The organism is Streptomyces sp. NPDC003011 (assembly GCF_053591515.1).
Genome location: NZ_JBSFTY010000001.1, coordinates 56,902 through 281,088, shown reverse-complemented (window position 1 = coordinate 281,088; position 224,187 = coordinate 56,902). Strand labels below are relative to the sequence as shown.

206 protein-coding genes, 1 tRNA gene, 6 pseudogenes and 1 riboswitch (2 of these 214 cut by a window edge) are annotated in these 224,187 nt (G+C 71.9%); of the genes and pseudogenes, 114 read left to right on the top strand and 99 right to left on the bottom strand.

Translation table 11 applies throughout. From position 1 onward, the window contains the following. From ACWD0J_RS01310 to ACWD0J_RS01275, 8 genes are all read right to left on the bottom strand, one after another. Positions 1–944, bottom strand: the 5' portion of a protein-coding gene (locus tag ACWD0J_RS01310) for a replication initiator (protein ID WP_451493619.1). Its footprint begins 355 nt before the window's first position; 944 of the gene's 1,299 nt are visible here — the first part of the coding sequence; the start codon lies at positions 942–944; its stop codon lies beyond the left edge, outside the window. 156 nt (positions 945–1,100) lie between these two features. Continuing rightward, entirely contained in the window at positions 1,101–1,346 is a 246-nt protein-coding gene (locus ACWD0J_RS01305; RefSeq protein WP_451493618.1) for a SpdD protein, read from the bottom strand. 25 nt (positions 1,347–1,371) lie between these two features. Then, positions 1,372–1,566 (bottom strand): hypothetical protein, encoded by a 195-nt coding sequence (locus ACWD0J_RS01300; RefSeq protein ID WP_451493617.1) that lies wholly within the window; start codon positions 1,564–1,566, stop codon positions 1,372–1,374. A 16-nt stretch (positions 1,567–1,582) separates the two neighbouring features. Beyond that, the gene (locus tag ACWD0J_RS01295; protein WP_451493616.1) at positions 1,583–1,774 is read right to left on the bottom strand and encodes a mobile element transfer protein; all 192 of its coding nucleotides are present in this window, start codon (positions 1,772–1,774) and stop codon (positions 1,583–1,585) included. A 12-nt stretch (positions 1,775–1,786) separates the two neighbouring features. Then, entirely contained in the window at positions 1,787–2,443 is a 657-nt protein-coding gene (locus tag ACWD0J_RS01290; RefSeq protein WP_451493615.1) for a DUF2637 domain-containing protein, read from the bottom strand. 88 nt (positions 2,444–2,531) lie between these two features. Then, positions 2,532–3,908, bottom strand: coding sequence for an FtsK/SpoIIIE domain-containing protein (locus ACWD0J_RS01285; protein ID WP_451493614.1), 1,377 nt, complete (start codon positions 3,906–3,908; stop codon positions 2,532–2,534). After that, a complete protein-coding gene (locus tag ACWD0J_RS01280; protein WP_451493613.1) occupies positions 3,908–4,264 on the bottom strand; it encodes an SCO3933 family regulatory protein in 357 nt (118 codons plus the stop codon). Before ACWD0J_RS01280 ends, ACWD0J_RS01285 begins: the two co-directional genes overlap by 1 nt. A 165-nt stretch (positions 4,265–4,429) precedes the next feature. Further along, entirely contained in the window at positions 4,430–5,215 is a 786-nt protein-coding gene (locus ACWD0J_RS01275; protein WP_030684069.1) for a GntR family transcriptional regulator, read from the bottom strand. 83 nt (positions 5,216–5,298) lie between these two features. On the opposite strand from ACWD0J_RS01275, the gene ACWD0J_RS01270 reads away from it, so the two are divergent. From ACWD0J_RS01270 to ACWD0J_RS01260, 3 genes are read left to right on the top strand one after another with little or no spacing between them, the layout of a single operon-like run. Next, complete coding sequence (locus tag ACWD0J_RS01270; RefSeq protein ID WP_451493612.1) at positions 5,299–5,730, top strand: NUDIX hydrolase; 432 nt, start codon at positions 5,299–5,301, stop codon at positions 5,728–5,730. A gap of 46 nt (positions 5,731–5,776) precedes the next feature. Further along, entirely contained in the window at positions 5,777–6,205 is a 429-nt protein-coding gene (locus ACWD0J_RS01265; RefSeq protein WP_451493611.1) for an ATP-binding protein, read from the top strand. Further along, positions 6,205–6,582: a hypothetical protein gene (locus ACWD0J_RS01260; RefSeq protein WP_451493644.1), complete on the top strand. Its 378-nt coding sequence runs from the start codon at positions 6,205–6,207 to the stop codon at positions 6,580–6,582. The genes ACWD0J_RS01265 and ACWD0J_RS01260 overlap by 1 nt, the downstream gene beginning before the upstream one ends. A 292-nt stretch (positions 6,583–6,874) precedes the next feature. Here the strand turns inward: ACWD0J_RS01260 and ACWD0J_RS01255 are convergent, their stop codons facing one another. Genes ACWD0J_RS01255 through ACWD0J_RS01245 form a run of 3 tightly spaced genes read right to left on the bottom strand, consistent with a single transcriptional unit; the run spans position 6,875 to position 9,736 of the window. After that, on the bottom strand, positions 6,875–8,578 hold the full coding sequence (locus ACWD0J_RS01255; protein ID WP_451493610.1) for an ABC-three component system protein: 1,704 nt from the start codon (positions 8,576–8,578) through the stop codon (positions 6,875–6,877). After that, positions 8,559–8,819: an ABC-three component system middle component 6 gene (locus ACWD0J_RS01250; protein WP_451493643.1), complete on the bottom strand. Its 261-nt coding sequence runs from the start codon at positions 8,817–8,819 to the stop codon at positions 8,559–8,561. The genes ACWD0J_RS01255 and ACWD0J_RS01250 overlap by 20 nt, the downstream gene beginning before the upstream one ends. Then, positions 8,819–9,736 (bottom strand): ABC-three component system protein, encoded by a 918-nt coding sequence (locus tag ACWD0J_RS01245; protein ID WP_451493609.1) that lies wholly within the window; start codon positions 9,734–9,736, stop codon positions 8,819–8,821. Before ACWD0J_RS01245 ends, ACWD0J_RS01250 begins: the two co-directional genes overlap by 1 nt. A gap of 292 nt (positions 9,737–10,028) precedes the next feature. Between ACWD0J_RS01245 and ACWD0J_RS01240 the strand changes: the two genes are divergently transcribed. Then, positions 10,029–10,574, top strand: coding sequence for a hypothetical protein (locus ACWD0J_RS01240; protein ID WP_451493608.1), 546 nt, complete (start codon positions 10,029–10,031; stop codon positions 10,572–10,574). A gap of 453 nt (positions 10,575–11,027) precedes the next feature. Here ACWD0J_RS01240 and ACWD0J_RS01235 read toward each other — a convergent pair whose 3' ends face one another. Both ACWD0J_RS01235 and ACWD0J_RS01230 read right to left on the bottom strand, forming a co-directional pair. Then, positions 11,028–11,171: a hypothetical protein gene (locus ACWD0J_RS01235; RefSeq protein WP_451493607.1), complete on the bottom strand. Its 144-nt coding sequence runs from the start codon at positions 11,169–11,171 to the stop codon at positions 11,028–11,030. Between the two features lie 221 nt (positions 11,172–11,392). Further along, complete coding sequence (locus ACWD0J_RS01230) at positions 11,393–12,130, bottom strand: TIGR02391 family protein (protein ID WP_451493606.1); 738 nt, start codon at positions 12,128–12,130, stop codon at positions 11,393–11,395. Between the two features lie 135 nt (positions 12,131–12,265). Between ACWD0J_RS01230 and ACWD0J_RS01225 the strand changes: the two genes are divergently transcribed. Together ACWD0J_RS01225 and ACWD0J_RS01220 are read left to right on the top strand one after the other, a co-directional pair. Further along, on the top strand, positions 12,266–12,640 hold the full coding sequence (locus ACWD0J_RS01225; RefSeq protein ID WP_319122065.1) for a DUF6221 family protein: 375 nt from the start codon (positions 12,266–12,268) through the stop codon (positions 12,638–12,640). Between the two features lie 517 nt (positions 12,641–13,157). Then, positions 13,158–13,529, top strand: a complete 372-nt coding sequence (locus ACWD0J_RS01220; RefSeq protein ID WP_451493605.1) for a GIY-YIG nuclease family protein — start codon at positions 13,158–13,160, stop codon at positions 13,527–13,529. Positions 13,530–14,193: 664 nt separating this feature from the next. Here the strand turns inward: ACWD0J_RS01220 and ACWD0J_RS01215 are convergent. The 3 genes from ACWD0J_RS01215 to phoU form a co-directional block, all read right to left on the bottom strand. Further along, positions 14,194–14,409: a hypothetical protein gene (locus tag ACWD0J_RS01215; protein WP_451493604.1), complete on the bottom strand. Its 216-nt coding sequence runs from the start codon at positions 14,407–14,409 to the stop codon at positions 14,194–14,196. Positions 14,410–14,642: 233 nt separating this feature from the next. Further along, positions 14,643–14,891 carry an SCO4226 family nickel-binding protein gene (locus ACWD0J_RS01210; RefSeq protein WP_451493603.1) on the bottom strand — a complete coding sequence of 83 codons (249 nt, stop codon included), beginning with the start codon at positions 14,889–14,891 and terminating at the stop codon, positions 14,643–14,645. A gap of 701 nt (positions 14,892–15,592) precedes the next feature. Continuing rightward, positions 15,593–16,294 (bottom strand): phosphate signaling complex protein PhoU, encoded by a 702-nt coding sequence (gene phoU, locus ACWD0J_RS01205; RefSeq protein WP_451493602.1) that lies wholly within the window; start codon positions 16,292–16,294, stop codon positions 15,593–15,595. Between the two features lie 236 nt (positions 16,295–16,530). On the opposite strand from phoU, the gene ACWD0J_RS01200 reads away from it, so the two are divergent. Continuing rightward, positions 16,531–17,805: a sensor histidine kinase gene (locus ACWD0J_RS01200; RefSeq protein WP_451493601.1), complete on the top strand. Its 1,275-nt coding sequence runs from the start codon at positions 16,531–16,533 to the stop codon at positions 17,803–17,805. Next, a complete protein-coding gene (locus tag ACWD0J_RS01195) occupies positions 17,802–18,482 on the top strand; it encodes a response regulator transcription factor (protein WP_015659563.1) in 681 nt (226 codons plus the stop codon). Before ACWD0J_RS01200 ends, ACWD0J_RS01195 begins: the two co-directional genes overlap by 4 nt. Before the next feature lie 214 nt (positions 18,483–18,696). Here ACWD0J_RS01195 and ACWD0J_RS01190 read toward each other — a convergent pair whose 3' ends face one another. Continuing rightward, the gene (locus ACWD0J_RS01190) at positions 18,697–19,380 is read right to left on the bottom strand and encodes a copper chaperone PCu(A)C (protein ID WP_451493600.1); all 684 of its coding nucleotides are present in this window, start codon (positions 19,378–19,380) and stop codon (positions 18,697–18,699) included. Between the two features lie 602 nt (positions 19,381–19,982). On the opposite strand from ACWD0J_RS01190, the gene ACWD0J_RS01185 reads away from it, so the two are divergent. The 6 genes from ACWD0J_RS01185 to ACWD0J_RS01160 all read left to right on the top strand — a co-directional run bounded on the left by ACWD0J_RS01185 (position 19,983) and on the right by ACWD0J_RS01160 (position 26,374). Beyond that, positions 19,983–20,465, top strand: a complete 483-nt coding sequence (locus tag ACWD0J_RS01185) for a CarD family transcriptional regulator (RefSeq protein WP_003953493.1) — start codon at positions 19,983–19,985, stop codon at positions 20,463–20,465. 276 nt (positions 20,466–20,741) lie between these two features. After that, positions 20,742–21,506 carry a 2-C-methyl-D-erythritol 4-phosphate cytidylyltransferase gene (gene ispD / locus ACWD0J_RS01180; RefSeq protein WP_451493599.1) on the top strand — a complete coding sequence of 255 codons (765 nt, stop codon included), beginning with the start codon at positions 20,742–20,744 and terminating at the stop codon, positions 21,504–21,506. Further along, positions 21,496–21,993, top strand: a complete 498-nt coding sequence (gene ispF / locus ACWD0J_RS01175; RefSeq protein ID WP_451493598.1) for a 2-C-methyl-D-erythritol 2,4-cyclodiphosphate synthase — start codon at positions 21,496–21,498, stop codon at positions 21,991–21,993. Before ispD ends, ispF begins: the two co-directional genes overlap by 11 nt. 83 nt (positions 21,994–22,076) lie before the next feature. Continuing rightward, positions 22,077–23,477 (top strand): cysteine--tRNA ligase, encoded by a 1,401-nt coding sequence (gene cysS / locus ACWD0J_RS01170; RefSeq protein WP_451493597.1) that lies wholly within the window; start codon positions 22,077–22,079, stop codon positions 23,475–23,477. Positions 23,478–23,577: 100 nt separating this feature from the next. Then, positions 23,578–24,519 carry a 23S rRNA (guanosine(2251)-2'-O)-methyltransferase RlmB gene (rlmB, locus tag ACWD0J_RS01165; protein WP_451493596.1) on the top strand — a complete coding sequence of 314 codons (942 nt, stop codon included), beginning with the start codon at positions 23,578–23,580 and terminating at the stop codon, positions 24,517–24,519. Between the two features lie 118 nt (positions 24,520–24,637). Then, positions 24,638–26,374, top strand: coding sequence for a DoxX family membrane protein (locus tag ACWD0J_RS01160; RefSeq protein WP_451493595.1), 1,737 nt, complete (start codon positions 24,638–24,640; stop codon positions 26,372–26,374). A gap of 697 nt (positions 26,375–27,071) precedes the next feature. Here ACWD0J_RS01160 and ACWD0J_RS01155 read toward each other — a convergent pair. The 3 genes from ACWD0J_RS01155 to ACWD0J_RS01145 all read right to left on the bottom strand — a co-directional run bounded on the left by ACWD0J_RS01155 (position 27,072) and on the right by ACWD0J_RS01145 (position 29,748). Then, on the bottom strand, positions 27,072–27,803 hold the full coding sequence (locus tag ACWD0J_RS01155; RefSeq protein WP_451493594.1) for a nucleotidyltransferase family protein: 732 nt from the start codon (positions 27,801–27,803) through the stop codon (positions 27,072–27,074). Between the two features lie 88 nt (positions 27,804–27,891). Continuing rightward, positions 27,892–28,344 (bottom strand): hypothetical protein, encoded by a 453-nt coding sequence (locus tag ACWD0J_RS01150; RefSeq protein WP_451493593.1) that lies wholly within the window; start codon positions 28,342–28,344, stop codon positions 27,892–27,894. A 267-nt stretch (positions 28,345–28,611) separates the two neighbouring features. Continuing rightward, positions 28,612–29,748 (bottom strand): ABC transporter ATP-binding protein, encoded by a 1,137-nt coding sequence (locus ACWD0J_RS01145; protein ID WP_451493592.1) that lies wholly within the window; start codon positions 29,746–29,748, stop codon positions 28,612–28,614. Positions 29,749–30,110: 362 nt separating this feature from the next. Between ACWD0J_RS01145 and ACWD0J_RS01140 the strand changes: the two genes are divergently transcribed. Then, positions 30,111–30,186 (top strand) — tRNA-Thr (locus ACWD0J_RS01140). Positions 30,187–30,208: 22 nt separating this feature from the next. On the opposite strand, the gene ACWD0J_RS01135 is transcribed toward ACWD0J_RS01140, so the two are convergent. From ACWD0J_RS01135 to ACWD0J_RS01125, 3 genes are all read right to left on the bottom strand, one after another. Next, a complete protein-coding gene (locus ACWD0J_RS01135) occupies positions 30,209–31,156 on the bottom strand; it encodes an aminoglycoside phosphotransferase family protein (RefSeq protein ID WP_451493591.1) in 948 nt (315 codons plus the stop codon). Between the two features lie 125 nt (positions 31,157–31,281). Beyond that, positions 31,282–32,262 carry a zinc-binding dehydrogenase gene (locus tag ACWD0J_RS01130; RefSeq protein ID WP_451493590.1) on the bottom strand — a complete coding sequence of 327 codons (981 nt, stop codon included), beginning with the start codon at positions 32,260–32,262 and terminating at the stop codon, positions 31,282–31,284. A gap of 49 nt (positions 32,263–32,311) precedes the next feature. Continuing rightward, positions 32,312–33,472: an FAD-dependent oxidoreductase gene (locus tag ACWD0J_RS01125; protein WP_451493589.1), complete on the bottom strand. Its 1,161-nt coding sequence runs from the start codon at positions 33,470–33,472 to the stop codon at positions 32,312–32,314. 143 nt (positions 33,473–33,615) lie between these two features. Here ACWD0J_RS01125 and ACWD0J_RS01120 point away from each other — a divergent pair, with 143 nt between their 5' ends. Further along, on the top strand, positions 33,616–34,365 hold the full coding sequence (locus ACWD0J_RS01120; RefSeq protein ID WP_451493588.1) for a pentapeptide repeat-containing protein: 750 nt from the start codon (positions 33,616–33,618) through the stop codon (positions 34,363–34,365). A gap of 48 nt (positions 34,366–34,413) precedes the next feature. Here ACWD0J_RS01120 and ACWD0J_RS01115 read toward each other — a convergent pair whose 3' ends face one another. Then, positions 34,414–34,914 (bottom strand): hypothetical protein, encoded by a 501-nt coding sequence (locus ACWD0J_RS01115; RefSeq protein ID WP_451493587.1) that lies wholly within the window; start codon positions 34,912–34,914, stop codon positions 34,414–34,416. 41 nt (positions 34,915–34,955) lie between these two features. Here ACWD0J_RS01115 and ACWD0J_RS01110 point away from each other — a divergent pair, with 41 nt between their 5' ends. After that, the gene (locus ACWD0J_RS01110; protein WP_451493586.1) at positions 34,956–36,395 is read left to right on the top strand and encodes a M1 family metallopeptidase; all 1,440 of its coding nucleotides are present in this window, start codon (positions 34,956–34,958) and stop codon (positions 36,393–36,395) included. 34 nt (positions 36,396–36,429) lie between these two features. On the opposite strand, the gene ACWD0J_RS01105 is transcribed toward ACWD0J_RS01110, so the two are convergent. Together ACWD0J_RS01105 and ACWD0J_RS01100 are read right to left on the bottom strand one after the other, a co-directional pair. Then, positions 36,430–37,374 carry a GNAT family N-acetyltransferase gene (locus ACWD0J_RS01105; RefSeq protein WP_451493585.1) on the bottom strand — a complete coding sequence of 315 codons (945 nt, stop codon included), beginning with the start codon at positions 37,372–37,374 and terminating at the stop codon, positions 36,430–36,432. A 194-nt stretch (positions 37,375–37,568) separates the two neighbouring features. Further along, positions 37,569–38,144, bottom strand: coding sequence for a TerD family protein (locus tag ACWD0J_RS01100; protein ID WP_451493584.1), 576 nt, complete (start codon positions 38,142–38,144; stop codon positions 37,569–37,571). 162 nt (positions 38,145–38,306) lie between these two features. On the opposite strand from ACWD0J_RS01100, the gene arfB reads away from it, so the two are divergent. After that, the gene (gene arfB / locus ACWD0J_RS01095; RefSeq protein ID WP_451493583.1) at positions 38,307–38,744 is read left to right on the top strand and encodes an alternative ribosome rescue aminoacyl-tRNA hydrolase ArfB; all 438 of its coding nucleotides are present in this window, start codon (positions 38,307–38,309) and stop codon (positions 38,742–38,744) included. A 47-nt stretch (positions 38,745–38,791) separates the two neighbouring features. Here arfB and ACWD0J_RS01090 read toward each other — a convergent pair whose 3' ends face one another. Then, positions 38,792–39,316: a flavin reductase family protein gene (locus ACWD0J_RS01090; protein ID WP_451493642.1), complete on the bottom strand. Its 525-nt coding sequence runs from the start codon at positions 39,314–39,316 to the stop codon at positions 38,792–38,794. A 433-nt stretch (positions 39,317–39,749) separates the two neighbouring features. Between ACWD0J_RS01090 and cdgB the strand changes: the two genes are divergently transcribed. Both cdgB and ACWD0J_RS01080 read left to right on the top strand, forming a co-directional pair. Then, positions 39,750–41,402 (top strand): diguanylate cyclase CdgB, encoded by a 1,653-nt coding sequence (cdgB, locus tag ACWD0J_RS01085; protein WP_451493582.1) that lies wholly within the window; start codon positions 39,750–39,752, stop codon positions 41,400–41,402. A 119-nt stretch (positions 41,403–41,521) separates the two neighbouring features. Then, complete coding sequence (locus ACWD0J_RS01080) at positions 41,522–42,481, top strand: carbohydrate-binding protein (RefSeq protein WP_451493581.1); 960 nt, start codon at positions 41,522–41,524, stop codon at positions 42,479–42,481. 163 nt (positions 42,482–42,644) lie between these two features. On the opposite strand, the gene nagA is transcribed toward ACWD0J_RS01080, so the two are convergent. Beyond that, positions 42,645–43,856, bottom strand: coding sequence for an N-acetylglucosamine-6-phosphate deacetylase (gene nagA / locus ACWD0J_RS01075; protein WP_451493580.1), 1,212 nt, complete (start codon positions 43,854–43,856; stop codon positions 42,645–42,647). Further along, positions 43,856–44,866, bottom strand: coding sequence for an ROK family protein (locus ACWD0J_RS01070; RefSeq protein WP_451493579.1), 1,011 nt, complete (start codon positions 44,864–44,866; stop codon positions 43,856–43,858). The genes nagA and ACWD0J_RS01070 overlap by 1 nt, the downstream gene beginning before the upstream one ends. A gap of 144 nt (positions 44,867–45,010) precedes the next feature. On the opposite strand from ACWD0J_RS01070, the gene ACWD0J_RS01065 reads away from it, so the two are divergent. From ACWD0J_RS01065 to otsB, 3 genes are all read left to right on the top strand, one after another. Beyond that, a complete protein-coding gene (locus tag ACWD0J_RS01065) occupies positions 45,011–46,255 on the top strand; it encodes an ABC transporter substrate-binding protein (RefSeq protein ID WP_451493578.1) in 1,245 nt (414 codons plus the stop codon). Between the two features lie 44 nt (positions 46,256–46,299). Then, the gene (locus ACWD0J_RS01060) at positions 46,300–46,536 is read left to right on the top strand and encodes a DUF3263 domain-containing protein (protein ID WP_451493577.1); all 237 of its coding nucleotides are present in this window, start codon (positions 46,300–46,302) and stop codon (positions 46,534–46,536) included. 421 nt (positions 46,537–46,957) lie between these two features. After that, positions 46,958–47,824 carry a trehalose-phosphatase gene (gene otsB / locus ACWD0J_RS01055; RefSeq protein WP_451493576.1) on the top strand — a complete coding sequence of 289 codons (867 nt, stop codon included), beginning with the start codon at positions 46,958–46,960 and terminating at the stop codon, positions 47,822–47,824. Positions 47,825–47,872: 48 nt separating this feature from the next. Here otsB and ACWD0J_RS01050 read toward each other — a convergent pair whose 3' ends face one another. Both ACWD0J_RS01050 and ACWD0J_RS01045 read right to left on the bottom strand, forming a co-directional pair. Continuing rightward, positions 47,873–49,273, bottom strand: coding sequence for an alpha,alpha-trehalose-phosphate synthase (UDP-forming) (locus tag ACWD0J_RS01050; RefSeq protein ID WP_451493575.1), 1,401 nt, complete (start codon positions 49,271–49,273; stop codon positions 47,873–47,875). A 97-nt stretch (positions 49,274–49,370) separates the two neighbouring features. Next, the gene (locus ACWD0J_RS01045; protein ID WP_451493574.1) at positions 49,371–50,315 is read right to left on the bottom strand and encodes a glucosyl-3-phosphoglycerate synthase; all 945 of its coding nucleotides are present in this window, start codon (positions 50,313–50,315) and stop codon (positions 49,371–49,373) included. A gap of 186 nt (positions 50,316–50,501) precedes the next feature. Next, positions 50,502–50,660: riboswitch (SAM riboswitch) on the top strand. A gap of 18 nt (positions 50,661–50,678) precedes the next feature. Here ACWD0J_RS01045 and thrC point away from each other — a divergent pair. From thrC to ACWD0J_RS01020, 5 genes are all read left to right on the top strand, one after another. After that, positions 50,679–51,974, top strand: coding sequence for a threonine synthase (gene thrC, locus ACWD0J_RS01040; protein ID WP_451493573.1), 1,296 nt, complete (start codon positions 50,679–50,681; stop codon positions 51,972–51,974). Positions 51,975–52,113: 139 nt separating this feature from the next. After that, positions 52,114–52,389, top strand: coding sequence for a ubiquitin-like small modifier protein 1 (locus tag ACWD0J_RS01035; protein WP_286063163.1), 276 nt, complete (start codon positions 52,114–52,116; stop codon positions 52,387–52,389). 431 nt (positions 52,390–52,820) lie between these two features. Further along, positions 52,821–53,024, top strand: coding sequence for a cold-shock protein (locus ACWD0J_RS01030; RefSeq protein ID WP_010035953.1), 204 nt, complete (start codon positions 52,821–52,823; stop codon positions 53,022–53,024). A gap of 325 nt (positions 53,025–53,349) precedes the next feature. Further along, positions 53,350–54,975, top strand: coding sequence for a chaperonin GroEL (gene groL, locus ACWD0J_RS01025; protein WP_451493572.1), 1,626 nt, complete (start codon positions 53,350–53,352; stop codon positions 54,973–54,975). A 231-nt stretch (positions 54,976–55,206) separates the two neighbouring features. After that, positions 55,207–56,337: an NADH:flavin oxidoreductase gene (locus ACWD0J_RS01020; RefSeq protein WP_451493571.1), complete on the top strand. Its 1,131-nt coding sequence runs from the start codon at positions 55,207–55,209 to the stop codon at positions 56,335–56,337. 24 nt (positions 56,338–56,361) lie between these two features. Here the strand turns inward: ACWD0J_RS01020 and ACWD0J_RS01015 are convergent, their stop codons facing one another. From ACWD0J_RS01015 to ACWD0J_RS01005, 3 genes are read right to left on the bottom strand one after another with little or no spacing between them, the layout of a single operon-like run. Beyond that, entirely contained in the window at positions 56,362–56,931 is a 570-nt protein-coding gene (locus tag ACWD0J_RS01015) for a hypothetical protein (protein ID WP_451493570.1), read from the bottom strand. Positions 56,932–56,964: 33 nt separating this feature from the next. Then, entirely contained in the window at positions 56,965–57,237 is a 273-nt protein-coding gene (locus ACWD0J_RS01010) for a DUF397 domain-containing protein (protein ID WP_451493569.1), read from the bottom strand. Further along, positions 57,221–58,060, bottom strand: a complete 840-nt coding sequence (locus tag ACWD0J_RS01005; protein ID WP_451493568.1) for a helix-turn-helix domain-containing protein — start codon at positions 58,058–58,060, stop codon at positions 57,221–57,223. Before ACWD0J_RS01005 ends, ACWD0J_RS01010 begins: the two co-directional genes overlap by 17 nt. Positions 58,061–58,177: 117 nt before the next feature. Between ACWD0J_RS01005 and ACWD0J_RS01000 the strand changes: the two genes are divergently transcribed. Then, positions 58,178–58,570: a hypothetical protein gene (locus ACWD0J_RS01000; protein ID WP_451493567.1), complete on the top strand. Its 393-nt coding sequence runs from the start codon at positions 58,178–58,180 to the stop codon at positions 58,568–58,570. Here ACWD0J_RS01000 and ACWD0J_RS00995 read toward each other — a convergent pair. From ACWD0J_RS00995 to ACWD0J_RS00985, 3 genes are all read right to left on the bottom strand, one after another. Beyond that, on the bottom strand, positions 58,542–59,393 hold the full coding sequence (locus ACWD0J_RS00995) for an aldo/keto reductase (RefSeq protein ID WP_451493566.1): 852 nt from the start codon (positions 59,391–59,393) through the stop codon (positions 58,542–58,544). The two genes, ACWD0J_RS01000 and ACWD0J_RS00995, sit on opposite strands and share 29 nt — an antisense overlap. A 68-nt stretch (positions 59,394–59,461) precedes the next feature. Beyond that, complete coding sequence (gene murQ, locus ACWD0J_RS00990) at positions 59,462–60,397, bottom strand: N-acetylmuramic acid 6-phosphate etherase (RefSeq protein ID WP_451493565.1); 936 nt, start codon at positions 60,395–60,397, stop codon at positions 59,462–59,464. Positions 60,398–60,548: 151 nt separating this feature from the next. After that, positions 60,549–61,472, bottom strand: a complete 924-nt coding sequence (locus ACWD0J_RS00985; protein ID WP_451493564.1) for a MurR/RpiR family transcriptional regulator — start codon at positions 61,470–61,472, stop codon at positions 60,549–60,551. A 55-nt stretch (positions 61,473–61,527) separates the two neighbouring features. On the opposite strand from ACWD0J_RS00985, the gene ACWD0J_RS00980 reads away from it, so the two are divergent. After that, on the top strand, positions 61,528–61,923 hold the full coding sequence (locus ACWD0J_RS00980) for a hypothetical protein (protein WP_451493563.1): 396 nt from the start codon (positions 61,528–61,530) through the stop codon (positions 61,921–61,923). A gap of 7 nt (positions 61,924–61,930) precedes the next feature. Next, a complete protein-coding gene (locus ACWD0J_RS00975) occupies positions 61,931–62,209 on the top strand; it encodes a DUF4031 domain-containing protein (RefSeq protein ID WP_451493562.1) in 279 nt (92 codons plus the stop codon). On the opposite strand, the pseudogene ACWD0J_RS00970 reads toward ACWD0J_RS00975, so the two are convergent. Both ACWD0J_RS00970 and ACWD0J_RS00965 read right to left on the bottom strand, forming a co-directional pair. Next, positions 62,191–62,676, bottom strand: a pseudogene (locus tag ACWD0J_RS00970) (GNAT family N-acetyltransferase); the annotation flags it as partial. The gene ACWD0J_RS00975 and the pseudogene ACWD0J_RS00970 sit on opposite strands and share 19 nt — an antisense overlap. 102 nt (positions 62,677–62,778) lie before the next feature. Beyond that, positions 62,779–63,441: an HD domain-containing protein gene (locus ACWD0J_RS00965; protein WP_451493561.1), complete on the bottom strand. Its 663-nt coding sequence runs from the start codon at positions 63,439–63,441 to the stop codon at positions 62,779–62,781. A 535-nt stretch (positions 63,442–63,976) separates the two neighbouring features. On the opposite strand from ACWD0J_RS00965, the gene ACWD0J_RS00960 reads away from it, so the two are divergent. The 5 genes from ACWD0J_RS00960 to ACWD0J_RS00940 all read left to right on the top strand — a co-directional run bounded on the left by ACWD0J_RS00960 (position 63,977) and on the right by ACWD0J_RS00940 (position 69,771). Next, the gene (locus tag ACWD0J_RS00960; RefSeq protein WP_451493560.1) at positions 63,977–66,172 is read left to right on the top strand and encodes an MMPL family transporter; all 2,196 of its coding nucleotides are present in this window, start codon (positions 63,977–63,979) and stop codon (positions 66,170–66,172) included. Positions 66,173–66,282: 110 nt separating this feature from the next. Then, complete coding sequence (locus ACWD0J_RS00955; protein ID WP_451493559.1) at positions 66,283–67,488, top strand: sensor histidine kinase; 1,206 nt, start codon at positions 66,283–66,285, stop codon at positions 67,486–67,488. Continuing rightward, entirely contained in the window at positions 67,485–68,180 is a 696-nt protein-coding gene (locus tag ACWD0J_RS00950) for a response regulator transcription factor (RefSeq protein ID WP_451493558.1), read from the top strand. Before ACWD0J_RS00955 ends, ACWD0J_RS00950 begins: the two co-directional genes overlap by 4 nt. 138 nt (positions 68,181–68,318) lie before the next feature. Then, positions 68,319–68,978 (top strand): maleylpyruvate isomerase family mycothiol-dependent enzyme, encoded by a 660-nt coding sequence (locus ACWD0J_RS00945; protein ID WP_451493557.1) that lies wholly within the window; start codon positions 68,319–68,321, stop codon positions 68,976–68,978. A gap of 100 nt (positions 68,979–69,078) precedes the next feature. Beyond that, a complete protein-coding gene (locus ACWD0J_RS00940; protein ID WP_451493556.1) occupies positions 69,079–69,771 on the top strand; it encodes a copper homeostasis protein CutC in 693 nt (230 codons plus the stop codon). Between the two features lie 200 nt (positions 69,772–69,971). On the opposite strand, the gene ACWD0J_RS00935 is transcribed toward ACWD0J_RS00940, so the two are convergent. Continuing rightward, entirely contained in the window at positions 69,972–72,014 is a 2,043-nt protein-coding gene (locus tag ACWD0J_RS00935; RefSeq protein ID WP_451493555.1) for a HelD family protein, read from the bottom strand. A 222-nt stretch (positions 72,015–72,236) separates the two neighbouring features. On the opposite strand from ACWD0J_RS00935, the gene ACWD0J_RS00930 reads away from it, so the two are divergent. The 3 genes from ACWD0J_RS00930 to ACWD0J_RS00920 all read left to right on the top strand — a co-directional run bounded on the left by ACWD0J_RS00930 (position 72,237) and on the right by ACWD0J_RS00920 (position 74,204). After that, complete coding sequence (locus ACWD0J_RS00930) at positions 72,237–72,410, top strand: hypothetical protein (RefSeq protein WP_451493554.1); 174 nt, start codon at positions 72,237–72,239, stop codon at positions 72,408–72,410. A 5-nt stretch (positions 72,411–72,415) separates the two neighbouring features. Then, entirely contained in the window at positions 72,416–73,816 is a 1,401-nt protein-coding gene (locus ACWD0J_RS00925) for an FAD-dependent oxidoreductase (RefSeq protein WP_451493553.1), read from the top strand. A gap of 202 nt (positions 73,817–74,018) precedes the next feature. Next, positions 74,019–74,204: a hypothetical protein gene (locus ACWD0J_RS00920; RefSeq protein WP_451493552.1), complete on the top strand. Its 186-nt coding sequence runs from the start codon at positions 74,019–74,021 to the stop codon at positions 74,202–74,204. 16 nt (positions 74,205–74,220) lie between these two features. Here ACWD0J_RS00920 and ACWD0J_RS00915 read toward each other — a convergent pair whose 3' ends face one another. Continuing rightward, positions 74,221–75,864, bottom strand: a complete 1,644-nt coding sequence (locus ACWD0J_RS00915; RefSeq protein ID WP_451493551.1) for a DNA repair helicase XPB — start codon at positions 75,862–75,864, stop codon at positions 74,221–74,223. Between the two features lie 183 nt (positions 75,865–76,047). On the opposite strand from ACWD0J_RS00915, the gene istB reads away from it, so the two are divergent. Then, positions 76,048–77,268: an IS21-like element helper ATPase IstB gene (istB, locus tag ACWD0J_RS00910; RefSeq protein ID WP_451493641.1), complete on the top strand. Its 1,221-nt coding sequence runs from the start codon at positions 76,048–76,050 to the stop codon at positions 77,266–77,268. Here the strand turns inward: istB and ACWD0J_RS00905 are convergent. The 3 genes from ACWD0J_RS00905 to ACWD0J_RS00895 form a co-directional block, all read right to left on the bottom strand. After that, on the bottom strand, positions 77,246–77,473 hold the full coding sequence (locus ACWD0J_RS00905; protein ID WP_451493550.1) for a hypothetical protein: 228 nt from the start codon (positions 77,471–77,473) through the stop codon (positions 77,246–77,248). The genes istB and ACWD0J_RS00905 overlap by 23 nt on opposite strands. An 88-nt stretch (positions 77,474–77,561) precedes the next feature. Next, positions 77,562–77,693 carry a hypothetical protein gene (locus ACWD0J_RS00900; RefSeq protein WP_451493549.1) on the bottom strand — a complete coding sequence of 44 codons (132 nt, stop codon included), beginning with the start codon at positions 77,691–77,693 and terminating at the stop codon, positions 77,562–77,564. Positions 77,694–77,882: 189 nt separating this feature from the next. Next, a complete protein-coding gene (locus ACWD0J_RS00895; RefSeq protein ID WP_451493548.1) occupies positions 77,883–80,426 on the bottom strand; it encodes a helicase-associated domain-containing protein in 2,544 nt (847 codons plus the stop codon). A gap of 252 nt (positions 80,427–80,678) precedes the next feature. On the opposite strand from ACWD0J_RS00895, the gene ACWD0J_RS00890 reads away from it, so the two are divergent. Together ACWD0J_RS00890 and ACWD0J_RS00885 are read left to right on the top strand one after the other, a co-directional pair. After that, positions 80,679–81,758: a hypothetical protein gene (locus tag ACWD0J_RS00890; RefSeq protein ID WP_451493547.1), complete on the top strand. Its 1,080-nt coding sequence runs from the start codon at positions 80,679–80,681 to the stop codon at positions 81,756–81,758. A gap of 76 nt (positions 81,759–81,834) precedes the next feature. Then, entirely contained in the window at positions 81,835–82,482 is a 648-nt protein-coding gene (locus tag ACWD0J_RS00885; RefSeq protein ID WP_451493546.1) for an HAD family hydrolase, read from the top strand. On the opposite strand, the gene ACWD0J_RS00880 is transcribed toward ACWD0J_RS00885, so the two are convergent. Next, a complete protein-coding gene (locus ACWD0J_RS00880; RefSeq protein ID WP_451493545.1) occupies positions 82,461–82,709 on the bottom strand; it encodes a hypothetical protein in 249 nt (82 codons plus the stop codon). The genes ACWD0J_RS00885 and ACWD0J_RS00880 overlap by 22 nt on opposite strands. 534 nt (positions 82,710–83,243) lie before the next feature. On the opposite strand from ACWD0J_RS00880, the gene ACWD0J_RS00875 reads away from it, so the two are divergent. Next, positions 83,244–83,627 (top strand): cold-shock protein, encoded by a 384-nt coding sequence (locus tag ACWD0J_RS00875; protein ID WP_451493544.1) that lies wholly within the window; start codon positions 83,244–83,246, stop codon positions 83,625–83,627. 32 nt (positions 83,628–83,659) lie between these two features. Here the strand turns inward: ACWD0J_RS00875 and ACWD0J_RS00870 are convergent, their stop codons facing one another. From ACWD0J_RS00870 to ACWD0J_RS00855, 4 genes are read right to left on the bottom strand one after another with little or no spacing between them, the layout of a single operon-like run. Continuing rightward, positions 83,660–84,529 (bottom strand): 1,4-dihydroxy-6-naphthoate synthase, encoded by an 870-nt coding sequence (locus ACWD0J_RS00870; RefSeq protein WP_451493543.1) that lies wholly within the window; start codon positions 84,527–84,529, stop codon positions 83,660–83,662. Further along, complete coding sequence (locus ACWD0J_RS00865) at positions 84,513–85,238, bottom strand: futalosine hydrolase (RefSeq protein ID WP_451493542.1); 726 nt, start codon at positions 85,236–85,238, stop codon at positions 84,513–84,515. Before ACWD0J_RS00865 ends, ACWD0J_RS00870 begins: the two co-directional genes overlap by 17 nt. A gap of 19 nt (positions 85,239–85,257) precedes the next feature. Beyond that, positions 85,258–85,776: a hypothetical protein gene (locus ACWD0J_RS00860; protein WP_451493541.1), complete on the bottom strand. Its 519-nt coding sequence runs from the start codon at positions 85,774–85,776 to the stop codon at positions 85,258–85,260. Positions 85,777–85,836: 60 nt separating this feature from the next. After that, entirely contained in the window at positions 85,837–87,270 is a 1,434-nt protein-coding gene (locus ACWD0J_RS00855; protein WP_451493540.1) for an MFS transporter, read from the bottom strand. Between the two features lie 268 nt (positions 87,271–87,538). Here ACWD0J_RS00855 and ACWD0J_RS00850 point away from each other — a divergent pair, with 268 nt between their 5' ends. Then, a complete protein-coding gene (locus ACWD0J_RS00850; RefSeq protein ID WP_451493539.1) occupies positions 87,539–88,465 on the top strand; it encodes a DUF3027 domain-containing protein in 927 nt (308 codons plus the stop codon). 230 nt (positions 88,466–88,695) lie between these two features. After that, a complete protein-coding gene (locus ACWD0J_RS00845; protein WP_451493538.1) occupies positions 88,696–91,863 on the top strand; it encodes a sacsin N-terminal ATP-binding-like domain-containing protein in 3,168 nt (1,055 codons plus the stop codon). A gap of 642 nt (positions 91,864–92,505) precedes the next feature. On the opposite strand, the pseudogene ACWD0J_RS00840 reads toward ACWD0J_RS00845, so the two are convergent. The 3 genes and pseudogenes from ACWD0J_RS00840 to ACWD0J_RS00830 all read right to left on the bottom strand — a co-directional run. Then, positions 92,506–93,346, bottom strand: a pseudogene (locus ACWD0J_RS00840) (IS481 family transposase); the annotation flags it as partial. A gap of 93 nt (positions 93,347–93,439) precedes the next feature. Then, positions 93,440–93,886, bottom strand: coding sequence for a hypothetical protein (locus tag ACWD0J_RS00835; RefSeq protein ID WP_451493537.1), 447 nt, complete (start codon positions 93,884–93,886; stop codon positions 93,440–93,442). Between the two features lie 15 nt (positions 93,887–93,901). Then, entirely contained in the window at positions 93,902–94,969 is a 1,068-nt protein-coding gene (locus ACWD0J_RS00830; RefSeq protein WP_451493536.1) for an amidase domain-containing protein, read from the bottom strand. 533 nt (positions 94,970–95,502) lie between these two features. Here ACWD0J_RS00830 and ACWD0J_RS00825 point away from each other — a divergent pair. Continuing rightward, positions 95,503–96,381 carry a hypothetical protein gene (locus ACWD0J_RS00825; protein WP_451493535.1) on the top strand — a complete coding sequence of 293 codons (879 nt, stop codon included), beginning with the start codon at positions 95,503–95,505 and terminating at the stop codon, positions 96,379–96,381. Positions 96,382–96,393: 12 nt separating this feature from the next. Here the strand turns inward: ACWD0J_RS00825 and ACWD0J_RS00820 are convergent, their stop codons facing one another. Beyond that, entirely contained in the window at positions 96,394–98,787 is a 2,394-nt protein-coding gene (locus ACWD0J_RS00820; protein ID WP_451493534.1) for an HAD-IC family P-type ATPase, read from the bottom strand. 113 nt (positions 98,788–98,900) lie between these two features. Further along, a complete protein-coding gene (locus ACWD0J_RS00815; protein WP_451493533.1) occupies positions 98,901–99,173 on the bottom strand; it encodes a DUF2530 domain-containing protein in 273 nt (90 codons plus the stop codon). A 150-nt stretch (positions 99,174–99,323) separates the two neighbouring features. Between ACWD0J_RS00815 and ACWD0J_RS00810 the strand changes: the two genes are divergently transcribed. Next, a complete protein-coding gene (locus ACWD0J_RS00810; RefSeq protein ID WP_451493532.1) occupies positions 99,324–100,775 on the top strand; it encodes an NCS2 family permease in 1,452 nt (483 codons plus the stop codon). Between the two features lie 63 nt (positions 100,776–100,838). Here the strand turns inward: ACWD0J_RS00810 and ACWD0J_RS00805 are convergent, their stop codons facing one another. Next, on the bottom strand, positions 100,839–101,021 hold the full coding sequence (locus ACWD0J_RS00805) for a ribbon-helix-helix protein, CopG family (protein ID WP_199830457.1): 183 nt from the start codon (positions 101,019–101,021) through the stop codon (positions 100,839–100,841). Positions 101,022–101,171: 150 nt separating this feature from the next. Here ACWD0J_RS00805 and ACWD0J_RS00800 point away from each other — a divergent pair, with 150 nt between their 5' ends. Together ACWD0J_RS00800 and ACWD0J_RS00795 are read left to right on the top strand one after the other, a co-directional pair. Then, positions 101,172–101,609, top strand: coding sequence for a MarR family winged helix-turn-helix transcriptional regulator (locus ACWD0J_RS00800; RefSeq protein ID WP_451493531.1), 438 nt, complete (start codon positions 101,172–101,174; stop codon positions 101,607–101,609). Positions 101,610–101,636: 27 nt separating this feature from the next. Beyond that, positions 101,637–103,016: an MFS transporter gene (locus ACWD0J_RS00795; protein ID WP_451493530.1), complete on the top strand. Its 1,380-nt coding sequence runs from the start codon at positions 101,637–101,639 to the stop codon at positions 103,014–103,016. A gap of 12 nt (positions 103,017–103,028) precedes the next feature. Here ACWD0J_RS00795 and ACWD0J_RS00790 read toward each other — a convergent pair whose 3' ends face one another. After that, complete coding sequence (locus ACWD0J_RS00790) at positions 103,029–103,616, bottom strand: Uma2 family endonuclease (protein ID WP_451493529.1); 588 nt, start codon at positions 103,614–103,616, stop codon at positions 103,029–103,031. A 111-nt stretch (positions 103,617–103,727) separates the two neighbouring features. Here ACWD0J_RS00790 and thpR point away from each other — a divergent pair, with 111 nt between their 5' ends. Beyond that, a complete protein-coding gene (thpR, locus tag ACWD0J_RS00785) occupies positions 103,728–104,300 on the top strand; it encodes an RNA 2',3'-cyclic phosphodiesterase (protein ID WP_451493528.1) in 573 nt (190 codons plus the stop codon). A 346-nt stretch (positions 104,301–104,646) separates the two neighbouring features. Here thpR and ACWD0J_RS00780 read toward each other — a convergent pair whose 3' ends face one another. Continuing rightward, on the bottom strand, positions 104,647–105,642 hold the full coding sequence (locus ACWD0J_RS00780) for an aldo/keto reductase (RefSeq protein ID WP_451493527.1): 996 nt from the start codon (positions 105,640–105,642) through the stop codon (positions 104,647–104,649). 69 nt (positions 105,643–105,711) lie between these two features. Further along, positions 105,712–106,386: a GDSL-type esterase/lipase family protein gene (locus ACWD0J_RS00775; protein WP_451493526.1), complete on the bottom strand. Its 675-nt coding sequence runs from the start codon at positions 106,384–106,386 to the stop codon at positions 105,712–105,714. 98 nt (positions 106,387–106,484) lie between these two features. Here ACWD0J_RS00775 and ACWD0J_RS00770 point away from each other — a divergent pair, with 98 nt between their 5' ends. Further along, complete coding sequence (locus ACWD0J_RS00770; protein WP_451493525.1) at positions 106,485–107,462, top strand: WD40 repeat domain-containing protein; 978 nt, start codon at positions 106,485–106,487, stop codon at positions 107,460–107,462. On the opposite strand, the gene ACWD0J_RS00765 is transcribed toward ACWD0J_RS00770, so the two are convergent. Continuing rightward, positions 107,442–108,230, bottom strand: coding sequence for a TetR/AcrR family transcriptional regulator (locus tag ACWD0J_RS00765; RefSeq protein WP_451493524.1), 789 nt, complete (start codon positions 108,228–108,230; stop codon positions 107,442–107,444). The two genes, ACWD0J_RS00770 and ACWD0J_RS00765, sit on opposite strands and share 21 nt — an antisense overlap. A gap of 89 nt (positions 108,231–108,319) precedes the next feature. Between ACWD0J_RS00765 and ACWD0J_RS00760 the strand changes: the two genes are divergently transcribed. The 7 genes and pseudogenes from ACWD0J_RS00760 to ACWD0J_RS00730 all read left to right on the top strand — a co-directional run bounded on the left by ACWD0J_RS00760 (position 108,320) and on the right by ACWD0J_RS00730 (position 112,339). After that, the gene (locus ACWD0J_RS00760) at positions 108,320–109,291 is read left to right on the top strand and encodes an ATP-binding cassette domain-containing protein (protein ID WP_451493523.1); all 972 of its coding nucleotides are present in this window, start codon (positions 108,320–108,322) and stop codon (positions 109,289–109,291) included. Continuing rightward, positions 109,288–110,109, top strand: a complete 822-nt coding sequence (locus tag ACWD0J_RS00755; RefSeq protein WP_451493522.1) for an ABC transporter permease — start codon at positions 109,288–109,290, stop codon at positions 110,107–110,109. The genes ACWD0J_RS00760 and ACWD0J_RS00755 overlap by 4 nt, the downstream gene beginning before the upstream one ends. Positions 110,110–110,138: 29 nt before the next feature. After that, positions 110,139–110,375: pseudogene (locus ACWD0J_RS00750) on the top strand (cellulase family glycosylhydrolase); the annotation flags it as partial. 11 nt (positions 110,376–110,386) lie between these two features. Then, positions 110,387–110,593 carry a DUF397 domain-containing protein gene (locus tag ACWD0J_RS00745; protein ID WP_451493521.1) on the top strand — a complete coding sequence of 69 codons (207 nt, stop codon included), beginning with the start codon at positions 110,387–110,389 and terminating at the stop codon, positions 110,591–110,593. Between the two features lie 67 nt (positions 110,594–110,660). Continuing rightward, positions 110,661–111,221 (top strand): hypothetical protein, encoded by a 561-nt coding sequence (locus tag ACWD0J_RS00740; RefSeq protein ID WP_451493520.1) that lies wholly within the window; start codon positions 110,661–110,663, stop codon positions 111,219–111,221. A 120-nt stretch (positions 111,222–111,341) separates the two neighbouring features. After that, complete coding sequence (locus ACWD0J_RS00735; protein WP_451493519.1) at positions 111,342–111,566, top strand: hypothetical protein; 225 nt, start codon at positions 111,342–111,344, stop codon at positions 111,564–111,566. Positions 111,567–111,682: 116 nt separating this feature from the next. After that, entirely contained in the window at positions 111,683–112,339 is a 657-nt protein-coding gene (locus tag ACWD0J_RS00730) for a class I SAM-dependent DNA methyltransferase (RefSeq protein WP_451493640.1), read from the top strand. Positions 112,340–112,408: 69 nt separating this feature from the next. On the opposite strand, the gene serC is transcribed toward ACWD0J_RS00730, so the two are convergent. Beyond that, positions 112,409–113,527, bottom strand: coding sequence for a phosphoserine transaminase (gene serC, locus ACWD0J_RS00725; protein ID WP_451493518.1), 1,119 nt, complete (start codon positions 113,525–113,527; stop codon positions 112,409–112,411). Positions 113,528–113,671: 144 nt separating this feature from the next. Between serC and ACWD0J_RS00720 the strand changes: the two genes are divergently transcribed. Then, the gene (locus ACWD0J_RS00720) at positions 113,672–116,569 is read left to right on the top strand and encodes an FAD-binding and (Fe-S)-binding domain-containing protein (RefSeq protein ID WP_451493517.1); all 2,898 of its coding nucleotides are present in this window, start codon (positions 113,672–113,674) and stop codon (positions 116,567–116,569) included. Positions 116,570–116,751: 182 nt separating this feature from the next. Then, the gene (locus tag ACWD0J_RS00715) at positions 116,752–117,693 is read left to right on the top strand and encodes an EamA family transporter (protein WP_451493516.1); all 942 of its coding nucleotides are present in this window, start codon (positions 116,752–116,754) and stop codon (positions 117,691–117,693) included. 140 nt (positions 117,694–117,833) lie between these two features. On the opposite strand, the pseudogene ACWD0J_RS00710 reads toward ACWD0J_RS00715, so the two are convergent. Then, positions 117,834–118,058 (bottom strand): annotated as a pseudogene (locus ACWD0J_RS00710) (CGNR zinc finger domain-containing protein); the annotation flags it as partial. A 51-nt stretch (positions 118,059–118,109) separates the two neighbouring features. Between ACWD0J_RS00710 and ACWD0J_RS00705 the strand changes: the two are divergent. From ACWD0J_RS00705 to ACWD0J_RS00665, 9 genes and pseudogenes are all read left to right on the top strand, one after another. Then, positions 118,110–118,235 (top strand): annotated as a pseudogene (locus tag ACWD0J_RS00705) (RidA family protein); the annotation flags it as partial. A 117-nt stretch (positions 118,236–118,352) separates the two neighbouring features. Continuing rightward, entirely contained in the window at positions 118,353–119,147 is a 795-nt protein-coding gene (locus ACWD0J_RS00700) for a TIGR03084 family metal-binding protein (RefSeq protein WP_451493515.1), read from the top strand. Between the two features lie 53 nt (positions 119,148–119,200). Then, the gene (locus ACWD0J_RS00695; protein ID WP_451493639.1) at positions 119,201–120,823 is read left to right on the top strand and encodes an acyclic terpene utilization AtuA family protein; all 1,623 of its coding nucleotides are present in this window, start codon (positions 119,201–119,203) and stop codon (positions 120,821–120,823) included. Next, positions 120,778–122,418, top strand: a complete 1,641-nt coding sequence (locus ACWD0J_RS00690) for an acyl-CoA carboxylase subunit beta (protein WP_451493514.1) — start codon at positions 120,778–120,780, stop codon at positions 122,416–122,418. The genes ACWD0J_RS00695 and ACWD0J_RS00690 overlap by 46 nt, the downstream gene beginning before the upstream one ends. 8 nt (positions 122,419–122,426) lie before the next feature. Next, positions 122,427–124,268, top strand: a complete 1,842-nt coding sequence (locus ACWD0J_RS00685) for an ATP-binding protein (RefSeq protein WP_451493513.1) — start codon at positions 122,427–122,429, stop codon at positions 124,266–124,268. Positions 124,269–124,334: 66 nt separating this feature from the next. Further along, positions 124,335–125,462, top strand: coding sequence for an acyl-CoA dehydrogenase family protein (locus tag ACWD0J_RS00680; protein WP_451493638.1), 1,128 nt, complete (start codon positions 124,335–124,337; stop codon positions 125,460–125,462). Positions 125,463–125,490: 28 nt separating this feature from the next. Then, positions 125,491–127,059: a 4-coumarate--CoA ligase family protein gene (locus tag ACWD0J_RS00675; RefSeq protein ID WP_451493512.1), complete on the top strand. Its 1,569-nt coding sequence runs from the start codon at positions 125,491–125,493 to the stop codon at positions 127,057–127,059. Next, on the top strand, positions 127,056–127,793 hold the full coding sequence (locus ACWD0J_RS00670; protein WP_451493511.1) for an enoyl-CoA hydratase family protein: 738 nt from the start codon (positions 127,056–127,058) through the stop codon (positions 127,791–127,793). Before ACWD0J_RS00675 ends, ACWD0J_RS00670 begins: the two co-directional genes overlap by 4 nt. Then, a complete protein-coding gene (locus tag ACWD0J_RS00665) occupies positions 127,781–128,383 on the top strand; it encodes a TetR/AcrR family transcriptional regulator (protein WP_451493510.1) in 603 nt (200 codons plus the stop codon). The genes ACWD0J_RS00670 and ACWD0J_RS00665 overlap by 13 nt, the downstream gene beginning before the upstream one ends. Before the next feature lie 27 nt (positions 128,384–128,410). On the opposite strand, the gene pdxH is transcribed toward ACWD0J_RS00665, so the two are convergent. Then, a complete protein-coding gene (gene pdxH, locus ACWD0J_RS00660) occupies positions 128,411–129,040 on the bottom strand; it encodes a pyridoxamine 5'-phosphate oxidase (protein WP_451493637.1) in 630 nt (209 codons plus the stop codon). A gap of 303 nt (positions 129,041–129,343) precedes the next feature. Between pdxH and ACWD0J_RS00655 the strand changes: the two genes are divergently transcribed. Both ACWD0J_RS00655 and ACWD0J_RS00650 read left to right on the top strand, forming a co-directional pair. Next, entirely contained in the window at positions 129,344–130,444 is a 1,101-nt protein-coding gene (locus ACWD0J_RS00655; RefSeq protein WP_451493509.1) for a citrate synthase 2, read from the top strand. Positions 130,445–130,982: 538 nt separating this feature from the next. Further along, on the top strand, positions 130,983–132,389 hold the full coding sequence (locus tag ACWD0J_RS00650) for a PAS domain-containing protein (RefSeq protein WP_451493508.1): 1,407 nt from the start codon (positions 130,983–130,985) through the stop codon (positions 132,387–132,389). Positions 132,390–132,570: 181 nt separating this feature from the next. On the opposite strand, the gene ACWD0J_RS00645 is transcribed toward ACWD0J_RS00650, so the two are convergent. Beyond that, the gene (locus tag ACWD0J_RS00645; protein ID WP_451493507.1) at positions 132,571–133,326 is read right to left on the bottom strand and encodes an SIS domain-containing protein; all 756 of its coding nucleotides are present in this window, start codon (positions 133,324–133,326) and stop codon (positions 132,571–132,573) included. Between the two features lie 246 nt (positions 133,327–133,572). Here ACWD0J_RS00645 and ACWD0J_RS00640 point away from each other — a divergent pair, with 246 nt between their 5' ends. Together ACWD0J_RS00640 and ACWD0J_RS00635 are read left to right on the top strand one after the other, a co-directional pair. After that, positions 133,573–134,265 (top strand): metal-dependent transcriptional regulator, encoded by a 693-nt coding sequence (locus ACWD0J_RS00640; protein WP_451493506.1) that lies wholly within the window; start codon positions 133,573–133,575, stop codon positions 134,263–134,265. 630 nt (positions 134,266–134,895) lie between these two features. Further along, positions 134,896–135,786 (top strand): alpha/beta fold hydrolase, encoded by an 891-nt coding sequence (locus tag ACWD0J_RS00635; protein ID WP_451493505.1) that lies wholly within the window; start codon positions 134,896–134,898, stop codon positions 135,784–135,786. A gap of 197 nt (positions 135,787–135,983) precedes the next feature. Here the strand turns inward: ACWD0J_RS00635 and ACWD0J_RS00630 are convergent, their stop codons facing one another. The 3 genes from ACWD0J_RS00630 to ACWD0J_RS00620 form a co-directional block, all read right to left on the bottom strand. Next, positions 135,984–137,597 (bottom strand): transporter, encoded by a 1,614-nt coding sequence (locus ACWD0J_RS00630; protein ID WP_451493504.1) that lies wholly within the window; start codon positions 137,595–137,597, stop codon positions 135,984–135,986. Then, positions 137,594–138,388: an ABC transporter ATP-binding protein gene (locus ACWD0J_RS00625; protein ID WP_451493503.1), complete on the bottom strand. Its 795-nt coding sequence runs from the start codon at positions 138,386–138,388 to the stop codon at positions 137,594–137,596. Before ACWD0J_RS00625 ends, ACWD0J_RS00630 begins: the two co-directional genes overlap by 4 nt. A gap of 108 nt (positions 138,389–138,496) precedes the next feature. Next, positions 138,497–139,150 (bottom strand): bifunctional DNA primase/polymerase, encoded by a 654-nt coding sequence (locus tag ACWD0J_RS00620; protein ID WP_451493502.1) that lies wholly within the window; start codon positions 139,148–139,150, stop codon positions 138,497–138,499. Between the two features lie 328 nt (positions 139,151–139,478). On the opposite strand from ACWD0J_RS00620, the gene ACWD0J_RS00615 reads away from it, so the two are divergent. Together ACWD0J_RS00615 and ACWD0J_RS00610 are read left to right on the top strand one after the other, a co-directional pair. Further along, the gene (locus ACWD0J_RS00615; protein WP_451493501.1) at positions 139,479–140,864 is read left to right on the top strand and encodes a transcriptional regulator; all 1,386 of its coding nucleotides are present in this window, start codon (positions 139,479–139,481) and stop codon (positions 140,862–140,864) included. Positions 140,865–141,121: 257 nt separating this feature from the next. After that, positions 141,122–143,065 carry a hypothetical protein gene (locus ACWD0J_RS00610; RefSeq protein WP_451493500.1) on the top strand — a complete coding sequence of 648 codons (1,944 nt, stop codon included), beginning with the start codon at positions 141,122–141,124 and terminating at the stop codon, positions 143,063–143,065. 57 nt (positions 143,066–143,122) lie between these two features. On the opposite strand, the gene ACWD0J_RS00605 is transcribed toward ACWD0J_RS00610, so the two are convergent. Further along, positions 143,123–144,424: an ABC transporter substrate-binding protein gene (locus tag ACWD0J_RS00605; protein ID WP_451493499.1), complete on the bottom strand. Its 1,302-nt coding sequence runs from the start codon at positions 144,422–144,424 to the stop codon at positions 143,123–143,125. 117 nt (positions 144,425–144,541) lie between these two features. On the opposite strand from ACWD0J_RS00605, the gene ACWD0J_RS00600 reads away from it, so the two are divergent. Continuing rightward, positions 144,542–145,039: an SCO4402 family protein gene (locus ACWD0J_RS00600; protein WP_451493498.1), complete on the top strand. Its 498-nt coding sequence runs from the start codon at positions 144,542–144,544 to the stop codon at positions 145,037–145,039. A 68-nt stretch (positions 145,040–145,107) separates the two neighbouring features. Next, a complete protein-coding gene (gene purU, locus ACWD0J_RS00595; protein WP_451493497.1) occupies positions 145,108–145,989 on the top strand; it encodes a formyltetrahydrofolate deformylase in 882 nt (293 codons plus the stop codon). Between the two features lie 36 nt (positions 145,990–146,025). Here the strand turns inward: purU and ACWD0J_RS00590 are convergent, their stop codons facing one another. Both ACWD0J_RS00590 and ACWD0J_RS00585 read right to left on the bottom strand, forming a co-directional pair. Then, on the bottom strand, positions 146,026–147,477 hold the full coding sequence (locus tag ACWD0J_RS00590; protein WP_451493496.1) for a maleylpyruvate isomerase N-terminal domain-containing protein: 1,452 nt from the start codon (positions 147,475–147,477) through the stop codon (positions 146,026–146,028). Continuing rightward, positions 147,474–148,055 carry a sigma-70 family RNA polymerase sigma factor gene (locus tag ACWD0J_RS00585; RefSeq protein WP_451493495.1) on the bottom strand — a complete coding sequence of 194 codons (582 nt, stop codon included), beginning with the start codon at positions 148,053–148,055 and terminating at the stop codon, positions 147,474–147,476. The genes ACWD0J_RS00590 and ACWD0J_RS00585 overlap by 4 nt, the downstream gene beginning before the upstream one ends. Before the next feature lie 364 nt (positions 148,056–148,419). On the opposite strand from ACWD0J_RS00585, the gene ACWD0J_RS00580 reads away from it, so the two are divergent. Both ACWD0J_RS00580 and ACWD0J_RS00575 read left to right on the top strand, forming a co-directional pair. Beyond that, a complete protein-coding gene (locus tag ACWD0J_RS00580; protein ID WP_451493494.1) occupies positions 148,420–148,800 on the top strand; it encodes an STAS domain-containing protein in 381 nt (126 codons plus the stop codon). A gap of 197 nt (positions 148,801–148,997) precedes the next feature. Next, positions 148,998–149,510: an EF-hand domain-containing protein gene (locus ACWD0J_RS00575; RefSeq protein WP_451493493.1), complete on the top strand. Its 513-nt coding sequence runs from the start codon at positions 148,998–149,000 to the stop codon at positions 149,508–149,510. Between the two features lie 481 nt (positions 149,511–149,991). On the opposite strand, the gene ACWD0J_RS00570 is transcribed toward ACWD0J_RS00575, so the two are convergent. Then, positions 149,992–151,503, bottom strand: coding sequence for a class I adenylate-forming enzyme family protein (locus ACWD0J_RS00570; RefSeq protein ID WP_451493492.1), 1,512 nt, complete (start codon positions 151,501–151,503; stop codon positions 149,992–149,994). A gap of 149 nt (positions 151,504–151,652) precedes the next feature. Between ACWD0J_RS00570 and ACWD0J_RS00565 the strand changes: the two genes are divergently transcribed. The 4 genes from ACWD0J_RS00565 (at position 151,653) to ACWD0J_RS00550 (ending at position 155,881) form a co-directional block, all read left to right on the top strand. After that, a complete protein-coding gene (locus tag ACWD0J_RS00565) occupies positions 151,653–152,846 on the top strand; it encodes an amidohydrolase family protein (protein ID WP_451493491.1) in 1,194 nt (397 codons plus the stop codon). Next, on the top strand, positions 152,846–153,979 hold the full coding sequence (locus ACWD0J_RS00560) for an acyl-CoA dehydrogenase family protein (RefSeq protein WP_451493490.1): 1,134 nt from the start codon (positions 152,846–152,848) through the stop codon (positions 153,977–153,979). Before ACWD0J_RS00565 ends, ACWD0J_RS00560 begins: the two co-directional genes overlap by 1 nt. A gap of 8 nt (positions 153,980–153,987) precedes the next feature. Then, positions 153,988–154,965: an acyl-CoA dehydrogenase family protein gene (locus ACWD0J_RS00555; RefSeq protein ID WP_451493636.1), complete on the top strand. Its 978-nt coding sequence runs from the start codon at positions 153,988–153,990 to the stop codon at positions 154,963–154,965. Between the two features lie 454 nt (positions 154,966–155,419). Further along, positions 155,420–155,881 (top strand): ATP-binding protein, encoded by a 462-nt coding sequence (locus tag ACWD0J_RS00550; protein WP_451493635.1) that lies wholly within the window; start codon positions 155,420–155,422, stop codon positions 155,879–155,881. Between the two features lie 422 nt (positions 155,882–156,303). On the opposite strand, the gene ACWD0J_RS00545 is transcribed toward ACWD0J_RS00550, so the two are convergent. Continuing rightward, positions 156,304–157,239, bottom strand: a complete 936-nt coding sequence (locus tag ACWD0J_RS00545; RefSeq protein ID WP_451493489.1) for a cyclase family protein — start codon at positions 157,237–157,239, stop codon at positions 156,304–156,306. 82 nt (positions 157,240–157,321) lie between these two features. Here ACWD0J_RS00545 and ACWD0J_RS00540 point away from each other — a divergent pair, with 82 nt between their 5' ends. The 3 genes from ACWD0J_RS00540 to ACWD0J_RS00530 all read left to right on the top strand — a co-directional run bounded on the left by ACWD0J_RS00540 (position 157,322) and on the right by ACWD0J_RS00530 (position 160,512). After that, entirely contained in the window at positions 157,322–158,236 is a 915-nt protein-coding gene (locus tag ACWD0J_RS00540; protein WP_451493488.1) for an SDR family NAD(P)-dependent oxidoreductase, read from the top strand. Positions 158,237–158,305: 69 nt separating this feature from the next. Next, positions 158,306–159,463 carry an acyl-CoA dehydrogenase family protein gene (locus tag ACWD0J_RS00535; RefSeq protein WP_451493487.1) on the top strand — a complete coding sequence of 386 codons (1,158 nt, stop codon included), beginning with the start codon at positions 158,306–158,308 and terminating at the stop codon, positions 159,461–159,463. Beyond that, entirely contained in the window at positions 159,463–160,512 is a 1,050-nt protein-coding gene (locus tag ACWD0J_RS00530; protein WP_451493486.1) for a Zn-dependent alcohol dehydrogenase, read from the top strand. The genes ACWD0J_RS00535 and ACWD0J_RS00530 overlap by 1 nt, the downstream gene beginning before the upstream one ends. A gap of 40 nt (positions 160,513–160,552) precedes the next feature. Here the strand turns inward: ACWD0J_RS00530 and ACWD0J_RS00525 are convergent, their stop codons facing one another. Continuing rightward, positions 160,553–161,605 carry a GlxA family transcriptional regulator gene (locus ACWD0J_RS00525; RefSeq protein ID WP_451493485.1) on the bottom strand — a complete coding sequence of 351 codons (1,053 nt, stop codon included), beginning with the start codon at positions 161,603–161,605 and terminating at the stop codon, positions 160,553–160,555. Between the two features lie 72 nt (positions 161,606–161,677). Between ACWD0J_RS00525 and ACWD0J_RS00520 the strand changes: the two genes are divergently transcribed. Beyond that, on the top strand, positions 161,678–162,991 hold the full coding sequence (locus ACWD0J_RS00520) for an MFS transporter (protein ID WP_451493484.1): 1,314 nt from the start codon (positions 161,678–161,680) through the stop codon (positions 162,989–162,991). A gap of 44 nt (positions 162,992–163,035) precedes the next feature. On the opposite strand, the gene ACWD0J_RS00515 is transcribed toward ACWD0J_RS00520, so the two are convergent. The 6 genes from ACWD0J_RS00515 to ACWD0J_RS00490 all read right to left on the bottom strand — a co-directional run bounded on the left by ACWD0J_RS00515 (position 163,036) and on the right by ACWD0J_RS00490 (position 171,546). Further along, a complete protein-coding gene (locus tag ACWD0J_RS00515; RefSeq protein ID WP_451493483.1) occupies positions 163,036–163,632 on the bottom strand; it encodes a flavin reductase family protein in 597 nt (198 codons plus the stop codon). A gap of 94 nt (positions 163,633–163,726) precedes the next feature. Next, a complete protein-coding gene (locus ACWD0J_RS00510) occupies positions 163,727–164,548 on the bottom strand; it encodes an enoyl-CoA hydratase/isomerase family protein (protein WP_451493482.1) in 822 nt (273 codons plus the stop codon). 7 nt (positions 164,549–164,555) lie between these two features. Continuing rightward, positions 164,556–166,781, bottom strand: coding sequence for an acetate--CoA ligase family protein (locus tag ACWD0J_RS00505; RefSeq protein WP_451493481.1), 2,226 nt, complete (start codon positions 166,779–166,781; stop codon positions 164,556–164,558). Between the two features lie 119 nt (positions 166,782–166,900). Continuing rightward, entirely contained in the window at positions 166,901–168,394 is a 1,494-nt protein-coding gene (locus ACWD0J_RS00500; protein ID WP_451493480.1) for a flavin monoamine oxidase family protein, read from the bottom strand. 143 nt (positions 168,395–168,537) lie between these two features. Continuing rightward, entirely contained in the window at positions 168,538–169,749 is a 1,212-nt protein-coding gene (locus tag ACWD0J_RS00495) for a flavin-containing monooxygenase (RefSeq protein WP_451493479.1), read from the bottom strand. Between the two features lie 189 nt (positions 169,750–169,938). Continuing rightward, complete coding sequence (locus tag ACWD0J_RS00490; protein WP_451493634.1) at positions 169,939–171,546, bottom strand: subtype B tannase; 1,608 nt, start codon at positions 171,544–171,546, stop codon at positions 169,939–169,941. A 214-nt stretch (positions 171,547–171,760) separates the two neighbouring features. Between ACWD0J_RS00490 and ACWD0J_RS00485 the strand changes: the two genes are divergently transcribed. Genes ACWD0J_RS00485 through ACWD0J_RS00470 form a run of 4 tightly spaced genes read left to right on the top strand, consistent with a single transcriptional unit; the run spans position 171,761 to position 174,225 of the window. Then, positions 171,761–172,210 carry a DoxX family protein gene (locus tag ACWD0J_RS00485; RefSeq protein WP_451493478.1) on the top strand — a complete coding sequence of 150 codons (450 nt, stop codon included), beginning with the start codon at positions 171,761–171,763 and terminating at the stop codon, positions 172,208–172,210. Beyond that, a complete protein-coding gene (locus ACWD0J_RS00480; protein WP_451493477.1) occupies positions 172,207–172,617 on the top strand; it encodes a Zn-ribbon domain-containing OB-fold protein in 411 nt (136 codons plus the stop codon). Before ACWD0J_RS00485 ends, ACWD0J_RS00480 begins: the two co-directional genes overlap by 4 nt. Before the next feature lie 23 nt (positions 172,618–172,640). Beyond that, on the top strand, positions 172,641–173,270 hold the full coding sequence (locus ACWD0J_RS00475; RefSeq protein WP_451493476.1) for a GNAT family N-acetyltransferase: 630 nt from the start codon (positions 172,641–172,643) through the stop codon (positions 173,268–173,270). A gap of 52 nt (positions 173,271–173,322) precedes the next feature. Beyond that, the gene (locus ACWD0J_RS00470; RefSeq protein WP_451493475.1) at positions 173,323–174,225 is read left to right on the top strand and encodes a GNAT family N-acetyltransferase; all 903 of its coding nucleotides are present in this window, start codon (positions 173,323–173,325) and stop codon (positions 174,223–174,225) included. An 18-nt stretch (positions 174,226–174,243) separates the two neighbouring features. Here ACWD0J_RS00470 and ACWD0J_RS00465 read toward each other — a convergent pair whose 3' ends face one another. The 3 genes from ACWD0J_RS00465 to ACWD0J_RS00455 form a co-directional block, all read right to left on the bottom strand. Beyond that, positions 174,244–174,909, bottom strand: a complete 666-nt coding sequence (locus ACWD0J_RS00465; protein WP_451493474.1) for a pyridoxine/pyridoxamine 5'-phosphate oxidase — start codon at positions 174,907–174,909, stop codon at positions 174,244–174,246. A gap of 26 nt (positions 174,910–174,935) precedes the next feature. Beyond that, the gene (locus ACWD0J_RS00460; protein ID WP_451493473.1) at positions 174,936–175,361 is read right to left on the bottom strand and encodes a pyridoxamine 5'-phosphate oxidase family protein; all 426 of its coding nucleotides are present in this window, start codon (positions 175,359–175,361) and stop codon (positions 174,936–174,938) included. Between the two features lie 86 nt (positions 175,362–175,447). After that, positions 175,448–176,617 carry a thiolase C-terminal domain-containing protein gene (locus ACWD0J_RS00455; protein WP_451493472.1) on the bottom strand — a complete coding sequence of 390 codons (1,170 nt, stop codon included), beginning with the start codon at positions 176,615–176,617 and terminating at the stop codon, positions 175,448–175,450. A gap of 243 nt (positions 176,618–176,860) precedes the next feature. Between ACWD0J_RS00455 and ACWD0J_RS00450 the strand changes: the two genes are divergently transcribed. Both ACWD0J_RS00450 and ACWD0J_RS00445 read left to right on the top strand, forming a co-directional pair. Beyond that, on the top strand, positions 176,861–178,099 hold the full coding sequence (locus tag ACWD0J_RS00450; protein WP_451493471.1) for an acyl-CoA dehydrogenase family protein: 1,239 nt from the start codon (positions 176,861–176,863) through the stop codon (positions 178,097–178,099). After that, the gene (locus ACWD0J_RS00445) at positions 178,096–178,566 is read left to right on the top strand and encodes a nitroreductase family deazaflavin-dependent oxidoreductase (protein WP_451493470.1); all 471 of its coding nucleotides are present in this window, start codon (positions 178,096–178,098) and stop codon (positions 178,564–178,566) included. The genes ACWD0J_RS00450 and ACWD0J_RS00445 overlap by 4 nt, the downstream gene beginning before the upstream one ends. 95 nt (positions 178,567–178,661) lie before the next feature. Here the strand turns inward: ACWD0J_RS00445 and ACWD0J_RS00440 are convergent, their stop codons facing one another. Then, positions 178,662–179,297 carry a TetR family transcriptional regulator gene (locus ACWD0J_RS00440; protein ID WP_451493633.1) on the bottom strand — a complete coding sequence of 212 codons (636 nt, stop codon included), beginning with the start codon at positions 179,295–179,297 and terminating at the stop codon, positions 178,662–178,664. A 134-nt stretch (positions 179,298–179,431) separates the two neighbouring features. Between ACWD0J_RS00440 and ACWD0J_RS00435 the strand changes: the two genes are divergently transcribed. The 3 genes from ACWD0J_RS00435 (at position 179,432) to ACWD0J_RS00425 (ending at position 183,303) form a co-directional block, all read left to right on the top strand. Continuing rightward, positions 179,432–180,184 (top strand): VOC family protein, encoded by a 753-nt coding sequence (locus ACWD0J_RS00435; RefSeq protein WP_451493469.1) that lies wholly within the window; start codon positions 179,432–179,434, stop codon positions 180,182–180,184. 153 nt (positions 180,185–180,337) lie between these two features. Beyond that, the gene (locus tag ACWD0J_RS00430) at positions 180,338–182,731 is read left to right on the top strand and encodes a serine/threonine-protein kinase (RefSeq protein WP_451493468.1); all 2,394 of its coding nucleotides are present in this window, start codon (positions 180,338–180,340) and stop codon (positions 182,729–182,731) included. 23 nt (positions 182,732–182,754) lie between these two features. After that, a complete protein-coding gene (locus tag ACWD0J_RS00425) occupies positions 182,755–183,303 on the top strand; it encodes a hypothetical protein (RefSeq protein ID WP_451493467.1) in 549 nt (182 codons plus the stop codon). A gap of 7 nt (positions 183,304–183,310) precedes the next feature. Here ACWD0J_RS00425 and ACWD0J_RS00420 read toward each other — a convergent pair whose 3' ends face one another. The 3 genes from ACWD0J_RS00420 to ACWD0J_RS00410 are packed head-to-tail and all read right to left on the bottom strand — an operon-like array spanning position 183,311 to position 185,664. After that, positions 183,311–184,084 (bottom strand): enoyl-CoA hydratase/isomerase family protein, encoded by a 774-nt coding sequence (locus ACWD0J_RS00420; RefSeq protein ID WP_451493466.1) that lies wholly within the window; start codon positions 184,082–184,084, stop codon positions 183,311–183,313. Next, entirely contained in the window at positions 184,081–184,500 is a 420-nt protein-coding gene (locus ACWD0J_RS00415; protein WP_451493465.1) for a Zn-ribbon domain-containing OB-fold protein, read from the bottom strand. The genes ACWD0J_RS00420 and ACWD0J_RS00415 overlap by 4 nt, the downstream gene beginning before the upstream one ends. Positions 184,501–184,515: 15 nt before the next feature. Then, a complete protein-coding gene (locus tag ACWD0J_RS00410; RefSeq protein ID WP_451493464.1) occupies positions 184,516–185,664 on the bottom strand; it encodes a lipid-transfer protein in 1,149 nt (382 codons plus the stop codon). A gap of 94 nt (positions 185,665–185,758) precedes the next feature. On the opposite strand from ACWD0J_RS00410, the gene ACWD0J_RS00405 reads away from it, so the two are divergent. Continuing rightward, on the top strand, positions 185,759–187,357 hold the full coding sequence (locus ACWD0J_RS00405) for a FadD3 family acyl-CoA ligase (RefSeq protein WP_451493463.1): 1,599 nt from the start codon (positions 185,759–185,761) through the stop codon (positions 187,355–187,357). Positions 187,358–187,439: 82 nt separating this feature from the next. Here ACWD0J_RS00405 and ACWD0J_RS00400 read toward each other — a convergent pair whose 3' ends face one another. Then, entirely contained in the window at positions 187,440–187,628 is a 189-nt protein-coding gene (locus tag ACWD0J_RS00400; RefSeq protein ID WP_451493462.1) for a hypothetical protein, read from the bottom strand. Between the two features lie 213 nt (positions 187,629–187,841). Beyond that, on the bottom strand, positions 187,842–190,814 hold the full coding sequence (locus tag ACWD0J_RS00395; protein WP_451493461.1) for a BTAD domain-containing putative transcriptional regulator: 2,973 nt from the start codon (positions 190,812–190,814) through the stop codon (positions 187,842–187,844). A gap of 220 nt (positions 190,815–191,034) precedes the next feature. Here ACWD0J_RS00395 and ACWD0J_RS00390 point away from each other — a divergent pair, with 220 nt between their 5' ends. From ACWD0J_RS00390 to ACWD0J_RS00365, 6 genes are all read left to right on the top strand, one after another. Further along, positions 191,035–192,270, top strand: a complete 1,236-nt coding sequence (locus ACWD0J_RS00390; RefSeq protein ID WP_451493460.1) for an amidohydrolase family protein — start codon at positions 191,035–191,037, stop codon at positions 192,268–192,270. Between the two features lie 5 nt (positions 192,271–192,275). Continuing rightward, positions 192,276–193,190, top strand: coding sequence for a TIGR03619 family F420-dependent LLM class oxidoreductase (locus ACWD0J_RS00385; protein WP_451493632.1), 915 nt, complete (start codon positions 192,276–192,278; stop codon positions 193,188–193,190). Positions 193,191–193,239: 49 nt separating this feature from the next. Next, positions 193,240–193,992 (top strand): SDR family NAD(P)-dependent oxidoreductase, encoded by a 753-nt coding sequence (locus ACWD0J_RS00380; protein WP_451493459.1) that lies wholly within the window; start codon positions 193,240–193,242, stop codon positions 193,990–193,992. A 107-nt stretch (positions 193,993–194,099) separates the two neighbouring features. Beyond that, entirely contained in the window at positions 194,100–195,218 is a 1,119-nt protein-coding gene (locus tag ACWD0J_RS00375; RefSeq protein ID WP_451493631.1) for an LLM class flavin-dependent oxidoreductase, read from the top strand. Next, positions 195,205–197,043: an N-acyl-D-amino-acid deacylase family protein gene (locus tag ACWD0J_RS00370; protein ID WP_451493458.1), complete on the top strand. Its 1,839-nt coding sequence runs from the start codon at positions 195,205–195,207 to the stop codon at positions 197,041–197,043. Before ACWD0J_RS00375 ends, ACWD0J_RS00370 begins: the two co-directional genes overlap by 14 nt. Then, positions 197,040–198,527: an aldehyde dehydrogenase family protein gene (locus ACWD0J_RS00365; protein ID WP_451493457.1), complete on the top strand. Its 1,488-nt coding sequence runs from the start codon at positions 197,040–197,042 to the stop codon at positions 198,525–198,527. The genes ACWD0J_RS00370 and ACWD0J_RS00365 overlap by 4 nt, the downstream gene beginning before the upstream one ends. Positions 198,528–198,617: 90 nt before the next feature. Here the strand turns inward: ACWD0J_RS00365 and ACWD0J_RS00360 are convergent, their stop codons facing one another. Then, entirely contained in the window at positions 198,618–199,013 is a 396-nt protein-coding gene (locus tag ACWD0J_RS00360) for a nitroreductase/quinone reductase family protein (protein ID WP_451493456.1), read from the bottom strand. 104 nt (positions 199,014–199,117) lie between these two features. On the opposite strand from ACWD0J_RS00360, the gene ACWD0J_RS00355 reads away from it, so the two are divergent. Continuing rightward, positions 199,118–199,777, top strand: coding sequence for a LysE family translocator (locus ACWD0J_RS00355; protein WP_451493455.1), 660 nt, complete (start codon positions 199,118–199,120; stop codon positions 199,775–199,777). A 100-nt stretch (positions 199,778–199,877) separates the two neighbouring features. Here ACWD0J_RS00355 and ACWD0J_RS00350 read toward each other — a convergent pair whose 3' ends face one another. Beyond that, positions 199,878–201,407, bottom strand: coding sequence for a CehA/McbA family metallohydrolase (locus ACWD0J_RS00350; RefSeq protein WP_451493454.1), 1,530 nt, complete (start codon positions 201,405–201,407; stop codon positions 199,878–199,880). 131 nt (positions 201,408–201,538) lie between these two features. On the opposite strand from ACWD0J_RS00350, the gene ACWD0J_RS00345 reads away from it, so the two are divergent. The 3 genes from ACWD0J_RS00345 (at position 201,539) to ACWD0J_RS00335 (ending at position 205,757) form a co-directional block, all read left to right on the top strand. Then, entirely contained in the window at positions 201,539–202,465 is a 927-nt protein-coding gene (locus tag ACWD0J_RS00345; protein ID WP_451493453.1) for an LLM class F420-dependent oxidoreductase, read from the top strand. Between the two features lie 68 nt (positions 202,466–202,533). Beyond that, complete coding sequence (locus ACWD0J_RS00340; protein ID WP_451493452.1) at positions 202,534–205,119, top strand: bifunctional FO biosynthesis protein CofGH; 2,586 nt, start codon at positions 202,534–202,536, stop codon at positions 205,117–205,119. Between the two features lie 68 nt (positions 205,120–205,187). Next, entirely contained in the window at positions 205,188–205,757 is a 570-nt protein-coding gene (locus tag ACWD0J_RS00335) for a hypothetical protein (protein WP_451493451.1), read from the top strand. Here ACWD0J_RS00335 and ACWD0J_RS00330 read toward each other — a convergent pair. After that, positions 205,750–206,259 (bottom strand): DUF2165 domain-containing protein, encoded by a 510-nt coding sequence (locus ACWD0J_RS00330; RefSeq protein WP_451493450.1) that lies wholly within the window; start codon positions 206,257–206,259, stop codon positions 205,750–205,752. The two genes, ACWD0J_RS00335 and ACWD0J_RS00330, sit on opposite strands and share 8 nt — an antisense overlap. Positions 206,260–206,461: 202 nt before the next feature. Here ACWD0J_RS00330 and ACWD0J_RS00325 point away from each other — a divergent pair, with 202 nt between their 5' ends. Continuing rightward, positions 206,462–208,930 (top strand): tetratricopeptide repeat protein, encoded by a 2,469-nt coding sequence (locus ACWD0J_RS00325; protein ID WP_451493449.1) that lies wholly within the window; start codon positions 206,462–206,464, stop codon positions 208,928–208,930. 4 nt (positions 208,931–208,934) lie between these two features. Here ACWD0J_RS00325 and ACWD0J_RS00320 read toward each other — a convergent pair whose 3' ends face one another. Continuing rightward, a complete protein-coding gene (locus tag ACWD0J_RS00320) occupies positions 208,935–209,120 on the bottom strand; it encodes a DUF397 domain-containing protein (protein WP_451493448.1) in 186 nt (61 codons plus the stop codon). Continuing rightward, positions 209,117–209,929 carry a helix-turn-helix domain-containing protein gene (locus tag ACWD0J_RS00315; RefSeq protein ID WP_451493447.1) on the bottom strand — a complete coding sequence of 271 codons (813 nt, stop codon included), beginning with the start codon at positions 209,927–209,929 and terminating at the stop codon, positions 209,117–209,119. Before ACWD0J_RS00315 ends, ACWD0J_RS00320 begins: the two co-directional genes overlap by 4 nt. A 113-nt stretch (positions 209,930–210,042) precedes the next feature. On the opposite strand from ACWD0J_RS00315, the gene ACWD0J_RS00310 reads away from it, so the two are divergent. Continuing rightward, complete coding sequence (locus ACWD0J_RS00310) at positions 210,043–210,474, top strand: ATP-binding protein (protein ID WP_451493446.1); 432 nt, start codon at positions 210,043–210,045, stop codon at positions 210,472–210,474. 40 nt (positions 210,475–210,514) lie between these two features. On the opposite strand, the pseudogene ACWD0J_RS00305 reads toward ACWD0J_RS00310, so the two are convergent. Then, positions 210,515–210,685, bottom strand: a pseudogene (locus ACWD0J_RS00305) (imine reductase family protein); the annotation flags it as partial. Between the two features lie 164 nt (positions 210,686–210,849). Between ACWD0J_RS00305 and ACWD0J_RS00300 the strand changes: the two are divergent. Further along, entirely contained in the window at positions 210,850–211,965 is a 1,116-nt protein-coding gene (locus ACWD0J_RS00300; protein ID WP_451493445.1) for an ADP-ribosylglycohydrolase family protein, read from the top strand. Between the two features lie 69 nt (positions 211,966–212,034). Here the strand turns inward: ACWD0J_RS00300 and ACWD0J_RS00295 are convergent, their stop codons facing one another. Both ACWD0J_RS00295 and ACWD0J_RS00290 read right to left on the bottom strand, forming a co-directional pair. After that, positions 212,035–213,609 (bottom strand): sodium:solute symporter family protein, encoded by a 1,575-nt coding sequence (locus ACWD0J_RS00295; protein WP_451493444.1) that lies wholly within the window; start codon positions 213,607–213,609, stop codon positions 212,035–212,037. Positions 213,610–213,769: 160 nt separating this feature from the next. Next, a complete protein-coding gene (locus ACWD0J_RS00290; protein WP_451493443.1) occupies positions 213,770–214,558 on the bottom strand; it encodes an SDR family oxidoreductase in 789 nt (262 codons plus the stop codon). Positions 214,559–214,651: 93 nt separating this feature from the next. Here ACWD0J_RS00290 and ACWD0J_RS00285 point away from each other — a divergent pair, with 93 nt between their 5' ends. After that, a complete protein-coding gene (locus ACWD0J_RS00285) occupies positions 214,652–215,491 on the top strand; it encodes a hypothetical protein (protein ID WP_451493442.1) in 840 nt (279 codons plus the stop codon). Positions 215,492–215,536: 45 nt separating this feature from the next. On the opposite strand, the gene ACWD0J_RS00280 is transcribed toward ACWD0J_RS00285, so the two are convergent. Then, on the bottom strand, positions 215,537–217,450 hold the full coding sequence (locus ACWD0J_RS00280) for an MFS transporter (RefSeq protein WP_451493441.1): 1,914 nt from the start codon (positions 217,448–217,450) through the stop codon (positions 215,537–215,539). A gap of 154 nt (positions 217,451–217,604) precedes the next feature. Next, on the bottom strand, positions 217,605–220,370 hold the full coding sequence (locus tag ACWD0J_RS00275) for a D-alanyl-D-alanine carboxypeptidase (RefSeq protein WP_451493440.1): 2,766 nt from the start codon (positions 220,368–220,370) through the stop codon (positions 217,605–217,607). 224 nt (positions 220,371–220,594) lie between these two features. Here ACWD0J_RS00275 and ACWD0J_RS00270 point away from each other — a divergent pair, with 224 nt between their 5' ends. From ACWD0J_RS00270 to ACWD0J_RS00260, 3 genes are all read left to right on the top strand, one after another. Beyond that, the gene (locus ACWD0J_RS00270) at positions 220,595–221,350 is read left to right on the top strand and encodes a GOLPH3/VPS74 family protein (RefSeq protein WP_451493439.1); all 756 of its coding nucleotides are present in this window, start codon (positions 220,595–220,597) and stop codon (positions 221,348–221,350) included. Positions 221,351–221,773: 423 nt separating this feature from the next. Continuing rightward, complete coding sequence (locus tag ACWD0J_RS00265; protein WP_451493438.1) at positions 221,774–222,643, top strand: helix-turn-helix domain-containing protein; 870 nt, start codon at positions 221,774–221,776, stop codon at positions 222,641–222,643. Positions 222,644–222,867: 224 nt separating this feature from the next. Beyond that, positions 222,868–223,059: a DUF397 domain-containing protein gene (locus ACWD0J_RS00260; RefSeq protein ID WP_286063026.1), complete on the top strand. Its 192-nt coding sequence runs from the start codon at positions 222,868–222,870 to the stop codon at positions 223,057–223,059. Positions 223,060–223,190: 131 nt separating this feature from the next. Here the strand turns inward: ACWD0J_RS00260 and ACWD0J_RS00255 are convergent, their stop codons facing one another. Beyond that, positions 223,191–224,084, bottom strand: coding sequence for a MerR family transcriptional regulator (locus tag ACWD0J_RS00255; protein ID WP_451493437.1), 894 nt, complete (start codon positions 224,082–224,084; stop codon positions 223,191–223,193). Between the two features lie 56 nt (positions 224,085–224,140). Beyond that, positions 224,141–224,187 carry the end of a glutathione peroxidase gene (locus tag ACWD0J_RS00250; RefSeq protein ID WP_451493436.1) on the bottom strand. It continues 472 nt past the right edge of the window, so 47 of the gene's 519 nt are visible here — the last part of the coding sequence; its start codon lies beyond the right edge, outside the window; its stop codon occupies positions 224,141–224,143.

Genomic DNA, 224,187 nt, shown 5'->3' with positions numbered 1-224,187 from the left:
GAGAGTTCGGCGAGGAACTTGAGCGGGCGGTCGAGATCTCCCGTGGCAGTTTCGGCGCCCTTGGTGGCGTACTTGGCGATGTATGCGGCGACGGCCCGTTCGGTGAGTTCCTGGCCGCCGTCGAAGTCGGCGCTACGGATGGTGCGTACGTCGAGCTGGCGGCCGAAGGTGAAGGCGTGCGGGCGTCCGTCGATGACCGGGCCGTCCACGCGGACGGCGGTTGTAGCGGCGCGGATGGCGTCGGTGAGCAGTTCTGCGGTGGCCCAGGCGGGTGGCGGGGTGTCGCCTCCTTCGGGGCCGTCGATGCGGATGACGGCGTGGAAGTGGACGGCGCCACGCTTCTGGTACTCGGCGACCTTGGCGAAGGACACCCGGGCGTACTTGCGAAAGGCCCTCTGCGTGAGGCCGGCGCGCTTGGCGACCTCCCGGCGCAGGTAGGTCGAGAAGCGCCGCCACAGGGGACCGGCGTGCGCGTTCCAGAGCACAGCCGCTTCGTAGTCGTAGGTGTCCGGGTCGAGTGGGGTGCCGAGGGCGGGGTCGTCCTGGTCGTGGAGGGTGCCGCAGCGGCAGGGGCGGACCGTTCGGGCCGGTCCGGTGGGGCGGTTGTGGACCGGGCCGAAGCTGGGGGCGGTGAAGGTGGCGAAGACGCGGGGGTGGGCGGCGACGCGTTCGGGGACGCCCTTGCCGCCGCGCAGGCCGGAGGTGATCAGGTGGAAGGTGTCGCGGCGGTAGACCTCGGCGCAGGCCGGGCAGCGGGTCGTACGGCGGTTGTTGCAGCGGACCAGGAGGTGACCGGCCGGGAGGCTGGTCGAGTCGAGGTGGTGGAGGGCGTTGCCGATCTCGCCGGTTCGGGTGTTCAGGTCGTACTCGGTGCGGTGGCCGTCGAGGCGGATCGGGTGCGTGCAGCCGCCGAGGCCGGAGAGCTGCCGCAGGAGCGCGGGCATGGTGCCGAGGGCGGCTAGTTCGCCGAGTTCGTGGAGCGGGGGCGGGGTGGTGCGGGTGAAGATGGTGGTTCTCCTTCTGGCTTCGGTCAGGAGGGGCAGGGCCCCCGGGGCGGCGGATGCTTGGTGGTATCAGGGCCGTCCCGGGGGTCTGGTGTGTCAGCGGCGGTGCTGACCGCGGAGCATCGAGCGCAGGACCACTGCGGCGACGGCTACGGAGATGGCCGTGACGGCGACGGCGGCCAGGAGCGCGGTCAGTACGACGCCGCCGACGAGGACGGCCGCGACCGCTCCGGTGCTGACGGAGATCTGGGGCGCCGGACGCCGCGCGGTGGCGGGGTCGGCCACGGTGTGGGTGTGCGCGGGCGGCGGTGTCGGGCTGTCGGGGTACTTGGGCAGGAACACAGCGAAGCTCTCCTTATCTACTCGTCTAGTTGTGTGAGCCGTTTATGACGTCCACGCCGGAGCGCGTGCCGGACTCGATGGCCGGGGCCATGAAGGTGTGCGAGAGCCAGAAGCCGAAGAGGGCGACCAGGACGACGATCCAGGTGCGGACGCCGAGGAACTTGACCGCTCCCCAGGCGAAGAGGCCGAGGACGAGGACGAGCGGCAGGCTGACGGTCACGGTGTGCGGAGTCCTTTCAGCGGACGGGGCATCGGTGGGTGCGTGCGGCCAGTTCGGCGGCGGCGCGGCTGTCGTAGTCGGCGGAGAAGCCGCAGCGCGGGGCCGTGCAGGCGGCCGTGTGCTTCTCCCGGCCACGACCGTCGTAGGAGGTGCCGACCTGGACGGGGCCGATGCGGGCGACGGAGCGGAAGCGGCGGTTGGCGGTCACGTGGGTCTCCTCTCAGAGGTGGGCGGCGATGGCGTCGGCCATCGGTGCGGGGACGCCGAGCCGGGCACGGAGGGTGGGAGTGTCGATAGGCGTCCCGGTGCGGGTGTGGTGCTCGGTGGCGACTTTGCGGGCGTGCTCGACCAGTGCGGCCGGGACGGAGACGGCGGGCGGAGGAATCGGGACAGGCGTCGGCACAGTGACCGGTGGCGGCGGGAGCTCCGATACGGGATCGGGCGCGTCCTCCTGGTCCTCGATGTCCTCGCGCTCCCGCGGGAACTCCGTCTCCTCGGTCACGTCTTGCGCGGTTGGTGTCGAGTGGGCGAGGAGGGTTCCGCCGAGGAAGGCGACCGCGGGCCAGCCCGCGACGAGGATGCGGAGCCAGGCCGGCACGGCATTCAGGTCGAGGAGTCCGGCGGTGGCGACGTTCGCGCCGAGGGACGCGGCGAGTGCGATGACGAACCAGCACCACCCGGAGGCTTTCGCGTCGCCGGTCCGCAGTTGGCGCCAGGCGGCGACTAGCAGCAGGTCGACCGAGATGGGGTAGGCCCAGGCTTTCCATCCGTCCTGTCCGGCCGCCGAGGCGATGTCGTGGAGGTGGGCGAAGGACAGGGCGGCAGCGATGACGGCTTGGCCGAGTACCGCATCGATACGGGCCAGTTGGGCGCGCATGCTGCGGCTCCTTCCGGGTTCAGGCAAGGGAGGGGTAGGGACGTGGCGTGAGGCGGTCACGCCGACCGGGGTGGGGAGAGGTAGCGGCTCAGTCGGTCACCGGTCGGGGCTGCACGACCGGGGCTGGGGAGTCCAGTGGCCGTGCGGGAACGTCGGGCTGGAAGGGCTTGAGCGCGGGCAGGTCGGGGACCAGGTGCGCCGTCGTGTGGCAGGTCTCGGCGGCATCGGCGAGGGAGAGATACGGGGTGCGGATGCGGGACCAGCCGCCGGAGGTGTCACCGGCCACGGCGAGGCCAGGCCGTTCGGGGGCGATGGCGCAGGCGGCGGAGACCGCTTCGGGAGCGATGTCGCCGAGTGCCATCTTGGCCGAGGCTTCGTCGTTCACGCGGTGGCAGACACGGCCGGTCAACTGGGCCCGCAGCATGGTGGCGCCCTTGCCCAGTTCGGCGCCGAAGCGCTGTCCGCAGACCTCCAGGTAGATGCCGGCCGCGCGGCCGAGCTGGGCAAGCCGGATGAGCTGGGTGACCATCTCGTCCCGGCGTTCCTCGTCCTTGCGTGTGGCGACAAGGAAGAGTTCGGCCACCTCGTCCACGAACAGCACGACGGGAACCGGGCGTTCACGCTCGGGCAGGCCCCAGATGTCGGAGGTGATCTCCTCGTCCGGAGTGGTCGGCTCGATGCCCTGCCGGGCCTTGATCAGGTCGTAACGGTCCTCCATTTCCTTGATGAGTACGGGCAGGAGTTCGGCGGCCTGCTCGGGGTCGGTGGCCAGTGCCGACAGTCGTGGGGCAAAGGGCGCCAGCTCCACACCGCGCTTGCAGTCGATACCGACCAGCGCGACGGGCTGTCGGGCGAGTCCGGCGACGAGGTGCCGCAGGTACATGGACTTGCCCGACAACGTCGCGCCGAGCGTGAGGCCGTGAGGCACAGTCCGGTAGTCACGTACGAAGGGAGCGGCGTCCTCCCGCAGCGCCACCGGGACTTTCAGGAACCCGTCCGCAGCCTTGCGCGGCATCCGGACCTTGCGCAACACGTCGAAGCCGACAAGCCGCAGCTCGACCACGCCGGGCTTGACCGTGGTCACGTAGACGGCATGAACTCCCCAGGCGTGCCGCAGCCGTTCGGCCGAGGCGGCGACGTCGGCGGGTTCCTGCCCCGGGGCCAGCCGCAGACGAAGCCGCAGTCCGGTCGACGTAGGGCGGACGATTCCGCGACGCGGCGGGACGGGGCGGACCTCCCGTCGAGTAGTGGCCTTGACCGCCAGAACCCGCAGCCGGGACGGAGCGACCGTCAGGCCGCAGGCTTCCATGACCGAGCTGTACGAGCTGAGCAGCCGGGCCGTGGATATCGGCAGACCGACCGTGGACCAGTAGAGGCCAGGGTGGTTGGCCCGGGCGTAGGCAGCCCCGCCGCCGAGCGCGGCGACAGGACCACCCACCTCCAGAAGCGTTACCAGGTCAGTCATCAGGCCGAGGCCCCCACAGCGGCCGGGAACCCGGCCGGAGTGACAGCAGCGGCGCGGAACGCGATGCCGTGGCGCTGCTGCCCGTTGAACACGCTCTCCCACGGCCGGGCAATGAGCCCCGGCAGCGAGACCGGGGCACCGAGCGCAAGCCCGTCGGACACCCCGCTCTCCGGAACAGTGACCTTGATCAGGGACGACTCCCCCTCCTCGATGTAGACGACGCCCATCGTCATCATTGCCTCGCCGCTGACGGGGTCCTTGGCGATCTCGCCGGTCTGCCGGTCGCGGACCTTGGGCTCAGGTGCCTCCGTCAGCAGGATCGTTGCGGCCGAGGTCTCCACACGGATGGTGCGCAAGATTCTTTCCTATCTACTCGTCTATACAAGATGCAGCCTTCGAACCCGATCTCCGGGAACGACGACCACCCTGCCACACCACTTGCCCACTCGTCTATACGAGTATGCCTGTTGGGGTGTACGAGTTCGGGAAAGCGGCCCCGCGCACCACCGCCGGTCAGGCCCTCACGTGGCCGGGAGCTGGTACGACAGGACGTAGGCGTCCGCCGCCATGACCGTGTCACAGACCTCGACAGCCCGCCCTTCGGTGTCATACGCGGTACGGATCAGGTGGATCACGGGCACGCCGGAGGCCAGCCGGAGTGTCTTCACTTCGGACGGCGAGGGCATCCGGGCCCGGATCTCTTCCTCGAAGTGGTCGAGGTGGTGGCCCAGTTCTTCGAGGCGGGCGTAGATGCCGCCGGGGCCCGGGTTGGGTTCGGCGATCTGCGTGCCGCGGGCGATGTCGAGCGGCAGGTAAGAGGTAGCGAACTCGACCGGCCGGCCGTCGAGCAGGTACCGGCGCCGACGGGCGAGCACACGCCGCACAGAGCCGAGCCGGGTGGAGATGTCCTGACTGGCCTTTTCTTCCTTGACCTCCAGGCTGTCGACCTGGGGGTGACTGCCGGCGGCGTCGGCCTCGACGATGAAGGCGGACTTTCCTTGCTCACGGTGGCGCCGGGCGAACCGGTCGGAGGCTAGCCGTCGCACAGGTGGCCGTGGTCGCACGAAGACGCCCTTGCCGTGCTCGGCGTGCACCAGGCCCTCGCCCTGGAGGATGGAGAAGGAGTTTCGAACCGTCATACGGGAGACCCCGTAATGCTCGACGAGTTCCGCCTCGGAGGGCAGCTTTTCGCCCTCCTTGAACCGCCCACGGTCGATGGCCTCGCGCAGCTGGTCGGCGATCTGCCGGAAGACCGCACGATCACTCGTGGGGTCGAGATCACCGAGAAGGCTCGGAAGAGACGTCACGTGTACTCCTTTAGGTATCTAGACGAGTGGGCGAGTGTTGTTGCTACGGTGGAGAGCCTAGCCAGCTGAGAGGGCCGAGGAACGTGAGCACTGACCGTCCGCACTCCGTAAGCGTTGCCGGAGTCATCGTCGACGACCAGGACCGCGCCCTTTTGATCAAGCGCCGCGACAACGGTCACTGGGAGCCCCCGGGCGGAGTCCTCGAACGTGAGGAAACCATCCCCGAGGCCCTCCAGCGCGAAGTCCTCGAAGAAACCGGCATCAAGATCGCACTTCCCGCGACTCTCACCGGCATCTACAAGAACATGAACGGCCTGATCGTCTCGCTGGTCTTCCGCTGCGAAGCCGCCGACGGCACGCCCACCACCGGGGCCGAGACCCGCGCCCTGCGCTGGGCCACCCGCGAAGAAGTCACCGAACTCGCCGACGAGGCATACGCGATCCGCGTTCTCGACGCTTTGGACGCGGCATCCCCGCCGGCCATCCGCGCCCACGACGGCGTGAAACTCGTCTAGCCCGAACCCGCTGCACATGGCGGCCTACCAGCACGAAGGAACTTGTATGCACGAGTATACGAGCACTGCCCGGGTCTGGGGACTCACTTGCCCAGGTTTCCCGGAAGAGGTCAGCCGGGCCCGCCGCTGGACGAGAGACATCCTGCGCGGCTCACCCATGGCCGAGGACGCCGAACTGATCGTGAGCGAGCTCAGCGCGAACGCGATCCTCCACACCGCCAGCGGCCTCACATCCGGCAGCTTCCACCTAGCGCTTGCGGTCTCTACGCAAGTCATTGCCCTGTCGGTCACCGATGACGGCGGCGCCGGCACCGCCCCGAAGGTCGAGCACCAGGGCCAGGAGGCGGAGCACGGCCGAGGTCTGGGCATGGTCAGCGTGATCGCGCACCGGGTTGTGGTCCATGACAGCGACGGCGGCCACACGGTCACCGCGGAACTCTTCACAGCCCCTCCCCCGGGAGGTCACCCGTGCTGATGGACCAGCCGCAGCGGGGCTACTGGTGCGAGTGCTGGACCGAAGACCTCACCGAGGGAACAGGGCCGACACTGCGGGGCTCGTTCGACGCGTACTCGGCACCCCAGGCCAGCAGATGGGTAGCGGTCGCCCTTCGCACCATCTCCCCTGCACTCGACCCCGACTCGTCCGACGAGGCATGGGAGTGGCTCTACGACGGCCGCATCGAGACAAGACGAGCCCTCTTACGCGCGGAGCCCTGCACCGTTTCCGTCACCCACGACAGCACCCGCATCACATGGACGATCCAACCAGTGCTGTTTCTGCCGCTCGCCCACCGCCAGGGCGTCGAACTCCCCGCCTGCGTGGACGACTTCAACGCCCCTGCGACCGACTGAGTTACAACTTTCTCTACGGGTTCAAGGCGGCTCGCTCCGCTCCCCGCGCGCGGCCCGGCCCCCGGCCGGGCCTGCGCTCCAGTCTCCGCCCCGCTCCCGCCCGGCCGGCGCCCGTGCCGCGCTAAAAGCATGCAGCCACCTGATGCCAGAGAAGGAGTACGTCGTGGCTAAGGCGGTCGGCTCCACGGCTTTACGGAGCCACTTTGGCGCGAGCCTCGAAGATCACGGCCCCAACGTCGTGCTTTACCGGGCAGGTCCGCAGACTGCCCGACGCGCCAGCAGGCTAGCTGCCTCAATTAAAGCGAATACCAAACAAGCCGCCCGTCTCGTAAGGAGCGTCGGACAATCGGGCACATTCCTTGAAATCTACCCTAAAGCCCTCATCTTGCGCTTTCTTCAAGTCGTCAGAGTTCATCGTTACGACGTATTGAATCGCTTCCCGCTCAGCAATGCGAGCAGCCAAGGTGAGCGCGCTAGCCATTTGGCGACCCTCAACATCAGAATAGAGATGACTGTCGTGCACCAGGAAGTCTGGACCCCGCCCAGCCCTTTTGGCAGTCACCGCCATTGTTAAATCAAAGCAGAAGAGTGCCATGCTTTTTACGCCTTGACTTTTATCGCCACCAATCGTGGGTACAAAGTTATAGCCCGATTTGCTGGGCTCGACACTCAGTGACGCGGGCCGCTCGCTGCCATAAATTTCATAAGCGTAGGACGAATAGCGCTGCGCGATTTCGTCGATCTGTGCACGGCGATCGCTCAGGTCCGTGCTGAATCGAAGCTCCATCTCGGCTGAGCGCAATTGCAAGTGCCTGTTAGCATTTTCCCATTTATCGATGGTTTCGCGACGCTGTTGCAGCTCCGTCAGACGACCTTTCACCTGCGCTAGCTGCTGCTGCAGTTCGTTATAGGTCTCCAGAGCGCCGCCAGCCTCTAGGATCCGCATCACCTCCGCTCGCTCAGTGTCTGCACGTTGGAGGCTCAGCCTCATTTCGTCCAGAGCTTCGACTAGGGTCGCCCTCTCGGCTTCGAGGTAACGCTTCCTGTTCTCGACAATTGAACGATGAAACGCCGCTACTTCGTCAAATCGCCGCAGTACCGTGTCAGGGAGGGTAATTTGAAGCTGGCCGTAGACTTGCTGCACATAGGAATGATCAGGCTGCGATTCACTTTCCTGGTTAATAGCGGCCTCAATGTCTCCCAGCCGGCGCTCTTCCATGACTAGAGTATCGTTGATCTTGCGGATTTCTCGGCTCAACTCGTCGGCCTTGGCACGATGAACAGAGTATTGCTCTACGACTTGGAAGTCAGAAATCTGCTGCTCAAGCTGGACTACCTGAATCCTCAATGTTCTGATCTGGGCATCGAGATCTTGCGTTTTACCCAAAGTCATGCCCAAAACTGGATCGTTCGCCGCTTTTTTGAGCTCTTTGAGGCTCTTTTCAGCGGTCGCAATCTCTTTCGAGCGTTCAAGAAGATCAAGGTCCAGCCCGAAAAGGTAAGCAAGGGGAGCCTGTGATGCTACAGCGGCCTGCTTGCGGTGGACCTCCGTGGGATTATCGAAGGCCCCATTTTCGACATTGCGCAAGTAGAAAGCAATCAGCGACCGATATGACGGTTCGTTGGGCGCCCCAGTCAGGCCGAACAGTTGTTTTCCCAACTGTCGCCGCCACATTGCGATCTTCAAGGTAATTCCGTCTACTGAAACATTGCTCGGGTCACCTCCACTTCGTCGAACGCTCGGAATAGTGCCGTCTAGGTCGAGCCCGAGACTAAAGGAATGATCGGCTAGCTCTGGTCTACGCAGTACGTGATCCGGGCGAGCATCAGACCCTAGAAGGAAATCGAGTACCTGAACAAAACTGCTCTTGCCGACAGCGTTGCGGCTGTCCTGCCGTCTCGCTGTCTTAGTTCGCTCAGCCACCACAATGTTTAGACCGCGCTCGAACTGTGCCGCTTTGAAATTGGGCAGGTCACTACTCAGGGTGCGAAACATTATCAACCTTCCTCAATTCGCCATCCTGAAGCACGACCGCGCCTGCGGCAAAGAGAACATCCAGCGATAGGGCAAACCACCAGAACGGAACCGCGGAGGGCATATTCTTGTTGCCGCGCCACGCCGTAAGTCTTTGCCACACCGCACTAACTGAGCCCGGTCGCTCCAACTGCAGCATGATTTGAGCGCCTACTGCAATTAGCGCTTGGTCCGCAGCAATCGATTTACTAGGGAGAAGCATCACTCAGTCACCGGAGCCTCGAAAATATCGCACGTCTCAAAGAAGTGCGTGACCACCATCATCGCAGCACTCCTCTGTTGGCTCATATCGGGATAATCCGCACCCGGAAAAGCCTCTACCACGAGGTCATCACATAGTGCGTGGAATACTGCGTCCGAGCTATCCAAACGCGCACGATGGCCGTCATACCTTGCTCGCAGATTCTCAGACACTTGGGCTTGCTCGCCGGGAGATGACAACGAAAAATAGTACCGGACATGCCCCGTATGCACCTTGAATGCTACGAGGAGATCCGCGACCTCCGCACCAAAATTGTTATGCTCGATTTTTCCTGGGGGAACTTCGAGTGGACTGTCGGTATCTGGTACCAACCGTGTACGCGCGAGGGACTCCACACATCTCGCTATATATGACATTCCGGCAGGGTGCTCTGAGGGAGGGGCGCCAAGGATCCAAGCAAGTTTACTGCGGTCAACGTCATCACCTACGCAATAGTCCCACAAAACTTGAGGGGGCCAGTTTTCTATTTTGACGGACGAGGTTTTTTTCGCCTGCCTCAAATCCATAATGCCAGCGGCGGCCATCGTGGGTAGACCTCTGGCGTTATTGTAGACGAAAGCCCACTTCTCCATGCGGGAGCCCCAGTGTTTTTCCGCGTTCTCGAAGTCAGTTTTTATTTTGCTCGTCACATATGATTCTGACGGACTAGTAGCTCCGTAGCATGCAAGCATCAGGCCATCAACCCAGCCGTCGCAGCCCTTATCCCCACGACCTGAGGGATCGATCTGGACAAAGTCAGGGCCATGCTTCAAGTGCATTAGGTCGGTGACGAAGTCTTGCCAATCGAAACTTGTCTTCCGCACACACAAAGCCAGGAACTGACTGTGGAACCATGCGCGGTCCTGATCAACTAACACGTCGCTCCCCCAGTGACGATGTACACAACCCTCCCCAAGCCTAACGGCGTTGGCTTCTCATGAACACACAGCGTGTCTTAGCCAGTTGGTGCTGTGCGCCGTGCCCGCCAGCGGTCAGGGCAACCCGACGTGGCCATGCCTTTACTGTTCGTCTCCGGTGATCAGCGCTCATGCAGTCGCCTGGATGAAGTTCGCAGACGCCGCCTTGCCGGTCCTGTGCCAGGTGGCTGGCGTGTCCAACGCCGTCTACCTGCCCTAGCCGTTCCTCGTCAGTACGTGCTATGCCCTCCATATGGATCAAGGTGTAGCCGCGTTCGTCGCTGGCATAGCTGGCATGGTCGGCGCTCTCGGCGGAGCAGTAGCCGGCGGAGTAGCCGCTGTTCGAGGAGCTCGCATAGGTGCGGAGAAGACCGCCGCGGCCACGCGTCAGACGGTGCACGACCAAGCCGCTGCCGAGCACGGTCACTGGCTACGTGAGCAACGTCGTGATGCGTTTGCATCGTTCATTACAGCCACACAGGCGGTCACGGATGCCTCGAAGGCTGTGACATCCATGCAGCATGACCAGCTCATCGCCTTCAACGAGTCGATTCAAGCCCTCATCAGAGTCAGCAGCCTCATCACATTGATGGGCCCCGAGCAAGCCATCACCGCAGCTGGGCGCGTCATAGGCGCTGCTGAGATCTTCAGGCGGTGCATGTGGGAGGAGTCGCGTATCACCGACCACACGTCGCAGGAGTCGAGCGATGCCTCAGACAAAACGGATGAGGCCGCCGATAGCTACACCGAGATGGTTCAGCGGTTCATTGCTGTAGCCCAGGGAGTATTGGGCAGGTGAGGCCCCAGCGACCCGCATCTGCACCACAAGCGCACAAGAACGAGCGTGGAAACAGTGGGAAGTCACGGTGCAAGCGACCAACTTCAACTAGGCCATTGGCAGTCGTTCGCACAGCTCAGCTCTCAATCGTCATTGAAGGCTCGTAGCTTCCCAAACTGAGGGACCAGGCACCGTCATTACGGTACGGCCGTCGCGGCTTGCTCTGGACGACGGCAGCGGCAGCGTGGCGGGGGCCGGTGGGGGTGCAGCGAGGCATACGCGCGCCTGATTGGTCGGCGCACCCGTCGTCGTGGCTGGCTGTCGTCGGCTGAGGTTCGTGCCACTGCCGTGCCAGATGCAGCGGTCAGACACGGTCAACGAGGGCGTCTTACGGTTGATTTGCTGGGCACCTCACCGGGCATCGAAGCTCCAGGTCACCGTCCCAACGTCCCAGCCTCTCTCTTAAAGCGGGTGTCAGGCCAGCAGGATCGGGTGAGTAGCGTGGGTCGGTTGGCTACGCTGTCCGGCCACCGTCGCCGCCAGCGGTTTGGATAAGGAAAAGGTGAGCAGCGCGGCGTAGAAGACGCTCGAAATCGCCGACCAGTGCGTGGAGATCACTGGTCGTAGCGCCATCGAGGAGGCGAGAGGGCCCGGCCTGCGCTACATCGCCGTGCATCTCGGCGTTGCGGCGTCTATAGACGTACGGGCGACAGCCTGGACCCGCGAGGCTCTGGACCCGCGCGAGGAGGCCCGCCTGGAGCGCCATCGCGGACGCTGGCCCGGCGCCGCGAGAGGGCGACGGCGTGACTCCCTAGGACCGCCCAGAGTGGAAGCCGAACTCAGGTCGCGGTCTCTACAGTGCACTCCTCGATCCATCGCGCGACGACAGAAAAAGTCGCCATGTACTCCAGCGCCTCCTGCTGGGTCCAGGTGACCTGCTCTTCGTGTGCCGCCAGATTCCGGATGCCGAGGAACACCCCGGCAGAAAGGTACTTGGCCCCGTCCTGCCGGGCTCTCCATGTGGGGGTGTCACGGTCGCCATCGAACCTGAGCCGCGGCTTGCCCTCGGTGGGCGGCTTGGGATCGAAGCTCTGCATACACAGATCCATCTCGCCCGTGTCGTGACGACCGAGTTTCAGTTGTAGGCGACGATTCACCACGCGGGCCGCAGCGAGGACGGCATCCTGGTGGGCCTCAGCGGCCCAGAGAGGTGCGGCCGGCTCCCACACCCAACGATGCAGGATATCCGCCCCAATAACGGGTGATTTGGGACGCAGGAACGCGTCAATATCATCCGCGTGCCTGGCGTGCCCCAACGCCTCGGTGACGGCGAGGCGTACGAGCTGCCAGTACGCGAGACCTTCGGCGTTGTACTGGTTCAGCTCGGAGAGTGCATGCGGGTCGTATACCTCAACGATCTTGCGAGCCCGCACGAGTTCGATCACGAGATCTTGAGGCCAGTCCGGCCAGGGCATGCCGCCAGCCTGGTCAGCATTGGCTGCTTCCATCTTCGAGACATGGATGTTCACGTCCTCCAGGAAGTTCTCCAGCGTCTCGACAGCGTGGGCGTGATCCATGCTTGGACCCTAGGGCGAACGGCGCAGGCTGGTCAGTGGTTTCGCGTAGGAAGTGGCGGGCCCCAGCAAGAGGCCCTGGAGCGTCATAGGGTGGTGGATGATGGCCCCTCAGCGTTCACCGACAAGGGGGCAGCGATGAGACACGACTTCGATGTCATGGTGGAGTTCCTTAAGGCCCGTCTTCGTGAGGACGAAAATGCGGCCAAAGCACTGAAGGCCAGTAAGAACGAGGACGTGACCCGGTTGCGGGACCGGATCCTTGCCGACGTCGAGGCGAAGCGCAGGCTCATGGACTGGGTGTTCGCGCCTCAGTGGGAGCTGGGGGAGTGGGAGCACTCCTTCGCAGGCCGCCTGGTCATCAAACAGTGGATGGGGTTCCGCCAGCCGGTGATCGAGCAACTCGTAGCGGCGTACGCCGATCACCCCGACTTCCACCCCGAGTGGGCGCTGATCGAGGTGGAGCCGATTGAGGACGAGAGCCGCACCCGCGCTCAGGCTCGCACCATTTGATGGGGCTTGAGGCCGTTAGGAGGCCCTGAAGAGGCACAGGTTGAGGAGAGGCGGACGGCTTCACCGCGACCTTGAGCGGCCTCCAGGCCCCACGCTGCACCAGATCGATCCTCAGTACCGCACCACCAGCGCACCAGATAGGGCGGGGAACACCGGGGAACCATGGTGAAAAGGGCCGAGCCCCACTAGGCCGTACCTCGGCCATTCGCGCAGGTCAGCACCCGAACCGGCCCCAAATGACCGCAGCTTCCCAAGCTGATGTCACGCAGCTACGTAGGCGAGGGACGCTGCCAGCGGCGACCAGTAGCCTGCGACGATCAGCCGTCGCGCGCCTGGAGATGCCGTGGAAGCTACCGCTCTCGTCAGTCCCGATCAGTTGTGGTCGGCGCAGGAGGTCTTGGTTCGTCCGAGTCCTGTACCGGCGGCGGCAGGGGTCTACGGGTGGCACTTCGAGCAGCCGCCCCACCCCGACCTGGACGCTGGGCGCCTGCTGTACGTCGGTATAGCCCCGCGGTTCATGGCGAACCGGACCAGCGCGCAGAACCTTCGCAAGCGGGTGCGCTACCACTACCGGGGCAACGCGGCCGGCTCGACGCTGCGGCTCACCCTCGGATGCCTGCTCGGCCTTGAGCTGCGCCGCGTGGGCAGCGGCAAGCGGATGACCTTCGGCAAGGCCGGCGAAGCCACCCTGAGCCAGTGGATGGCGGACAACGCGCGGGTGTGCTGGATTGAGCAGAGCGAACCATGGGACCTGGAGTCACAGCTCATCTCCCAGCTCGACCTCCCGCTGAACCTCGACCAGAACCGCCACAACGCGTTCCACAGTCGCCTGAAGGAGATACGAGCCCAAGCACGCCAGCGAGCACGAGAGTTGCCCATCAGCTCGTAGGCCGCCGAACGGGCCGTTGCCTGGGCCGTCTCTGGGCCGTCCGAGGTTGCTCGACAGTGGCCAATGACGACCAACGACGACCACCAGGCACACGGTCCCCCACTCCTGACCAGCAAAAACCCAGCTCACCAAGATCCCCGGCAAGACCCAGGGCAAGAAGAAGTAACCCCCGACCCGCCCCGATCAAGCCCCCTGCCTGCGGGTTCACCGCTGGCAGGGGGCTTGTCGCTGCGCTGGGGCTGTCTCGAGGCACACCGTCGGGAATGAGGGCCGGAACCTGCGTCGTCGGAACCGTAGCGGGTGCGCTGCTCGGACTGCTCCCGGTGTGCGCACCCGCGTGCGCCTGGATGTGTGGATGACGTCTGTCGCGCGCCCTGCCCTGCGTCCGCGAGGTGGCACACGCTGGAGGCTCGAACACAGGACGGGCTGCCGGAGGTTGAGGGTGGGCGAGTGGAAGCAAGGCAAGTGTGGTTGGCCGACGACGGCCGGCGGCCGCTGCGCCAACAAGACGGTGAAGGGCACCTCAAGGTGCTACCTCCATCAAGGCGAGTGGACCGAACGAGGCCGGGCCGAACTGAAGAAGAGGGCGAGCAGGCGTCGCAGGAAGTGAGTTCCCTCTCACGGCTTGGCCCGGCCTGGCCTGCCGGGCCTCCATGGGCGGGGATCACGGACTGCCCGACTCCGATATCCCCCGCGTGAGTTGGCTCACCACGTCCAGGATCCACTGGCCGAAGGGGGTGGGGGCGACCAGGACTCCGAAGACCAGGACGATGAGCACGGTCAGCTTCTCGTCGGTGCGGCTCCGGGCATGGGTTCGTCGGCGTAGCCGTACGACGATGATGACAGCCAGCAGAACCGCCACATTGATCGTCAGCACCACCCGGCCGGCCCTCCCGTCAGGCGAGAACGTCCCAGGTCTTCCTGTCTAGCTCGGGCCGGACGACGGGGTGGTCCAATTGCCGGCGGTTGGCGGCAAAACGCTTCTCCGCGGCCGGATCGAGTCGTGAGCGGCACCCCTGTCCTGTGCCGCTGGTCCTCTGCCGTCCGCCTCTGTCTCTGCCGTCCGCCTCTGCCGTCTGCTGTCCGCTTCTGTCTCTGCCGTCCGCTCCTGCCTCAGATCGACAGCGGAACCTCATGGATCTCGTCGGCCCTGTGTCCCGCGCGTTCGTGGACGCGTTGGACCGCGTCCGCCGAGGGGGCCTCGGAGAGGCAGTAGATCGTGCCGGAGTCGGGGTCCGCCCAGGCACGTTCGAAGTGCACGTTCTCTTCCTTCTCCACGGCGGCGTCGGCGTCGTGCGCCTGCCTGAGCTGCTCGGGCGTGATGCCCTCGAACCCGTGATGGACGTCCATGAACTGAGCCATGGCCTCGCACCTCCTTGTCCTTTCCGAGGTCCGTTCCGCGTGCGCGAGTGTGCTCACCCGCTCGCCCTTTCATGGTGCGCCCGTACGGGGGCCGGTGCGACCCCGAGCGGCTCGCACAGCGTGCCCGGCAACGACGAAGAGCCCCGGCTCATCACCGAGGCCCTCACTGTCGTACGAGATGCACGTCGTACGAGTTGTTACTCCCGTACGCGTTGTTACTGCCGTACGAGATTCACCGCACCGTCAGCCGCGCTCTTCCGCGCTCTTCCGTGCTCAGCCGCACTGGCACGGATTGCCCGACTGACACCCGCAGCCGCAGCCCGAGCCGCAGCCGCACGCGCCGAAGAGCGGGAGGCTCTTGATCTCGGCGGGCTGCTCGGTCGGGCGTTCCTGCGTGGGGTCGGGTAGGGGGGTGCTGGGGGATTCGGCCATGGTCCCTCCTCAAGGCTGGAGCCTGTGCCTCATTGGACGCCCGTCGGGCTGGGCGCATCAACGGCGCACTGTGGCTCGTACACGCCCCGAAAGGCCCCCGCACGCCCGGCACCGGCCAGTCGGCCCCCGCACGCCCGGCACCGCCGCACCAAGCCGCGAACCCCTGGCGCGCGCCCCTCCCCGCCTCAGACGCACGCCTCAGACCACGTACGCCTCAGACCACGCACGCCTCAGACCGCGCACGCCTCAGCCCCGCCAGGACCCCCGCCTCAGACGCCCTCCACCCCAGGCCCCGCCTGGATGTCCGGCTGCACGTCCGCCTGGAGCTCGTCCGCGTGTTCGCCCGTGACGAGGTACACCACGCGCTTGGCCACCGACACCGCGTGGTCGGCGAACCGCTCGTAGTAGCGGCCGAGCAGTGTGACGTCGACGGCCGTCTCGATGCCGTGCTTCCAGCGGTCGTCGATGAGGTGCTGGAAGAGCGTGCGGTGCAGGAGGTCCATCTCGTCGTCGTCCTGCTCCAGCTGGAGCGCCAGGTCGACGTCCTTCGAGATGATCACCTCGGCCGCCTTCGCCATCAGGCGCTGCGCCAGCTGGCCCATCTCCAGGATCGTCGCGTGCAGGTCGTGCGGGACCGCGCGCTCCGGGAAGCGCAGCCGGGCCAGCTTGGCCACGTGCTGGGCCAGGTCGCCGGAGCGCTCCAGGTCGGCCGACATCCGCAGCGAGGTCACGACGATCCTGAGGTCGGTCGCCACCGGCTGCTGGCGGGCCAGCAGCGCTATCGCGCGCGCCTCCAGGTCGTGCTGGAGCTCGTCGACCCGCTGGTCGGCCTCGATCACGCTCTCGGCCAGCTTCAGGTCGGTGTCGAGGATCGCCGTCGTGGCGCGCCCGATCGCCGACCCGACCAGCCGGGCCATCTCCACCAGGCTGTCGCTGATCGAGTCCAGTTCCTCGTGGTACGCGTCCCGCATCAGGGTTCCCTCTCGTACGTCATCTTCGGGGGCTCACCGGGGGCCGGGGCCCGGTGCGTATGTCCTGCACAACCGGTGCTTCGCTCCCCACGCTCCCACGTTGTGGCCTGTACGCGTCCGTTTCCGGCACCCCAAATGAACCACTACTGGCTCCAAGGTGAACTCTGGGCGACGAGTGTTCGAGGTCGCACTCGGATGGCTGTGGCCTTGAGCGATCCCGTGCCTAACCTGGGTGCATGGACGTGAACGCGGCGGTCGCCGCAGCGGCAGCGATCGCCGGTGTGCTCACCGGTGTCATCGCCATGCTGGCGTTCCGCTGGAGCGAGCGGGAGCAGAAACGACCCACCCGCACCTCCCTGCACACCGACCCGATGCTGCCACCGGGCGTGGACACCGTCCTGTCCGTGCTCCGGTCCTCGGCCGTCGTACTGGACGAGGCGGACACCGTCGTCAAGGCCAGCTCCGCCGCGTACGCCCTCGGGCTGGTCCGCGGCGGCAAGCTGTCCGTGGAGCCCATGCTCCTGATGGCCAGGGACACCCGGCGGGACGGGGAGATACGCCAGGTGGAGCTGGATCTGCCGAGGCGGGGGACCGGGCGGGGCGAGGCCCTCGCCGTTTCCGCGCGGGTGGCGCCGCTCGGCTCCCGGCTGGTGCTGCTGCTGGTCGAGGACCTCACCGAGGCCCGGCGCATCGAGGCGGTGCGACGCGACTTCGTCGCCAACGTCAGCCATGAGCTGAAGACCCCCGTCGGCGCGCTCTCCCTCCTGTCCGAGGCCGTCATGGACGCCTCCGACGACCCGGAGGCGGTGGAACGCTTCGCCGGCCGCATGCAGATCGAGGCGACCCGGCTCACCAACCTGGTGCAGGAGCTCATCGACCTCTCGCGTGTGCAGAACGACGATCCCCTGGAGGACGCCGAACCCGTCCGCGTCGACGAACTGGTCGCCGAGGCCATCGACCGCTGCCGGCACCAGGCCGGCGCCAAGGCCATCACCATGGCCGCCGGCGGCACCGCCGACCTGCACGTCTGGGGCAACCGCGGCCAGCTCGCCGCCGCCCTCGGCAACCTCGTCGAGAACGCCGTCAACTACTCGCCCGCCCGTACCCGCGTCGGCATAGCCGCCCGCCGGGTGAACGCACCCGGTGGTGACATGATCGAGGTCGCCGTCACCGACCAGGGCATCGGGATCTCCGACAAGGACAAGGAGCGCATCTTCGAGCGCTTCTACCGCGTCGACCCGGCCCGCTCCCGTGCCACCGGCGGCACGGGCCTCGGCCTCGCCATCGTCAAGCACGTGGCCGCCTCGCACGGCGGGGAGGTCACGGTGTGGAGCGCCGAGGGGCAGGGCTCCACCTTCACCCTGCGGCTGCCGGAGGCGCGGGCCGCCCGCGACCGCGCGCACCAGCACTCCGGCCGCGGCGGTCTCGCGGGCGAGTCCGGCCGTTCCAGCCCCTCAGTCCCCCCCACATCCTCTTACGAACCGCTTCCTGCCCCGGAGGTCCTTCCGTGACCCGTGTGCTCGTCGTCGAGGACGAGGAGTCCTTCTCCGACGCCCTGTCGTACATGCTCCGCAAAGAGGGCTTCGAGGTCGCCGTCGCGACCACCGGGCCCGACGGACTCGACGAGTTCGAGCGCAACGGCGCCGACCTCGTCCTCCTCGACCTGATGCTGCCCGGTCTGCCGGGCACCGAGGTGTGCCGTCAGCTGCGCGGCCGCTCCAACGTCCCCGTCATCATGGTGACCGCCAAGGACAGCGAGATCGACAAGGTCGTCGGGCTGGAGATAGGAGCCGACGACTACGTGACCAAGCCGTTCTCCTCCCGCGAGCTGGTCGCCCGGATCCGGGCCGTCCTGCGCCGCCGGGGCGAGCCGGAGGAGGTCACCCCGGCCGCGCTGGAGGCGGGCCCGGTCCGCATGGACGTGGACCGCCACGTCGTCACCGTCTCCGGCTCGAAGGTCGACCTCCCCCTCAAGGAGTTCGACCTCCTGGAGATGCTGCTGCGCAACGCCGGCCGCGTCCTGACCCGCATGCAGCTCATCGACCGGGTCTGGGGCGCCGACTACGTCGGTGACACCAAGACCCTCGACGTCCACGTCAAGCGCCTGCGCGCCAAGATCGAGCCGGACCCGGGCGCACCGCGGTACCTGGTGACGGTCCGCGGCCTCGGCTACAAGTTCGAGCCGTAGACCCTAGCCGCAGACAGCAACCCGCATACAGCAACCCGCATACAGCAACCCGTAGACCGCGATCCGTAGCCCGCACACCGTCTGTCGTCGACAGACCGTGAGCCACGGACACGGAAGCCGACACGGAAGTGGCACGGAAGCGGCACGGACGCCGACACGGAAGGGCGGGGCCCCCGGAGCATCCGGGAGTCCCGCCCTTCCGTCGTACGGCTGCTCAGTGGCCGGCGGCCGGCGACTCCGTCGCGCTCGCGGACGCGGCGTCGCCCGGGGTGCTCGCGTCGGCCGGGGTGCCCTCCGGGGAGGTGGACGCCGAGGGCGAACCCGAGGTGCCCTCACCCGGTTCCTGGCTCGTGCCCGGCTCCGCCGAGCCGCCCGGGGCCGCCGGGATCTCGGTCGGGCCCCACGAGCTGAAGTAGCTCTCGGCCGGGACGACGAAGGCGCGCAGGCTCACCTCGCCGGTCTCGCTGAAGCCGAAGGTCACCTTCTGGGCGTTGCCGTCCTTGACGGACTCGCCGAGCTGGTTCAGCGTCGCGGAGGCGTTGCCCTGGCCGCCGAGGACGACGGAGCCGCCGGCCGGGACGGTCAGCTCGCCCTTGCCCTTGGCGGGCGTGATCTCGGCGGTGCCGGCGCCTTCGACGCTCACCGACTCCAGGGTCTGGGCGCGGCTGCCGCCGTTGAACACGGTGGCGGAGATCACCGCCGGGCCCTCGGCCTCGGGGTCGGGCTGGGTGATGATCACGACGTTCTGGAGCTTGATGTCCCCCACGGTCGTAGCCGCGTTGTCCGGCTTGACCTGAAGGGTCTGGGCGTTGTTGCCGGCGCTGCACGCGGCGAGCGAGGCGATCGAGAACGCGATGGCGGCGGCGGCGAGGGCACCGCGTCGAAGGCTGCTGCTCACGGCGGCGGTAACTCCTTGACTCGAGCGAGGGCGGCTCGTAAAGCCGCGCTAAGTGTCTGTCAGCGGCCTCAGGTTACCGAGCCGTTCTCGCGCCACCGCACCCGACCCTCCCTCGGAGCGGGTCGGCTTCCTCGGCTTGCGCGGCCACATGCGTCACAACTGTCTCCCGAGTCACATTGCGCCGGCGCTCGTCCGCCATTCACATAAGCGCCCCCCGTACGCCGCCGGGGATTTTCCGTGGAGGAATCCGTGCACCACGGAATTGATCACCGCGCGGCCGGCCGGGTGCCCCGGTGATCAATTCCGGATTCGTCTCGGACCCGACTCCTGACGCCGAACGGAGTAGCGGAAGTCGCACGCCTGGAACCGGACATATCAGGATGTTCGGCCGTCCGGGGGGTCCTCCGGATGTGTGTAACGTACGCGTTTCACCTCCCCCGGAGAGCCGCTCCCACCTGCGAATACTTTCTCCCGCTCGGCCCGCGCAGCACGTTCCTGTTGCTGTTGTCAAGCCCCGAGATATGCCCTGACCTGCGAAAACGCCATTCAGAACCCGCGGCTTCCGTGTTACTCTGGATAGCCACGGAAGGGGTACCTGTCACATGACGTTCAAGGTTGGCGACACCGTGGTCTATCCCCATCACGGGGCCGCGCTGATCGAGGCTATCGAAACTCGCCAGATCAAAGGCGTGGACAAGACCTACTTGGTGCTGAAGGTCGCCCAGGGTGACCTGACGGTACGTGTGCCAGCGGACAATGCGGAGTTCGTCGGCGTGCGTGATGTGGTCGGTCAGGACGGGCTGGACCGGGTCTTCGAGGTGCTGCGCGCGCCGTACGCCGAGGAGCCCACGAACTGGTCTCGTCGTTACAAGGCAAATCTGGAGAAGCTCGCCTCCGGCGATGTCATCAAGGTCGCGGAAGTCGTGCGTGACCTGTGGCGTCGTGAGCGCGAGCGCGGACTCTCCGCCGGTGAGAAGCGCATGCTCGCCAAGGCCCGCCAGATTCTGGTGAGCGAGCTCGCGCTCGCGGAGAACACGAACGAGGACAAGGCCGAGGCTCTGCTCGACGAGGTCCTCGCGTCCTGACACCGACGCAGGCCGCAGTGAGCAGCCCGCTGAGTTCAGCACATTGAAATGCCGCGGTGCCCGATGACGCATTTGCTGTCGCCGGGCGCTGCGGCATGTTCGCGTTTCGACGCCGTACGCGTGTTCACCCCGGAGGAAAGCTCCCCCGATACTGTGCGTGCCGGGCCCGGACGGTCGGCTCGACCAGGGTCACGGAAGGGTTCTGGCCAAGCTGTCGTACCCGACACGCTGAGGCCATACCCACGTAGGCCGAGCACACAAACCTGACAGGAACCGATGTCTGACGTTTCCCGCCCCGCGCCCGCCCAGGGCCGTACGACCGCCCGCACCGCCGCTGTGATCCCGGCCGCCGGCCGGGGCGTACGGCTCGGTCCGGGCGCCCCCAAAGCGCTCCGCGCGCTGAACGGCACCCCGATGCTCATCCACGCGGTCCGCGCGCTGGCCGCGTCCCGTGCCGTCTCCCTGGTCGTGGTCGTGGCCCCGCCCGACGGCGCCGGCGAGGTCAAGTCGCTGCTCGACGCGGACGCGCTGCCCGAGCGGACGGACTTCCTGGTCGTCCCCGGCGGCGAGAGCCGCCAGGAGTCCGTACGGCTCGGCCTGGACGCGCTGCCGTCCGGGTACGACATCGTGCTGGTCCACGACGCCGCCCGGCCGCTGGTCCCGGTCGACACGGTGGACGCGGTCATCGAGGCCGTACGGGAGGGAGCCGTGGCCGTCGTCCCGGCGCTGCCGCTCGCGGACACCGTCAAGGAGGTCGAGCCGGCCGCGACCCCGGGCGAGCCGGAACCGGTCGTCGCCACCCCCGACCGGGCGCGTCTGCGGGCCGTCCAGACCCCGCAGGGCTTCGACCGCGCGACCCTGGTCCGCGCCCACGAGACGGTCACCGGGGACGTCACCGACGACGCGAGCATGGTCGAACAGCTCGGCGAGACGGTCGTGACCGTCCCCGGCCACGAGGAGGCCTTCAAGGTCACGCGCCCCCTGGACCTCGTCCTCGCGGAGGCGGTCCTGGCCCGCCGGAGGCTCAACGATGGCTTCTGAGGCACCGCTGCTTCCCCAGGTCGGCATCGGCACCGACATCCACGCCTTCGAGGAGGGCCGCGAGCTGTGGTGCGCCGGCCTGAAATGGGAGGGCGAGGGCACCGGCCTGGCCGGGCACTCCGACGCGGACGTCGTCGCGCACGCCGCCTGCAACGCGCTGTTCTCGGCGGCCGGGCTGGGCGACCTCGGGCAGCACTTCGGTACCGGGCGTCCCGAGTGGTCGGGTGCCTCCGGTGTCACGCTGCTGGCGGAGGCCGCCCGGATCGTGCGGGAGGCGGGCTTCACCATCGGCAACATCGCCGTGCAGGTCGTCGGCGCACGCCCCAAGATCGGCAAGCGCCGGGACGAGGCCCAGAAGATCCTGTCGGAGGCGGCCGGGGCCCCGGTCTCGGTGTCGGGCGCCACCACCGACGGGCTCGGCTTCCCCGGGCGGGACGAAGGGCTGATGGCGGTGGCCACGGCACTGGTCGCACGCACCGGAACCTGACGCCGCTGCCGCGAACGTCACGAATCCGCCCGCCCTGAGCCGAAGGTCGCAGGGCACTCCCCGTCGCCTACTACCCTGGACACGTGACTATTCGCCTGTACGACACCAGCGCCCGGCAGATCCGTGACTTCGCCCCGCTCCAGCCGGGTTGTGTCTCGATCTACCTGTGTGGCGCCACCGTGCAGGCCGCACCGCACATCGGGCACATCCGCTCGGGCCTGAACTTCGACATCATGCGCCGCTGGTTCGAGTACCGCGGCTACGACGTCACGTTCATCCGCAACGTCACGGACATCGACGACAAGATCATCGCCAAGGCGGCCGGCCAGGGCCGCCCCTGGTGGTCCATCGGCTACGAGAACGAGCGCGCCTTCAACGACGGCTACACCGTGCTCGGTTGCCTCCCGCCGACCTACGAGCCCCGCGCCACCGGCCACATCACCGAGATGGTCGAGATGATGCGCGGCCTCATCGAGCGCGGACACGCGTACGAGGCCGACGGCAGCGTCTACTTCGACGTGCGCTCCTGGCCGGCCTACCTCGAACTCTCCCGGCAGGACCTGGACGAGATGCGCCAGCCCGCCGAGGACGGCATCACCGGCAAGCGGGACCCCCGCGACTTCGCCATGTGGAAGGCGGTCAAGCCGGGCGAGCCGAGCTGGGAGACCCCGTGGGGCCGGGGCCGTCCGGGCTGGCACCTGGAGTGCTCGGCGATGGCCCACAAGTACCTCGGCTCCGCCTTCGACATCCACGGCGGCGGCCTGGACCTGATCTTCCCGCACCACGAGAACGAGATCGCCCAGGCCAAGGCCTACGGCGACGAGTTCGCCCGGTACTGGCTGCACAACGCCTGGGTCACCATGAGCGGCGAGAAGATGTCGAAGTCGCTCGGCAACTCGGTCCTGGTCAGCGAGATGGTCAAGGTCTGGCGCCCGATCGTGCTGCGCTACTACCTCGGCACCCCGCACTACCGCTCGATGATCGAGTACAGCGAGGAGGCCCTGCGCGAGGCCGAGTCCGCGTTCGCGCGGATCGAGGGCTTCGTGCAGCGCGTGGTGGAGAAGGCCGGGGGAGCCGTCGAGCCCTCCGCCGAGGTGCCGCCCGCCTTCGCCGAGGCGATGGACGACGACCTGGGCGTGCCGCAGGCCCTCGCCGTCGTGCACACCACCGTCCGGCAGGGCAACTCCGCGCTGGCCGCCGACGACAAGGAGGCCGCGGTGGCCCGCCTCGCCGAGGTGCGCGCCATGCTCGGCGTCCTCGGCCTGGACCCGCTCGACCCGCACTGGGCCGGCGAGGCCGACCGCGGCGACGACCTCCACGGGGTCGTCGACAGCCTCGTACGCCTGGTCCTCGACCAGCGGGAGGCGGCCCGCGGCCGCAAGGACTGGACCACCGCCGACGCCATCCGCGACCAGCTCAACCAGTCCGGGCTCGTCATCGAGGACGGCCCCCAGGGCCCGCGCTGGAGCCTCGGCCCGCGCTGAGCCCTTTCTTGATCGATTGTGCCGCCCGGCTGTCCGGGCGGCACACTGCATAGACACGTACGTTCGCACGCTTCGGCTTCAGAGAAGAGACAGGTAGGTCATGGCAGCCAACAACCGCCGCATGTCCGGCAAGAAGGGCGCGCAGGTCGGCAGTGGCGGCCAGCGGCGCAAGGCGCTGGAGGGCAGGGGCCCGACCCCGCCCGCCGAGATGCGCAAGGGCCACAAGAAGAACCGCGTCGCCAACGCGAAGGCGAAGCAGACGGTACGCCGGCCCGCGGTCCGCGGCCGGGGCGGCAAGGGCACCTCGGAGATGGTCGTCGGCCGCAACCCCGTCTTCGAGGCACTGCGCGACGGCGTGCCCGCGACGACGCTCTACGTCCAGCAGTTCATCGACAACGACGAGCGGGTCCGCGAGGCACTCCAGCTCGCCGCCGAGCGCGGCGGGATCCACCTCATGGAGGCCCCCCGCCCCGAGCTCGACCGCATGACCAACGGGCTCAACCACCAGGGCCTCGTCCTCCAGGTCCCGGCCTACGAGTACGCGCACCCCGAGGACCTCGCGAGCGCCGCCTACGACAAGGGCGAGGACCCGCTCATCGTCGCCCTCGACGGCGTCACCGACCCGCGCAACCTCGGCGCCGTCGTCCGCTCCGTCTCCGCCTTCGGCGGCCACGGCGTCGTCGTCCCCGAGCGGCGCGCGGCCGGCATGACCGCCGGCGCCTGGAAGTCGTCCGCCGGCACGGCCGCCCGTACGCCCGTCGCCCGCGCCACCAACCTCACGCGCGCCCTGGAGGCGTACAAGAAGGCCGGCATCACGGTCGTCGGCCTGGCCGCCGACGGCGAGACCGAGATCGGCGAGCTGCCGGCGCTGGGCGGCCCCGTCGTCATCGTCGTCGGCAGCGAGGGCAAGGGCCTGTCCCGGCTCGTCGGCGAGACCTGCGACCACCGGGTGCGGATCGCGATGCCGGGCGGCGCCGAGTCGCTCAACGCCGGTGTCGCGGCGGGCATCGTGCTGTACGAGGCCGCACGCCGACGCGCCTGAGCGGCTGTTCGACGTAGTCACCCATACGGGGTGTTCCTGGTGGACAGGACAACCTTGACGGGGTCCGGACAGATCCGCCCAGTCAAAGCAGTGTCCTATCCACACGTCACTCGGTTAGATGAGTGTGGACACCAGAACACCCCGCACACCCACGGGGGACGGCCCGTCGGGCTTCGACGACGCTCCCGCGCTGAGCATGGTGAAGGTGCCGAGCGATCCGGCGCAGATCATCGTCAATCATGTGAGCTTCCGCGTGCAGTTGGGCGCGTCGACGCGGCGTAATCAATCTCCGCGGATCGCACGGCACTTGAGCGCCACCGAGGACACCGCCCTGATGCCTGTCGCCGGCGCGGCCGGCAGACCCGGCGTGAGCGCGGGCGCGCGCCGCCGGCCCGTCGTGTGGAGCGGCAAGTCCGACCCCGACGACACCGGCGCCCACCGCCTGCTCCAGGCCGTACGGGGCGGCAGCGTCGGCCACGGCGAGGCGCCCGCCCCGGTCGCCGACGCCGGAGCCACCCAGGTCATCCCCCGCGTCGGCGGCTACGGCGGTTACGGCGGCCAGGGCTACGCCGGCGAGGGCTACGACGGCGAGGGCTACGACGGCTACGACGACCTGGCCCAGACCGTCGAGACGCCCGTGGTCGGCGCCCAGCGCACCCCCGCCCCCGACGGCACCCGACTCCTGCCGCACATGCGGACCGTGGGCAGCGCCTACGACGAACCCGCTTACGGCACCGGGGAGTTCGAGGAGTACGAGGACGGCGACGGCGACGACGGCGACGAGAACGGGCCCGCCAAGCGCCAGGGCGACGACCCCGCACGGCACGCCTACTACCCGGGCCGCCGCATGAACCTGGGCGTCGTCCTCCTCCCCCTGCGGATCTTCCTCGGCTTCATCTCCATCTACGCCGGCATGGGCAAGCTCTGCGACCCCGTCTACTTCGACGGCGGCGAACGCGGCTCCATGGTCAAGTGGCTCAACACCCTGCATCCCTGGGAAGTCGCCGAGCCGCTGCGCCAGTTCGCCCTCGAACATCCGGTCGGCGCGGGACTCGTCATCGCCTTCCTCCAGGTCATCGTGGGCGTCCTCACGATCCTGGGCTGCTGGCAGCGGGTCGCCGCGGTTGTCGGCGCCGGCCTGTCCGCCGCGCTCCTCGTCACCGTCAGCTGGAAGAGCGTCCCCGCCTACGACACCCCCGACATCATCTACCTCGCCGCCTGGTCCCCGCTGATCATCGCCGGCGCCCCCGTCTACTCCATCGACGGCCGCCTCGCGGGCGGCGCCTGGCGCCGCCTCGGACCCCGCGCCGACATCTGGGACCTGCGCCGCCACGTGCTGCGCCGGGGCGTCCTGATCACCGCCGTCGTCGCCGGGATCACCCTCCTCGCCGGCTCGCTGCTCGGCGGTGCCGTCCGGGACGCCGACCGCGTGATCGTCCCCGGACCCGGCGAGGCCCCGCGCAACGAACTGCCCGGCTCCCCGCTCCCGCAGGACCCCGCCAAGCGGGAGAAGAAGACCCCCTCGGCCTCCAGCTCGCCCACCCAGGGCGCCACGGCGGGGGCCACTCCGTCCGCCGGCACCGCCACCACCCCGGGCGCCACCCGGGACACCGGCACCGCGACCGGCGGCGCGCCCAGCCAGACCCAGGGCACCGGCGGCCAGGCACCGCCGCAGCAGACCTCCCCGGTCGAGCAGGCCCCCAGCACCACCTCCGGCCCGACCTCCGGCGGCTCCGCGACCGGCGGCAGCGGCTCGACCGGCGGTTCGGGCGGCGGCACGGGCGGCTCGGGCGGCTCCGGCAGCGGAGGGTCCTCCTCCGGCCAGCCGGGCCTGGTGGGCGGCCTGTTGGGGTGATCGAGCCGGTGGGCGACATCCTGGGCCCGCCCGCCGGCTGAGTTCCCCGGCCCGTACGACGGAGGGGTCCCGCACCGATGGTGTGCGGGACCCCTCCGTCGTACGCGGCGGCGAGGCCTTCGGGGGCGCGGAGAAGCGCGCGCCGCACCCCGCGACGGCCGGCAGGCCGGGAGAGAGCCCGCGGGCTCCCCAGCGGGCCGCCGGCTGCGGGAGAGCCTGTGGGCTCCCCAGGCGGCCTGCCGGCCCGGACGGCTGTGGGCTTCCAGGCCGGCCAACCGGCTGTAGACGGCTGGCTCGCTGGCTTCACAGGCGGCCTGGCGGCTACGCGGCGGCCCGTGCCGGCTCCCCAGACGACTCGCAGGCCCAGGAGAGGGCCTGTCGGCCCTCCAGACCGCTTACCGGGGCTGCGGACGGTCCGCTGGCCATGAGGCGGCGCGTGCGGTCCCCGCGGGCGGCCTACGGGCTACAAGGCGGCCAAGGGCTTCAGCGGCCCGCGCCGCAGATGGCCTACGGGCTACAGACGGCCTGGGGGGCTTCAGAGGCCCGCGGCGCAGACGGCCTAAGGGCTTCAGTGGCCCGCGCTACAGAGCGCCTGGAGGCGTCAGAGGCACGCGCTACAGAGCGCCTGGGGCTTCAGGGGCACGCGGCGCAGACGGCCCGCGGGCGGTGAGGAGGTCCGTCGGTCGGAGGGACGGCCTCAACGGCCCAGCGCCGCCAGCTCCTTCGCGGCCTCGGTCAGGTCCTTGGCGGTGTCGATGGCACGCCAGTACGCCCCCTGCGGGATCGGGAAACCGGCGAGACGGCGCTCGCGCGCCAGGCGGGGGAAGGTCGTCCGCTCATGGTCCCCGCGCTCGGGAAGCAGTCCCGCGAACTCCGGCGCGAAGACGTACACGCCCGCGTTGATCTCGTTCGTCGTCGGCGGTGCCTCGATGAAGTCCGTGACGCGCCCGAAGCCGTCCGTCTTCACGGCGCCCCACGGAATGCGCGGACGCGCCAGCGCGAGGGTCGCGACCGCGTCCCGCTCGGCGTGGAAGTCCGCCATGTCCCGCAGCGAGAAGCGGGTCCAGATGTCGCCGTTGGTCGCGTACCAGGGCTGGTCCGGGTGGGGCAGGTGCGCCGCGGCGTACTTGAGGCCGCCGCCGCGGCCGAGCGGCTCCGTCTCGACCACGGTCGTGACGTTCACCGGCAGGTCGGCGGCGTCCAGCCACTTCTCCAGGACCTCGGCGAGGTGGCCGCAGCTGACCACCACGTCCGTGACGCCCTCTTCCGCCAGCCAGGTGAGTTGATGGCCGATGATCGGAGTCCCGGTGCCGGGGATCTCGACCATCGGCTTGGGCCGGTCGTTGGTGTACGGACGCAGCCTGGAGCCCTGGCCACCGGCCAGAACGACGGCTTGAACGGGGCGGGACGCGGCGTTCGGATCGGTCATGATTCGAACTGTACTGGCGTCCCGCCCGCGGCCGGGGCCGGCGACCGTTCCTCAATCAGCCGTTACCACCCTCCCTGAGAGACCGCGCTCAGCTGTGCGCCGTCGCGACGCCCGTCGCGAAGGACGTGTCGCAGACCGGGCGGGCGTACGACTGCGCCTGCGTCGGCCCGTACACACGGACCGCGGCGCGGCCCAGGGCACGGGCGATGGACGCGCAGTGCTTCGCCAGGGACGGACGGCCGTTGACGGCCTCCTGGAGGTGCGTGAGCGCGACGCCCGGGTTCTTCTCCTGGAGTTCGGTCAGGAGCTGGTCGCGCAGGACGTCCTGCGGAGCCCGGGGCGCGCGCGGCTTGGCGTCCGACAGGGTGGCGTCGGATGCCGCGAGCACCGAGTCCGAGGGATTCCCCGACCAGTTGACTCGGGTGACCGCGAGGGTCCCGGAGAGCACCAGGACGACGGGCAGGACGAAAGCGAGGGAACGGCCGATCCGGCGGGCGGGGCCCCGGCCGCGTCGCGTCTGTTGGTTAGTGGAGTGCTTCACGCGAGTGAGGGTAGCGTGGGGTAATGATTTGGCGACATTTAGTCACCGGTTCGGGGGATGAAGTAGTGCCTCTATTCGGGTAGTGGGTTGACGCACACTGCTCGAAATGACCGGTCTGCCGGGGTATTTGTCGACAACGAGAAGGGCCCCGCAGCGGCGCGCGGGGCCCTTCTCGTCAACCCGGGGAATCACCCGGGACTGTCCTGCCTGTTTCCTGCCGATGTGCTGATGCCGGTCCCAGCCGGTCCCAGCCGGTGCCGGTCGGCGTCAGTCGGAGAGACGCTCGCCCGTGGAGGTCGAGAACACGTGGATCTCGCCCGGCCGCGGCACGACGTGCAGCGTGGCGCCCTTGTCCGGGACCGCGCGGCCGCTGACGCGGACGACCAGGTCCTTGAGGTCGCCGTCGACCTTGGCGCTGCCGTAGACGTAGCCGTCGGCGCCGAGCTCCTCGACGACGTTCACGGAGACCGCGAGGCCCGCCGGGGCGTCCTCGGTGTCCTTCGACAGGGACGCGACGGCGGCACCGCCGTGCTCGACGATGTCGAAGTGCTCCGGACGGACACCGACCGTGACCGAGGTGTCACCCTTGTCGGAGGCGGCCTTCAGCGCGTCACGGCTGACCGGGACGACGCTGTTGCCGAACTTCACACCGCCGTCGGTGATCGGGACCTCGATGAGGTTCATCGCGGGGGAGCCGATGAAGCCGGCGACGAAGAGGTTGGCGGGCCGGTCGTACATGTTCCGGGGCGAGTCGACCTGCTGGAGCAGACCGTCCTTGAGCACGGCCACCCGGTCGCCCATCGTCATGGCCTCGACCTGGTCGTGGGTGACGTAGACGGTGGTGATGCCGAGGCGGCGCTGGAGCGAGGCGATCTGCGTACGGGTGGACACGCGGAGCTTGGCGTCCAGGTTGGACAGCGGCTCGTCCATGAGGAACACCTGCGGCTCACGCACGATGGCGCGACCCATGGCGACACGCTGACGCTGACCACCGGAGAGGGCCTTCGGCTTGCGGTCCAGGTACTCGGAGAGGTCGAGGATCTTCGCGGCCTCCTCGACCTTCTGCCGGATCTCCGCCTTGTTGACGCCGGCGATCTTGAGCGCGAAGCCCATGTTGTCGGCGACGGACATGTGCGGGTAGAGCGCGTAGTTCTGGAACACCATGGCGATGTCCCGGTCCTTCGGCGGCAGGTGCGTGACGTCGCGGTCACCGATGCGGATGGAACCGCCGTTCACGTCCTCGAGCCCCGCGAGCATCCGGAGCGAGGTGGACTTGCCGCAACCCGACGGACCGACGAGGACGAGAAACTCGCCGTCCTCGATGTCGATCTCCAGAGCGTCGACGGCGGGCTTGGTGGAACCCGGGTAGATCCGGGTCGCCTTGTCGAACGAGACAGTGGCCATGGTGAAGGGCCCCCTTCTACCGGCAGGAACGTGCCGGACGATCCGTTGTAGGAAGGTGGTGAGCCGTCCCGGAACACAGCCCGGGATGGTGTAGTCCACAGACGTGAACTGGATCAGGACGGTACCTGGCGTTCGCCTGGCTGTCAGCACCCTTGGTCATGTGAACTTCGCGGAAATTTTCGAGCGGGGCAGAGCCACGCACTTCTGGCTCAGCCACGGGGGCCTGCTGCTCCGGGCCCGCAGTTCCGCGGTCACGCGGGAGTGCAACGCGGGAGGGCAACGCGGGAGGGGAACTTCGTGGCCCGGGGAAACGGGCTCTGTGTACAGTGGAGCCGCCTTCGCGCACGGTGTTCGTACGCGATGCCTCCTTAGCTCAGTCCGGCCCAGAGCGGCTGTCTTGTAAACAGCAGGTCGTCGGTTCGAATCCGACAGGAGGCTCAGTAGAAGCCCAGGTCAGGCGTCATCTGACCTGGGCTTCCCCCTGTCGGTCGCCGTGCCGGCGCAGGCGCCTGGCGATCTCCAGTCGCTCCGTGTCCAGGGGGCGGCCGTCCTTGATCTCCCACAGGCCGTTCTGGAGGACCCGGCCGAGGGTCCAGGCGCGGGCGCGGGCGCGTTCCAGGCCGAGGACGTCCGTCATGGCGTCGAAGCGCCAGGTGATCTCGGCGGGGTCGAAGCGGTTGCGGAGGGCGGGGAGGAGGTCGAAGCCCGGGTCGCCGGCCAGGGGTTTGGGGTCGATGGCGAGCCAGGGGGCGCGGTCGGCGGCGAGGACGTTCCCGTAGTGGAGGTCCCAGTGCGGGAGGCGGTCGCCGGGCTCGGCGGCGACTTCGCGTACGGCGGCGGCGCAGTCGGCGAGCAGGTGGCGTTCCCCGGGGTCGGGAACGTGCTTCAGGGCCCCGGGGGCCCGGTCGAGCATGGTCCGGGCGAGGTCGCCGAGGCGGCGCAGGCCGGGTGGGGCCGGTGTCGCGGTGAGGCGGGCGAGCAGGCGGGCGATGACCAGGACGGCCGCGCGGGAGTCGGGGACGCGGGACAGGGGGCGCGTGGGGTCCAGGCGTTCCAGGAGCATGGTGCCGGTGGTCTCGTCGTGGTCGAGGAGGCGTACCGCCGCGTCGCCGTTCCACCGGCGCAGGGCGACGGGTTCGCCCGCGCTCTCGTCGTCGGGGAGCTGGAGCTTCAGGACGGCGGGGGTGCCGTCGGGGCGGACGACGGGGACGACGAGGGCGCACACGCCGTGCAGCGGCGGTCCGTCGACGCGTAGGGTCCACCGCTCCAGGAAGCCGGCGGTCAGGGCGGGCAGTCCGGCGATGAAGGCGCGGCCCGCCGCTCCGTTGTACGTCGCCTGGGCCGCCGCGAGCTCCTCCGGGATGCCGATCATTTGCCGGACCCTACCGGCGTGCGCGGACCGGTTCATGGGTGCGGACCGGGGTTGGCGGTGTCCGCGCGCGGGTGCCGTCCGGCGTGCGTCCCAGGGGGAGGGTCTTGGCCCCTGTGGGTGAACGCCCGGGTCCCGTCGCGGTCGGGACGGCGGGGTCCTGGTCATGGCTCCAGCACCACCTTCCCGGTCGTGCCGCGGGTCTCCAGGGCCCGGTGTGCGGCGGCCGCCCCGGCGAGCGGGAAGCGCTGGACGGCGGGGGTGAGGCGGCCCGCGGCGGCCTCGGTGAGGGCACGCAGTTCCAGGGTGCGCACGGGGTGGGGGCCGCCGGCCTTCCGCATCATCACGGGGCCGAGGACCTGCTCGGAGACACCGTCGACGAGGTGGGGCGTGCCGTCCTTGAGGCCCTCTCCCGACCAGCCGAAGACGATATGCCTGCCGCCGGGACCGAGCAGGGCGACGGTCTCCCGGGCGATGTCGCCGCCGACGCCGTCGAAGACGACGGTGGCGCTGCGGCCGCCCAGGTAGGCGCGCACCGTCTCGGGCCAGGCCGGGTCCGTGTAGTCGACGGCGAGGTCGGCGCCGTTCGCCCGGACGCGGGCCGTCTTCCCGGGCCCGCCCGCGAGGCCGACGACGGTGGCGCCCGCGTTCCTGGCGTACTGCACGAGCAGGGTGCCGATGCCGCCGGCGGCGGCCGGGATCACGGCCACCGCGTCCGGGCCGAGTGCGGCGAACTGGAGGATCCCCATCGCCGTACGGCCGGTGCCGATCATGGCGACGGCCTGGGCGGAGTCGAGGCTGTCCGGGGTCTCGTGGACGCGCTCGACATCGACGACGGCGAGTTCGGCGTAGCCGCCCGGGGCGAACCCGAGGTGGGCGACCACGCGTCTGCCGAGCCACCGGCCGGCGACGCCGTCCCCGAGCGACTCGACGGTGCCGGCGACCTCGCGGCCGGGGATCGTGGGCAGGACCGGCGGCTCGGGCAGGGGACCCCGCATGCCCTCGCGCAGGGCGGCGTCCAGGAGATGGACTCCGGCCGCCTCCACGGCGATACGGACCTGGCCGGGGCCCGGCACCGGGTCCTCGGCCCGCTCGTAGGCGAGGTTCTCGGCCGGGCCGAAGGCGTGCAGGCGGATGGCGTGCATGGGGTCCCCTTGGTGACCGGTGTCGTCTGCCGGACCCCACTGTTCGACCTCAAGCATGCTTGAGGTCAAGGGTGTGGCGGCCGAGGGCCAGTGACACCGCGGTGCGGGCGCTGGTGAAGGAGACCTCGGACAGCACACCGGGGGCGGCGACCTGGTCACCGGCGAGCCAGACACCGTCGCCGCGGTCGATCGCGGGCCGGTCGCGCCAGCTCGTGCCCGGCAGGTCGACGGCACCGGTACGGCCGTTCGCGACCGCCTCGCGCCGCCAGGTGACGCGCTCGCGCCAGTCCTCGAAGGCGAGGCCGAGGAGCTGCTCGGCGCGGGCGATGCCGTCGGCCCTCGTCTCGTGCGGGGCGATCGGGATCTGTCCCTGGACGAGCTGCTCGCCCGCGGGCGCCAGGGACCGGTCCTGGGCCGTGAAGCGTTCGAGCCAGCCCGGGGAGTCGAGGTCGGAGACGGCGAAGGCGTCCCCGCGCCGGGTGCGCAGGGCGAGGTCGATGAGAACCGTACGGCCGCTCGGCCAGGTCAGGGTGGAGTCGCCGAGGAGGTGGCGGGCGGCGTCGAGGGAGGTGGCGACGACGACGGGGGTGCCGGTGGGCACGCTGTCGACGCGGGCCAGGGTCTCCACGCGCACCCCGAGGTTCCACGCCCGCGCCGCCATCCGGTCGACGAGAGAGCCCCAGCCGCCGCGCGGCCAGTGGGCCTCGGGCGGGAGCTTGGTGGCGCGGCGCAGGCGCTCCTGCACGAACGCGGCGGACAGGGAGCCCGGGTCGTGGTGGAAGAGGGCGACGGCGGAGTAGTGGGCGGCGGCCCGGGCGCCCTCCTCGCCCGCCTGCCCGGTCGCCCAGGTCAGGAAGTCGACGTCGACGGGCGCCTGCCGGGCACCGCGGCGCAGCAGCTTGAGCATGGCGAGCGGCGGGGTGCGGCGCAGCACGCCCCGGTACCGCAGCCGCAGGCGGGCCGCCTCCAGCGGGGGGAGGGGCGCGAGCGGCCCGATCAGGCCGCGCTGCTTGAGCCAGGTCCAGTGCGGGCCGCCGTTGTACAGGGCGTGCGGTCCGTCGTTCGTCCGGTACGGCCCTTCGGCGGTCCGGGCCCGCCCGCCGAGCGTGTGACGGGCTTCGTACAGGGTGACCTTGGCGCCCGCCTCGGCCGCGGTGATGGCCGCGGTCAGTCCGGCGAAGCCGCCGCCGATGACGGTGATGCGGTGCATGTCCGGGATCTCCCTCGGGTCGGGGTCGGGGTCGGGGTGGTGGCCTTTCCGGGAGTACGACCGAGGCAGTGCGCCGGAATGTGACATCGGCGGTGTTTTCGCAGGTGACGGCGATTGTCAGTGGCGGGGTGCAGCATGGGCGGATGGTGAGGCGAGCGGTGGGCGGGAGTGGTGGGACCGGCGGGACCGGCAGGGGCGCTGGTTCCGGTGGAGCCGGCGGTTCCTTCCGGGCGGGCGGGGCCGGTGTGAAGGCGGCCCGGCGGCCGGAGGTGCGGCTGCCGCCGCTGGAGCCGTACGGCGGCGGGGGACTGGAGCCGGACGGGGACTACGACGGGCTGGAGTTCCGGGAGGCGGACTTCGCCGGGCAGGACGGCGGGGGTGCCCGGTTCATGGACTGCGCGCTGACGGGGTGCGCGCTGGATGAGACCCGGCTGACGCGTGCGCGCGTCCTGGACTCGGTCCTCACCGGCCCGCGAGGCGTGGGCACCGACCTCGGGGAGGCGACGCTGCGGGACGTCGAGGTGACCGATGCCCGCATGGGCGGGGTCCAGTTGCACGGGGCGGTCCTGGAGCGGGTCCTGATCCGCGGCGGCAAGATCGACTACCTGAATCTGCGCTCGGCCCGGCTCAGGGACGTCGTCTTCGAGGGCTGTGTCCTGGTCGAGCCGGACTTCGGGAGCGCCCGGCTGGAGCGGGTGGAGTTCGCGGGCTGCGTGCTGAAGGGGGTGGACCTGACCGCGGCGACCCTGAAGGACGTCGACCTGCGCGGGGTCGCCTCGCTGGAGATCGCGCGGGGCGTGGACCGCTTGGCGGGGGCGGTGATCAGTCCCACGCAACTGCTGGACCTGGCGCCGGTGCTGGCGGGGGCGCTGGGGATCAGGGTGGAGGGGTGACGGAACCCCGCAGCGCGGCTCGCTGCCGCCGAGCCCGTCCGCTCGGACTCACGACACCCGGGGGAAGCGGGCCTGAAGTGTCCAGATCGCCGGGTTCTCGCCCAGGTCGTCGTGCAGGTCGACCAGGTCGGCGATCAGGTCGTGCAGGAAGTCCCGTGCCTCGCGGCGCAGTTCGGCGTGGGAGAAGGTCAGCGGGGGCTCCTCCGCCGGCATCCAGTCCGACTCGATGTCCACCCAGCCGAAGCGGCGCTCGAAGAGCATCCGGTCCGTCGACTCCGTGAAGTCCAGTTCCGCACGCTGCGGGCGGGCGGCGCGGGAGCCCGCCGGGTCCCGGTCGATCCGCTCCACGATGTCGCACAGCGCCCACGCGAAGTCGAGCACCGGCACCCATCCCCAGGCTGTGGACAGTTCCCGGTCCTTCTCGGTGTCGGCGAGGTAGACGTCACCGCAGAACAGGTCGTGGCGCAGGGTGTGGACGTCCGCGCGGCGGTAGTCGGTCTGCGGGGGGTCGGGGAAGCGGTTGGAGAGGGCGTAGCCGATGTCGAGCACGTACGCGATGGTGTCACGCGGGTCCTCGTAGGATCACTGCCGTGTCCCGATCCGCACCGGTCGTCCCGGCCCGCGCGTCCCTCCTCCTCGCGCTCGGCGCCCTCACCCTGACCGCGTGCGGCGGGGGAGTCGACGGCACCCCCGGCGGCTCCGGTGTCCGCGACCCGTACTTCCCGAAGGCGGGCAACGGCGGCTACGACGTCACCCACTACGACCTCGCCCTCGCCTACGACCCCGGTTCCCGCCGGCTCACCGGCCGGGCCACCCTCACCGCCCGCGCCACCCAGGACCTCTCCGCGTTCGACCTCGACCTCCAGGGCCTGGACGTCGGCGAGGTCGCCGTGGACGGCCGGGACGCCCGCTGGAACCGCACCGGTCAGGAACTGACCGTGCGCCCGCGGGACGAACTGGACGAGGACGAGACGTTCCGCGTCACCGTCCGCTACTCCGGCACCCCGGAGGCGATCACCGACCCGGACGGCTCGCGGGAGGGCTGGCTGCGCACGGCCGACGGGGCACTGGCCCTCGGCGAGCCCACCGGTTCCATGGCGTGGTTCCCCGGCAGCCACCACCCCTCGGACAAGGCGGCGTACGACCTCGCGGTGACCGTGCCGCAGGGCCTGACGGCCGTCTCCAACGGGGAGCCGACGGGCCGGACGACCAGCGGCGGCCGTACGACGTACACCTGGCACACCGCCGAACCCATGGCGAGCCACGTCACCACCCTCGCCGTCGGCCGCTACGCCGTCACCCGCTACGACCTGGAGCGCTCTGCCCCGGCCTCCGCCCCGGGCCCCGCCTCCCGCCTGCCCGTGTACGTCGCCGTCGACCCGGCCGAGGCGGAGGCGAGCCGGGAGGTGCTGGCGCGGATCCCGGAGATCATGCGGTGGGCCGAGGAGGCCTTCGGTCCGTACCCCTTCTCCTCCACCGGGGCGATCGTCGACCGCGAGGGCGACGCCGGGTACGCCCTGGAGACCCAGAACCGGCCCGTCTTCCCCGGCGCCCCCGACACCGCGACCCTCGTCCACGAACTCGCCCACCAGTGGTACGGCAACTCGGTCACACCGAAGACCTGGCGGGACATGTGGCTCAACGAGGGCTTCGCGACGTACGCGGAGTGGCTGTGGACGGAGGACCACGGCGGCGACAGCGCCCAGCGGACCTTCGACGCCCTCCACGACCACGGCGAGGACGTCTACGAGGACCTCTGGTCGTTCCCGCCCGCGAAGCCGGCGAGCGCCGCGCACCTCTCCGGCAGCCCGGTCTACCAGCGCGGCGCGATGGTCCTGCACCTGATTCGCCGGACCGTGGGCGACACCGCCTTCCGCACCCTCCTGCGCGACTGGGCCACCGCGCACCGCCACGGCAACGCCGGCACCGCGGACTTCACGGCGTTCGTGGAGAGGCGGGCCCCCGGCAAGGACTTCGACGTGATCTGGACGGACTGGCTGTACGGGGAGGGGAGGCCGGCGCGCGGCTGAGTCCGGCAGGACCCGCCGGCACCGATGTCTGCCGTCACGGGTGCAACTCGTCCAGCAGCCGGGCCAGTCCGGGCGGCCACACCGGTTCCGGGGGTTCGGCGAGTTCGTCACGGGTCCACCAGCGCCAGGCGAGGATGCCCTCCTCGGTCCGCAGCGCGGTCGGGCCGGGGCCGCTCGGAGGGCGGTGGGGACCGTGGGCGACGTAGATGTGGTCGTGCCGGCGGACGGGGACGCCGGCCCGGGTGAAGTCGTGTTCCCAGGTGCACAGGAGGGGGCCGGGTTCGAGGTCCGTCCAGCCGGTCTCCTCGGCGAGTTCCCGCAGGGCACCCGCACGCGGGCTCTCGCCGGGCTCCAGGCCGCCGCCGGGCAGCGCCCAGTGGAAGCCGGCCTCGTCGTTGTCGTAGCGGAAGAGGAAGACCGAGCCGTCGGGGTCCAGCACGGCGATCCGGGCGGCCCGGCGCGGGACGCGCAGCGGCTTGCGCAGCACCGCGCAGGGGCGGCCGCGTGCGCGGTCCGCGCGGTGGCCGATCACCTCGTAGCCGAGGGCCGTCCAGAAGGCGAGGCCCTTCGGGTTGGCGTCGAGGACGGCCAGGCGTACGGCGGCGCGGCCCGCGGCGCGGAAGCGGTCCTCCACAAGGGCGGCCAACCGGCGTCCGTGACCCCGGCGCTGGACGTCCGCCGCCACCATCAGGAGGCCGATCCACGGGTCCGGGTCGGCCGGGTCGGGGTGCCGGCCGAGGGTGACCGCGATCCCGATCAGGCGCCCCTCGCTGCGGGCCAGCAGCACCTCCGCCCCCGGGGTCACCGCCTCCTCGGCCAGCGCGGCCGCCACCTGCTCCGGGCGGATGTCCTGCGGGTCGGGGAAGTCGCCGCTGAGCGCGTGGAAGTCGCGGTTGGCGGCGTAGAGCGCGGTGAGTTCGGTGAGCAGGGGGCCCGGGATGTCGCGGCCGGGGGTGAGGGAGAGGGGCGTGAGGATCACGCGGGCAACCTATCGGCCGGCCGGCGGTGGGATGGCGGGAATACTGGAGCCGTCAGCCGTCAGCCGTCAGCCGTCAGCCGTCAGCCGTCAGCCGTCACGCGGGAGCCGTCACGCGGGGGTTCCCGGTCGGCATGCCGGAGCCCCCGGCCGTCACGACGGTCGGGGGCTCCGGCAGGTTGCCGTGGGACGTCGGATCAGACGTTGACGCCGAAGTCCTGGGCGATGCCGGTCAGGCCCGAGGCGTACCCCTGGCCGACCGCGCGGAACTTCCACTCCGCGCCGTTGCGGTAGAGCTCGCCGAAGACCATCGCCGTCTCCGTGGCCGCGTCCTCGGAGAGGTCGTAGCGGGCGATCTCGGTGCCGCCGTCCTGGTTGACGATGCGGATGTAGGCGTTGCGGACCTGGCCGAAGTTCTGCGAGCGGTTCTCGGCGTCGTAGATCGACACCGGGAAGACGATCTTGTCGACGTCGGCGGGGAGACCCGCCAGGTTGACGTTGATGGCCTCGTCGTCGCCCGCGCCCTCGCCCGTGCGGTTGTCGCCGGTGTGGACGATGGTCTGGTCCGGCGTCTGCTTGTTGTTGAAGAAGACGAAGTGGGCGTCCGAGAAGACCTTGCCCTGCGGATTGACCGCGATCGCGGAGGCGTCGAGGTCGAAGTCCGTGCCGGTGGTGGTGCGGACGTCCCAGCCGAGGCCCACGGTGACGGCGGTCAGGCCCGGAGCCTCCTTGGTGAGCGAGACGTTGCCACCCTTGGACAGGCTTACAGCCATTGTTGGGAGTCCCTTCCCTCGTTGTCTGACGGGCACGAAGCTACAGCTACACCTATGAACGTCGTGCCAGGTGTCCAAGGTTCCCCGTGTCTTTACTTTCTTTACCGAACCGGGGCCGCCCCCGATAAATGGGGGTGACGTGGACCGGTCAGAGGCGGGAACATGGACGGCATGTCCGGGCCCTATCTCATCCGCGGCTCCGTCTCGCTCCCCGAGGCCGAGCTCATGTGGCGTTTCTCGCGGTCGTCGGGGCCGGGCGGTCAGCACGTCAACACCAGCGACTCGCGCGTCGAGCTCCGCTTCGACCTGGCGCGCACCGAGGCCCTGCCCGAGGTGTGGAAGCAGCGGGCGCTGGACAGGCTGGCCGGGCGGCTCGTGGACGGCGTGGTGACCGTCCGCGCCTCCGAGCACCGCTCCCAGTGGCGCAACCGCGAGACCGCCGCGGTACGCCTGGCCGCGCTCCTCGCCGAGGCGACGGCTCCGCCGCCCAAGCCCCGCCGGGCGACCCGCATCCCGCGCGGCATCAACGAACGCCGCCTGCGCGAGAAGAAGCAGCGCTCGGACACCAAGCGGGGACGGACGGGACGCGACTGGGGGTAGGCCGGGTGCCGGCGTCCCCTGTTCTCCCCGCGCGCGCGGTCGTCCCCTCACCCCAACTGCCGGTACCGCCCCCGGAAGTACGTCAGCGGGCCCCCGTCCGCGCTCGGCAGGGAGGCCGTCAGGACGCGGGCGACGACCAGGGTGTGGTCGCCGGCCGGTACGCGTTGCTCGGTGCGGCATTCCAGGGTGGCCAGGGCGCCGCCCACCAGGGGCGCGCCGGTCACCCCGCCGCGGACGTACGGGATGTCCTCGAAGAGGAGACGGTCGCTGATGCGGCCCTTCATGGCGAACCGGCCGGCGATGTGCCGCTGGCTCTCGGACAGCACCGACACCGCCCACAGGGGCTGCTCGTCGAGCAGGTCGTCCATCCGGGAGCCCTCGCGCAGGCTGACCAGTACCAGGGGCGGGTCGAGGGAGACCGACAGGAACGCCGTCGCGGTCATGCCGACGTCCTCGCCGACCGGGGCCTGCGGGTCGTCCGGGTCGAGGGACGCCTCACGTGCGGTCACCAGGACCACCCCTGCGGCCAGCCGGGACATGGCGGCGCGGAACTCGTCGTTGCTCACCCCCACAGCATGCCCGGAGGCGGCGGAGGCGGCGGAGGCGAGGGAGGCGGTGGAGGCGAGGGAGGCAACGGCGGCGGAAGTGACGGAGGGAGTGTCGGGCACGCCCGAAACGCTAATCTCCGCCCCGCACGCACCGCATCGGGCCCCGGGCTGAGCGCGGTCCTAGGACTCGCGGACGAGTCTCCCCGGGTACGGTCGATACCGTCTCCACATCCGCACAAAGTTTGCGTTCAGTAAACGCACAGGGAAAACGCAGAAACCCCACTCAATTGTTCATGTTTCGCTGTGACTTGAGTCACAAGAGGCACTAATTGTTGACCCTGTGTACCGAGTGGGCAGCGCGCTGTGATTCAGTGGCGGGAAGATGCAAGGGCACCACCGACCACAAGCGCCGAACAGAACCCTTGATTCGCTGCGAGGTCTCGGGGGGAGGGCGAGCATGGAGACCGAGTCGGAACCCTACGTCCGTCTTGCGTCCCTGCGACAGCTGCACCAGGTCATGGCCGACATGAACGCGGCCCGCAGCCTGGCCGACACACTGCAGACGGTCGCGGACGGCGTGGTCGCCGCCCTCGGATACGAGCTGGCGTGTGTGAACCTCGTACGCCCCGACGGCGACCTCGTGGTCGCCGCCTTCGCGGGCAACTCCGCGGCCGAGGCACTGATCACCGGCCGGGTCGGCTCGCGGGAGTCCTGGGAGCGCCGGCTGAGCATGGGGGAACACTGGGGCGGCCTGGTGTTCATCCCGCACACCGAGGGCTGGGTCCTCGACGACGACGACGTACCGCAGTGGTACACCGACGGTCCCGCGCCCCGCTTCGAGGACGAGTGGCACCCCTCCGACCGGCTCTTCGCGCCCATGTACACCTCGGGCCTCCAGGGCGCCGCGAGCGGTGAACTCATCGGAGTGCTGTCCGTGGACCGGCCGCGCAACGGCCGCAGGCCGGGCGCGTGGGGACGCGAAGCGCTCCAGATGTACACGTTCCAGGCCGCCATCGCGATCAGCAACGCGCGTCTGCGCGCCAACATGCAGCGCGCACTGGTCAGGCTCGAAAGGGAGCAGCAGGCCCTGCGTGCCAGCGAGGAAAGCTTCCGGCAGGCCTTCGAGTACGCCCCCTCCGGCATGGCCATCGCCGAGATGGGCGGCGACCAGCACGGCCGGATCCTGCGCACCAACGACGCCCTGTGCCGGCTGCTGGGCCGCCCCGCGTCCGCGATGCGCCGCTACTCGTTCTCCGACCTCGTCCACCCCGAGGACATAGGCACCCTGCTCAGGACCTCCGCCGAGGGCGGCCGGGCCGAACTGCGCCTGGGCCGCCGGGACGGCACGTACGTCTGGGTGCACCTGCGCAACTCCGTCGTCGCCGACGCCGCCGACGGCCCCCGGTTTCTCCTCACGCACGTCGAGGACATCGAGGACCGCAAGCGCCGCGAGCTCCAGCTCGCCCACCGCGCCTCGCACGACGCGCTCACCGGTCTGCCGAACTCCGCCGAGCTGCGCTCCCGGCTCTCCTCGCGCCTGTGCCAGCGGGCCACCGAAGCGGGCGCCCTCGAACCCGTGGACGCGGCCTTCGGCCACCCCGCCCTCGACTCCAACGGCCACGGCTTCGCCTACCCGCCGGGCGTCGAGGCGTTCGACGCCTACGACCACCATGTGCACACCGTCGCCCCCGAGGGGGAGCGCGACGACGGCACCAAGGGGCTCGCGGTCCTCTTCTGCGACCTCGACGGCTTCAAGTCGATCAACGACCGGTTCGGGCACAACGCGGGTGACGCGGTCCTCATCGAGGTCGCCCGGCGGCTGTCCGGCGGCGTCCGCGACGGCGACACGGTGGCCCGGCTCGGCGGCGACGAGTTCGTCGTCCTGGCCGACGGGCTCGGCCGGGCCGACGCCCAGGACCTGGCCGTCCGCCTGCGCAACGAGATCATCCAGCCGATCCGGGTCGACGGCCGGGTCATGCGGGTCGGCGCCAGTTTCGGCATCGGGTGGGCGCACTGCGGGATGACGGCGGACGAGGTGCTGAAGTCGGCCGACGAGCGGATGTACGTAGAGAAACGATCGCGTCCCAAACAGCACAGACGTGCGGGATGAGTCCCAGGTCAGCGAGCTGATGCGATCCGAGTCACCCGTTCGGGCCATGCGGAGCGGGTAGGCTCGGCAGCCTCACCACACGAATCGCATCCGCACGCACCCGCTGAGGAGACCAAGGGATGACGGCCGGCAACAACGGCGCGAGCACGCCCGAGGACGACGACCCGTTCGGCTACCTCTACGCCGACGGACAGGCCAACGGCGCCCAGCCGCCGTCCGGTGGTGGCTACGGCTACCCGAACTCCGTCAACCGGGTGCGGGCCGTCGGCCAGCGGCAGTACGGCCAGCAGGCCCCGGCCGCCGCGACCGCGGCCTACGGCCAGGTCCCGCAGCAGGCCCAGGCCCCCTACGGCCAGTCGAACACGCACTACGCCGCTCCGGAGAGCTTCCCGGGCGGCGCCCCCACCGCCCAGCACGCGCAGCCGTCCTACGGCGGCGGTGGCGGCGGCCGTCGTGGCCCCAACACCAAGGGGCTGCTGATCGGGGCCGTCGCGGTGGTCGCGGCGGTCGTCATCGGCATCGCTGTGGCGATGACGAACGGCAACGACGACGACAGCGCGGGCGGCGACCAGGCGTCCACCGCGCCGACGACCTCCCAGAGCGGCAAGCCGAGCCCGTCGGCGAGCGGCAGCGCGGCCGCCCAGGCGGACCTGCCGGCGACCGACGCCAAGACGCTGCGGCTCGGGGCCGGTGTGGTGACCGCCTCCGACGTCGAGGGCGCCACCGCTGAGGGCGGCGTCTACGTGACCGGGCTGAACCAGGTCGGCTCCGAGGTGACCTGGACCGTCAACGGCATCCCGAAGCAGGGCACCTACACCCTCTTCGCGGACTACAGCGTCCCCGGCAAGGACCAGGAGATGACGCTCACCGTCAACGGCAAGGCGTTCGGCAGCAAGCTGAACCTGGGCAACTTCGCGGGCGCCGGCGAGGGCGACTACGCGAAGGGCTGGACCAAGACGTACGCGTGGCCCACCCTCAACAAGGGCACGAACACGATCTCGATCTCCTGCCAGAACGGCGACAAGTGCGACGTCCTCCTGGACCGGCTGCGGCTGAAGGCCGGGCAGGTCGAGGACTAGCGGCGTCATCGACGGTGGCCGTCCCGACGGCCACCACGTCTCGATGTGCGCCGTCCGTCCGTCCGGCTGGCCGGCCGTCCGGCGAGCCGATCATGCCGAACGGACGGCGGCCGTCCCCGTTTCCCGTTTCCCAGGACAGCCACCGCCTCGACAGCGGGACAGATCACCCCAGTTGGGGATCGACCACCCATGCGCCGCGGCGCATCACGCCCTTGAGGGCGAAGTCGGCGTCCAGGAGGACCAGGTCGGCGTCCTTGCCGGGCTCCAGGGAGCCGACGGTGTCGGACAGGCCCAGCAGCCGGGCCGGGTTGGCGGACAGAGCGGCCACCGCGTCCTCCACCGGCAGGCCGTCGACCGTCACCGCCCGCTGGAAGGCCCGGTCCAGGGTCAGGGTGGAGCCCGCGATCGTGCCGTCCGCGATCAGGCGGGCGACGCCGTCGGCGACCTCGACCTCCAGAGGGCCGAGCCAGTAACGGCCGTCGCCGAAGCCGGCCGCGTCCATCGCGTCCGTGATGAACGCGACCCGGTCCGCGCCCGCGTGGTGGAAGGCCAGCTGGAGCGAGGCGGGGTGCAGATGCGTGCCGTCGTTGATCAGCTCGACCGTGATCCGCTCGTCCTCCAGGAGGGCGGCGATCGGGCCGGGGGAGCGGTGTCCGAGGGCCGGCATCGCGTTGAAGAGGTGGGTGGCGACCGTGGCGCCGGCCTCGATCGCCTCGACCGTCTGCTCGTACGTGGCGTCGGTGTGCCCGATCGCCGCGATCACCCCGTGCTCGGCCAGCAGCCGTACGGAGTCGATGCCGCCGGGCAGCTCGGCGGCGAGCGTGACCATCCTCGCCTGGCCCCGCGCCGCGTCGATCAGCTTGCGCACCTCCGCCGGGTCGGGGTCGCGCAGCAGCTCCTCGGAGTGCGCGCCCTTGCGGCACGGGGAGATGAACGGCCCCTCGAAGTGGATGCCGGCGATCTCACCCTGCTCGGCCAGCTCGGACAGCAGGCCGGCCCGCTGGGCCAGGAAGTCCATGTCGCCGGTGACCGTCGAGGCGACGAGGGTGGTGGTGCCGTGCAGCCGGTGGGTGTGGATGCCCTTGAGGACGTCGTCGACCGTGCCGGAGGTGAAGGAGGCGCCGCCGCCGCCGTGGTTGTGGAGGTCGACGAAGCCGGGGACCAGCCAGTGGCCTTCTACGTTGACGACCTGCGCGTTCTCCGGGGTGGTGCCGGTGATGCGGGTGCCGTCGACGGTGACCTGGCCGGCTTCGACGGTTCCCGTGGGCAGGACCACGTTCGCGCCGGAGAGGACCAGGGGCGCGTCGCGGGCCGCGGGCCGCGGGCTGGATGGAGCTGGTCGCGCAGTTCCCCGCGTCCCTGGGTGGACTGCCATCAGGGGGTTACCTCCGTACGGTCGGTGTGGTCGAGGAGATCCCAGGCCAGCAGTCCGGCACCCAGGCACCCGGCCGTGTCCCCCAGTGCCGCGGGAACGACGGACGGCGGCTTCTGGAAGGTGACGCGCCGCTGGACGGCGTCCCGCAGCGGTGTGAACAGGGTCTCCCCCGCCTCGGCGAGCCCGCCACCGATGATCAGGGTGCGCGGATCCAGCAGGGTGAGCGCGGTGACCAGGCCGTCGGCCAGCGCGTCCACGGCGTCCTGCCAGACGCGTACGGCGTCCGGGTCGCCGGACGCGACGGCCCGCGCACAGTCGGCCGCGTCCGCCCCGGGGTTCCCGCGGGCCGCCGCCCACGCCTCGCTCACCGCCGCCGCGGACGCGTACCGCTCCAGGCAGCCGCGCTGCCCGCACGGACAGGCGGTGCCGCCGGGCCGGACGATGATGTGCCCGATCTCGCCCGCGGAGCCGTGGGCGCCCGCCTCGACCCGGCCGCCGATGCCGATGGCGCCCGCGATGCCGGTGCCCAGCGCCACGAACAGGAAGCGGTCGGCGCCATGGCCGGCGCCGATCCGGCCCTCCGCGAGGCCGCCGGTGCGCACGTCGTGGCCGAGGGCGACCGGAACGCCCAGCCGTTCGCCGAGCAGCGCGCGCAGGGGGACGTCCCGCCAGCCCAGGTTGGCCGCGTAGCCGGCGACCCCCCGCTGCTCGTCGACGATGCCGGGGACGGCCGCCCCGGCCGCCGCGGCGGGCTCGCCGAGGTGGCGGACGCCGTACGCGCGCAGCTCGGCGGCGAAGTCGAGGATGCCGTCGACGACCGCGTCCGGTCCGTGCTCGCGGCCGGTGGCGCGGCGGGCCTGGTGCAGCACGCGGGGCCTCGGGGGTGTGCCCCCGGAAGGGGCGGTGCCCCCGGAAGGGGCGGTGCCCCCGGAAGGGGCGGTGCCGGTCGCCCCGAGCAGGGCGGCCTTCATCCCGGTGCCGCCCACGTCGAGGGCGATGACATGTCTCACAGGGGACAGTGTGACCTGCGGACCCTCAAGAGGTCTAGTCCACTTACGTGGTGTAGACCTTGTCGGGTTATATGTATGACCTTTCGAGAGTTTCGATCAGCGATCTTGGGGCGGTTGGCAGTGCAGCGGCGGCGTGGAACGGGAATGAGCGCGGTGGTGTTCGCGCTGGGCATGACGGCGGTGCTGGGCGGCTGCGGCGTCACCGGGGACTCCGGCGAGGTGACCCTGAAGCTGGTCGCCGCCGACTACGGCGACAGCGCGGCGAACAGCTCCCAGAAGTACTGGGACGCGCTCGTCAAGGAGTACGAGAAGAAGCACGACGGTGTGCGGATCGACGTCACCGTCCACTCCTGGAACGACATCGACCGCGAGGTCAAGAAGATGGTCGACGCCGGTGACGCGCCGGACATGGCACAGATCGGCGCGTACGCCGACTACGCGGCCCAGGACCTCCTCTACGCCGCCGACGAACTGCTCTCCATCCCCACCCAGGCCGACTTCGTGGCCCAGCTCACCGAGGCCGGCCAGGTCAGGGGCGTGCAGTACGGCCTGCCGTTCGCCGCCTCCACCCGCGTGCTCTTCTACAACAAGACCCTCTTCGCCGAGGCCGGCCTCAGCGCGCCGAAGACCTGGGACGATCTGGCCGCCGACGCGAAGGCGCTCAAGGCGGCGGGCGTGACGTACCCGTACGCGCTGCCGCTCGGGCCCGAGGAGGCGCAGGCCGAGACCATGCAGTGGCTGCTCAGCGGCGGGGGCGGCTACACCACGGCCGGCGGCGACTACTCCCTGGACTCCGCGGAGAACATCGCGACGTTCACCTGGCTCAAGGACGACCTCGTCGACAAGGGCCTGACCGGGCCGGTCGCGCCCGGCAGACTCAACCGCGCCGACGCGTTCACCGCGTTCGCGAAGGGGGACGTCGGCATGCTCAACGGGCATCCCTCGCTGATGAGGACGGCCGCCGAGAAGGGCGTGAAGTTCGGCATGGTGCCGATGCCCGGGGTGGACGGTCCCAGCGAGGTGTCCATGGGGGTCGCCGACTGGATGACCGCGTTCAGGAAGAACGGTCACGCCGAGCAGATCGGCGACTTCCTCGACTTCGTGTACGACGAGAAGAACGTGCTCGCCTTCTCGCGGAAGTACGACCTGCTGCCGGTGACCACGTCCGCGTCGCAGGTGATGAGCACGGCGAAGCAGGACGCGGACCTCAAGCCGTTCCTGGACGAGCTGCCCGTCTCCGAGCTGTACCCCGTCGGCCAGACGTCCTGGGCGCAGGTCAGCGCGGACATCAAGCAGCGGATCGGCCAGGCCGTCGCCCCCAACGGCAGCCCGTCGGCCGTCCTGGGCCAGCTGCAGGCGACGGCGTCGGCGGCACAGAGCGCGGAATAGCGGCCCGGTGGTCGGTGTCAGTGGCGGCGGATAGCGTGCCGGACATGGACCAGGAGGAACGGCTCGGCCGACGGGAGCGGGACATTCTCGCGCTGGAACGGCGCGGGTTCGGGGGGCCCGGGGCGAAGGAGCGGGCGATACGGGAGGAGCTGGGGCTGGCGCCGGTGCGCTACTACCAGCTGCTGAACGCGCTGCTGGACGACGAGAGGGCGCTGGCATTCGACCCGGTGACGGTGAACCGGTTGCGGCGGGTCCGGGAGGCGCGGCGGGGCGAGCGCTGACGGTTTTCGCGCCGGTGCGGCGGTGTCCCTCGGGGCTCCGCCCCCGTCCCCCGCTCCCTCCGGCACCCGGCGCCCGTCCCTGAGGGCTCCGCCCCAGCCCCCGGCTTGTCCGGCACCCGGCGCCGGTCCCCCCGTCCCTGGGGGCTCCGCCCCCAGACCCCCGGCCTATGCCCACCCACCACCCGACTCGGTGGGTCGAGAGGTGCTGGGGGGGGTGATGCGCGTCCGGTGTTCGGCCGCCGCCCGACTCGGTGGGGCGTGAGCTGGTGTGGAGGCCGATGCGCGCCTGGTGTTCGGCCGCCGCACGACTCGGTGGGTCGAGAGGTGCTGGGGGGCGATGCGCGTCCGGTGTTCGGTCGTCGGCCGAGTCGGTGGGGTGTGCGGGGGGAATGCTTGGCTGGTTCGTGGATAGGGTCGGGCTATGGGTAGCCATGAGACGTACTCCGCGGAAGCCGCAGCTTCGCTCCCGGTTCCGGTTCCCGTGACGGACGCGGGGCGGGAGGGGCTGGAGGCCATCCTCAGCCGGCCGGAGCGTGCGGTGATCGCGCTCGACTTCGACGGGACGCTCGCGCCGATCGTGGCGGACCCGGAGCAGGCCCGCCCGCACCCGGACGCGGTGCCCGCGCTCGCCGCGCTCGCGCCGAAGGTCGCCGCCGTCGCCGTGGTCACCGGCCGGCCGCCCGCCGTCGCGGTGCGCAACGGCGGCTTCGCGGGTGTCCCGGGCCTGGAACACCTCGTCGTCCTCGGCCACTACGGCGCCGAGCGCTGGGAGGCCGGCACCGTCAGCGCCCCCGCCCCGCATCCCGGTGTGGCCGCCGCCCGCGCCGAACTGCCCGGCCTCCTGGACCGGGCCGGCGCCTGGCAGGGCACCTGGATCGAGGAGAAGGGCCGCGCGATCGCCGTCCACACCCGCCGGGCCGCCGATCCGCAGGCCGCCTTCGAGGCCCTGCGCGCCCCGCTCACCGACCTGGCCGCCCGGCACGGCCTGATCGTCGAGCCGGGCCGGATGGTCCTCGAACTCCGTCCGCCCGGCATGGACAAGGGCGTCGCCCTCCTCGACTACGCCCGCGAACTCTCCGCCGGGTCCGTCCTGTACGCCGGTGACGACCTCGGCGACCTCCCCGCCTTCGCCGCCGTCGACACCCTCCGCTCCCAGGGCACCCCGGGCCTGCTGGTGTGCAGCGGCAACGACGAGGTCACCGAGGTGCGGGAACGGGCGGACGTGGTGGTCGACGGCCCGCAGGGGGTCGTGGGACTCCTGCGGGCCCTGGCGGAGCGGATCACCTAAAGGCTCGTCAGCAAGCCCGTCCGGCGCTTGAGGACGGGGCGGGAGAGATCAGGCCCTCAGCGCCGACAGCTGCTCCAGGAACCACTGCGCAGGCGGCAGCGCGGTCGCCGCCGCCGCCAGCCGCTTCGTCCGCTCCGCCCGCTCGCCGACCGGCATCACCAGCGCCTCGTGCAGCGCCTCGGCCGTCGCGACCACGTCGTACGGGTTGACGGCGATCGCGTCCTCGCCCAGCTCCTCGAACGCCCCCGCCTCCCGCGACAGCACCAGCGCGCACCCCTCGTCGGAGACCACCGGCACCTCCTTCGCGACGAGGTTCATCCCGTCCCGGATGGGGTTGACCAGGGCCACGTCCGCCAGCCGGTAGGCCGCCAGCGAGCGCGCGAAGTCGTCCTTGACGTGCAGCACGACCGGCGTCCAGTCCGGCGTCCCGTACCGGGCGTTGATGTCCTCCGCCAGCCGCTGCACCTGAGCCGTGTACTCCCGGTACACCTCCAGATCCTGCCGCGACGGGTAGGCGAACGCGACGTGCACCACCCGCTCGCGCCACTCGGGACGGTCCTGAAGCAGCTGCCGGAAGGCCAGCATCCCGCGCACGATGTTCTTCGACAGCTCGGTCCGGTCGACCCGGACGATCGCCTTGCGCGCGCCGCCGCCGGGAGCCGTGCCGATCTCCTTCCGCAGCGCCGCCATCCGCTCGTCCACGTCGCTCTCGTGCGCCCGCTCGCGCAGGAAGTCCGCGTCGGCGCCGAGCCCGTGCACCCCGATCCGGGTGCCCCCGAGCCCTCCGGCGAACTGCTCCGCGCACGCGGTGAACGCGTCCGCCCAGCGGTGGGTGAGGAAGCCCAGCCGGTCCGCGCCGAGCATGCCGCGCAGCACCTGGCCGGCGATGTCGTCCGGCAGCATCCGGAAGTACTCCGGCGGCGCCCACGGCGTATGGGAGAAGTGTCCGATCCGCAGGTCCGGGCGCAGCTCGCGGAGCATGCCCGGGACCAGCGTCAGGTGGTAGTCCTGCACCACGACCGCAGCGCCCTCGGCCGCCTCCTGGGCCAGCGCCTCGGCGAACGCGCGGTTGTACGTCTCGTACGACGCCCACTGGCGCCGGAACTCCGCGTCGAAGACCGGCTCCAGCGGGGTCTGGTACAGCATGTGGTGGACGAACCACAGCGCCGAGTTGGCGATGCCGTTGTACGCGTCGGCGTGTACGTCGGCGGGGATGTCGAGCATGCGGACGCCCTGCTCGCCGACCCCGCGCCGGACCGCCTCGCGGTCGCCGTCCCCGAGCGCCGAGCACACCCACAGCGCGCCGGCGTCGGGGCCGATGGCGGACAGTCCGGAGACCAGCCCGCCACCACCCCGCCTGGCGTGGAGCGAGCCGTCCTCGCGAACCTCGTACGAAACCGGGCCGCGGTTGGACGCGACCAGTACTGCAGCACCGTGCGTTGAAGCCATACGCCTCAACCTAGCCCGGCCCCGAACCGCTCAAACGTACGGACGGCCTCTTCGGGGTGGTGGCCACCGTCCCGGGGAGCGCGTGCCGCGGCGCACCTCAGGCGACCTTCCGTTGCGCGTACTCGGCGATCTCCGCCATCGGCGGCCGTTCCTCCGTGTCCACGGAGTAGGTGCGCGGCTCGAAGCCCGACCGGCCCCGTTCGAACTGGGTGAGGGAGGGCCGGATCAGGTGACCGCGGGCCAGCCGCAGCTGGGCCGTGCGGTAGATCGCGGCGGACATCCGGCCGAGCGCCTGCCCGTCCTGGTGGCGGTGCTTGCGCACCCCGACGTCGACCTGGGCGAGGGCGTCCAGGCCCGCCAGGTGCAGGGCGTCGATCAGCATGCCCAGCTCCACGCCGTACCCGACGGGGAACGGCAGCTGTTCCAGCAGCGAGCGGCGGGCCGCGTACTCACCGCCGAGCGGCTGCACGAAACCGGCCAGCTGCGGCCAGTGCATGTTCAGCAGCGGGCGGGCCATCAGCTCGGTGACCCGGCCGCCCTGGCCGGCCGCGCCCCGCAGCGGCCGGTCGTACATGCCCTTGACCAGATCGACGCCGGGGTCGGTGAGCAGCGGGCCCACGATCCCGGAGACGAAGTCGGAGGAGAACTCCTTCAGGTCGGCGTCGATGAAGCAGACGATGTCACCGCTGGTGACCAGGAGCGAGCGCCACAGCACCTCGCCCTTGCCGGGGACGGCCGGGACGCGGGGCAGGATGTCGTCGCGGTGGACGACCCGCGCCCCGGCCGCGGCGGCCACCTCGGACGTGCGGTCGGTCGATCCCGAGTCGACGACGACGATCTCGTCGACGAGCGGGACCTGCTGCATGAGGTCGTGACGGATCACGGCGACGATGTCGCCGACCGTCTCCTCCTCGTTCAGCGCGGGCAGCACGACACTGACCGTCTGGTGCGTGGCGCGTTTCGCGGCCAGGATCTTGTGGAGCGGGCGGTCGGTCTTCGACCAGGAGCGGGTGCTCAGCCAGCGCTCGACTTCGTTCAGCACAGTGCGCGGCTCCTCTGCGTTCTCTCGGCGAGCTGTGATCCATGGTCTCTGGGGGGCCATGTGATCCATCTCGCGGTTCGGACGGCTCCCTCAACTGTCCTGGCCTTCGGTTACAGTCTTGAACAACGCTGATGACCATCGCATGTCGGGGTCGGCGTTCCGTTTCAACGATCAACAACTTCATACCGCTCATCCAGAGGGGCAGAGGGATACGGCCCGATGAAGCCCCGGCAACCCTCCAGCCGGTCTCGTAGCGATCACCGTCGATCGTTTCCGCGAGGCTCCCCGGCTCGGGAAGGTGCCAAATCCGTCTCACGGCGAGATGCGTCGTGAGGAAGATGAGGAGAAAGGGCCTCGCCTCACATGGCTGCGCAGACTGTTGCAAGCACCACGGACAGCATCACCGGCTCCCCTGTCGACCTCGGCCCCGCCGCCGCGCTGAGCTGCCGCGAGTGCGCTCACCGCGTCCCCCTCGGCCCGGTCTTCGCCTGCGAGGAGTGTTTCGGCCCGCTGGAGATCGCCTACGACTTCTCGGCCTACGACACCGAGGAACTCCGCAAGCGGATCGAAGCGGGACCCTCGAACATCTGGCGCTACGCCCCGCTGCTGCCCGTCCCGGCCGACGTGGCGACCAAGCCCAACATCAACCCCGGCTGGACCAAGCTCGTCAAGGCCGACAACCTCGCGCGCGAACTCGGCGTCACCGGCGGACTGTATGTGAAGGACGACTCCGGTAACCCGACGCACTCCTTCAAGGACCGGGTCGTCGCCCAGGCCATCGAGGCCGCCCGCGCCTTCGGCTTCACCACTCTCTCCTGCTCCTCCACGGGCAACCTGGCCGGTGCCGTCGGCGCCGCCGCCGCCCGGGCCGGCTTCCGCTCGTGCGTGTTCATCCCGCACGACCTGGAGCAGGGCAAGGTCGTCATGGCCGCCGTCTACGGCGGCGAGCTCGTCGGCATCGAGGGCAACTACGACGACGTGAACCGCTTCTGCTCCGAGCTGATCGGCGACCCGGCCGGCGAGGGCTGGGGCTTCGTCAACGTCAACCTGCGGCCGTACTACGCCGAGGGCTCCAAGACGCTGGCGTACGAGATCTGTGAGCAGCTCGGCTGGCGGCTGCCGGACCAGCTCGTCGTCCCCATCGCCTCCGGCTCCCAGCTCACGAAGATCGACAAGGGGCTCCAGGAGCTGATCACGCTCGGGCTGGTCGAGGACAAGCCGTACAAGATCTTCGGTGCGCAGGCCGAGGGCTGCTCGCCGGTGTCCGTCGCCTACAAGGCCGGGCACGACGTCGTCCGGCCGCAGAAGCCGGACACCATCGCCAAGTCGCTCGCCATCGGCAACCCGGCGGACGGCCCGTACGTGCTGGACATCGCGCGCCGGACCGGTGGCGCGGTGGAGGACGTGAACGACGAGCAGATCGTCGACGCGATCAAGCTGCTGGCGCGGACCGAGGGCATCTTCGCGGAGACCGCCGGCGGGGTGACGGTGGGTGTGACCCGGAAGCTGATCGAGAACGGGCTGCTGGATCCGACGCTGACGACGGTCGTGCTCAACACCGGTGACGGGCTCAAGACGCTGGACGCGGTGGCGGGGACGGGGCTGACGGCGACGATCCGTCCCAGCCTGGAGTCGTTCCGGGACGCCGGACTCGCGTAAGAAGGTTGCTGTTCGTCCGCGGGCCGGTGGGGGCTGGTCGCGCCCGCGCGGCGGTAGCCGCACATCAACACAGCCCCGCGCCCCTGAGGGCGAAGCCCCGCGCCCCTGAGGGCGATCCCCCTGACCGGAGGTCGAATCCATGAGCGTCACCGTCCGCATCCCCACCATCCTGCGCACCTACACCGGCGGCAAGGCCGAGGTCGCCGCCGACGGAGCCACCCTCGGCGAGGTCATCGCCGACCTGGAGAAGAACCACACGGGCATCGCCGCCCGTGTCCTGGACGACCAGGGCAAGCTGCGGCGGTTCGTCAACGTGTACGTGAACGACGACGACGTCCGCTTCGAGCAGGGCCTGGAGACGGCGACCCCGGACGGCGCCGGTGTCTCCATCATTCCGGCCGTCGCCGGCGGCTGATCATTACCTTCGGTAATGTCAGTTACCGAGCGTTCAACGAATTGCCCCCTCCGTAAGAGAAGCGGAGGGGGCAATTCAATGTGGTTGAGCGCGGTACAGTTGGGGAACGCGGTGCCGGACCCCCTGTCGGCGGCCTTTGATCACCGCCTTACGCCCGACAAGATGTAGCCAAAGTGTGTGCCTCTTTCGTGGCTTTTGTGCTCTTTGTGGGGCCCGACTTGCCCTGAATTCAGGCGAATTCTCGCCACATTCCGGATCGTGTGCGTCCGGAATTCTCGTCCGATTGACCTGTTGCAGACGGCAGTTGGGCAGATACATTCGGCCGCGGTCGACGCGTTCCGGCGCACGCCCCCAATCGTGTGGGGGGTGAGGTCTGACCCGGATCCACGAAGTGTGGATCTGTGCAAGGGCCAGTAATAGGGGAGTTAGGCATGGCTCAGGGCACCGTCAAGTGGTTCAACGCGGAGAAGGGGTACGGCTTCATCGCGGTCGACGGTGGTGCGGATGTTTTCGTCCACTACAGCGCCATCCAGATGGACGGGTACCGCACCCTTGAAGAGGGCCAGCGGGTCGAGTTCGAGATCTCGCAGGGCCAGAAGGGCCCGCAGGCCGACATGGTTCGCGTCTCTGCCTGAACGCGCGACCAACCGCAATCCGGTCTTCACCAGGAGGGCCCGTACCCGGGAGGGTACGGGCCCTTCGGCCTGTCCTGGAGGCGTCGGCGGAGTGCCTGCGGGCGGCTGATGCGGGTGCCCGATCCCCGAGAGGAGCTTGCACTCGCAGGGGGCGAGTGCTAATCATTGGCGTTAGCACTCTGACAGTGAGAGTGACAACGAAGGACCGGGTCGGTGAGGCCCGCAGGCCAGGTGGGGCAAGGAACCACGGGGCCGGCGAGCCGTCCGTCGCGGGCGCGGGCGCGGTCCGAAGGAATCACCCCCAGTCCTGGAGGGACCACTTCACATGGCCAAGATCATCGCGTTCGACGAGGAGGCGCGGCGCGGCCTCGAGCGCGGCATGAACCAGCTCGCGGACGCCGTCAAGGTGACGCTCGGCCCCAAGGGCCGCAACGTCGTCCTCGAGAAGAAGTGGGGCGCCCCCACGATCACCAACGATGGTGTCTCCATCGCCAAGGAGATCGAACTCGAGGACCCGTACGAGAAGATCGGCGCCGAGCTGGTCAAGGAAGTCGCCAAGAAGACGGACGACGTCGCCGGCGACGGTACGACCACGGCGACCGTTCTCGCCCAGGCCCTGGTCAAGGAGGGCCTGCGCAACGTAGCCGCCGGCGCCAACCCGATGGCCCTCAAGCGCGGTATCGAGAAGGCCGTCGAGGCCGTCTCCGCCGCCCTGCTCGACCAGGCCAAGGATGTCGAGACCAAGGAGCAGATCGCCTCCACGGCCTCCATCTCCGCCGCCGACACCCAGATCGGCGAGCTCATCGCCGAGGCGATGGACAAGGTCGGCAAGGAAGGCGTCATCACCGTCGAGGAGTCCCAGACCTTCGGTCTGGAGCTGGAGCTCACCGAGGGTATGCGCTTCGACAAGGGCTACATCTCGGCGTACTTCGCCACCGACATGGAGCGTATGGAGGCCGTCCTCGACGACCCGTACATCCTGATCGCCAACTCCAAGATCTCCTCGGTCAAGGACCTGCTCCCGCTGCTGGAGAAGGTCATGCAGTCGGGCAAGCCGCTGCTGATCATCGCCGAGGACGTCGAGGGCGAGGCCCTGTCGACCCTGGTCGTCAACAAGATCCGCGGCACCTTCAAGTCCGTCGCCGTCAAGGCCCCGGGCTTCGGTGACCGCCGCAAGGCGATGCTGAACGACATCGCCATCCTCACCGGCGGCGAGGTCATCTCCGAGGAGGTCGGCCTCAAGCTGGAGAACACCTCCATCGACCTCCTGGGCAAGGCCCGCAAGGTCGTCATCACCAAGGACGAGACCACCATCGTCGACGGTGCCGGCTCCTCCGAGCAGGTCCAGGGCCGGGTCAACCAGATCCGCGCCGAGATCGAGAACAGCGACTCCGACTACGACCGCGAGAAGCTCCAGGAGCGCCTGGCGAAGCTCGCGGGCGGCGTGGCCGTCATCAAGGCCGGTGCCGCCACCGAGGTCGAGCTCAAGGAGCGCAAGCACCGCATCGAGGACGCCGTTCGCAACGCGAAGGCGGCCGTCGAGGAGGGCATCGTCGCCGGTGGTGGCGTGGCCCTGCTCCAGGCCTCCGCGGTGTTCGAGAAGCTGGAGCTGACGGGTGACGAGGCGACCGGCGCCAACGCCGTGAAGCTCGCCCTGGAGGCCCCGCTCAAGCAGATCGCCGTCAACGGTGGTCTCGAGGGCGGCGTCGTCGTGGAGAAGGTCCGCAACCTGACCGTGGGCTGGGGTCTGAACGCCGCGACCGGCGAGTACGTCGACATGATCGCCGAGGGCATCATCGACCCGGCGAAGGTGACGCGCTCCGCGCTGCAGAACGCGGCCTCCATCGCCGCGCTGTTCCTCACCACCGAGGCCGTCATCGCCGACAAGCCGGAGAAGGCGGGCGCTGCCCCGGCCGGCGGCGGCATGCCGGGCGGTGACATGGACTTCTGATCGACCGGTTCCGGTTGATCGACCGTCCTGCGGTACCGAGGGCGGCACCCCTGAAGCAGGGGGTGCCGCCCTCGGGCGTGTCCGGGATCACAGCGGTCGGCGGGGCGCGGTGGAATGCCGGGCCGGGTGGGGCCGGTTGACCAGGGGAGGCAGTCGATGCGTATGCACATACCGTCAGGAATGTCCGGCTGCCGGATCCCCGAACCGACCTGACCCTCCGAGGAGCCCCACGTGACCGCCACTCCCGCCGCCTCCGCCTCCCGCGCGGCCGACGTCCTGGCCCGGCCCGTCTCCCTCAACGGCCTGACCCTCCCGAACCGCATCGTCATGGCGCCGATGACCCGCCAGTTCTCCCCGGGCGGCATCCCGGGCGCGGACGTGGCGTCGTACTACTCCCGCCGGGCCGCCGCGGGCGTCGGGCTGATCGTCACCGAGGGCACCTACGTCGGCCACGCGTCGGCCGGGCAGAGCGACGACGTCCCGCGCTTCCACGGCGAGGAGCAGCTCGCGGGCTGGGCGAAGGTCGCCGAGGAGGTGCACGCGGCGGGCGGCACGATCGTGCCGCAGCTGTGGCACATCGGCATGGTGCGCGAGCAGGGCCAGCCGCCCTTCCCGGACGCCCCCGCCGTCGGCCCCTCCGGTCTGCGCATCGGCGCGGACGAGCCGACCGGCAAGGCGATGACGCAGCGGGACCTGGACGACGTCATCGGCGCGTTCGCCCAGGCGGCGGCCGACGCCGAGCGGATCGGCTTCGACGGCGTGGAGCTGCACGGCGCCCACGGCTACCTCATCGACCAGTTCCTGTGGGCGGGCACCAACCGCCGCACGGACGCCTACGGCGGCGACCCGGTGGCCCGCGCGCGGTTCGCGCAGGAGATCGTGGCCGCGGTCCGCGAGCGCGTCTCGCCCGGCTTCCCGGTCATCTTCCGCTTCTCGCAGTGGAAGCAGGACGTGTACCGGGCCCGCCTGGCCGAGACCCCCGAGGAGCTGGAGGCGATCCTCGCCCCGCTCGCCGCCGCCGGAGTCGACGCCTTCCACGCCTCCACCCGCCGCTACTGGCTCCCGGAGTTCGACGGCTCGGACCTCAACCTGGCCGGCTGGACCAAGAAGCTCACCGGCAAGCCGGTCATCACCGTCGGCTCGGTCGGCCTGGACGGCGACTTCCTCAAGGGGTTCCAGGGCGAGGGTGCCCCGGTCCGCGGCATCGACGACCTCCTCGACCGCCTGGAGGCCGAGGAGGTCGACCTGATCGCGGTGGGCCGCGCGCTGCTCCAGGACCCCGAGTGGGCGGCGAAGGTCCTGGCGGGCCGGTTCGACGAGCTGAAGCCGTACGACGCGGCGGCGCTGCGCACGCTCAGCTGAGGCCCACGCCGGGCCCCGGACGCGCTAGAGGTTCCCGAGCGGCTCGATGTCGACGTGCACGGGGGTGCCCCAGACGCGGAGCACCTCGTAGTCGGTGAACTCGTGGACCAGGCGGTACGCCATGGCCGCGCGGGGACCTCGGCGCGCGGCGGCGAGGTACAGCTCGGCCTCGTGCCGGTCCCTGCGCGGGGTGCCGCACAGCTGCCACGCCTGGCCGTTCCACAGCTCCGGCAGCCAGCGCTGCTGGGGCTGCGGACGGTCCTCCCGGACGCCGTAGCGGGAAGGGGCGGGGTCGGTGGGGTACGGCTGCGCGGCCGGGCCGTTGATCTCGGAGCGGCGGGCCGCCCGGCGCCGGGTCTCGCACAGCAGGCACAGGTCGTGGGCGTTCTCGTCGACCGGGCCGTTCGGGTGCTCGGGGCACCGGGTGGTCGGCGCGGCCGTGGAGACGCTGTCCTCCAGCAGGTCCAGGGCACGCTTGATGTCGGCCTTGACCTCGTGCAGCCGTCCGTCGGGGGTGTCCCCGCTCAGGGCCTCGCCGTGCTCGCCGAGCAGGCGCAGGGCGCGGCCCAGGGCGGTGAGCTGGGCGTGGTTCATGGGGTACGGCTCCGGTCCATGGAAAAACTGTACCTACCCGCGGGTGCGGGCGACGGCCTCGACGAAGGCGGCCCACGCGTGCGGCCGGAACATGAGCTTCGGGCCCGAGGGGTTCTTGGAGTCGCGGACGGGGACGACGGCGGGGAAGCCGTCGGCGACTTCGAGGCAGTTCCCGCCGCTGCCGCCGCTGTACGTCGACTTGCGCCAACGCGCGACTTCCAGGCAGTTGTCTCCGCTGCCGCCGCTGTAGCTGGACTTGTGCCAAGTGACAGCCGCGTCCAGGTCGTATTCAGGGTTGCTCCGCATGGGTGTAATCCTGCGCCACGGTCTCGATCAGGACCAGGGAATTCTCTGGGGAGAGCGCGGAGGCCGTGAGCAACTCGTAGGTGAACCTGTGGTGCCGGACGACGGCCGGGTCGTCTTCCAGGCGTCCCGTGCCCACCCCCTCGAAATATGCGAGCGGAGGCGCGTCCTCGAAGTCCATCAGCTTGACAGAGCCTTCCATCGCGGGGTGCGCTCCCGCATCGAACGGCAGTACCTGCACGATGACCCGGTTCCGGCGGATCATGCCTGCGATGTACTGGAGAGCCTCGGCCATCACCGGCGCCCCGCCCGTCACCCGACGCAAGGCGGCTTCGTCAATCACCGCCCACAACAGCGGCTCTGTTGGATCGGCGAGGATGTGAGCTCTCTCCACCCGTGCCGACACCAATTCCTCGATCACAGCTTTCGGGGCCGTCGGCTGGTAGGCGCGGCACACGGCGCGCGCGTAGGCGGGTGTCTGGAGCAGCCCCGGGATGAGGAGCTGCGAGTACTCCCTGATCGCCGTAGCGCTCGCTTCCGCCTCCGCCGCCTCCGCGAAGTGCTCCGGGTACTTCGACTTCGCCGCCGCCCGGCAGTTGCGTAGGAAGAAGTCGTCCGTGCCCAGGACCTCGTCCAGCATCCGCGCGTACTCCGGCTGCATCCGCCGGGTCCCCGCCTCCAGCTGTCCGATGAACGATCCGCTCACGAACAGCCGTTGGCCCAGTTCGTCCTGGCTGAGACCGGCCTTCTCGCGGGCGTGGCGGAGTTCCGCGCCCAGGAGGGCGCGGGGGGAGGACGACGGGTCGAGGTCCTTGGGTCCTGGCATGGCGGCAACTCCCTGTCGCACAGCAGAGGTTGTTGGGGTGTCCCGTATGGCCAGGTTAGGGGCGTGACGGACACGCTGTGTGGTGAATCACCAACTCTGCGTGGAGAGGAAACGAGCGTGCGGTCGACCGAGGAAGTCGTCGAGTCCCTGCGGGAGGCTCTGGTGGGTGCGGGGGTCGTGCTGCCGTCCCTGTGTGTGGATCCCGTGACCGGGGCCAGTGACGAGCCGTTCGCGCTGGTCGAGCTGGGGCGGTGCAACGTGCGGACGGCCGACCGGCTGGCGTCCGTGCTGCGGGGGGAGCGGCCGGCTGTCGGCGTCCACGTCGTCGACGTACGGGACGGGCGGATCGGTGAGGTGATGGGGCACGTGGGCGGGCGGGTGCAGTTGCGGCCCGTGGCCGGCGGGCGGGAGTGGGACTGCCCGCCGGAGGCGACCGGGCCCGCCCCGCAGGGGGAGGTGCTGCGGGCCCGGGTGCGCAGGGTCAACGAGGAGGGGCGGCTTCCGTCGTGAGGGCGTCCAGCCGCCTCAGGTGGTCCTCGGTGAGGGTCAGGCCGGCCGCCGCCACGTTCTCCTCCAGATGCTCGACGCTCGCCGTGCCGGGAATCGGCAGGAGCACCGGGGAGTGGGCCAGCAGCCAGGCCAGGGCGACCTGGGTGGGGGTGGCGTCCAGGGCGGCGGCCACCTCGGTGATCGCGGGGGTGGCGTCCGCCGCTCCCGGGGCGAGGGGGCGCCAGGGGAGGAACGCGATGTCCGCCGCCTCGCAGGCCTTGAGGACCGGCTCGTACGCGCGGTCGAGGACGTTGTAGCGGTTCTGGACGCTCACGATGTCCACGATCGTGCGGGCCTCGTCGAGCTCGGTGACGGTCACCTCGGAGAGGCCGATGTGGCCGATCTTGCCTTCCGCCCGGAGGTCGCGGAGCGCGCCGAGCTGGTCGGCCAGGGGGGTTACGGGGTCGAGGCGGTGGAGCTGGAGCAGCTCGACGCGTTCGGTGCGCAGCCGGCGCAGGGCCTGGTCCACCTGGGAGCGGAGGGACTCCGGGCGGGCGTCCAGGCCCCATTCCCCGGAGGCGGACCGGACGACGCCGACCTTCGTCGTGACGAGCAGGCCGTCCGGGTACGGGTGCAGGGCCTCGGCGAGGAGCTCCTCGTTGGCGCCCCCGCCGTACAGGTGGGCCGTGTCGATGAGCGTGACGCCCAGGTCGACGGCGCGCCTGACGACCGCCACGGACGCGGCGCGGGCGTCCGCGGGTTCGGTCGGCAGCCGCATCGCCCCGAAACCGAGCCGTCCCACTTCCAGCTCTCCACCGATACGGAACGTCGTCGGTGCCCTCATTCGTTGCCTCCCCCGGTGCGAAGTCCCACGCTAGCAAGGGAAGTTGGCGGAGTCCGGAAAGTGGCGGATCAGTGCCCGGCCGACGCCAGCGCGACGCGCAGACGGCCGCCGGAGTCCTCCAGGAGCCGGGCCGCCGTCGGGCCGTCCACCTCGGCGAGGATCGTCAGGATGGCGTTCTTCACCTCGCCGTCGGTGGCGGCGAGGGCCCGCTCGACCTCGTCGTCCTCCGCGCCGGTGGCGAGGGCGACGATCCGGCGGGAGCGGGCGCGCAGCTTGTCGTTGGAGGCGCGGACGTCGACCATCAGGTTCCCGTACGTCTTGCCGAGCCGGATCATCGTGATCGTCGACAGCATGTTCAGGACCAGCTTCTGTGCCGTGCCGGCCTTCAGGCGGGTGGAGCCGGTGAGCAGCTCGGGACCGACGACGATCTCGATGCCGTGCTCGGCGGCCGTGGCGAGCGCGCTGTCCGCGTTGCAGGCCAGCCCGACGGTCAACGCGCCCCGCCGGCGGGCGTGTGCGACGGCGCCGACGGCGTACGGGGTACGGCCGGAGGCGGAGACGCCGACCACCGTGTCGACGCCGGTCAGCGCGAGCGCGTCGAGGTCGGCCCGGGCCAGCTCCGCGGAGTCCTCGGCGCCCTCGACGGAGGTGACCACGGCCTCCCGGCCGCCCGCGATCACTCCGACGACCTGGGCGGGGTCGGTGTTGAAGGTGGGCGGGCACTCGGAGGCGTCCAGGACGCCGAGCCGGCCGGCGGTCCCGGCGCCGGCGTAGATCAGCCGCCCGCCGCTGGCCATCCGCTCGGCGATGGCGTCGATCGCGGCGGCGATCTCCGGCAGCCGCCGGGCGACGGCGGCCGGCACGGTGGTGTCCTCGACGTTCATCAGCCGGGCGATGTCCAGGGTGGGCAGCCGGTCGATGTCGGCGAGCTCGGGCCGGAACGCTTCGGTGGTCAGGGATTCCAATTGGGCCTGGAGATCGCGGGGATCGGAGGTGGAGGTCATGGTGACAGGCGGCTCTTTCCACTGCGCGGTGCGATGTGTTGCGTGGTGCAGGCGGCTCGGCCCGCGGTTCGGTCTGCGGTCCTGTCTGTGGCCCGGCCCGCGGCCCGGCCCGTGGTCCGGCCCGTGGTCTTGCCTGTGGTCCGGCTGCGGTCTAGCGCCGGTGCCGGTGGGCCAGCGCCTCGTACGACGCGGACAGGGCCGGTGCCGCCGTCTCGTACGTCCGCTGCGCCACGCCCACGAACAGACAGTCCACCACCAGCAGCTGACTGGTCCGCGACGACATCGCCGCGGGCCGCAGTTCGCTCTCCCGGGCGGTCGACGTGGTCAGCACATGATCGGCGTACTGGGTGACCGGCCCGTCGGGCCGGCCGGTGACCGCCACCGTGGTGGCCCCGTGCTCGAAGGCGACCCGCAGCGGCTCGATGACGTCACCGGTCGAGCCGGAGTGGGTGATCGCGAGGGCGACGTCGCCCGCCCGCAGCTGCACGGCGTTGGTGACGGCGAGGTGGGGGTCGCTGTGCGCGTGGGCCATCAGCCCTATCCGCAGCAGCTTCTGCGTGAGGTCCTGGGCGACCAGCCCGCTCGCCCCCACCCCGTACACATCGGTCCGCCGGGCGGCGGCCAGCGCGGTGACGGCCGCGCCGAGCTGCACGGTGTCCAGGCCGGCCGCCGTGTCGGCGAGGGTCTGCCGCTCGTCGTGGGCGAGTTTCGCGACGACGTCGGCGATCGGGTCGTCGACCGCGATGTCCGTCGTGATCGCGGGTGCCCGGCCGGACTGCTGCTGGGCGGCGAGACCGGCCAGCGCCAGGCGCAGGTCGCGGTAGCCGGGGTAGCCCAGCAGGCGGGCGGTGCGGACCACCGTCGCCTCGCTGGTGCCGGTGAGTTCGGCGAGGCCGGTGACCGTGAGGGCCGCGCAGCCGGCCGGGTCACCCGCGACGGCCTCGGCGACCCGCTGCATGGAGCGGGTCATGGACGGGGCGAGGGTGCGCACCTTGGCCGCGAGGGCGGCGGGCGCGGGCGGGGCGGCTCCGCTCCTCGAACCGCTTCCGAAACTTTCCTTCACTTCGCGGGTCACAGGTGAAAGATATTTTCGGCTCGGTGTCGTGGTCAAGAGTGCGCACAATGGGTGCATGGACCCCATCAGCCCCTTGGAGCAGGCGTTGCACGCGGCACGCGCCCTGGTGCTCGCCGACCTGGCCGCGCAGAAGGTCGCCGCCGCGGACGTGGTGTCCATGGTCGAGGACTCCGTCGTCCAGCGCCGCTGGTGGGTCCAGCAGTGGCCGGACGGCGCGCAGTTCGTGGCCGGCCTGGTGGCGCAGGACGTACAGGACGCGCTCCTGGAACGCCACGGGCGCTGGCCGCTGTGCCCGGTGTGCGGCTCCGGCGAGCCGCACGCGCTGGACGTCGAACCGGAACTCGGCCCCGACCCGCACTGGGTGTGCCACCAGGCGGGCGTGAAGGTCGCGGCGGTGGGAGCGCTGGGGTCGGCGGCGGGCGGGCCGGCGGGCGGGGCGGCGTCCTCGTGAGGCTCCGGTGACGCTCTACATCGACCCGCCGACCTGGCCGGGGCACGGCCGCATGTGGTCCCACCTGGTGAGCGACGCCTCGTTCGACGAACTCCACGCGTTCGCCGACGGCTTGGGCGTCCCGCGCCGGGCCTTCGAGCGCGACCACTACGACATCCCCTCGCACCGGTACGCGGACGTGGTGGCCGCCGGCGCGGTGCCGGTCGGGTCCAAGGAACTGGTGCGCCGGCTCACGGAGGCGGGGTTGCGCCGGCCGAAGGGGCGGCCTCAGCCGCGCAGTTCGTAGACGAGGTACTCGTCGTCCTCGCTCACCTTCGTGAACCCGGCGCGTGAGATCAGCCGCTGGGACGGGAGGTTGGCCCGGTCGACGACCGCGAACAGCGCCCGTACGCCGTCGCGGGCCAGCGCCCACCGCGACAGCGTGCGCAGCGCCTCGGTGGCGTAGCCCCGGCCGCGGGCGCTCTCCACCAGGTCGTAGCCGACCTCGGCGCGGCCCTCGTCGTCCGGGGCGCCGTGGAAGCCCATGCCGCCGACGGCCCGGCCGTCCGCGCGCCGCACGAGGACGAACAGCCCCCACTCGGGGCGGTGCACCCCCGCCTCGTACGCCTTCGTGACGATCCCGGCGGCCTCCCGGGTGCCCTCGAAGGGGCCGCCGTCCAGCCATACGAACCCGCCGTCACCGCCCGCGCGGAGGTCGGCGGCGGCCGTGGGGGTGACGCCCCGGAGCGCGAGGCGGCCGGCGGGGATGACGATCGTGCCGTCGTCCCCGGGCGCGCCCGGCGGCCGTCCTTCCGCCCGGACGGGCTGCTCACTCACGACGCCTGATCCTTCCTGCGGAGGGCCGGGTCCCTGACGCTACTCCGGGTCGGGCCCAGACGTGAGCAGTTCCAGCTCCGCCCGCAGGTTGTAGCGCGCCGTCGCCTCCCACGCCGTCGCCCCGTGCGGTGTCCGGAACAGCCGGGGCAGGGCGAGGAGTTGGCGCAGGACCGTGGCGCGGCCCGCGCGGAAGGCGTCCGGCGGGACGAAGCCGTACTCCTCGCGGACGGCGGCCGTGTAGGCGGCGTACGCGGAGGGCGGGGCGGCGAGGACCGCCAGGTCGGCGTCGCACAGGACCTGGCCGTCGGGGTCGTCGTCGGCGGGGTCGTGGGTGACGGTGAGGCGGACCAGGCGGGCCACTTCGGCCGTCTGCGCGGCGGGCACCCCGGCCTCGGGCAGGGCGCGTTCGGCGAGGCGGGCCGAGCGTTCCTCGTTCTCGGAGCGGTCGGGAAGGTAGACCGCGTCGTGGAACCAGGCGGCCAGGCGTACGACGTCCGGGTCGGCGGCGTGCGGTGCGAGGGCGTCGATGTGGTCGAGGACCGCGGTGAGGTGGGTGAGCGTGTGGTAGCGGCGCTGCGGCTCCTGCCAGCGGGCGAGCAGGTTGTCCGCGTACGGCGTCGGGTCGGGGCCGGTGGCGTCGGGGCCCCGGGCTCCTTGCAGGGCGCGGGCGAAGCGGGTGCGCAGGGCGTCGAGATCGGCCATGCTCCCATTCTGGCGTCTGGCGTCTGGCGTCTGGCGTCTCCGGCACATCGTCGCCCAGCTCAACTCCGTCGAGTCCACCCTCGGCCTGATCGCCTGAAGGGCAGAACGTCATGCGCCGGCGCCGGTGTCCGTCGGACACTGGAGGCCCAGCCCGTCCACCCCACCGCCGCGGCACCCCGGCCAACGACAGCCGTCCAGGCCGCGTGATCCGTCATGGCAGGTGATCGGGCGCCGGACTGAACGCCACGACATCGTCCAGGCCCCGGTCTCTCGCGGGCGGCGACGCTGTCGTGCATGTCAGCCGGGGTGACCATCACGAACAGCGGGAGCCCTTCGAGGTCCACGATTCGATGAGGGCCCATTCGAGGTCGGTGCCGGTGGCGGCCGGCGGGTTGTCGTTCCGGAGGTGGACATGCCGCCCGTGGACTACTGCGATCTCAGTAGTCCGGATTGTCGGCAGCCGCACGACGACGCGACGGGGCCTGCTCGAGGAGCCTGGTGAAGTCCTCGTATCAGAAGTGGAGACCTCCGTCCCGTGGCTACTTTTCTCTATCGACTGGGCCGTCTGTCCTTCAGGCGGCGTTGGGCCGTCACCTTGGTGTGGGTGGCGGCCCTGGCCGCCGTCGGCGCGGGTGCCGCCATGGCGCCCGCTGTCTCCGACGACAGCTCCTCCATGCCGGGCATCGAGTCCCAGCAGGCTCTGGACCTGCTGAACGAGCGGTTCCCGACGTCAGGGGCCGACGGGGCGAGTGCCCAGGTCGTCTTCGTCGCTCCGGACGGGCAGAAGGTCACCGCGGCCGACAGCCGGGCATCGATCGAGCACCTGGTGGCTGAGGTCGGCGACGGGGCACAGGTCGCCGGTGCGACGGACCCGTTCGCGTCGGGCGCGGTGAGCAAGGACGGTTCGACCGCGTACACCAAGGTCACCTACAAGGTGGGCGCCGAGGACCTCACCGACGCCAGCAGGAACGCGCTTGATCAGGCGCTCGACCAGGCACGCGACACGGGTCTGACCGTCGAGGCGCGCGGTGACGCACTGGCCTCCGAGGTGTCAGCGGGCGGGGCCGCGGAGGCGATCGGCATCGCCATCGCCGCGGTGGTTCTGCTGATCACCTTCGGGTCGATGGCCGCAGCCGGGCTTCCGCTGCTGACCGCGGTCATCGGCGTCGCCGTCAGCATCGCCTCGATCATGGCCCTGAGCAGTGCGCTGGACCTTTCTTCGACGACCAGTTCGCTGGCCACGATGCTGGGACTGGCGGTCGGGATCGACTACACGTTGTTCGTCGTCTCCCGCTATCGCGAGGAGCGGGCCAAGGGACACGCACCGCACGAGGCAGCCGGGCTCGCCGTCGGCACCGCCGGTTCGGCGGTCGTCTTCGCCGGGCTGACCGTTGTCATCGCGCTGGCCGGCCTGTCCGTGGTCGGTATTCCCTTGCTGACGAAGATGGGACTGGCCGCCGCCGGAGCGGTCGTGGTCGCTGTCCTCATCGCGCTGACCCTCGTCCCGGCCCTGCTCGGCTTCTGGCCGAACGCCGTACTCGCCCGCCGCGTCCGCAAGGGCAGGCAGGGCAAGCAGGACGGTAGTGATCAGAATGGGGGGACCCGCTGGGCCCGCTTTGTGCTGCGCCGCCCGGTCCCCGTACTGCTCGCAGCGGTCGCCGGTCTGGGAGTCGTCGCGCTGCCGATGGCCGATCTTCAGCTGGGTATGCCCGGGGACGAGGCCAAGTCGACGTCCACCACCGAGCGTCGCGCCTACGACGCCCTCGCCCAGGGCTTCGGCCCTGGCTTCAACGGTCCGCTGACCATCGTCGTGGACGTCGAGGACGCGGCCGACCCGCAGGCCGCGGTGAAAACGATCGAGCGGAAGATCGGAGACACCCCAGGGGTCGTCTCCGTCTCACCTGCTCAGTTCAACCCGGCGGGCGACACGGTCGTCTTCTCCGCCGTACCGTCCACCGCCCCCACCGACCAGCAGACAAAGGACCTGGTCAGCACCATTCGTGCTGAACGTACAGCGACTCGGGCGGACACGGGGGCGGCCTTCGCCGTCACCGGCACCACAGCGGTCAACATCGACATGGCGCAGAAGGTCCAGGACGCGCTGATCCCCTATCTCGCCGTCGTGGTGGGCCTGGCGGTCCTGCTCCTGATGGTGGTCTTCCGGTCCGTGCTCGTACCCCTCAAGGCCGCCGTGGGATTCCTCCTGTCGCTTCTGGCCTCCCTGGGCGCGGTGGTCGCCGTCTTCCAGTGGGGCTGGGGCGCCTCACTCCTCGGCCTGGAGCAGACCGGACCCATCATGAGCCTGATGCCCATCTTCCTGGTCGGCATCGTCTTCGGTCTCGCCATGGATTACGAGGTCTTCCTCGTCTCGCGGATGCGGGAGGCGTACGTGCACGGAGACCGGCCGAGTGTCGCGATCGTGAGCGGCTTCCGGTCCAGTGCCCGCGTCGTAGTGGCGGCCGCGCTGATCATGATGGCCGTGTTCTCCGGGTTCATCAGCGCCGGCGAGTCCATGATCAAGACCATTGGGTTCGGCCTGGCTGTCGCTGTCTTGTTCGACGCCTTCGTCGTCCGTATGGCGATCGTCCCTGCAGTCCTCGCGCTCCTCGGTGAGCGGGCCTGGTGGCTGCCGCGCTGGTTGCAGCGGATCCTGCCCGACATCGATGTGGAGGGCGAAGCGCTCACTCGCGTCCCGTCCACCCCGGCCGAGAGGGAGCCGGTGCACGTCTGACCCCACGCCGTACCCCGGCGGGCCGTCCGCAGCGTCGTGTACGGGCGGCCCGCCGGGCATGTACCGGACGGTTGACCCACCATGGTCGAAGCACCCGACAGGAACCCTGGATGATCAGCACCTGGCAACGATTCTCCTCAGCCCATCCCCGCGTCACCGACGCGGCGGTGGCGGTGCTGCTGTTCGTGGCCTCTGTCGGCGGGGCCTCCCTTCCTTCCCCCGGCGTCGCCCCGCAGGCGCTGTGGCCGGCCGTGCTCCTCGCGGTCATCGCCTGTGGTGCCGCGCTGTGGCACCGCAGTCACCCTCATGCGGTCCTCGTTCTCACCACGACCTGTGCCATGACCGCCATGGTGCTGGGCTACCTGGCCACCCCACTGCTCATGGCCCCTGCTCTGGCCGCCCTCTACTGGCTGGCCCTGCGCGCCTCGCCGAAGGCCACCTATACCTGCTCCGGCGTCGTAGCCGTCCTGCTGGCGTCCACGGCGCTGCTGTTCGATCCCGGCCACCTGCCGCCCTACCTCGACGTGATCAACTCAGCCACCTGGTGGGTCCTGCTCGCGGCCGCCCGCGGCCAGACGATCCGGCTGCGGCGCGCCTATCTCGAGGCCGTGCACGCCCGCGCCGAGCACGCCGAGCGCACCCGCGAGGAGGAAGCGCGCCATCGCGTCGCCGAGGAGCGCATGCGCATCGCCCGCGAGCTGCACGACGTGGTCGCCCATCACCTGGCGCTGGCCAACGCCCAGGCGGGGACCGCCGCGCATCTGGCACGCACCCACCCCGAACAGGTTCAGCAGATCCTCACCGACCTGTCCGGCACCACCTCATCGGCACTGCGCGAACTCAAAGCAACCGTCGGTCTCCTGCGTCAGGCAGGCGACCCCGACACATCCCTGGAACCGGCGCCCGGGCTCGCCCGTCTTTCCGAGCTGATCACCGCCGTCGAGGCAGCAGGTCTGCATGTCATTCTGACCACCGAGGGCGAGCCCCGACCGCTCTCGCCGGGGGTGGATCTGACGGCGTTCCGTATCGTCCAGGAAGCACTGACCAACGTCACCAAACACGCCGCCACACCATCGGTGTACGTACACCTCACGTACACCCGGACCCAGTTGGCCATCACGGTCACCAACGGCTCGACCACCGCGCCGACGTCCAGCGCGGGAGACGGCTTCGGCCTGATCGGCATGCGCGAACGTGCCCACTCCCTCGGCGGTGAACTGCACGCAGGTCACCGCCCCGACGGCCGCTTCGAAGTCACCACCGCACTGCCGCTGCACGCGCACACCACGGAACCGGAAGAAGACGCCGCCTCATGACCATCCGCGTTCTGCTCGCCGACGATCAGGCGCTCCTGCGCGCCACCTTCCGCATCCTCATCGACTCCTGCGAGGACATGGAGGTGGTCGCCGAAGCCGCCACCGGCGACGAAGCCGTGGCGCTTGCTCGCACCCACCACCCCGACCTCATCCTCATGGACATCCGCATGCCCGGCAGTGACGGTCTGTCGGCCACGGCCACCATCTGCGCCGACCCGGCCCAGTCCGCCACCCGTGTTCTCATCCTCACCACCTTCGAGACCGACGAACACGTCGCCCAGGCCCTGCGCGCAGGAGCCAGCGGTTTCCTCGGCAAGGACGTCGGTGTGGATGTCCTCATCGCAGGCATCCGCACCGTGACCTCGGGGGACTCACTCCTGTCTCCTGCCGCCACCCGCGCCCTGATCACCCGTTTCCTCACCACGCCCGACCCCGCCAACCATCTGGCCGCTCCCGAACGCCTCGCCGACCTCACCGCGCGCGAACGCGAAGTGACCGCGCTGGCCGCGGAGGGTCTGTCCAACACGGAGATCGCCGAGAGGCTCTTCGTCAGTCCCCTGACCGTACGCACCCACGTTCATCGCGCGATGACCAAGCTCGACGCCCGCGACCGCGCTCAACTGGTCGTCTACGCTTACCAGTCCGGCCTCATCCGCCCCACACCACTACCCCGCACCGAAACGAATCAGTAGGCACCGCCGCGTTGCGACATGGCAGGCGGAAGCAGATGGAGGGCCGCGGTCGGATGCGGGCGCTGCGGTCCAGGCTGCTGTCCTTGGCGTCGTCCGCCCTTGTGCAGAGCGGTGTGCCTTTCAAAGATGGGTTCTGACATGGATGAAGCACGTGATCCCGAGCTGCCCGGGCGGCTCCTGACCGTCGAGCGGGACGCGCTGGTACCGCTGTTGCGGGGCCGGGCGGAGGAGGACTTCGCGGTGCCGGTCGGCGCGTGTCCCGGGTGGAGCGTGCGGGACGTGCTCGCGCACTGTTCGGCCGCGCTGGCCCGGGTGGTGGAGCACCGGTTCGAGGCGGGGGTGTTCTCGCCCGCGTCCAACGACCGGGACATCGCGGAACGGGCCGGCTGGTCGCCCGCGCGGGTCCTGGACGAGCTGGAGCGCGGGATGACCGAGGCGGGGCCGGTGATCGCCCGGGCGGGGGGCCCGCTGGACAAGATCGCGCTCGGTGAGTGGGTGCACGCGGGGGATGTGCGCGAGGCGCTCGGGGTGCCGGGAGCGTACGGCGGCGCGGGGCTGCCGGACGCGCTGTCCCTGCTGGTGCGGGTCACCCGGGAGCAGGGGCACGTGCCGCTGCACGCCGATCTGGACGACGTCGACGAGCCGCTGCGGCTGGGCGGAGTGCCGGGGGAGCGGACTCCGGCGCGGTTCATCGGGGAGGCCGCCACGCTCGTGCGGCTGTGTGCGGGGCGGTCGGTGGCGGGGGCGACGTACGAGCTGGCGGGGGCGACGGAGGAGGAGCTGGACATCTTCGGGTGAGCGTGCGGATGAGCGGCGGGTGAGCGGGACCGTACAGGCGTAGTCTTTGGACCTGAATTGGACTAGACCTGTAACCGGCCGCTGAGACGATTGGGGTCCCATGAGCGAGCGTGCAGTCCTGGAGGTGATCGCCCTCGACGTGGAGGACGCGGTCGCCGCCCAGGCCGGAGGCGCGGACCGCCTCGAACTGGTCACCGACATGGCGGCGGACGGCCTGACCCCGCCGGTCGGGACCTTCGCCGGGATCCGGGCCGCCGTCGACCTCGCGCTGCGGGTGATGCTGCGGCCGGCGGACGGGTTCACGGCGGACGACGTCGAGCGGCTCGTGCGGACCGCGCGCGAGCTGCGGGCGGCCGGGGCCGACGAGTTCGTGCTCGGGTTCCTCGACGCGGACGGCGGGGTGGACCTGGCGGCCGTGGAGCGGGTGGTGGCCGTGCTGGACGGCTGCCGCTGGACGTTCCACCGAGCGATCGACCACGCCGCCGACCGGGACGCGCTGAGGAAGCAGCTGGACGGGCTGTCCGGGCTCGACACCTACCTGACGGCGGGTTCGGCGTCCGGCGTGGACGCCGGCCTGCCCACGCTGCTCGCCGAGGCGGGGCGGCGGGGGGAGCCGGGGTACGAGCAGCGGTTGCTGGTGGGCGGGGGACTGCGGCTGGACCACGTGCCGGTGCTCCGGGAGGCCGGCATCGACGGCTTCCACATCGGCGGGGCCGCGCGGCCGGGGGGCTGGGAGCGAGGCGTCTCGGCGGAGGCGGTCGCGGAGTGGCGTCGGGTGGTGGACGGGGGATAGCGGGGGTACGTGATTCGGGGCCGGTGCGGCGCCCGGGGTGGGACGTGTGGCCCGGGGTTGGCGGGGTGTCGTGCGGGCCTGCCTGTGCCGGACCGGCGGCACGAGTGCCCCCACCGAAGGCGGGGGTGGGTCGCGTGGGCCGGGGTTGGTGGGGTGTCGTGTGCGCCTGCTCGTGCGGGAAGGCGGGTGGGGCGGGGGTGTCAGGTGAGCTGTGGGGGCAGCGGGGCCGTGTGGGTCACCGTCAGGCCGGAGACCGCTCGGGTGAGGGTGACGTACAGGCGGCGCAGGCCGGTGCGTTCGTCGGGTTCGCCGTCGACGATCGCCTGGGGCTCGTCGAGCACGACGTAGTCGTACTCCAGGCCCTTGGCCAGGGAGGCGGGGACCAGGGTCAGGCGGGTCTCGTGCGTGGTCTCCTCGCCCGGGGCCAGATGGCCGAGGCCCGCCGCCGCGAGCGCCTTTGCCAGGGCCGGGACGCGGGCGTCGGCGGCGATCAGGCCGGTGGAGCCCTCGTGGCGGAGCGACTGCTCGCAGGCGGCGACCACGTCGGCCGCGTCGGTGACCGGGCGGACCTCGAAGAAGCCGGGGTTCTCGCGGACCGACGCGACCGGGGCCAGGCCGGGGGCGATGTGCGGGAGGAGACGGGAGGCGTACGCGATGACGTCCGTCGGGACGCGGAAACCGGCCGTCAGTTCCTCGATCACGCCGTCCGTCTTGCCGAGGTGGGCGAGCGCCTCGTCCCAACTCCGGGTCGCCCAGGGGGTGGTGCCCTGGGCGAGGTCGCCGAGGACGGTGGCCGACCCGGTGCTGCAACGGCGGCCGACGGCCCGGTACTGCATGGGGGAGAGGTCCTGCGCCTCGTCCAGGACGACATGGCCGAGCGAGTGCGTGCGCTGGACCAGGTCCTGCGCCTCGTCGATCAGCACCGCGTCCGCCGCCGACCACTTCGCCGACTTCACCGACCGCACCGGCTTCGCCCACAGGATCGTCTTCTGCTCGTCCGCGCTCAGCACGCCCTGCGCGTGCGCGGCGAGGAAGTCCGCGTCCGTCAGCAGACGCAGCACCAGCTTCGCCGGGTCGACCGGCGGCCAGACCTGCCGGACGGCCGCCTTCACCGCCGCGTTGCGGGCCACCGCGTCCTGCACCCGGTCGTCCGGGGCCTCGCCCGAGCGCTCCATCTGCACCAGCACGGCGTGCGCGATGCGCTGCGGGAGGGCCTCGCGGGCGGCTCCGTAGCGGATTCCCCGGTCCAGCAACTCACGCACGATCTCCTCCAGTTCGTACACCGGGACCCGCCAGCGGCGGGAGCCGCGCACCACCACCACCGGCTCGGCCGGCATCGTCACGTGCGCGTGGACGGCCCGCCGCAGCACCTGCGCCATCCTCGCGTCGCCCTTGACGATCGCCGCCGCGGTCTCGTCCGTACCGCGCACGTCCACGTGCGCGACCAGATCGTCCACAGTGGCCTGGCGGACCGTCAGTTCACCCAGTGCGGGCAGCACCTGCTCGATGTAGTGCAGGAAGGACCGGTTCGGTCCGATGACGAGGGTGCCGGTGCGGGCGAGCCGCTCGCGATGGGCGTAGAGGAGATACGCGACCCGGTGCAGGCCGACGGCCGTCTTCCCGGTGCCCGGCCCGCCCTGCACGCACACCGTCCCGCCCAGGCCGGCGCGGACGATCTCGTCCTGCTCGGGCTGGATGGTCGCCACGATGTCCCGCATCGGACCGACGCGCGGGCGCTCGATCTCCCGCTGGAGCAGCCTGCTGGTGGCCGGGGCCTCCGCCGGGTCCGAGAGGTGCTCGTCCTCGTACGCCGTGAGGTCGCCGCCCGTGTAACCGAAGCGACGGCGCAGCGCCACGTCCATCGGGTCCTTCTTCGAGGCCCGGTAGAACGGCTGCGAGACCGGCGCGCGCCAGTCGATGACCATCGGGTCGCCGTCCTGGTCGTGCACGTGCCGGCGCCCGATGTAGAAACGCTCGCCCCGCGCGCCTTCCGCCCGCTCGGCGCCAGGGGAGCGGAGGTAGTCGAGGCGGCCGAAGAACAGCGGGGTGTCACTGAGGTCGGCGAGGGCCTTGACGCGCTCGTCGATCTGGCGGGAGAGGACCTCCGCGTTGACCCAGTTCGCGGTGACGTCGCTGATGTCGAGGGACTCGACGTCCTCCCGCATGGCACGCAGGGCGGCGCGGGAACGGGCGAGGTGGGAGCGTTCGCGGGCGAGGGGGTCGTCGCCGACGGGCGTGGACAAGGGGGTGCCTCCGGTGGGCCTACGGGATACGCGGTCGCGGGATGCCGGCCGGTTTCCGTCCGGTCGGCGGCACTCCGGGCAGGAGGCGGGCAAGAGCGGAGATTGTAGGCGAACGGACGAGACGGGGGCCAACGGGTTTACGCGCAAGTAGGCTGCGGGACACGCCCCCGCCCCTGCCGTCCCTGCCGCCCCTGCCGCCCCTGCGACCCCGGGAGTCCGTCCGTGGAGCCACCCACGCACCTCCCCGTTCCCGAGCCCGACCCCCTGCGGGAGTTACTGACGCGGTACGGCATACGGGACATGGACCTGCGGCGGCACGGCACCATGTCCCCCGAGCAACTGGAGCGGCTCCTGGCAGGAGTCATCCGCTCGGTGCTCCCCGCGAAGAGAGCCTGACCGCCATGCCTGACGGACCCGCCGCCCGCCGGCCCACCGCGCTCGTCGTCGGCGGCAGCGTCACCGGCCTGCTGGCCGCCGCCGCGCTCGCCGCGTCCGCCGACGTCACCGTCGTCGAACGCGACCCCCTCCCGGACGGGCCCGCGCCCCGGCGCGGCGTGCCCCAGGCCCGCCACGCCCACCTGGTGTGGAGCGGCGGGGTGCGGGCGTTCGACCAGCTGCTGCCCGGACTCGTCGACGACCTCGTCGCGCACGGGGCCCGGCTCATCCACATCATGGGCGACATGGTCTCGCGCGCCCCCAACGAGATCTGGTTCCGGCGGTTCCGGGCCACCCACCACCGCAACCTGCTGTGCTCCCGGGATCTGCTGGACTCCGTGATCCGGGAACGCGTCCTCGGCGACGAACGCGTCGGCCTGCGCGAACGGACCACCGTGCTGGGGCTGGAGGGCGACGGCAGCCGGGTCACCGGGGTCCGGGTGCGCGACGCGGACGCGGAGCGGATCCTGACCGCGGACCTCGTCGTCGACGCCTCCGGCCGCGGCTCCCGGGCCCCGCGCTGGCTGACGGAACTGGGCCTGCCCGAGGTCGCCGAACGCGAGGTCGACGCCGGTGTCGTCTACGCCACCCGCCTCTACCGCGCCCCGGGCACCACCGCGGACCTCGGCTTCCCCCTCGTCAACGTGCAGGCCAACCCCGCCAAGGCGCCCGGCCGGGGCGGGGTCGTCGTACCGGTCGAGGGCGGGCGCTGGACGGTCACCCTCGCCGGGACCCGGGGCGGCGAGCCCACCGGTGACCCCGACGCGTTCGTCGACTTCGCCCTCCGGCTCGGCGACCCCGTCATCGGCGAGCTGATCAAGGACGCGACCCCGCTCGGCGACGTCATGACCACCCGCAGCACGGCCAACCGGCGCCGGTACTTCGAGAAGACGCGGCGCTGGCCCGACGGGTTCACCGTCCTCGGGGACGCCGTCGCCGGCTACAACCCCGTCTACGGCCACGGGATCAGCGTCGCGGCCCAGAGCGCCCTCGCCGTCCGGGACGTCCTGCGCTCGGCCCCGCTCACCGCGCCCGGCACCGCGCGCCGCCTCCAGCGCGCGGCGGCCCGTCCGGTGGCCGCCGCCTGGGACCTGGCCGTGGGGCAGGACGCCCTCTACCCGGGGGCGAGCGCGACACCGCCGAGGGCCCTGGAGCGGCTCCTCGCCCGGTTCGTGGACCGGGCCGTCGCCACCGGCGCCCGCAGTCCGCGCGCCCTCGGTGCCCTGCTGGACGTCATGAGCCTGGAGAAGCCGGCCACCCGGCTGTTCTCCGCCGACATGCTCGTCCCGATGCTCCTCGGTCCGAAGAAGCCGTACCTGGAGGGACCCCCGCTGACCGAGGAGGAGTGGAAGGCGGCCAGGCCGTAGGGGACCGTGCGGACACGCCGTGGGGAGCCCGGCGGCCAGGCCGTGGGCAGCCCGGTGTCCGGGGGCATCCCCTAGGGGAGAGGCGGGGCCGGCCCCTGCCTCTGTGGGGGCGGTCCATCGGCCGTAGGTACTACGCGGCGGGCACCCGGGTCGGCACCACAGACCGATGCCGTCCTCGTGCCGGAAAAGTCACTATGGAGGCATGAGCGCAGCAACCATCACCCCAGCTCCGCGCCCGCCCCGCCCGGCCGGCGCCACCCCTGTCCTGGGCAGTCACCGGCACGTCGTCGGCGATGCCCTGCGTGCCGTCAAGGTGTTCGCGGGCGCCGCGTTCGCCGTGGTCGTCCTCGGCGAGTACGCCGAGGAGGCGGGCGTCCGCCGCCCGTGACCGCCCGGCCCGCCGGTCAGCTCTCCGCCAGCAGCTCGTCCGCGTCGACGATCCGGTAGGAGTAGCCCTGCTCCGCCAGGAACCGCTGCCGGTGCGCGGCGAAGTCCTGGTCGATGGTGTCGCGGGCGACGACCGAGTAGAAGTGGGCCTGGTGCCCGTCCGCCTTGGGCCGCAGCACCCGCCCCAGGCGCTGTGCCTCCTCCTGCCGCGACCCGAAGGTCCCCGACACCTGCACGGCGACCGTCGCCTCCGGAAGGTCGATGGAGAAGTTCGCGACCTTCGACACCACCAGCACGCTGATCTCGCCCTGCCGGAACGCCTCGAAGAGCTTCTCCCGCTGGGCGTTGGAGGTCTCGCCCTTGATGACCGGGGCGTCGAGATGCTCCCCCAGCTCGTCCAGCTGGTCGATGTACTGCCCGATGACCAGGATCTGCTGCCCGGCGAACCGCCGCACGATCGCCTCGGTCACCTTCCGCTTGGTCGCGGTCGTCGCGCAGAAGCGGTACTTCTCCTCGGTCTCGGCGGTGGCGTAGGCGAGCCGCTCGGAGTCCGTGAGGTTCACCCGGACCTCCACGCAGTCCGCGGGCGCGATGTAGCCCTGCGCCTCGATCTCCTTCCACGGCGCGTCGAACCGCTTGGGCCCGATCAGCGAGAACACGTCGGACTCCCGCCCGTCCTCGCGCACCAGGGTCGCGGTCAGCCCGAGCCGCCGCCGCGCCTGGAGATCCGCCGTGAACTTGAAGACCGGCGCCGGCAGCAGGTGCACCTCGTCGTAGAGGATCAGGCCCCAGTCCCGGGAGTCGAACAGCTCCAGGTGCGGGTAGACACCCTTCCGCCGCGTCGTCAGCACCTGGTACGTGGCGATGGTGACGGGCCGGATCTCCTTCCTCGTCCCGCTGTACTCGCCGATCTCCTCCTCGGTCAGCGAGGTCCGCTTGACCAGCTCGTGCTTCCACTGCCGGGCGGACACGGTGTTGGTGACGAGGATGAGGGTGGTCGACTTGGCCTGTGCCATGGCTCCGGCGCCCACCAGCGTCTTGCCCGCGCCGCAGGGCAGGACGACCACTCCGGAGCCCCCGTGCCAGAAGTTCTCCACGGCCTGCTTCTGGTAGGGCCTGAGCGCCCAGCCGTCCTCGTGCAGCTCGATCTCGTGCGCCTCGCCGTCGACGTACCCCGCGAGGTCCTCGGCGGGCCAGCCCAGCTTCAGCAGCGTCTGCTTGATCTGGCCGCGCTCGGAGGGGTGCACGGCGACGGTGTCGGGGTCGATGCGGTTGCCGACCAGCGGGGCGATCCGCTTGGAGCGCAGGACCTCTTCGAGGACGGGCCGGTCGGTGGAGGTGAGCACGAGTCCGTGCGCGGGGTGCTTGCTGAGGGTCAGGCGCCCGTACCGGTCCATCGTCTCGGCGATGTCCACCAGCAGCGCGTGCGGCACCGGGTACCGGCTGTACTCCACCAGCGCGTCCACCACCTGCTCGGCGTCGTGCCCGGCGGCCCGCGCGTTCCACAGCCCCAGCGGTGTCACCCGGTAGGTGTGGATGTGCTCCGGCGCGCGCTCCAGCTCGGCGAACGGCGCGATGGCCCGACGGCAGTCGTCGGCCCGCTCGTGGTCGACTTCGAGGAGCAGGGTCTTGTCGGACTGGACGATCAGGGGACCATTCACGCGCGGCTGCCTTTCTGCGTGGACCTGCGTGGACCCGCGAAGCCCGTGTGACGGTGCGGGGCCAAACGTCCAGTGTGCCTGATCATCCGGTTCCGCCCGCGTCCTGTCCTACAGGATGTGTATTCACCCCCGAGGGTGGCGCGAGTGAGCCGTACGGCCGTGGCGTCCGAAGAATGGCTGACCATGCGGCCCTCCCCTCGTTCCCCGTCCCCGCCGACCGCCACGCTCGGGTACGCCCTGTTCGCCACCCGCTGGCTCCAGGCCCCGCTCTACTTCGGCCTGGTCGTCGTCCAGGGCGTGTACGTCTACAAGTTCTTCAACGAGCTGTGGACGTTAGTGCTCCGGTGCGTGACCGGGCGGGCGACGGAGACGTACGTCATGCTCTCGGTGCTCAAGCTGGTCGACGTCGTCATGATCGCCAACCTGCTGATCATGGTGATCGTCGGCGGCTACGAGACGTTCGTCTCGCGCATCGACCTCCAGGGCCACCGCGACCAGCCCGAGTGGTTCTCGCACGTCAACCCGAACGTGCTGAAGGTGAAGCTGGCCACCGCCATCGTGGGCATCTCGTCCGTCCATCTGCTCCAGATGTTCGTGGACGTCCAGCACACCGCGCGGCACTCCCTGCTGTGGGGCACCACGATCCACATGGCCTTCATCCTGTCGGCGGCGATCCTCGCGTACATGTCCGGGCCGATGCTGGCCCGGACCGATCCGGTCCACGGCCAGAGCCGCGCGACGGACCCCGAACCCCCGGCGGCGGCCCCGCCGCGGCCCGTCCCCGTCCCCGCCCAGGCGGGCTCGCGCGTAGCCGACGCCGGCGCGGAGGAACGCGTCCGCGCCGCCGGGTTCCCGGCCCGCAAGCTGCTGGAGGACTACGACGAGGACCATCCCCGCACCTTCGACCGGGACGGCGTGGCCCGGCTCGGCAAGCTGGACTTCGTCACCGCCCGGCGCAACGTGGTCCTCGTCGGCCCTCCCGGCACCGGCAAGACGCATCTGGCCATCGGGCTCGGCACGCGTGCCTGCCAGGCCGGCCACCGGGTGCTGTTCGCGACCGCGGCCGAGTGGGCCGCCCGGCTGGCCGACGCCCAGGCCGCCGGCCGGCTCGCCGGGGAACTGTCCGCGCTCGACGCCTACCCGGTGCTGATCGTCGACGAGGTCGGCTACACCCCCTTCGACGCGCGCACCTCCGCCCTCTTCTTCCAGCTGGTCGCGCACCGCTACGAGCGGGCCTCGCTGATCGTGACCGGTGACCGTCCGCCCGGCCGCTGGAACGAGATCTTCGACGGCCCCTCCGCACCGGCGATGGCGGACCGGCTGGCCCACCACGCCGAGATCGTGCGGATCGACGGGGACAGCTACCGGACGCGGCGGGCCGCTACCTCAGCGTGGGCAGAGTGACGTTGTTGAGCAGCGGTCCCTCGATGGACAGCCCTTCGGTGACCAGGGACTCGGGACCGGCGGCCGGCAGCGGCAGCGGCAGCGCGGGCCCGGCGGCCGCGGCCTCGGGAGCGAGCGCGCCGAGCAGCGCGGCGGCGGACAGCAGCGCGGTGACCGAGACGGCGACGGCGGCGGTGCGGGCGGGCAGGGGGAGCTTGGAACGCATGGGGGCTGACCGGCCTTTCAGGTACGGGTGGGGGGTGGACGGGCCGGCCCGGAACGCGGGGGCCGGCCCGAGAAGGAGCGCGGGCGCGTCAGATCTGCGGTGTCTCGATGACCAGCCCGGCGATGTCGATGCCGACGGCGGCGGCCTGGGCGGCGAAGGCACCGATGAGCACGGCGGTGGCGGTCAGGACGGTGGCGGCACGACGGGCGGCAGCACGCATGGAGCGACTTCCTCTCAGTTGCACGCACCCGGACCGCCGGCGGGGCGGCCCGAGTGATCAGGACACCCGGTGGCTGCCCGGCGGCTCGCGCCGCGATGCGGCAGGCCGGCCAAGCTCCCTCATGGGTGGGACGTGTCCGGCGTGGCGTGCATGATCACGGGCGTACACCCGCAGGAGTGAGCCCAGGCCTCAGGGCTGCTCGTCGGCGAGTTCCGCCACCCCGGTCACCCGGTGCAGCGGATACGTGCGGACCTCGTCCGAGGTGTGGTCGTACGCCGTGACGAAGCCGCCCTCGACGCGGATCGGGGCGATGACGCGCTGGGTGGCGGAGCCTTCGGCGTTGACGTAGCCGATCCACAGGGTCTCGCCGGTGAGGACGGCGGCCTGCATGGTGGCGAGGGTCTCGGCGGCGCTGGTGCGGGGGAGTTCCCCGGCGGCGGCCGGGCCGGGCGTGGGCTTGCGGGGGGTCGTGGAGGCGAGGTCGCCGGCCCGGACGGCGCGCAGCGCGGAGGCCAGCAGGTGCGCGTCGGGGACCGGCGGGCCGTCCGGGACCGGCTCGGGGGCCGTGCGCGGCGGGGTGCGGTGGGCGAGCGCGCGGGTGATCAGCACATCGCCCTCGGCGGACTCGGCGGCCGGGGCGAAACCCATCGCGCGCAGGCCTTCGAGGAGCGCCGCCGGATCGGCCTGCGCGGCCAGCACGGTCGGGGCCAGGCGGCGCAGCCGCAGGCCCGCGGCGCGCTTGTCGGCCATGATCTCGTTGAGCATCGCGTCGTCGTCGCAGCGGACGTACGCCGAGGCCGCGCCCACCCGCAGATGGCCGTGCCGGCGGGCCACGTCGTCGATCAGGTAGGCGAGCGGCTGCGGGACCGGCGTACGGGAGTGCTCGGTGAGGAAGGCGTGCAGGTCGGACGCGGTGCGGCCGGAGTCGAGCGCCCGGCGCACCGAGCCCGGGGTGAACCGGTAGACGGTCGCCCCGCCCTTCGATTCCACCTCCGCGAGCACGTCCAGCATGTCCGCCAGGGGGCGCCGCAGCGGCCCGGGCGCCACCGCCGTCAGATCCGCCTGGAGCAGGACGTGGTCCAGGGGTTCGGGCAGCAGCGGGGCGAGGAGCCGGGCGGCGGTGGCGGAGGCGGTGGCCTGCTCGGCGGGGGACAGCGGCTCCGGGGCGGGCGCGGGCCGGTGGTGCACCGGCAGCTTGTCGCCGGGTCCGGACGGCTCGGCGGCGGACTCGGGGGCGGCGGACCTCGCAGCGGGCGCGCCCAGCAGGGCCCGCCCGTGCGCCGACAGCGCGCCCCGGCCCGTCACGCCGAGCTGTTCCGCCTCCGCCAGGGTCCACCGGGCGAGCCGGGCGCGGAGGTCGTCGTCGCGTTGCGGGCCGCGCAGGGGGCGCTCCCAGCGCAGGCGGGCGAGGACCGACTCGGCGGACGGGGAGGCGCCCTCCGGCAGCGCGGCGAGCAGGGTCAGCACCCGGTGCCGTACCTCGGGCGCGGCCGAGCGGTCCAGGCCCGGCCCGAGCGCCGACAGCGTACGGTCGCGGCCGTCCCGCCCGCCCACCAGCCCGGACGTCCGGGTCGCCGCCAGCCACGCCTGCGCGAGCCGGGCCCAGCGCCGGGGGGCGGGCTGCTCCACCCACTCGTCGTAGGCCGGGGTCGCCGCGTACCGCTCGTCGGCCTCGCCGTCGGCGGCGATCAGGCCGGCCGCGTAGGCGAGTTCGACCCAGAAGGCGGCGACCGGCTCGGAGACGTCCAGGGCGACGGCGGTCCGCTTCAGGTCGCGGACGCTGAGCCCGCCGGCCCGCAGCACCGACGGGCCGCCCTCGTCCCAGTCCTTCAGCAGTTCCTCGACGGTCGTCAGCGCGGTGTACGCCTGCCCGGCCGCCGTCGCGTCCACCACCTGGGGACGGTGCGTGGCGACGGTCTCCACGGCGGGCGGCAGCGGTTCCGTGACGCGGTGCGCGCGGCCCTCGCGCAGGTGCAGGGCCACCTCACGGGGGAGGACGACCGTCCCGGGTGCCGTCGGCAGCAGCAGCCCCCGGTCGAGGAGCCAGCGCAGATGCGCGGCGGGGTCGGCGGTGACCTGGCCGTAGGGCGGGCCCCACACCAGGCGGGACAGGACCTCCCGGGACTCCCGCGGGGCTTCGGCGAGCAGCGCCGCCATCCGCCGGCGGTCGGTGAACAGGGCGGTGAGCGAGGTGATCGCGGACACCGAGTCGTGCGTCGAGGGCAGCCCGGCCGCCGTCACGATCTCCTGGATACGGCCCGGCGACATGCCCGCCGTGGTCTCCCGCACGGTCGGGCCCAGGCCGGTCGGGGAAGGGTGCTGAGGAGAGGGCGCGAGCAGCTCACGGGCCGTGCGCACGAGGCGCAGCCGTTCGTCGTCGCCCCACACGAGAGCCTGTTCGCGCAGGGTGCCCAGGGCGCGGGGCAGCGCGGTGGTGACCGTCGCGTCGCGCTCGTCCCCGGCCAGCAGAGCGAGCAGCTCCGCGTACGACGCCGGGTCCGCCGACACGGCCAGGGCCTCGGCGGTCTGCAGGGTGAACCTGTCCAGCCGTTCCAGCGCGCGGACGACGGACGCGCGGGTGCCGGCCCGGGTCGCGAGCTGGGTGAGGTCGGTCGGGACGGGGGTGATGAGGTCGGGGCGGGCGCGCAGGAGCGCGGCGAGGGACCCGTCGTCCCGCGCGCGGAGCGCCTCCGCGAGGGACCGGGGTGCCACCGGCTTCTCATCGCTGCTCATCCGGTCAACGGTAGCGGGTGCGGGGCCCGCCGTCGGCGGCCACGGGCGGGCGGGGGTGCGCGCACCGGGGCCGTGCGCACCGGGGCCGCGGGGACACCGGGCGCGAACACGGCGACCGCCCGTGCCCGGAGACGGCGTACCCGCTGGTCCGCGAGCCGGCATCACCTCCCGCCCGGTGCGCCCCCGTGCCCGGTGGCCTGCGCTACCGTCGTCCCACGGGGTATCCAACGCACCGACCCCGGAGGGGACTTCGTGGGTATCGAGAGCGACCAGGTCGTCTACGAGTATCTGAGCCGCGTCGGCGACGTGGCGCAGCAACGCCAGCTGCCGTCGTCCGCCCGCATGCGCCTGGTCTCGGAGCTGCGCAACGAGATCGACCGGCAGCGGGCCAAGGCGGCCGTCGACAGTCCCGCCGCCGTGCGCCGCATCATCGCCCGGCTCGGCAGTCCGGACGAGGTCGTCGACGCCGCGGGCGGCTCCGCCACCGGCGGCGCCCCGCAGGCGCCGGCCGCCTCCGTGCCCGTACAGCGGGACACGGAGGCCGAGGACACCGGCCGGCCGAAGCGGCTGCGGCGGGCCGTGCCCCGCCCGCGTCCGGCCCAGGCGCCGGCGCCGCCCGCCGAGGCGTCCTCCGCGCCGCACCTCGCGGGCCTGCACGAACTCGGGGACAGCGCGGCCCAGCCCGACTGGTGGCGGGTGGACAGCAGCCCCTTCGGGGTCGGGGACAGCGTGCCCGGGTTCGTCGGCGGCGTGGAGATCCCGGAACTGCTCAAGCCCCCGCCGCCGAAGGAGGAGCTGGAGCCGGAGCAGGAGACCTCCGCCGGGCGGCCCGTCCCGGCCGTCGAGGCGGCCACCGGGACGGCGGGGAAGTCCGGGAAGGTCTGGTGGAGGCCGCGGAGGGGCGCCGGGAAGGCCGCGCCGCCCGCGAAGGCCGGGGCCGTCGTGGTGGACGCCGCCGTACCCGGCCGCCGCCGTCTGCTGCCCCTTCGCGCCGGGAGCCTGAGCAACCCGTTCCTGCTGCTCGCCGCCGGTCTCCTCGTCGCCGGTGCCGTGCTCGGCTACTGGATCGCCCTGGTGCTGGGCTGGGCCATCGCCTACGCGTCCCGGCGGCTGAGCGACGCCGAGACGAAGTGGGCGGTGATGATCCTGCCCGGCCTGTCCCTGACGGCCGGTGTCGTGTGGCTGTGGGGCCGCACCGAGGGCCGCTGGGGCGACCCCGTCGCCGAGGGCCACATGAACGACGCGTTCGCCGAGACCTGGCCCTGGGTGGTCCGCGGCGCGGCCGTGGCCTCGGCCCTGTTCCTGGTGTGGCGGTCACAGCGGCAGCGGTAGGCCGGCACCGCACGGACACCGGAGGCGGCCGGACGCGGACGCCTGCCCGGCACGGGGGCTGGGCACAATGGCCCCTATGGCCTCCACGACCGAACCCGCGTTCCCCGCGCCCGCCCCGACCGTCGGCTTCGACCTGGACATGACCCTCATCGACTCCCGGCCCGGTATCCGCGCCTGCTACCTGGCGCTGGCCGAGCGGACGGGGACGTACATCGACGCCGACCTGGCGGTCACGCGGCTGGGGCCGCCGCTCGCCCAGGAACTGGTCCACTGGTTCCCGGCCGACCAGGTGGAGGCCATGGCCGGCCTCTACCGCTCGATGTACCCGTCGATCGCCATCGTCCCGACGCCCGCGCTGCCGGGCGCCCGCGAGGCGATCGCGGCGGTGCGCGCGGCCGGCGGGCGGACGGTCGTCGTCACCGCCAAGCACGAGCCCAACGCCAAGCTGCACCTGGAGCACCTGGGCATCCAGCCGGACGCGGTCGTCGGCGACCTGTGGGCGGAGCAGAAGGCGGAGGCCCTGCGCGAGCACGGGGCGGCCGTCTACGTCGGCGACCACGTCGGGGACGTCCGCGGCGCCCGGGCCGCAGCCGCCCTCTCGGTCGCCGTGGCCACCGGTCCGTGCGACCCGCAGGAGCTGACCGCGGCCGGCGCGGACGTCGTCCTCACCGACCTCACCGAGTTCCCGGCCTGGCTCGCCGCCTACCGTCCGGCCCGCGCCTGACGGCGGCCCGCCGCGATCGACCGCAGCACTCCCGCACCGGCCAGGACGAACCCGACGCCCATGAGCATGCTCAGGCCGAACATGTACGTCGGAAAAGGCGTCGTGCCGAGAAGGAACGGGGCCACGGTGACCAGAGTGGCCACGGAACCGAGGAAGAACACGAGCGCACCGGCGCGGATCAGCCGGTCACCGGGCTCGGCGGAATTCGTTTGGGTTTTGTCACGCACCGGACCAGGGTAGTTCCCTGCGCGAAGGAACAGCCGGGCGACGTCTTGTCACCGGCCTGAAGACCATCAGCCTGGGAACCGGCGGGTCCCGACGACCCGCCCGAGTGCTATCAAGAGCCGTTCCAGAAGCAGTTCTCCGACGAGTAAGGACGTACTGACGATCGCTCGGGATCTGCACTCCCGTGGAATCGCGCTCCGCATCCTCACTGGGACTCTTGCCGGTACTGGTGGCCGTCCGTCTGTCATCGCTGGAGACGTCCTCACCGTGGCCAAGACTCGTCAGGCCAAGGGTGAAAGCGTCTCTGCCATTGCCAAGGCTCCTGGAGTCTCCCGTGCAACTCTCTGCCGCCACGTTGGCCAGCCCCTGACCGTTCCCCCGCCACTCTGAGCCTCTGCCGACACAGGTAGGGGCTCAGTCGTGTTTCCAGGCGTGATTAAGCCCGTGTGTCGCTGGGGAGAGCCCCGGTAGGCTGTCATGACGGCAGTTCAAGGGTGTCCGGTGTCAGTCCGGCAGGGATAGAGGGAGCGTGTGCTTTGCCGACTGGCAAGGTCAAGTGGTTCAACAGTGAGAAGGGCTTCGGCTTTCTCTCCCGCGACGACGGCGGTGACGTCTTCGTCCATTCCTCGGTCCTCCCCGCCGGAGTCGAGACGCTCAAGCCGGGACAGCGGGTGGAGTTCGGAGTGGTCGCCGGACAGCGCGGTGACCAGGCGCTTTCGGTCACGGTTCTGGACCCGACACCGTCGGTCGCGGCCGCCACGCGCAGGAAACCGGACGAACTGGCCTCCATCGTCCAGGATCTGACGACCCTTCTCGAGAACATCACCCCGATGCTGGAGAAGGGCCGCTACCCCGACAAGGTCTCCGGCGCGAAGATCGCGGGCCTGCTGCGCGCGGTCGCCGACCAGTTGGACGTGTGACCTTGGACGTGTGACCGCGACGGAGTCGCGGCTCACGGGAAATCGAGCGCGTCCGGGCCGAGGGGCGGTACCAGTCCCTCGGCCGCCGCACGGGTGAGCAGCCCCCGGACCGCCGCACGGCCGTTCTCGCCGAGGTCGGCGGTGAACTCGTTGACGTACAGCCCGATGTGCTGGTCGGCGACGGACGGATCCATTTCCTGGGCGTGTGCCATGACGTACGGGCGGGAGACCTCGGGGTCGTCCCAGGCCGCGCGGACGGACGTACGGATGGAATCGGCCAGCAGCGTCAGCGTGTCCGCGCCCAGGGAACGCCTGGCGATGATCGCGCCCAGCGGGATCGGCAGCCCGGTCGTCGCCTCCCAGTGCTCGCCCATGTCCGCGAGCTTGTGCAGCCCGTAGTTCCGGTACGTGAAACGCGCCTCGTGGATGACGAGTCCCGCGTCGACCTTCCCGTCCCGCACGGCGGGCATGATCTCGTGGAACGGCATCACCACGATCTCGCCGACCCCGCCGGGCAGTGTGTCCGCCGCCCACAGCCGGAACAGCAGATACGCCGTGGACCGCTCGCCGGGCACGGCGACCGTACGGCCGGTGAGGTCGGCGCCCGCCTCCCGGGTCAGCACCAGCGGGCCGCAGCCCCGGCCCAGCGCGCCCCCGCAGGGCAGCAGGGCGTACGCGTCGAGGACGTACGGCAGCACGGCGTACGACACCTTCAGCACGTCGAACTCGCCGCGCTCCGCCATGCCGTTGGTGACGTCGATGTCGGCGAAGGTCACGTCGAGGGCGGGCGCCCCGGGGACGCGGCCGTGGGCGAGGGCGTCGAAGACGAAGGTGTCGTTCGGACAGGGCGAGTAGGCGGTCCGCAGAGGCGCGGTTCGCAGAGGCTCAGTGGGTGCGGTCATGTGGGTTCCAACTCTCCAGTACGGGCGCGAGCTTCCCGAAGCCGGCCGTCAGGGCCGTCAGCGCGTCGCCGATGCGCCAGGCGGCGCGGTCGCGCGGGCCCACCGGGTTGGAGACCGCGCGCAGCTCCAGCACCCCAACGGCGTGCGCGGCGGCGGCCTCGGCGACACCGAAACCCTCCATGGCCTCGGCGAGGGCCCGGGGATGGCGGGCGCGCAGCGCGGCGGCCCGGGCGGCGGTCCCGGTCACGGTCGACACGGTCAGAACCGTGCCGGCGCGCGCTCCGGTCGCCGACACGGCTTCTCGTACGAGTGATTCCGGTGGACGGTGGGTGACGGTCCCGAAGCCCAGCTCGGTCACCGGCAGGAACCCGTCGGCCGTCTCGGCGCCCAGGTCGGCGACGGTGATCTCGTCCGCGACGACGAGCGAGCCGACGGGCGCCCCGGGCGGGAAACCGCCGCCGATCCCGGCCGAGACGACGAGGTCGTAGGGGGTGCGTCCGAGGGCGGCGGCGGTGAGCGCGGTCGCCGTGGCGGCGGCGGCCGGCGCGGGGCCCACACCGGCGGCGAGGACGTCGTACCCGCCGGGCAGCCGGTGCAGGACCGCCCCGGGCAGCCGCACCTCCCGCGCGGGGCCGGGAAACGCGCGGGCCACCGCGTCCCGTTCGGCGGGCACCGCGGTGGCTACGAGGACGCGCAGGGGTCGGCCCATGGCAGGAAGGGGGCGCGGATCAGGAGTCCGCGTTCTCCAGCTTGAAGTTCCACACACCGTGGAACTTGCCGCTCTCGGCGGCCTTGTTCTGCTCGACGACGCTGATGTACAGCGTCTTCGGGGCGGCCTGGCCCTGCTGCTCGGCGAACAGGTCGACGCCCTGGAACGAGTAGTACGTCTTCTTGTACACGCTGGTGACCTGCTGGCCGTTGATCCACAGGGCCCAGCCCGTCTCGGCGACCTCCGGGTCGACGCCGATGCGCAGGGTCTCGCTCTGCGGCACCTCGATCGCGTCCGACGCCTTCTTCAGCGCGCACTTGGCGGCCTCTTCGCGGCCGATGTCCTTGCCGTCGTCGTAGCAGGTGGCCTCGGCGCTCACCGAGTCACTGCCGACGGTGACGGTGGTGCGCGGCGTCGGCTTGTCGCAGGCCGTCAGGACGAGCAGTCCGGCGGATACGGCGCCGGCGGCGGCGACGACGCGGCGGCGTCGCACAGCCCGGTGTACATCAGCGGCTTCGCCGCGGGGCAGCGTGGTCATGGCGAAAGGCTATCGGGCGCGCCCACCCGCGCCGCCACGCGGGGGTGCGGCGTGCCGTGGTCAGGCCACCCTGGGCCGGGCGGGGCCGCCGTGCCGGGACGAGGTCAGCAGGCCCTTGACGGTGGCCAGCCACCCGGTGGCGACGAAGGCGGCGCCCACGAAGAGGCCCAGCGTGCCGTTGAGCGGCATCACGATGCCCACCGCGCCGCCGAACACCCAGGACATCTGGAGCAGCGTCTCGGAGCGCGCGAACGCCGACGTGCGTACCTGCTCGGGCACGTCCCGCTGGATCAGCGCGTCCAGGGACAGCTTGGCGAGGGCCTGCGCGAAGCCGGCGACCCCCGCCAGACACGCGACCAGGAACGCGCCGAAGAAGACGGCCGCCGTGATCGCCGCGCCCAGCACACAGGCCACCACCGTCAGGATGATGAGCTCCGGCGCCTTCGACCTGAGCCACGCGCCGACCGCCGTACCGAGGGCGTTGCCGGTGCCCGCCGCGGCGATCACTATGCCCAGTGACACGGCCGCGCTCTCCCCGGTCAGCGGATGCTCCCGCAGCAGGAAGGCGAGGAAGAAGATCAGGAAGCCGGACAGGCAGCGCAGGGCGGCGTTGGCGCCGAGGGCGTGCGTGACGGCGATGCCGACCGTGCGCAGCCCGGGACGCTTGACCGGCTTGAGGTGCGGCCCGTGCAGGTGCTTCTCGTCCGCGGCGAGCAGCGCCACGTCCTCGCCCTTGGCCGAGTCGACCTTCGGCGGCAGCGAGAACGACAGGAACGTACCCGCGATGAAGATCACGAAGGCGCCGTAGAGGGGATAGCGCGGGCCGATCGTCTGGAGCCCCGCCCCGATCGGCGCCGCGATCCCGGTCGCCAGGAGCCCGCCGAGGGTGACCCGGGAGTTCGCCTTCACCAGGGAGAACGCGGGGGGCAGCAGACGTGGCACGACCGCGCTTCTGATCACGCCGTACGCCTTCGAGGAGACCAGCACGCCGAGCGCCGCCGGGTACAGCTCCAGGCTGCCGGTGGCGACCGCCCCGGACAGGATCAGCGCGAGCATCGCCCGGGCGAGCATCGCGCCCGCCATCGCCGCGCGGCGGCCGTGCGGCAGACGGTCGAGCAGGGGGCCGATCACCGGGGCGAGGACCGTGAAGGGGGCCATGGTGATCGCCAGGTACAGCGCGACCCGGCCCCGGGCCTCGTCCGTGGGGACCGAGAAGAACACGGTGGACGCGAGCGCGACCGTGATCATCACGTCCCCGGCGCCGTTCACCCCGTGCAACTCGATCAGCTTGCCGAGCCCGGACTCACCGGCCCCGTGCGCATGGGTCGCCTTGCGGATACCTCGGGCGGGTCCTGTGACGGGAAGGTGCAGGGCGCGGCCGACCGCGCGGACGGAGCCGCCGAACCGGCCCGGTCCACTGCCTCGACTGCTCCCCTTGATCCCTTTGGACCCACCGATCCCGGTGGCACCTTGGGGCGTTTTCGCGGCTGCCACCCCGACATAGTGCCCCGAGAAAGCCGTGCGTAGTGCAGTTACCGCGCGTATGGACGCGCACTTCTGGCGCGGAACAGTCCCGTCGGTGTAGGCCAAGCGGCGGCGAACAGGTAGCGTGCGTATCTCAGCCATCCCGCAGAATGGGTGGTACAGGTGCGCCCGAGCGTGAGCGGGCGTGGACGTCGACGCGGTCCCCGGGTCCGCTCCGTCCGCCTCGTCGCCCCCGGCAGACGCACCCGAGAGACGGCGTAGGAGAGAAGCGATACCTGTGAGCGCAGCGACCACGCGAAGCCGCACCCCCGACCGCTTGTGCGCCGAGGCCGTCGACCTCGCCCGCTCCGCCGCCGAGGAGGCCGCCGCGCCCGGCGTCGTCGGCGAGCACGCGGGCCTGGTGTCCGAGGGTGATCGGGTCGTCACGCACTTCTTCGAGTGCAAGGAGCTCGGCTACCGGGGCTGGCGCTGGGCCGTCACGGTCGCCCGCGCCTCCCGGGCCAAGCTCGTGACCCTCGACGAGGTGGTCCTGCTGCCGGGACCGGACGCGCTGCTGGCCCCCGAGTGGGTGCCGTGGAGCGAACGGCTGCGGCCCGGCGACATGGGCCCGGGGGACCTCCTGCCGACGGACGCCGAGGACCTGCGGCTGGAGCCCGGCTACACCGGCGACGACGAACCGCTGCCCAACGCGCCCGTCTCCCAGGAGATGGCCGAGCTGGTCGAGGCGGAGGACGCCGAGGTCACCGAGGGGGCCCCGGCGACCCTGCCCGCCGTCCCCCGGCGCGGTTCGATCGCCGCGGTCGCCGAGGAACTCGGCATGCGGCGGGCCCGGGTGCTGTCCCGCTACGGGCTGCATGTCGCGGCCGACCGCTGGGAAGAGGCGTACGGCGCGAAGACACCGATGGCGCAGGCGGCGCCCGCGCCCTGCGTGAGCTGCGGGTTCCTGCTGCCGATCGGGGGGTCGCTGGGGCAGGCCTTCGGGGTCTGCGCGAACGAGTTCTCCCCGGCCGACGGGCGGCTGGTGTCGCTGGCGTACGGGTGCGGCGGGCACTCCGAGGCGGCGGTCATGCCGAAGCCGCCGCGGCCGGCTCCGCCAGTGATCGACGAGACGACGGTGGATCCCTTCCCGCTGCGGCCGGCCCGGGACTCGGGCTCCGTACCGGACGTCTCCGACGAGGACGCGGCGGAGTTGGGGCACTCGTAGGGGGCCGGTGCCGGTGCCGGGCCGGGCCGGTGCCGGGGCTCGGGGCCAGGGCCGGTACTCGGTGCCGGTGCTTGGTGCGGTGCCGGTGCGTGGGGCCAGGGCCGGTACTCGGTGCCGGTGCGTGGGGGTGCGCGTCCCTGCCTTTCCCGCATCGGCGCACGGCGCCTCCCCGGACAGCGGGCACTCCGCCTCGCGGTACCTTCATCGTCACGCCGATGAGGAGAGTCAACGTGAGCAAGTTCGTGCGGGCCGCGGCCGAGGGTGCGGATCCTTTCGGGACCGCCCGTCTGAGGCGGGGCGTACTGGACGCCTGGGCCACCAGCCCCGCCCGGTTCCGTGAGGACGCCAACGCCGAGGAGGACCTCGTCCTCGGCGGATACCGGGACCGGCTCGTCGTGGAGCTGGCCCAGAACGCCGCCGACGCCGCCGCCCGCGCCGGCGTCCCCGGTCGCCTCCGGCTCACCCTGCGCGACGGCGTCCTCGTGGCCGCCAACACCGGCGCCCCCCTGGACGCGGCCGGCGTCGAGTCCCTGGCCACGCTGCGGGCCTCCGCCAAACGCGACACCCCCTCCATCGGCCGCTTCGGCGTCGGCTTCGCCGCCGTGCTGTCCGTCACCGACGAGCCGGCCGTCGTCGGCCGGCACGGCGGCATCCGCTGGGCCCTCGCCGAGGCCCGCGACCTGGCCGCCGACGTCGCCCGGCACAGCCCCGGGCTGGGCGACGAGATCCGTCGCCGGGACGGACACGTGCCCCTGCTCCGGCTCCCGTTCGCCGCCGAGGGCACCGCCCCCGACCCGTACGACACGGCCGTCATCCTGCCCCTGCGCGACCCGGCCGCCGCCGGCCTCGCCGAGCGCCTGCTGGACGCCGTCGACGACGCCCTCCTGCTCGCCCTGCCCGGTCTGGACGAGGTCGTGATCGAGACCGGCGACGACACCGCCCGCACCCTGCGCCGCCGCACCGACGGCGACTTCACCGTCGTGGAGGACTCCCGGGACGGGACGACCCGCTGGCGTACGGCCGCCGCGCACGGGCCGCTCACCCAGGACCTGCTCGCCGACCGGCCCGTCGAGGAGCGGCTGCGGCCGCACTGGTCGGTGACCTGGGCCGTGCCCGTCGACGCCGACGGCACCCCGGCCCGCCCCCGCACCAGCCCCGTCCTGCACGCACCCACCCCCAGCGACGAGCCCCTCGGCGTCCCCGCCCTGCTGATCGCGTCGTTCCCGCTGGACACTACCCGCCGGCACGCGGCCCCGGGCCCGCTGACCGACTTCGTGGTGCAGCGGGCGGCGGACGCGTACGCCGGACTCCTCGCCGGCTGGCGGCCGGTGACCGCCGGCATCATCGACCTGGTGCCCGGCCCGCTCGGCAAGGGCGAGCTGGACGGGGCGCTGCGCCACGCGATCCTGGAGCGGCTGCCCCGCACGTCCTTCCTGCCGCCCGCCGCGGAGCCCGCCGGCTCCGGCGACTCGGGCCGCTCCGGTGACTTCGGTGACTTCGGCGAGGACGGCTCCGACGACCTGCCCGAGGCGCTGCGCCCCCGGGACGCCGAGGTGGTGGAGGGCGCGGGCGCCGACACCGTGCGGGTCCTGGCCGAGGTGCTGCCCACGCTGCTGCCGGCCGGGCTCGAACGGCGGGTGGAGCTGCGGACCCTGGGAGTCGCCCGGGTCCCGCTGACGGACGCCGTCGACCGGCTGGCGGGGCTGGAGAAGGCGCCCGAGTGGTGGCGGCGGCTCTACGACAGCCTGGCCGGGGTCGATCCGGACCGGCTGTCCGGGCTGCCGGTGCCCCTTGCCGACGGGCGGACCACCATCGGACCCCGGCAGGTGCTCCTGCCCACCTCCGGGAGCGCGCCCGTCGATCCCGGGGTCCTCGCCCGCCTCGGCCTCAAGGTGGCGCACCCGGACGCCGCCCACCCGCTCCTGGAGAAGCTCGGCGCCCTGCCCGCGACGCCGCGCGCGGTGCTCACGACCCCGCAGGTGCGGGCCGCCGTCGCCGCCTCCCTCGACGACGAGGGCGCACTGGACTGGGAGCAGGACGCTCCCGGCGCCGACGAACTGGCCGACACCGTCCTGGCGCTCGTGCGGGACGCGGGCCTGGAGCCCGGTGACGAGCCCTGGCTCGGCGCCCTCGCGCTGCCCGACGAGGACGGGGAGCTCGCCCCCGCGGGCGAACTCGTGCTGCCCGGCAGCCCCTTCCACCAGGTCATGCGCGAGGACGAACTGGCCACCGTGGACTCCGGGCTGGCCGACAGGTGGGGCGAACAGCCGCTGGCCGCCTGCGGGGTGCTCGCCGGCTTCGCCCTGGTGCGCGCCACGGACGTCGTCCTGGACCCCGACGAACTGGAGCCCCGCGAGGGCGACTTCGCCGAGCCGGACGACGTCGGCCTGCTGGACGCCGTGGACGTGTGGTGCGAGGACATCCTCGACCGCTTCCCGGACACGCCCGTCCCGCCCGTCGCCACCGAGCTGGTCGCGGTACGCGATCTCGACCTGGTGGACGACGACAAGTGGCCCCAGGCCCTCGCCCTGCTCGCCCGGCCGCCGCTCAGGGACGCGCTGACCCAGCCGGTGCGGATGCTGCTGCCCGACGGCACGCACGAAGCCGTCCGGTCGTACACGGCCTGGTGGCTGCGCGGGCATCCGGTGCTCGACGGCCGCCGCCCGGCGGGCCTGCTGGCGGCCGGCGGCGACCGGCTCCTGCGCGGCCTGTACGACGAGGCCGACGCGACCGGCTTCGACGACGAGCAGGTGCTGCGGGCGCTCGGCGTGCGCACGTCGGTCGCCGCGCTGCTCGACGAGCCGGGCGGCGCCGCCGAACTGCTGGACCGGCTCGCCGACCCGGACCGCGAGGTCGGCGGCGACCAACTGCACGGCCTCTACAGCGCCCTGGCCGACCTGGACCCCGAACTGGTGACCCTGCCGGACACGCTGCGGGCCGTGGTCGACGGACGGGTCGAGGTCGTGGACGCGGCCGACGCCGTCGTCGTCGACTCGCCGGACCTGCTGCCCTTCACCGAGGGCGTGCCCCTGCTTCCCGTACGGCCCGCGCGCGCCGCCGAGCTGGCCGAGCTGTTCCAGGTGCGGCGGCTGAGCGAGTCCGTCACCGGCGAGGTCGGCTCCGAGGGCGCCGAACACGACGTACCGGAGCCGGTGCGGGTGCTGCTCGGCCCGCGCACCCCCGCGACCTACGTCGAGCACGAGGAACTCCTCGTCGACGGCGTGGAGATCGACTGGCGCCTGACGGACGACGGCGTCCTGCACGCCGCCACCCTGGAGGGCGTGGCCGCCGGCCTCGCCTGGGCGGCGGGCCAGTGGCCGCGCCGCTTCGAGGTGGCGGCCCTGCTGGAGGACCCGTCGCGGACAGGGGAGTTGGCCCGGGACCGGTGGTTCGACTGAACACCATCTGGTGGGGACCATCGAGACCCGATGGTCCCCACCAGGGTGCCTAGTGTCCTGGTCCGGAGATCCTGTAGCAGTAGCGGCAGATACGGTCGATGATTAGGTCGGCGGTCTTGGCCCACTTGAACGGCCTGGCGTCTTCGTTCCAGGTCTTGATCCAGTCTTCGAGTGCGGGTCTTGAGTTCGTCGAAGGAGCAGAGCACCCCGCGTTCGAGGCAGCGCTGCTCCAGTTCGGCGAACCACCGCTCGACCTGATTGATCCATGACGAGTACATGGGCTTGAAATGCAGCTCGAACTGGGGTGCGCGAGCAGCCACTTGTGCACCACGGCGCCTTGTGGGTGGAGAGGTTCCCGCAGATCACGTGGATCGCCAGGCCGGCTTCGGTCTGGCGGTCGGTCTCGTCGAGGGAGTCCTGGAAGTCCACAGCCCGGTGCTGTGCGGACAGCTTCCCGATCACCTTGCCGGTAGCGGTGTCCAGGGCGGCGAACAAGTCCACGGTGCCGTGCCGGACGTAGTCGAAGCTGCGCCGCTCCGGTGTGCCCGGCACCATCGGCAGCACCGGCGCTGTCCGTTCCAGGGCCTGTATCTGCGGTTTCTCGTCGACCGCAAGACCGCCGCGTTCGACGGTGGCGCCATGACCCGCAGCGTTGTTCACACGGCTGATGGGTGGCTGCCTCCGAGTGCGCTGTGGCAGCGGTGGTGGTTGCAGGTGTGCAGGAAGTCTGTCAGGGCGTGGGTGCGTTCGGTGTTGCTGGTGCAGGGCCGCAGGTAGGCCCATTCGTCGAGCAGGGTGCGGTTGAAGCGTTCGAGTTTGCCGTTTGTCTGCGGCCGGTAGATGCGGGTGAGCTTGCCGGCCGCGCCGAGGTCGGCAAGCGTCTATCGCCAGGCGCGACTCTTGCGGTAGGGCCAGGCGTTGTCGGTCAGCACGCGTTCGATGTGGGTGATGCCGTGCTCGGCGAAGAAGGCCGCGGCCCGCCGCAGGAAGGCGGCGCAGGTGACGGCCTTCTCGTCCGCGTGGACCTCGCTGTAGACCAGGCGGGAGTGATCGCCGATGGCAAAGTGGACGTAGTCGAAGCCCATGCTGCTGCGCAGGGCGCGGCCGGCCTGGCGGCTCAGCACCTTGTGGCCACCGCCGTCGCGGATGAGGCCGGGTGTCTTGGCGTCCACGTGGACCAGCTCGCCGGGCCGGGCCCGCTCGTAGCGGCGGATGACCTGGCCCGTGGGCGTGGGCCGGTCCAGGCGGCCAGACGGTTCAAGCCGTGGCGGGCCAGGATCCGGTGCACGGTCGAGGCGGGCAGGCCCAGGATGGGGCAGCTTGTGGGGTCTGTCACAGGTGACACACCCGGGCCTCGACGGTGGCCGCCGTGCGGGGTCCTCAGCGGCCTGCTGGAGCGGTCGGTGAGTCCGGCCTCGCCCTCGGACCGCCAGCGGCGGACTCACGTGTGGGCGGTGGCTCGTGAGAAGCCCATCTCGACACTCCGGTGTGGTGAAGATTCGACACCTCCACCACACCGGAGGTCTTAGCCATGAGCAAGCCCGACCGGTGTCAACAACGCTCGCGATCAATACACCTAGCGCGCTTCGGTGCCGGTGGAGGCGGGACTCTTAACGCCCCCGTCGAAACCGGGAGCATGGCCGAGCACAACGACCCATGTGTCCTTCTCCCGTGACATCTGGATGTTTGTGCTGAATCTCTTCCCCTGACTGTCCGTGGTAGAGACGTGCGTGCTGGCCTCGTCGGGGCCGACGTCGTGGGACACAGTCACGCCCTTGATTTCCAGGCCGCGCCCGCCGTCCGCTGCAATGATTTGGCGGGCTTCTTGCTCCAGCCCTTCGTGCCCTTTCGGTCCAAGTTTCACGAGGGCGTCCACATCCCGGTCGTTTAGCGCCGCGACGTAGGCCTTGGCTGTTTCCTTTTCCGTCCTCGATGCTGCGGACACCTCATCGTTGGAGCAGCCGCTCAGTAGGAAAATCCCGGCTAATGCTGCGACACAGAGGGCCGCCTTCGGAGATGCCACTAATCCTCCTGCTCATCAGGTACGGTGCGCGTACCATGCGGCATTAGGATACTTCCTAAGGAGGGTACTGAGCTTGACGTTGTGCTTACTTGGAGTGTGGTAAGTGAGGTAGATCTCGCCGCCACCCCCTCGCTTGGTGACGATCATCGTGTGATCGATGATGCCGTCCCTCTTCCAGTCGGCCTGGAGGACATCGGCTGAGAGAAGCTTCCAGACGTTATCCAGCGACTTGGTTCGCTTTGAGTGTTTTTTGGCGAACCAGTACCAGTTCTCTGCACCTGCCCACGTATAGCTCGTGGTCGACTCAAATGAACCGTAAAACCACTTCTTGTTGTCCTTGCGCGACACGAAGCTGCCAGACGTCGTCTTCCATCCACCGGCGAGCATGGCCTGCGATATGAAGTTGGTGCAGTCACTGCCATAGCGACGGTAGTCCGTGTTCGCGTTCTTCCAGTACTTGTTGGCGTAGCTCACCATCTTGCCGTAGTGGTAACCGGCGGCTGCCGCTCTTGTTGTGACTTGGCCTGCTGTGGAGCTGTCCTCGACAGGCTTGTCGCCGTCGGTCTCGGAGGTGGGCGCGGTGCCGCTTCCAGCCTCCATCTCGCCCTCGGTATCGGCATCGGAGGCCGGGGCGCCGACAGGCTCGGTGAGCTGTGTGATCGGACCGGGCCCCGTCAGGTTTTCCTCGATTTTGTCGCTGTCGAGGAGCCAGCCGCCGTCAGGTCCTCGGACAAAGGTCATTGTGTGAGGTATTGAGTACTCTTCGTACTCGGGGTCTCCAGCGGCCGGGTTCGGATAGTAGAGGCGTGCATCCTCCGTAACCTCAGCGGTTGCCTCGTCGCCATTGATGGTAAAAGTACCTGGAATGACCTGCACATCGGCGTGCGTATAGCCACCGTTAGCCTGGCGGAGTTCTGTGCGCAAGAATGCCAGCTTGGCTTTATCCCTAGCAAGCGTAAGGGAAAGGCGTGCAGAAACTCTCGAACTGGCAGCTGCGGCGAGGCTCGCTCTCCCTTCCGCAGGTTCGCCGATGGTTACAGTATCGGCACGTTCCTGAAGGTATTCAGCGGTGATGTCGACCATTAGTGCAGTGTCAACATTTGATAGCGCCACCGGGCCGGGAGCTGCGTAAGGAGATGGCGCTGAAAGTCCGATAGAAGTGAGAGAAACTAAGATGGTGCCGAATGCGCGTCTTTTTCCTATTCCCCGATACATGTGATCCCCTTAAGTGCTGTGAAGTCGTGTGTGACATATTGGTACGGTGATCACTTGAGGGAAGTAAAGGTTTTCGTTGATCAATGGCCGAGATGTGTCTGTGTGAGTCCGGAACAGGCCTTCGGAGCGTTTCCTTCCGGCGGAATTTGCCGGTCCGTATGTGTGCTGGATTCGGACCGGTCGTAGTCGTGGAGGCAGCGCCTTCCAGTGAGCGGGCCGGTGTCAGCGCCTGGAGGGCACCTCGGAGGCAGCGAGGGTCTTCAAATTTCCTTCACTTGGTGCGCAACCTTCGTTCCCTATCCGGGGTCTCACTGTCGAGCCAACAGGCTCAATCAGCACTTCGGGGCTTCGGTGTGAGGACGATAGACACCGTCGATCCCTCTCCATGTGGGGAAGTAGATATGCGCATTCGTGCCACCGTGGCCGCCGTCACAGGCACCCTGGCCCTCTCCGCCCTCGCCGTCCCGGCGGCGCAGGCAGACAGCCCGTCCTACCGTGCCGAGGCCGTGCGGGCGCTGTCCGATGCCACCGCGCCGGCCACCGGTAGGACCGCGTTCGGTGCAGCCGCCGCGGCTGCCGACCTGGACGTCAGCTTCTCGAATTTCAAGGTTGCCAAGGCGATCAAGGTCGGGACGACCGCCCACGTTTCCACCACGATCACCTACAAGCTGACCCACGGTGCCAACGTGGACATCAGCTCTGAGGACTTCGCCAACGGCCCCGTTCTCTACAAGGGTGCGTCAATCGACGAGGCGACCAACGTGCTGTTCGGCGACTACGCGGCCACCTGCACCGCCACCTCGGCGACCACGGCCAACTGCAAGGGCCTGATCGACATTTATCCAGGTGACGGCGACCTGTTCAACTCCGACGCCGGCACCTGGTCGGGCGCCGGGCTGGCCCTCAACTACAGCACCGAGGAGGAGAAGGTGCAGGGCGGCCTCGGCAAGACTCTGCTCCAGCGCGTCTCCAAGCTGACGGTCAACGCCTCGCCGGAGCCCGTCAAGAAGGGCAAGACCATCACGGTCACCGGCAAGCTGTCCCGCGCCAACTGGGAGACCAACACGTACGCGGGCTACTCGACCCAGCCGGTGAAGCTGCAGTTCCGCAAGGCGAACTCCAGCACGTACACCACGCTGAAGACCATCAAGACGAACTCGACGGGCAACCTGAGCACCACGGTGAAGGCGACCGCCGACGGCTACTTCCGCTACAGTTTCGCGGGCACCTCGACCACCCCGGCGGTCAACGCCGCGGGTGACTACGTCGACGTGAGGTAACCACCAACGTCCCTACGCGGGAAAGCGGCGGTCGACCCACCTCCACGAGAACTCCAGGACGGCCGCCGCCGCCACCGAGATGCCGACCGCGATCCACGGCATCGTCACGCCGACCAGCTTCAGGGCGAAGAAGTCCTGGAGCCACGGCACCACCAGCACCACCAGGAACCCGGCGCCCATCGCCGCGACCAGGGCGATCCGCCACCAGGTGTAGGGGCGGGCGATGATCGCCAGTACCCACATCGAGATCAGGAAGAGCGTCAGCGTGGCGGCGCTGGTCTCGGCGTCCAGCGCGCCGCTGCCGGTGTACTGGTGCCGGGCGATCAGGTACGTCGCGAAGGTCGCCACCGCCGCCACGGCCCCGCCGGGGATCGAGTACCGCATCACCCGCCGGACGAAGTGGGGCCTGGCCCGTTCCCTGTTGGGGGCGAGGGCGAGGAAGAAGGCGGGGACGCCGATGGTGAGGGTGGACAGCAGCGTCAGGTGGCGGGGCAGGAAGGGGTACTCGACCTGCCAGCACACCACCAGGACGGCCAGCAGCACCGAGTAGACCGTCTTCACCAGGAAGAGGGTCGCGACCCGGGTGATGTTGCCGATGACCCGCCGGCCCTCCGCGACCACCGAGGGCAGCGTCGCGAAGCTGTTGTCGAGCAGCACGATCTGGGCGACCGCCCGGGTGGCCTCGGACCCCGATCCCATGGCCACCCCGATGTCGGCGTCCTTCAGGGCGAGCACGTCGTTCACGCCGTCGCCGGTCATCGCGACGGTGTGGCCGCGGGACTGGAGCGCGCCCACCATGTCCCGCTTCTGCTGCGGGGTGACCCGGCCGAACACCGTGCCCTCGTCCAGGGCCGCCGCCATGCCGTCCCGGTCGGCGGGCAGCCGGCGCGCGTCCACCGTGGCGCCGCTCAGCCCCAGCTTGGCGGCCACCGCGCCCACCGACACCGCGTTGTCCCCGGAGATGACCTTGGCGCTGACGTCCTGCTCGGCGAAGTAGCGCAGGGTGTCACCCGCGTCCGGCCGCAGCCGCTGCTCCAGGACGACGAGGGCGGTGGGCCGGGCGCCGGCGGCGGCCTCGGGATCGTCGAGGTCCCGGGCGGCCCGGGCCAGCAGCAGCACCCGCAGCCCCTGCTCGTTGAGCCGCTCGGTCTCGGCGAGGGCCGGAGCGTCCTCGGGGAGCAGCACATCGGGAGCGCCGAGCAGCCAGGTACCGGTCTCGCCGTCACCCTCGTTGAAGGAGGCGCCGCTGTACCTGCGGGCGGAGGAGAAGGGCAGGGACTCGGTGCAGCGCCAGTCCCCGACGTCCGGGTAGGCGTCGATGATCGCCTGGAGGGAGGCGTTGGGGCGCGGGTCGGACTCCCCGAGGGCCCCGAGGACCTTCCGTACGTACGGCTCGTCGCCGCCGTTGAGGACGCGCAGCTCGGTGACGTCCATGCCGCCCTCGGTCAGCGTGCCCGTCTTGTCGAGGCAGACCGTGTCGACGCGGGCGAGGCCCTCGATGGCCGGGAGTTCCTGCACCAGGCACTGTTTTCGGCCAAGTCGGATGACGCCGATGGCGAAGGCGACGGAGGTGAGCAGGACCAGCCCCTCCGGGACCATCGGGACGATGCCGCCGACCGTCCGCGCGATCGAGTCCTTGAGGTCGTTGTCCTTGACGAAGAGCTGGCTGATGATCAGGCCGATCGCGGTCGGGACCATCATCCACGTCACGTACTTGAGGATCGTGGAGATGCCGGAGCGCAGCTCGGAGTGGACGAGCGTGAACCGGGACGCCTCCTCGGCGAGCTGGACGGCGTAGGCCTCACGGCCCACCTTGGTGGCCTGGAAGGCGCCGCCGCCGGCGACGACGAAGCTCCCGGACATGACCGGGTCCCCCGGCTGCTTGACCACGGGATCGGCTTCCCCCGTCAGCAGCGACTCGTCGATCTCCAGCCCGTCCGCCTCGGCGACCACCCCGTCCACGACGGCCTTGTCGCCGGGGCCGATCTCGATGAGGTCGTCCAGCACGATGTCGCTGGTGGCGACCTCCGTGGCGGTCCCGTCCCGGCGCACGGTCGGCCGGGCCTCCCCGATCACGGCGAGCGAGTCCAGGGTCTTCTTCGCCCGCCACTCCTGGACGATGCCGATGCCGGTGTTGGCGATGATCACGAACCCGAACAGGCTGTCCTGGATCGGCGCGACGACCAGCATGATCAGCCAGAGCACGCCGATGATCGCGTTGAACCGGGTGAAGACGTTCGCGCGGACGATCTCGGCGGTGGACCGGCTGCTGCGCACCGGCACGTCGTTGACCTGCCCGCGCGCGACCCGCTCCGTGACCTCGGCGGCGGTGAGCCCGGTCACCGCCACGGGGGCCGTCGTCGGGTGCGCGGGGTCGAGTTCGGCGCCCGCGTCGATGTGCGTCATGCGTCCGACGGTACGTGCGGATCCACGCCTGCACCCGCCGAGTGGGCGGAAGATCCGACCTGCGGAGGAGGGAAGGCGAGGGCGAGTGATGCCGTGGTACTACGGCGTCCTGGTCACTCGGCGGCGCCCGCCCGGGCGTCCTCCCCGGCCGCCCTCCTGATCGCCGCGTCGCGCCGGCGGACGTACCAGATGCCGATGAATCCGAGTCCTCCGCCGGCCAGGCACGTCCACACCCACCAGGTGTGCCCGCGGTCGTCGAACCAGCCGTAGAAGGGGAGCTGCACCAGGAAGAGGACGAACCAGAGGATCGTGCCGCCAACGATGGTGGGGACGATGGGGCCCTCCAGGGGCTCCGGCGCCTCGTGCTTGGGGGTCCACTTCGCCATGGGCACAGCTTATGACCTGATCGGGTCTACGCGCGGAGATGGCGATCCCGGCGTTATATGTTCATACTGAATCCGTTTGTGTCCGGCCATTTCTCTTCGTACGAAACACCAAAGGCGCCAGGGGGAGAGCCGACGGTGATGAGGTCACGCATGCCCACCCCGGCCCCCGCCAAGGTCCCCGCGCCCGAACAGCCGGGCTCCACGCCCGCCTACGGCGCCCTCGACCGCCACTTCAAGATCTCCGAGCGGGGCAGCACCCTGTCCCGGGAGGTCCGCGGCGGTTTCGCCACCTTCTTCGCGATGGCCTACATCATCGTGCTCAACCCGATCATCCTCGGCAGCGCGAAGGACATGTACGGGCATCAGCTCGACAACGGCCAGCTGGTCACGGCGACGGCCGTGACCGCGGCGTTCACCACCCTGCTCATGGGCGTGGTCGGCAACGTGCCGATCGCGCTCGCCGCCGGGCTCGGGGTGAACTCGGTCGTCGCGCTCCAGCTCGCGCCCCGGATGTCCTGGCCGGACGCCATGGGCATGGTCGTCCTGGCCGGCTTCATCGTGATGCTGCTGGTCGCCACGGGGCTGCGCGAGCGCGTGATGAACGCCGTGCCCTTCGGCCTGCGCAAGGCCATCTCCATCGGCATCGGCCTGTTCATCATGCTGATCGGCCTCGTCGACGCCGGCTTCGTCACCCGGATGCCGGACGCCGCCCACACCACCGTCCCGCTCCAGCTCGGCGGCGACGGTCACCTCAACGGCTGGCCGGTGCTCGTGTTCGTGCTGGGCGCCCTGCTCACCCTCGCCCTGATCGTCCGCAAGGTCTCCGGCGCGATCCTGATCTCGATCGTGGCGATGACCGTCCTCGCCCTGATCATCGAGTCCGTCGCGAAGGTGCCGGCCTGGGGCCTGACGACGCCCACGTGGCCCGGCAACCCGGTCGCCACCCCCGACTTCGGTCTGCTCGGCGAGGTCAGTCTGTTCGGCGGCTTCGAGAAGGTCGGCGTGCTGACGGGCGTCCTGTTCGTCTTCACCGTGCTGCTGTCGTGCTTCTTCGACGCGATGGGCACGATCATGGGCGTCAGCGACGAGGCGAAGCTGACCGACGCGCAGGGCCAGATGCCCGGCATCAACAAGGTCCTGTTCGTCGACGGTCTCGCCGTCGCCGCCGGCGGCGCCAGCTCCTCCTCCGCCACCACCGCCTTCGTGGAGTCCACGGCCGGGGTCGGCGAGGGGGCGCGGACCGGCTTCGCGAACATCGTCACCGGCGGACTCTTCACCGTGGCGCTCTTCCTCACGCCCGTCGCCACGATGGTCCCCTCCCAGGCCGCCACCCCGGCGCTGCTCGCGGTCGGCTTCCTGATCCTGGCCGGTTCGGTCACGGAGATCGACTGGGCCGATCACACGATCGCGATCCCGGCGTTCATCACGATGGTGATGATGCCGTTCACCTACTCGATCACCAACGGCATCGGCATGGGCTTCCTCGCCTTCGTGGTGATGCGCCTGGCGGCGGGCCGGCGCAAGGAGATCCCGGCCGCGATGTACGTGGTGTCGGCGGTGTTCGCCTTCTCCTACCTGATGCCGGCGCTGGGTCTGACCTGAGCCGGCCCTCGCGTGAGCCCGCCCCCGCCGGCCGCCCCCGGGGGCCCGCTCACGTGACCCCGCTCACGTGACCCCGTAGAACTTCTCCGTCTCCTCGACGGCGGTCTGGAACCGCTCGTCGAAGTCGTCGCGGACGAGCGTCCGGACCACGTAGTCCTGGACGCTCATTCCCCTTTTCGCCGCATGGTCCCGGAGCCGCTCTAGCAGCTCCCCGTCTATCCGCAGGCTGAGCACGCTGGTCCCCATGCCATGAGGGTCGCGGCACACCCGGGGCGCCGTTCACTTTCCGCCGCCCACTCACTCGTACGGGTGATGATCGGGTTTCGGTGGCCGGAGTCACGGGAATTGCCTGTGCGCCCAGCTTGTTTAGCGAGAGTAATGAGTTACGCTAAAGAGATGTCGGATCTCACCCATGGCGACGACGCTGCCGCCGTGAACTCCCTGCGCTCCGCCGTGATGCGGCTGTCCCGTCGGCTCAAGCACCAGCGGGTCGACGAGTCGCTGAGCCCCACCGAGATGTCGGTGCTGGGCACCCTGTCCCTGTGCGGCAAGGCCACCCCGGGCGAACTCGCCCGCAAGGAGCACGTGCAGCCGCCGTCGATGACCCGCATCGTGGCCCTGCTCGAAGCCAAGGGGCTGGTCCGACTGGAGCCGCACCCCGAGGACCGGCGCCAGAAGGTCGTCACGAAGACCGAACAGGCCGAGGCCATGCTGGAGGAGAGCCGCCGCAAGCGGAACGCCTTCCTGGCCACCCTGGTCGGCGGTCTCGACGAGGACGACTGGGCGAAACTGCGCGCCGCCGCCCCGGTGCTGGAGAAGCTCGCACACCTGTAAGCAGCGTTCACGAGGAGGCGAACCCTTTTGAGTACGGGATCCGGAGCAGACTCCGCCCCCGCACCGGCCACCCACGACTCCCCGCCCGCTCCCGACACTCCCGCCTCTTCCGAGGCGCCCCGCAGGTCGTCGATGTTCAGCTCGCTGAAGGTCAGGAACTACCGCCTGTTCTTCCTGGGCCAGGTGGTCTCCAACATCGGCACCTGGATGCAGCGCATCGCCCAGGACTGGCTGGTCCTCAGCCTCACCGGCTCCTCGACCGCCGTCGGCATAACGACCGCCCTGCAGTTCCTGCCGATGCTGCTGTTCGGCCTCTACGGAGGCGTCCTGGTCGACCGGCTGCGCAAGCGGCCCACGCTGCTCGTCACGCAGTCGGCGATGGCCCTCACGGCGATCGCCCTCGCCGTCCTCACGCTCTCCGGCCACGTCCAGGTCTGGCACGTCTACGTCGCCGCCTTCGCCGCAGGCCTCGCGACCGTCGTCGACAACCCGGCCCGCCAGTCCTTCGTCTCCGAACTGGTCGGCCCCGGGCAGCTGCAGAACGCGGTCAGCCTCAACTCGGCGAACTTCCAGTCCGCCCGCCTGGTCGGTCCCGCCGTCGCCGGCCTGATGATCACCGGCGTCGGCACGGGCTACGCCTTCCTCTTCAACGGCCTGTCCTTCATCGCGCCCCTCACCGGCCTGCTGCTGATGCGGGCGCGCGAGCTGCACGCCGTCGAGCGCGCGCCGCGCGGCAAGGGGCAGCTGCGGGAGGGCGTCCGCTACGTCACCGGGCGGCCCGAGCTGATCTGGCCGATCGTGCTCGTCGGTTTCGTCGGCACGTTCGCCTTCAACTTCCCCGTCTACCTCTCGGCCTTCGCGGACGACGTGTTCCACGCGGGCGCGGGCGCCTACAGCATGTTCAACACGCTGATGGCCGTCGGCTCCGTGGCCGGCGCCCTGCTCGCCGCCCGGCGCGGCACCGCCCGGCTGCGGGTGCTGATCGGGGCGGCGATCGTCTTCGGCACGCTGGAGATCCTGGCGGCCGCGACACCGGCGCTGTGGATGTTCGCCCTGCTGATGATCCCGCTCGGACTGTTCGGCATGACGGTCAACGTCACCACCAACACCAGCATCCAGCTGACCACCGACCCGGCCATGCGGGGCCGCGTGATGGCCCTGTACATGATGGTCTTCCTCGGCGGCTCCCCGGTCGGCGCCCCGATCGTCGGCTGGGTCACCGACACCTACGGCGCCCGGGTCGGCCTCGCGGCCGGCGGCGCGGTCGCTGCGGTCGCCGCCGTGGTGATCGGGCTGATCCTGGCCCGGGTCGGCAACCTGCGCCTGTCGGTGGGCTGGGACGGCGGGCATCCGCGGGTGCGGTTCGTGCCGCGGGAGCGGCGGGAGGAGCTGACGGCGGCGGCGTAGCCCGGCGGGCCGTCAGTCGCGGGGGAACGCGCGGGTTTCGAGGGTGAGACCGACGACGGTGCCGGTGAGGTCCACGTCATCGCCGAAGGAGACCTTCGTCTCGGTCGCGTAATCGCCGTTCTTCGGGTGGGTGTAGAGACGGCACGTGCCCTGATAAGGGTCGGCGATGAGGTACACGGGGACTTCAGCCAGCGCGTACGCGGTCTTCTTGGGGCCGTAGTCGTTCGCGGCTGTGCCCCGGGAGATGACCTCGGCGACGAACTCGACGTCCTCGTGGCGCCAGCGACCCTCGTCGTCCTTCACGGCAGAGGCGCTGAGCATGGCCACGTCCGGGCAGAAACCGTTCTCGTGGCCGGGGAAGTCGATGCGTACGTCCGAGAAGACCCTGACGTCCATCCCGAACCTGTCCTCGACGGCCCGTACGATCCGTCGAATGATCTCCCAGTGCGTGTCGCGCTGCGGCGTCATGTGGACACTGCCCCCGACGATCTCGACCCGGAATCCTTCGGGGACGGGCATCCGCTCAAGCCGCTCGAACCACTCGTCCAAGCGCTTCGTGTTGGCGTCGGCCATGGCGATCCTGTCGTCTACGACGGTCATCGTGGCGCTCCTCCCCGGCTGCCCTGTGAACATCCGCAGCCGCGCGGTACAACGATACGCACGGTGACCGGGAGACGCCCGGCCCTGAGCGGCGGCGGGCACACTGGCCCCATGAGACTCTTCGCCGCCGTGCTGCCGCCCGAGGACGTGGCCCGGGAACTCGCCGCCGAAGTCACCGAGTTGAAGCGGCTCCCCGGCGCCGACGCCCTGCGCTGGACCGGCCGCCCCGGCTGGCACTACACGCTCGCGTTCTACGGCGAGGTGGACGACGGCCTCGTACCGGACCTGTCGGCGCGGCTGGAGCGGGCGGCCCGCCGCACCGCCCCCTTCCCGCTGGCGGTCCGCGGCGGCGGCCAGTTCGGCAGGGGGCGGGCGCTGTGGGCGGGGGCGGACGGCGACCTCACCACCCTTCGGCTGCTCGCCGAGCGGGCGGAGGCGGCGGCGCGCAAGGCGGGCGTACCGATGGGGGAGCACCGCCGCTACCGGGCCCACCTGACGGTGGCCCGCAGCCGGGAGGACGTCGACGTGCGCCCGTACCTGGACGCGCTCGCGGAGTTCAGGAGCCGCATCTGGACGGTGGACGAGCTGGCCCTGGTACGCAGCAACCTGCCGAGGTCCGGGGTGCCCGGGGAGCAGCCCCGGTACGAGACGGTCGCCCGCCGGCCGCTGGGGGCGGCCGGTTAGGCTCGACGGCGTGGACCCGAAAACCCGTAACCGGATCATGGCCGGTGCACTCGTGCTGCTGTTCGTCGTCGTTGCGATGGCGGCGGCGGTCGGCAGATAGCGCCGACCGCCGCCGGTCACCGGCCGTTACCGGGCACGGTCGGTCACCGGCCGCCATCGGTCACCGTCGGTCGGCGATCGCCACCGGTCGTCGGCTGCCGCTGGGCGTCACCGGTCGCCGGCCGCCGCCTCGCCGGTCGCCGCCGGTCGCCATCGGTCACCGGCCGCCGTTGGCCGCCACCGGTCACCGGCCGCCATCGGTCACCGCCGGCCGCCGCCGGTCGCCGGCCGGACCGGCCGGCGTCGGCTACCAGGCGAAGGCCTCCGGAGACGGCCCCGGCCCGGGGAAGATCTCGTCCAGGCCGGTCAGCAGCTCCTCGCTGAGCTCCAGTTCGACCGCGCGCAGGGCGGAGTCGAGCTGCCCGGCGGTGCGCGGGCCGACGATCGGGCCGGTCACGCCGGGGCGGGTGAGCAGCCAGGCGAGGGCGGCCTCACCGGGTGCGACCCCGTGCTTGTCGAGCAGGTCCTCGTAGGACTGGATCTGCGCGCGGACGGCGGGGTTCGCGAGCGAGTCGGCCGCGCGGCCGGAGGAGCGCCGCCCGCCCTCGACCTCCTTCTTGAGCACGCCGCCGAGCAGGCCGCCCTGGAGCGGTGACCAGGGGATGACGCCCAGTCCGTAGTCCTGCGCGGCCGGGATGACCTCCATCTCGGCGCGCCGCTCGGCGAGGTTGTACAGGCACTGCTCGCTGACCAGCCCGATGGTGCCGCCGCGGCGGGCGGCGGCCTCGTTGGCCTGGGCGATCTTGTATCCGGGGAAGTTGCTGGAGCCGACGTACAGGATCTTGCCCTGCTGCACCAGCACGTCGATGGCCTGCCAGATCTCCTCGAAGGGAGTGGCGCGGTCGATGTGGTGGAACTGGTAGAGGTCGATGTAGTCGGTCCGGAGCCGCTTCAGCGAGGCGTCCACCGCCCGCCGGATGTTGAGGGCGGACAGCTTGTCGTGGTTGGGCCACGCGGGGCCGCCGTCGCCGGCCATGTTGCCGTAGACCTTGGTGGCGAGCACGACCTTGTCGCGCCGCTCGCCGCCCTTGGCGAACCAGTTCCCGATGATGGATTCGGTACGGCCCTTGTCGTCGCCCCAGCCGTAGACGTTGGCCGTGTCGAAGAAGTTGATCCCCGCGTCCAGCGCCGCGTCCATGATGGCGTGGCTGTCCGCCTCGTCGGTCTGCGGACCGAAGTTCATGGTGCCGAGCACCAGCCGACTGACCTTGAGTCCCGTGCGTCCGAGCTGCGTGTACTTCATGGTCCACTAGCCAACGGCTTGGAGTGCGCTCCACGCAAGGGGGCACCGCCGGCCGCGGCGGAGGCCGGCTCAGTACCGGTAGGGCCTGCCCAGGTCCCACGCCTGGTGCAGCGCGTCCGCGAACGCCGCCGCGATCTTGTGCTCGCCGCTGCCGTTGGGGTGTGTCCCGTCGTACGTGTCGGTGTGGATGTCGTACGACGCCGGGACCGACGCCAGCAGCAGCGGTGAGCGCGGCTCGTCCAGGTCCGCCGCCGTCTTCGCCAGCAGGTCGTTGAACAGGCCGACCTGCGCGGCGAAGGCGTGGTCGGAGTGCGCCCGGACGTTGGGGATGACCGGCAGCAGCACCATCCGCACGTGCGGCTCGGCCGCCCGCGCCCCGGCGACGAAGGCCCGGACGTTCTGCGCCGTCTGCTCGGCGTCGGTGTAGAAACCCAGGTCGATCAGGCCCAGGGAGACCAGCAGGACGTCCGCCCGCGCCTCCCGCACCGCCTCGCCGATCAGCGGCGCCATGTGCACCCAGCCCTCGCCCCAGCCGGCCAGGTGGGCGCGGGGGAAGTCCGGGTCGGCGTAGGCGTACGACACGGGAGCGTCCGCCGCCTTGTCGTACAGCGTCTCGCGCGGGCCGACCAGGGCGAACGGGCCGCCGTACGTCGCACACAGGTGGTGCCACATGCGGTAGCGCCAGGTGTGTTCGCCCGCGCTCCCGATCGTCATGGAGTCCCCGACCGGCATGATCCTAAGCATCCGCTCATGATGAACGATCACGGGGGACGGGTGGGATGCGGGAACGTGTGAAGCCCACCACGCGCCTCGCTCCGCCGGCGGGATGGCAGGCTTGGCGCATGCGTCGCTCCTTTGCGTTCCTCGCCGCGGGCCTCCTCGTCGGCGCGCTCGCCGTGCCGGCCACCGCCGCGGACGGAGACGAGGGGTTCACCCTCTCGGACCCCCGGATCACCGAGTCCAGCGGCCTCGCCGCCTCCCGGCAGCACCCCGGTGTCTACTGGACGCACAACGACCAGGACACCGGCGCCTATCTCTACGCCGTCGACAGCGGCACCGGCGAGACCGTCGCCAGGATCACCCTGACCGGCGTGGGCACGCCCCGGGACGTCGAGGCCGTCGCCATCGGGCCCGGCAACCAGATCTACGTCGGCGACATCGGCGACAACGACGGTGTCACCTGGCCCTACGTGTGGGTCTACCGGCTGCCCGAACCGAAGGAGCTGAAGGACCAGAAGGTCCGCGCCACGCAGTACGTCGTGAAGTACGCGGACGGCTCCCGCGACGCCGAGTCCCTCGTCGTCCACCCGAAGACCGGGCGCGTCTACCTCATCGACAAGCAGGAGGACGGCGGGCACCTGTACCAGGGGCCCGCCAAGCTCTCCGCGTCCGGGACGAACGTCTTCGAGCCGGCCGCCGCCGTCGATCTGTGGGCCACCGACGCCGCCTTCTCCCCGGACGGCGAACAGCTCGCCGTACGCGGCTACTTCGGCGGCATCTGGTACGACTGGAACGACGGGAGGATCACCCGCAAGGGGCGGCTCAGCGTGCCCATCGGGCAGGGCGAGTCGGTCACCTACTCCGCCGACGGCACGAAGCTCATGCTCGGCAGCGAAGGGGTGAACAGCCAGGTGGTCGCGGAGGACGCGCCCGGCGGCTCCGGCGCCGGGTCCTCCGGCGGCGGCGGTTCCGCGGACGGCGACAGCGGCACCGGCGCCGGCCTCGACGGCCTCGACGGCAACGTCAAGGTCGGCGCGGCCGTCGTCGTCGCCTGCGCGGCCGTGTTCGGTGTCCGGCGGCTATTCCGCCGCCGTCCCTGACCCCGTGCCGTCCCGGGCGCGCCGCCCCGCGACGTACACCTCCAGCCCGTCCAGGATCCGCTGCAGCCCGAACTCGAAGTGGTCGAACCCGGGCCCGAAGGTGTCCTCGGAGAGGGAGGCCATGACCGGGTAGCGGCCCGACGCCAGAACTTTCTCCAGCGTCGGCACCTGTGCCTGCCAGAACTCCGCGTCGGTGAGACCGGTCCGGCGCTCCGCCTCCTCCTGGTGCACCTGCGTGCGCGCCGCGCCGACGACGTACCCGTCGATCGCGATGATCGCCGATACCAGCTCGGGGTCGCTCAGCCCCATCGGCCTGATCCGCGAGAGCACCTTCTCCATGCCGTCGAGCGCGCTCGGCCCGAGGATCGGGCGGGACTGGTTGACCTGGAGCAGCCAGGGGTGGCGGCGGTAGAGGGCGAGGGTCGCCCGGCCCAGGGCCTGAAGGGCCGAGCGCCAGCCGCCGTCGCCGAGGTCGGCCGGGTTCTCCGAGGGCCGCTGGACGCGGTCCAGCATCAGATCGAGCAGCTCGCCCTTGCCGGGGACGTACCGGTACAGGGACATCGCGCCGGTGCCGAGCTCGGTGGCGATCCGCCGCATCGAGACGGCGTCGAGCCCGTCCCGGTCGGCGACCTCGACGGCGACCTCGACGATCCGCTCCAGTGTCAGACCCGGTTTGGGCCCGCGACGGGGGCGCTTGCCGGTGTCCCACAGGAGTTCGAGGGTGCGCCCGATGTCGCCGCTGCCACTGGTGTCCGTACGGCTCGTCATGGGAGCAGCTTAGTTCCGCGCGGAGAAACCGGGTACACCGTACGCGCAATCGGGTACGGTGTACCCAATTGATGAGTGAAGGAGGACCCATGAGCGACGGATACGCCGTGCGGGCCGAGGCCCTGGAGAAGCGCTACGGCGACAAACGCGCCCTCGACGGCTTCGACCTGACCGTCCGCGAGGGCACCGTGCACGGCCTGCTCGGGCCGAACGGCGCCGGCAAGACCACCGCCGTACGCATCCTCTCCACCCTCGTCCGGCTCGACGGCGGCCACGCGACCGTGGCCGGTCTCGACGTCACCCGGCACGCCCGCGAGGTGCGCGCCCGCATCGGACTCACCGGGCAGTACGCGGCCGTGGACGAGGTCCTCACCGGACGGCAGAACCTGGAGATGTTCGGCCGCCTGTTCCACCTGGGCGGCAGGCGGGCCAAGCAGCGGGCCGTCGAACTCCTCGACCGGTTCGACCTGACCGACGCCGCCGACAAGGGCGTGGGCGGCTACAGCGGCGGCATGCGGCGCCGCCTCGACCTCGCCGCGTCGATGATCCTGGCCCCGGCCGTCCTCTTCCTGGACGAGCCGACGACCGGCCTCGACCCCCGCAGCCGGGGGGAAGTCTGGGAATCGGTACGGGCGTTGGTGGCGAGCGGCACGACCGTCCTGCTGACCACGCAGTACCTGGAGGAGGCCGACAGGCTGGCCTCGCACATCACCGTCATCGACCACGGCCGGGCCATCGCCGACGACAGCCCGGACGGGCTGAAGAACCGGATCGGCGGCGACCGGATCGAGGTCGTGGTGGCCGAACGGTCCGACATCCCGCGGGTGGTGAAGGTTGTCGCCCGCGTGTCGGACGGCGAACCCGAGGCCGACGAGAGCGAGTCGCGCGTCCACGCGCCCGTCACCGACCGGGTGGCCGCCCTGACGGAAGTGGCGCGGACGCTCCAGGACGAGGGCGTGCGCGTCGAGGACATCGGACTGCGCCGGCCGAGCCTGGACGACGTGTTCCTGCACCTGACCGGACACCGGACCGGGACGACCGACAAGGAGGCCGCCGCATGAGCGCCGTCGACCTGAGCTCGCCCGCCGCGCGCGGGCGTACGTACTGGCTGCTCGCCGACTGCTGGAACATCGTCCGCCGCGGCCTGACCCACTACCGGCGCCAGCCCGTCAACATCGCCTGGCAGCTGGGCTTCCCGATCCTGTCGGTCCTGCTGTACGGCTATGTCTTCGGCAGCGCGATGCAGGTGCCCGGCGGCGGGGACTACAAGGACTTCCTGATGCCCGGGATGTTCGTGATGACGATGGCGTTCGGCTTCATCAACACGGCGACCGTCGTGGTCCACGACTCGACCAAGGGCGTCATCGACCGCTTCCGCTCGATGCCGATGTCCTCGTCTGCGGTGGTGGCCGGGCGCGGGGTCACCGATCTGCTGGTCGCCTGCGCCGAGTTGGGGATCATGATGCTCACCGCGGTCGCCATGGGCTGGCGGCCGGACGGCGGGCTCGCCTTCCTCGCCGCCTTCGGGCTGCTGCTGTGGCTGCGGTTCGCGCTGATCTGGATCGGCGTATGGCTCGGACTGCTCGTGCCCAACCCGGAGGCGGCGGGCGGGCTGTTCGCGGTGGCGTTCCCGCTGACCATGATCTCCAGCATCTTCGTCGCGCCCCAGCTGATGCCCGACTGGCTCGGCGCGGTGGCCGCGTGGAACCCGATCTCGTCCACGGCGGCGGCCACCCGTGAGCTGTTCGGGACACCGGTCGGGGACGGCGACTCGTGGATCGAACAGCACGCGCTGCTGATGGCCGGGGTGTGGCCGGTGGTGCTGACGGCGGTCTTCCTGCCCCTCGCGGTACGGAGGTTCCAGAAGCTCAGCAGGTGACGTCAGGTGTCTTGACGCGTACATGGGCGATGGCTTGGTGCGCGGTGGCGGCCGCGCTCCTGATACCCCTGGGGGCCGGTGGGCAGGCGGCCCACGCGGCGGAGCCCGGCGCCGGCTACTGGCACACCAGCGGGCGTCAGATCCTGGACGCGGCCGGGCAGCCGGTGCGGATCACCGGGATCAACTGGTTCGGCTTCGAGACCGGCAACCACGTGCCGCACGGCCTGTGGGCCCGCGACTACAAGAGCATGATCGACCAGATGAAGGAAGGGTGATCGTGACCGAGGTTGTGGGCGCCTTTCGGAAGTCGTCGTACTCCGCGCAGCAGGGTGACTGCGTAGAGGTCGCCGCCACAACCGATCACGGCCGAGCCGTCCGCGACAGCAAGCAGCTGGATGACGGCCCCCTGCTCACTGTCTCCCGCGAGGGCTGGCAGGTGTTCATCCGGCAGTTCGGCCAGGCCCTGTCCGGTGGATCACGCTGATCACCGCAGGAAGATAGGGTCATCGGCGCCGTACATGTCGAGTGATCGCCGGAAGGAACTGCTGAGCATGTGGCCCGACCCGTGGGCAGTGGTGGCCGAATCCGACCGAGCGCAATGGGACTACGCGCCACTTGAGCGGGTCGGCCCACTGCGCTTCGGCATGAGTGCGCAGGAGGCGGCCATCGCGATGGAGGCATGCGGATTCACCTCCGACCCCCCTTCGCAGATCGGCACGGTCGGCCCCTTCGAGCAACTGTGCACGAGATTCCGCGCAGTGGGTGCTCCCTTCCACCGCGTGGCCGTGGTGGCCTACTACGTCGGCCCTATGGGATTGACCTGCGACACTGTCGACGCGCTGACCGGCCCCCAGGTCACTTTTGACGGGCTCCGGCTGATAGGCCGGCCTCCCTCAGAGCTTGCCGCCGAGCTCACCGCCTACCTGGAGAAGAATGGCAGGGACATCGAGATCACCACGGGTGGGGACATCGGCTCGCAGGAGCTGGGGATGAACCCGCGAGCGCAGCGAGCCGGCGACATCCTGCTCACGCGGCTGGTCTTCGGCAGGCCCAACGACTGGGCCAACACCATGTACGACTGCATCCCGGCCGATGAATGGCGGGTGCACTGAGCCCGCCCGCGCTTTCAGCGGACGGGAATGGGATGCGGATCCCAGCGGCATCCGACAAGCCACGGACGCCGAAGTGCTGCGTGCCCGGGTGACCGAGCGGAACCGGGCGGGGCGGCTCCGGTGACGGCGTCCGCCACCAAGACGCTTCCCCTGTCGGCCGAGTGCGTGCTCGCCGGCCACCCCGGCTACGTGGAGCTGCACCACGAGTGCCGTCAGACCCGGGACGTTCCCCTGCCGCACGCCAACGGCATCTGGCTCGTCAGCCGTTGCGGTTGCCCTCACCACGCCTACAAGCGCCGGCAGCCAAGCACGGACCACATCTTCCAGAGAGGGGAACGCCCATGACCGTCATGTTCGACAGCCCTTCCCGCGCTCGCACCAGGGATCCGAAAGAGCTGCTCAATGCCGTCCAGCCGCACATCAGCCACCTGACCGTCAATGTCCTGCAACGAGGAACCGCCGTGCCCGCACGCCATGACATCGCCGCCGAGACCGAACTGTGGGACACCTACGCCGCCTCCGCCTTCAAGGACGACGCCGAGCCGAGCTTCTGCTGGACTCAGTACGCCGGTCACGGACCTGGCCCTGAAGCGCTCGGTGACCCCCGCTCCGTGCTGGAGATCGGCTGCGGCACCGGCCGCGCTCTCGCCTGCCTTGCCCGGCGCGGCATCACCGCGCACGGCGTCGACCTCTCCCCGGTCATGGTGAAGAAGAGCACCGAGCGGTGGGGCGGCACCGGCGCTGTCTTCGCCTGCGGGGAGGTTCTGGAGTGGCTGGCCGCCTCCGGCGACACGTACGACGCCGTCTACTCGATCTTCGGTGCCGCATGGTTCACCGACCCGCGACGCCTCTTCCCGCTCGTACGGGCGCGGCTCGACCCGGGCGGCGTGTTCGTGTTCTCCCAGCCGCCCGCCATCCCCGGCGCGTACGGCCCGCAGGGCATGTACAAGGGCGGCTTCGCGGGCAGGGCGATGTATGCCTACCGCTACAGCTACCGCCCCGCCGTCTGGGAGCGCCTGCTGACCCGGGCCGGCTTCGCCTCAGCCGGAGCGCGCGTGCTCGATGCTCCGGAACCGGGCCACATCGGCACCCTGATCGTCCGCGCGGAGGTGTCCTGAGCGTTCGGACGAGAGAAGGGCGCCCGGTGTTCGCCGGGCGCCCTTCTTCGTCGTGTCGCGTCGAAGCGGCTACAGCTTCTCGATGACGTAGTCGACGCACTTGGTGAGCGCCTCGACGTCCGCCGGGTCGATCGCCGGGAACATGGCGACGCGCAGCTGGTTGCGGCCGAGCTTGCGGTAGGGCTCGGTGTCGACGATGCCGTTGGCGCGCAGGGCCTTGGCGACGGCGGCGGCGTCGATCTCGTCGGAGAAGTCGATCGTGCCGATGACCTGGGAGCGCTGGGCCGGGTCGGTGACGAACGGCGTCGCGTACTTGGACTCCTCCGCCCAGCCGTAGAGGCGGGTCGAGGAGTCCTTCGTGCGGGCCGTGGACCAGGCGAGGCCGCCCTGGCCGTTGATCCACTCCAGCTGGTCGTTGAGGAGGAAGAGGGTGGCCAGCGCCGGGGTGTTGTACGTCTGGTTCTTGCGGGAGTTGTCGATCGCCGTCGGGAGGGAGAAGAACTCCGGGACGTGGCGGCCGGAGGCGTGGATCCGCTCGGCGCGCTCGATCGCGGCCGGGGAGAACACGCCGATCCACAGGCCGCCGTCGGAGGCGAAGGACTTCTGCGGGGCGAAGTAGTAGACGTCGGTCTCGGCGATGTCGACCGGGAGGCCGCCCGCGCCGGACGTGGCGTCCACGAGGACGAGCGAGCCGGAGTCCGCGCCCGCGACCCGCCTGATGGGGGCGGCGACACCGGTGGACGTCTCGTTGTGGGTGAACGCGTACACGTCGACGCCGGCCTCGGCCCGCGGCTCCGGGTGGGTGCCCGGGTCGGCGGCGACGACGGTCGGCTCGGCGAGCCACGGGGCGAGCCGCGCGGCCTTGGCGAACTTGGAGCTGAACTCGCCGAAGGTGAGGTGCTGCGACTTGTTCTCGATCAGGCCGTGCGTCGCGACGTCCCAGAAGGCGGTGGAGCCGCCGTTGCCGAGGACGACCTCGTAGCCCTCGGGGAGCTGGAACAGTTCGGCGATGCCCTCGCGGACCTTGCCGACCAGGTTCTTGACCGGGGCCTGGCGGTGGGACGTGCCCATCAGGGACGTACCCGTGGAGGCGAGTGCGTCCAGCGCCTCCGTCCGCACCTTGGAGGGACCCGCACCGAAGCGTCCGTCGGCGGGCTTGATGTCAGCGGGAATCTGGATGTCGGCCACGTGCCGGAGGGTATCTCCTCGGCGAAACCGGACGGAACCATGTCCGGCCGATGAGACACCGGATCCAGTGCGCGGACCAGCGGGATTCCACCGGCGGGCCGGGGGCGGACGGTGACTGTCAGTGGTCGCGTGCATCCTTGACGTATGGCGGATCTTGAGCGGGAACTGCGGGAGGCCGTCCGGGGCGAGGTAGGGTTCGACGTCACCTCCCGGGCGCTGGTCACCATGGACGCGTCCAACTACCGGCGTGTCCCGCTGGGCGTGGTGGCTCCTCGGGACGCCGAGGACGTGGCGGCGGCCCTCGCGGTGTGCCGGGCGCACGCCGTGCCGGTGGTGCCGCGCGGCGGGGGCACGTCGATCGCCGGGCAGGCGACGGGCACGGGCGTGGTGCTGGACTTCACCCGCCACATGAACCGGGTGCTGTCCCTCGACCCGCAGGCGGGCACCGCGGTCGTGCAGCCCGGCCTGGTCCTCGACCGCCTCCAGGAGGCCGCCGCCCCGCACGGTCTGCGCTTCGGCCCGGACCCGTCCACGCACAGCCGGTGCACGCTCGGCGGGATGATCGGCAACAACGCGTGCGGCGCGCACTCGGTCGTGTGGGGGACCACCGCGGACAGCGTGCGCGAACTGTCGGTGCTCACCGCGCGCGGTGAGCGGCTGCGGCTCGGGCCGGGGTGGGCGGGCGCGCCCGAGGGCCTGCGCGGCCTGGTGGAGGGCGAACTGCCGCGGTTGCGCACCGGCTTCCCCGACCTGCCCCGCCGCATCTCCGGGTACGCGCTGGACGCGCTGCTGCCCGAGCAGGGCGCCGACGTCGCCCGCTCCTTCTGCGGCTCCGAGGGCACGCTGGGCGTCCTGACGGAGGCCGTCGTACGCCTGGTGCGGGCGCCCCGCGCGCGTGCGCTGGCCGTGCTGGGCTACGCCGAGGAGGGGGCCGCAGCCGAGGCCGCCGCGGGCCTGCTGCCGTACCGGCCGCTGACGGTCGAGGGCATGGCGGCGGACCTGGTGGCGTCCCCGGCCGACCTGCCCCGGGGCGGCGCCTGGCTGTTCGTGGAGACCGGCGGGGAGTCGGCGGCCGAGGCACGCGCGCGTGCGGAGGCGATCGTCCGCGCGGCCGACGTCGTGGACGCCCTGGTGGTGACGGACCCGGCCGGACAGCGCGCCCTGTGGCGCGTCCGGGAGGACGCGAGCGGTACGGCGACCAGGATGCCGGACGGCTCCGAGGCGTGGCCCGGCTGGGAGGACTGCGCGGTCCCGCCGGCCCGGCTGGGCGCGTACCTGCGGGACTTCCGGGAGCTGCTGGCCGCCCACGGCCTGCGCGGCACGCCGTACGGCCACTTCGGGGACGGCTGTGTCCACGTCCGCATCGACTTCGACCTGCTGACCGGGGCGGGGGTGGCCCGCTTCCGGAGCTTCTCGGAGGACCTCGCCGGCCTGGTGGTCGCGCACGGCGGTTCGCTGTCCGGCGAACACGGCGACGGGCAGGCGCGGGCGGAGCTGCTGCCGCGGATGTACGGGGCGGACCTGGTCGCGCTGTTCGAGCGCGCGAAGGCGGTGTGGGACCCGGACGACCTGCTCAACCCGGGGATGCTGGTCCGCCCCGCACCCCTGGACGCGAACCTCCGCTTCTCCGTCCTCCCGCGCCGGCCGGTGGACGTGGCCTTCGGCTACCCGTCCGACGGCGGCGACTTCTCGGCCGCGGTCCGCCGCTGTGTGGGCGTCGCGAAGTGCCGTACGACGACGGTCTCCGGCCCCGCGGTCATGTGCCCGTCGTTCCGGGCGACCGGCGAGGAGGAGCACTCCACGCGCGGGCGGGCCCGGCTGCTGCACGAGATGCTCGCGGGCGAACTGGTCACCGACGGCTGGCGCTCGCCGCAGGTGCGGGACGCTCTCGACCTCTGCCTGTCCTGCAAGGGCTGCCGCTCCGACTGCCCGGTCGGGGTCGACATGGCCACGTACAAGGCGGAGTTCCTCCACCACCACTACGCGGGGCGACGCCGCCCGGCCGCCCACTACAGCATGGGGTGGCTGCCGGTGTGGCTGCGCTGGGCGGGGCTGCTGCGCGCGGGGGCGGTGGTCAACGCGCTGGGGGCGGTGGGCCCGTTGGCCGCTGTCGTGAAGCGGGTGGGCGGGATCGCGGCCGAGCGGCGGATCCCCCGGGTGGCGGGGGAGACGTTCAGCAGGTGGTGGCGCAGGCGTGCGCCCGCGCGGGCCTCCGGCGCCCTGGTGGTCCTGTGGCCGGACACGTTCACCGAGCACCTCTCGCCGTCGGTGGGGCGGGCGGCCGTACGGGTCCTGGAGGCGGCGGGCCTGCGGGTGGCGCTCCCGCCGACGCTGCGGCTGCCGAGGGCCCCGGTGGGCGACGGCAGGTCGGTCGGACCGCTGTCGCTCCTGCGGGCCCGCGCCCGGGTCTGCTGCGGCCTGACCTACGTCTCCACCGGCCAGCTCGACCGCGCCCGTACGGTGCTGCGCCGCACGCTCGACCTGATGGCGCCGGTGCTGGACACCGACGCCCCGGTCGTCGTCCTGGAGCCCAGCTGCGCGGCGGCGCTCCGCACGGACCTGCCCGAGCTGTTGCCCGACGACCCGCGCGCGGCGCGGCTGGCAGCGAAGGTCCTCACCTTCGCGGAGACGCTGGAACGCCTGGCCCCCGACTGGACCCCGCCCCGCGTCGACCGCCCGGTGGCCGGCCAGACCCACTGCCACCAGCACGCGGTCCTGGGCGACACGGCCGACCGCCGCGTGCGCCGGGCGGCGGGCCTGACCGGTGAGCTGGCGGGCGGCTGCTGCGGCCTGGCCGGCAACTTCGGCTTCGAGGAAGGGCACTTCGAGGTCTCGGCGGCCTGCGCGGAGGACCAGCTCCTGCCGGGAGTGCGGGCGGCCACGGGGGACACGGTGATCCTGGCGGACGGCTACTCCTGCCGCACCCAGCTGGAGCAGCTGGCGGGAGTGCGGGGCAGACATCTGGCGGAGGTGCTGGCGGAAGCGCTGGTGGACGGGCTGGCGGAAGGGCTGGAGGGCGAGGAGCCGGAGGGACGCGGGTGAGGAAGGAGCGGGCCGTTCCGACCGGCCGACGGGCGGCCGACCACATGCTGGGACAGTTCCGTAAAGGGTTCACACGCCTGACGTAGTCCATTACTCTGGACTGCGTCGTACAGTGAGATGTACGAGTCTCCCTGATCGGCCTGATCTGCGAGTCTCCTCGTTCCGTCCCCCGGAAGGCGCCCGTGAGTACCCCCTCCACCCCGGCCCCGGTCACCCCCGCGACGGCCGCCACGCCCGCACCGGGCGGCACGTCGGGCCGTCGAGGCGGCCTCGGGCCGGTGGGGCTGGTGCTCGCCGGGGGGATCTCGGTGCAGTTCGGCGGGGCCCTCGCGGTGACGCTGATGCCGAGGGCGGGGGCGTCCGGTGTGGTCGCCCTGCGTCTGCTGGCGGCGGCGCTCGTGCTGCTGCTGGTGTGCCGGCCCCGGCTGCGCGGCCACTCCCGTACGGACTGGGGCACGGTCGTCGTCTTCGGTCTCACCATGGCCGCGATGAACGGCCTCTTCTACCAGGCCGTCGACCGTATCCCGCTGGGTGCCGCCGTCACCCTGGAGGTGCTCGGCCCCCTCGCCCTCTCCGTCCTCGCCTCCCGGCGCGCGATCAACGTGGTGTGGGCCTCGCTCGCCCTGGCCGGCGTCTTCCTGCTCGGCGGCGGGGGCTTCGACAGCCTCGATCCGGTGGGCGCCGCCTTCGCGCTGGGCGCGGGCGCCATGTGGGCGGCGTACATCGTCTTCAGCGCGCGGACGGGCCGCCGCTTCCCGCAGGCCGACGGGCTGGCGCTGGCGATGGCGGTGGCGGCCCTGGCGTTCCTTCCCCTCGGCATCGCCGACGCGGGCGCGAAACTCCTCGACCCGACGACGATCGCCCTGGGCTCGGCGGTCGCCCTGCTCTCCTCCGTCCTGCCCTACACCCTCGAACTCCTCGCCCTGCGCCGCCTGCCCGCCTCCACGTTCGCGATCCTCATGAGCCTGGAACCGGCCATCGCCGCCACCGCCGGCTTCCTGATCCTGAACCAGACCCTGACGGTCCCGGAGGCCGCCGCCATCGCCCTCGTCATCGCCGCGAGCATGGGGGCGGTGCGGACGCAGGTGGGGCGGGGGAAGGCGCAGGCCCCCCTCGACGGCTGAGCGTGAGCACGGCGAGACGGCGAGACGGCGAGCGCGGCGAGCGCGGCGAGCGCGCCGGCCGGGCGGCCGTAGGGCGGGACGGCGAGGGCCGGAGGGCCGGGAAAAAACGGCCCTAGGCGCGGGCTCCGACTCGCCGGCGCCTACTCGGTTCGCGGGGTCTCCCGTGTCCGAGCCTGGTGCCGGCGGGCCTTGAGCCGGTTCCCGCAGGTCTTCATCGAGCACCACCGTGCGGTGTTGGCGCGACTGCGGTCCAGCAGGAAGAGGCGGCACTCGGGGTTCTCGCACGGCCGCAGCCGGCCGGGCATGCGCTCCTTGACGTCCGCCCACGCGAGCACGAGTCCCACGGCGAGCCCGCGCTCCGGCGGCACCCGGGCAGGGGAGCTGCCGAAGCGGCCGAAGCGATCTGCCGCCCGTCAGGCCTCGCTCGGGCCTCCGCGAAGTTGGGCGTCACCGCGGCTCCGCCGAGCACGCTGCTGGGCGTCGCGGCGCTGGACGTCCCCGACCATCTGATGGGGATCGAGGCGACCGCGGTCATCGGCTGACACCGCCCGGCCGGCCGGAGCGTGCGGCCGGAGCGCGCGGGCACCGGCACCGGAACCCTGGGAACAAACCATGCAAGCACGCTTGCTTGTTTCTGCACCCGCTGCCATGCTCCCCCCATGGCCGACCCGACGCCCGTGTTCGCAGACCTGCGTGCCGAGAGCGAGGAACTCGACCGGCTCGTCGCCGAGTTGAGCCCCAAGCAATGGGCCCTCGCCACCCCCGCCCCCCGCTGGACCATCGCCCACCAGATCGCGCACCTCGCCTGGACCGACCGCTCGGCGCTGCTGGCGGTCACCGACGAGGACGCGTTCCGGGGGCTGGCCGAGAAGGCGCTCGCCGCCCCCGACTCGTTCGTGGACGAGGGTGCGGAGCAGGGCGCCCGGCTCCCGCCCGCCGACCTGCTCTCCCGGTGGCGCGAGGGCCGTAGCGCGCTCGACGCGGCCCTGCGCTCCGCGCCGCCCGGCATCCGCTTCCCCTGGTACGGTCCGCCCATGTCCGCGGCCTCCATGGCCACCGGCCGCCTGATGGAGACCTGGGCCCACGGCCAGGACGTGGCGGACACGCTGCGGGCCACCCGTACCCCCACCGACCGGCTCCGGCACATCGTCCGCATCGGCGTACGTGCCCGGGACTTCGCGTTCGGGGTGCACGGACTGACCCCGCCGGCCGAGGAGTTCCGCGTCGAACTCACCGGCCCGGGTGGCGACCTGTGGTCGTACGGCCCCGATGAGGCCGCTCAGCGCGTCACCGGGCCCGCCCTCGACTTCTGTCTCCTGGTCACCCAGCGGGCCCACCGCGCCGACCTCGCCGTGCGGGCCGACGGCCCCGACGCCGACCGCTGGCTGGACGTCGCCCAGGCCTTCGCCGGCCCGCCCGGCGCCGGACGCGCCGCCACGGGAGCCGGCCGGTGACGCCCCTGCGCATCGGCAACGCCTCCGGCTTCTACGGCGACCGCTTCGACGCGATGCGCGAGATGCTCACCGGCGGTGAACTCGACGTCCTCACCGGGGACTACCTCGCCGAACTGACGATGCTCATCCTCGGCCGGGACCGGCTCAAGGACCCGGGCGCCGGGTACGCCCGCACCTTCCTGCGGCAGCTGGAGGAGTGCCTGGGGCTCGCGCACGAGCGGGGCGTGCGGATCGTCGCCAACGCCGGCGGGCTCAATCCGGCCGGACTCGCCGACGCCGTACGGAAGCTGGCCGGCCGGCTGGGCCTCCCGGCGGTCCGGGTCGCGCACGTCGAGGGCGACGACCTCAAGGACCGCTACCCGGACAGCCTCGCCGCCCACGCCTACCTCGGCGGGTTCGGTATCGCCGCCTGTCTGCGGGAAGGCGCGGACGTCGTCGTCACCGGGCGGGTGACGGACGCGGCGCTGGTCACCGGGCCCGCCGTCGCGCACTTCGGCTGGGGACCGGAGGAGTACGACAAGCTGGCGGGGGCCGTCGTCGCGGGGCACGTGCTGGAGTGCGGGGCGCAGGCCACCGGCGGCAACTACGCCTTCTTCGGCGAGGGCGGCGCCACCCGCCCCGGCTTCCCCCTCGCCGAGCTGCACGAGGACGGCGGCAGCGTCATTACCAAGCACCCCGGCACCGGCGGCCTGGTCGACATCGGCACGGTGACGGCCCAGCTGCTGTACGAGACGGCCGGGGCCCGCTATCCGGGACCGGACGTCACCGCCCGCCTCGACACCGTACGGCTCACCCAGGAGGGTCCCGACCGGGTGCGGATCGACGGGGTACGGGGCGAGGCGCCGCCTGCGACGCTCAAGGTCGGCGTCAACCGCCTCGGCGGCTTCCGTAACGAGGTCGTCTTCGTCCTCACCGGGCTGGAGATCGAGTCCAAGGCGGCTCTGGTGCGGCGGCAGATGCGGGCCGCGTTCGCCACGGCCCGTCCCGCGCGCGTCGACTGGACCCTCGTGCGCACCGACCGGCCCGACGCCGACTCCGAGGAGACCGCGAGCGCGCTGCTGCGGCTCGTCGTGCGGGACCCCGTCCAGGAGAACGTCGGACGCGTGCTGAGCGGAGCCGCCGTCGAGCTGGCGCTCGCCAGTTACCCCGGCTTCCATGTGCTGGCACCCCCCGGGAAGGGCACGCCCTACGGGGTCTTCGAGGCGGCGTACGTCCCGCACACCGACGTCGGACAGGTGGCCGTCCTGAACGACGGCCGCCGGATCCCCGTGGCGCCGGCCCGCGACACCCTCGTACTCGACGGCGTTCCCGAGCCGCCGCTGCCCCGGCCGCTGCCCGAGGGGCCCGTGCGACGCGCCCCGCTCGGTCTGGTCGCCGGCGCCCGCAGCGGGGACAAGGGCGGGGACGCCAACGTCGGGGTCTGGGCCCGCACCGAGGACGCCTGGCGGTGGCTCGCCCACGAGCTGACCGCCGACCGGTTCCGGCAGCTGATCCCCGAAAGCCGTGAACTGGACGTCACCCGGCACACCCTGCCCCGCCTGCGCGCCCTCAACTTCGTCGTCGAGGGCATCCTCGGCGAGGGCGTCGCCGCCCAGCACCGTTTCGATCCGCAGGCCAAGGCCCTGGGCGAATGGCTGCGCTCCCGCCACCTGGACATCCCGGAGGCCCTCCTGTGACGGTCATCACCTCCACCCTGGACACCGCCGGCGCCGACTACCGGACCCACCGCGAGGCCATGCTCGCCAGGCTGGCCGATCTCGACACCGAGCACGCGAAGGCGATCGAGGGAGGCGGCCCGAAGTACGTCGAGCGGCACCGCGGGCGCGGCAAGCTCCTCGCCCGCGAGCGGATCGAGCTGCTCCTGGACCCCGACACGCCCTTCCTGGAGCTGTCACCACTGGCCGCCTGGGGCAGCGACCACGCGGTCGGCGCCTCCCTCGTCACCGGCATCGGGGTGGTGGCGGGGGTGGAGTGCCTGATCACGGCGAACGACCCGACCGTGCGCGGCGGTGCCAGCAATCCCTGGTCGCTGAAGAAGGCCCTGCGCGCCAACGACATCGCGCTCGCCAACCGGCTGCCCTGCGTCAGCCTGGTCGAGTCGGGCGGGGCGGACCTGCCGTCCCAGAAGGAGATCTTCATCCCCGGCGGCGCGGTCTTCCGCGACCTCACCCGGCTGTCCGCCGCCGGCATCCCCACCGTCGCCGTCGTCTTCGGCAACTCCACGGCCGGGGGTGCCTACATCCCCGGCATGTCCGACCACGTGATCATGGTCAAGGAGCGCGCGAAGGTGTTCCTCGGCGGGCCGCCCCTGGTGAAGATGGCGACCGGCGAGGAGAGCGACGACGAGTCCCTGGGCGGCGCGGAGATGCACGCGCGCGTGTCGGGCCTCGCCGACCACTTCGCCGTCGACGAGCGGGACGCCCTGCGCCAGGCCCGGCGCGTCGTGGCCCGCCTCAACCACCGCAAGGCGTACGCCGATCCGGGCCCGGCGGCTCCCCCCGTGTACGACCAGGAGGAGCTGCTCGGCATCGTGCCGGGGGATCTGCGCACCCCCTTCGACCCGCGCGAGGTCGTCGCCCGGATCGTCGACGCCTCCGACTTCGACGAGTTCAAGCCGCTCTACGGGACGAGCCTGGTCACCGGCTGGGCGACCCTGCACGGCTATCCCGTGGGAGTGCTGGCGAACGCCCGGGGGGTGCTCTTCAGCGAGGAGTCCCAGAAGGCCGCCCAGTTCATCCAGCTCGCCAACCAGCGCGACATCCCGCTGCTCTTCCTGCACCACACCACCGGCTACATGGTCGGCAAGGAGTACGAGCAGGGCGGCATCATCAAACACGGCGCGATGATGATCAACGCGGTGAGCAACAGCCGCGTGCCCCATCTCTCCGTGCTCCTGGGCGCGTCCTACGGCGCCGGCCACTACGGCATGTGCGGACGCGCCTACGACCCCCGCTTCCTGTTCGCCTGGCCCAGTGCCAAGTCCGCCGTCATGGGCCCGCAGCAGCTGGCCGGTGTCCTGTCGATCGTCGCCCGGCAGTCCGCGAGCGCGAAAGGACAGCCGTACGACGAGGACGCCGACGCCGCCCTGCGGGCCATGGTGGAGCAGCAGATCGAGTCCGAGTCCCTGCCGATGTTCCTGTCCGGGCGGCTGTACGACGACGGCGTCATCGATCCGCGCGACACCCGCACGGTCCTGGGCCTGTGCCTGTCAGCGATCCACACGGCGCCGTACGAGGGTGCGCGCGGCGGCTTCGGCGTCTTCCGGATGTGAGGGGTTCCATGATCGCGAGTCTTCTGGTCGCCAACCGGGGCGAGATCGCCTGCCGGGTCTTCCGCACCTGCCGTGACCTGGGAATCCGAACCGTCGCCGTGCACTCCGACGCCGACGAGAACGCCCTGCACGCGCGCGTGGCCGACACGACGGTACGACTGCCGGGCGAGGCGCCCGCCGACACGTACCTGCGCGGCGACCTGATCGTGCGGGCGGCCGTCGCCGCCGGCGCGGACGCCGTGCACCCCGGCTACGGTTTCCTCTCCGAGAACGCCGGCTTCGCCCGTGCCGTCCTCGACGCGGGCCTGCTCTGGATCGGCCCGCCGCCGGAAGCGATCGAGGCGATGGCGTCCAAGACGCGCGCCAAGGAACTGCTGGGCATCCCGTCGCTGCCGCAGGTCACCGAGGCCGACCTGCCGGTGCTGGTGAAGGCGGCGGCGGGCGGCGGCGGGCGCGGGATGCGGGTCGTACGACGGCTCGCCGACCTGGACGCGGAACTGGCCGCCGCCCGCGCCGAGGCCGCGAGCGCCTTCGGGGACGGCGAGGTGTTCGTGGAGCCCTATGCGGAGGGCGGCCGCCATGTCGAGGTGCAGATCCTCGCCGACACGCACGGCACGGTCTGGCCGCTGGGCACCCGGGACTGCTCCCTCCAGCGCCGCCACCAGAAGGTCGTCGAGGAGGCCCCGGCCCCGGGCCTGCCGGCCGCGCTCACCGAGGAGCTGTACGCGACGGCCGTACGCGCCGCGCGGTCCGTGTCCTACGCCGGCGCCGGCACGGTCGAGTTCCTCGTGGCCGACGGCAGGGCCCACTTCCTGGAGATGAACACCCGCCTCCAGGTCGAACACCCCGTCACGGAGGCGGTGTTCGGCGTCGACCTGGTCGCCCTGCAACTGCGGATCGCCGAGGGCGCCGCACTCGACGCCGACCCGCCGCTGCCGTCCGGCCACGCCGTCGAGGCCCGCCTCTACGCCGAGGACCCGGCGACCGACTGGACCCCCCAGACCGGCACCCTGCACCGCCTGGCCGTTCCGGAGGGCGTGCGCCTGGACACGGGCTACGAGGACGGCGACTCCGTCGGCGTCCACTACGACCCCATGCTGGCCAAGGTCATCGCCCACGCGCCCACGCGCGCGGAGGCCGTCCGCAAGCTCGCCGGCGCCCTGGAGAGGGCGACCCTGCACGGCCCGGTCACCAACCGGGACCTCCTCGTACGCTCCCTGCGGCACCCGGAGTTCACCACCGCCCGCATGGACACCGGCTTCTACGACCGCCACCTCGCGGACCTCACGAAGCCCGCCCCCGACCCGCACGCCCCGCTCGCCGCGGCCCTGGCCGACGCCCACGGCCGCTCCCGCTTCGGCGGCTGGCGCAACGTTCCTTCGCAGCCGCAGGTCAAGCGCTACGCGAGGGCGGGGGAGGAGACCGAGGTCCGTTACCGGCACACGCGAAAGGGCCTGGAGGCCGACGGGCCGCGGGTCGTCCACGCCGACGCGGGTCTCGTCGTCCTCGAAGTGGAAGGCGTACGGCGCACGTTCGAGGTCGCGCGCTACGACGACCAGGTGTACGTGAACAACACAGCCCTGACAGCCCTGCCCCGCTTCCCCGACCCGGCCGCCCACCTGGCCCCGGGCTCCTTGCTGGCCCCGATGCCCGGCACGGTCGTCCGCGTGGCCGAGGGCCTGGAGCCCGGATCCCCCGTACAGGCCGGGGACCCCCTCCTGTGGCTGGAGGCGATGAAGATGGAACACCGGATCACGGCTCCGGTGACGGGGACGCTGAGCGCCCTGGAGGTCCTTGCCGGCCAGCAGGTCGCGGTCGGCGCACTGCTGGCGGTGGTCAAGCCGGCGTAGGGGCGCGGGAACCGCGCGACCAGCCACGACGAAGCCCGCAGACGAAGGAGTCCCGTGAGCCCCGTGATCGAAACCGAAGAACACCAGGCCCTCCGCGCCGCCGTCGCCGCCCTCGGCACCCGCCACGGCCGCCACCACGACCGGGAAGCCCTCTGGTCCGAGGCCGGCGCACTCGGCTACCTCGGCGTCAGCCTCCCCGAGGAGTACGGCGGCGGAGGCGGCGGCATCACCGAACTCTCCCTCGTCCTGGAGGAACTCGGCGCGGCCGGCTGCCCGCTGCTCATGATGGTCGTCTCCCCGGCCATCTGCGGCACGGTGATCGCCCGCTTCGGCACCGGGGAACAGAAGCGCGCGTGGCTCCCCGGACTCGCCGACGGCACCCGCACCATGGCCTTCGGCATCACCGAGCCCGACGCCGGCTCCAACAGCCACCGCATCACCACCACCGCCCGCCGCGACCGGGACACCGGGGACTGGCTCCTCACCGGCCGCAAGGTGTTCATCTCCGGCGTGGACATCGCCGACGCCACCCTCATCGTCGGCCGCACCGAGGATGCCCGTACCGGCCGCCTCAAGCCGTGCCTGTTCATCGTCCCGCGCGACACCCCCGGCTTCACCCGCCGCCGCATCGACATGGAACTCACCGCCGCGGAGAAGCAGTTCGAACTCACCCTGGACGACGTACGGCTGCCCGCCGACGCGCTCGTCGGCGACGAGGACGCGGGCCTCCTCCAGCTCTTCGCCGGTCTCAACCCCGAACGTGTCATGACGGCCGCCTTCGCGATCGGCATGGGCCGCTACGCGCTCACGCAGGCGATCGCCTACGCCCGCGACCGCACGGTCTGGGACACCCCCATCGGCGCCCACCAGGCCATCGCCCACCCGCTCGCCCAGGCGCACATCGACCTGGAACTCGCCCGCCTGATGACGCGGAAGGCGGCCCACCTGTACGACGCGGGGGACGACGCGGGCGCCGGCGAGGCCGCCAACATGGCCAAGTACGCGGCCGGGGAGGCCTGTGTGAAGGCGGTCGACCAGGCCGTGCACACCCTCGGCGGCAACGGCCTCACACGGGAGTTCGGGCTCGCCTCGCTGATAACGGCGGCCCGCGTGGCTCGTATTGCTCCGGTGAGCCGGGAGATGATTCTCAACTACGTCTCCCACCAGACCCTCGGCCTGCCCAAGTCGTACTGAGCGGCGCCGTGCCGCGCGAGGAGGAACCGTGTTCCGCAGCGAGTACGCAGACGTCCCGCCCGTAGACCTCCCCATCCACGACGCGGTGCTGGGCCGCGCGGCGGAGTTCGGTGACGCCCCCGCCCTGATCGACGGCACCGACGGCACCACCCTCACCTACGACCAGCTGGACCGCTTCCACCGCCGGATCGCCGCCGCCCTGGCCGAGGCGGGCGTCCGCAAGGGGGACGTCCTCGCGCTGCACAGCCCCAACACGGTCGCCTACCCGACCGCGTTCTACGCCGCCACGCGCGCGGGTGCCTCCGTCACGACCGTGCACCCGCTGGCCACGCCGGAGGAGTTCGCCAAGCAGCTCACCGACTCCGCCGCCCGCTGGATCGTCACGGTCTCGCCGCTGCTGGGGACCGCCCGCCGGGCCGCCGAACTCGCCGGCGGCGTCCAGGAGATCTTCGTCTGCGACAGCGCCACCGGGCACCGCTCGCTCATCGCCATGCTCGCCTCGGCCGCCCCCGAACCGCGGGTCGCCATCGACCCGGTGACGGACGTGGCCGTCCTGCCGTACTCCTCGGGCACCACCGGCGTCCCCAAGGGCGTGATGCTCACGCACCGCCAGATCGCCACCAACCTCGCCCAGCTCGAACCCGCCCTGTCGGCCGGCCCCGGCGACCGCGTCCTCGCGGTCCTCCCGTTCTTCCACATCTACGGTCTGACGGCCCTCATGAACGGGCCCCTGCGCAACGGCGCCACCGTCGTCGTCCTGCCCCGCTTCGACCTGGAGACGTTCCTCGCGGCCATCCAGGACCACCGCATCACCGGCCTGTACGTCGCCCCGCCGATCGTCCTGGCCCTCGCCAAGCACCCGGCGGTCGCCCAGTACGACCTCTCCTCCCTGCGGTACATCATCAGCGCCGCCGCCCCGCTGGACGCGACGCTCGCCGCCGCCTGCTCGCAGCGGCTCGGCCTGCCGCCCGTCGGCCAGGCGTACGGCATGACCGAACTGTCCCCGGGCACCCACGTCGTCCCCCTGGACGCCATGGCCGAGGCGCCCGCCGGGACCGTCGGCAAGCTCATCGCCGGCACCGAGATGCGGATCGTGTCCCTCGACGACCCCGGCAAGGACCTCGGCATCGGCGAGGCCGGCGAGATCCTCATCCGCGGCCCCCAGGTCATGAAGGGCTACCTGGGCCGCCCCGACGACACCGCCGCGATGATCGACCCCGACGGCTGGCTGCACACCGGGGACGTCGGACACGCCGACGCCGGCGGCTGGCTGTTCGTCGTCGACCGGGTGAAGGAACTCATCAAGTACAAGGGCTTCCAGGTGGCCCCCGCCGAACTGGAGGCGCTCCTGCTCACCCACCCCGGCATCGCCGACGCCGCCGTCATCGGCGTCTGCAACGAGGACGGCAACGAGATCCCGCACGCGTACGTGGTCCGCCAGCCGGCCGCCACCGGCCTCTCCGAAGGAGAGGTCATGATGTACGTCGCCGAACGCGTCGCCCCCTACAAGCGCGTCCGTCACGTCACCTTCATCGCCGGGGTGCCGAGGGCGGCCTCCGGCAAGATCCTGCGCCGCCGGCTCCGGGAGCGCACATGAGGGCCCTGGTCGGGCGCACGCGCGCGCGGGGCGTCGAGACCCTCACCCTGGACTCGCCGCACCACCGCAACGCCCTCTCGGCGGCCCTCGTGGGGGAACTCGCCGCCGCCCTGGCCGACTGCGCGAAGGACACCGGCGTACGCGCCGTCGTCCTCACCCACACCGGCACCACCTTCAGCGCGGGCGCCGACCTGCGCGACCCCCCGCACCCGGACGCGCTGGTGGGCCTGCTGCGGCAGATCGTGGAGCTGCCCAGGCCGGTGCTGGCCCGGGTCACCGGGCACGTCCGCGCGGGCGGCCTGGGCCTGCTGGCCGCCTGCGACCTGGCCGCCGCCTCCACCGCGTCCACCTTCGCCTTCACGGAGGTCCGCATCGGCGTGGCGCCCGCGGTCGTCTCGCTGCCGGTGATCCCCCGCGCCGACCCGCGCGCCCTGGCCCGCTACTGCCTCACCGGCGAACGCTTCGACGCGGCCGAGGCCGCCCGGATCGGCCTGCTGACGGCGGCGGGGGACGACGTGGACGACGTCCTCGCACCCGTCCTCGACGGTCTGCGCCGCTCCTCCCCGCAGGGCCTGGCGGAGACGAAACGGCTGCTCACGGCTAGGGTGCTGGAAGCCTTCGACCGGGACGCGGCCGAGCTGACCGCGCTCTCGGCCCGGCTGTTCGCCTCCGCCGACGCCCGCGAGGGCATGACGGCCTTCCTCGAACGACGGGATCCGCCATGGGTGCTGTGAACACGGTCGACCGTGCGCCCAAGCAGGACCGCAGCCGGGCCACCCGGCAGCGGCTCCTGGAAGCCGCCGTGGCCTGCCTCGCCGCACACGGCTGGGCGGGCTCCACGGTCACCGTCGTCGCCGAACGCGCCGGCGTCTCCCGCGGCGCCGCCCAGCACCACTTCCCGACCCGCGAGGACCTCTTCACGGCGGCCGTCGAGTACGTGGCGGAGGAACGCTCCACGGCCCTGCGCGCCCTCTTCCCCGACGGCACGGCGGGCGACCGCCGCGCGGTCGTGTCCGCCCTGGTCGACCTCTACACCGGCCCCCTGTTCCGCGCCGCCCTCCACCTCTGGGTCGCCGCCTCCAACGAGCCACAGCTGCGCCCACGGGTGACCGAGCTGGAGGCCCGCGTCGGCCGCGAGACCCACCGGATCGCGGTGGAACTCCTCGGCGCCGACGAGTCCCGCCCCGGCGTCCGCGAGACGGTCCAGGGCCTGCTCGACATGGCCCGCGGCCTCGGACTGGCCAACCTCCTCACGGACGACGCCGGCCGCCGGGAGCGGGTGGTGGCGCAGTGGGCGGGGCTGCTGGACGGGACACTGGGCTGAGGCCGCCGTCGGCGGCCCGCCCCCGGCTCACGGACTGAGCCGCTCCACCCGCCAGCTCCCGTCCGCCTCCGCCACGTACCGCAACCGGTCGTGCAGCCGGTTCTCGCGGCCCTGCCAGAACTCCACCGACCGCGGGGCCACCCGGAAGCCGCCCCAGTGCGGCGGCACCGGCACCTGCTCGCCCTCCGGGTAGCGGGCGGTCAGCTCCGCGTACGACGCGTCCAGGCCGTCGCGGCCCGCGATCACCGAGGACTGCGCGCTGGCCCACGCGCCGAGCTGGGAGCCGTGCGGGCGGGTGCGGAAGTACGCGGCGGTCTCGTCGCGCCCGGTGCGCCGCGCGACGCCCGTGACGATGACCTGGCGGGCCATCGGATGCCAGGGGAACAGCAGCGCGACGTACGGGTTCTCCGCCAGGTCGCGGGCCTTGCGGGAGCCGTAGTTGGTGTAGAAGACGAAGCCCCGCTCGTCGAAGTGCTTCAGCAGCACGGTCCGGGAACTGGGCCGGCCCTCGGCGTCCGCCGTGGACACGATCATGGCGTTCGGCTCGAACAGACGGCCCTCCGTCGCGGCCTGCCGGAACCAGCGCGCGAACTGCTCCACCGGTGTGGCGGCCAGGCCGGTCTCGGCGAGTCCCTCCGCCCGGTACTGCGCGCGCATGGAGGCGGGATCGGGGGAGACGGTGTGTGCGTCGGTCACATGGTCATCCTGCCGTATCGCACACCACCGCACCGAAGGTGGCACTGAGTGCCGCGACCACTCCCCAAAGGTGGCACTCGGGGATATGGTGCAGTTGCCGTCCCGGTGGGTGACCGTCGGCCGTACGGGGCACAACCGGGGTGACCGCCAGGACCGCGAGTCCCGCACCGGACCGTGGATCCGCCGGCGCCATCCGTCGTACACATTGCGTCGTACCCATCACGTCGTACCCATCACGTCGTACACATCACGAGGAGCCGCCTGATGTCCGACTTCGTACCCGGTCTCGAAGGAGTCGTCGCGTTCGAGACGGAGATCGCCGAACCGGACAAGGAGGGCGGCGCCCTGCGGTACCGGGGCGTCGACATCGAGGACCTGGTCGGCCACGTCTCCTTCGGCAACGTCTGGGGCCTGCTCGTCGACGGCGCCTTCAACCCCGGCCTGCCGCCCGCCGAACCGTTCCCGATCCCGGTCCACTCCGGCGACATCCGGGTCGACGTGCAGTCGGCGCTCGCCATGCTGGCGCCCGTGTGGGGCCTGCGGCCGCTGCTGGACATCGACGCCGCCCAGGCCCGCGAGGACCTGGCCCGGGCCGCTGTCATGGCGCTGTCCTACGTCGCCCAGTCCGCCCGCGGGCCGGGCCTGCCCATGGTCCCGCAGCGCGAGATCGACAAGGCCCGGTCCGTCGTCGAACGCTTCATGATCCGCTGGCGCGGGGAGCCCGACCCCAAGCACGTGGCGGCCGTGGACGCGTACTGGACGTCGGCGGCCGAGCACGGCATGAACGCGTCCACCTTCACGGCGCGGGTGATCGCGTCGACGGGCGCGGACGTGGCAGCCGCGCTGTCGGGCGCCGTGGGAGCGATGTCCGGCCCGCTGCACGGCGGCGCCCCCTCCCGCGTGCTCGGCATGATCGAGGAGATCGAGCGGACGGGCGACGCTGAGGCCTACGTCAAGCAGGCCCTCGACAAGGGCGAACGCCTCATGGGCTTCGGACACCGCGTCTACCGCGCCGAGGACCCGCGCGCGCGGGTGCTGCGCCGCACCGCCCGCGAACTCGGCGCGCCCCGCTTCGAGATCGCCGAGGCCCTGGAGAAGGCGGCTCTCGCGGAACTCCACGCCCGCCGCCCCGACCGCGTCCTCGCGACCAACGTCGAGTTCTGGGCCGCCATCGTCCTCGACTTCGCCGAGGTCCCGGCCCACATGTTCACCTCGATGTTCACCTGCGCCCGCACCGCGGGCTGGTCGGCCCACATCCTGGAACAGAAGCGCACCGGCCGCCTGGTCCGCCCGTCGGCCCGCTACATCGGCCCGGGCACGCGCGACCCGCAGGAGATCGAGGGGTACGGCGGCATCACGGGCTGAGCCCCGCCGAGCCCGGCGGAGCCCCGCACGCAGACGACCCGCGAACTCGGGTCCCTCCGCCTCACGGCGGAGAAGCCGGCCGGACGTACCGGCGAGCTCGCGGGTCGGGTGACTGCGTTGGGATTGGGCCGGCTGCGTGTGTCTCGCACACGCTGGTCCGGCACCGCACTCGGTGTGGTGACGGGCCGCTTAGCCCGCAGCCACCTCGCGCGTCCGGGTTTCACTCATGTACCCGATCACCTCCTTTCCTGCGTGAGTCACACCTTAGGAACCGCTCGGGCACGGATCAACCGGTTTTCCGGAAGTCGACCGAAGGGCGGACTGACGGGAAGACCCGAGGGAAGACGATCCGGGGATCGACCTGCGGCGGGAGCTGTCCGCGGGGTAGGAGTGGTGCGACGGAGCGATTTTGGGCCACAACGATTTTCTCCATCTTGTGGGAACCCGGTGTGTGCTGGGTCACGTTCCAGTTGAATGATGGTGAGTGAGCGAACCGACGTGCGGTACGCGCGGACGCGGCAGCCTGCAGGGGGTCCAGGTGAGTGCTTCCCGGCGTAGTGGGACCACCGACGAGATCGGGCCGGACGAGCCCGAGCGGGACGGTCCGGAGGGCTCGGACGGCTCGGATCTGCTGGCCGCGCTCCTCGACGGGATGGACGCGGCCCTGTGCGCCTTCGACGCGGACGGGGTGGTGACCCACTGGAACCGCGAGGCGGAGCGGATCCTCGGGTGGACCGCGGACGAGGCCGTGGGACGGCACGGCTTCGCCGGGTGGGCGGTGCGCAGCGCCGACGCCGAGGACGTCGAGGGACGGCTGCTGTCCGTCATGCACGCGCCCGGCCGCCAGGTGCACGAGTTCGCCCTGCTGACCAAGGACGGCGGGCGGGTGCTCGTCCGGACACAGTCGGCGGCCGTGCGCGGACCCGACGGGAAACCGGCCGGCGTGTACTGCGCGTTCAGCGAGGTGCACACACAGATCGACCTGGAACGGTCCATCGCCCTGAGCGAGGCGCTGTTCGAGGACGCGAGCTGGGGTGTCGTGCTCGTCGACGTCGATCTGCGGCCCGCCGTGGTCAACGCGCACGCGGCCCGGGCGCTCGGCATCGGGCGTACGTCGGTGCTGGGGCGGCCCCTCGGGGAACTGCTCGCGCAGGGCGTGGAGGAACTGGAGAGCGCGCTCACCCATGTGCTGGCCGAGGGTGCGCCGCCGGCGCCCGCCGAGATCTGGGTGAGCGTGCGGACTCCGGACGGCGAGAAGCGGCGCTGCTGGCGCTGCGGGTTCGTCCGGCTGGCCTCGCCGCTCGCGGAGGAGCCCGTCCCGCTGGGCGTGGGCTGGCTCTTCCAGGACGTCACCGAGGGCAAGCAGGCCGAGCAGGAGGCGTCGCTGCTGCGCTTCCGCACCAACCAGCTGCACCGGGCGGCGCGGGCCGCCGCCGAGTGCGAGGACCCGCGCGAGGCGGCCGCCGTCCACCTGGACTTCGCGCTCGCCGGCTTCGCCGACCACGCGCTGATCGACCGGGTGGCGGGCGGCACGGTGGCCGACGGGGAGGCGACGGGGCCGCTGCGGCTGGTGCGGATCGCCGCGACGCCCTCCGGCGCGCCCGGACCGAGCCTGCTGACCGGAGAGGCGGGCCTGCCGGTGCGCTACCTGGAGGGGCACCCGGCGCTGCAGTGCGTGGAGCGGATCGGGTCCGTGCGGGCCAGCGCGGGGGCCGCCCCGGCCGAGGAGGCGCGCGGGTGGGCCCTGGCCCGGCAGTGGCCGCAAGACGCGGTGCACGCGCTGTGCGCGGTGCTGCGGAGCCGGGGGCGGACGCTGGGCGTCGTGACGTTCCTGCGGGGATCCGGCCGGAGCCAGTTCGAGCGCGGCGACGCGGTGTACGCGGAGGACGTGGCCGTACGGATCGCCGGAGCGCTGGACCTGGGCGAGACGCTGGGGCGCGGGTAGGAACGCCTTCCGGGGCTGAGAGCAGCCGGTCCGGCGTGTGAGGACGAGGCCCCTTCAGGGCCGAAGCGGGGGTCTGGGGGCGTCGGCGCAGCCCCCAGGGACCGGACGGGAAGGGGAGGCGGGGGCCGGGGCGGGGGCGAAAACCGCTTTGACTGGCTGAGGCCCGGCGCCGGCGGTGGTCTCAGCGCCGGTAGAAGATGCGGTCGCCGTACTTCTCGAACACCCGCCCGTTCCACTCGTGCCCTCCGTCGACGTTGCCCGAGCGCAGGAGCGGCGGCTCGACGCCCTGGGCGGCCAGGGTGCCGGCGGCGGTGGCCATGACCGCCTGGAGGAGGGCCGCCGTGACGACCGTGGAAGCGGGGGCGAAGGGGGCCGGGACGGTGTCGAGGGCGAGTTCCGCGTCGCCGACGGCGATCTTGGAGTCGAGGACGACGTCGCAGTGGTCCTTCAGGTACGTGCCGGAGACATGGCGGGACGTCGTCTCCGAGGCGTACGCCACCGACGTCACGCCGATGACCCGCACGCCCAGGGCACGGGCGCTCACGGCCATTTCCACGGGCAGCGCGTTGCGGCCGGAGAGGGAGACGATCACGAGGGCGTCGCCCGCGCGGAGCGGCGAGCAGTCGAGCACGGCGCTCGCGAGGCCGTCGACGCGCTCCAGGGCCGAGCCGAGGGTGGCCGGCATCACGTCGACGCCGACGACGCCGGGGACGGCCAGCAGGTTCATCAGGGCGAGACCGCCCGCGCGGTAGACGACGTCCTGCGCGGCGAGCGAGGAGTGACCGGCGCCGAAGGCGAACAGACGGCCGCCGGAGATCACGGTGTCCGCGAGCAGGTTCCCGGCCGCCTCGATGGACGCGGCCTCCTCGTCCCGCACCCGCCGCAACAGGCCGATCGCGGCGTCGAAGAACTGGCCGGACAGCGTGCCGTCGCTCATGCGGGCCCCTTCGGAGCGTCAGGTGGATCGATCGGAGCGTCAGGTGGATCGAGGTGAGGTCTGTGCCGCGGATCACGGTGCGGTCTGGACCAGTGGGATGTCAATACGGCCGCAGATCCCCCGCGTAACCTCTCGGTTTCCACGGCGCGGCACGGTTGTCCGTGGTATCCGGCAGAATTGAGTCCAGGGCCAGCGCACGAGCCGGGAAGCTGTCGTGCTTCCGGCAGATCTCATCAAGGGGCACGTATGTCCGGACTGATCGACACCACGGAGATGTATCTCCGCACCATCCTCGAGCTGGAGGAGGAAGGTGTGGTCCCCATGCGCGCCCGGATCGCCGAGCGACTCGACCAGAGCGGCCCGACCGTCAGCCAGACGGTGGCGCGGATGGAGCGTGACGGCCTCGTGTCCGTCGCCACCGACCGCCACCTGGAGCTCACCGACGAGGGCCGCCGGCTGGCCACGCGCGTGATGCGCAAGCACCGCCTCGCCGAGTGCCTGCTCGTCGACGTGATCGGCCTGGAGTGGGAGCAGGTGCACGCCGAGGCGTGTCGCTGGGAGCACGTGATGAGCGAGGCCGTCGAGCGGCGCGTTCTGGAACTGCTCCGGCATCCCACCGAGTCGCCGTACGGCAACCCGATCCCCGGCCTGGAGGAGCTCGGCGAGAAGGACGGCGCCGACCCCTTCCTCGACGAGGGCATGGTGTCGCTGGCCGACCTCGACCCGGGCCTGGAGGGCAAGACGGTCGTGGTGCGCCGGATCGGCGAGCCGATCCAGACGGACGCCCAGCTGATGTACACCCTGCGCCGGGCGGGCGTGCAGCCCGGCTCGGTGGTGAGCGTGACGGAGTCGGCGGGCGGTGTGCTCGTGGGCAGCGGCGGCGAGGCGGCCGAACTGGAGTCGGACGTCGCCTCGCACGTGTTCGTCGCCAAGCGCTGAGCCGGGCGCCGCGTGCGGGGGCGCGGCACCGGCCGCGCGAACTGCGCCGATGCCCCGAGCGGCAGTCAACTCGTGGGGGAGAGGAGGCACTTGTGGCCTTCCGGCGATGTCGTCGAATCCGAGATTCAGTATGCCGAATCGCAGCGCCCGGACGCTGCGCGTGCGAGGCTGTCGCGTGAGGCATATGACCTGAGGGGCTCTTGGCGCCGGTCGGCAGCGATGCCGGTTCGGCCGGGGAGGGGGCGGGGACGATGTGCCGTGAGCGTGGAGAGGGCCCCGGCGCCGTGTGGCGCCGGGGCCTGTCCTCCCCTGTGCTGACCCGGAGCCCCGAGCTCTCAGGGTCATCCCCTGCGGACCGATGTCCCCGAGCGGTCCGCCTCCCGCTGAAGATCTCCCCTCGGTGGCGGCGATCATTCCTTGAGCGAGGTCACTCGAACGAGGGGTGTTGTCGGCGAGAACGCCATCTTCGAATGGGCATTCGATAGTGTGCGGGTGACGCATCGCGTGGAATGCGCGCTTCAAGGGTGTGGACAGGCACGACGGACACGGCAGGCAGGACGCGGTTCACAGGACCGTCCGCCCCGAGCGGGAGCGAGCGGTCCGAGCGGAGCTAGGGGGGTGCCAGGACCTATGGCGCGGCGCATCGACGTGATCGGGGCGGGCGGCGTACGCCTCGCGGCCTGGGAGTTCGGCGACCCTCCCAAGACCGACCCGGTGAAGGACGGACCAGGGCAGGCCGAGCGGGGACCCGGGGTGCTGTTATTGCACGGGCTGATGGGTCGCGCCTCCCACTGGGCGTCCACGGCCCGCTGGCTCTCCGAGCGGCACCGCGCCGTCGCCCTCGACCAGCGCGGCCACGGCCGGAGCGACAAGCCCCCGCGAGCCGCCTACACCCGCGAGGCCTACGTCGAGGACGCCGAGGCCGCCCTCGAACAGCTGGGTCTCGGCCCGGCCGTCCTCGTCGGTCACGCCATGGGTGCCCTGACCGCCTGGCAGCTCGCCGCCAAGCGCCCCGACCTGGTCCGCGGGGTGATCATCTGTGACATGCGGGCCTCCGCGCTCGGCGCGGCCTCGCAGCGCGAGTGGGAGGACTGGTTCAAGGCCTGGCCCGTCCCCTTCGCCACGCTCGCCGACGTCCGCAAGTGGTTCGGCGAGGACGACCCCTGGGTGGAGCGCCCGAACCCGGCCCGCGGCGAGTTCTACGCCGAGGTCATGCAGGAGTCCCCCGACGGCTGGCGCCCGGTCTTCGAACCGGAGCAGATGCTGGAGTCCCGCGACACCTGGGTGTACGACGCGCACTGGGAGGAGCTCGCCCAGGTGCGCTGCCCCGCCCTGGTGGTCCGCGGCCTCGACGGCGAACTGGGCCGCGCCGAGGCCCAGGAGATGGTCCGCGTCCTGCCCCGGGGCGAGTACGCGGAAGTCGCGGACGCCGGCCACCTCGTGCACTACGACCAGCCGGAAGCCTGGCGCAGCGCCATCGAGCCCTTCCTGGACGGCATCCTCACAGACCTCAAGAGCTGACGTTCCCCGCCGCCGCACTTCCCCGCCCACGCCCCGGCCGCCCGACTGGCCTGGGCGGGCGTCCCGGCGTCGGGGGCGCGGCGGACGCGGTCAGGGCCACCGGCGCGGGCGTGGCCCCCGTCGGCATCGTGGATGCCGGGACCGGGCCGCCACCCCCTGCCGGATCACCCCGTCCCCCGAGGCCTCCGTCCCCGGGTTCACCCCTTGCTGACCGCCGCCAGGATCTCCGGCAGTTGCCGGGCCGTCCGGGGGGCCGCCAGGCGTAGGCCTCCCACGGTGACCGCCGTCCCGTAGACCGCCCCCACCGGCAGCAGCAGCCAGCTCCACTCGTCGCCGCCGTCGCTGACGTTCAGCCAGATCGTCCCGGCGATGACGGGGGCGCACAGCAGGGCCGCCGAGACCATGCCGCCCAGGATGGCCATGAAGGCGAGCCCGGACTGGCCGGGGGCCACGTTCTTGTAGCCCTCCTGCGGGATGGAGTACGGGAAGCGCGCCGACGTCCACGCCCCGGTCGCCAGCATCGCCCCGAGCAGCGCGAAGGACAGCCCGAGCACTTCCGGCAGCTTCGGCCAGTCACCGAGCAGCGCCGTCGTCAGGACGGTCACCAGGGTGGCGTACGGCAGGGTGATCACCAGCAGCGCGAGGGCCCGCGCGCGCAGCTCGACGTACGCGTCCCGGGTCGACGAGATCGTCATCGCGACCATCCAGAACGCGGACGTGTCCTGCCCGAACTGGTTGTACATCTGCACGCCCAGCATCCCGGCGGCGAAGCACGCGAAGTAGATCGAGCCGGTGCCCTGCAGGGCGTTGAAGACGGGCACGATCAGACCGATGGCGAGGGAGGTCACCCAGGCCGCCTTGGTCTTGGGGTCGCGCCACACATAGCGCAGGCTGCGCTCCATGACCGTGCCGGTGCGGCCGGGCGGCAGCAGGCGGGACAGGCCCGTCGAATTCCGCCCACGGCTTCGGGAGTCGGCGGCCTGGAGGGTGGAGCCGTCCGGCGCGGTCATCAGCCGGGTCAGATGCCGCGACCACAGGGCGAGCAGCCCCGCTAGGGCGGCGGCCGACAGGGCGAGCTGGAGGACGGCGACGCCGTACGACCCCTCGCTCGCGGAGTCCGCCGCCCCGATCGCCGAGGCAGGCGGCAGCCACCTGAGGATGTCGGCCGGCCCGTCGAGCTGGGCCAGCCCGCCCGAACCGAGCCGCTGCGCACCGAAGTTCACGACCTGCGCGCCGACCGCGATGACCAGTCCGCTGAGCACCGCCAGATCCCGGCCCTTGCGGCTGGTCAGCAGCCGGACGTTGGCGACCGCGACGGCCCGCGCGAGGGCCACGCACACCAGCAGCGCGAGCACGGCACCGACGACGCCCACGACGTACGCCGCACCCCCGTGCGCGACCGAGACGACGGAACCGGCGAGCATGCACAGCGTGAACAGCGGCCCGATGCCGACCAGGGAGGACACGAGCAGCGCCCGCACCAGCGGCCGGGGCCGCAGCGGGAGCATCACCAGCCGGGTCGGGTCGAGGGTCTCGTCGCCGCCGGGGAAGAACAGCGGCATCACCGCCCAGCCGGCCGCCAGCACCGCCACCAGCAGCACGACCAGGGAGCCGGCGTGCGCGTGTCCGCGCAGCGCGATCAGGCCGATCAGCTGGAGCACGGAGAAGAGCAGCACGGCGACGGCCGAACCGATGTAGGCGGCCCGCCGCCCGGCGGACTGCTTGAGCCCGTTGCGCAGCAGGGACAGCTTCAGCCGTACGACGACGGGAGTGAGGTCCGCCGCCGGGGCGGGGGTGCCCTCGGCGCTCATCGGGCCGCCCCGCCGCCCAGCCAGTCCAGGTCGGACCCGGTGTCCCGGCCGTGCGCGCCGACCAGTTCGAGGAACGCCCGCTGCAACGACGGCGCGTCACCGCGCACCTCGGCGAGCGTCCCGTGGGCGCGGATGCGGCCGGCGGCCATGACGGCCACCCAGTCGCACAGCGACTCGACCAGCTCCATCACATGGGAGGAGAAGACGACGGTGGCACCGGAGGCGGTGTACCGCTCCAGCACCCCGCGGATGGTCTGGGCCGACACCGGGTCGACGCCCTCGAACGGCTCGTCGAGGAAGAGCACTTCGGGATTGTGGAGGAGCGCGGTCGCGAGCCCGATCTTCTTGCGCATGCCGGTCGAGTAGTCGACGACGAGCTTGTGCTGGGCCCCGGCCAGGTCGAGGACGTCGAGGAGCTGGGTGGTCCGTTTGTCCACCTCGGCGCCGGGCAGTCCGCGCAACCGCCCGTTGTAGGCGAGCAGTTCACGCCCCGACAGCCGCTCGAACAGCCGCAGCCCCTCCGGCAGCACCCCGATCCGGGCCTTCACCTCGACCGGGTCCCGCCACACGTCCCGCCCGGCGATCTCCACCGACCCCTGATCGGGCCTGAGCAGCCCGGTCACCATCGACAGCGTGGTGGTCTTCCCGGCCCCGTTCGGCCCGACGAGCCCGATGAACTTCCCCGCGGGCAGTTCCAGATCGATCCCGGCCACGGCCACCTGCTGCCCGAACCGCTTCCAGAGCCCCTGTACGCGTACGGCGGCTGTCCCCACCACTGCTCCCGACGTCATGCCAGAACCCTACGGTCAGGGGGCCCGGCCCAGGGGCGCGGGGAACCGCGCGACCGGCCCCGCCTGCCCGCAGCCGCCGACAAAGGGCACGAGGCGGGACACAAGGCGCTACCGGTCCCGCCCGCACGCATAGGCGAGCGGCGAGATCAACTCCTCCACATCCGGCAGCCACCGGTTGGCCGGCGTGGGCCGGCACGCCCACTGCACGGCACCCGAGGACCCCAGCCGCGTGGGCGGCCCGGCCACGTAGGAACCCTCGCCCAGCGCGACGAGGTCCAGCGACGAGGGGGACCAGCCCAGCTTGCGCACCAGCTCCGGAACCTTCACCGACGCGCCCGGCAGCACGAAGAACTGCATCCGCCGGTCCGGCGTCAGCGTCACCGGACCCAGCGTCAGCTCCATCCGCTCCATCCGCGCCAGGGCGAGGAACCCGGCCGTCTCCGGCACGGAGACCGCGTCGAACGTACGGCCCGTGGGCAGCAGGATCGACGCCGTCGGCTGCTTCTGCCACATCCGGCGCGCCACGGTCGCACTGCCGGTCGCCTGTGTCGGCCAGTCCGCGCGCGCCGGATGCGCGCCGGGTACGGCGCACGCGGCGTCGCCGCACGAGCAGCGTTGCACCCCGTCCGCCGCTTCCAGCCAGGTCCCGGGAAAGACGTCCCAGTGGCGCTCCTCGGCGTAGCGTACGGCTGTATCCAGCAGCGATTCCCCGCGCTGCTTCGGAATCTGAGCGGCTTCGGTGCCCGCGATCGTCTCTTCCACGCTCCTCTCAACTCCCGCGCCCACCTCGGGTTACGGCTGTAGCGCGCGCGGGGGAGGAGCATCGGTTCCGCATCTGGGGCGCATGGATGCATGTGCGGGGGCGCGCGGGAGGAATCGGAGCGAGAGCCGGGTAACCAGGTGGGGGGTGGCAACCGCCTTTACCCCGGCAATCCGCGCAAGCCTCGCATTTTCGTCCTGCGTGCGGGGCATTGATCTTCACGGCCGGATCTTCCCGTTCCTGTCGTTCCTGAGGAGTTCGAGAAGTCCGTCCGTGGAAGACACGTCAACTCGGTGCGCGGGCAGGCACCGCAGCCACAGGGGGTACGCCATGGCCGCAAGGCCTCTCGTCGCGCGGCAGCCGAACGAACGGCTGCAGGCGCTCATCCAGGAAGCGGGCTGCTCGAACGCCGGGCTCGCCCGCCGGGTCAACATGTGCGGCGCCGAGCACGGACTCGATCTCCGGTACGACAAGACGTCGGTGGCGCGCTGGCTGCGCGGACAGCAGCCACGCGGACGCGCTCCGGCGATCATCGCGGAGGCCCTCGGCCGCAAACTCGGCCGTACGGTCACGATCGACGAGATCGGCATGGCCAACGGCAAGAACCTCGCCTCGGGCGTCGGGCTCCAGTTCTCGCCGACGGTGCTGGGGGCCATCGAGCAGGTGTGTGAGCTGTGGCGCAGTGATGTGGGCCGCCGGGACTTCCTGTCCGGTTCGTCCGTCGCCGCGTCCGCGCTGGTCGAGCCCAGCCGCGACTGGCTGATCTCCGGGGCCGACTCGCAGGTCGCGCGCGCGGCCGGACCCCGGGTGGGGCCGTCCGACGTGGCGGCGGTCAAGGCGATGACGCAGGCGCTGGTCGACCTGGACCACCAGTACGGCAGCGGGCATGTGCGCCCGGTCGTCGTGCACTACCTCAACAGCGTGGTCTCCGGGCTGCTGGCGGGGTCGTACCGGGAGGCGGTGGGCCGTGACCTGTTCGCCGCGGTGGCCCGACTGACCGAACTGGCGGGCTACATGGCCGTCGACACCGGCCAGCCCGGCCTCGCCCAGCGGTACTACATCCAGGCGCTGCGGCTCGCGCAGGCGGCGGGCGACCGCGGCTACGGCGGGTACGTCCTCGCCGCGTCCATGAGCCATCTCGCCGCGCAGCTCGGAAACCCGCGCGAGATCGCGCAGTTGGCGCGGGCGGCGCAGGAGGGGGCGCGTGGGCGCGTCACTCCGCGCGCGGAGGCGATGTTCGCCGCGGCCGAGGCACGCGGACACGCCCTGCTGGGCGACGCGCGGGCCGCCCAGGCGGCGTCCGGACGCGCGGTGAGCGCGCTGGAGTCGGCGGACCCGGACTCCGGGGACGACCCGGCGTGGATCGCGCACTTCGACGAGGCGTATCTGGCCGACGAGTTGGCGCACTGCCACCGTGACCTGGGTCAGGCCGAGGCGGCGGCGCGGTGCGCCCGGGAGTCCCTGGCCGGGCACCCCGAGTCGCGGGCCCGCCGCAGGGCGATCGGCTACGTGCTGCTCGCCACCGCGCAGGTCCAGCAGCGAGAGGTGGAGCAGGCCTGCAACACCGGCATGAAGGCGGTGGAGTTGCTGGAGACCCTCCGCTCCAACCGGGGCGCCGAGTACCTGGACGACTTCCAGCAGCGGCTGGAGCCGTTCCAGGACGAGCCCGTGGTAAGGGAGTTCGGGGCGCGGATGGACCTCCAGGCGGCGGCGTGAAATTGAGCGCTCCGCGGGGGTGAACGGACGGGAATCGAAGGCGGGGCGGAGGAAAGGGGGCATATCCAGCGGACAAGAGGGCTGTTCACAACGGATGGGGACGCGGTTTCGCCACCGTGACCGCCGGAATCCGGTGGTGGAGCTGTTATGGCGGTCACAGGGACCCGGGTCACGGCCTGAGCTGCGTAGCACGCGGCTTCGGGGACCCGGTAGCGTGAACCGACGATTCCGACAGTCCCCCATTCGTAGGAGTCCCGGTGACGCAGAGTGGACAGGGCGAGGAGCCCTCGGCGCGCGAAGCGCGCGAAGGCATCGTGCTGCCCTCCGACGGTGGGGAACCCCTGCTGCCGGGCACGACAGGCGGATACGGCGGCGACCGCCCCGGCCGTCCCGCTCCGGCCCCGGCGCCCGGCGCCGGGTACGGGCAGGGGCCGGACGGGTCGTACGGCGACCAGGGCTCCGGCGCGGCGCCCGCCCCGGCGTACGGCCAGCAGCCAGGCCAGGGGTACGGCCAGGAGTCCGGGCCGGCGTACGGCGCGGCGCCCGCCCCGGCGTACGGCCAGCAGCCCGGCCAGGGGTACGGCCAGGAGTCCGGGCCGGTGTACGGCCAGGCGCAGGGGCAGACGTCGGGTCAGGCTTCCGGGCCGGGCTCGGCGCCGGCCGGCGGACAGGCCTGGGGCACGCAGTGGGGCCCGGACCAGCACCAGGCCCAGCAGCCGGAGCGGACCCAGCAGCCGGAACAGGGCTGGCAGGCTCCGCCCGTGCAGTCCTGGGGCACGACGCAGACACCCGGCGGGACCCCGTCCCCCTCCCTTCCCCCGGAAGGCGGGCACGCGTCGGGATACGGCGCCGACGCCTACGGCTCTGCCGGGGCCGGAGCCTCGCCGCAGCCCACGGGACACAGCAGCGACCCGCCCACCTCCTACTACCTGCCCCCCGTCGGCCAGGGCGCCCCTCTGCCTCCCGCCGACGGATACGGCGCCCCCGGCGGTGGACCGCTGCCGCCCGCCGACGAAGGGGCCACCCAGTACCTCCCGCCGGTCGCTCCCGGCGCCGGGGAGGGCGGGGCCGGACGGTATCCGGGGCAGACCGCCGCGTCGCCGGACGAGGGCGCCACCCAGTACCTCCCGCCCGTCGGGCCCGGGGCGCTGCCGCCCGAGACGGGAGCCGAGTCGCCCGCCGAGTCGACCCAGTTCCTGGGCCGCGGACCGCGGGGCGGCTCCCGGCCGGGCGCCGGACCGCTCCCGCCCACCGCCGGAGCGGGACCCCTGCCGCCCGCCGCCGGTCCCGACGCGGAGGCCACGCAGTACATCGCCCCCGTGCCCGGACAGCAGCCGGGCGCGGCGCCCTACGGCGGACCGCAGGGCGGGGACCGGCAGCCGCCGGCCGAGTTCGACAACCTCTTCCGCGGCGGCCCGGACGCCGGGCAGAGCCCGGCCGCGGCGACCCAGCAGCTGCCCCACCTCCAGCAGCCGTCCACGCAGCCGTCGTACGCCCCGCCGGGCGCGGGCGGCGGACGGCACGGCGCGTACGACGACGGGGACGGCCCCCGCGGTGGCGGCCGGGGCGGTCGGAGCGGATCGCGGGTGCCGGTGATCGCCGCCGTCGGCATCGGTATCGCCGTCCTCGGCATCGGCGCGGGCGCGCTGCTCGCCGGCGGGGGCGACGACAAGGGCGAGGTCACGAACCAGCCCGTCTCCGCGACGGCCCCCGCGACCGACGGTTCCGCCTCGCCGTCCGCCGATCCGGCCGAGCAGCAGGCCGTCGCCCTGGACAAGCTGCTCGCGGACAGCGGCAGCAGCCGGACGACCGTGATCAACGCGGTGGAGGACGTGAAGTCCTGCGACAACCTCGCCCAGGCGGCCAAGGACCTGCGGGGCGCGGCCCAGCAGCGCACCGGCCTGGTGACCCGGCTCGCCGAGCTCCCGGTCGACAAGCTGCCCGACAACGCGGCGCTGACCGAGGCCCTGAAGAAGGCCTGGCAGGCGTCCGCGTCGGCGGACAGCCACTACGCGGCCTGGGCGGACCAGGCGGCCGGCAAGAAGGGCTGCAAGAAGGGCCAGGCCCGCAGCACCGACCAGACGGCGGCGGGCAACCGGGCCAGCGGTACCGCCAGCACCGAGAAGGTCAAGGCGGCGAAGCTGTGGAACGCGATCGCGAAGACGTACGGCCTGACCGAGCGCCTGCCGACCCAGCTGTGATCCCTGCGCACCCGACCCGTGGCTGAGGGGTCCGGCCCGCCGGTCCGGTCCGGTCCCTCAGTCCAGCTCGGCGTTCTTCAGCGTGTCCGTGACGTCGGTGAAGTCCTTCTCGGCCAGCACCAGCCGGCCCTTCCTGACCACCTGAAGGGACACGACGGTGTTGGCCAGGCGCGGGAAGCCGACGGCGGCGAGCGGGCCCTGGAAGTCCCACCGGAGGGCCGGGGTCAGTCCGCCCGTGGTGACCTTCAGCCCGTCGTCTAGGACGCCGCGCAGGGCGTCGGCGGTCACCGCGCCGTTCAGCGACTCGACGACCTGTGTGAAGACGGTGTACGCGATGTACGTCGTCTGCACACCCGTGTCCGCGGCGTCGATACGGTTGTCGCCGAACGCCTGCTCGCTGACGATCTTCTTCATCTGCTTCCAGCGCGGGTCCGTCTCCACCGGGTACCAGCCGGTGATGTACGACCCCTCGTACGGCCCGGACTGCCCGCCGGAGGCGTTGATCTCCGTCTGGTCGACGTTGCCGAGCACCATGGCGGTCCGGACGCCGGGGTAGTCCTCGCGGGCGCGGCGGAAGGAGTCCATGAAGGTGCCGGTGCGGTCGCCGAGCGCGGGTACCACACAGCCCTTCTCCGCCGGGTCGGTGGTCGTCCTCGCGAGCGCCTGCTCGGCCTGCTCGGAGTACTCGGTGGCGTCCTCCGCCGCCAGTACGTCGTCGGTGGCCGCGTGTCCGCCGGCCGTGAGACCGGAGTTGAGCAGAGTGGGCAGTTCGTCACCCGCGATGTTGTCGGGCCGGACCAGCGCGACGGGCCCGCAGTCGGTCAGCGCCCGGCCGAGGCCGGCCAGCAGCGTGGGCTGCCCGCCGTTGACCGGATAGGAGAGCGGGCTGGTGAACTCGGCGGCGGTGACGCCGTAACCGCCTATGTACGGGATGCCCGCGCCCTCCAGGGGAGGCAGGAAGGCGTCGCCGTACTGGCTGTAGGAGCCGACGACCGCGACGACGTCCTCGTCGACCGCACGCTGGGCGCACTTCGCCGCGGTCGCGCTGTCGTTACGGTCGTTGCAGGTCAGGACGGTGAGCTCGCGGCCGTTGACGCCGCCCCGGGCGTTGATCCAGCGGGCGTAGGCCTTCGCGAAGGCGGGTATGCCCGGCTTGTTCGTCGCGTCGGTGTCCTCCGGGGCCCAGGTCATGACCTTGATCGGGCCGTCCCCGGAGTCCTCCGTGGTACCGGGGACGACCCCGCATCCGGCGGTGAGCGCCGCACACGCCACCAGGGCCGCCACCGTGACGGCGCTCGCTCTGACGGGCCGGGTGAACGTGGGGAGGAAGCTGCTGCGGAAGCGTCGCCTGCCGGTCATGGGCACACACGCTTCCGTCACATCACTAACCTGGGTGTGACCCTTGGTGAGTGACGGGTGACGTGAGGGTGAACAGCGGGGGGTGGTGACGCCTCCGAGGAAGGGAACGTACGATCGATGACCGTGCAAGGTTCGGAGAACTCTTCCCGTCGCGGGCGTCGCTCATCCACCATGGGCGGTATGCCCCTCACTGACGTGCCGTGGTGGCGCTGGCGCAGCAACGTGCGTTCCGCGCTGCACATGCTCTCCGACCCGGTGTTCCAGCGGGACGTCTGGCTGGCCGGTGCCGAGGGGTACGGGGACGTCACCGACGCCGTGTACCGCCTGGTCGAGGACACCTGGCTGGACAACTGGTCCGCCGAGAAGTACGTCGGCACGATCTTCCGGGACTCCCAGGAGGCGGCACTCGTCGACACCGCCGTCCTGCGGGTGCTGCGGATCATGCACCAGGTCGGGCCGGACGCCCCGGTCTCCGCGTACGTCGACCACTCCGGCTGGCCGGACGCGGTCCGGGCGGCACGGGACGCGCACGTCCGGATGGCGACGGCCGACGGGGAGGACCCGGACGCGCCGCCGCGCACGCTCGAGGTGCTGCACATCATGACCAGGTCCTAGGGACGCACGGGGTCTGCGGAGCGAGACGGCTGGACGGCACGGGCCGCGGATATGGGACCCTGTCCTGCATGAACGACCAGTCCACCCGAGCCGCGGCACCCGCCGACCAGTACGTCCTCACCCTTGCCTGCCCCGACAAGCAGGGCATCGTGCACGCCGTGTCGAGCTACCTGTTCATGACCGGCTGCAACATCGAGGACAGTCAGCAGTTCGGCGACCACGACACGGGACTGTTCTTCATGCGGGTCCACTTCTCGGCGGACGCGCCGGTGACCGTGGACAAGCTGCGGGCCAGCTTCGCGGCGATCGGTGACGCCTTCCACATGGACTGGCAGATCAACCGGGCCGACGAGAAGATGCGCATCGTCCTGATGGTCAGCAAGTTCGGCCACTGTCTGAACGACCTGCTGTTCCGCGCCAGCATCGGCGCGCTGCCGGTGGAGATCGCCGCGGTGGTGTCCAATCACACCGACTTCGCTGAGCTCGTGGCGTCGTATGACATTCCCTTCCACCACATTCCGGTGACGAGGGACACCAAGCCGGAGGCCGAGGCGCGGCTGCTGGAGCTGGTGCGCGAGCTGGACGTCGAGCTGGTCGTGCTCGCCCGCTACATGCAGGTGCTCTCCGACGACCTGTGCAAGCAGCTCAACGGGCGGATCATCAACATCCACCACTCCTTCCTGCCGAGCTTCAAGGGCGCCAAGCCCTACCACCAGGCGCACGCGCGGGGCGTGAAGCTGATCGGGGCCACCGCTCACTATGTGACGGCGGACCTGGACGAGGGGCCGATCATCGAGCAGGAGGTCGAGCGGGTGGGCCACGGGGTGACGCCGGACCAGCTCGTCGCGATCGGGCGGGACGTGGAGTGCCAGGCGCTGGCGCGGGCCGTGAAGTGGCACGCGGAGCGGAGGATCCTGCTGAACGGGCGGCGGACGGTGGTGTTCGCGTAGTCGCCCGGCCGCCCGCTCCTCCGCACCCGTCCCTCCCTACATGCGGCTCAGCGACGCCGCCGCGAACAGGACGTCTCTGATCGCCTCCCGGTCCCCGTCCTGGCCGGCCGCCGCCTCCGCCGGGGACAGGTGGCCCGCGGCCAGGCGGCAGAACTCCACGCCGTCCAGGGCGACATGCGCCACCTCGTGCTCGGCGGAGCCCACCGCGGCGGGGGAGTCCAGCGGGACCAGCCAGTCGCCGCCGCCCAGGCCCTCGATCTCCAGCCGCAGGCTGCGGCCCGGCTCACCGGCCGGCACCAGGTGGCGTCCCGCGGCCGGTGCGGCGAGCCCCGTCCGCCGCCGTACCGCCAGCACGCCGGGCAGCATGCGGGCCGCGAGGTCGATCATGCGGTGCAGATGGCGCGGCGAGGGCGGGTCGTACGGGTAGTCCACCGCGTCGGCGATGTCCTCCGCGTGCACCCAGCACTCGAAGGCGCGGTCCAGCATCGCGTCGGGCAACGGCAGCTCGAAGTCGCCGTACGCGACGGCCGGCTTCCCGGCGCCGCCGTCGGTGAACGACACCGCGCGCACCAGGTCGTGGCTCTGCTCCCGCCACGGCGCCCGCACGGCCCGGGTGGGCGGGAAGCGCGAGGCCCGCCAGTACGCCTCGGTGCGCGCGGCCGGCGTCGGGGCCCGGGGACCGACGTCGCCCAGCGGGTCGTCGAGGCCGAGCGCGACCGCGACCAGGCCGTCGACCGTCAGCAGGTGCGCGATGACCCCGGCGACCGTCGTACGACGGCTCGTCGCGCTGTCGCCCTCGAACCAGCGCAGCCGCACGGGCGCGTGCCACTCCGCGTCGCCTATGTCCTGGAGCAGGGCGTCGAGACGGGCGGTCTCGGCGTCGTACGGGGTCGCCCACTCCGGCACCGGGATGCGCGGCGGGCGCCGGCCGAGGCAGCTCCCCAGGACGCGGGTGCGCAGGCCGGGGTCCAGGTCCAGGCTCTCCGGACGGTGCAGCAGGCCGACCGCCCCGCGCAGCCGCAGCGCCTCGTCCGCGCAGGATCCGCAGTCGCCGAGGTGTTCCTCGACGGCCGCCGTCTCCTCCGGCGAGCAGGCGGCCAGCGCCCACGCCCCGAGGAGGGCCTTCAGGACGTGGTGCTCCAGGACCAGCGGCGCGGGCGGAGGTGCGAGATCCCCCAGCTCCTCCGGTGCGGGCAGGGACCGTCCCCCGTCCTCGACGGAGGCGCGGGGCATGGGGATACAGGGCTGAGGGTCGGGGCCGGGGTCGGGATCGGGGCCGGGGGTGGGGCCGTTCCCGGGGCCGTTTCCGGGACCGTCACCGTGTCCCGGTCCGCCCGGTCCGCCCGGTCCGCCCGGTCCGCCCGGTCCGCCCGGCGCGCCGGGACCGTCGGCGTCGCCGTGCCCGGCACGCCGCGCGTCCTCGTCGCCCGGGTGGCCCGGGTCGCCCTCGTGGGACCCGCTCTCATGGGGCCCGCCCGCGCCGGTCATGCCGCACCTCCATAGCCGGGCGGGGCTCCGGGCGCGGCGGTGTCGTGGGCTGTGGACAGCAGTTGCAGGCCCAGGCGGAGGCGGCGGCGGGCCTCGTCCTCGGTGACCCCGAGGTCGGCGGCGGTCTGGCGGTAGTCGCGGCGCTGGAAGTAGGCCAGCTCCAGGGCGGCGCGCAGCGGGGCGGGCATGGACTGGACGATGTAGTCGGCGCGGGCGGCGACCGAGGCGTGGCGGACCTTGCGCTCCAGATCCTCGGTGGTGCCGTGGCCCTCCTGGGCCAGTGCGGCGGACTCGGTGGCGCGCAGCCGCTGCACGGCGAGGCGGTGGGTCAGCGTGGCGACCCAGGAGCGCAGGGGGCCCTGCTTGGGGTCGTAGGAGTCCGGGTGTTCCCAGACGTGGGTGAAGACCTCGCGGGTGATGCGGTCGGCGGCGCGTTCGTCGTCGAGCACGCGGTGCGCGAGTCCGTGCACGAGCGAGGCGAACCGGTCGTAGAGCTCGCCGAGGGCGGCCGCCTCACCGCGTGCGAGCCGCTGCTGCATCTTGCGGTCCCAGCGGGGCGGTGCGTCCTTCTTCGCCATGCGGCCCCCTCACCCTGCTCGTGTCCCGGCCATTCGTGTCCCGGCCCCGGCCCCGATCCCTGTTCCTGTTCCTGTTCCTGTCAAGCCTGCGCCCACCGTCTCCTCGAATGTAGTCGGCACCTCCGACAGCGCACGCCCCTTTGTCGCAATGCGCGCCCCCTGAGGAGCGCAGGTGGTAGTGGACCTTCGCCTACCCCTCCACTCGTTGACCAGACACGATCGAACAGGATCGAAGGCGACTGGAACAAGCCTCTTCGGACCGGTTTCCGTTTCCGGGCCCGTGTTTCAGGGAACGGCCGCTGGGCAGCCGCGCTGCAAGGAAGCGTAGGGAGAGCTTCCGTTTGCTTTCCGGCGAACGAAGGGCATGGTGGTGGCGTTCAATGTGACCGGCGGTGAGCAGGATGGGTGGGCCGTGCTCCGGGTGTCGGGAGAGCTGGACCTGGTGACCTCCCCGCTGCTGCGTCAGCGGGTGCACGACGAGGTGGCCGAGGGCCGCCACAGTCTGGTCCTCGACCTCTCCGACGTCTTCTTCTGCGACTCCAGCGGCGTGGGCGTCCTCATCGCCTCCCGCCGCCTGATGAGCTCGTGCCAGGGCCGCCTGCGCCTGATACTCCCGGCGCAGGGCGCGGAGGACGGCTCCCACGTCAACCGGGTCCTCGGCGCGCTGGGCGTCCGCCGCCTGTTCGACGTGTACCCGGACGTGGACTCCGCGGTGCGGGAGGGCGCGGACCCGCTGTCGGCGTGACGCCGACGGAACCGGCGCCGGCGTGGGCCGTCGCTCCCGTTCCCGCGGTGGACCACAGCACGGCTGCGCCACACCGTTGTCCCGAAATTCCCCCGGTCTCGGCACAAGCGCCACTTTTCGCGCGCCCCACGGGGCGTTCCCGTCGTACGCTCCGTGCCAGATGCACCCGACGTGACGTAAGGCGGTCCGAAACACACATGGCCAGCAGCGAGTACGAGCACAGGATCGCCGCCCGGTTCGCCACCTTCGACCAGGACGGCAACGGCTACATCGACCGCGCGGACTTCAACGTGGCGGCCAAGGCGCTGCTCGCGGAGTTCGGTACGGCGGCCCGCTCCGACAAGGGGCAGGCGCTGTATGTCGGAGCCGAGGCGTTCTGGCAGGGCATGGCCGGCATAGCGGACCGGGACGGCGACCAGCGGATCACCCGGGAGGAGTTCGTCAACGGCGCCCTCAAGCGGCTGCGCGACAACCCGGACCGGTTCGCCGAGATCGCCCGCCCGTTCCTGCACGCGGCGCTCGCCGTCGCGGACGCCGACGGGGACGGCCGGGCCACCGTCGAGGACACCGTGCGGGTGCTGAGGGCCCTCGGGGCCGGCGAGGAGACCGCCCGGACGGCCGCCGCGGCCCTGGACACGGACGCGGACGGCAAGGTCGGCGAGACGGAGATCGTGACGGCGTTCGCCCGCTATTTCACGGTCCCCGAGTAACCACAGCCGACGCCCCCGGGCGCCCCGCCGCCTCCGAGGCGACCGGCCACCGCCTCCGAGGCGACCGGCCACCGCCTCCGGGGTGACCGGCCGCCGCCTCCCGGGCGACCCGCTACCGTCGCCTCGCGGGTGACCCGCCGCCGTTTCCCGGGCGACCGGCCGTCGCCCCTTGGGCGGCCCGCTACCGCCTCCGGGGCGACCGGCCACTGCCTGCCGGGTGACCCGCCGCCTCCTGGGTGACCCGCCGCCTCCTGGGCGACCGGCTACCGCCTCCCGGGCGACCGGCCACTGCCTCTCGGGCGACCGGCCGCCGCCTCCGGGGTGACCGGCCGCCGCCTCTCGGGCGGCCCACTACCGTCGCCTCGCGGGTGGCCCGCCGCCGTTCCCCGGGCGACCGGCCATCGCCCCTTGGGCGGCCCGCCACCGCCTCCCAGGGCGACCCGCCCCCGCCCCCCGGCGGCCCGTCGCCCCACCCCGCGGCTCACGCTCCCGCGTACCGTTCCCGCAGCTGGTACTTGAGGACCTTCCGCAGGGTCTCGCCCCGCGGAAGGGCGTCCACCACCTCCAGCTGCTCGGGCAGCTTGTGCGGTGACAGGCCTTCCGCGCGCAGGTACGACGTCACCTTCTCCAGGGTCAGCTCCTCGGCTCCCTCCGGCTGCCCGGCCGTCTCGATCACGGCACAGACCCGCTCCCCGCGCTCCGCGTCCGGCAGTCCGACGACGGCCACGTCCCCGACGGCCGGGTGGGCGTGCAGCAGGTCCTCGATCTCCCGCGCCGAGATGTTCTCGCCCTTGCGGATGATCACGTCCTTGAGCCGGCCGGTGAGCACCAGATGCCCGCTGTCCGTCAGCCGCCCGAGGTCCCCGGTGCGCAGGAACCCGTCCTCGTCGAACGCCTCCGCCGTCTGCGCGGGATCCAGATAGCCCTGGCAGACGGCCTCCCCGCGCAGCCGCACCTCCCCGTCCACGATCCGTATCTCCATCCCCCGCGGCGGACGTCCCTCCGTCGTCGCGAGGTTCTCCGCCGTGTCGTCCGGCGACCCCATGGTGATCATCGGCACCTCGGTCATGCCGTACCCGTGGGTGAGCCGCACGCCCATCTCCCGTACGACGGCGTGGTAGAGCTCCGGCGGCTTGGGTGCCCCGCCGCCCGCGAGCAGCCGGAGCGAGGGGACGACCGGCACGCCCGGCTGCTTGCGCTGCTCGGCCAGGAACATCGAGTAGAACGCCGTGGACCCGCCCGCCACCGTCACCCCGTGCCTGCGGTACTCCGGCAGCGCGGCCGGCAGCGCGAACTGCTCGAACAGCACCGCGGGGAAGCCGTACAGCAGCAGCATCACCGTGTAGTCGGGCCCGGCGATGTGGGCGTAGGGGAAGGCCATCGAGCCCACGTCGTCCGCCGTCAGGCGCAGCGCGTGGGCGAGGCAGGAGCCGCCCGCGATGAGGGAACGGTCGGTGTGCAGGACCCCCTTGGGGGCGGAGGTGGTCCCGGAGGTCCAGTAGATCCAGCGCACGGAGGTGCCGTCGGCGGGCGGGGCGGGCAGCGCGGACGGGTCGCCGTCGGGCAGCACGTCGTACGCCTCGAAGACGCCCTTCGCGCCGAGCCGCCGCGCCATCTCCGTGTGGTCGAAGCCGCGCCACTCGCCCGGCACCGCGAAGTACTCCGCCTTGGACTCGCGCAGCGCGAACCCGGCCTCGCGGTCCCGGTAGAAGGGGATCACCGGGCTCTGTACGGCGCCCAGGCGGGCCAGCGCGAAGGAGAGCAGGACCGTCTCGATCCGGGTGGGCAGCTGCCAGGCGACGACGGTGCCGGGGCGTACGCCCATGTCGTACAGCCCCGCCGCCACCCGCTCGGCCCGGTCGCGCAGTTCGCCGAAGCTCAGGGAGCGGTCGTCCTGGAGGAGGACGGGACGGTCGGGGGTGAGGTCGGCGCGGCGGGCGACCAGGTCCCAGAGGGTGCGGGACTCGCTGAGCGCGTGGGCGGTGTCGTTCACGGCGGCCCCCTGTGTGGCTGACGGACAGTCAGATGGTGGGCAGAGCGTAGGGCTCGGCGCCTTGTCGGTCCAGAGGCGTGCGACTAGCCTGCTGGGGGAGCCTAATCTGACGACCCATCAGATGACCATGTGCCAGGCGGAGGGGACCCATGACCGAACTGCCCCGCATCATCAGCGTGGACGACCACGTGATCGAACCCGCGCACCTCTTCGAGACCTGGCTGCCGCGGAAGTACCGGGACCGGGGTCCCAAGCCCCTCACCGCCGGTATCGGGGAACTCGCCTACGTCGCCGGCACGTACCGGATCACCATGGACCCCGACGGCCAGCCGACCGACTGGTGGATCTACGAGGACCTGAAGTTCCCGTACAAGCGCAACATCGCCGCCGTCGGCTTCGACCGGGACGAGATGACGCTGGAGGGGATCACCCGCGAGGAGATGCGGCGGGGCTGCTGGGACCCGGTGGCGCGGCTCGCGGACATGGACCTCAACCACGTCGAGGCCTCCCTCTGCTTCCCCTCCTTCCCCCGCTTCTGCGGGCAGACCTTCGCCGAGGCGCACGACAAGGAGGTCGCGCTGGCCTGTGTGCGCGCCTACAACGACTGGATGGTCGAGGAGTGGTGCGGCGGCAGCGGCGGCCGGCTCATCCCCCTGTGCCTGATCCCGCTGTGGGACATCGGCCTCGCGGTCGAGGAGATCCGGCGCAACGCGGCCCGCGGGGTGCGGGCGGTGACCTTCTCCGAGATCCCCACCCACCTCGGCCTGCCGTCCATCCACTCCGGCTACTGGGACCCGTTCTTCGCGGTCTGCCAGGAGACCGGCACGGTCGTCAACATGCACATCGGCAGCAGCTCGCAGATGCCGGCCGCCTCGCCCGACGCCCCGCCCGCCGTGCAGGCCGCGCTCAGCTTCAACAACGCCATGGCCTCGATGATGGACTTCCTCTTCAGCGGCGTCCTCGTGAAGTTCCCCCGGCTCAAACTGGCGTACAGCGAAGGGCAGATGGGCTGGATCCCCTACGCCCTGGAGCGCGCCGACGACGTGTGGGAGGAGCACCGCGCCTGGGGCGGCGTCCGCGACACGATTCCCGAGCCGCCGTCGACGTACTACTACCGGCAGATCTTCTGCTGCTTCTTCCGCGACAAGCACGGGGTCGCCTCGCTGGACGTCGTCGGCCGCGACAACGCCACCTTCGAGACCGACTACCCGCACGTCGACTCGACCTTCCCGCACACCAAGGAGGTCGCCCTGGACCATGTGAAGGGCCTCGACGACGAGACGGTGTACAAGCTGATGCGGGGCAACGCGATCCGCATGCTGGGCCTCGACCTGGACCGCTAGTGGACCTCGCCGACACCCCGGAGGAACGGGAGTTCCGGGCCCGGCTGCGGGAATGGCTGGCCCAGGCGCTGCCCACGCTGCCGCCGAGGCCCTCCCCGGACGACTGGCCCGGGCGCCGCGCCTACGACCTCGGCTGGCAGCGGATGCTGTACGACGCCGGGTACGCGCACGTGCACTGGGAGGCGTCCGCGAGCGTGCGCCTGATCTTCCTTGAGGAGACGGAGAAGGCGGGCGCGCCCTACGTGGGGGCGGGCTTCGTCGGGCTGCTGCACGCGGGGCCGACGATCGCCGCCGAGGGGACGGCCGGGCAGCGGGCGCGCTGGCTGGAGCCGATCCTGCGCGGCGAGGAGGTCTGGTGCCAGGGCTTCAGCGAGCCGGACGCCGGATCCGACCTCGCGGCCCTGCGCACGCGCGCGTGGCGGGACGGCGACCACTACGTGGTGAGCGGCTCCAAGATCTGGACCTCGCACGCCGAGGTCGCCGACTGGTGCGAGCTGCTGGTCCGCACGGACCCCTCCGCGCCGAAACACCGGGGCATCACCTGGCTGGCCATGCCCATGGACGCGCCCGGCGTCACCGTACGGCCGTTGCGCACCCTCGCCGGGCCGGCCGAGTTCGCCGAGGTGTTCCTCGACGAGGTGCGCGTCCCGGCTGCCCACCGGGTCGGCGACGAGAACGACGGCTGGCGCGTGACCATGGTGACCCTGTCCTTCGAGCGCGGCACGGCCTTCGCGGGCGAGGTCGTCGCCTGCCGCCGCGTCCTTCGCGAACTCGCCCGCACGGCACGGGAGAACGGCCGCTGGGACGATCCGGCGCTCCGCCGCCGGCTGGGCCGGCTGAACGCCGAGTTCCGCGCCCTGTGGCGGCTGACCCAGTGGAACGTGAGCGCGACGGAGGCGAGCGGGGGCGTCCCGGGCGCCGGGGGCTCGGTCTTCAAGCTGCGGTACTCGCACGCCCGGCAGGAGCTGTACGACGCGGCGGCCGAGGTCCTCGGCCCGGACTCCCTCGACCTGGACCGGCCGTGGACCCCGGACCGGCTGTCCTCCCTGTCGTACACCATCGCCGCCGGCACCTCCCAGATCCAGCGCACCATCGTGGCCGAACGCCTCCTCGGACTCCCGAAGGGCCGGTGACGGCGGCCGTGCGGTTCCACCTCACCGACGACCAGCGGGCCCTGCGGGACGGCGTACGGCAGTTGCTGGCCCGCCGCTTCGGCCGCGAGGCACTGCGGGCCGCCGTGGACGCCCCCGGCCTGGACCGGGCGCTGTGGCGCGAGCTCGGCGAGGCGGGTTTCTTCGCGCTGCGGCTGCCCGAGGCGGACGGCGGGGTCGGACTGGGCCTGCCCGAGGCGGTCCTGATGTTCGAGGAGGCGGGGCGCGCCCTGCTGCCCGGGCCGCTGATCGCCACCCACCTCGCGGCGGGGTCCGTGCCGGGCGCGGCCACCGGAGAGGTGGTCGTGGCGGCCGTCGACGGCGTCCTGGTGGAGTGGCTGGCTGCGGCGGACGTCGTCCACGGGGACGCGGACGGGGCGCCGCCGCCGCGGCCCGGGCAGGCCGTGGCGCTGCGGTCGGTGGACCCGCTGACGCCGCTGCACCGGGTGCCGGACCCGGCGACGCGGGGCACGGGCCCCGCTCCCGCTCCCGGCCCGGACCCCGGTCCCGGCCCGGACCCCGGTCCCGGCCCGGACCCCGTACCCGCCCCGGACTCCGCACCCGTCGCCGTCCTGCTCACCGCCGCCGAGCAGCTCGGCACCGCCACACGTGTGTGCGAGCTGGCCGTGCAACACGCCCGGACGCGTGAGCAGTTCGGGCAGCCGATCGGCGCCTTCCAAGCGGTCAAGCATCTCTGCGCCGACATGCTCGTGCGGGCCGAGGTGACCCGCGCGGCGGTGTACGCCGCCGCCGTCACCGCGGACCCCGCCGACATCGCCGCGGCCCGGCTGCTCGCCGACGAGGCCGCCCTGCGTAGCACGCGGGACTGTCTTCAGGTGCATGGCGGCATGGGTTTCACCTGGGAGAGCGAGGTGCATCTGCATCTCAAGCGCGCCTGGGTGCGGGCCCAGCGTGGTGGCGGCGTCACGGAGAGTGAGGAGAGGCTCGCCGCCGACTTGATGGCCTGAAGGCTCGCGGGCCCCGCTGGACTGGGGTGTCGGCCGGACGCGCCGGACGGATGTCAGGGATCGTGGCACTGCGTCATCACGGAGCGTTGATACCGGGTTGTGTCCTGAGGGGACTCGTCACATCCCGGAGTCGACCGGTCGCTCCGGTACCTTGGGTGAGATGCGAGTGGTCCCGAGCACGAGCTACGCCGGTGTTACCCCTGCTTGTTCGACCCCTGACGGCGAGCGTCGCACAGTATGCCGCACGGGTACTCCTTCGCGCTGGAATATGCCCGAAGCGCTTGTTGGGGTGACTGTACGTCAACCATGCTGTCCCACAAGGGACTCACGTTCCGTGACCCTGACTCTGGCCGTTGTTCTGGTCATGCAAAAAATGGCTACGATCGTGGCCCTCGTGAGGCGCGAGGCTATGTGTCCGCCGGTTCGGATGGTGTGAGCGGTGCAGGTGCTTCAAGTGCAGCTGGAGATCCGGCCCGACCCCGCGGAGGTGGGACGTGCCCGTAAGTGGGCCCGCTCGCGCCTCGCCGGGTCCGGCATAGAGGCCGACGAGCCGCTCGCCGAGACCCTGATCCTGCTCGTCTCCGAGCTCGTCACCAACGCCGTGGTGCACACCGGCTGTCCGGCCGTGCTGCGGCTCTCCCTGCCGCCGGTGGCGACGGAGTCGGCCACCGTCCGCCTTGAGGTGGCCGACCACAGCGACCGCGCCCCGGTGCCGCGGTGTGTGGACGGCGAGCAGACCGGCGGCCGGGGCCTCGCCCTCGTCGACGGACTCGCCGACCGCTGGGGCTGGAGCCCCGAGGGCGCCGGCAAGCGCATCTGGTGCGAACTGGACCGGTGCGCGCAGTCCCGGTCCGCCGTGACGGTCTGCGGCAGCGGCCTGTCGGCGTACGAGGGGCTGGCGTTCGAGGCGGTGTGACCCGCGGGCGGTGTGGCCCGAGGTGGTGTGACCCTAGGCGGTGCGGGGCGCAAGCGGTACGGGGTCGCGGGCGGTGCGGTTCGCGGGCGGACCGGGTCGCGGGCGGTGCGGTCGTCCTTGATCGGTGCCGCGCCGTGCGCCGGGACGTGCATCTGTGCGCGCCCATGACAAAAGGTTCGTAAGTGGTAAATCCCCGAACGGGTGTTGACGCCGGGTGACTGGCTGATCACGCTGGTGGTCAGCGATTCGCCGTGAGGGGACGGCGAGGGCTCCGGTGACGGGAGCCCTCGGCGAGTGCGGGTCGCGACGCGGCGTCGGTTTCCTCAGGGCCAACGGGAGCCGGGGCGGGTACGCCGGAGTCGGACGGCGGCGCGGGTTGCCGTGCTCGGGGCGGGCAGTCGTGCGCCGCCGTCCGGCCTTGCTCACAGCAGGGCGACCGGCGCCACCGGGGTTCCCGTCGCACCGACGAACGGCTCCGGCATCGCCGACAGCAGGAACGCGTACCGCCGTTCTTGTCCACAGGCTGTGGACAACTCTTCGAGATTCCAGTTCTGGCCCTGGATCATCCCCATTTCCACCAGATCGAGCGCGTGGACGGGAAGCCACAAATCATCGATCTCGGGAGGGAACACCTCAAAGGTGAGGGTGTCGTTGGCGACGGCGGCGACATCGCGCGCGTGGAACCACTCCGGAGCGCGGATCGACAGACCCGGCGACGGATAGCCGTACGCCTCCTTGTCGCCCGCCAGGTACACCCGCACCTGCCCGGTCCGTACGAGCACGATGTCACCGGCGCGCACGCGCGTGCCCGCGAGTTCCTCGGCGGCGTCGAGATCCTCCGGCGTGACGGCGTGCGAACCGTCGAGGCGGTCCCTGCCGTGCGCCCGGGCCACGTCGAGCAGGACGCCCCGCGAGACGATGTGCCGGGCCTTGTCGATCCCGGCGAAGGCGGCGCCGCCGTGCGGCGTGATGGTGTCGGCCGCACGGCCGTTGTAGAGCCGGCCCGAGTGCGAGACGTGGGTGAGCGCGTCCCAGTGGGTGGCCGCCTGGAGCCCCATGGTCACGGCGTCGTCGCTGCACGCGACCGTCCCCGGGCCGAAGATCTCCTGGTTGATCTGCACCATGGTGTGCAGCGGGTTGACCCGCCCGGGGATCAGCCCGGTCTGCACGCCGTCCTGCCTCAGGGGCAGCGCCAGCGGGACGCGGCGCCCGCTGCGGACGCAGGCGGCGGCCTCGCGGACGGCCTCGTCGGTGATCAGGTTGAGGGTGCCGATCTCGTCGTCGGCCCCCCAGCGGCCCCAGTTGTTCACGCGCTCGGCGATGTCGTGGAACGCGGGATGGAGCGTGGACGGTGACATCCGTTCTCCCCGGGGCTTGTCTCCGGCTGTCCGGCAGGGCAAAAATCTAACGGACCGTCAGAAACCGCGGGAAGGGGCCGGAGTGGGGAACTTCTTGGCTGGCAAGGTGATCGCCGTGACCGGCGCCGGGCGGGGGATCGGGCGGGCCGTGGCCGTGGCCGCGGCGGCCGAGGGCGCGCGGGTCGTCGTCAACGACTACGGCGTCGGCGTGGACGGAGCCGCGCCGACGAGCGAGGTCGCCGAGTCCGTCGTCAAGGAGATCGAGGCGGCGGGCGGCGAGGCGGTCGCGGTGGCCGACGACATCTCCACCATGGAGGGTGGCCGGCGGGTGACCGAGGTGGCGCTGGCCTCGTACGGACGGCTCGACGGGGTCGTGTGCGTGGCCGGGATCCTGCGCGAGCGGATGCTGTTCAACATGACCGAGCAGGAGTGGGACGCGGTCGTGGCGACCCACCTCAAAGGCACGTTCACCGTGTTCCGGGCGGCGTCGGCGGTGATGCGGGAGCAGCGGTCGGGCACGCTGATCGGCTTCACCAGCGGCAACCACCAGGGATCGGTGTCGCAGGCCAACTACAGCGCGGCGAAGGGCGGGATCATCTCGCTCGTCCGCAGCGCGGCGCTCGGGCTGCACAAGTACGGGGTGACCGCGAACGCGGTGGCGCCGGTGGCGCGTACGCGGATGTCGGCGAACGTCCCCATGGAGCTCACGGAGATCGGCGAGCCGGAGGACGTGGCCGCGATGGTGGTCTACCTGCTGTCGGAGCGGGCGCGGGAGCAGGGGATCACCGGGCAGGTCTACACGGTCGCCGGGCCGAAGATCGCGGTGTGGGCCCAGCCGGCGGAACTGCGGTCGGCGTACGCGCAGGGGGCGTGGACACCGGAGCGGATCGCGGAGTTCCTGCCGGGGTCGGTCGGGGTGGACCCCATGCCGATGCTGGAGCGGCTCGCGGCGATGGAGGAAGCGGCGAAGGAGGGGGCCCGGCCGAACACCCGGTAGTTCGGTGCGTGGTCCGCGGCGAGTGGGTGCGGGCGGGCGATCTCGCCCGGTGTCGAGAGGAGACCCCCGATGGACTTCGGGTTCACCGCTGAGGACGAGGCGTTCCGCGGGGAGGCGAGGCAGTGGCTCGCCGCGCATGCCGACGGGTCCCTCGACCGCCGGACCTGGGAGCGCACCCTCGGCAAGGCAGGCTGGATCGGGCTCGGCTGGACGCGGGGCGGGTACGGCAACCGGACCGCCACGCTCACCCAGCAGGTCGCCTGGGCCGAGGAGTACGCGCGGTCGGGGGCGCCGCCGAGGTCCGGGCACATCGGGGAGAACCTGCTGGCCCCCACCCTCCTCGCGCACGGCAGCGACGAGCAGCGGGCCCGGTTCCTGCCGCCGGTCGCGGCCGGTGAGGAGCTGTGGTGCCAGGGGTACAGCGAGCCCGGAGCGGGGTCGGATCTGGCCGGAGTGCGTACCGCGGCCGTACGGGAGGGCTCGTACTACCGCGTCACGGGGCAGAAGCTCTGGACGTCCCTGGCCCACGAGGCGGACTGGTGCTTCGTCCTCACCCGGACCGACCCCGCCTCCCGGCGCCACCACGGACTGACCTTCCTGCTCGTGCCCATGGACCAGCCGGGCCGCGTGGAGGTCCGCCCCATCCGCCAGTTGACCGGCACCAGCGAGTTCAACGAGGTCTTCTTCGACGGGGCACACGCGCGCGTGGAGCACGTCGTCGGCGGCGAGGGCGGCGGCTGGCGGGTCGCGATGAGCCTGCTCGGCTTCGAGCGCGGGGTGTCCACGCTGGCCCAGCAGATCGGCTTCGCCGAGGAGTTGGGGCGGGTCGTACGGGCGGCCGTGGAGACGGACGCGGTGCGGGATCCCGTCGTACGGGACCGGCTCGTGCGCCAGTGGGCCGAGTTGCGCGTGCTGCGCTGGAACGCCCTGCGCACGCTGGGGCGTTCGGACGACGCGGGCGCGCCCAGCGTGGCCAAGCTGCTGTGGGCCGGCTGGCATCAGCGGCTGGGGGAGCTGGCGATGCTGGTGCGGGGCGCGGCGGCGACCGTGGGCCCGACGCCGTGGTCGGCCGCGGCGCCGTACGAACTCGACGCCCTGCAACACCTTTTCCTGTTCTCCCGGGCCGACACGATCTACGGCGGCTCGGACCAGATCCAGCGCACGATCATCGCCGAGCGGGTGCTCGGCCTGCCGAGGGAGCCCAAGGGGCGACAGGGGGCTGTGTGATGCGAGGCGTGGTGTTCGACGGGCAGCGGGCCGAGGTCGTGGACGATCTCGTCGTACGGGATCCGGGCCCCGGCGAGGTGCGGGTGGCCATCGCGGCGGCGGGGCTGTGCCACAGCGATCTGTCCGTGGTGGACGGGACCATACCGTTCCCCGTTCCGGTGGTGCTGGGCCATGAGGGCGCGGGTGTGGTGGAGGCGGTGGGGGCCGGTGTCACCCATGTCCGCCCCGGCGATCACGTGGCCCTGTCCACGCTCGCCAACTGCGGCACGTGCGCGCACTGTGACCGGGGGCGGCCGACGATGTGCCGGCGGGCGATCGGGCGGCCGGGGCAGCCGTTCACCCGGGGCGGGCGGCCGATGTACCAGTTCGCGTCCGTCTCCGCCTTCGCGGAACGGACCGTGGTGCAGGCCGTGCAGGCGGTCCGCGTCCCCGAGGACATCCCGCTGCCGTCGGCCGCGCTCATCGGATGCGGGGTGCTGACCGGGGTGGGCGCCGTGCTCAACCGGGCGAGGGTGGACCGCGGGGACAGCGTGCTGGTGATCGGCACGGGCGGGATCGGGCTGAACGTCCTCCAGGGGGCGCGGATCGCGGGTGCGCTGCGGATCGTCGCGGTGGACGCGAACCCGGCGAAGGAGGCGGTGGCCCGGCGGTTCGGCGCCACCCACTTCCTGACCTCCGCCCAGGGTGTGCGGGACGTCCTGCCGACGGGCGCGGACCACGCCTTCGAGTGCGTGGGCCGCATCGAGCTGATCCGCCAGGCGATCGACGCGCTGGACCGCCACGGGCAGGCGGTCCTCCTGGGCGTGCCGCCGGCCGCGGCCGAGGCCTCCTTCCTCGTCTCGTCGATGTACCTGGACAAGTCGATCCTCGGCTGCCGCTACGGCTCCTCGCGCCCCCAGCGGGACATCCCGCTGTACGCCGGGCTGTACCGGGAGGGCCGCCTCCTCCTCGACGAACTGGTGACCGGGACGTACCCCGTGGAGGACTTCGAGAAGGCGGTGGCGGACGCGGAGGCGGGGCGGTTGGCACGCGGGGTGCTGACCTTCTGAGCGGGTTCCGGGGACGGGGGAGGTGCGCTCGGGCGGCCGTTCAGCGCGGGGCGCCGACCTCACCGTGGTGACGGGCCTCGCCGCCGCCGGACCCGTCGCCCCCGGCCCGGAAGGTGCGGCGATACGCGGTCGGGGTGACACCGAGGACCGCCTGGAGGTGCTGCCGCATCGACTGGGCGGTGCCGAAGCCGGCGTCCCTCGCCACCTGGTCGACGGACAGGCCGGTGGACTCCAGCAGCTGCCGGGCCCGTTCCACCCGCTGCAGGGTCAGCCACCGGCCGGGGCTGACGCCGACCTCCTCGCGGAAGCGGCGGGTGAAGGTGCGGACGGACATGGACTCCTGCGCGGCCATGTCCCGCAGCTGGATCGGCTCGTGGAGGCGGCGCAGTGCCCAGGCGCGGGCGGTGGTCGTGGACGCCAGCTGCGGGTCGGGCACGGGCCGGTGGATGTACTGCGCCTGCCCGCCGTCGCGGTGCGGCGGTACGACGGTGCGGCGGGCCACCTCGTTGGCGACCGCCGTGCCGTGGTCGCGGCGCACCATGTGCAGGCACAGGTCGATGCCGGCCGCGACGCCCGCCGACGTCAGGATGTCGCCGTCGTCGACGAACAGGACGTCCGCGTCGACCTCGACCTTCGGGAAGAGGCGCTGGAGGTGCTCGGCCTCGGCCCAGTGCGTGGTGGCGGGCCGTCCGTCGAGGAGGCCGGCCGCGGCCAGGACGTAGACACCGGTGCAGATGGAGGCGATCCGGGTGCCGGGGCGGATGTGGGCGAGCGCGGCGGCCAGTTCGCCGGTCAGGACGCCCTGTTCGAAGACCGGGCCGAGTTCGTACGACGCCGGGATGATCACGGTGTCGGCGGTGGCCAGGGCTTCGGGGCCGTGCGGGACGTGGATGTCGAAGTCGGCGTCGGTCTCCACCGGGCCCGGCGGCCGGACCGAGCAGGTGATCACCTCGTACAGAAGCCGTCGCCGGGCGTCCCTGGGGCGTCCGAAGATCCGGTGCGGGATGCCCAGCTCGAACGGGAGCAGGCCGTCGAGGGCGAGGACGACGACGCGGTGGGGACGGAAGGCCGTGGGGGCCGGGGCCGCATCCATGGCCCGATCCTAGCGAACGCTGTCCTTCGGGCCAGTGGCTCGTGGCGCGGAGCAGGCCGGAAGCTCTATGTCGTGCCCCAGACAACCGAAGCCGCCGCCGTTCAGGAGCCCCGCCCGGGTCGGCGGACCCGCATCCATCCGGCCTGGTTCGTCGCCGCCGTCGCCTTCGTGACGATCATCGGCGCCGCCGCCTTCCGTTCGCTGCCCGGGCTGCTCATCGAACCCCTGCACCGGGAGTTCGGCTGGTCACGCGGCACGATCAGCGCGGCCGTCTCGGTCAACCTCGCGCTGTACGGGCTCACCGCCCCCTTCGCGGCCGCGCTGATGGACCGCTTCGGCATCCGGCGGGTGGTCGCGGCCGCGCTGACCATGATCGCGGTCGGCGCGGGTCTGACGGTGTGGATGACGGCGGCCTGGCAGCTGATGCTGTGCTGGGGTCTGCTGGTCGGTCTCGGCTCCGGTTCGATGGCGCTGGCCTTCGCCGCGACGGTCACCAACCGCTGGTTCACCGAGCGGCGCGGCCTGGTCACCGGCATCCTCACCGCCGCCTCGGCCTCCGGCCAGCTGATCTTCCTGCCGCTGCTGTCCTGGATGGTGGAGACGCACCACTGGCGCCCGGCGGCCGTCACGGTCGCCCTCGCCGCCCTCACGGTCGTCCCCTTCGTATGGCTGCTGCTGCGCGACCACCCGGCCGACCTGGGGCTGAAGCCGTACGGCGCGCGGGAGTTCGTGCCGAAGCCGCCGCCGGCGGCCGGGGCCGCCCGGCGGGCCGTCACCGTCCTGTTCAAGGCCGCCCGTACCGGCCCCTTCTGGCTGCTCGCCGGTACCTTCGCGATCTGCGGGGCCTCCACCAACGGCCTGATCCAGACCCACTTCGTGCCGGCCGCCCACGATGACGGCATCCCCGTCCGGGCGGCGGCCTCGCTGCTCGCGGTCATCGGCGTGTTCGACGTCGTCGGCACCATCGCCTCCGGCTGGTTCACGGACCGCTTCGAGGCGCGACGGCTGCTGGCGGTGTACTACGCGCTGCGGGGCGTCTCGCTGCTCTTCCTGCCGATGCTGCTCGCGGGCGGCGTGCACCCGCCGATGATCTTCTTCATCGTCTTCTACGGTCTCGACTGGGTCGCCACCGTCCCGCCGACCGTGGCGCTGTGCCGGGAGCAGTACGGCGAGGACAGCGCGATCGTCTTCGGGTGGGTGCTGGCCTCGCACCAGGTCGGCGCCGCGCTGGTGGCCTTCCTCGGCGGGGTCGCACGGGACGTCTTCGGGTCGTACGACATGGTCTGGTACGCGTCGGGCGCGCTGTGCGCGGCGGCGGCGCTGATGGCACTGGTGATCCGGCGCCGACCGGTCGCGCCGGCGGTCCGGCGGGCGGTGGCGGGATGAGGCGTCGGGTCGGACAGGCCCTCCAGCCGGGTCGGACCGGCCCTCTAGAGGAAGCGGCCCTTGTGGAAGAGCAGGGGTGGCCGGTCCCCGTCGCCCGCTCCCAGCGCGTCCACCCGGCCCACCACGATCAGGTGGTCGCCGCCGGTGTGCACCGCGTGGACCGTGCAGTCGATCCAGGCGAGCGTGCCGGTCAGACGGGGGGAGCCGGAGGCCGGTGCCGCGTCGTACGTCACGCCCGCGAACTTGTCCCCGCCGCTCACCGCGAACCCGCGGCACAGTTCGCCCTGGTGGGCGCCGAGGACGTTCACGCAGAAGACGCCCGCGCGGGCGATGCGGGGCCAGGTCGCCGACGTACGGCCGACCATGAAGGTGACCAGGGGCGGGTCGAGGGAGAGGGCGGAGAAGGACTGGCAGGCGAAGCCGGCGGGGGAGCCGTCGGGATCGGCGGCGGGGGCCGTGACGACGGTCACCCCGGTCGCGAAGGTGCCCAGCACGCGCCGGAACCCGGCCGGGTCGACCGGCGCCCGCTCGTCCTCGCGGACACACCGCAGCTCCGGGCGCGGCAAGACCTCCACGGGGCCGGGGCGGGGCCCGGACCTGAGGTAGCGGACGGCGGCCTCGGCCATTCCTGCTTGTCCCATCACGCCTCTCATTGAAGCTGACGGAACGTCAGATAGGAAGGCCGGCGGACCACCGGAAGGGCCGGCCGCCCGGGGGAGGCCGCCTGCCTCGGAACTAGCGGCCTTCGTACTCGGGGCTGCGCCGCTCCACGAAGCTGCGTACCCCCTCCCGCGCGTCCGCCGTCGTCATGGTGATCTCCTGCGCGGCGGCCTCGGCGGCGAAGGCGGTGGCCCGGTCGGTGTCCAGGGAGGCGTTGACGAGCTGTTTGGTGAGGGCGAGGGCGCGGGTGGGGCCGGCGGCGAGGCGTGCGGCCCAGGCGCGGGCCGTCCCGTCCAGGTCCCCGTCCGGTACGACGCGGTTGACCAGGCCGAGACGTTCGGCGTCCGCGGCGGTCAGGGCGTCGCCGAAGAACATCAGCTCCTTCGCCCGCTGCGGGCCGACGAGCCGGGGCAGGAGATACGCGCCGCCGCCGTCCGGCACGATCCCGCGCCGGACGAACACCTCGATGAAGGTGGCGGACTCGGCGGCGAGGACGAGGTCGCAGGCGAGGGCGAGATGCGCGCCGAGGCCGGCCGCGGTGCCGTTCACGGCGGCGAGCACCGGTTTCTCGCAGTCGAGGACGGCGGCGACGAGGCGCTGGGCGCCGGTGCGGAGGGTGCGGGCGACGTCACCGGCGGCGCGCTCCCCGGTCGCCGGGGCCGCGCGCAGGTCGGCTCCCGCGCAGAACCCGCGGCCGGTGCCCGTGATCACGACCGCCCGCACTGCCGCGTCCGCGGAGGCCTCGTCGAGCAGCCGGATGATGCGTTCGCGCTGGTCGGGGAGGAGGGCGTTGCGGGTTTCGGGGCGGTTGAGGGTGATGTGCGAGACGTGGTTGTCAGTGGTGTGCCGTATCAATGACTCAGCGGATGTTCCGGACCTACGGGGGGAATCGGGCATGTTCATCTCAGCTGCACACCGCCAGCGCGTCCAGCGCCACCGCTCCCTGTCCCCGGTCCAGCACCATCAGCGGGTTGATGTCGAGTTCCGCGAGGTCGCCGCCGAGTTCCAGGGCCATGCGCTGCACCCGCAGGACCACTTCGACCAGCGCGTCCAGATCCGCCGGGGGGCGCCCCCTGACCCCGTCGAGCAGGGCCCGCCCGCGCAGTTCGGCGCACATGTCCCGCGCCTGCTCCTCCCCGAAGGGCGGCACGCGGACGGCGGTGTCCCGCAGCACCTCCACGAGCACCCCGCCGAGCCCCACGGTCACGGTCGGCCCGAAGAGCTCGTCGTGGGTGACGCCGACGACCATCTCGACGCCCCGCTCGACCATCTGGCACACGAGGACGCCGTCCAGCGGGACGTCCTCGTAGCGCGCGATGTCGGTCAGCTCCCGGTAGGCGTCCCGGACCTGGCTGGCCGAGGTCAGTCCGATCTTCACCAGCCCGAGCTCGGTCTTGTGGGCGATCCGCGCGCCGGACGCCTTCATCACCACCGGGTAGCCCACCAGCCCGGCCGCGCGCACGGCCGCCGCCGCGCTGGTCACCAGCTGCTCGCGCGGTACGCGGATGCCGTACGCCCGCAGCAGCTGCTTCGCCGCGTGCTCGCTCAGCTGCTCTCCTGGGCGCATCAGTGCCCGCGCCTTGCGGAAGGAGGGCGAGGGGGTGCGGGGCGCGGAGTCGAAGGGGGAGCGGTAGCCGTCGGCGAACCGGTGGTGGCCGAGGTAGGCGCGGACCGCCGTGACGCAGTTGGCGACGGTGCGGAAGGTGGCCACGCGGGCCGAGCCGAGCAGGACCTCGCGGTAGGCGGGTTCGGTGCCGACCGGGGAGCCCCACACCACGCACACCAGTTTGTCCGTCCGCTCGGCCGCGTCCACCAGGTCCTGGACGAGCTTGTCGCTCAGCGGCGGGAAGGGCCCGGTGATCGGGCAGATCAGCACGCCCACCTCCGGGTCGTCGAGGATCGCGTCGATGATCTTCCGGCCGCGCCAGTCGCCGACCGGGTGGCCGCCGTTGTCGACCGGGTTGGCCACGCTCAGGTACGCGGGTATCCACTGGTGCAGCTCGGCCTGTTTGGCCTCCGACAGCTCGGGCAGCCTCAGGCCCGCCCCGGTGGCCAGGTCGGCGACGTGCGCGCCCGTGCCGCCCGAGATCGAACAGACGGCGACCCCGTCCGTGCGGGGCGGCCGGGCGCGGGCCAGCAGGGTCGCGGTGTCCTGGAGTTGGTCCAGGCCGTCGACCCGGATCACGCCGTACTGCCGCATCACCGCGTCCACCACCGTGTCGGCGCCGGTCAGCTTGCCGGTGTGGGAGGCGGCCGTGCGGGCGCCGGTCTCGGTGCGGCCCGCCTTCACCGCGACGACGGGCACCTTGCGCCGGGCGGCCCGGTCGGCGGCGAGCAGGAAGGAACGGCCGTCCTTGAGCCCCTCGATGTAGCAGGCGATGGCACCGACCTCGGGCCGCTCGGCGAAGTAGGAGAGGAAGTCGGAGGTCTCCAGGTCGGCCTCGTTCCCGGTGGGCGCCCAGTGGGAGAGGCGGACGCCGAGTTCCTGGAGGGCGAAGACGGGGCGGCCCTGGTGGCCGGACTGGGTGATGAGGGCGATGGCCGGACCGTCCAGGTCGTCCCGGAACTCCTCGAAGGCGTTGAGGTTGGTGTTGGGGCCGAGGAGCCGCATCCCGGACCGCGTGACGGCGGCGGCGAGGCGGGCCTGGGCGGCGGCGCCGTCCTCGCCGGTCTCCGCGAACCCGGAGGCGAAGACGACCGCGAACTTCGCCTTGGTCTCGGCGAGTTCCTCGATCACGGGGAGGGGGTCGGCGACCAGCAGCACGGCGAGGTCGACCTGCTCGGGCAGGCCGGCGACGGAGGGGGAGCAGGGGATGCCGAAGACGGACGGGCGGGTGGGGTGCACCGGGTGCAGCCGGGCCCCGACCCGCTGGGACCAGGCGAGCAGTTGCCGGGTGACCCCGGTGTTCGGCCGGCCCTCGGTGTCCGAGGCGCCGATCACGGCGACGGACTCGGGCCGGAAGAAGCGGTCCAGGTCGGGGACGGCGGCATAGAGCGGCCGGCCGCTGACGTCGAGGACGTCCGCCTCGGCGGGCCGGCCGTGGACGGCGGGCCCGGGTCGCTCGCCACAGGCGATGACCCGGGCCCGGCGGGAGTCGGTGGTGAGGGTGCCGTGGGTTGATCCAAGCATCGGTCCGCCCGCTCCTGTGTGACAGCCAAGTAACTGACGCAGTGTCAGGTTACAGAACTGACGGGTAGTCAGGAACGGGCCTGCACGCAAAGGTTGCCCGCTGGACCGGCCGACGGCTCCTACAGCGCCGCCAGCACCTCCTTCGCCGCCCGCTCGCCCGAGCGCACGGCACCGTCCATGAAGCCCATCCAGTGGGTGGAGGTCTCCGTTCCGGCCCAGTGGATGCCGCCGACGGGCGCGCGCAGGGCGGGACCGTACTGGGTCAGCACGCCGGGCGCGGCGATGGAGACGGGGCCGCCACGGGTGTAGGCCTCGTTGTTCCAGCGTTGCAGGACGAAGGAGGAAGGGGAGGCCGCTTTCTCGCCGAAGTACCGCACGTAGTCCTTCAGTACGGCCGCCCTGACCTCCGCCTCGCTCGCCGCGTCCAGTGCCCGGGCCTCGTCGGCCTCGATGAAGCCCATCAGCGCGCCGTACGAGGCGTCGGGCGGGGAGTTGTCGAAGGTGGAACTGACCACGCCGGTGTCGCTGACGACCTGGCCGTTGAGTCCGTCGGCCCGCCAGAAGGGGGTGTCGTAGATGGCGATCGCCTTGCCGACCGAGGCCATCGGCAGGCGCTGGGTGAGCTGGTCGCGGGCGGCGGGCAGGAGGGGGTCGTAGGTGATGCGGGCGGCGAGCGGCGGGGGCGCGGCGACGACGACCTTCCTGGCGGTGACGGTGATGCCGTCGGCCGTCACGACGTACTGGCCGCCGGACCGGGTGACCGTGCGCACCGGGGCGTTCAGCACCACCCGGTCGCCGAGGGTGGCGGCGAGTCGGACCGGCACCAGCTGGGAGCCGCCGGCGAAGCGCAGTTCCTGGGCGCCGTTCGCGGTCTCGGTGAGGCGCTCCAGGGTGCCGACGTTCGACTCGTTGCCGGCGGCGGCGATGTAGAAGAGGACGAACAGGAGGGAGAGCTCCCGGGGTTCGGCCGAGAAGATCGACGTGCAGGCCACGTCGAGGAGGAACTTGGCCGACGGGATGACGGCGTTGGCGCGCAGCCAGGTCTCGAAGGTCTGCCGGTCCCACTCGTCGGCCTTCGCCGCGGTCCAGGGCGCGTGCACCGGGATCTGCTGGGCCATGTCGTTCAGCGCGGCCTGCACGATCGCCGCGTTGGCGAGGCCGGCCGCGTCGACCGGCGGGACCGCGCCGAGCAGTCCGTCGGTGGCGTACGGGGTCTTCTTGCCGTCCTTGTACAGGAGGTTCTTGCCAGTGTTGTGGGTCGGGAAGGTCGCCACGCCCAGGGAGTCGGCCAGCGCCTTGATGCGGTCCTGGGTGGGGCCGATGAACTCGCCGCCGCCCTCGGTGACCCCGCCGTTGGCGAGCCGGAGGCCCACGACCCGGCCGCCGACGCGGTCGCGGGCCTCCAGGACGACCACGGACCGGCCGGCCGCGACCAGGTCCCGGGCCGCGGTGAGCCCGGCGAGGCCGCCGCCGACGATCGCGACGTCCACGGACCGGGTGGCCGCGGCGGCCGGACCGGCGGCGGTGGTGGTGAGGGTGACGGCGCCCGCCGTGGCGGCGGCACCGCCGAGCAGGGAGCGTCGGGAAAGCTGTCTTTCGCGTGCCACGTGCATCCTCCGTCGTAGCGAGAGGTGGGAGTGGAGCCAGAAAGTGAACAGTGCTCACATTCTGGCCCCGTGCGGCAGCGCCGTACAGCTCTCCGGTCACATCTGACCGTCAGGTAACCAGAGGTGTACGCAGGAGGGTTGAGAGGTGTCTACGTCGTCCGGGCGTGTCTGGCGACCGCCTTCGCGATCTTCGGCGCGTCGATCGCCAGCTCGCGCAGGGTGCCGCTGATGGGGGTGACGAAGCCGGTGAAGTAGAGGCCGGGCGCGTTGCGCGGGGAGCGGGCGCCGTTGACGACGGGGTTGCCGTGCGCGTCCAGGACGTCGAGGTGGCCGACGAGGCCTTCGAGGGCGCGCGCGTAGCCGGTGGCCGCGATCACGGCGTCCGGGGAGACGCGGGTGCCGTCGGCGAGGACCGCCTTGCCGTCCTCGAAGCCGTCGACGGCGGCCACGATCTCGATGCGGCCCTTGCGCACGGCGTCGACGAGGCCGACGTCCAGGACCGGGATGGCTCCCTGCCGGACCCGGCTGTAGAGGCCGGTGTCGGGGCGGGGCAGTCCGCGGGCCGACAGGTCCGGCACGCTGAGCCTCGCCAGGGGCTTCGCCAGCCGGTCGACCAGGCCGACCGGCAGCCGCCGTACCAGGACGCTCGTGTACTGGGCGGCCCACCCGGCGGTCGACCGCCGCACGAGGTGCGGAGTCGTCCGCACCGACAGCCGCACCCGGGCGGCGCCGCCCTCCACCAGGTCGACGGCGATCTCGGCGCCGGTGTTGCCCGCACCGACGACGAGGACGTCCCGGCCGGCGAAGGGCTTGGGGCCGCGGTAGTCGCCGGCGTGCAGGAACTCGCCGGCATAGGCGGCGCGGCCGGGCCAGTCGGGCAGGTGCGGGGTGTGGTTGTAGCCGGTGGCGACGACGACCGCGGCGCCGGTCAGTTCCCGGCCGCCGGTGGCGTGCAGCAGCCAGCCGGTGCCGTCGGGGGAGCGCTCGATCCGGGAGACCTCGACGCCGGTGACGATCTCCAGCTCGTGGTGCTCGGCGTACTTCTCCAGGTAGCGCACCACGTCGTCGCGGGCGACCCAGCGTCCGAACCGGCGCGGCATCGGCAGCCCGGGCAGGGCCGACAGCCGGCGGGTGGTGTGCAGATGCAGCCGGTCGTAGTGGCGCCGCCAGGACGCCCCGACACGGTCGGACCTCTCCAGGACGACGGCGCGGACGCCCCGGGCGCGCAGGGCGTACGCGGTGGCGAGTCCGCCGGGGCCGCCGCCGATGACGTAGACGGGGCGTTCCGCGTGCTGCGTCGCGTGTTGCGTCGCGTGCTGTGTCGGCTCCGCGGGGTGCGCGGAGGCTGGGGAGTCGGCCATGTGCGCGAGCGTAATCCCGGCCCGGGTTGATGGGTCTCGGTCAAGGCCGGAATTGGTTGCGGATTGATCACGGCAGGTCGCGCACCGACACGGCGCCGAGCCCGACTGTGCGGAAGGGCTCGGCGCCGTGGGCGGCGGCCGGAGACTGACGGGAAACCGGGGCCGCGGCTCGGGGGGAGGGAAGGGGGACTAGTTCTTGGCCTGGTAGCCCGTCACCTTGGCGATCCAGGCGATGAAGTCGCCCGGGTCGGTGTTCGCGCCGTGGCCCTGGTCCCAGTAGTAGAGGTGGTTCACGTCGTCGCCGAGGCCGGCCGCGGCGGCGGCGAGGTTGGCGGAGACGGTCAGCGAGGTGTCGGTGTCCTTGGTGCCGAGGCGGATCCACCAGTGCTTGGAGCGGCCCGGGTTCTTCCGCTCCAGGTGGTACATCGGGTTCATCAGGTTCAGCTTCTCGGGGATGTCGCCGTCGAGACGCTTGGCGGTGACCCCGGTCGTGTCGTTCCTGAGGCCGTACGCGGTGAAGTGGCGGGCCTCGGTCGTGCCCGAGCCGAACTCGTTGTTCTCACCGGTGGACAGGTCGAAGGCGTCGAAGGACGGGACGCTCTTCTTGCGGGCGCCGACGTGGGTGAGGAAGTCGGCCCAGGTGAAGGAGGCCTTCTTGCCGTCCCAGGCGAGGAAGGGGTGGGCGGCGAGGTAGGTCGCGCGGGCCGAGTCCGACAGGGCGGCGAGGTACCGGGTGGCCGAGGGCTGGAGGTACTGCTTGACCAGGTATGCGTCGTAGTTGCGGGCCGTGAGGGTGCCGAAGCCGTTCAGGCCGCGCAGTTTCAGGGTGGCCTGGTACTCGGCGAACTGCGACCGCAGTTCCTTGGAAAGCGTCTGGTCGGCCTGCTTGCCGGTGCTGAGCGCGTTGGTGCCCCAGCACCACTCGTAGGCGCCGTCGGCGTGCTCCAGGTCGGTGATCGGGCACCAGGCGCCGGTCGCGAAGATCGCGTCGGAGGCGTCGGCCGCGCCGATCTCCTTGAGGTACGTGTCGTAGATCTCGCTGTCGCCGGACGCGCCGAGCAGGGAGGACAGGGCGCCGCCCGCGCTGGTGCCGGCGGAGACGATCCGGTCGGTGTCGCCGGGGATCCGGCCCTTGTTGGACCGCAGGTACCGTACGGCCGCCTTGAGGTCGACGATCGCGGCCGGGGCGGTGCCGTACCAGACGCCGTCCGCGTCCTTGAGGGTGCGGCCGCGGGCGCCGGGCTCGACCACGACGTACCCGGCGGCCAGGGCCAGGAGCTGGTTGGAGGCCAGGGCGCCGCCGTTGGCGTTGGTGTTGCCGTTCGCGTTGGAGGCCGAGGGGCTGGGCGTGGCGCTCGGGGAGGCCGAGCCGCTGGGGGCGCCCCCGCCGGTGGGGCCGCCGGACATGCCCCCGGCGCCGATCCCGGTGGCGTCCGCCACCGAGGAGGGCATGTAGCCGCCGACGGAGTTCGCGAGGAGGATCGGGGCGCCGGAGGCGTCCACCGCCTTGCCGTCGATCTTGACGGGCACGCTGACGTTCAGGCTCTGGTACTTCTCGTCGACCGGCTTGGCGACGTAGGTGAGCGCCTTCCAGAAGTGGTAGGTGACGCTGTGCTCGGTACCGGCGGCGTCGGTGACGGTGGTCGTCAGCTCCGTGTAGGCGTCCGGGTCGAAGACCAGGGCGTCCGACGAGGCCGAGCCGCTCGAGCCGCTCGACCCGCTCGACCCGCTGGACGCCTGTGCGCTCAGGGCGACGCCGCCGACGGCCGCGGCACCGGCGGCCGCCCCGATCCCCATGACGACGCTCCTGCGCTTGACTGCCCTGTGCTTCACGATCTGGACTCCTCGGATTCCGGTGTGCTTGCACTCCGAACGTAGACGTGATGCCAACAAAATTGCCAACAATCTCTGGGATTCATGGTGGACCCACAGATTCAGAGGGAGCGCACAGGGTCCCTCCGCGGGCGGCGCGGGGTTCCCGAGCCCCGGCATCTGACGTACCGTCAGATCCATGGACACGATCTGGCTCACCGGTGCGCAGTGGCTGGCGGTGCTGCGCATAGGACTCGGGCTGTGGTGGCTGGAGAGCTGGCGGCACAAGGACAAGAGCACCTGGTTCGAGGGCGGCGGGATCACCTGGGCCGCGGACATCGCCGCCAAGCACCGGTGGACCGCCGTACGCAGCGGCTTCGCCGTGGTCGTCACCCCGCGCCCGAGGACCATGGCGTACGTCGTCGCCTACGCCGAACTCGCCCTGGGACTCGGGCTGGTCCTCGGCTTCCTGACCCCCCTCGCCCTCGTCGGCGGCCTGCTGCTCAACGTCCTCTACTTCACCCTCATGATCCACGACTGGGCCGAGCAGGGGCAGAACGCGATGATGGCCCTCATCTCCCTGGTGGCCCTGTTCGCGATGGCGTGGCAGGAGTGGTCGGTCGACGGCGCCCTGGGGCTGTTCCCGTGAGCGCCGCCTCCCCTCGGTACGACCTCCCCGAGCCGGACGCCCTCACCCGCGCCTACTGGGACGCCGCCGCGCGGGGCCGGCTGCTGGTGCGGCGCTGCGGGGCGTGCGGTCGGGCCCACCACTACCCGCGCGAGTTCTGCCCGCACTGCTGGAGCGAGGACGTCGCCTGGGAACCCGCGAGCGGCCGGGCCGCGCTCTACACCTGGTCCGTCGTGCACCGCAACGACCTGCCGCCCTTCGACGGACGCACCCCGTACGTCGCCGCCGTCGTCGACCTCGCCGAGGGCCCCCGGATGACGACGGAGCTCGTGGAGTGCGCGCACGACGAGCTGCGGGCCGGCCTGGAGCTGGAGGTCGCCTTCCGGGACGGGACGCCGGTGGTGCCGGTCTTCCGCCCCCGCCGGTGAGACCGAGCCGCTTCAATGACCGGATGACCCACGTCGACGATCACCACCGCGCATCCCCGTCCCCGTTCCCGGACCTGCGCGGCCACGGACTGCTCCTGCGTGCCTGGGACGCCGACTCCGACGCCGATGTCACCACCTGGCTGCGCGGGTTCGGCGACCCGGAGTTCCGGCGCTGGAACACCCCGATCCGGCCGGTCACCGACTTCGCCGGCGCACGCGAGTCGCTGCTGTCCAGGGCCGCGCAGGCGGCGGACGGCACCTCGGCGTCGTACTGCGTGACGGACGCCGGCACCGGGACGGCCCTCGGGCACATCGGCGTCAACGGCATCCACCCCGACCTGCGCGTCGCCCGCGTCGGCTACTGGGTGCTCCCCGAGGCGCGTGGCCGCCGGGTCGCCACCCGCGCGCTGGCCCTCGCCGCCCACTGGGCCCACACCGAGCTGGGTCTGCACCGCCTGGAACTCGACCACGCCGTCGGCCACGACACCTCCTGCCACATCGCCGAGCGGTGCGGATTCCGGTACGAGGGGACCCTGCGGGGCGCGATGTTCGAGGCGGGCCGGCGTGACGCGTTCCGGGACATGCACCTGCACGCACGGCTGGCCACGGACCCGGAGCCGGTCATGGACCCGGAGCCGGCCACGGACCGGTAGCCGGCGCGGAAAACCACGGGCGATGCCCCGCCCCCGTACCCGACCATGAGGCATGCGCCCCGACCACTGGCACCGCACCGAGGACCTCGACCACTTTCTGCGCCGCGCCGGAGACTTCCTGCGCTCCCGGCCCGCCGCGCACACCGTCGCGCTGACGGTGACCGAGAACCTGCGCACCCGCGGACCGCGGGCGTACGGCGACGAGCCGCCCGTCTACGGCATGCTGGAGCGGGACGGCACCGTGCGGGCGGCCTACTTCCGCACCCCGCCCCACCGGCTGAACCTCACCGCCCTGACCGGCGAGGAGGCCGCCTCCCTCGCCGCGCACCTCGCCGGCATCGGTCAGCCGCTGCCCGGCGTGGGCGCGGACCGGGAGACGGCGGCCGCCTTCGCCGCGGCCTGGCAGGCCCGCACCGGCGCCGCCCCCGCCCTCCGGCAGCGTCAACGGCTCTACCGGCTCGGCACGCTGACCGCGCCCGGGCCGGCCCCCGAGGGGCGGGCCCGGATCGCCACCGAGGCCGACCGCCCTCAACTCATCACGTGGTACGAGGAGTTCGCCGAGGTCGTCGGGGAGCCCGGCGCCGGCGCGGGTTCCTGGGCCGACGCGAAGATCGCCCGGGGAGGTGTCACCTTCTGGGAGACCCCGGACGGCACCCCCGTCGCCATGGCCGGGGTGACCGTGCGGGCCGCCGGGCAGGTCCGGGTCGCCCCCGTCTACACCCCGGCCCCGCTGCGCGGCCGGGGCTACGCCGGTGCCGTCACCGCCGAGGTCAGCCGGGCGGCCCGGGACGCGGGCGCGGACGAGGTGCTGCTCTTCACCGACCTGGCGAACCCGACCAGCAACGGGCTGTACCAGCGGATCGGGTACCGGCCGGTCGCCGACTTCGCGGTGTACGACTTCGAGGCGTACGACGTCGAGGTGCGCGACGGCCCGGTGCGCGAGTCCGGGCGGTAGCGGCCCGGCGGGCACGGCTCACGGCCACAGCAGGTGCCGGGCCCAGCCGCCCTCCCCGCGCCGGTACAGCAGCCGGACGTGCCGCCGTCGCTCGTCCCCCTGGAAGAACTCGACCTCCCGCGGCCGGAGCCGGTACAGCGTCCAGGAGGACACCGGGGCGTCCGGTTCGCGCCGCGCCCGCTCCCAGGCGGTCCGCGAGGCGTGCGCCAACGCGTCGAGGGACTCCAGTACGTCGCTCTGCCGGCCGGTGAGGGCGGCCGCCAGCGCGCCCGTGGAGCGGGCGTGCAGATCCGCCTGCCCCTCCCCGGAGGGCGCCGCGGTGACCGGGCCGCGGACCCGCACCTGGCGACCCAGCACCGGCCAGTAGAAGGCGAGGGCGGCCTGCGGGCGGGCCGCGAGCTGGCCGCCCTTCCGGCTGGTGGCGTGGGTCGCGAAGGACCAGCCGTCCGCGTCGGCACCGTGCAGCATCACGATCCGTACGTCCGGCAGGCCCTCCTCGTCCGCCGTCGCGAGGGACATGGTGTGCGGCTCGGTCTGCCCCGCCGCGACGGCCTCGGCGAACCATGAGGTGAAGAGGGCCAAGGGCTCGTCGGGGGCGGTGTCCGGGTCGAAGGAGGGCAGCGCGGTGACCTCCGGGTCCCACACCCGCAGTGACCTCAGCAGCTCATGAAGATCCGTTCCCATGCCCCGATTGTCACGCGCCGCGCGCCTCAGACCGCACCGAGGTCGGACGACACCCAGCGCTCGGGCCGCATCCGGACGACCACCTGCTCGCCGTACTCCTTCCAGGCGACATCGACATAGCCGTCCACCTTCTCGGCCGGGAGGTAGCGGGCGGAGATCTCCCGCAGCTGCTCGACGGTGGCGGGGTCGGTGCCGACGACCGGGCCCTCGACCGACACGTACCGCAGGGTCGGCTCGACCCGGTCGACCATCAGCGTGAACCGGCCCGCCGCACTGATCAGCTGGTTCTTGCGGGAGTCGCGCGCCGTCATGATCCACACGGTGCCGTCGGGCTCGTACTGGTACCAGATCGGCACGGTGAGCGGAGCGCGCCCCGCTCCCGCGTCCACCGCCAGCGCGGCGATGTGCGGCTCGGCCAGGAACTGCTCGCGCTCTTCACGGGACAGGGCCATGTCGGTCTCCTCCGGGCGGCTCGGGCGTTCGTCGACCATCACAACACCGGCCGCGGCAGGCGTGTTCCGCCGCGACGGTCGTGTTCTCAGCCCCGCCCCAGCACCACGGTCCCCGCCGAGCAGAACCAGCCGCCGGTCCCGGACGCCAGCCCCAGCCGGGGCAACTCCCCGTCACGGCACCGTACTTGCCGGTCCCCGGCCTCCCCGCGCAACTGCCGTACCGCCTCCACCAGCAGGAACAGCCCCCGCATCCCCGGGTGCTGGGCCGACAGCCCGCCCCCGTCGGTGTTCACCGGCAGCTCGCCGCCCGCCACCTTCAGCCGTCCCTTCCCCACGAAGGCCCCGCCCTCGCCCTTCGCGCAGAAGCCGAGGTCCTCCAGGGTCACCAGCGTCATGTACGTGAACGCGTCGTAGATCTCCGCGAAGTCGATCTCCGCCGGGCGCACCCCGGCCCGCCGGAAGGCGAGCCGGCCGCTCACCGCCGCCGGGGACACCGTGAAGTCGGCCCACTCGGACAGGGAGGCGTGCGAGACGTGCTCCCCGGTGCCGAGGATCCACACCGGCGCGGTACGGCAGTCCTGTACGTACTCCTCGGCCGCCAGCAGGACCGCCGCGCCGCCGTCGGAGCGCGGACAGCAGTGCAGCTTGGTGAAGGGGTCCGCGATCATCGGGCCGGACAGGACGTCGTCCACCGTGACCGGGTCGCGGAACATGGCCTCGGGGTTCAGGGCGGCGTTCGCCCGGGCCTGCACCGCCACTTGTGCCAACTGCTCGACGGTCGTGCCGTGTTCGATCATGTGGCGGCGGGCCGCCATGGCGTACTTGGCGATCAGCGTGTGCCCGTACGGCACCTCGAACTGGAGCGGTCCGCGCGCCCCGAAGGAGAGGTCGCCGGTCCGCCGCCCGGCCCTGATGTCGGCGCGGGCGGTCGAGCCGTAGGCCAGCAGCACCGCGTTCGCGTGGCCGGCGGCGATCGCGTCCGCCGCGTGGGCCGCCATGACCTCCCAGGCCGAGCCGCCGACGGAGGTGGAGTCGACCCAGGTGGGGCGCAGGCCCAGATACTCGGCGACCTCCACGGGCGCGAGGGTGCCGGTGCCCGCCGAGGCGAAGCCGTCGACCACCTCCCGGTCCAGTCCCGCGTCGGCGAGGGCGCGGCGGGCGGCCTGGGCGTGCAGGGCGTACGCGGTGGCGTCGTCCACGCGGCCGCAGTCGGAGAGGGAGACACCGACGATCGCCACTTTCCGGGAGCGCGTCATGAAACTGACGGTACATCAGATGGCGTCGGCCGTAGAGGTGCCGTACCAGGTGCCGTACCTCTGGGCATTCCCGCCTCGCCGTCCTAATATGACGGTCCGTCAGATACAGTGAGAGGTGACGCCGGGGGAGCGAGCGGCGGGCGCGAGCCCGGCGGAGCGGGAACGGGGCGGAGCGGGAACAGGGCGGAGCAGGAGTCCGGCGGACCATCCGGCGGACCGTCGGCGGCGAAGGAGAAGGCCCCCATGGACACCGACCTCACCGCCGAGCAGGACGGGATCCGCCGCACCCTGCGCGACCTGCTGCGCGAGCGCTGCGGTCCCGCCGAGGTGCGGGCCGCCGCGGACACCCCGGCCGGGCACGACCCCGCCCTGTGGGCCGCCCTCGCCGGGCAGCTCGGTCAGCCCGGGCTCGCGCTGCCCGAGGCGTACGGCGGCGTCGGCTGCTCGGTGACCGAGCTCGCCCTCGCCTGCGAGGAGACGGGCCGCTTCCTCGCCCCCTCCCCGCTGCTGGCCACCGCCGGCCTCGTCGCTCCCCTCCTGCTCGGCCTGGGGACGGAGGCCCAGCGCACCGGGCTGCTCCCGCGGATCGCCTCCGGCGCGCTCACCGCCGCGCTCGCCGTACCCGGCCCCTGCCTCGCCACCGCGCTCGCGCTGACCGGCGACAACGGCGGCGAGTGGGCCGGCGGCGGCCGTGCGGGAGGGGTGCAGGCCCGGCGGGCGGGGGAGGGCTGGCGGCTGTACGGACAGGCCGACCAGGTGCTCGACGGGCACAGCGCGGGGCTGCTGGTGGTCGCCGCGCACGCCGGGGGGTTCGCCCGGTCGCGGACCCTGCTCTTCCTCGTGTCCGGGGACGCCGGGGGACTCGTCCGCGTACGGCAGACCGCGCTGGACGCGACCCGGCCGCAGGCGCGGCTGCAACTCCGGGACGTGGAGGCCGCGTTGCTCGGCGAGGACGGGGCGGACGTCCTGAGTGCCCTCGCCGGGACCGGGGACACCGTCGCCTCCCTTCTCGCCTGCGAGGCCGTCGGGGCCGCCGACCAGGTGCTGGGCCGGACCGTCGGGCACGTCCGGCGGCGCGAGCAGTTCGGGCGGCCGATCGGGTCCTTCCAGGCGGTGCAGCACCGGCTCGCCGACGTGTACGTCCAGGTGCAGGCGGCGCGCTCGGCGGCGTACTACGCGGCGTGGGCCTCGGCGCCCGTGCCGGGAAGTGCGGCGCGCGGCGACTCGCGGGACGGGCGGGGGCGGGAGACGGGAGGACAAGCCGGTGCCCTCGCCCTGGCGCAGGCCCTGGAGGCGGCGCGTGGTGCCGGCGCGGAGGCGGTCCAGCTGCACGGCGGCACGGGTTTCACCTGGGAGCACGAGGCTCACCTTTACTTCAAGCGGGCCTGCGGCGACGAGCTGCTGTTCGGGCCGGCGCACCGGCTGCGGGCGCACGCGGCGCGGGCGGCCCGGCTCCTCACAGGTCAGGAGGGGCGGGTGTGATCGGCGTACGAGTGATCCAGAAGGTGTCCTCGGCCCCGGGCTTCGCCAAGGTCGCCCCGTATGTGATCCCGGCTCTGGACCGGGCCGTGCACCGGCTCACCCGGGGCAGGGTGCTGCTCAGCGCGCAGCTGCTGCCGGGCGTGGTCCTCACCTCGACGGGCGCGCGCACCGGGCTGGCCCGGCGGACCCCGCTGGCCTGCGTGCCGGAGGAGGGCGGGGCGAGCTGGATCCTGGTCGGATCCAACTTCGGGCGGGCCGGTCATCCGGCCTGGACCGCGAACCTGCTCGCCCGTCCGGACGCCACGGTCAGCTGGAAGGGGCGGGACATCCCCGTCACGGCCCGGCTCCTCGAGGGGGAGGAGCGGGCGGCCGTCTGGAAGGCGGTGCTGGCCTTCTGGCCGCCGTACGCGACGTACCAGGCGCGGGTGGAGCGGGAGATCCGGCTGTTCCGGATCGTGCGGAGGTGAGCTGGTGGGAGGGGCCGCCGCCGGGCCGGCACAGCAGCAGGCGGTGGTTCACACGGGTGAACCACCGCCTGCCTGACAGGACTTGGAACCCGGAGTTACTTGGTGGGCTTCTTCCCGGTCACACCGAGGTGCACCAACAGCGCGAGGTTCGGCCTGAGTTCGGCCGGCTTCACGCCCCAGGTCTGGAAGCCCTTCTGGTGGGAGGCCACGGCCGCGAGCATCGCGACGATCGACCCGGCGACGGCAGCCGGGTTCACGTCCTTGTCGACCCGGCCCTTGGCCTGGAGTTCGGCGACCGCGTCCGAGAGGGAGTTGTTCACCGAGTTCAGGATCTTCATACGGAGCTTGTAGAACCGCTTGTCGCCCTCGGCGGCCCCGAGATCGACGACCCTGAGGATCGCGTCGTTGCGGCGCCAGAACTCCAGGAACCCGTCGACGAGTTCCTGCGCGGTCTGCCAGCCGGCCTTGCCGACCCAGGAGCGGCCGGCGAGCAGCTCGGTCAACCCGGCGCCCTCCGCGGCCATTTGCTCGGCGATCTCCAGGACGGCGCCTTCGACGTCCGGGAAGTACTGGTAGAAGGTGGCGGGCGAAGTGCCCGCCTTCCGGGCGACATCGATGACTTTGACGTCCCGGTAGGGGGAGGAGCTGAGCATCTCGCTGAGGCAGTCGAGCAGCTTCTGCCGGGTCGCCTGCCCACGCCGGCCGGCCACGCGACCGTCGACGGTACGCACTTGTCCTGTCATGACGTCAGCTTACCGAGGGGTGATGGGAGCGCGATTCGGCCGACTGCAAATGGGGTGCACGGGGGTGCCGGGACTGGTGTGCCTGGTCTGCGGGGTGCGCGAGACGCCATTACGTTGGCGGCATGGCCGAAAACAGGGCATCGGGGTTCGAAGAGGACGCCTACCCGGAGGGCGTCCCCTGCTGGGTGGACGCGCAGCTTCCGGACGTCGAGGCGGGCAAGCGGTTCTACGGCGAGCTCTTCGGGTGGACCTTCCAGGACGCGTACGGCGGCTCCGTATGGGCGCACCGCGCGGGCAAGCCCGTCGCCGCGCTCGCCCGCAAGACGGACGGCCGCCTGCCGACCGTCTGGACGGTGTACTTCGCCACCCCGGACGCCGAGGGGCTGGCCGACCGGGTCTGGGCGGCCGGCGGCCAGGTCGTCACCGCGCCCCTGCCGGTCGGCGAGCTGGGGGTGGCCGCGCTGGTCACCGACCCCGAGGGCGCCGTCTTCGGGCTGTGGCAGCCGGGCACCCACACCGGCTTCGGCAGCCGGCACGAGCCGGGCACCTTCGCCTGGGCGGAGCTGTACGCGCGCGACACCGAGGCCGCCAACACCTTCTACGGCGGGCTCTTCCACGACGCCCTCTTCGGGCCCGGGGCCCACCCCGACTTCGGCCGTGCGCCGGTCTCCGACGTCTTCCCGGCCGAGATGCCGCCGCACTTCCTCGTCCACTTCGCGGTGGCGGACTGCGAGGAGGCGCTCGGCACGGTGCACCGGCTCGGCGGGCGGGTCCAGGCGCGGCCCTTCATGACGTCGTACGGAAAGGTGGCGGTCGTCACGGACAATCAAGGGGCGTCGTTCGCGCTCCTGGAACGACGCGCGATCGTGTATTGATGTGAGACACCCCATTTGTCCTCAGGTTCGCCAGCGGCGCTCCGGCCAGGAAGAATCGGGGTGCGTGCCGCCACGGCGGTGCGGTGGTGAGACGCTGCACGGGGTCGCGTACATATGTGGGTGGCGCGGCTCGTACGGGGAGGTGGCAGGCAAGTGGTGGATCAGCTGACGCAGCACGATCCGCGGCGGATCGGGCCGTTCGAGGTGCTGGGACGGCTGGGCGCCGGCGGTATGGGGCTGGTCTATCTCGCGCGCTCGGCGTCCGGCCGGCGCGTGGCGATCAAGACGGTCCGCACGGAGCTCGCCGAGGACCAGCTCTTCCGCGTCCGCTTCACCCGGGAGGTGGAGGCGGCCCGCGCGGTCTCCGGCTTCTACACGGCGGCCGTGGTCGACGCCGATCCCCGCGCGGCCGTGCCGTGGCTGGCCACCGCCTACGTCCCGGCGCCCTCGCTAGAGGAAATAGTGAACGAGTGCGGGCCGCTCCCGGCCCAGGCGGTGCGCTGGCTGGCGGCCGGTGTGGCGGAGGCGCTGCAGTCGATCCACGGCGCCGGGCTGGTGCACCGGGATCTGAAGCCGTCCAACGTCCTCGTGGTCGAGGACGGCCCCCGGGTGATCGACTTCGGTATCGCGTCCGGCGTCTCGAATACGCGTTTGACGATGACGAACGTCGCCGTCGGCACCCCCGCCTACATGTCCCCCGAGCAGGCGAAGGACTCCCGCAGCGTCACCGGCGCGAGCGACGTGTTCTCGCTCGGCTCCATGCTGGTCTTCGCCGCCACCGGACACCCGCCCTTCCACGGCGCCAATCCCGTCGAGACCGTCTTCATGCTGCTGCGCGAGGGCCCGGACCTCGAAGGCCTCCCGGACGAGCTGCGCCCGCTCATCGAGTCCTGCATGCAGATGGAGGCGACCGCCCGCCCCAACCCGGCCGACCTCCAGGCCCAGCTGGCCCCCCACCTCTTCGGCTCCGGCTCCGACGACAGCGGTACGGCGTCGGCGTGGCTGCCCGAGCGGGCGGTGAGCATGATCGAGACCCGCCGCGGCGGCCGGCCCGCGCCGAAGCCCGCGCACAGCGGCGGCCGCAGCGGCGGCGGCCGGGCCGCCCCCCTGCCGCCCCCGCCGTCCCACGCCCCCGTCGTCCCGGCACCCGGCCCCGGCCCGGTGCCGTCCCCGCTGTCCGGCCCGGCCGTCTCCGTCGGCGCTCCCGACACCGGCCCGGTGCGCCTCGCGGGCGCCCAGGTGCCGATCGGGCCCGGACCGCGCGTCGCCGACGCCCGGGCCGCCGCCGTGAAGGCGCCCCCGCCGGAGGCCGGCCTGGTCGCCTCCTGGTCCAAGCCCCGCCCCGGCGTGAACGGCACAGACCCTGCCGTGGGCCCCGCCGTCCCCGCCGCGCCCGCGCCGCCCCCGGAGACGGCGAGCGGCTGGCGGCCCTGGCGGTTCCGCATGTCGAACGACGTCTGGGGCACCCCGTCGGTGGCCGGCGACCTGGTCTACGTCACCTCCTTCGAGGTGCACGCCCTGGACGTGGCCACCGGTCGCCGCCGCTTCAAGACGCGGGACGTGGCCTGGTCGATGGCGGTCGCGGACGGCCGTGTCCACGCCTCCGACGGACCCACCCTGTTCGCCCTCGACGCCCGCGAGGGCGGCGACCTGTGGCGGCTGTCCACCGAGGCCTGGGTGTACTCCCTGAAGGCCGAACGGGGCACCGTGATCACCGGCACCCGCGGCGGCGGGGTGCAGGCCTGGGAGGCCTCCAACGGCCACAAGCTGTGGGAGGTCACCGGCTGCCAGACGGACTTCGAGTCGCTGGAGGCGGGCCCGGCCCTGCACGACGGCACGGTGTACGTCTGGCAGGACGCCCGGCTGCGCGCCCTGGACGCCCGCACGGGCGACGAGCGCTGGTCGTACCCGGTCGGCGACACGGCCTCCTGCGGCGGCGTGCCGGTACGGATGACACCGGCCCAGGACGGCTGTGTGTACGTGTCCGCGGGAACCCGGGTGCTGGCGCTGGACGCGGCCGGCGGGCACGTCCGCTGGCACTTCGAGGCACCGGCGGTCTTCCTGTGCCCGCCGACCTTCGTGCCGGGGCCGGCGGTGACCGGCGGCGGCATCTACCTCGCCGACTACCTCGGCACGGTCTACGCCCTCGACGCCACCGACGGCCGCGACCGCTGGCGCATCGCCACCGAGGCCCGGTCGTCCGTCGACTCGGTCCTGGTGGCCGCCGGGCACGTGCACGTGGGCAGCGGCAAGGGGCTCTACACCCTGGACGCCGTCACCGGCACCCCGAAGTGGCGCTTCCAGGCGGGCGGCGACATCGTGGGCGCCCCCGCGGTCGCCGAGGGCCGTATCCACTTCGGCTCCACCGACCACCTGCTGTACACCCTCAAGGCCGACGACGGCCGCCTGCGCTGGAAACTCGCGACCGGCGGCGAGATCACCGGCTCCCCCGTCGTGAAGGACGGAGTGGTGTACGCGTGCAGCAAGGACCGGTGCGTGTACGCGCTGGACGCGGAGAAGGGGACGGGGACGGCGCGAACCACCTGACAGCGGTTGCGTAGAGTGCCGGCATGCAACTACGGGGACGAAGGCTCAAGTTCACAGCGGTGGCGGCACTGGTGGTGCTGTCGCTCACCGGATTCTCTTCGGGGCGCGGTCACGGCGGCAGCGGTGACGGCGGAGGGGGCGGGGGCGGGGGCTGTAGCAGCTCCAGCCAGGATCACGGCAGTTCGTCCTCGACGTCGGGCGGCGGCACGTACCACGACGATGACGACTACGACGACTACGACGACACCGGCACTTCCTCCGGCAGTTCCTCCGGGAACACCTCCGGGAGCACCTCCACCTCCGTGCGGGACGCCCGGGTCGAGCTGGTGAGCTGTGTGACGGAGGCCGACCCCTACGCCACGGTGGAGGTCACCAACCCGAACTCCACGGGCCACTCCTTCACCGTCACCGTCAGGTTCCTCGACGCCGGTTCCGAGCAGGTGGACGTGCGGAGCGTGGACGAGTTCGTCGCCGCGAACGACGCGGCGACGGTGCGGGTGCCCCTGGGCCGGCCGGGTCTGGCTTCCCAGGTCGACCGGTGCGACCCGGACCTGTACGCGCCGGCGGAGTGACGGAGGCTCAACGCAGCCGGAACCTCCCGCCGCGCCGCCCGGCGAACAGCTCCGTCTGCCGCTCGGCGGGCAGGTTCCCCAGCGAGATGAGATGCGGCGCCTGCGCGAACCCCTGTGCACGCGCCGCCTCCTTCGCCGCCCACAGCGCACGGACGGTCCCCTGGGTGGCCTCGGCCGGATGCCCGGCGATGACGGCCGCGCAGGTGGTCGCCGCCGCCAACGCCTGGCCCGGCTCCGTGAGTTCGGAGACGAGCCCGAGATCGTGGGCCCGCCGCGCGGAGATCCGCTCCGCCGTGCCCATCAGCGCCATCCGGGCGACCTCCCCGTAGGGCATCCGCTGCGTCATCAGCACCGACTCGTACGCGCTGACCATGCCGTACGTGGTGTGCGGGTCGAAGAAGGCGGCGGTCGTGCCCGCGACGACGAACTCGGCCTCCCCGAGCAGATAGAAGGCGCCCCCGCACGCCATCCCCTCCACGGCCGCGACGACCGGCTTCCACAGATCGTTGGCCTTCGGCCCGACGGTGAGCAGCGGATCGTCCTGCATGTAGGGCGAGTTCGGCTGCGGCACCACGGCGTCCCGGTCGATCCCGGTACAGAACGCCCGCTCCCCGGCCCCGGTGAGGACGACGGCCCGCACGGAGTCGTCGAACCGCAACTTCCGCCATACGACACGGAGTTCCGCGGCCATGGCGAGGTCGATGGCGTTGAGCCGCTCGGGCCGGTCGAGGGTGACGACGGCGACACCGGTGTCCCTGTCGGGGGCGACCTGGACGTTCACGGGCGTTCCGGAATCCACTGGGGCAGCCCGGTGGCGCTGTCGAAGACGACCCGCACCCGGGCGCCGATGCGGATCCCGCGCGGATCGACGGAGTCCAGACGGGCGCCGGCCGCGGCGACCAGGTTCCCCACCAGCCGGATGCGCGGGGCGTCGGCCAGCTCCACGAGCACGACGTTGTACGGCGCCTGCGCCGCGTACGCGGGCAGGAGCGGCGGATGCGGGACGACGTAGGACCAGACCCGCCCCAGCCCTGACACCGGACGCCACTCGCTCGCGAAGGACTGGCAGTTCGGGCAGCAGGGCCGGGGCGGGAAGCGGAGTTCGCCGCAGTCGGCACAGGACTGGACGCGCAGCTCGCCCTGGGCGGCGTACCGCCAGAAGGGGGCGCCGTCGGCATCGGTGACGGGGGTCAGCACGGGTCGGTCAACTCCTCAGGTCCTCAGGAGCAGCGCGGAGGTCGGGACGCCCTCCCCGGCGGTGACCAGGCAGGTCGAGGCTCCCGGCACCTGGGCGGTACTGGTCCCCCGCAGCTGCTTCACGCCTTCGTTGATCAGGTTGAAGCCATGGACGTACGCCTCGCTGAGCCCGCCGCCCCCGGTGTTCAGGGGCAGCCGCCCGCCGGTCTCCAGGGCGCCGCCCTCGGTGAACGCCCCGCCCTCTCCCCGGCCGCAGAAGCCGTACCCCTCCAGCGACAGCGGCACGAGAGCGGTGAACGCGTCGTAGATCTGGGCGACATCGACGTCCTGCGGGGTGAAGTCGGCGTGCTTCCACAGGTGCCGGGCGGCGGTCCAGGCGGGACCGGTGAGCGGGTCGTCGTTCCAGTAGTTGACCATCCCGTGGTGCTGGGCGGGCAGCCCCTGGGCGGCGGAGTGGACGTACACGGGGGCGTGCCGGCAGTCGCGGGCGCGCTCCCTGCTGACGAGCACGCAGGCCAGCGCCCCGTCCGTCTCCAGGCAGTTGTCGAAGAGGCAGAGGGGCTCGCTGATCCAGCGGGCGGTCATGTACATCTCGCGGGTGAGGGGGCGGTCGTACATGATCGCGGCGGGGTTCTGGTTGGCCCGGTTGCGGCAGGCCAGGGCGACGTTGAAGAGGTGGTCCCGGGTGGCGCCGGTCTCGTGCAGGTAGCGGCGGGCGAGCATGGCGATCTCGTCCACGGGCCGCAGGAGCCCGAAGGGCCGGGTCCACTGGGCGGGTGTGGGCAGCTGGACGGTGGTGTTGGTCCACGGGCGAGGCCCGGACCCCCGCTTGCGTGACCGCCAGGCGACCCCGACCGTCGCCTGCCCGGTGGCGAGGGCGGCGGCGAGGTGCGCGACGGTGGCGCAGGAACCGCCGCCGCCGTAGGGGACGCGGCCGAAGAAGGTGAGGTCGCCGAACCCGACGGCCTTCGCCAGCTCCACCTCGTCGGTCTCCTCCATGGTGTAGGAGGCGACGGCGTCGACCTCGCCGGGGGCGATCCCGGCGTCGTCGAGGGCGGCGAGGACGGCCCGGCAGGCGAGGGTCCTCTCGTCCTCCTCCAGCCGCCTGGCGAAGGCGGTCTGTCCGATGCCGACGATCGCGGTGGCGTCCTTGAGTCCGGCCATGCTGGGCGTACCTCCCCGGGCGAGCGCGGCGGCTGACAGTCCGTCAGATTACAGCTAATCTGACGGAACGTCAGTAAGGGGCGGGAGGCCGGTCGTGCGGGCAGACGTGGAGTGGGGAAGCATCCCGGGCCTGGTCCGGTCGGCGGCCGAACGGTACGCGGACACCGAGGCGGTGGCGGACGGCCGGACCCGGATCTCGTACGGCGACCTGGGCGCCCGGGTGGAGCGCGCGGCGGCGGCCTGCGCCGTGCACGGGGTGCGGGCGGGCGACCGGGTCGCCCTGTGGGCCCCGAACTCCCTCGACTGGATCGTCTCGGCCCTCGGCGCGGTGTCGGCGGGCGCGGTCCTGGTGCCGCTGAACACCCGCTTCAAGGGCGCGGAGGCGGCGGACGTGCTGGGCAGGAGCGGGGCGCGACTGCTCTTCGTGACGGGCACGTTCCTCGGGACGTCGTACGTGGCGTCGCTGCGGCGGGCGGCGGGGGAGGGGCCGGGCGAGGGTCCGCTGCCGGGACTGCCCGCCCTGCGCGAGGTGGTCGTCCTGTCCGACGACGCCCCGGCGGACTTCCGCACCTGGAAGGAGTTCCTGGCGGGCGGGGACGGGGCCGGAGCGGCGGAGGTACGGGCGAGGGCGTCGGCGGTCCGCCCCGAGTGGCCCTCTGACATCGTCTTCACGTCCGGTACGACGGGCCGCCCCAAGGGCGCGGTGATCACCCACGCGCAGACCCTGCGGGCGTACGGGATCTGGACCGACCTGGCGGGGCTGGCCCGGGGCGACCGCTACCTGATCGTGAACCCCTTCTTCCACACCTTCGGCTACAAGGCGGGGGTGATCGCCTGCCTGATGCGGGGCGCGACGATGATCCCGCAGCCGGTGTTCAACGTGGACACGGTGCTGGCGAACATCGCGGCGGAGCGGGTGTCGGTGCTGCCGGGCCCGCCGACCCTGCACCAGTCCCTGCTGGACCACCCGGCCCGGGACGCGCACGACCTGTCGGCGCTGCGCCTGGTGGTGACGGGCGCGGCGGTGGTCCCGCTGCGGCTGGTCGAACGGCTGCGGGGCGAACTGGGCGTGGAGACGGTCCTCACGGCCTACGGCCTCTCGGAGGCGAGCGGCATCGTCACGATGTGCCGCCGCGGCGACGACCCGTCGGTGGTCGCGTCGACGTCCGGCCGCGCGATCCCGGGCACGGAGGTGCGCGTGGTGGACGCCGGCGGCCGGCCGGTGCCGGCCGGCACCCCCGGCGAGGTCGTGGTGCGCGGCTTCAACGTGATGCGCGGCTACTACGAGGACGAGCCGGCCACGGCGGAGGTCCTGGGACCGGACGGCTGGCTGCGCACGGGCGACGTGGGCGTCCTGGACCCGGCCGGCAACCTCCGCATCACCGACCGGATCAAGGACATGTTCATCGTCGGCGGCTTCAACGCGTACCCGGCGGAGATAGAGCAACTCCTCGGTCTGCACCCGGACGTGGCCGACGTCGCGGTGATCGGCGTCCCGGACACCCGGCTCGGCGAGGTCGGCAGGGCGTACGTGGTCCGGCGCCCCGGCGCACTCGCCACGGCGGACGACCTGATCGCCTGGGCCCGCCGCGAGATGGCGAACTACAAGGTGCCGAGGTCGGTGGAGTTCGTGGCGGAACTGCCGCGCAATGCGAGCGGGAAGGTGGTCAAGGGGGAGTTGCGGGCACGGTAGGGCGCGGACCGGCCCCGGACACACCTCGGCCGCGACGGCTCCCCCTCCGCGCCGCCGCGGCCGGTCCCCCGTGCGGGAGGACTTACGCGGTCGGCTTGATGGGCTCCGACGTCGCGTGCATGTCCTTCGTCGTGATGGGCTCGTCGGTGGCATGCATGTCCTGGGTGGTCAGGTCACCGGCGGCGGTCTTGGCGGCGTCGGCCGCGGCCTCGGTTCCCGTCGTCCCGGTGGCGTGCATGTCCTGCGGCTTGATGACCGGCTCGTCGCTCATGTCCCTGGCTCCCGTCGGTTGTTCGTCTGTGGATCGGCAAGGGCCCGTCCGGTCACTCCCCCGTGGTGCCCGGACGGGCCTTCGTGGGCCGCTCACCCTAGTTCGTGGGGGCGAGACCCACTGCAGTGACCCGCCTGCCCCCCGACGCGACGGATCGACTAAGGAGAGGATGGAGCCCGCCGATAAACGATTGATGAACGCCCGACCGGGGGTTCAGGCCGCCCGCACGGAGGTCAGCAACTGCCGCACTGCCACGGCTTCCGAGGAGTCCAGGTCTTCGTAGATCCGGAGAGCCTCCCGCCAGCAGACCTGGGCGCGGTCCGTCTGGTCGATGCCGGTGAGGGCGTGACCGAGAACGGTGAGGACGTTGCCGCGCCGCCATTCGCCCCCGATGCCGCGCAGAACGGTGAGCGCCATCTCGGAGTTGGTGGCCGCGCCGGCGTAGCGCTGCGCGGCGATGTCCACTTCGGCGAGACGGAAGAGGGTCATGCCTTCCCACAGGCGCTGGCGGCTCTCCCGGAAGACCTCCAGCGCCTCCAGGAGCCTGCCGGTCGCCTGGTCGAGCTCCCCGCTCTGCGTGAGCGCCATTCCCAGGGCGTAGCGGCCGTTCGCTCCCCGCATCGAGTTCCCCATGGCGTCGTAGATCTCGATGCCCTGCCGGGCCAGGGTCACGGCGCTCTGGGTCAGCCCGGTCGCCAGGCGGATGCGGGAGAGGTTGCAGAGTGCGCTGGCCTCGCCCGGGCGGTCGCCCAGCGTCCGGAAATGCTCGATGGCCTGCGAGAGGTGCTCCTCACCGTCCGCGTTGCGGTTCTGGTACAGCGCGATGATTCCCCGGGCGTTGCGTGCCCAGCAGACCGGCAGCAGGTCGTCGGCCTCCCCGGCGAGGCGTATGACCTGCTCCGCTTCCTGGTCGGCCAGGTCGAACCGGCCGCCGTCGACATGCGCGTGGGTCAGGGTCATCAGGGCGCGCGCCTGGACCTGCGGTACGTCGACCTGTCGTGCGGCCTCCAGCAGTGCCCGCGCGGTGGCCTCGTACTCCCGGGAGTTGGCGCCCGACTCGGAGATGTCCAGGGCGGCCCACAGCAGGTCGATGGCGCGCCGGAGGGCGTCCGGCCTGCCGGCGCACTGCCGGGCGAAGGCCAGCAGGCAGTGCGCCTCGGTGTACAGCCAGTCCCGTGCGGCTCGGCCGTCCGGGAACCGCAGCCCCGGGTACCGCGTCGGTGCCAGGTGATCGACCAGCCGGTCACCCGGCCGCTCGATCGCGTACACCCCCGCCGCCGTCGCCAGGTAGAAGTCCAGCAGCCGGGCCGGCGCCGCCTCCCGCTCGCCGGCCGGTTCCTCGTCGCGTTCCGCGCACGCACGCGCGTAGAGCCGGACCAGGTCGTGGTACCGGTAGCGGCCGGGAGCCGCGGATTCCAGCAGCGAGGTGTCCACCAGGGACTCCAGCAGGTCCTCGGTCTCCTCCACCGGGAGGTCCAGCACCGCCGCTGCCGCCGCCAGGGAGATGTCCGGCCCGTCCGCCAGGCCCAGCAGCCGGAACGCCCGGGCCTGGGGCGGCTCCAGCTGGCCGTAGCCGAGTTCGAAGGTCGCCTTCACCGCCAGGTCACCGGCCTGGAGTTCGTCCAGCCGGCGCCGCTCGTCGGCCAGCTTCGCCGCGAGCACCGAGACCGTCCAGGTGCGCCGGGCGGCCAGGCGGGAGGCCGCGATGCGGATCGCCAGTGGCAGGAAGCCGCACGCCGCCACCACGTCCAGGGCCGCCTCCCGTTCCGAGGCCACCCGCTCCTCGCCCACGATCTTCGTGAACAGGGACAGCGCCTCGTCCGGGGACATCACGTCCAGGTCGACCAGCTGGGCCCCGGCCAGGTCCACCATCCGCACCCGTGAGGTGACCAGCGCCGCGCAGCCCTCCGTGCCCGGCAGCAGGGGGCGTACCTGGGCCGCGTCCCGGGCGTTGTCCAGCAGGACCAGGACCCGGCGGCCGTCCAGCACCGAGCGGTACAGCGCCGCCCGCTCCTCCAGGGAGTCGGGGACCGCCGAGTCCGCCGTGCCCAGGGCGCGCAGGAAGGACCCGAGGACCGTCTCCGGTTCGGCCGCCCGGGCGCCCGCCCCCTGGAGGTCGACGTACAGCTGCCCGTCCGGGAAGGCCCCCCGGGCCTGGTGGGCCACGTGCACCGCGAGCGTGGTCTTGCCGACGCCCCCGATCCCCGCCAGCGCGGACACCGCCATCACCCGGCCCTCGGCGGAGGCCAGCACCTCGCTCAGTTCCGCGACGAAGGAGGTCCGTCCCGTGAAGTCGGGTACGGTGGCCGGGAGTTGCGCCGGCCGTACCGCGACCACCGCGGGCTCGGCGACCGGCGTCGGCGGTTCCGCCAGGCCGGGGTCCGCCCGCAGGATGCGCTGCTGCAACTCCTTCAGCCCCGGACGCGGGTCGACGCCCAGCTCGTCGGCGAGCAGGCGCCGGGTGTCGGCGTACACGGCCAGCGCCTCGGCCTGGCGGCCGCTGCGGTACAGCGCCAGCATCAGCAGTTCGCGCAGGCGTTCCCGCAGCGGGTGGGCCGCCGTGAGGGCCGTGAGCTCGGAGACCGCCTCCGCGTGGCAGCCCTGCTCCAGGTCCATGTCGAGGCGGGTCTCCAGCAGTTGCAGGCGCCACTCCTCCAGGCGCACCCGCTGTGTCTCCGCGTACGGGCCCGGCACCCCCGCCAGCGCCTCCCCGTCCCACAGCGCCAGCGCGCGGCCGAGCAGGTCCCGCGCGTGGCACAGGTCCCCGGAGTTCTTCGCCTTCTCCGCCTCGGTCGCCAGGTCCTGCACGACGGTCAGGTCCAGGGCGCCTTCGCCGAGGCCGCGCACCGCGTACCCGCCCGACTCGCTCACCAGGACCCCGGGGTCCAGCACCTTGCGCAGCCGGGAGGCGTACGTCCGGACCGCCGCCAGGGCCTGCGAGGGCGGCTCCTCGCCCCACAGGGCGTCGATCAGCTCGGCCGCGGTGGCCGTGCGGCCCTCGCGCAGCAGCAGGGCGGCCAGCAGCGCGCGCTGCTGGGGGGAGCCGGTGCTCAGCGGCTCCTCTGCGCGCCAGGCGCGCACCGGGCCGAGCACGCCGAAGCGCAGCGCCGCCGACTCCGGTGCGGAGCCGGGACGCCTCTGCTCCGGTACGCGCGGTACCTCCGGTACCTGCGGTACACCGTCCATCGCCGTCCCCCTAGAACACGTGAGCAACGACGCCAGTTTGCCTTGTTCATGGCAGATGCGTCAGCCGTGGGAGACGCCGATCACAGGGCGGCGCACGGGAGTCCACGAGGCCCTCACACGATCTCCGCTCCCGGACGGACGGATCCCGCCTCCGTGACGCCCGGCGGAGGCGGCCGGCCGGCAGCTGACGATCCGTCAGTTCAGCGCTACCGTGAGCGCCATGGACACCCACACCCCGCTCCCGCCGATCATCTCCGTCGACGACCACACCGTGGAGCCCGCCACCGTCTGGCAGGACCGCCTCCCGAGGAAGTACCTGGACACCGCGCCCCGGATCGTCCGCGCGCCGCTGAAGGAGATGACCTTCCTCGGCGGCCGCTTCAAGCCGGTCATGGGCCGGCCGGGCGACGACGGCCCCCTGGGCGACTGGTGGGTCTACGAGGACCTGCACCGGCCCCTGACCCGCCTCGACACCGCCGTCGGCTACAGCAGGGACGAGATCAAGCTCGAAGTCATCACCTACGAGCAGATGCGCCCCGGTTCCTACGACGTCCCGCAGCGCCTGGCCGACATGGACGTCAACCACGTCCAGTCCGCGCTCTGCTTCCCGACCTTCCCCCGCTTCTGCGGCCAGACCTTCACCGAGGCGAAGGACCACGAGCTGGGCCTGCTGTGCGTGCGGGCCTACAACGACTGGACGGTGGAGGAGTGGTGCGGCCCCGGGGCCCACGGCCGGCTCATCCCCCTCACCCTCATCCCGCTCTGGGACGCCGGGCTGGCCGCCGCGGAGGTCCGCCGCAACGCGGCTCGCGGTGTCCGTGCCGTCGCCTTCTCCGAGATACCCCCGCACCTGGGCCTGCCCTCCGTGCACACCGACGAGTGGGACCCCTTCCTCGCCGCCTGCGACGAGACCGGCACGGTCGTCGCCATGCACATCGGCTCGTCCAGCCGGATGCCCTCCACCTCCGCCGACGCCCCGCCCGCCGTCGGGTCCACGATCACCTTCGCCAACTGCTGCTTCTCGATGGTCGACTGGCTGATGAGCGGCAAGTTCGAGCGCTTCCCGAACCTGCGGGTGATGTACGCGGAGGGCCAGATCGGCTGGATCCCGTACATCCTGGAGCGCGCCGACGTCGTCTGGGAGGAGAACCGCGGCTGGGGCGGCGTCGCCGACAAGGTCCACCGCCCGCCGTCCGAACTGTTCGCCGAGCACGTCTACGGCTGCTTCTTCGACGACGCCTTCGGCCTCCAGAACCTCGACGCGATCGGCGTCGGCAACGTCCTGTACGAGACCGACTACCCCCACTCCGACTCCACCTGGCCCAGGTCCCGCGAGGTCGGCGAGGCCCAGATGGGGCACCTGGAGGCGGACGTGGTGGAGCGGATCGTCCGGGGCAACGCCATCGGCCTGCTCGGGCTGACGCCGGACGGCCTGTGGACCGGCGGGCGGCGGTGACCGGCCTGGAGTACGGCATCCAGCTCCCCGTCCAGTCCCGGTCCACCCTCTACACCGAGCCTTGGGAGACCGGCGCGGGCCCGGCCGACCTGGTCGCCGTCGCCCGCGCCGCCGACCGCGCCGGATTCGCGTACGTCGCCTGCTGCGACCACGTCGCCGTCCCGCGCCGGCTCGCGCCCGCGATGAGCACGGTCTGGTACGACCCCGTCGCCACCCTCGCCTTCCTGGCCGCCGCCACCGAGCGGGTCCGGCTGCTCAGCCATGTCGCCGTCGTCGGTCTGCGCCATCCGCTGCTCACCGCCAAGCAGTACGCCACCCTCGACCACCTGAGCGGCGGGCGGCTCGTCCTCGGGGTCGGGGCCGGGCACGTGCCGGAGGAGTTCGAGGCGCTCGGGGCCGACTTCCGGCGGCGCGGGGCGGTGCTCGACGAGACGATCGACGCCCTGCGCGCCGCCCTCGGGCCCGACGAGTACCCCGAACACCACGGCAAGCGGTACGACTTCCAGGACCTCGGCCAGCGCCCCCGCCCGGCCCAGGCCCACGTGCCGCTCTGGGTCGGCGGCTCCTCGCCCGCCGCGGTCCGCCGGGCCGCGCTCAAGGGCGACGGCTGGCTGCCGCAGGGCGACCCGCGCGAGCGGCTGCCCGCACAGATCGACCGGATCCGGGAACTGCGCGAACAGCACGCCGTCCAGGGGCCCTTCACCGTCGGTGCCATCGCCGAGCCGCTGTACGTCGGCACCCCCGCCTGGGACGTCGGCCGCAGGACCCTCACCGGCGGCCCGCAGGAACTCGCCGAGTCGCTGCGCGCCTACCGCGCGATGGGCGTCCGCCAGATCCAGGTCCGCTTCCGCAGCCGCAGCCGCGCCGAACTCACCGACCAGATCGCCGCGTTCGGCGCCGAGACCGCCCCGCACCTGTGATCCGGACGGGCCCGGGAAGACCTGGACAGACCCGAACAGGAGAGACCGTATGGGCAAGCTGGACGGACGTGTCGTCCTCGTCACCGGCGCGGCACGCGGACAGGGGGAGCAGGAGGCCCGGCTGTTCCGGGAGGAGGGCGCCGAGGTCGTGGTGGCGGACGTGCTGGACGACCGGGGACGGGACCTCGCGAAGGAGATCGGCGCGCTGTACGTGCGTCTCGATGTCGGCCGGGAGGAGGACTGGCAGGCCGCGCTGCGGACCGCCACCGACGCGTACGGCCGCGTCGACGGGCTCGTCAACAACGCCGGCATCCTGCGCTTCAACACCCTCGTCGACACGCCCCTCGCCGAGTTCATGCGGATCGTGCAGGTCAACCAGGTCGGGGTCTTCCTCGGCATCAAGACCGCCGCGCCCCGGATCGCCGCGGCCGGCGGCGGCACGATCGTCAACACCGCCTCGTACACCGGGATGACCGGCATGGCGTACGTGGGGGCGTACGCGGCCACCAAGCACGCGATCATCGGGCTCACCCGGGTGGCCGCGCTGGAGCTGGCGGGCCAGGGGGTGCGGGTCAACGCCGTGTGCCCGGGAGCGATCGACACCGCGATGAGTGATCCGGGCGGCGCCGCCGAGGGGGCCGTGGACGCGCTGTACCGCAAGCTCGTGCCGCTCGGCCGGATCGGCAGACCCGAAGAGGTCGCCCGCCTCGCGCTCTTCCTCACCTGCGACGACTCCTCCTACATCACCGGGCAGCCGTTCGTGATCGACGGCGGCTGGCTGGCGGGCGTCAGCGTCGGCTGACGTGAGCTGACGGCCCGTCAGCTATTGACGCTCCCGGTGGCCGGTGGAACAGTCGCATCCATAGAACTGACGGACCGTCAGGACCGACCGTGGGGACGGTGAACTCCGTGGAATTCGGGCTCTTCGTACAGGGGTATGTGGGCAAGCGCGCCGAGACCGACCCGCTGGCCGAGCACAAGGCGCTGATGGAGGAGACCGAATACGTCATCCAGGCGGACCGGTCCGGCTTCAAGTACGCGTGGGCGTCCGAGCACCACTTCCTGGAGGAGTACTCGCACCTCTCCGCCAACGACGTCTTCCTCGGCTATCTCGCGCACGCGACCGAGCGGATCCACCTCGGCTCCGGCATCTTCAACCCGCTCGCCCAGGTCAACCACCCCGTCAAGGTCGCCGAGAAGGTCGCCATGCTCGACCACCTCACCGGCAACCGCTTCGAGTTCGGCAGCGGGCGGGGAGCGGGCTCCCACGAGATCCTCGGCTTCCTCCCCGGCATCACCGACATGAACCACACCAAGGAGATCTGGGAGGAGACCATCGCCGAGTTCCCCAAGATGTGGCTCCAGGACGAGTACGAGGGCTTCCAGGGCAAGCACTGGCAGCTCCCACCGAGGAAGGTCCTCCCCAAGCCGTACGGGAAGTCCCACCCCGCGATGTGGTACGCCGCCGGGTCGCCGCCCTCGTACGCCATGGCCGCCCGCAAGGGGCTCGGGGTGCTCGGCTTCAGCGTGCAGAAGGTCTCCGACATGGAGTGGGTGCTGGAGCAGTACAAGACGGCGGTCGTGGACGCCGAGCCGGTCGGCGCCTTCGTCAACGACAACGTGATGGTGACGACCACGGCGATCTGCGCGCCGACGCACGCCGAGGCGGTCGACATCGCGGTGCGGGGCGGGCTGCACTATCTGCCCTCGCTGGTGTTCCGGTACCACGACACGTTCCCGCGGCCCGAGGGGTTCCCGGTGTGGCCGCAGACGCTGCCCCCGTACACGGCGGAGTTCGTCGAGGTCCTCATCGAGGAGGAGCTGCTGATCTGCGGGGACCCGGACGAGGTGCTCACGCAGTGCAAGCGGTGGGAGCAGGCGGGGGCGGACCAGCTGAGCTTCGGGCTGCCGGTGGGGGTGCCGAAGGCGGAGACGCTGCAGACGATCCGGCTGATCGGGGAGCACGTGATCCCGAAGATCGACACGGATCCCGTGCACCGGACGTCCCGGTTCCGTGCCGCCACTTGATCCTCGTCGCGGGGTGCGGGTCCGTTGTGGCGGGTCGCGCAGTTCCCCGCGTCCCCAGGCAGGCCAGCGCACCGCAGCTCCAGGAGGTGAGCCCATGCTCGATCACGTCATCCGAGGCGCGTCCGTCGTCGACGGGACCGGCGCGCCCGCGTACACCGCCGACGTCGGCGTACGGGACGGGCGTATCGCCGTCGTCGGGAAGGTCACCGAACCGGCCCGCACCACCGAGGACGCCACCGGCCTGGTCCTCGCCCCCGGGTTCGTCGACCCGCACACCCACTACGACGCCCAGCTGTTCTGGGACCCGTACGCCACGCCCTCGCTCAACCACGGTGTGACCACCGTCGCCGCCGGCAACTGCGGATTCACCCTCGCGCCCCTGAACCCGGCCCGCCCCGGCGACGCCGACTACACCCGCCGCATGATGTCCAAGGTGGAGGGCATGTCCCTGGTCGCGCTGGAGGAGGGGACGCCCTGGAGCTGGCACTCGTTCGGGGAGTACCTCGACGCGCTGGAGGGGCGGATCGCCGTCAACGCGGGCTTCATGGTGGGGCACTGCGCGCTGCGGCGGTACGTCATGGGCCCGGACGCGATCGGCGGGCAGCCGGGCGAGGAGCAGCTCGCGGACATCGTCCGGCTGCTGCACGAGGCCATGGACGCCGGCGCCTGGGGCTTCTCCACCACCCAGTCGTCCACCCACTCCGACGGCGACGGCGAGCCGGTCGCCTCCCGGCACGCGCGGCCCGCCGAACTGCTGGCGCTGTCGAAGGCGGTCGGCCAACACGAGGGCACCCAGATCGAGGCGATCGTCGCGGGCTGTCTCGACCAGTTCAGCGACGCGGAGATCGACCTGCTCGCGGAGCTGAGCGCGACCGCCGGACGGCCCCTGAACTGGAACGTCCTCACCATCGACGCCTCCGTCCCCGAGCGGGTGCCCCGGCAGCTGTTGGCGAGCGAGCAGGCCCGCAAGGCGGGCGGCCGGGTCGTCGCGCTCACCATGCCGATCCTCACCCCGATGAACATGTCGCTGGGCACGTTCTGCGCCCTGAACCTCATCCCCGGATGGGGGCCGATCCTGGGCCTGCCGGTCCCCGAGCGGATCGCCAGGCTCCGCGACCCGTCCGTGCGGGCCGGGATGCTCCGCCGCGCCGGGTCCAGGGAGGCGGGCGTCTTCCGGCGGCTGACGCACTTCGGCCGGTACGTCATCGGCGACACCTACAGCGAGGCGAACCGGGGGCTGAGCGGCCGGGTCGTGCGGGACATCGCGGCGGAGCGAGGCCAGGACCCGTTCCACTGCCTGGTCGAGATCTGCGCCGCCGACGAGCTGCGGACGGTCCTGTGGCCCATGCCGACCGACAACGACCCGGCGTCCTGGGCGCTGCGCGCCGAGACCTGGCAGCACGAGGATGTCCTGCTCGGCGGTTCCGACGCCGGCGCGCACCTGGACCGGATGTGCGGAGCCCCGTACACGACCCGCTTCCTCGGGGACTGCCTGCGCGGGCGGAGACTGGTGGGCCTGGAGCAGGCGGTGAAGATGCTGACGGACGATCCGGCGCGGCTCTTCGGTCTCAGGGAGCGGGGCCGGATCCGGGAGGGTTTCCATGGAGACCTCGTCCTCTTCGACCCGGAACGGATCGCCGCCGACACGGCCACCCTGGTGCACGACCTGCCGGGTGACAGCCCGCGGCTGGACGCCAAGGCCCTCGGGATCCGGGCCGTGTGGGTCAACGGTGTCGAGGCGATCCGGGACGACGTGGTGAGCGGGGCGGTGCCGGGGAAGGTGCTGCGGTCGGGGCGGGACACCCGGACGGTGACGACCAGGTGAGCGAGGGGCAGCGGTTGTTCGTCGGCGGTTCCTGGGTGGAGCCGGAAGGCGGCCACTACGCGGTGGTCGACCCGGCGACCGAGGAGACCGTCGGCCTGGCGCCGGAGGCCTCGCGGGATCAGGTGCGCGCGGCCTGTGCCGCGGCCCGCGAGGCCTTCGGTCCGTGGTCGCGGACGCCGCCGGAGGAGCGGGCGGCGGTGCTCGCCCGGGCCGCGGGGATCATCGGCGGGCGTCTGGAGCCGTACGCGGAGCTGGCCCGGGCGGAGACCGGGGCGACCACGGCGACGGCCCGGCGGATGCAGGTCGGGGTGGCCGCCGCCCGGTTCCGGCGCTACGCGCGCGTGGAGCCCGCCGAGTGGGCGATCCCGCCGCAGATCAACGAGGCGGGGCACGGGGGTGCCTCCCACGCCTTCAAGGCGGTGGGGGAGGGGCGGGCGGCCGTGCTGGGGGCGCTGGCCGTACGCCAGCCCGTCGGGGTCGTCACCTGCGTCACGTCGTACAACAACCCGTGGGCGAACCCGGCCGGGAAGGTCGCCCCGGCGCTGGCGATGGGCAACACGGTGGTCGTCAAGCCCGCCCCGCAGGACCCGCTGTCGGTCTACCGGATGGCGCAGGCGCTGGAGGCGGCGGGCGTGCCGCCCGGGGTGGTGAACGTCGTCTCCGGCCGGTCGGTGGAGGTCGGCGAGGCGGCCGTGGAGTCGCCGGACGTCGACATGGTGAGCTTCACCGGCTCCACGGCGGTCGGGCGGCGCATCGCCGAGGTGTGCGGGCGCGGGATGAAGCGGCAGCTGATGGAGCTGGGCGGGAAGGGCGCGGCGCTCGTCTTCGACGACGCGGACGTCGGCTCGGCGGTGGCCGGCATCGGCACCACGTTCTCCTTCTACAGCGGGCAGATCTGCACGGCCCCCACCCGGGTGCTGGCGCAGCGGGGGGTGTATGACCGGCTGGTCGGACAACTCGCCGCGTACGCCCGCCGGCTGAAGCTGGGCGACCCGAGGGAGCCGGACACGGTCGTCGGCCCGGTGATCTCGGCCGCGCACCGCGACCGGGTGGAGGCGTACGTCGAACTGGGCCGCAAGGAAGGGGCCGTGGTGGTGACGGGCGGCGACCGGCCGTCGGTGTCCGACCGGGGCTTCTACGTGGCCCCCACCCTCCTCGCCGACTGCGCCAACGACATGCGGGTGGCCCGGGAGGAGATCTTCGGCCCGGTGGTCGTCGTCATCCCCTTCGAGGAAGAGGAGGAGGGAGTGGAACTGGCCAACGACACCGACTACGGCCTCATCGACTACGTCTGGTCGGCGGACGTGGCCCGCGCCTTCCGCGTCGCCCGCCGCCTCCGGGCCGGCGGGGTGGGCGTCAACACCGTCGGCCGCAACATGGAGGCCCCGTTCGGCGGGTTCAAGAAGAGCGGGGTGGGCCGGGACGTGGGCTCGTACGCCCTGCACGCGTACAGCGAGGTGCAGGCGATCGTGTGGCCGGGGTGAGGAGCCGGGCGGTTCCCGGCCGCCGGCCGAGCGCGGTCCGCGGTGCGCAGGGCCGCCGTCGGCCCGGACAGGGCTGACGGGAGACGGCGGTCACCGGTCCAGATCCACCCGCACCGTCAGCAACCCCGCCCCCAGCAGCCGTACGCCCGCGCTGTTGAGGCGGGGCAGCGTGCGCAGCCGGGCGGCGGGGTCGTCGTCGGGCATCAGGTGGGCCGTCCCCGCGTACCACCGTCCCCGGATGCGCACCCGCACCCGCGGGTCCGCCTTGATGTTGCGGACGTACTGGGAGCGCTCGCCGAACTCGGAGACCAGCCAGAAGGAGTCCCCGGTCCGCCGGCCGCCCACCGGGGTGCGGCGGGGCAGGCCGGAGGTGCGGCCGGTGGTCTCCAGGACGGTCTGGAGCGGCAGGCGGCCAAGGACGGGGTTGCCGACGCGGCGCTGGAAGGCGGCGACCGCCCGGTACTTCAGCTCGGCTGGGCGGGACATGGGGACGGGCTCCTGTCGTGGGCGGGCGCATGACGTGCTCTCGCAGTGGAACACGGTAGGCCGGACGTGGGCCCAGGAGCGGGCGCGCAGGACGGAGCGGGCCGATGTCAGTCGATCTGGTGGGGTTCCTCGGTGTGGTGCTGCTGGCCTACGCGGTCCCCGGCCCGGACTTCCTGGTGATCGTGCGCGCGGCCGCCCGTCGGCCCGCGCTGGGCAGGGCGGCCGCCCTGGGAGCCCAGGCGGGGCTGTGCGTGCACATGGGCGCCGCGGTCCTCGGCCTGTCGGTGATCGCCGCCGGATCGGCCCTGGTGTTCACCGTCATCAAACTCGCGGGCGCCGGCTACCTGGTGTACCTGGGGGTACGGGCCCTGCTCCAGGCGCGGCGCGGTGCCGGCGGCCGGACCCGGGAGGGCGGTGAGCCGGGCGCGGGCCCGGCGGAGCACGAGGCCGCGGGTGCCGCCGGAGTCAGCCGCCGCGCGAGCTTCGCCGAGGGCTTCCTGACGAACGTCCTCAACCCCAAGGCGGCGCTGTTCTTCCTCAGCGTCCTGCCCCAGTTCCTCCATCACGACGGCTCACCCGCCGAGCAGATCCTGTTCCTCGGCGTCCTCGACATCGCGATCGGCGTCGTCTACTGGCTGCTGCTCGTCGGCGTCGCCGCACGGCTGCGGTCCGTGCTCAACCGTCCGCTGGTCCGCCGCCGTTGGGAGCAGGCGACGGGCTGGCTGTTCATCGGCATCGGCGTCGGTGTCGCCGCCACCGAGTGACGCGGACCGGCCCTGTCACCCGCACCGCGCGCACGGTCCGGCGGTCACCCGCACCGCACCCGCACCCGGCGGTCACCCGCACCGCACCCGCACCCGGTCGTCACCCGGCCCGCCCCAGGAAGACCGGGTTCGTGAACGCCGCCAGGGCTCCCGGCACCGGCCCCGCCGCCGTCTCGTGCCGTACCTCGGCGCGGACGTACGCCGCGTACGAGGGGGTCGTGCGCCATTCCACGACCCCGGAGCCGGCCACCGGCAGCGGCGCGCTCGTGAACAGCACGCCCTGGTCGGTCACGAGGCGGACGACGCAGCGCGGGGCGCCCGTCACCTCCAGGCGTACCGTCACCGGCGTGTCGTGGCCGACCGCCAACCGCCCGCCGATGCCCGCCTGTTCGCCTCGCCCGCCGCTCGCCGTGAAGGCCAGGGACACGTGCTGCGACTCGGCGACGTACGAGCGGCCCGCCCGGATGCCGTCCTGGACCGCCTCGCGGGTGAGGTCGTCGGCCAGCACCACCGTCTGGGGCAGGCCGACCGCGTCCGGGGCGCGGTGGGCGTCGCTGCTGCCCATCGCCGGGATCCAGTCCCGGCCGCCGTCCCGCACGGACGCCACCAGCATGCCGTCCCAGTCCGCGAGCGCGACCTCGTCGTCCGGGGTGTACGGCCCGTTCCACACCTCCACCGCGTCCGCCTCGCCGAACCCGAACTTCCAGGCGCAGCCGACGCAGGTGGCGTGCGGGTGGGCCGGGACGACCAGGCCGCCCGCGCGGCGGATCTGCCGGGCGAAGCGGCCGAAGCGGTGGTCGCGGGCCCGGTAGCGCCAGTCGACGAAGGTCCCGGGGTCCGTGCCGAGGGCCACCACGTGGCCGGTGCGCGTCGTGACCTCCTCGCCCAGCAGGATCAGCAGGTCCTCGCCCGCCTCGGTGGCCCAGTGGGCGTGCGCCGCGTGCGTGTTGTGCTCCGAGGAGTTGATGAAGTCCAGGCCCGCCGCCCGCGCCAGCGCCGCGATCTCGGCGGGGGTGCGGCGCCCGTCGGAGTACCAGGAGTGCAGATGGCAGTCCCCGCGGTACCAGGCCCGGCCCCGCCCCCTGGCCCGGGACGGCGGATAGACGGGCGGCACAGTCTCGCCCGGCTCGCCGTAGGTCAGCGTGACCGTGATCTCGTACGACAGTCCCTGCGGGGCCACCGTGTACGGGCCGAGCGCGATGTGCCAGGTGCCCGCGCGCACCGGGCCCGGGAGGTAGCCGGGCGTCGCGTCGTCCGCGCGCACGAAGAACTCCGACCGGGCCCCGCCCGACCAGCCGCGGAAGCCCCGGCCGCCCAGGCCGGTGCCGCGCTCGTCGAAGAGGCCGATGTCCAGGGCGTTGCCCGGGGTGCCGGCCGGGACGGGCGGCCGGTCGTAGGTGTACGCGACCCTGATCTCCCGTACACCGGACGGGATCTCGACGGGCACGTACACGAAGTCGGGGGAGCCGGGAGGCAGCGTGGAGCGCAGCGTCCTCGTCTCCTGACGTCCGTCGGCCGCCCCGGCCGCGGAAGCGAAGCTCACGCCTCCCAAGGTAAGCGCGGCGGCGGTTCCCGTCACGAACAGCGCGCGTCTCGCGACGCCGTGGTGGACCTCGTTGTCGTCACACATGCGCCCACCGTGCCGGACGTGTGTGAACTGCCGTGGAAAGACAGCGGAATTGGCGCGAACCGGCCAGGAGCCTCCCATAATGCCGACCGGTCGGTATGGACAGGTGGGGTCCGGCCCGGTACAGATGACCCATGCGCATCTCCGTGACGGTCTTCCTCACCGACGAGACGATCGCCCCGGCCCGGCTCGCCCGCGAGCTGGAGCTCCGCGGCTTCGCCGGGCTGTACCTGCCCGAGCACACGCACATCCCGGTCGAGCGGACCACCCCGTACCCGGCCGGCCGCGACCTGCCGCCCGAGTACGGCCGTACGCTCGACCCCTTCGTCGCGCTCGGCCAGGCCGCCGCCGTCACCGAGCGGCTCGGGCTCGGCACCGGCATCACGCTCGTCGCCCAGCACGACCCGATCGGCCTCGCCAAGCAGATCGCCACGCTCGACCACCTCTGCGCCGGACGGTTCACCCTCGGTCTCGGCTTCGGCTGGAACGTGGAGGAGGCCGACGACCACGGTGTCCGGTGGCGCACCCGGCGCGAACTCGTGCGGGACCGGATGGCGTTGATGCGGGCCCTGTGGAGCGAGGCGCCGACCCCGTACGACGGCGCGTTCGGCAGCGTGCGGGCGAGCCTCGCGTACCCCAAGCCCGTCCAGAAGCCGCGCGGCCCGGTCGTCGGTCCGCGCACGCTCGTCGGCGGGGCCGCCGGTCCGAAGCTGTTCGCGCACATCTGCGAGTACGCCGACGGGTGGCTGCCGATCGGCGGCCGGGGCCTGTCGGAGTCACTGCCCGTCCTGCGCGCGGCCTGGGCCGACGCCGGGCGCGACCCGGCCGCCCTCCAGATCGTCCCGTACGCCGTCCAGCCGACCCCGGGCAAGCTCGCGCACTACGCGGACCTCGGCGTCGAGGAGGTCGTGGTGCAGCTGCCCCCGGTCGGCGAGACGGAGATCCTCAAGGCGCTGGACGACTGCGCGTCCCAGGTCTCCGGACACGTCTCCGGACAGGTCTCCGGACAGGTCTCGGGTCCTGTCTCCGGGCAGGTCTCCGGCGGGCGTGACACCGTGTGACACCTGCGGCCGGGGACGAATCGGGCGGTGCTCGTCCGCCCTGATCACCTCGCTCGTATGCTCGAAGGATGACGACTTCCGCGACCTCCGGAACCGGCCCCACCGAGAACTCCATGCGTCGCGCCCTCAAACGCGCCCGGGACGGCGTCACCCTGGACGTCTCCGAGGCGGCGGTGCTGCTCCAGGCCCGCGGCGAGGCCCTCGACGACCTCGCCGCGTCGGCCGCCCGGGTGCGGGACGCGGGCCTTGAGGCGGCGGGCCGCCCCGGCGTGATCACGTACTCGAAGAGCGTCTTCATCCCCCTCACCCGGCTGTGCCGCGACAAGTGCCACTACTGCACCTTCGTCACGGTCCCCGGCAAGCTGCGCCGCGAGGGCCACGGCATGTTCATGTCCCCCGACGAGGTCCTGGACGTGGCCCGCCGCGGCGCCGCCCTCGGCTGCAAGGAAGCCCTGATCACCCTCGGCGACAAGCCCGAGGAGCGCTGGCCGGAAGCCCGCGAATGGCTGGACGCGCACGGCTACGACGACACCATCGCCTACGTCCGCGCCGTCTCCATCCGCATCCTGGAGGAGACGGGCCTGCTGCCCCACCTCAACCCCGGCGTGCTGACCTGGACCGACTTCCAGCGCCTGAAGCCGGTGGCGCCCAGCATGGGCATGATGCTGGAGACCACCGCGACCCGCCTGTGGTCCGAGCCCGGCGGCCCGCACCACGGCTCCCCGGACAAGGAACCGGCCGTCCGGCTGCGCGTGCTGGAGGACGCCGGCCGCTCGTCCGTGCCGTTCACGTCCGGCATCCTCATCGGGATCGGCGAGACGTACGAGGAACGCGCCGAGTCGCTCTTCGCGCTGCGGAAGGTCTCCCGGGCCTACCACTCCGTCCAGGAACTGATCATCCAGAACTTCCGCGCCAAGCCGGACACCGCGATGCGCGGCATGCCGGACGCGGAACTCGACGAGCTGGTCGCCACGGTGGCCGTCGCCCGCCACCTGATGGGCCCGTCCGCCTGCCTCCAGGCGCCGCCGAACCTCGTCGACAGCGAGTACGAGCGGCTCATCGGCGCCGGCATCGACGACTGGGGCGGGGTCTCGCCGCTCACCATCGACCACGTCAACCCCGAACGCCCCTGGCCGCAGATCGAGGAGCTGGCCGCACGCTCCGCCGCGGCCGGGTTCGAACTCCGGGAACGGCTGTGCGTGTACCCGGAGTTCGTCCAGCGCGGCGAGCCCTGGCTGGACCCGCGGCTGCGCCCGCACGTCCGCGCGCTCGCCGACCCGGAGACGGGGCTCGCCCTGCCCGACGCGGTGGTCCAGGGCCACCCGTGGCAGGAGCCGGAGGAGGCCTTCGAGGCGACCGGCCGTACGGACCTGCACCGCACCATCGACACCGAGGGCCGCACGTCCGACCGCCGCGACGACTTCGACGAGGTGTACGGCGACTGGGGCGCCCTGCGCGAGGCGGCCGTCCCCGGCATGGCACCGGAGCGCATCGACACGGACGTACGGCAGGCGCTGGCGACGGCGGCCGACGACCCGACGAAGCTGACCGACGCCGAGGCGCTCGCCCTGCTGCACGCGGACGGTCCGGCACTGGACGCCCTCACCCGCATCGCGGACGACGTGCGCAGGTCGGCGGTCGGCGACGACGTCACGTACATCGTCACGCGGAACATCAACTTCACCAACGTCTGCTACACGGGCTGCCGTTTCTGCGCCTTCGCGCAGCGCCGTACGGACGCCGACGCGTACACGCTCTCCCTGGACCAGGTCGCCGACCGCGCCCAACAGGCGTGGGAGGTGGGCGCGGTGGAGGTCTGCATGCAGGGCGGCATCCACCCTGACCTGCCCGGCACGGCGTACTTCGACATCGCCAAGGCGGTGAAGGCCCGCGTCCCCGGCATGCACGTGCACGCCTTCTCGCCGATGGAGGTCGTCAACGGGGCGACCAGGACGGGCCTTTCGATCCGCGAGTGGCTGACGGCCGCGAAGGAGGCGGGCCTCGACTCCGTCCCCGGCACGGCGGCCGAGATCCTCGACGACGAGGTCCGCTGGATCCTGACCAAGGGCAAGCTGCCGGCGGCGACCTGGATCGAGGTGATCTCGACGGCGCACGAGCTGGGCATCCGCTCGTCGTCGACGATGATGTACGGCCATGTCGACCAGCCCCGCCACTGGCTCGGCCACCTGCGCACCCTCGCCGGCATCCAGCAACGCACGGGCGGCTTCACGGAGTTCGTCACCCTCCCCTTCATCCACACCAACGCGCCGGTGTACCTGGCGGGGATCGCCCGCCCCGGCCCGACCATGCGCGACAACCGGGCGGTCACGGCGATGGCGAGGCTGCTGCTGCACCCGTGGATCCCCAACATCCAGACCAGCTGGGTGAAACTGGGCACCGAGGGCGCCGCCGAGATGCTCCGCTCCGGCGCGAACGACCTCGGCGGCACGCTGATGGAGGAGACCATCTCGCGGATGGCGGGGTCGTCCTACGGCTCGTACAAGTCGGTCAAGGACCTGATCGCGGTGGCGGAGGCGACGGGCCGGCCGGCGAGGCCGCGCACCACGCTGTACGGGGAGGTCCCGGAGGAGCGGCAGCGGGCGGCGGCCGTCTCGGACGGGCATCTGCCGCAGCTGCTGCCGGTGCTGGACTGAGGGGCGCAGCCCGGGCCAGTACGATGATCGGACCCCTCGTGGGAGGGGACCCGTAACTGAGGAGATGCGTGCCCGTGCCTGCCCGACGGCTTCCCTCGTGGGTCTGGGTGACCGGTCTGACGGTGGGCGCGGTCGTCGCGGTCGTCGTCCTGGCCGTGCAGGCGGACAAGGGTCCGCACCCCACCGCCGCGGCCACCCGGCCGGACGCGTCGGCGTCGGCGAGCCCGCGGCCCTCCGCGTCGAAGTCCGCGGCGCCCGCCGCGGTGCCGGACGACTCCGGCACCGGGCGGCGCGTCGTCTACTCGCTGAAGCAGAAGCGGGTGTGGCTGGTCGACGCGAGCGACATCGCCCGCCGGACGTTCGCGGTGTGGCCGGGCACGGTGAGCCCGGACCCCGGCAGCTACACGATCTCCCAGCGCGCCGAGGCCACCACCGGCTCCGACGGCGTACAGATCGAGCACATCATGTACTTCGCCGCCAAGTCCGGCCTGTCGATCGCCTTCTCGAACGCGGCGGACGGCTCGTCGCCCCCGCCCGCCTCGGGCGTCCGGACCAGTGGCATCCGGATGGGCAAGGCGGACGGGTCGGCGCTGTGGACGTTCGGCGAGACGGGCACCACGGTCGTGGTGGTCAGCTAGCGGACCGCTCCGTGGCCGAGGACGGCAGGTTGACCACCAGCAGCACGATCCCGCTGAACACGAACGCCCGGGTCGCCGCGTCCAGCCCGTTCCAGTCCCCGGACTGCCACATCGCGAACCACTCGCCGCCGATCGCGATGAACCCGGCACCGAACAGCAGCATCACCATGAGCAGGCCGTACGTGGAGAACCGACGGGCACCGCCGAGGTCGCGCCGGGCCCACAGCCAGGTCCCGTAGACGAGCACGAGGGCGGCGACGGTCTCCCAGGCGATGATGGCGACGTACGCCGCGTCCTGAAGCCCTTCGCTGGTGATCGCTCTCCACATGAGGTCGTCGTCCTTGAACGTCGTATCCATCGCGAGCACGTGCCGCACGAACTGCTGATTGGTCCCGAAGTCGGTGATGTTGCCGAAGGCGACGAGCACCATGTAGAGGGCGACGGTCCCGGTGAGGAGAGTGGCGGCGAGCTGAAGTGCGCCGCGTGTGTGTGTAGTGGCCATGGCGGCCATCTTCCCCGCAGGACGCGATGTCTCCTACGCATTGAGCCAGAATGCGGCCGACCGAAATCCCCGGCCCGTCCCGCCGAACAAACGGCGCTGCGAACGCAGTTGACGCGCTGCCGGTCGAGGCGGGCCGCCGCGGCTGCCCCGGTGCCGGAGCCTCTGCCAGACTTCTGCCGGACCGGTTACGGGAGTGGTGCGGATGAGGCCGACGCGGCCGTCGATGCAGGAGCTGATCCGGCTGCGCCGGCGCGCCGGGTTCGTGGGACGGAGCGACGAGCGAGCCGCGTTCCGGCGGAACTTCGACATGGCGCCGGACGACGAGCGGCACCGGTTCCTGTTTCACGTGCACGGAAATGCCGGGGTCGGGAAGACCTTCCTGGTCCGGGAGTGGGAACACATCGCCCGCGCATGCGGCGCCATCACGGCGTACGTCGACGAGAACGCGGGCAGCGTGCCGGAGGCGATGGACGCGATCAGCCGCCAACTCGCCTCCCAGGGGCACCGGTTCAAGGAACTCGACCGGCTGCTGGCCGCACACCGGGAACGGCGGCACGAAGCCGAGGCGGTGCTGTCCGCGCTGGACCCCGAGCCCGAGGGCCCGTCGGCGGTGACGACGACGGCGGTCCGGCTCGGCCTTGCCGGACTCGGGCTGATACCGGGCGCCGGCCCCTTCGCCGGCGCCGTCGACGCCGACCGGCTCGCCCAGGGCGCCGACCGGCTGCGCGCCGGCCTCAGCGCACGCTTCCGCAGCCAGGATGACGTGCAGATCGTGCTGTCCCCCGAGAGCGTCCTCACCCCGGCACTGCTGGGCGAGCTGTCGGAGGCCGCGTCCGTGGCGCCGTGGATCGTGCTGTTCTTCGACACGTACGAGCGGACCGGGCCGTTCCTCGACGGCTGGCTGAGCGAGATCATGACGACCGACCGGTACGGCGTCCTGCCCGCCGATGTCGTGGTGGTGACGGCCGGACAGCAGCCGTTCGACACCGCTCGCTGGGGCGGGTTCGCCGACTTCATGACGGACTTCCCGCTGGGGCCCTTCACGGAGGCGGAGGCGCGCGGACTGCTGGCCGACAGAGGGGTGCGCGAGGAGTCGGTCGTCGCCGAGGTGCTTCGGCTCACGGGTGGGCTGCCGGTGCTGGTGTCGACCCTCGCGGAGACCCGGCCCGCCGGCCCGGACGGGGTAGGGGACCCGAGCGCGGACGCCGTGGAGCGGTTCCTGAAGTGGGAGCGGGACCCGGTGCGCCGGGGCGTCGCGCTGGCGTGCGCGCTGCCGCGGTGGCTGAACGCGGACGTGTTCCGGGCGGCCGCCGACTGTCCCGGCGAGGATGCCGACGCCCTCTTCTCATGGCTGAGGAGCAGGCCGTTCCTCAGCGAGCGCGGGGAGCGGCTGCAGTATCACGACGTGGTGCGAGCGCCGATGCTCCGCCTGCAGCGGCTGCGCTCGCCCCGGGGGTGGGCCGACCGGCACGCCCGCCTGGCCGAGGTGTTCGGCCGGTGGCGCGCGGATGCCGAAGCGGACCTGCCCTCGGACGAGTTGTGGCGAGACGAGGAGTGGCGTGAGCTCCGGCTCGCCCAGTCCTACCACCTGCTCTGCGCGAGGCCCCGCGCCGCTCTCCCGACGGTGTTGCGGGAACTCGTGGATGCCTGCGGTGAGGGTGACGTGGTGGCGCGGCGGTGGGCGCGGGCGCTGGTGCAGGCGGGGGAGGACGCGGATGCGGGGAAGGCCGGGGACTGGGGGAACGATGTCCTGGGGGCGTTGGAGAGCGACGGCGTCCTCGGAGTACTGGGGATGCTGCTGGCGAAGGGCCGCCTCGACGCACTGGGCCAGGCGCAGGCGCACCGGCTCCGGGGAGTGGGGTGCGGCTCTGCCGGGGATCACGCCACCGCGCTGGTCCACTTCGACCGGGCCGTCGCACTCGATCCGCAGTCGGCACCGGCGTACGTGGGCAGGGCGATCACGCGGGCGCACCAAGGCGACCACCGCGGTGCCGTCGCCGATCTGGACCGGGCCGACGAGCTGGCACCGGACAAGGCCGGCACCCTCGCGCTCCGGGGTGACTACCACCGCCTGACGGGCAGCCACGAAGCAGCCGTGCGGGACTTGGGCAGGGCGGTCGAGCTCGATCCGTCGAGGAAGACGGCCTGGGCCTCCCGAGGAGCCGCCCGGCATCAGCTCCGTGACGTCGACGGTGCGATCTCGGACCTGGACCGGGCCCTGGAACTGGATCCCGGCTACGTCTGGGCGTTGGTGCGCCGGGCACGGGTGTGGAGGTGGCGCGGCGACCAGGAGCGACGCCTGGCCGATCTGGACCGCGCCGTCGCCCTGGGACCCGACACGCCCTGGGTGTTCTGCGAGCGAGGCGACGCGCTCACCAGCGCAGGCCGCCACGAACACGCCCTCGCCGACTTCGACCGGGCCATCGCCCTCGACGGCGACTACGCCTCGGCCTACGCGAGTCGCGGCGACTGCCTGGCCAGGACGGGCCGGCTCGCGGAGGCGCTTGCCGATCTGGACCGGGCTCTCGACCTCAGTCCGGAGTACGTCTGGGCACTCTGGCAACGGTCGAGGGTGCACCTGGCACTCGGTTCCCCTGCGAAGGCGTCGGCCGATGTCGAACGAGCACGGGAACTCGACCCGGAGCACTCACCGGACGAGACCACCGACTGACGCCTCAGCGCCTCGCGAACGCCACGAAACCGGCCCACGAGACGTCCTTGAACGCGAGCCGCACACCGTCCGCGTCCTTCGAGTCGCGTACGTGGACGGTGGCGTCGGCGGTGGCTATGGCGACCTCGACGCAGTCAGGGCCGTCGTTGCTGCTGTAGCTGCTCTTGAACCACTCCAGCTCGTGGGTCATGTCTCTTCTCCCATTACCTTCTCGATGAAAGCCAACGACTCGCGGGGTGTGAGAGCCTGCGCCCGGATCATTCCATAGCGCATCTCCAGGATCCGGACCTCCCTGGGGTCGCTGATGAGACGGCTGTGCAGCTGGGCTTCCGTGTGTCCGAAGGTCTTGCCGTCAGGGAGTTTCAGCAGTCGGATCGACCCGGCCATGCCCGCGTGGTCCTCACGGTCCGTGGGCATCACCTGGATCTCGACATGGCGCAACCTGCTCATCTCCAGCAGGTGTTCGAGCTGATGTCGCAGCACCCTTCTGCCTCCGAGGGGCCGCCGCAAAGTCACCTCTTCCTGCACGAAGGTGAGAAGCGGCCGAGGTACGCGCTCGAATACCCCCTTTCGTGCCACGCGTGCGGCGACGTGCCGGTCGATCTCCTCCTCCGTGTACGAGGGCCGCCGCATCGTGTACAACTCGCGGGCGTACTCCGGTGTTTGCAGCAGGCCGTGAATGTGGTGGCTGTCGTACGCCCCCAACTCCACCGCCTCCTCCTCCAACTTGGCCAGATCCCTCACCTTCTTCGGGTACCGGGCCCGCTCCACGTCCTCCTTCATCGCGGAGAGCTTCCCGCCCGCGCCGAGGACGTCGTCGGCCTTGTCGAGGAAGTCCGGCTTGGGAATCCTCCGGCCGCGCTCCACCGACGACACCATCTCCCCGCCGTACCCGATCGCGTCACCGAGTTCCGGCTGTCGCATCCCGGCGGCCTCGCGCCACATCTTGATCTGCCGGCCGACCGTCCTGAGCACGGCCGCCGCCTCCTCGTCCTCCACCCTCACCCCTCCTGTCGTACGGGCCGGACCGCGCCGGAACGTGTCCGGACAGTCGCGCTCCGTACTGGCGTCGATGCTGTTCAGGGTAGACAGTGGCGACCACGCTGAGTGATGTGAACCAGGAAATCACCCACACCGCGCTCCCCGTACGTCACTTCACGCTGCTCCTGTCCGCGACCCGCAGGGGCGCCCGTCTGGCCCGGCTGCTCACGGAACGTCAACTGGCCCAGTGGGGCGTGCCGTCGGGGACCGCTGAGCACGTCGTGGCCGAACTCGCGGCGAACGCCGTGCTGCACGGCCGCGTGCCGGGCAGGGACTTCCGGCTGACCCTGCGGCTGGACACGGCCGGCGCTCTCCGTATCGAGGTCACCGACGCCAGGGGCGACCGACTCCCGCGTATCGCGGACCCCGTGCCCGAGTGTGCGGAGTCGGGGCGGGGGCTGCGGCTGGTGGCGGCGTACGCGGACCGCTGGGGCGTCTGCGAGGCACCGGCGCGCGGGAAGACGGTGTGGGCGGAACTGGCGCCGGACCGCGCGGGTCAGTGACCCGATGTCCGGACCGTTGAGTCCCCGCGTCGCGCTGCGCCTATGCCTCGGCCGTCTTCATCAGCTCCACCAGGCTGGAGACGCTGTCCGCCGCGTGTCCGGCGTCCATCCCGCGCCGGAACAGTTCGACCACGGCGGCTGGAAGCGTGGTGTCGACGCCGGCCTCGGCGTTCGTGCGCAGAACGTGTTCGACGCTGGCCATGCCCATGGCCGAGATGCCGATGGGCAGAGGCAGGCCAGTCCGTTCGGTGATCAAGTGGATCCCGAACCGCGTCCGTCACCTCAGCCGTCCGGTTCGCCCCCTGAACCGACTGTCCCCGTTCGATTACAGTGCTGAACTGTCGTACGGACGGACGGTCGTCGTGGGAGGTCTTGGTGGGTGCGACAGCCGGGGCCGTCTGGGGGCGGGCCGAGCAGCAGGACTTCCGGAGCCGGGTGCGCGGCACGCTGCTGGGCGCGGCCGTCGGGGACGCGCTGGGCGCGCCGGTCGACGGGCTCGGGCTGGCGGAGATCCGGGAGACGTACGGTGCCGAGGGGCTCGTCGACCTCGGGTTCGGGTACGGGCGGCGCGGGGCGGTCACCCACCTCACGCAGCTCACCCTGTTCACCGTGGACGGGCTGATACGCGCCCAGGTCCGCCGGGACACCGGCGCCTGGCATCCGCCGACCGATGTGCACCGGGCGTACCTGCGCTGGGCGGCCACCCAGCGCGACTGGGGGCCCGACGAACGGCGCAAGGAGGACGGGTGGCTCGCCCGCGAGGAGTGGCTGTACGCCCGCCGGGACCCCACCCGCTCGCTGCTGCTCGGGCTCGGCGACGAGATCCTGGGCACGCTGGAGTCGCCGAAGAACCCGGCCGAGGCCGGCCCGGAGGCCGCCGCCCGGTCCGCGCCCTTCGGGCTGCTCGTCGGCTGGGAGCCGCAGCTGGTCGTCCAGCTCGCCGTGGAGTGCGCCGCCCAGACCCACGGCCACCCCACCGCCTACCTCTCGGCGGGCGCGTACGCCCTGGTCGTGCACGCGCTGGCCCTCGGCGAGAGCCTGGACTCGGCTGTGCAGCGGGCGCTCGCGCTGCTCGCCGTCCGGCCCGGACACGAGCCGGTGGCGGACGCGCTGCGGCACGCGCTGGGGGCCGTGCGGCAGGGGAGGCCCACCGCCGCCCGCGTCGAGGAGCTCCTCGCGCAGGGTACGGCGGAGGGACCGGTGTCCGCCGCCGTGTACTGCGCGCTGGTGGGGGAGGACGTACGGCACGCGCTGCGGCTGGCCGTGAACCACGACGGGCCCTCGGCCGCCGCCGGCGCCCTCACCGGCGGGCTGCTCGGCGCCTTGTACGGCGAGACGGCCCTCCCCCCGGCCTGGCTGGCCGAGCTGGAGGGCCGTCCCACGCTGCTGGAACTGGCCGACGACTTCGCGATGGAGATGACCCAGGGCCCGGCGCTGCACGGTCCGTCGGGCTCGTCGCCCGGGTGGCTCGCCCGCTATCCACGGGCGTGAACCGTCTGCGGGCAGGCTTCCTCCGAGTCGGCGACCTCCGCGTCCCTGCGCCCTCGTCCTCCCGCGCCGTCAGTCCTTGGCCGGGGTCCGCAGCACGTCGTCCACCGGGTCCGCCGGTGCCGGGACGGCCGCCGCCACCGAACCGTCCCCGTCCGTGTTGATCGTCTCGATGATCGCGAGCCGCTCCGGGGTGTCCTCGGGCTTCAGGAAGCCGATGAGGACGTAGAGGGTCAGCGACACGGCCAGCGGGATCGAGACCTGGTACTGGAGCGGCACGCCGCCCTCGACGTTCCAGTTGATCGGGTAGTTGACCAGCCAGAAGGCGAACAGGCCCATGGACCAGCTGGTCAGCGCGGCCGTGGGGCCGGAGCGGCGGAACGGCCGCAGCAGGCCCAGCATCATCGGGATGGCCATCGGGCCCATCAGACCGGCCACCCACTTGATCACGACCGTGATGATGTCCTTGAAGGCGGGGGAGTTGACCTGCGTGGCCGCCGCCATGGACAGGCCGAGGAAGACGACCGTGGCGATGCGGGCCGCGATCAGCCCCGAGCGCTGGCTCCAGCTCCGGGCCCGGGTCGAGATCACCGGTGCCACGTCCCGGGTGAAGACGGCGGCGATCGCGTTGGCGTCGGAGGAGCACATGGCCATGGTGTGGGAGAAGAACCCGACGATGACCAGGCCCAACAGGCCGTGCGGGAGGAGCTGTTCGGTCATCAGGCCGTACGAGTCGGAGCCGTCCGGCTTCTGCGACTCCACCAGCAGCGGTGACATCCACATCGGGTAGAACAGCACCAGCGGCCACACCAGCCACAGCGCGGCCGACAGCCGGGCCGAGCGCTCGGCCTCCCGGGGGCTGGACGTGGCCATGTACCGCTGGGCCTGGTTGAGCATGCCGCCGTTGTACTCGAAGAGCTTGATGAACAGGAAGGCCAGCAGGAACACCGCGCCGTAGTCGGCGACCAGCGGCTTCTCGTGGCCCTGCAACGCGGGCTGGTCCCACGCGTCGATGAACCCGATCCCCTTGTCGCCCAGTTCCAGCACCACGGCGACGAACATCGCGACGCCGGCGAGGAGTTGGATGATGAACTGGCCCAGCTCGGTCAGCGCGTCCGCCCACAGGCCGCCGATCGTGCAGTAGATCGCCGTGATGGTGCCGGTGATGAGGATGCCCTGGTTCAGGGAGATGCCGGTGAAGACCGACAACAGGGTGGCGATGGCGGCCCACTTGGCGCCGACGTCCACGATCTTCAGCAGCATGCCGGACCAGGCCAGCGCCTGCTGGGTCTTCAGGTCGTAGCGGTTCTTGAGGTATTCGAGCGGCGAGGCCACATGGAGCCTCGACCGCAGCCGGTTGATGCGCGGCGCGAACAGCTTCGAGCCGATCGCGATGCCGAGCGCGATCGGGAAGGACCAGGTGACGAAGGAGGTCACGCCGTAGGTGTAGGCGATGCCCGCGTACCCGGTGAACATCACCGCGCTGTAGCCCGACATGTGGTGGGAGATACCGGACAGCCACCACGGCATCTTGCCGCCCGCGGTGAAGAAGTCGCTGACGTTGTCCACACGCTTGTGCGACCACACGCCGATCGCGACCATCACGCCGAAGTATCCGATGAGCACGGCCCAGTCGAGACTGTTCATGGGCCCCCTTCCAGGGTCCGCCGCCAGGGTCAGGCATGTGAACTCTGGGTTGGAGGGCATGCTCACGGCAAGCAAGAGGAAGGTCAAGAGAGCGTAAAATAGTTCTGAGGGGTGTCCTGCGTTTATGTACATGAACCGCAGGTTGGCTGAAAAGGATCAGTCAGCGCATCAACTCCCCGGCGTTGACCAGCAACGACTGCCCGGTGATCGCCCGCGCCCGGTCCGAGGCGAGGAAGACCGCCGCGTCCGCCACGTCCGCGTCCGAGGCCAGCTCGGGCAGCGCCATCCGCTCGGTGAGCCGCTCCAGCACCTCGGCCTCCGGCACGCCCTCCGTGTGCGCGGTGAACTGTACGTACGCCTGGACCGGCGGCCCCCACATCCAGCCCGGCAGCACCGTGTTGACGCGGATCCGGTACGGGCCCAGCTCCCGCGCCAGCGAGTACATCGCGCTCGTCAGAGCCCCCTTCGAAGCCGCGTACGCCGCCTGCCGCACCTGGGACGGTGCCGCCACCGAGGACTGCGTACCGATGAACACCACCGAACCGCCGCCGCCCGCCTTCAGTGCCGGCAGACAGGCCCGGGTCATCCGCAGCGTCCCCAGCAGGTTCACGTCGATCACCGACTGCCAGGTGGTGAAGTCGGCGTCCGCCAGCCCGCCGAAGTGGCCGTCCCAGGCCGCCACATGGACCACCGCGTCGATCCGCCCGAACCGCTCCCGCGCCAGCTCCGCCAGCGCCTCGCACCGCCCCTCGTCGGTGATGTCCGTGGCCCGGTACGCCGTGTGCGCCCCGCCCGGATCGATCCCGGCCGCGCTCTTGGCGAGGTTCGCCTCCGTCCGCGCGCCCAGCACCGCGTTCCCGCCGTCCCGTACGACGGCCGCCGCGACCTGGTGACCGAGCCCGGCGCCGACTCCCGACACGACGACGGTCCTGCCCGACAGCAGTGACATCGATGGCCTCCCCGGCTCTGGCGGATTGTCTGACGGGGCGTCAGAGTATGGGCGACCGCAGGAGGACGGAAGGGAAGACGGAGGGGAAGCCCCATGTCCGAGGACACCCGCAGCGAGACGTACGCCGACCTGGCCGCCGTGGGCCCGTACGGAGTCCGCCCCGGCCACGCCCTGATCACCATGGTCGAGCCGCACCCGGGCCACGAGCACGCGTACAACCGCTGGTACGAGGACGACCACTACTACGCCGGCGCGATGGCCATGCCCTGGATGTACGCCGGCCGCCGCTGGGTGGCCACCCGGGACCTGCAACTCCTGCGCCGGCCCGAGAAGTCGGCGGTCGCCGAACCGGTCACCGCCGGCTGCTACCTCTCCACGTACTGGATCACCGACGGCCGCTACGACGACCACATGCGCTGGACGGTCGCCATCAACAAGCGGCTCAACCGCGACGGCCGCGTCCACCGCGACCGCACCCACGTCTTCACGGCGTTCCAGGACCACGAGGCGACGGTGTACCGCGACGGAGCGGCGGGGCCGAGGGACTTCCACGCCCTCGACCACCCCTACGCCGGCCTGGTCCTCCAGGTCCTCGACACCGAGTCGCCCGAGCGGCGCGCGGAGCTCCTGGAGTGGCTGGTCTCCCGCCACCTCCCCCAGCGGCTGGCGGGCTCCCCGTCGGCGATGGTGACCGTCTTCCGGCCGACCCCGCTGCCCGGCGACCGCATGACCTACGTCAAGCAGGTCGAGGGCGTCGGCACCCGGCTGACGCTGCTGTGGTTCCTGGAGACGGATCCGAGGCGGTGCTGGGAGCGGCACTTCACGGGACTGGAGGAGGCGGTCACCGAGGCCGGACCGGGGCGGGTGGAGCTGCTGGCGCCCTTCGTCCCCACCGTCCCCGGCACGGACACGTACGTGGACCGGCTGCGCTGACTCCCACCGGCCGGGCGCCACGTTGCGCCCCGCCGGGACGCACGGTCACCGCAACTCGTCGGGACACGGCGTGCCCCGCGGCAGGGTGTAGGGCGCCGCCAGCCGGTAGGTCCCCGCCTCCGGCGCCAGCAGCATCGTCCACCGGTCGCCCTCCGCGTCCTCCTCGGTCTCCATCAGGCACCCGTTGACGTTGTCGTACGTCTTCGGCTCCCCGTCGGCCCGCTCCTTCGACGCCTCCGTCTCCTGCGGCGGCTTCAGCTTGCCGCCCTCGGCGTCGACGATGCTCAGCCACGGCGAGTACGGGATCTTGATGAGGATCCGGCCCGCCTTCTTCACCTCCATGGTCAGCTCACCCTGCGCCGCCCGTTCCACCACCGCGTTCGGCTCGGCGAGCGGCGCCGGATCGGTCACCCGGAACAGCTGCCAGTTGGCGTCGCCCCAGACCTGCCGCAGATACGGCAGCCCCCGCTGCACCAGCTCCCGCTCCCGCTCGCCACCGTCCCCGTCCGGCTCGTCCTTCGGCACCACCACGAAGTGCACGGCCCAGCGCTGGAGCCACTCGTGGTAGTTGGCCGAGTTGAGCGTGTCGTCGTAGAAGAGCGGGTTGCGCTCCATGTCGGCCTGCCGGTTCCAGCCGCGGGCCAGGTTCACGTACGGGGCGAGCGCGGACGCCTCGCGGTGCGAGCGGGCGGGCACGACCTCCACCCGGCCCTTCTCGGCGCCGACCTCCTGGAGTTCGTTGACCAGCGGCGCCAGTTCACGCGCCCAGGACGCCGCCGGGGTGGTGTGGACGACGTCGTCGACCGACTTGAAGCCGATCCAGACGGTGAACCCGACGGCGGACAGCACGACCGCGTACCACTTGCGCGAACGCGGCACGGTGAACGGCAGCGCGGCCATCAGCGCCACCCCCGCGAACAGCATCGGCAGCCGCGTGATGTTGGAGCCGATCTGGGAGCTGATCAGCCACACCAGCAGCACCGCCAGTCCGTACACGGCCGACGTGATCCGTACGGTCGTCCACTCGCGCGGGACCAGGAGGAAGACGGCCACCGCGGACGCCAGCGGCAGGATCGCCGACCCGAACCCCATGGGCTGGGTGCCCGAGAACGGGAACAGCCAGGCCGACACCGCCACCACGGCCGCCGGCGCGAGCCCCAGCGCCCAGGCGCCCGGCCGTCGCTTCTGGAGGAACAGCGCCGCCGCCACCAGCCCCACGAACAGACCCGCGACCGGCGACGACATGGTGGCGAGCGCGGCCAGCGGCGCCGCGCACAGCGCCTTCGCCCACCGCTTGTAGCGCCAGCGGTACGGCCAGCAGAACACCACGGCGACCGCGCCCAGCGCGAACACCGTGCCCAGCCCGAACGTCACCCGCCCCGACGCCGCGTTGCACAGGAAGGCGAACACCCCGGCCAGCCCCGGCCACAGCGGCTTCTTCACCGGGGCGCAGCGCACGAGGATCAGCATCAGCAGAGCCGCGGAGAGCGTGCCCGCGATCATCATCGTGGTACGGACACCGAGCACCGACATCAGATACGGCGACACCACGCTGTACGACACCGGGTGCATCCCGCCGTACCAGGCGAGGTTGTACGCCGAGTCCGGGTGCCGGCCGACGAACTCCGCCCACGCGTCCTGCGCGGCGAGATCGCCGCCACTGTTCGCGAAAGTGAAGAACCAGACGATGTGCAGCACGCCGGCGAGGGCGGTGACGAAGAGGATCGGGTGGCCCTGGATCCACACACGGGCCGTGGCGGTGGCGGTGCCGGCGCGGGTGGCGGGGGCGGTGACCTCGGAGGACGACGCGGAGGACGACGCGGGGGACGCCGAGGGCGTCGCCCGGCTGTCCTCAGCCCCTTCCGGGGCGTCTTCCGGGGGCACGGGCAGCCGTATTCGCGGGCCGGTTCCCGGGCCCGGGTCGGTCTCGTCGGCGCGTTTCGGCTCCGCTGTGGCCACCTGAAGGCACTCCCCGTGGTGTCCCGTCTTCTGTTCCCTGCCGCGTCCCGTCAGCGGCGCCTGTCCCGTTTCGTGACGCTAGCACGCACCCCGCCGGCCGGAACCGGGACGGGTTCCGGCCGGCGGGGTGCGGTGGCGCACTTCTCCGTCCGGATCAGCCGATGCGCGTCACCTTGTCCGTGAAGCCCGGCTCGACGAGATCCTTCTGGAGGGCGACCGGGACCTTGACCGCGCTGCCGGAGCCGTCACCGACGGTGAGCGTGCCCACCTGGGTGCCGGCCTTCGCCGTGTGCGGCAGGTCGTCGGCGGCGAACGTCAGCTTGACCGTCAGGCCCGCCCAGCCGACGGCCGTGACGTCCTTCGTGGCCACCACCGGGGTACGGCCGCCGAGTCCGTCGTCGGCGTACCCGACGACGTCGCCCTTCTTCAGGATCGTCGCGGACTCCAGCGCCTCCTGCGCGGCGCGGATGAGCTTGTCGCTCGAATCCAGCGCGGCGCCGAGGATGGTGTTGTCCGCACCGCCCGCGGGCTGCCGCACGACGGCGCCGACGATGGTCCGGGTCTCCCCGCCGATCTCCTTCTTCGCCGCGAAGACGAGGTTGCCGAGGGCCGAGGTGGTGGTGCCGGTCTTGATGCCGACGACGTTGTTCTTGCCGACCAGGTGGTTCCAGTTGGAATGGTTGACACCCTTGTAGTCGTCGTACGACATCATCGCGGCGACCTCGCGGAAGGCCGGCTCCGTCATCGCGGCCCTGCCCAGCTTCACCTGGTCCACGGCCGTGCTCACGGTGGTGTTGTTCAGGCCCGAGGGGTCGGTGTACGTCGTGTTGGTCATGCCGAGGTCGTCGGCGGCCTCGTTCATCTTCGCCACGAACGCCTTCTCCGACCCCGCGTCCCAGCGGGCGAGCAGCCGGGCCACGTTGTTCGCGGACGCGATGAGGATGCTCTCCAGGGCCTCGCGCTGGGAGATGGAGTCACCGGCGGTCACGTCGACGGTCGACTCCTGGCCGGCGTCCGACTGGTCCTCGGCGGCCTGGTCGATCTTGATCTTCGGGCCGTCGGCGCCGCTCTTGAGCGGGTGGTCGCGCAGGATGACGTACGCGGTCATGACCTTGGCGACGCTGGCGATCGGCACGGGCTTCTGCTCGCCCGACGAACCGAAGGTGCCGATGCCCTGCACGTCCACGGCGGCCTGCCCGGCGGACGGCCAGGGCATCTCGGGCTTGCCGCCCTCGAAGGTGTAGCTGTCCTCGGCGGTGAGCCGGAGTTCGGGCGTCGGCAGCGGACGGACGGCCTGGACGACCGCGAACACGACCACCAGCAGCAGGACCAGCGGGGTCCAGATCTTGACCCGGCGGATGGCCGTGCGGACCGGCGTCTCCGGGGGCGGCGGCGTGTTCGTCAGCTCCGCCAGCAGGTCCAGCGGCGGCCTCGGCGGCAACGGCTGCTGAGTCGTCCGCTCCGCCCCGGCCGCCTGCGGCACGGGCGGGGCGGCCTGCGGCAGGGCGGCGGTGGCGTCGGCCGCCTGCGGCCTGCGCGCCGGGGGCTCGTCCAAGGGCTTGAGCGCGACGAACTTACTGGTCCGCTCGGCTTCGGACTCCGGCTTGACCTTCGGTTCCGGCGCGGTCTTCGGTTTCGGAGCGGCCTTCGGTTCCGGCTCGGTTGTGGGTTCCGGCTTGGGTTTGGACTTCGGCTCGGACTTGGATTCCGGCTCGGACTTGGATTCCGGCTTGGTTTGGCGTTCCTGCCCGGTCTTGGGTTCCGGCTCGGTCTTCGGCTTGACCTCGGGCTTGGCCTTCGCCTCGGACTCGGACCTGGCCTCGGACCTGGCCTCGGACCTGGCCTCGGACTCGGGTGTGCCTGGCTTGTCCTTGGCCGCCCCGCCGAACTTCAGCATGGTCGTCGGCTGGTCCACGGCCGGCGCGGGGGGCCGCACGGCCTTGAAGACGGCGGTGGGCTGATCGACGGCGGGTTTGCCGGGGGTGCCGGGGGTGCACGGGGCGGTGTCGGGTGCCTGGTCGGTGTCGGTGTCGGCGTCCGCGTCGGCGTCGGTCCCGGTCGGCTCGTCGGTGTCGCCCGCGGCGCTCACGTCGTGGTCGGCGCGGTCCGGGTCCGTTTCCGGGTCCAAGTCCGTTTCCGGGGCGGTGCCCGTTGCAGTGTTCGCATGTGCGTTCACCGGGGCGTCGGTACCGGCATCCGTATCGGCGCCGTCGGCAGCCTCCGCATCGCCCTCGCCGCTCGCCGGCTCCACGGCGTCCTCGGGCTCGCCTGCGTCGTCCGTGGCGTCGGCGTCCTTGGCGTCCTCGGGCTCGGCGGTGTCGTCCGTCGCGTCCGCATCCGCGTCCTCGGCGTCCGCGTCCTCGGCGTCGTCGGGCTCGCCGGTGTCGTCCGTGGCGTCGGCGTCCTCCGCGTCCTCCGCCGGCTTCTCGTCCGCCGTCGCCACCCAGGCGGCCACCGCGTCGCGCAGCCGGGCGTTCCCCGCCGCGGTCTTCGGGTCACGGTCGTCGGAGTCGTCGGCGTCGTCGGAACTGCCGGCCGTCTCCGGGGTGCCGTCGGCCGGTGTGCCGGCCGGTGCGTCCGCCGTCTTGGCGGCCACGTCCCCGCCATGGGCCTCCGCGGCCTCCCGGGCGGCCCCGGGGTCCCCGGCCTCCCCGGAGGCGTCCTGCGCGGCGTCCGCGGGCTTCCGTGCGGCCTCCGCGAGTTCCCGGGCGGACAGCACTCTCGTCGCCGTGTCCACGCCGCCGCGGGCCGCCGAAGCCGGTTCCGGTTCCCGGGCCACCGCCAGACGCGGATCGCGCGGCGTGCTCGTCTCGTTCCTGGCCTCGGGAACCGGACCCGCGCTCCCCGACGTCGGTTCCGCCGACGACTCCTGCTGCTTCGACCTGTCGGGGGACTCGCCCGCCACCGATGCCTCCTCCATGCGCCACACGTCGTCCGTGCGGCAACCGAACCGTGAACCGCCGCGCCCGGGACACCGCTCCGAAGCGCTGTCCGAACCATGTACCAGTGTCCTGTCTGCGGGCTTGGCCCAAGCGGTAGACGAGAACGACATACCTACCGGTTCCCTTACAAACAGGTCACGCACCCTCGACAGATGAATGTGAGAGGGGTCACCCTGTCATTCATCCACGCGGGGAGGCATGGATGGGCAGGAGCCGCAGAACACTTCCGGAGGAGCTTCTGCTGCTGGCGTTGGACCCGGCCACGGGTACCACCGCACAGCCGCAGTCGCTCGACCTTGGTCTGGCCGGAGCACAGCTAGTGGAGCTGGCGCTGGCCGGACGGATAGCCCCAGACGGGGATCGTATCGCCGTGGTGTCCCCACGGCCGACTGGAGATCCGACACTGGACTGCGCGTTGGAGTTGCTGCGAAGGCGTGGCGCTCCCGTACGGGCGGTCCACTGGATTGGCGGGCCGCGTCTCGGGCTGCGCCAGACCTACCTCTCGCATCTGGAGCGGTGCGGCATGGTGCATGCCGTGGCGGGCCAGATGTGCGGGGTGTTGCCGACGACTCGCTACCAGGCGAGTCAGACCGAGATCAGCCGGGAGATCAAATCCCGACTGGACTCCGCGATCCGCACCGGCGTACCGCCGGACCCGCGGACCGCGGCGCTCGCCGCACTGGCGCACGCGGTCGGCCTCGGCAAGCATCTGTACCCCGGGAACGAGGGGCGGTCCTCCCGCTCCCGGCTCAGGGACCTGATCAGGCACGACCCCATGGGCGGCCTCGTGGCGCACGCCGTGATGGACGTTCAGAACGGTGTGGCGGCCCAGCCGCGCCGCAGCCCGGCACCGGCCGGCCGTCAGGTCGCCCCCGGAGCCAGGCCCGCACCGGAACCCGCCCGCGGTGTTCCGATGCAACCGCACCGCGGATCCATGGCGCGCGCTGTGGCCCACTGAGCCGCGGCTCACAGGGCGACAGCACCACCACAGAAGTACGCGCACCAGAGCAGTACCCGCAGCACCGCAGTACGCGCAGCACCGCAGTACGCGCACCACCGCAGTACGCGCTGCGTGCAGTACGAACGCACCCGCACCACGCACCACAGAGCGCCGCACCGCAGTCCCCAGACCCGGTACGGGAGCCGCTGGTCCGCGCGGGGCGACGGGACCGTACGTCCGGGCCACCGGTCGCAGAAACGGTCCCGCCGCCCCGCGCGGCCGTCTGTGGGTGAGGAGTTGGTGGCGAGGATTCCCCGATCCCCGTGCACGCGGCGCATATCCACCGTTTCCCAGCGGTACTGAGCACCTTGGTGGCAGTCTGCTCAACAGCAGATACGCAAAGTGGCAAGTACGAGGCACGCAGCCGGAGGTGCACGTCCCGTGGCGTCCAATGTCAATCCCACCGTCAGGCGGCGCCGGCTGGGCCAGGAGCTGCGCCGGCTCCGCGAGCTCAAGGGCATGACGGCCGAGGAGGTCGCCGAGCGACTGCTGGTGTCACAGTCGAAGATCAGCCGCCTGGAGAACGGGCGGCGCAGCATCAGCCAGCGCGACGTCCGCGATCTGTGCGGGGTCTACGAGGTCGAGGACCAGCGGGTCGTCGAGTCGCTGATGCAGATGGCCAAGGACTCGCGGCAGCAGGGCTGGTGGCACGCGTTCGGGGACATCCCGTACAGCGTCTACATCGGCCTGGAGACGGACGCGGAGTCGCTGAGGGTCTACGAACCCCAGATCATCACCGGGCTGTTGCAGACCCGCGCCTACGCCGAGGCCATCATCAGGGGCGGTTCGCCGGAGACCTCGGACACCGAGATCGACAAGCGGGTGCAGGTCCGGCTGCGGCGGCAGGATCGTATCGCCGCCGAGGGGGAGCCGCTCAGGCTGTGGGTGGTCCTGGACGAGGCGGCGCTGCGCCGGGTGGTGGGCAGCCGTCAGGTGATGCGCGAACAGCTGGAACACCTCGCGGAGATGTCCCAGCGGCCGCACATCACCGTGCAGGTGCTGCCCTTCGAGGTGGGGGCGCATCCCGGCATCAACGGCCAGTACTCGATCCTGGAGTTCGCCGACGCGGCCGACTCCAGCGTGGTGTACATCGAGGGCGTCACCAGTGACCTCTACCTGGAGAAGGCGCACGACGTGCAGAAGTACACCGTGATGTACGAGCACTTGAGGGCGCAGGCGCTGAACGTCGACCAGTCGACCCGGCTCATCGAGGACGTGGCGAAGGAGTACGCCCGGGAGTACGCCCCCTGATCCGGTGTGCCTTCCGGGGCTGGTGCGGGAGCTGCTCGCGCGGCGGAGGCGGGATGTTACACCGCGCCCAGGTCTCACTGGAAGGATCCTCTGGAATATGCCATCCAGACGAGTGAACGACTGCTCCAGAAGAGGGTGCGAGCGAGTAGCGTCGATCACGCCAACGATCAGCAAAGGTTGGCGTGAACCGCACTGCGCAACTGGAACTGGCTAACGGAGCAAACATGGCAATTCTTCAGGGCGCCACGGACTCGTGGACGAAGTCCTCGTACTCCAACAACAACGGCGCCTGCGTCGAGGTCAAGTCGCCCACCGTCACGGCGCTCGCCGTCCGTGACTCCAAGGTCACCGAGGGACCGACGCTGGCCTTCCCCGCCCAGGCGTGGACCGCCTTCGTGGCGTCGGTCAAGGCGTAAGGGACGGATCCTCCCGATCCTCTGCCCGGTTCGCCGGCAACTTCACAAGCACCACCGAAAGAGCCCTCTCGACCAGTTCGCCGTCCTAGCCGAGAGGGCTCGGCTTGTGCCCCGGCCCCGCCGGGGCCAGGTCACCTCCCTATCGGGAACGCCACGTCGCACACCGGGTCCTCGGCTCCCGCCGCGTCCCAGTCCGCGAAGTACACCTCACGGCACGGTCCGGCCGGCCGCAGCCCCTGGGCCGCCATCCACCGCTCCACCGCCTCGAACGCGGCCAGGATCTGCGGATAGGCCACCTGCGCCTTGGTGATCCGGGTGTACGCCAGCCGTCCGGCCGGCTCCACTCGCACCGTCGTCCGCCAGGCCCGCCCCCGCTGCTCCGCCCACGCCCGGGCCGCCGCCTCGTCGGCCACCGGCACGCACGACTCGGCGGGGCCGTCGCTCTCCATCGACACCTCGGAGTGGTAGGCGACGAACGGCGCCCCCGTCGTCCCCCCGCACTCCCGGGCCGCCTCCTCCAGCCGCCCCAGCGACGCGCCGATCCACTCCGGCAGTTCAGCCGCCAGCAGGTGCCGGCTCTCGGCGATCACCACCTGCTCGGGCACGTCCACCGTCTCGACCACGAACTTCCCGTACATCTCGGAGCTCCTCCCCGACAGTCGTCCACGGAGGTACTCGGCGAGCGTCCGCTGCGCGGCCAGCCGGCTCTCGACGTCCGCCCAGTAGGCGGCGAGCCGGTCCGCGGCCTGCGCCCCGTCCGCCTCGACCACCTCGGCGATCCGCGCCAGCGGCATGTCGAGCCGCCGCAGCAGCGCCACGAGCCGGGCGCGTTCGACCTGGTCCGCGCGGTAGTAGCGGTAGCCGCTGACCTCGTCGACGTGCGCCGGGGCCAGCAGCCCGAGCCGGTCGTACAGCCGCAGGGCCTTCGCCGACAGGCGGGCCCGCGCCGCGAACGCGCCGATGGTGAGCAGTGCTTCGTCGTCCACGACGTCCACCCCGTCCACCACCACGCCGTCGTCCGTCACCGGGCGGCTTCCTCCGCCCGGTGACCAGGACACTCGGCCCTGCCCCAGGGGCAAGGTCAACCGGCGAGCTGTGCCTCTATGGCGGCCACGACCTCCGCCGACT

What these genes read in the sequence shown, in the direction of transcription:
- ACWD0J_RS01255 (WP_451493610.1), bottom strand. Translation starts at nt 8,578, where the DNA reads ATGTTTCGCACCCTGAGTAGTGACCTGCCCAATTTCAAAGCGGCACAG.
- ACWD0J_RS00360 (WP_451493456.1), bottom strand. Translation starts at nt 199,013, where the DNA reads ATGTCCCGCCCAGCCGAGCTGAAGTACCGGGCGGTCGCCGCCTTCCAG.
- ACWD0J_RS00885 (WP_451493546.1), top strand. Translation starts at nt 81,835, where the DNA reads ATGGCCTCCACGACCGAACCCGCGTTCCCCGCGCCCGCCCCGACCGTC.
- ACWD0J_RS00545 (WP_451493489.1), bottom strand. Translation starts at nt 157,239, where the DNA reads ATGTCACCGTCCACGCTCCATCCCGCGTTCCACGACATCGCCGAGCGC.
- ACWD0J_RS00820 (WP_451493534.1), bottom strand. Translation starts at nt 98,787, where the DNA reads ATGACGCACATCGACGCGGGCGCCGAACTCGACCCCGCGCACCCGACG.
- ACWD0J_RS01050 (WP_451493575.1), bottom strand. Translation starts at nt 49,273, where the DNA reads ATGGCTTCAACGCACGGTGCTGCAGTACTGGTCGCGTCCAACCGCGGC.
- ACWD0J_RS00615 (WP_451493501.1), top strand. Translation starts at nt 139,479, where the DNA reads ATGGCCGCAAGGCCTCTCGTCGCGCGGCAGCCGAACGAACGGCTGCAG.
- ACWD0J_RS00665 (WP_451493510.1), top strand. Translation starts at nt 127,781, where the DNA reads ATGGGTGCTGTGAACACGGTCGACCGTGCGCCCAAGCAGGACCGCAGC.
- ACWD0J_RS00980 (WP_451493563.1), top strand. Translation starts at nt 61,528, where the DNA reads ATGGACCCCATCAGCCCCTTGGAGCAGGCGTTGCACGCGGCACGCGCC.
- ACWD0J_RS01285 (WP_451493614.1), bottom strand. Translation starts at nt 3,908, where the DNA reads ATGACTGACCTGGTAACGCTTCTGGAGGTGGGTGGTCCTGTCGCCGCG.
- phoU (WP_451493602.1), bottom strand. Translation starts at nt 16,294, where the DNA reads ATGCGGGACGCGTACCACGAGGAACTGGACTCGATCAGCGACAGCCTG.
- ACWD0J_RS01010 (WP_451493569.1), bottom strand. Translation starts at nt 57,237, where the DNA reads ATGCGGAGCAACCCTGAATACGACCTGGACGCGGCTGTCACTTGGCAC.
- ACWD0J_RS00765 (WP_451493524.1), bottom strand. Translation starts at nt 108,230, where the DNA reads ATGACGAGCCGTACGGACACCAGTGGCAGCGGCGACATCGGGCGCACC.
- ACWD0J_RS00460 (WP_451493473.1), bottom strand. Translation starts at nt 175,361, where the DNA reads ATGGCCCTGTCCCGTGAAGAGCGCGAGCAGTTCCTGGCCGAGCCGCAC.
- groL (WP_451493572.1), top strand. Translation starts at nt 53,350, where the DNA reads ATGGCCAAGATCATCGCGTTCGACGAGGAGGCGCGGCGCGGCCTCGAG.
- ACWD0J_RS00355 (WP_451493455.1), top strand. Translation starts at nt 199,118, where the DNA reads ATGTCAGTCGATCTGGTGGGGTTCCTCGGTGTGGTGCTGCTGGCCTAC.
- ACWD0J_RS01290 (WP_451493615.1), bottom strand. Translation starts at nt 2,443, where the DNA reads ATGCGCGCCCAACTGGCCCGTATCGATGCGGTACTCGGCCAAGCCGTC.
- ACWD0J_RS00500 (WP_451493480.1), bottom strand. Translation starts at nt 168,394, where the DNA reads ATGCACGTGGCACGCGAAAGACAGCTTTCCCGACGCTCCCTGCTCGGC.
- ACWD0J_RS01035 (WP_286063163.1), top strand. Translation starts at nt 52,114, where the DNA reads ATGAGCGTCACCGTCCGCATCCCCACCATCCTGCGCACCTACACCGGC.
- ACWD0J_RS00755 (WP_451493522.1), top strand. Translation starts at nt 109,288, where the DNA reads ATGAGCGCCGTCGACCTGAGCTCGCCCGCCGCGCGCGGGCGTACGTAC.
- ACWD0J_RS00285 (WP_451493442.1), top strand. Translation starts at nt 214,652, where the DNA reads ATGTCCGAGGACACCCGCAGCGAGACGTACGCCGACCTGGCCGCCGTG.
- ACWD0J_RS00260 (WP_286063026.1), top strand. Translation starts at nt 222,868, where the DNA reads ATGGCAATTCTTCAGGGCGCCACGGACTCGTGGACGAAGTCCTCGTAC.
- thrC (WP_451493573.1), top strand. Translation starts at nt 50,679, where the DNA reads ATGGCTGCGCAGACTGTTGCAAGCACCACGGACAGCATCACCGGCTCC.
- ACWD0J_RS00860 (WP_451493541.1), bottom strand. Translation starts at nt 85,776, where the DNA reads ATGACCACGCTGCCCCGCGGCGAAGCCGCTGATGTACACCGGGCTGTG.
- ACWD0J_RS01155 (WP_451493594.1), bottom strand. Translation starts at nt 27,803, where the DNA reads ATGACCGATCCGAACGCCGCGTCCCGCCCCGTTCAAGCCGTCGTTCTG.
- ACWD0J_RS00995 (WP_451493566.1), bottom strand. Translation starts at nt 59,393, where the DNA reads ATGAGGGCACCGACGACGTTCCGTATCGGTGGAGAGCTGGAAGTGGGA.
- ACWD0J_RS00605 (WP_451493499.1), bottom strand. Translation starts at nt 144,424, where the DNA reads ATGACCGGCAGGCGACGCTTCCGCAGCAGCTTCCTCCCCACGTTCACC.
- ACWD0J_RS00645 (WP_451493507.1), bottom strand. Translation starts at nt 133,326, where the DNA reads ATGAGCGACGGCACGCTGTCCGGCCAGTTCTTCGACGCCGCGATCGGC.
- ACWD0J_RS00780 (WP_451493527.1), bottom strand. Translation starts at nt 105,642, where the DNA reads ATGAAGTACACGCAGCTCGGACGCACGGGACTCAAGGTCAGTCGGCTG.
- ACWD0J_RS00485 (WP_451493478.1), top strand. Translation starts at nt 171,761, where the DNA reads ATGGACACGATCTGGCTCACCGGTGCGCAGTGGCTGGCGGTGCTGCGC.
- ACWD0J_RS00295 (WP_451493444.1), bottom strand. Translation starts at nt 213,609, where the DNA reads ATGAACAGTCTCGACTGGGCCGTGCTCATCGGATACTTCGGCGTGATG.
- ACWD0J_RS00275 (WP_451493440.1), bottom strand. Translation starts at nt 220,370, where the DNA reads ATGGAGGAGGCATCGGTGGCGGGCGAGTCCCCCGACAGGTCGAAGCAG.
- ACWD0J_RS00940 (WP_451493556.1), top strand. Translation starts at nt 69,079, where the DNA reads ATGAGCGAGCGTGCAGTCCTGGAGGTGATCGCCCTCGACGTGGAGGAC.
- ACWD0J_RS01030 (WP_010035953.1), top strand. Translation starts at nt 52,821, where the DNA reads ATGGCTCAGGGCACCGTCAAGTGGTTCAACGCGGAGAAGGGGTACGGC.
- ACWD0J_RS01005 (WP_451493568.1), bottom strand. Translation starts at nt 58,060, where the DNA reads ATGCCAGGACCCAAGGACCTCGACCCGTCGTCCTCCCCCCGCGCCCTC.
- murQ (WP_451493565.1), bottom strand. Translation starts at nt 60,397, where the DNA reads ATGACCTCCACCTCCGATCCCCGCGATCTCCAGGCCCAATTGGAATCC.
- cdgB (WP_451493582.1), top strand. Translation starts at nt 39,750, where the DNA reads ATGGAGACCGAGTCGGAACCCTACGTCCGTCTTGCGTCCCTGCGACAG.
- ACWD0J_RS00435 (WP_451493469.1), top strand. Translation starts at nt 179,432, where the DNA reads ATGGCCGAAAACAGGGCATCGGGGTTCGAAGAGGACGCCTACCCGGAG.
- ACWD0J_RS00815 (WP_451493533.1), bottom strand. Translation starts at nt 99,173, where the DNA reads ATGGCGAAGTGGACCCCCAAGCACGAGGCGCCGGAGCCCCTGGAGGGC.
- ACWD0J_RS00395 (WP_451493461.1), bottom strand. Translation starts at nt 190,814, where the DNA reads ATGGACGGTGTACCGCAGGTACCGGAGGTACCGCGCGTACCGGAGCAG.
- otsB (WP_451493576.1), top strand. Translation starts at nt 46,958, where the DNA reads ATGGGTAGCCATGAGACGTACTCCGCGGAAGCCGCAGCTTCGCTCCCG.
- ACWD0J_RS01125 (WP_451493589.1), bottom strand. Translation starts at nt 33,472, where the DNA reads ATGCACCGCATCACCGTCATCGGCGGCGGCTTCGCCGGACTGACCGCG.
- ACWD0J_RS00920 (WP_451493552.1), top strand. Translation starts at nt 74,019, where the DNA reads ATGAGCGCAGCAACCATCACCCCAGCTCCGCGCCCGCCCCGCCCGGCC.
- ACWD0J_RS00830 (WP_451493536.1), bottom strand. Translation starts at nt 94,969, where the DNA reads ATGGTCGACATCACCGCTGAATACCTTCAGGAACGTGCCGATACTGTA.
- arfB (WP_451493583.1), top strand. Translation starts at nt 38,307, where the DNA reads ATGGACGGCATGTCCGGGCCCTATCTCATCCGCGGCTCCGTCTCGCTC.
- ACWD0J_RS00580 (WP_451493494.1), top strand. Translation starts at nt 148,420, where the DNA reads ATGGTGGTGGCGTTCAATGTGACCGGCGGTGAGCAGGATGGGTGGGCC.
- ACWD0J_RS01145 (WP_451493592.1), bottom strand. Translation starts at nt 29,748, where the DNA reads ATGGCCACTGTCTCGTTCGACAAGGCGACCCGGATCTACCCGGGTTCC.
- ACWD0J_RS00400 (WP_451493462.1), bottom strand. Translation starts at nt 187,628, where the DNA reads ATGAGCGACGAGCCGGTCATCAAGCCGCAGGACATGCACGCCACCGGG.
- ACWD0J_RS00630 (WP_451493504.1), bottom strand. Translation starts at nt 137,597, where the DNA reads ATGAGCGCCGAGGGCACCCCCGCCCCGGCGGCGGACCTCACTCCCGTC.
- ACWD0J_RS00955 (WP_451493559.1), top strand. Translation starts at nt 66,283, where the DNA reads ATGATCAGCACCTGGCAACGATTCTCCTCAGCCCATCCCCGCGTCACC.
- ACWD0J_RS00505 (WP_451493481.1), bottom strand. Translation starts at nt 166,781, where the DNA reads ATGCTTGGATCAACCCACGGCACCCTCACCACCGACTCCCGCCGGGCC.
- ACWD0J_RS00700 (WP_451493515.1), top strand. Translation starts at nt 118,353, where the DNA reads ATGGCCGACCCGACGCCCGTGTTCGCAGACCTGCGTGCCGAGAGCGAG.
- ACWD0J_RS00470 (WP_451493475.1), top strand. Translation starts at nt 173,323, where the DNA reads ATGCGCCCCGACCACTGGCACCGCACCGAGGACCTCGACCACTTTCTG.
- ACWD0J_RS00810 (WP_451493532.1), top strand. Translation starts at nt 99,324, where the DNA reads ATGCCCACCCCGGCCCCCGCCAAGGTCCCCGCGCCCGAACAGCCGGGC.
- ACWD0J_RS00655 (WP_451493509.1), top strand. Translation starts at nt 129,344, where the DNA reads ATGTCCGACTTCGTACCCGGTCTCGAAGGAGTCGTCGCGTTCGAGACG.
- ACWD0J_RS00325 (WP_451493449.1), top strand. Translation starts at nt 206,462, where the DNA reads ATGAGGCCGACGCGGCCGTCGATGCAGGAGCTGATCCGGCTGCGCCGG.
- ACWD0J_RS00965 (WP_451493561.1), bottom strand. Translation starts at nt 63,441, where the DNA reads ATGGCCGATCTCGACGCCCTGCGCACCCGCTTCGCCCGCGCCCTGCAA.
- ACWD0J_RS00865 (WP_451493542.1), bottom strand. Translation starts at nt 85,238, where the DNA reads ATGGGCCGACCCCTGCGCGTCCTCGTAGCCACCGCGGTGCCCGCCGAA.
- ACWD0J_RS00510 (WP_451493482.1), bottom strand. Translation starts at nt 164,548, where the DNA reads ATGCCCGATTCCCCCCGTAGGTCCGGAACATCCGCTGAGTCATTGATA.
- ACWD0J_RS01065 (WP_451493578.1), top strand. Translation starts at nt 45,011, where the DNA reads ATGAGCGCGGTGGTGTTCGCGCTGGGCATGACGGCGGTGCTGGGCGGC.
- ACWD0J_RS01100 (WP_451493584.1), bottom strand. Translation starts at nt 38,144, where the DNA reads ATGGCTGTAAGCCTGTCCAAGGGTGGCAACGTCTCGCTCACCAAGGAG.
- ACWD0J_RS00790 (WP_451493529.1), bottom strand. Translation starts at nt 103,616, where the DNA reads ATGACCGTCGTAGACGACAGGATCGCCATGGCCGACGCCAACACGAAG.
- nagA (WP_451493580.1), bottom strand. Translation starts at nt 43,856, where the DNA reads ATGGCAGTCCACCCAGGGACGCGGGGAACTGCGCGACCAGCTCCATCC.
- ACWD0J_RS00905 (WP_451493550.1), bottom strand. Translation starts at nt 77,473, where the DNA reads ATGCGTTCCAAGCTCCCCCTGCCCGCCCGCACCGCCGCCGTCGCCGTC.
- ACWD0J_RS00410 (WP_451493464.1), bottom strand. Translation starts at nt 185,664, where the DNA reads ATGGCCGGACTCAAGGACGCCACCGCGATCGTCGGCATCGGACAGACC.
- ACWD0J_RS00600 (WP_451493498.1), top strand. Translation starts at nt 144,542, where the DNA reads ATGACCGTGCAAGGTTCGGAGAACTCTTCCCGTCGCGGGCGTCGCTCA.
- ACWD0J_RS01250 (WP_451493643.1), bottom strand. Translation starts at nt 8,819, where the DNA reads ATGCTTCTCCCTAGTAAATCGATTGCTGCGGACCAAGCGCTAATTGCA.
- ACWD0J_RS00565 (WP_451493491.1), top strand. Translation starts at nt 151,653, where the DNA reads ATGACCGAACTGCCCCGCATCATCAGCGTGGACGACCACGTGATCGAA.
- istB (WP_451493641.1), top strand. Translation starts at nt 76,048, where the DNA reads ATGCGGCCCTCCCCTCGTTCCCCGTCCCCGCCGACCGCCACGCTCGGG.
- ACWD0J_RS00270 (WP_451493439.1), top strand. Translation starts at nt 220,595, where the DNA reads ATGGGCAGGAGCCGCAGAACACTTCCGGAGGAGCTTCTGCTGCTGGCG.
- ACWD0J_RS00775 (WP_451493526.1), bottom strand. Translation starts at nt 106,386, where the DNA reads ATGCTTAGGATCATGCCGGTCGGGGACTCCATGACGATCGGGAGCGCG.
- ACWD0J_RS01200 (WP_451493601.1), top strand. Translation starts at nt 16,531, where the DNA reads ATGGACGTGAACGCGGCGGTCGCCGCAGCGGCAGCGATCGCCGGTGTG.
- ACWD0J_RS00465 (WP_451493474.1), bottom strand. Translation starts at nt 174,909, where the DNA reads ATGGGAACGGATCTTCATGAGCTGCTGAGGTCACTGCGGGTGTGGGAC.
- ispD (WP_451493599.1), top strand. Translation starts at nt 20,742, where the DNA reads ATGTCTGACGTTTCCCGCCCCGCGCCCGCCCAGGGCCGTACGACCGCC.
- ACWD0J_RS00625 (WP_451493503.1), bottom strand. Translation starts at nt 138,388, where the DNA reads ATGACGTCGGGAGCAGTGGTGGGGACAGCCGCCGTACGCGTACAGGGG.
- ACWD0J_RS00640 (WP_451493506.1), top strand. Translation starts at nt 133,573, where the DNA reads ATGTCCGGACTGATCGACACCACGGAGATGTATCTCCGCACCATCCTC.
- ACWD0J_RS01160 (WP_451493595.1), top strand. Translation starts at nt 24,638, where the DNA reads ATGAGTGTGGACACCAGAACACCCCGCACACCCACGGGGGACGGCCCG.
- ACWD0J_RS00450 (WP_451493471.1), top strand. Translation starts at nt 176,861, where the DNA reads ATGGACACCGACCTCACCGCCGAGCAGGACGGGATCCGCCGCACCCTG.
- ACWD0J_RS00475 (WP_451493476.1), top strand. Translation starts at nt 172,641, where the DNA reads ATGACCCACGTCGACGATCACCACCGCGCATCCCCGTCCCCGTTCCCG.
- ispF (WP_451493598.1), top strand. Translation starts at nt 21,496, where the DNA reads ATGGCTTCTGAGGCACCGCTGCTTCCCCAGGTCGGCATCGGCACCGAC.
- ACWD0J_RS00825 (WP_451493535.1), top strand. Translation starts at nt 95,503, where the DNA reads ATGCGCATTCGTGCCACCGTGGCCGCCGTCACAGGCACCCTGGCCCTC.
- ACWD0J_RS00490 (WP_451493634.1), bottom strand. Translation starts at nt 171,546, where the DNA reads ATGGGGATCGGGGCGGCCGCCGGTGCCGCGGCCGTCGGCGGCGTCGCC.
- ACWD0J_RS00575 (WP_451493493.1), top strand. Translation starts at nt 148,998, where the DNA reads ATGGCCAGCAGCGAGTACGAGCACAGGATCGCCGCCCGGTTCGCCACC.
- ACWD0J_RS01080 (WP_451493581.1), top strand. Translation starts at nt 41,522, where the DNA reads ATGACGGCCGGCAACAACGGCGCGAGCACGCCCGAGGACGACGACCCG.
- ACWD0J_RS00515 (WP_451493483.1), bottom strand. Translation starts at nt 163,632, where the DNA reads ATGGGACAAGCAGGAATGGCCGAGGCCGCCGTCCGCTACCTCAGGTCC.
- ACWD0J_RS00870 (WP_451493543.1), bottom strand. Translation starts at nt 84,529, where the DNA reads ATGACCGCACCCACTGAGCCTCTGCGAACCGCGCCTCTGCGGACCGCC.
- ACWD0J_RS01135 (WP_451493591.1), bottom strand. Translation starts at nt 31,156, where the DNA reads ATGAACCGGTCCGCGCACGCCGGTAGGGTCCGGCAAATGATCGGCATC.
- ACWD0J_RS00900 (WP_451493549.1), bottom strand. Translation starts at nt 77,693, where the DNA reads ATGCGTGCTGCCGCCCGTCGTGCCGCCACCGTCCTGACCGCCACCGCC.
- ACWD0J_RS00585 (WP_451493495.1), bottom strand. Translation starts at nt 148,055, where the DNA reads ATGGCGAAGAAGGACGCACCGCCCCGCTGGGACCGCAAGATGCAGCAG.
- ACWD0J_RS01015 (WP_451493570.1), bottom strand. Translation starts at nt 56,931, where the DNA reads ATGAACCACGCCCAGCTCACCGCCCTGGGCCGCGCCCTGCGCCTGCTC.
- ACWD0J_RS00525 (WP_451493485.1), bottom strand. Translation starts at nt 161,605, where the DNA reads ATGGATGCGGCCCCGGCCCCCACGGCCTTCCGTCCCCACCGCGTCGTC.
- rlmB (WP_451493596.1), top strand. Translation starts at nt 23,578, where the DNA reads ATGGCAGCCAACAACCGCCGCATGTCCGGCAAGAAGGGCGCGCAGGTC.
- ACWD0J_RS00535 (WP_451493487.1), top strand. Translation starts at nt 158,306, where the DNA reads ATGGACTTCGGGTTCACCGCTGAGGACGAGGCGTTCCGCGGGGAGGCG.
- ACWD0J_RS00390 (WP_451493460.1), top strand. Translation starts at nt 191,035, where the DNA reads ATGGACACCCACACCCCGCTCCCGCCGATCATCTCCGTCGACGACCAC.
- ACWD0J_RS00530 (WP_451493486.1), top strand. Translation starts at nt 159,463, where the DNA reads ATGCGAGGCGTGGTGTTCGACGGGCAGCGGGCCGAGGTCGTGGACGAT.
- pdxH (WP_451493637.1), bottom strand. Translation starts at nt 129,040, where the DNA reads ATGCGCGCGCAGTACCGGGCGGAGGGACTCGCCGAGACCGGCCTGGCC.
- ACWD0J_RS00590 (WP_451493496.1), bottom strand. Translation starts at nt 147,477, where the DNA reads ATGACCGGCGCGGGCGGGCCCCATGAGAGCGGGTCCCACGAGGGCGAC.
- ACWD0J_RS00290 (WP_451493443.1), bottom strand. Translation starts at nt 214,558, where the DNA reads ATGTCACTGCTGTCGGGCAGGACCGTCGTCGTGTCGGGAGTCGGCGCC.
- ACWD0J_RS00720 (WP_451493517.1), top strand. Translation starts at nt 113,672, where the DNA reads ATGGCGGATCTTGAGCGGGAACTGCGGGAGGCCGTCCGGGGCGAGGTA.
- ACWD0J_RS00950 (WP_451493558.1), top strand. Translation starts at nt 67,485, where the DNA reads ATGACCATCCGCGTTCTGCTCGCCGACGATCAGGCGCTCCTGCGCGCC.
- ACWD0J_RS01260 (WP_451493644.1), top strand. Translation starts at nt 6,205, where the DNA reads ATGGACCAGCCGCAGCGGGGCTACTGGTGCGAGTGCTGGACCGAAGAC.
- ACWD0J_RS00340 (WP_451493452.1), top strand. Translation starts at nt 202,534, where the DNA reads ATGACGACTTCCGCGACCTCCGGAACCGGCCCCACCGAGAACTCCATG.
- ACWD0J_RS01220 (WP_451493605.1), top strand. Translation starts at nt 13,158, where the DNA reads ATGGCGAACCGGACCAGCGCGCAGAACCTTCGCAAGCGGGTGCGCTAC.
- thpR (WP_451493528.1), top strand. Translation starts at nt 103,728, where the DNA reads ATGAGACTCTTCGCCGCCGTGCTGCCGCCCGAGGACGTGGCCCGGGAA.
- ACWD0J_RS00760 (WP_451493523.1), top strand. Translation starts at nt 108,320, where the DNA reads ATGAGCGACGGATACGCCGTGCGGGCCGAGGCCCTGGAGAAGCGCTAC.
- ACWD0J_RS00805 (WP_199830457.1), bottom strand. Translation starts at nt 101,021, where the DNA reads ATGGGGACCAGCGTGCTCAGCCTGCGGATAGACGGGGAGCTGCTAGAG.
- ACWD0J_RS00380 (WP_451493459.1), top strand. Translation starts at nt 193,240, where the DNA reads ATGGGCAAGCTGGACGGACGTGTCGTCCTCGTCACCGGCGCGGCACGC.
- ACWD0J_RS01060 (WP_451493577.1), top strand. Translation starts at nt 46,300, where the DNA reads ATGGACCAGGAGGAACGGCTCGGCCGACGGGAGCGGGACATTCTCGCG.
- ACWD0J_RS00320 (WP_451493448.1), bottom strand. Translation starts at nt 209,120, where the DNA reads ATGACCCACGAGCTGGAGTGGTTCAAGAGCAGCTACAGCAGCAACGAC.
- ACWD0J_RS00350 (WP_451493454.1), bottom strand. Translation starts at nt 201,407, where the DNA reads ATGTGTGACGACAACGAGGTCCACCACGGCGTCGCGAGACGCGCGCTG.
- ACWD0J_RS00740 (WP_451493520.1), top strand. Translation starts at nt 110,661, where the DNA reads ATGTGGCCCGACCCGTGGGCAGTGGTGGCCGAATCCGACCGAGCGCAA.
- ACWD0J_RS00345 (WP_451493453.1), top strand. Translation starts at nt 201,539, where the DNA reads ATGCGCATCTCCGTGACGGTCTTCCTCACCGACGAGACGATCGCCCCG.
- ACWD0J_RS00455 (WP_451493472.1), bottom strand. Translation starts at nt 176,617, where the DNA reads ATGACGCGCTCCCGGAAAGTGGCGATCGTCGGTGTCTCCCTCTCCGAC.
- ACWD0J_RS00695 (WP_451493639.1), top strand. Translation starts at nt 119,201, where the DNA reads ATGCGCGAGATGCTCACCGGCGGTGAACTCGACGTCCTCACCGGGGAC.
- purU (WP_451493497.1), top strand. Translation starts at nt 145,108, where the DNA reads ATGAACGACCAGTCCACCCGAGCCGCGGCACCCGCCGACCAGTACGTC.
- ACWD0J_RS01210 (WP_451493603.1), bottom strand. Translation starts at nt 14,891, where the DNA reads ATGGCTCAGTTCATGGACGTCCATCACGGGTTCGAGGGCATCACGCCC.
- ACWD0J_RS01240 (WP_451493608.1), top strand. Translation starts at nt 10,029, where the DNA reads ATGGATCAAGGTGTAGCCGCGTTCGTCGCTGGCATAGCTGGCATGGTC.
- ACWD0J_RS00945 (WP_451493557.1), top strand. Translation starts at nt 68,319, where the DNA reads ATGGATGAAGCACGTGATCCCGAGCTGCCCGGGCGGCTCCTGACCGTC.
- ACWD0J_RS00330 (WP_451493450.1), bottom strand. Translation starts at nt 206,259, where the DNA reads ATGGCCACTACACACACACGCGGCGCACTTCAGCTCGCCGCCACTCTC.
- ACWD0J_RS00925 (WP_451493553.1), top strand. Translation starts at nt 72,416, where the DNA reads ATGCCTGACGGACCCGCCGCCCGCCGGCCCACCGCGCTCGTCGTCGGC.
- ACWD0J_RS00425 (WP_451493467.1), top strand. Translation starts at nt 182,755, where the DNA reads ATGCAACTACGGGGACGAAGGCTCAAGTTCACAGCGGTGGCGGCACTG.
- ACWD0J_RS01185 (WP_003953493.1), top strand. Translation starts at nt 19,983, where the DNA reads ATGACGTTCAAGGTTGGCGACACCGTGGTCTATCCCCATCACGGGGCC.
- ACWD0J_RS00635 (WP_451493505.1), top strand. Translation starts at nt 134,896, where the DNA reads ATGGCGCGGCGCATCGACGTGATCGGGGCGGGCGGCGTACGCCTCGCG.
- ACWD0J_RS00770 (WP_451493525.1), top strand. Translation starts at nt 106,485, where the DNA reads ATGCGTCGCTCCTTTGCGTTCCTCGCCGCGGGCCTCCTCGTCGGCGCG.
- ACWD0J_RS01120 (WP_451493588.1), top strand. Translation starts at nt 33,616, where the DNA reads ATGGTGAGGCGAGCGGTGGGCGGGAGTGGTGGGACCGGCGGGACCGGC.
- ACWD0J_RS00690 (WP_451493514.1), top strand. Translation starts at nt 120,778, where the DNA reads ATGGCTGCGCTCCCGCCACCTGGACATCCCGGAGGCCCTCCTGTGACG.
- ACWD0J_RS00895 (WP_451493548.1), bottom strand. Translation starts at nt 80,426, where the DNA reads ATGAGCAGCGATGAGAAGCCGGTGGCACCCCGGTCCCTCGCGGAGGCG.
- ACWD0J_RS00495 (WP_451493479.1), bottom strand. Translation starts at nt 169,749, where the DNA reads ATGGCCGACTCCCCAGCCTCCGCGCACCCCGCGGAGCCGACACAGCAC.
- ACWD0J_RS01265 (WP_451493611.1), top strand. Translation starts at nt 5,777, where the DNA reads ATGCACGAGTATACGAGCACTGCCCGGGTCTGGGGACTCACTTGCCCA.
- ACWD0J_RS01225 (WP_319122065.1), top strand. Translation starts at nt 12,266, where the DNA reads ATGAGACACGACTTCGATGTCATGGTGGAGTTCCTTAAGGCCCGTCTT.
- ACWD0J_RS00685 (WP_451493513.1), top strand. Translation starts at nt 122,427, where the DNA reads ATGATCGCGAGTCTTCTGGTCGCCAACCGGGGCGAGATCGCCTGCCGG.
- ACWD0J_RS00800 (WP_451493531.1), top strand. Translation starts at nt 101,172, where the DNA reads ATGTCGGATCTCACCCATGGCGACGACGCTGCCGCCGTGAACTCCCTG.
- ACWD0J_RS01130 (WP_451493590.1), bottom strand. Translation starts at nt 32,262, where the DNA reads ATGCACGCCATCCGCCTGCACGCCTTCGGCCCGGCCGAGAACCTCGCC.
- ACWD0J_RS00670 (WP_451493511.1), top strand. Translation starts at nt 127,056, where the DNA reads ATGAGGGCCCTGGTCGGGCGCACGCGCGCGCGGGGCGTCGAGACCCTC.
- ACWD0J_RS01230 (WP_451493606.1), bottom strand. Translation starts at nt 12,130, where the DNA reads ATGGATCACGCCCACGCTGTCGAGACGCTGGAGAACTTCCTGGAGGAC.